The organism is Bacillus sp. C-3-6, assembly GCF_054509685.1.
The window spans coordinates 3,300,984-3,531,669 of record NZ_CM137247.1 but is presented as its reverse complement, the minus strand read 5'-3'; the positions used below and the strand labels follow the sequence as shown (position 1 = coordinate 3,531,669).

The 230,686-nt window shown below is 35.2% G+C and carries 215 protein-coding genes, 2 pseudogenes and 1 riboswitch (2 of these 218 only partly in view); of the genes and pseudogenes, 165 read left to right on the top strand and 52 right to left on the bottom strand.

All coding sequences use genetic code 11. From position 1 onward, the window contains the following. A protein-coding gene (locus ACW0JX_RS18030) for a formate/nitrite transporter family protein (protein ID WP_089171637.1) crosses the window boundary here: on the bottom strand, positions 1-624 show its 5' portion. 192 nt of this gene lie to the left of the window's left edge; 624 of the gene's 816 nt are visible here — the first part of the coding sequence; its start codon is at positions 622-624; its stop codon lies off the left edge, out of view. 192 nt (positions 625-816) lie between these two features. Here ACW0JX_RS18030 and ACW0JX_RS18025 point away from each other — a divergent pair, with 192 nt between their 5' ends. Further along, positions 817-1,710: a metallophosphoesterase gene (locus ACW0JX_RS18025; RefSeq protein ID WP_098127413.1), complete on the top strand. Its 894-nt coding sequence runs from the start codon at positions 817-819 to the stop codon at positions 1,708-1,710. Positions 1,711-1,846: 136 nt separating this feature from the next. Here the strand turns inward: ACW0JX_RS18025 and ACW0JX_RS18020 are convergent, their stop codons facing one another. Beyond that, entirely contained in the window at positions 1,847-2,929 is a 1,083-nt protein-coding gene (locus tag ACW0JX_RS18020) for a chitinase (RefSeq protein ID WP_053563792.1), read from the bottom strand. A gap of 270 nt (positions 2,930-3,199) precedes the next feature. Here ACW0JX_RS18020 and gabP point away from each other — a divergent pair, with 270 nt between their 5' ends. The 8 genes from gabP (at position 3,200) to entD (ending at position 12,193) form a co-directional block, all read left to right on the top strand. Beyond that, positions 3,200-4,594, top strand: coding sequence for a GABA permease (gene gabP / locus ACW0JX_RS18015; protein ID WP_000360113.1), 1,395 nt, complete (start codon positions 3,200-3,202; stop codon positions 4,592-4,594). 134 nt (positions 4,595-4,728) lie between these two features. Then, entirely contained in the window at positions 4,729-5,067 is a 339-nt protein-coding gene (locus ACW0JX_RS18010; protein ID WP_003271231.1) for a hypothetical protein, read from the top strand. Between the two features lie 318 nt (positions 5,068-5,385). Then, positions 5,386-5,928: a DUF420 domain-containing protein gene (locus ACW0JX_RS18005; protein WP_000228315.1), complete on the top strand. Its 543-nt coding sequence runs from the start codon at positions 5,386-5,388 to the stop codon at positions 5,926-5,928. A gap of 117 nt (positions 5,929-6,045) precedes the next feature. Beyond that, complete coding sequence (locus ACW0JX_RS18000; protein WP_089171635.1) at positions 6,046-7,209, top strand: iron-containing alcohol dehydrogenase; 1,164 nt, start codon at positions 6,046-6,048, stop codon at positions 7,207-7,209. Positions 7,210-7,368: 159 nt separating this feature from the next. Then, positions 7,369-8,121, top strand: a complete 753-nt coding sequence (locus ACW0JX_RS17995; protein ID WP_000957288.1) for a DeoR/GlpR family DNA-binding transcription regulator — start codon at positions 7,369-7,371, stop codon at positions 8,119-8,121. Next, positions 8,118-9,029: a 1-phosphofructokinase gene (pfkB, locus tag ACW0JX_RS17990; protein ID WP_089171634.1), complete on the top strand. Its 912-nt coding sequence runs from the start codon at positions 8,118-8,120 to the stop codon at positions 9,027-9,029. The genes ACW0JX_RS17995 and pfkB overlap by 4 nt, the downstream gene beginning before the upstream one ends. 13 nt (positions 9,030-9,042) lie before the next feature. After that, the gene (locus tag ACW0JX_RS17985) at positions 9,043-10,911 is read left to right on the top strand and encodes a PTS fructose transporter subunit IIABC (RefSeq protein ID WP_095690313.1); all 1,869 of its coding nucleotides are present in this window, start codon (positions 9,043-9,045) and stop codon (positions 10,909-10,911) included. A gap of 349 nt (positions 10,912-11,260) precedes the next feature. Continuing rightward, entirely contained in the window at positions 11,261-12,193 is a 933-nt protein-coding gene (gene entD, locus ACW0JX_RS17980; protein WP_098976894.1) for a cell wall-binding protein EntD, read from the top strand. 62 nt (positions 12,194-12,255) lie between these two features. Here the strand turns inward: entD and ACW0JX_RS17975 are convergent, their stop codons facing one another. Continuing rightward, the gene (locus ACW0JX_RS17975; RefSeq protein WP_000814431.1) at positions 12,256-12,501 is read right to left on the bottom strand and encodes a hypothetical protein; all 246 of its coding nucleotides are present in this window, start codon (positions 12,499-12,501) and stop codon (positions 12,256-12,258) included. A 180-nt stretch (positions 12,502-12,681) separates the two neighbouring features. Here ACW0JX_RS17975 and miaA point away from each other — a divergent pair, with 180 nt between their 5' ends. Together miaA and hfq are read left to right on the top strand one after the other, a co-directional pair. Further along, a complete protein-coding gene (gene miaA / locus ACW0JX_RS17970; protein ID WP_000504953.1) occupies positions 12,682-13,635 on the top strand; it encodes a tRNA (adenosine(37)-N6)-dimethylallyltransferase MiaA in 954 nt (317 codons plus the stop codon). Positions 13,636-13,656: 21 nt separating this feature from the next. Further along, positions 13,657-13,881 (top strand): RNA chaperone Hfq, encoded by a 225-nt coding sequence (hfq, locus tag ACW0JX_RS17965; RefSeq protein ID WP_000813896.1) that lies wholly within the window; start codon positions 13,657-13,659, stop codon positions 13,879-13,881. Between the two features lie 74 nt (positions 13,882-13,955). On the opposite strand, the gene ACW0JX_RS17960 is transcribed toward hfq, so the two are convergent. The 3 genes from ACW0JX_RS17960 to ACW0JX_RS17950 all read right to left on the bottom strand — a co-directional run bounded on the left by ACW0JX_RS17960 (position 13,956) and on the right by ACW0JX_RS17950 (position 20,001). Further along, positions 13,956-15,310, bottom strand: a protein-coding gene (locus ACW0JX_RS17960) for an IS3 family transposase (protein ID WP_098257060.1) whose coding sequence is annotated in 2 segments (ribosomal slippage) — positions 13,956-14,857 and positions 14,857-15,310 — 1,356 coding nt in all. Because the reading frame shifts where the segments join, the coding sequence is not laid out codon by codon here. Between the two features lie 102 nt (positions 15,311-15,412). Then, positions 15,413-18,922, bottom strand: a complete 3,510-nt coding sequence (locus ACW0JX_RS17955; RefSeq protein ID WP_459244984.1) for a Gly-Xaa-Xaa repeat protein — start codon at positions 18,920-18,922, stop codon at positions 15,413-15,415. Between the two features lie 113 nt (positions 18,923-19,035). Next, positions 19,036-20,001 carry a tyrosine-type recombinase/integrase gene (locus ACW0JX_RS17950; RefSeq protein ID WP_000450330.1) on the bottom strand — a complete coding sequence of 322 codons (966 nt, stop codon included), beginning with the start codon at positions 19,999-20,001 and terminating at the stop codon, positions 19,036-19,038. A gap of 264 nt (positions 20,002-20,265) precedes the next feature. Between ACW0JX_RS17950 and spoVK the strand changes: the two genes are divergently transcribed. Next, positions 20,266-21,222 (top strand): stage V sporulation protein K, encoded by a 957-nt coding sequence (gene spoVK / locus ACW0JX_RS17945; RefSeq protein ID WP_000438177.1) that lies wholly within the window; start codon positions 20,266-20,268, stop codon positions 21,220-21,222. 31 nt (positions 21,223-21,253) lie between these two features. On the opposite strand, the gene ACW0JX_RS17940 is transcribed toward spoVK, so the two are convergent. Together ACW0JX_RS17940 and ACW0JX_RS17935 are read right to left on the bottom strand one after the other, a co-directional pair. Continuing rightward, positions 21,254-21,391: a hypothetical protein gene (locus ACW0JX_RS17940; protein ID WP_000181505.1), complete on the bottom strand. Its 138-nt coding sequence runs from the start codon at positions 21,389-21,391 to the stop codon at positions 21,254-21,256. Between the two features lie 99 nt (positions 21,392-21,490). Beyond that, positions 21,491-22,114, bottom strand: a complete 624-nt coding sequence (locus ACW0JX_RS17935) for a trimeric intracellular cation channel family protein (protein ID WP_000312267.1) — start codon at positions 22,112-22,114, stop codon at positions 21,491-21,493. Between the two features lie 92 nt (positions 22,115-22,206). Here ACW0JX_RS17935 and hflX point away from each other — a divergent pair, with 92 nt between their 5' ends. From hflX to ACW0JX_RS17900, 7 genes are all read left to right on the top strand, one after another. After that, positions 22,207-23,481: a GTPase HflX gene (gene hflX / locus ACW0JX_RS17930; protein ID WP_141240992.1), complete on the top strand. Its 1,275-nt coding sequence runs from the start codon at positions 22,207-22,209 to the stop codon at positions 23,479-23,481. Further along, positions 23,474-24,745 carry a methionine gamma-lyase family protein gene (locus ACW0JX_RS17925; protein ID WP_000460282.1) on the top strand — a complete coding sequence of 424 codons (1,272 nt, stop codon included), beginning with the start codon at positions 23,474-23,476 and terminating at the stop codon, positions 24,743-24,745. The genes hflX and ACW0JX_RS17925 overlap by 8 nt, the downstream gene beginning before the upstream one ends. Before the next feature lie 174 nt (positions 24,746-24,919). Next, positions 24,920-25,309, top strand: coding sequence for a transcriptional repressor GlnR (gene glnR / locus ACW0JX_RS17920; RefSeq protein WP_000656783.1), 390 nt, complete (start codon positions 24,920-24,922; stop codon positions 25,307-25,309). Between the two features lie 48 nt (positions 25,310-25,357). Then, positions 25,358-26,692, top strand: coding sequence for a type I glutamate--ammonia ligase (glnA, locus tag ACW0JX_RS17915; RefSeq protein ID WP_000092763.1), 1,335 nt, complete (start codon positions 25,358-25,360; stop codon positions 26,690-26,692). 617 nt (positions 26,693-27,309) lie between these two features. Beyond that, the gene (locus tag ACW0JX_RS17910) at positions 27,310-27,633 is read left to right on the top strand and encodes a PadR family transcriptional regulator (RefSeq protein WP_001102628.1); all 324 of its coding nucleotides are present in this window, start codon (positions 27,310-27,312) and stop codon (positions 27,631-27,633) included. Beyond that, positions 27,626-28,168: a DUF1700 domain-containing protein gene (locus tag ACW0JX_RS17905; RefSeq protein ID WP_000031383.1), complete on the top strand. Its 543-nt coding sequence runs from the start codon at positions 27,626-27,628 to the stop codon at positions 28,166-28,168. The genes ACW0JX_RS17910 and ACW0JX_RS17905 overlap by 8 nt, the downstream gene beginning before the upstream one ends. Then, positions 28,169-28,972, top strand: a complete 804-nt coding sequence (locus ACW0JX_RS17900; RefSeq protein WP_001986547.1) for a DUF4097 family beta strand repeat-containing protein — start codon at positions 28,169-28,171, stop codon at positions 28,970-28,972. Between the two features lie 93 nt (positions 28,973-29,065). Here the strand turns inward: ACW0JX_RS17900 and lexA are convergent, their stop codons facing one another. Then, positions 29,066-29,686, bottom strand: coding sequence for a transcriptional repressor LexA (gene lexA / locus ACW0JX_RS17895; RefSeq protein ID WP_000413738.1), 621 nt, complete (start codon positions 29,684-29,686; stop codon positions 29,066-29,068). Between the two features lie 141 nt (positions 29,687-29,827). Between lexA and ACW0JX_RS17890 the strand changes: the two genes are divergently transcribed. Both ACW0JX_RS17890 and ACW0JX_RS17885 read left to right on the top strand, forming a co-directional pair. Next, a complete protein-coding gene (locus ACW0JX_RS17890) occupies positions 29,828-30,484 on the top strand; it encodes a YneB family resolvase-like protein (RefSeq protein ID WP_459244983.1) in 657 nt (218 codons plus the stop codon). Positions 30,485-30,529: 45 nt separating this feature from the next. After that, the gene (locus ACW0JX_RS17885; RefSeq protein ID WP_000607015.1) at positions 30,530-30,769 is read left to right on the top strand and encodes a DUF896 domain-containing protein; all 240 of its coding nucleotides are present in this window, start codon (positions 30,530-30,532) and stop codon (positions 30,767-30,769) included. 41 nt (positions 30,770-30,810) lie between these two features. On the opposite strand, the gene ACW0JX_RS17880 is transcribed toward ACW0JX_RS17885, so the two are convergent. Then, complete coding sequence (locus tag ACW0JX_RS17880; protein WP_459244982.1) at positions 30,811-32,394, bottom strand: bifunctional metallophosphatase/5'-nucleotidase; 1,584 nt, start codon at positions 32,392-32,394, stop codon at positions 30,811-30,813. 184 nt (positions 32,395-32,578) lie between these two features. Between ACW0JX_RS17880 and ACW0JX_RS17875 the strand changes: the two genes are divergently transcribed. The 14 genes from ACW0JX_RS17875 (at position 32,579) to ACW0JX_RS17810 (ending at position 47,011) form a co-directional block, all read left to right on the top strand. Continuing rightward, a complete protein-coding gene (locus ACW0JX_RS17875) occupies positions 32,579-33,517 on the top strand; it encodes a phosphate/phosphite/phosphonate ABC transporter substrate-binding protein (protein ID WP_000915063.1) in 939 nt (312 codons plus the stop codon). A 95-nt stretch (positions 33,518-33,612) separates the two neighbouring features. Beyond that, positions 33,613-34,386 (top strand): phosphonate ABC transporter ATP-binding protein, encoded by a 774-nt coding sequence (phnC, locus tag ACW0JX_RS17870; RefSeq protein WP_053563801.1) that lies wholly within the window; start codon positions 33,613-33,615, stop codon positions 34,384-34,386. Continuing rightward, positions 34,383-35,177, top strand: a complete 795-nt coding sequence (gene phnE / locus ACW0JX_RS17865; protein WP_053563802.1) for a phosphonate ABC transporter, permease protein PhnE — start codon at positions 34,383-34,385, stop codon at positions 35,175-35,177. Before phnC ends, phnE (ACW0JX_RS17865) begins: the two co-directional genes overlap by 4 nt. Beyond that, positions 35,177-35,980, top strand: coding sequence for a phosphonate ABC transporter, permease protein PhnE (gene phnE / locus ACW0JX_RS17860; RefSeq protein WP_016080619.1), 804 nt, complete (start codon positions 35,177-35,179; stop codon positions 35,978-35,980). Before phnE (ACW0JX_RS17865) ends, phnE (ACW0JX_RS17860) begins: the two co-directional genes overlap by 1 nt. A 298-nt stretch (positions 35,981-36,278) precedes the next feature. After that, entirely contained in the window at positions 36,279-38,279 is a 2,001-nt protein-coding gene (gene tkt, locus ACW0JX_RS17855; RefSeq protein ID WP_459244981.1) for a transketolase, read from the top strand. 156 nt (positions 38,280-38,435) lie between these two features. Further along, positions 38,436-38,876, top strand: a complete 441-nt coding sequence (sirA, locus tag ACW0JX_RS17850) for a sporulation inhibitor of replication protein SirA (RefSeq protein WP_459244980.1) — start codon at positions 38,436-38,438, stop codon at positions 38,874-38,876. 78 nt (positions 38,877-38,954) lie between these two features. After that, entirely contained in the window at positions 38,955-39,176 is a 222-nt protein-coding gene (locus ACW0JX_RS17845) for a YneF family protein (RefSeq protein WP_001123317.1), read from the top strand. A gap of 122 nt (positions 39,177-39,298) precedes the next feature. Beyond that, positions 39,299-41,050, top strand: coding sequence for an ABC transporter ATP-binding protein (locus ACW0JX_RS17840; protein WP_050844429.1), 1,752 nt, complete (start codon positions 39,299-39,301; stop codon positions 41,048-41,050). Next, the gene (locus tag ACW0JX_RS17835) at positions 41,050-42,813 is read left to right on the top strand and encodes an ABC transporter ATP-binding protein (RefSeq protein ID WP_016080622.1); all 1,764 of its coding nucleotides are present in this window, start codon (positions 41,050-41,052) and stop codon (positions 42,811-42,813) included. Before ACW0JX_RS17840 ends, ACW0JX_RS17835 begins: the two co-directional genes overlap by 1 nt. A 132-nt stretch (positions 42,814-42,945) precedes the next feature. Then, positions 42,946-43,992, top strand: coding sequence for a GH25 family lysozyme (locus ACW0JX_RS17830; RefSeq protein WP_029443064.1), 1,047 nt, complete (start codon positions 42,946-42,948; stop codon positions 43,990-43,992). 292 nt (positions 43,993-44,284) lie between these two features. Beyond that, the gene (locus tag ACW0JX_RS17825) at positions 44,285-45,304 is read left to right on the top strand and encodes an NERD domain-containing protein (protein ID WP_029443063.1); all 1,020 of its coding nucleotides are present in this window, start codon (positions 44,285-44,287) and stop codon (positions 45,302-45,304) included. A 23-nt stretch (positions 45,305-45,327) separates the two neighbouring features. Then, entirely contained in the window at positions 45,328-45,771 is a 444-nt protein-coding gene (locus ACW0JX_RS17820; RefSeq protein ID WP_459244979.1) for a hypothetical protein, read from the top strand. Between the two features lie 239 nt (positions 45,772-46,010). Continuing rightward, complete coding sequence (locus ACW0JX_RS17815; protein WP_000644411.1) at positions 46,011-46,157, top strand: BC1881 family protein; 147 nt, start codon at positions 46,011-46,013, stop codon at positions 46,155-46,157. Positions 46,158-46,255: 98 nt separating this feature from the next. After that, positions 46,256-47,011, top strand: a complete 756-nt coding sequence (locus tag ACW0JX_RS17810; protein ID WP_000974667.1) for a sulfite exporter TauE/SafE family protein — start codon at positions 46,256-46,258, stop codon at positions 47,009-47,011. 367 nt (positions 47,012-47,378) lie between these two features. On the opposite strand, the gene ACW0JX_RS17805 is transcribed toward ACW0JX_RS17810, so the two are convergent. Next, entirely contained in the window at positions 47,379-47,579 is a 201-nt protein-coding gene (locus tag ACW0JX_RS17805; protein WP_000625226.1) for a DUF3903 domain-containing protein, read from the bottom strand. Positions 47,580-47,721: 142 nt separating this feature from the next. On the opposite strand from ACW0JX_RS17805, the gene ACW0JX_RS17800 reads away from it, so the two are divergent. Further along, positions 47,722-48,135 (top strand): NUDIX hydrolase, encoded by a 414-nt coding sequence (locus tag ACW0JX_RS17800; RefSeq protein WP_053563807.1) that lies wholly within the window; start codon positions 47,722-47,724, stop codon positions 48,133-48,135. A 12-nt stretch (positions 48,136-48,147) separates the two neighbouring features. On the opposite strand, the gene ACW0JX_RS17795 is transcribed toward ACW0JX_RS17800, so the two are convergent. Continuing rightward, positions 48,148-48,825 (bottom strand): LrgB family protein, encoded by a 678-nt coding sequence (locus ACW0JX_RS17795; RefSeq protein ID WP_000578965.1) that lies wholly within the window; start codon positions 48,823-48,825, stop codon positions 48,148-48,150. Then, positions 48,822-49,187, bottom strand: coding sequence for a CidA/LrgA family holin-like protein (locus ACW0JX_RS17790; protein ID WP_000872365.1), 366 nt, complete (start codon positions 49,185-49,187; stop codon positions 48,822-48,824). Before ACW0JX_RS17790 ends, ACW0JX_RS17795 begins: the two co-directional genes overlap by 4 nt. A 153-nt stretch (positions 49,188-49,340) precedes the next feature. Between ACW0JX_RS17790 and alsR the strand changes: the two genes are divergently transcribed. Beyond that, complete coding sequence (gene alsR, locus ACW0JX_RS17785; protein ID WP_000423235.1) at positions 49,341-50,243, top strand: acetoin biosynthesis transcriptional regulator AlsR; 903 nt, start codon at positions 49,341-49,343, stop codon at positions 50,241-50,243. 90 nt (positions 50,244-50,333) lie between these two features. On the opposite strand, the gene ACW0JX_RS17780 is transcribed toward alsR, so the two are convergent. Then, the gene (locus ACW0JX_RS17780; protein WP_089171618.1) at positions 50,334-50,933 is read right to left on the bottom strand and encodes a histidine kinase; all 600 of its coding nucleotides are present in this window, start codon (positions 50,931-50,933) and stop codon (positions 50,334-50,336) included. A 169-nt stretch (positions 50,934-51,102) separates the two neighbouring features. Here ACW0JX_RS17780 and ACW0JX_RS17775 point away from each other — a divergent pair, with 169 nt between their 5' ends. From ACW0JX_RS17775 to ACW0JX_RS17765, 3 genes are all read left to right on the top strand, one after another. Then, on the top strand, positions 51,103-51,678 hold the full coding sequence (locus ACW0JX_RS17775; protein ID WP_065229209.1) for an ABC transporter permease: 576 nt from the start codon (positions 51,103-51,105) through the stop codon (positions 51,676-51,678). Positions 51,679-51,768: 90 nt separating this feature from the next. Further along, positions 51,769-52,680 (top strand): ABC transporter ATP-binding protein, encoded by a 912-nt coding sequence (locus ACW0JX_RS17770; RefSeq protein WP_141240996.1) that lies wholly within the window; start codon positions 51,769-51,771, stop codon positions 52,678-52,680. Continuing rightward, positions 52,673-53,617, top strand: coding sequence for an ABC transporter permease (locus tag ACW0JX_RS17765; protein WP_459244978.1), 945 nt, complete (start codon positions 52,673-52,675; stop codon positions 53,615-53,617). The genes ACW0JX_RS17770 and ACW0JX_RS17765 overlap by 8 nt, the downstream gene beginning before the upstream one ends. Before the next feature lie 47 nt (positions 53,618-53,664). Here ACW0JX_RS17765 and ACW0JX_RS17760 read toward each other — a convergent pair whose 3' ends face one another. Together ACW0JX_RS17760 and ACW0JX_RS17755 are read right to left on the bottom strand one after the other, a co-directional pair. Continuing rightward, complete coding sequence (locus ACW0JX_RS17760; RefSeq protein ID WP_459244977.1) at positions 53,665-54,810, bottom strand: M20 peptidase aminoacylase family protein; 1,146 nt, start codon at positions 54,808-54,810, stop codon at positions 53,665-53,667. Positions 54,811-54,942: 132 nt separating this feature from the next. Continuing rightward, entirely contained in the window at positions 54,943-55,851 is a 909-nt protein-coding gene (locus ACW0JX_RS17755; RefSeq protein ID WP_000947044.1) for an EamA family transporter, read from the bottom strand. A gap of 322 nt (positions 55,852-56,173) precedes the next feature. On the opposite strand from ACW0JX_RS17755, the gene ACW0JX_RS17750 reads away from it, so the two are divergent. The 3 genes from ACW0JX_RS17750 (at position 56,174) to ACW0JX_RS17740 (ending at position 57,644) form a co-directional block, all read left to right on the top strand. Continuing rightward, positions 56,174-56,323 (top strand): hypothetical protein, encoded by a 150-nt coding sequence (locus tag ACW0JX_RS17750; RefSeq protein ID WP_002152557.1) that lies wholly within the window; start codon positions 56,174-56,176, stop codon positions 56,321-56,323. Positions 56,324-56,339: 16 nt separating this feature from the next. After that, positions 56,340-57,047, top strand: coding sequence for a cytochrome c-type biogenesis protein CcdA (gene ccdA / locus ACW0JX_RS17745; protein WP_001152676.1), 708 nt, complete (start codon positions 56,340-56,342; stop codon positions 57,045-57,047). 90 nt (positions 57,048-57,137) lie between these two features. Beyond that, positions 57,138-57,644 (top strand): CcdC family protein, encoded by a 507-nt coding sequence (locus ACW0JX_RS17740; RefSeq protein ID WP_001028640.1) that lies wholly within the window; start codon positions 57,138-57,140, stop codon positions 57,642-57,644. 70 nt (positions 57,645-57,714) lie between these two features. On the opposite strand, the gene ACW0JX_RS17735 is transcribed toward ACW0JX_RS17740, so the two are convergent. Continuing rightward, positions 57,715-58,146: a DUF2621 domain-containing protein gene (locus tag ACW0JX_RS17735; RefSeq protein ID WP_459244976.1), complete on the bottom strand. Its 432-nt coding sequence runs from the start codon at positions 58,144-58,146 to the stop codon at positions 57,715-57,717. A 103-nt stretch (positions 58,147-58,249) separates the two neighbouring features. Beyond that, entirely contained in the window at positions 58,250-58,546 is a 297-nt protein-coding gene (locus ACW0JX_RS17730; protein WP_000262400.1) for a hypothetical protein, read from the bottom strand. Between the two features lie 245 nt (positions 58,547-58,791). On the opposite strand from ACW0JX_RS17730, the gene ACW0JX_RS17725 reads away from it, so the two are divergent. Together ACW0JX_RS17725 and ACW0JX_RS17720 are read left to right on the top strand one after the other, a co-directional pair. Continuing rightward, positions 58,792-59,379 carry an AAA family ATPase gene (locus ACW0JX_RS17725; RefSeq protein WP_072941421.1) on the top strand — a complete coding sequence of 196 codons (588 nt, stop codon included), beginning with the start codon at positions 58,792-58,794 and terminating at the stop codon, positions 59,377-59,379. After that, entirely contained in the window at positions 59,376-59,948 is a 573-nt protein-coding gene (locus ACW0JX_RS17720) for a DJ-1/PfpI family protein (RefSeq protein WP_071714697.1), read from the top strand. The genes ACW0JX_RS17725 and ACW0JX_RS17720 overlap by 4 nt, the downstream gene beginning before the upstream one ends. Before the next feature lie 13 nt (positions 59,949-59,961). Here ACW0JX_RS17720 and ACW0JX_RS17715 read toward each other — a convergent pair whose 3' ends face one another. Continuing rightward, the gene (locus ACW0JX_RS17715) at positions 59,962-60,909 is read right to left on the bottom strand and encodes a class I SAM-dependent methyltransferase (protein ID WP_141240997.1); all 948 of its coding nucleotides are present in this window, start codon (positions 60,907-60,909) and stop codon (positions 59,962-59,964) included. Positions 60,910-61,104: 195 nt separating this feature from the next. Between ACW0JX_RS17715 and hutP the strand changes: the two genes are divergently transcribed. The 12 genes from hutP to ACW0JX_RS17655 all read left to right on the top strand — a co-directional run bounded on the left by hutP (position 61,105) and on the right by ACW0JX_RS17655 (position 75,426). Next, entirely contained in the window at positions 61,105-61,545 is a 441-nt protein-coding gene (gene hutP, locus ACW0JX_RS17710) for a hut operon transcriptional regulator HutP (protein ID WP_000926516.1), read from the top strand. Positions 61,546-61,648: 103 nt separating this feature from the next. Beyond that, a complete protein-coding gene (gene hutH, locus ACW0JX_RS17705) occupies positions 61,649-63,166 on the top strand; it encodes a histidine ammonia-lyase (RefSeq protein WP_095690367.1) in 1,518 nt (505 codons plus the stop codon). Positions 63,167-63,189: 23 nt separating this feature from the next. Next, positions 63,190-64,848, top strand: coding sequence for a urocanate hydratase (gene hutU, locus ACW0JX_RS17700; protein ID WP_071731651.1), 1,659 nt, complete (start codon positions 63,190-63,192; stop codon positions 64,846-64,848). A 12-nt stretch (positions 64,849-64,860) separates the two neighbouring features. After that, positions 64,861-66,132 carry an imidazolonepropionase gene (hutI, locus tag ACW0JX_RS17695; protein ID WP_053563815.1) on the top strand — a complete coding sequence of 424 codons (1,272 nt, stop codon included), beginning with the start codon at positions 64,861-64,863 and terminating at the stop codon, positions 66,130-66,132. After that, the gene (hutG, locus tag ACW0JX_RS17690; RefSeq protein ID WP_016512447.1) at positions 66,111-67,082 is read left to right on the top strand and encodes a formimidoylglutamase; all 972 of its coding nucleotides are present in this window, start codon (positions 66,111-66,113) and stop codon (positions 67,080-67,082) included. The genes hutI and hutG overlap by 22 nt, the downstream gene beginning before the upstream one ends. Positions 67,083-67,343: 261 nt before the next feature. Further along, complete coding sequence (locus tag ACW0JX_RS17685; protein ID WP_014482101.1) at positions 67,344-67,805, top strand: CarD family transcriptional regulator; 462 nt, start codon at positions 67,344-67,346, stop codon at positions 67,803-67,805. 563 nt (positions 67,806-68,368) lie between these two features. Then, positions 68,369-69,496, top strand: coding sequence for an alkene reductase (locus ACW0JX_RS17680; protein ID WP_095690368.1), 1,128 nt, complete (start codon positions 68,369-68,371; stop codon positions 69,494-69,496). A gap of 67 nt (positions 69,497-69,563) precedes the next feature. Further along, complete coding sequence (locus tag ACW0JX_RS17675; protein ID WP_098127257.1) at positions 69,564-71,138, top strand: FMN-binding glutamate synthase family protein; 1,575 nt, start codon at positions 69,564-69,566, stop codon at positions 71,136-71,138. A 111-nt stretch (positions 71,139-71,249) separates the two neighbouring features. Then, positions 71,250-71,738 (top strand): cytochrome c biogenesis protein CcdC, encoded by a 489-nt coding sequence (locus ACW0JX_RS17670; protein ID WP_043936438.1) that lies wholly within the window; start codon positions 71,250-71,252, stop codon positions 71,736-71,738. Between the two features lie 297 nt (positions 71,739-72,035). Then, entirely contained in the window at positions 72,036-73,514 is a 1,479-nt protein-coding gene (gene putP / locus ACW0JX_RS17665) for a sodium/proline symporter PutP (protein WP_141240998.1), read from the top strand. 340 nt (positions 73,515-73,854) lie between these two features. Beyond that, complete coding sequence (locus ACW0JX_RS17660; protein ID WP_098127255.1) at positions 73,855-74,793, top strand: ring-cleaving dioxygenase; 939 nt, start codon at positions 73,855-73,857, stop codon at positions 74,791-74,793. 24 nt (positions 74,794-74,817) lie between these two features. Then, positions 74,818-75,426 carry an alpha/beta hydrolase gene (locus ACW0JX_RS17655; protein ID WP_000975455.1) on the top strand — a complete coding sequence of 203 codons (609 nt, stop codon included), beginning with the start codon at positions 74,818-74,820 and terminating at the stop codon, positions 75,424-75,426. Positions 75,427-75,470: 44 nt separating this feature from the next. Here the strand turns inward: ACW0JX_RS17655 and ACW0JX_RS17650 are convergent, their stop codons facing one another. Beyond that, positions 75,471-77,003 (bottom strand): BA3702 family sensor histidine kinase, encoded by a 1,533-nt coding sequence (locus ACW0JX_RS17650; protein ID WP_459244975.1) that lies wholly within the window; start codon positions 77,001-77,003, stop codon positions 75,471-75,473. Between the two features lie 237 nt (positions 77,004-77,240). Between ACW0JX_RS17650 and ACW0JX_RS17645 the strand changes: the two genes are divergently transcribed. Next, on the top strand, positions 77,241-77,612 hold the full coding sequence (locus ACW0JX_RS17645) for a VOC family protein (protein WP_000800772.1): 372 nt from the start codon (positions 77,241-77,243) through the stop codon (positions 77,610-77,612). Between the two features lie 19 nt (positions 77,613-77,631). Here ACW0JX_RS17645 and ACW0JX_RS17640 read toward each other — a convergent pair whose 3' ends face one another. Beyond that, positions 77,632-78,441: a YitT family protein gene (locus ACW0JX_RS17640; protein WP_000251348.1), complete on the bottom strand. Its 810-nt coding sequence runs from the start codon at positions 78,439-78,441 to the stop codon at positions 77,632-77,634. Between the two features lie 126 nt (positions 78,442-78,567). Here ACW0JX_RS17640 and ACW0JX_RS17635 point away from each other — a divergent pair, with 126 nt between their 5' ends. The 12 genes from ACW0JX_RS17635 (at position 78,568) to ACW0JX_RS17580 (ending at position 86,848) form a co-directional block, all read left to right on the top strand. After that, positions 78,568-79,389 carry a protein phosphatase 2C domain-containing protein gene (locus ACW0JX_RS17635; RefSeq protein ID WP_459244974.1) on the top strand — a complete coding sequence of 274 codons (822 nt, stop codon included), beginning with the start codon at positions 78,568-78,570 and terminating at the stop codon, positions 79,387-79,389. A gap of 15 nt (positions 79,390-79,404) precedes the next feature. Continuing rightward, entirely contained in the window at positions 79,405-79,857 is a 453-nt protein-coding gene (locus tag ACW0JX_RS17630; RefSeq protein WP_000404192.1) for a peptidoglycan recognition protein family protein, read from the top strand. 19 nt (positions 79,858-79,876) lie between these two features. Next, positions 79,877-80,125, top strand: coding sequence for a DUF2164 domain-containing protein (locus ACW0JX_RS17625; protein WP_000981075.1), 249 nt, complete (start codon positions 79,877-79,879; stop codon positions 80,123-80,125). A gap of 137 nt (positions 80,126-80,262) precedes the next feature. Beyond that, positions 80,263-80,565: an urease subunit gamma gene (locus ACW0JX_RS17620; protein WP_001241327.1), complete on the top strand. Its 303-nt coding sequence runs from the start codon at positions 80,263-80,265 to the stop codon at positions 80,563-80,565. Between the two features lie 14 nt (positions 80,566-80,579). Beyond that, positions 80,580-80,909 carry an urease subunit beta gene (locus tag ACW0JX_RS17615; RefSeq protein WP_000612160.1) on the top strand — a complete coding sequence of 110 codons (330 nt, stop codon included), beginning with the start codon at positions 80,580-80,582 and terminating at the stop codon, positions 80,907-80,909. Between the two features lies 1 nt (position 80,910). Next, a complete protein-coding gene (gene ureC, locus ACW0JX_RS17610; protein ID WP_459244973.1) occupies positions 80,911-82,623 on the top strand; it encodes an urease subunit alpha in 1,713 nt (570 codons plus the stop codon). Between the two features lie 18 nt (positions 82,624-82,641). Further along, positions 82,642-83,097, top strand: a complete 456-nt coding sequence (locus ACW0JX_RS17605; protein WP_000582805.1) for an urease accessory protein UreE — start codon at positions 82,642-82,644, stop codon at positions 83,095-83,097. After that, positions 83,075-83,773 carry an urease accessory protein UreF gene (locus ACW0JX_RS17600; RefSeq protein WP_459245789.1) on the top strand — a complete coding sequence of 233 codons (699 nt, stop codon included), beginning with the start codon at positions 83,075-83,077 and terminating at the stop codon, positions 83,771-83,773. The genes ACW0JX_RS17605 and ACW0JX_RS17600 overlap by 23 nt, the downstream gene beginning before the upstream one ends. A 15-nt stretch (positions 83,774-83,788) precedes the next feature. Next, positions 83,789-84,406: an urease accessory protein UreG gene (gene ureG / locus ACW0JX_RS17595; protein WP_016080654.1), complete on the top strand. Its 618-nt coding sequence runs from the start codon at positions 83,789-83,791 to the stop codon at positions 84,404-84,406. Next, complete coding sequence (locus ACW0JX_RS17590) at positions 84,403-85,224, top strand: urease accessory protein UreD (protein WP_048655779.1); 822 nt, start codon at positions 84,403-84,405, stop codon at positions 85,222-85,224. The genes ureG and ACW0JX_RS17590 overlap by 4 nt, the downstream gene beginning before the upstream one ends. An 18-nt stretch (positions 85,225-85,242) precedes the next feature. After that, positions 85,243-85,875, top strand: coding sequence for an AmiS/UreI family transporter (locus ACW0JX_RS17585; RefSeq protein WP_048655778.1), 633 nt, complete (start codon positions 85,243-85,245; stop codon positions 85,873-85,875). Then, entirely contained in the window at positions 85,862-86,848 is a 987-nt protein-coding gene (locus ACW0JX_RS17580) for a HoxN/HupN/NixA family nickel/cobalt transporter (protein ID WP_071731640.1), read from the top strand. The genes ACW0JX_RS17585 and ACW0JX_RS17580 overlap by 14 nt, the downstream gene beginning before the upstream one ends. Positions 86,849-86,933: 85 nt before the next feature. Here ACW0JX_RS17580 and ACW0JX_RS17575 read toward each other — a convergent pair whose 3' ends face one another. After that, positions 86,934-87,137 carry a CsbD family protein gene (locus tag ACW0JX_RS17575; RefSeq protein ID WP_095690377.1) on the bottom strand — a complete coding sequence of 68 codons (204 nt, stop codon included), beginning with the start codon at positions 87,135-87,137 and terminating at the stop codon, positions 86,934-86,936. A 171-nt stretch (positions 87,138-87,308) separates the two neighbouring features. Continuing rightward, positions 87,309-88,115, bottom strand: coding sequence for a GNAT family N-acetyltransferase (locus tag ACW0JX_RS17570; RefSeq protein ID WP_095690378.1), 807 nt, complete (start codon positions 88,113-88,115; stop codon positions 87,309-87,311). Between the two features lie 152 nt (positions 88,116-88,267). Here ACW0JX_RS17570 and ACW0JX_RS17565 point away from each other — a divergent pair, with 152 nt between their 5' ends. The 6 genes from ACW0JX_RS17565 to ACW0JX_RS17540 all read left to right on the top strand — a co-directional run bounded on the left by ACW0JX_RS17565 (position 88,268) and on the right by ACW0JX_RS17540 (position 94,798). Further along, the gene (locus ACW0JX_RS17565) at positions 88,268-88,471 is read left to right on the top strand and encodes a hypothetical protein (protein ID WP_095690379.1); all 204 of its coding nucleotides are present in this window, start codon (positions 88,268-88,270) and stop codon (positions 88,469-88,471) included. 443 nt (positions 88,472-88,914) lie between these two features. After that, positions 88,915-89,703 carry a helix-turn-helix domain-containing protein gene (locus tag ACW0JX_RS17560; RefSeq protein ID WP_339326427.1) on the top strand — a complete coding sequence of 263 codons (789 nt, stop codon included), beginning with the start codon at positions 88,915-88,917 and terminating at the stop codon, positions 89,701-89,703. A 168-nt stretch (positions 89,704-89,871) separates the two neighbouring features. Continuing rightward, positions 89,872-91,485: a long-chain fatty acid--CoA ligase gene (locus tag ACW0JX_RS17555; RefSeq protein ID WP_063548343.1), complete on the top strand. Its 1,614-nt coding sequence runs from the start codon at positions 89,872-89,874 to the stop codon at positions 91,483-91,485. 123 nt (positions 91,486-91,608) lie between these two features. Next, the gene (locus tag ACW0JX_RS17550) at positions 91,609-92,184 is read left to right on the top strand and encodes a biotin transporter BioY (RefSeq protein WP_095690381.1); all 576 of its coding nucleotides are present in this window, start codon (positions 91,609-91,611) and stop codon (positions 92,182-92,184) included. A gap of 66 nt (positions 92,185-92,250) precedes the next feature. Beyond that, positions 92,251-93,714 (top strand): acyl-CoA synthetase, encoded by a 1,464-nt coding sequence (locus ACW0JX_RS17545; RefSeq protein WP_095690382.1) that lies wholly within the window; start codon positions 92,251-92,253, stop codon positions 93,712-93,714. Then, positions 93,707-94,798 (top strand): acetyl-CoA C-acyltransferase, encoded by a 1,092-nt coding sequence (locus ACW0JX_RS17540; protein ID WP_001078003.1) that lies wholly within the window; start codon positions 93,707-93,709, stop codon positions 94,796-94,798. The genes ACW0JX_RS17545 and ACW0JX_RS17540 overlap by 8 nt, the downstream gene beginning before the upstream one ends. 8 nt (positions 94,799-94,806) lie before the next feature. Here ACW0JX_RS17540 and ACW0JX_RS17535 read toward each other — a convergent pair whose 3' ends face one another. Then, positions 94,807-95,388 carry a DUF6434 domain-containing protein gene (locus ACW0JX_RS17535; protein ID WP_069356082.1) on the bottom strand — a complete coding sequence of 194 codons (582 nt, stop codon included), beginning with the start codon at positions 95,386-95,388 and terminating at the stop codon, positions 94,807-94,809. A 104-nt stretch (positions 95,389-95,492) separates the two neighbouring features. On the opposite strand from ACW0JX_RS17535, the gene ACW0JX_RS17530 reads away from it, so the two are divergent. Then, positions 95,493-95,936, top strand: coding sequence for an NUDIX hydrolase (locus tag ACW0JX_RS17530; protein WP_000432568.1), 444 nt, complete (start codon positions 95,493-95,495; stop codon positions 95,934-95,936). A gap of 43 nt (positions 95,937-95,979) precedes the next feature. Here ACW0JX_RS17530 and ACW0JX_RS17525 read toward each other — a convergent pair whose 3' ends face one another. After that, positions 95,980-97,182: a serine-tRNA(Ala) deacylase AlaX gene (locus ACW0JX_RS17525; protein WP_029443036.1), complete on the bottom strand. Its 1,203-nt coding sequence runs from the start codon at positions 97,180-97,182 to the stop codon at positions 95,980-95,982. Positions 97,183-97,319: 137 nt separating this feature from the next. Between ACW0JX_RS17525 and ACW0JX_RS17520 the strand changes: the two genes are divergently transcribed. Both ACW0JX_RS17520 and ACW0JX_RS17515 read left to right on the top strand, forming a co-directional pair. Further along, positions 97,320-97,727, top strand: a complete 408-nt coding sequence (locus ACW0JX_RS17520) for a hypothetical protein (RefSeq protein WP_000965149.1) — start codon at positions 97,320-97,322, stop codon at positions 97,725-97,727. A gap of 67 nt (positions 97,728-97,794) precedes the next feature. Then, the gene (locus tag ACW0JX_RS17515; protein ID WP_048655769.1) at positions 97,795-99,033 is read left to right on the top strand and encodes an MDR family MFS transporter; all 1,239 of its coding nucleotides are present in this window, start codon (positions 97,795-97,797) and stop codon (positions 99,031-99,033) included. Positions 99,034-99,081: 48 nt separating this feature from the next. Here ACW0JX_RS17515 and ACW0JX_RS17510 read toward each other — a convergent pair whose 3' ends face one another. Further along, a complete protein-coding gene (locus ACW0JX_RS17510; RefSeq protein ID WP_000516758.1) occupies positions 99,082-99,462 on the bottom strand; it encodes an Hsp20/alpha crystallin family protein in 381 nt (126 codons plus the stop codon). A gap of 123 nt (positions 99,463-99,585) precedes the next feature. Next, complete coding sequence (locus tag ACW0JX_RS17505; RefSeq protein WP_000360249.1) at positions 99,586-99,708, bottom strand: small acid-soluble spore protein P; 123 nt, start codon at positions 99,706-99,708, stop codon at positions 99,586-99,588. Positions 99,709-99,829: 121 nt separating this feature from the next. Here ACW0JX_RS17505 and ACW0JX_RS17500 point away from each other — a divergent pair, with 121 nt between their 5' ends. Both ACW0JX_RS17500 and pdaB read left to right on the top strand, forming a co-directional pair. Beyond that, complete coding sequence (locus tag ACW0JX_RS17500; RefSeq protein ID WP_001146295.1) at positions 99,830-100,093, top strand: hypothetical protein; 264 nt, start codon at positions 99,830-99,832, stop codon at positions 100,091-100,093. A 46-nt stretch (positions 100,094-100,139) separates the two neighbouring features. Then, on the top strand, positions 100,140-100,865 hold the full coding sequence (gene pdaB, locus ACW0JX_RS17495) for a polysaccharide deacetylase family sporulation protein PdaB (protein ID WP_141241000.1): 726 nt from the start codon (positions 100,140-100,142) through the stop codon (positions 100,863-100,865). 41 nt (positions 100,866-100,906) lie between these two features. Here the strand turns inward: pdaB and sspO are convergent, their stop codons facing one another. Then, entirely contained in the window at positions 100,907-101,056 is a 150-nt protein-coding gene (gene sspO, locus ACW0JX_RS17490; RefSeq protein WP_000518057.1) for an acid-soluble spore protein SspO, read from the bottom strand. A gap of 291 nt (positions 101,057-101,347) precedes the next feature. Between sspO and acnA the strand changes: the two genes are divergently transcribed. Both acnA and ACW0JX_RS17480 read left to right on the top strand, forming a co-directional pair. Further along, positions 101,348-104,071 (top strand): aconitate hydratase AcnA, encoded by a 2,724-nt coding sequence (acnA, locus tag ACW0JX_RS17485; RefSeq protein ID WP_000238555.1) that lies wholly within the window; start codon positions 101,348-101,350, stop codon positions 104,069-104,071. A gap of 117 nt (positions 104,072-104,188) precedes the next feature. Further along, positions 104,189-105,823: an ABC transporter ATP-binding protein gene (locus ACW0JX_RS17480; RefSeq protein WP_095690385.1), complete on the top strand. Its 1,635-nt coding sequence runs from the start codon at positions 104,189-104,191 to the stop codon at positions 105,821-105,823. A gap of 38 nt (positions 105,824-105,861) precedes the next feature. On the opposite strand, the gene ACW0JX_RS17475 is transcribed toward ACW0JX_RS17480, so the two are convergent. Next, positions 105,862-106,119, bottom strand: a complete 258-nt coding sequence (locus ACW0JX_RS17475; protein WP_095690386.1) for a hypothetical protein — start codon at positions 106,117-106,119, stop codon at positions 105,862-105,864. 252 nt (positions 106,120-106,371) lie between these two features. On the opposite strand from ACW0JX_RS17475, the gene ACW0JX_RS17470 reads away from it, so the two are divergent. Then, positions 106,372-106,947 carry a TlpA family protein disulfide reductase gene (locus ACW0JX_RS17470; protein WP_000269086.1) on the top strand — a complete coding sequence of 192 codons (576 nt, stop codon included), beginning with the start codon at positions 106,372-106,374 and terminating at the stop codon, positions 106,945-106,947. A gap of 115 nt (positions 106,948-107,062) precedes the next feature. After that, positions 107,063-108,010, top strand: a complete 948-nt coding sequence (locus ACW0JX_RS17465; RefSeq protein WP_048655766.1) for a 3'-5' exonuclease — start codon at positions 107,063-107,065, stop codon at positions 108,008-108,010. Positions 108,011-108,259: 249 nt separating this feature from the next. Here ACW0JX_RS17465 and ACW0JX_RS17460 read toward each other — a convergent pair whose 3' ends face one another. After that, complete coding sequence (locus ACW0JX_RS17460; protein WP_000795982.1) at positions 108,260-108,757, bottom strand: DAPG hydrolase family protein; 498 nt, start codon at positions 108,755-108,757, stop codon at positions 108,260-108,262. Between the two features lie 560 nt (positions 108,758-109,317). Between ACW0JX_RS17460 and ACW0JX_RS17455 the strand changes: the two genes are divergently transcribed. Together ACW0JX_RS17455 and sspN are read left to right on the top strand one after the other, a co-directional pair. After that, positions 109,318-109,461, top strand: a complete 144-nt coding sequence (locus ACW0JX_RS17455; RefSeq protein WP_001254699.1) for an FbpB family small basic protein — start codon at positions 109,318-109,320, stop codon at positions 109,459-109,461. A 43-nt stretch (positions 109,462-109,504) separates the two neighbouring features. Then, on the top strand, positions 109,505-109,639 hold the full coding sequence (gene sspN / locus ACW0JX_RS17450; RefSeq protein WP_000527987.1) for an acid-soluble spore protein SspN: 135 nt from the start codon (positions 109,505-109,507) through the stop codon (positions 109,637-109,639). 86 nt (positions 109,640-109,725) lie between these two features. Here the strand turns inward: sspN and ACW0JX_RS17445 are convergent, their stop codons facing one another. After that, positions 109,726-111,018: a glycosyl hydrolase family 18 protein gene (locus ACW0JX_RS17445; protein ID WP_000614855.1), complete on the bottom strand. Its 1,293-nt coding sequence runs from the start codon at positions 111,016-111,018 to the stop codon at positions 109,726-109,728. Between the two features lie 111 nt (positions 111,019-111,129). Here ACW0JX_RS17445 and ACW0JX_RS17440 point away from each other — a divergent pair, with 111 nt between their 5' ends. After that, entirely contained in the window at positions 111,130-111,549 is a 420-nt protein-coding gene (locus tag ACW0JX_RS17440; protein WP_000495812.1) for an acyl-CoA thioesterase, read from the top strand. Between the two features lie 26 nt (positions 111,550-111,575). On the opposite strand, the gene ACW0JX_RS17435 is transcribed toward ACW0JX_RS17440, so the two are convergent. Together ACW0JX_RS17435 and plsY are read right to left on the bottom strand one after the other, a co-directional pair. Continuing rightward, positions 111,576-111,866, bottom strand: coding sequence for a HesB/YadR/YfhF family protein (locus ACW0JX_RS17435; RefSeq protein ID WP_001054453.1), 291 nt, complete (start codon positions 111,864-111,866; stop codon positions 111,576-111,578). Between the two features lie 107 nt (positions 111,867-111,973). Continuing rightward, positions 111,974-112,570, bottom strand: coding sequence for a glycerol-3-phosphate 1-O-acyltransferase PlsY (gene plsY / locus ACW0JX_RS17430; RefSeq protein ID WP_000258974.1), 597 nt, complete (start codon positions 112,568-112,570; stop codon positions 111,974-111,976). A gap of 225 nt (positions 112,571-112,795) precedes the next feature. Here plsY and ACW0JX_RS17425 point away from each other — a divergent pair, with 225 nt between their 5' ends. The 8 genes from ACW0JX_RS17425 (at position 112,796) to ACW0JX_RS17390 (ending at position 123,802) form a co-directional block, all read left to right on the top strand. Continuing rightward, on the top strand, positions 112,796-114,652 hold the full coding sequence (locus ACW0JX_RS17425; protein WP_098127241.1) for an anaerobic ribonucleoside triphosphate reductase: 1,857 nt from the start codon (positions 112,796-112,798) through the stop codon (positions 114,650-114,652). Beyond that, the gene (gene nrdG, locus ACW0JX_RS17420; RefSeq protein WP_098127240.1) at positions 114,649-115,101 is read left to right on the top strand and encodes an anaerobic ribonucleoside-triphosphate reductase activating protein; all 453 of its coding nucleotides are present in this window, start codon (positions 114,649-114,651) and stop codon (positions 115,099-115,101) included. The genes ACW0JX_RS17425 and nrdG overlap by 4 nt, the downstream gene beginning before the upstream one ends. An 18-nt stretch (positions 115,102-115,119) precedes the next feature. Continuing rightward, positions 115,120-115,797, top strand: coding sequence for a response regulator transcription factor (locus ACW0JX_RS17415; protein ID WP_001044679.1), 678 nt, complete (start codon positions 115,120-115,122; stop codon positions 115,795-115,797). Between the two features lie 203 nt (positions 115,798-116,000). After that, positions 116,001-117,242 (top strand): S1C family serine protease, encoded by a 1,242-nt coding sequence (locus ACW0JX_RS17410; RefSeq protein ID WP_000542643.1) that lies wholly within the window; start codon positions 116,001-116,003, stop codon positions 117,240-117,242. A gap of 79 nt (positions 117,243-117,321) precedes the next feature. Beyond that, positions 117,322-117,735, top strand: coding sequence for a CoA-binding protein (locus tag ACW0JX_RS17405; RefSeq protein ID WP_000151397.1), 414 nt, complete (start codon positions 117,322-117,324; stop codon positions 117,733-117,735). Positions 117,736-118,110: 375 nt separating this feature from the next. Further along, positions 118,111-120,075 carry a DNA topoisomerase IV subunit B gene (gene parE, locus ACW0JX_RS17400; RefSeq protein ID WP_001062197.1) on the top strand — a complete coding sequence of 655 codons (1,965 nt, stop codon included), beginning with the start codon at positions 118,111-118,113 and terminating at the stop codon, positions 120,073-120,075. A gap of 1 nt (position 120,076) precedes the next feature. Beyond that, on the top strand, positions 120,077-122,500 hold the full coding sequence (gene parC, locus ACW0JX_RS17395) for a DNA topoisomerase IV subunit A (RefSeq protein WP_001147467.1): 2,424 nt from the start codon (positions 120,077-120,079) through the stop codon (positions 122,498-122,500). 270 nt (positions 122,501-122,770) lie between these two features. Continuing rightward, on the top strand, positions 122,771-123,802 hold the full coding sequence (locus ACW0JX_RS17390; protein ID WP_095690391.1) for an oxidoreductase: 1,032 nt from the start codon (positions 122,771-122,773) through the stop codon (positions 123,800-123,802). A 55-nt stretch (positions 123,803-123,857) separates the two neighbouring features. On the opposite strand, the gene ACW0JX_RS17385 is transcribed toward ACW0JX_RS17390, so the two are convergent. Continuing rightward, positions 123,858-124,301, bottom strand: coding sequence for a VOC family protein (locus ACW0JX_RS17385; protein ID WP_000171338.1), 444 nt, complete (start codon positions 124,299-124,301; stop codon positions 123,858-123,860). A gap of 59 nt (positions 124,302-124,360) precedes the next feature. On the opposite strand from ACW0JX_RS17385, the gene ACW0JX_RS17380 reads away from it, so the two are divergent. Next, positions 124,361-125,329 (top strand): helix-turn-helix transcriptional regulator, encoded by a 969-nt coding sequence (locus tag ACW0JX_RS17380; RefSeq protein WP_459244972.1) that lies wholly within the window; start codon positions 124,361-124,363, stop codon positions 125,327-125,329. Positions 125,330-125,421: 92 nt separating this feature from the next. Here the strand turns inward: ACW0JX_RS17380 and ACW0JX_RS17375 are convergent, their stop codons facing one another. Beyond that, entirely contained in the window at positions 125,422-126,024 is a 603-nt protein-coding gene (locus ACW0JX_RS17375) for a TetR/AcrR family transcriptional regulator (RefSeq protein WP_003291871.1), read from the bottom strand. A gap of 155 nt (positions 126,025-126,179) precedes the next feature. Between ACW0JX_RS17375 and ACW0JX_RS17370 the strand changes: the two genes are divergently transcribed. The 7 genes from ACW0JX_RS17370 to ACW0JX_RS17340 all read left to right on the top strand — a co-directional run bounded on the left by ACW0JX_RS17370 (position 126,180) and on the right by ACW0JX_RS17340 (position 134,777). Continuing rightward, complete coding sequence (locus tag ACW0JX_RS17370) at positions 126,180-127,073, top strand: ABC transporter ATP-binding protein (RefSeq protein ID WP_446025808.1); 894 nt, start codon at positions 126,180-126,182, stop codon at positions 127,071-127,073. Beyond that, positions 127,066-127,872, top strand: a complete 807-nt coding sequence (locus tag ACW0JX_RS17365; RefSeq protein ID WP_090977396.1) for an ABC transporter permease subunit — start codon at positions 127,066-127,068, stop codon at positions 127,870-127,872. Before ACW0JX_RS17370 ends, ACW0JX_RS17365 begins: the two co-directional genes overlap by 8 nt. Before the next feature lie 202 nt (positions 127,873-128,074). After that, complete coding sequence (locus ACW0JX_RS17360; protein WP_459244971.1) at positions 128,075-128,608, top strand: sigma-70 family RNA polymerase sigma factor; 534 nt, start codon at positions 128,075-128,077, stop codon at positions 128,606-128,608. 12 nt (positions 128,609-128,620) lie between these two features. Next, positions 128,621-129,619, top strand: coding sequence for an anti-sigma factor (locus ACW0JX_RS17355; protein ID WP_459244970.1), 999 nt, complete (start codon positions 128,621-128,623; stop codon positions 129,617-129,619). A 17-nt stretch (positions 129,620-129,636) separates the two neighbouring features. Further along, positions 129,637-130,674, top strand: coding sequence for an LCP family protein (locus ACW0JX_RS17350; RefSeq protein ID WP_000427599.1), 1,038 nt, complete (start codon positions 129,637-129,639; stop codon positions 130,672-130,674). Positions 130,675-131,022: 348 nt separating this feature from the next. Further along, entirely contained in the window at positions 131,023-132,735 is a 1,713-nt protein-coding gene (locus ACW0JX_RS17345) for a peptide ABC transporter substrate-binding protein (protein WP_446025806.1), read from the top strand. Positions 132,736-133,073: 338 nt separating this feature from the next. Further along, entirely contained in the window at positions 133,074-134,777 is a 1,704-nt protein-coding gene (locus ACW0JX_RS17340; RefSeq protein ID WP_016080688.1) for a peptide ABC transporter substrate-binding protein, read from the top strand. 45 nt (positions 134,778-134,822) lie between these two features. Here ACW0JX_RS17340 and ACW0JX_RS17335 read toward each other — a convergent pair. Then, a protein-coding gene (locus ACW0JX_RS17335; protein WP_459244969.1) for an IS3 family transposase occupies positions 134,823-136,177 on the bottom strand; the annotation gives its coding sequence in 2 pieces (ribosomal slippage) (positions 134,823-135,724 and positions 135,724-136,177; 1,356 coding nt in all). Positions 136,178-136,515: 338 nt separating this feature from the next. Between ACW0JX_RS17335 and ACW0JX_RS17330 the strand changes: the two genes are divergently transcribed. Then, positions 136,516-138,222, top strand: coding sequence for a peptide ABC transporter substrate-binding protein (locus tag ACW0JX_RS17330; RefSeq protein WP_053563837.1), 1,707 nt, complete (start codon positions 136,516-136,518; stop codon positions 138,220-138,222). Positions 138,223-138,337: 115 nt separating this feature from the next. Further along, positions 138,338-139,057, top strand: a complete 720-nt coding sequence (locus tag ACW0JX_RS17325; protein WP_050844406.1) for a class I SAM-dependent methyltransferase — start codon at positions 138,338-138,340, stop codon at positions 139,055-139,057. Between the two features lie 40 nt (positions 139,058-139,097). Here the strand turns inward: ACW0JX_RS17325 and ACW0JX_RS17320 are convergent, their stop codons facing one another. Further along, the gene (locus tag ACW0JX_RS17320) at positions 139,098-139,493 is read right to left on the bottom strand and encodes a hypothetical protein (RefSeq protein WP_053563839.1); all 396 of its coding nucleotides are present in this window, start codon (positions 139,491-139,493) and stop codon (positions 139,098-139,100) included. A gap of 134 nt (positions 139,494-139,627) precedes the next feature. On the opposite strand from ACW0JX_RS17320, the gene ACW0JX_RS17315 reads away from it, so the two are divergent. The 6 genes from ACW0JX_RS17315 to ACW0JX_RS17290 all read left to right on the top strand — a co-directional run bounded on the left by ACW0JX_RS17315 (position 139,628) and on the right by ACW0JX_RS17290 (position 148,247). Next, positions 139,628-139,963 (top strand): hypothetical protein, encoded by a 336-nt coding sequence (locus ACW0JX_RS17315; protein WP_000842905.1) that lies wholly within the window; start codon positions 139,628-139,630, stop codon positions 139,961-139,963. A 71-nt stretch (positions 139,964-140,034) separates the two neighbouring features. Beyond that, the gene (locus ACW0JX_RS17310) at positions 140,035-140,373 is read left to right on the top strand and encodes a VOC family protein (protein WP_071731384.1); all 339 of its coding nucleotides are present in this window, start codon (positions 140,035-140,037) and stop codon (positions 140,371-140,373) included. 256 nt (positions 140,374-140,629) lie between these two features. Further along, positions 140,630-142,726: a vWA domain-containing protein gene (locus ACW0JX_RS17305; RefSeq protein WP_071731383.1), complete on the top strand. Its 2,097-nt coding sequence runs from the start codon at positions 140,630-140,632 to the stop codon at positions 142,724-142,726. Positions 142,727-142,805: 79 nt separating this feature from the next. Continuing rightward, entirely contained in the window at positions 142,806-146,168 is a 3,363-nt protein-coding gene (locus tag ACW0JX_RS17300; RefSeq protein WP_098391452.1) for a tubulin-like doman-containing protein, read from the top strand. A gap of 57 nt (positions 146,169-146,225) precedes the next feature. Then, complete coding sequence (locus ACW0JX_RS17295; RefSeq protein ID WP_001116193.1) at positions 146,226-146,366, top strand: hypothetical protein; 141 nt, start codon at positions 146,226-146,228, stop codon at positions 146,364-146,366. Positions 146,367-146,864: 498 nt separating this feature from the next. Further along, positions 146,865-148,247, top strand: a complete 1,383-nt coding sequence (locus tag ACW0JX_RS17290) for an APC family permease (protein ID WP_000051664.1) — start codon at positions 146,865-146,867, stop codon at positions 148,245-148,247. Between the two features lie 74 nt (positions 148,248-148,321). On the opposite strand, the gene ACW0JX_RS17285 is transcribed toward ACW0JX_RS17290, so the two are convergent. From ACW0JX_RS17285 to ACW0JX_RS17275, 3 genes are read right to left on the bottom strand one after another with little or no spacing between them, the layout of a single operon-like run. Beyond that, positions 148,322-149,458 carry a Ger(x)C family spore germination protein gene (locus ACW0JX_RS17285; RefSeq protein WP_161114003.1) on the bottom strand — a complete coding sequence of 379 codons (1,137 nt, stop codon included), beginning with the start codon at positions 149,456-149,458 and terminating at the stop codon, positions 148,322-148,324. After that, a complete protein-coding gene (locus tag ACW0JX_RS17280; RefSeq protein WP_095690397.1) occupies positions 149,459-150,556 on the bottom strand; it encodes an endospore germination permease in 1,098 nt (365 codons plus the stop codon). Then, positions 150,556-152,091: a spore germination protein gene (locus ACW0JX_RS17275; protein WP_090977412.1), complete on the bottom strand. Its 1,536-nt coding sequence runs from the start codon at positions 152,089-152,091 to the stop codon at positions 150,556-150,558. The genes ACW0JX_RS17280 and ACW0JX_RS17275 overlap by 1 nt, the downstream gene beginning before the upstream one ends. A 299-nt stretch (positions 152,092-152,390) precedes the next feature. Between ACW0JX_RS17275 and fdhF the strand changes: the two genes are divergently transcribed. The 17 genes from fdhF to ACW0JX_RS17190 all read left to right on the top strand — a co-directional run bounded on the left by fdhF (position 152,391) and on the right by ACW0JX_RS17190 (position 167,882). Then, on the top strand, positions 152,391-155,330 hold the full coding sequence (fdhF, locus tag ACW0JX_RS17270) for a formate dehydrogenase subunit alpha (protein WP_459244968.1): 2,940 nt from the start codon (positions 152,391-152,393) through the stop codon (positions 155,328-155,330). 12 nt (positions 155,331-155,342) lie between these two features. Further along, positions 155,343-155,825, top strand: coding sequence for a helical membrane plugin domain-containing protein (locus tag ACW0JX_RS17265; RefSeq protein ID WP_089171573.1), 483 nt, complete (start codon positions 155,343-155,345; stop codon positions 155,823-155,825). A 115-nt stretch (positions 155,826-155,940) separates the two neighbouring features. Further along, on the top strand, positions 155,941-156,285 hold the full coding sequence (locus tag ACW0JX_RS17260; protein WP_000039582.1) for a Na-translocating system protein MpsC family protein: 345 nt from the start codon (positions 155,941-155,943) through the stop codon (positions 156,283-156,285). A gap of 16 nt (positions 156,286-156,301) precedes the next feature. Further along, the gene (gene fdhD, locus ACW0JX_RS17255) at positions 156,302-157,099 is read left to right on the top strand and encodes a formate dehydrogenase accessory sulfurtransferase FdhD (protein ID WP_000802689.1); all 798 of its coding nucleotides are present in this window, start codon (positions 156,302-156,304) and stop codon (positions 157,097-157,099) included. A gap of 16 nt (positions 157,100-157,115) precedes the next feature. Next, positions 157,116-158,132, top strand: coding sequence for a GTP 3',8-cyclase MoaA (gene moaA / locus ACW0JX_RS17250; protein ID WP_095690399.1), 1,017 nt, complete (start codon positions 157,116-157,118; stop codon positions 158,130-158,132). A 191-nt stretch (positions 158,133-158,323) separates the two neighbouring features. After that, positions 158,324-159,103 (top strand): formate/nitrite transporter family protein, encoded by a 780-nt coding sequence (locus tag ACW0JX_RS17245; protein ID WP_000863998.1) that lies wholly within the window; start codon positions 158,324-158,326, stop codon positions 159,101-159,103. Between the two features lie 24 nt (positions 159,104-159,127). Next, on the top strand, positions 159,128-160,144 hold the full coding sequence (locus tag ACW0JX_RS17240; RefSeq protein ID WP_095690400.1) for a molybdopterin-synthase adenylyltransferase MoeB: 1,017 nt from the start codon (positions 159,128-159,130) through the stop codon (positions 160,142-160,144). Positions 160,145-160,161: 17 nt separating this feature from the next. Further along, positions 160,162-161,469: a molybdopterin molybdotransferase MoeA gene (locus ACW0JX_RS17235; RefSeq protein ID WP_048568314.1), complete on the top strand. Its 1,308-nt coding sequence runs from the start codon at positions 160,162-160,164 to the stop codon at positions 161,467-161,469. Further along, positions 161,450-161,914 carry a molybdopterin synthase catalytic subunit MoaE gene (gene moaE, locus ACW0JX_RS17230; protein ID WP_000438664.1) on the top strand — a complete coding sequence of 155 codons (465 nt, stop codon included), beginning with the start codon at positions 161,450-161,452 and terminating at the stop codon, positions 161,912-161,914. The genes ACW0JX_RS17235 and moaE overlap by 20 nt, the downstream gene beginning before the upstream one ends. Positions 161,915-161,918: 4 nt before the next feature. Next, positions 161,919-162,155 carry a molybdopterin converting factor subunit 1 gene (gene moaD / locus ACW0JX_RS17225; RefSeq protein WP_000583943.1) on the top strand — a complete coding sequence of 79 codons (237 nt, stop codon included), beginning with the start codon at positions 161,919-161,921 and terminating at the stop codon, positions 162,153-162,155. Positions 162,156-162,227: 72 nt separating this feature from the next. Further along, on the top strand, positions 162,228-163,277 hold the full coding sequence (locus tag ACW0JX_RS17220; RefSeq protein WP_459244967.1) for a P-loop NTPase: 1,050 nt from the start codon (positions 162,228-162,230) through the stop codon (positions 163,275-163,277). A gap of 15 nt (positions 163,278-163,292) precedes the next feature. Next, on the top strand, positions 163,293-163,517 hold the full coding sequence (locus tag ACW0JX_RS17215) for a hypothetical protein (protein WP_000752378.1): 225 nt from the start codon (positions 163,293-163,295) through the stop codon (positions 163,515-163,517). Between the two features lie 42 nt (positions 163,518-163,559). Then, entirely contained in the window at positions 163,560-163,958 is a 399-nt protein-coding gene (locus tag ACW0JX_RS17210; RefSeq protein ID WP_095690401.1) for a hypothetical protein, read from the top strand. Positions 163,959-164,141: 183 nt separating this feature from the next. Further along, positions 164,142-164,390: a DUF1294 domain-containing protein gene (locus ACW0JX_RS17205; RefSeq protein ID WP_000871346.1), complete on the top strand. Its 249-nt coding sequence runs from the start codon at positions 164,142-164,144 to the stop codon at positions 164,388-164,390. A 92-nt stretch (positions 164,391-164,482) separates the two neighbouring features. Further along, positions 164,483-165,424 carry an EamA family transporter RarD gene (gene rarD, locus ACW0JX_RS17200; RefSeq protein ID WP_459244966.1) on the top strand — a complete coding sequence of 314 codons (942 nt, stop codon included), beginning with the start codon at positions 164,483-164,485 and terminating at the stop codon, positions 165,422-165,424. Between the two features lie 79 nt (positions 165,425-165,503). Then, the gene (locus ACW0JX_RS17195) at positions 165,504-165,929 is read left to right on the top strand and encodes a divergent PAP2 family protein (RefSeq protein ID WP_000447817.1); all 426 of its coding nucleotides are present in this window, start codon (positions 165,504-165,506) and stop codon (positions 165,927-165,929) included. A 99-nt stretch (positions 165,930-166,028) separates the two neighbouring features. Further along, a complete protein-coding gene (locus ACW0JX_RS17190; RefSeq protein ID WP_459244965.1) occupies positions 166,029-167,882 on the top strand; it encodes a terpene cyclase/mutase family protein in 1,854 nt (617 codons plus the stop codon). Between the two features lie 73 nt (positions 167,883-167,955). On the opposite strand, the gene ACW0JX_RS17185 is transcribed toward ACW0JX_RS17190, so the two are convergent. Then, a complete protein-coding gene (locus tag ACW0JX_RS17185) occupies positions 167,956-168,105 on the bottom strand; it encodes a YfhD family protein (RefSeq protein WP_141241001.1) in 150 nt (49 codons plus the stop codon). 133 nt (positions 168,106-168,238) lie between these two features. Here ACW0JX_RS17185 and fabG point away from each other — a divergent pair, with 133 nt between their 5' ends. Next, positions 168,239-168,979, top strand: a complete 741-nt coding sequence (fabG, locus tag ACW0JX_RS17180; RefSeq protein ID WP_089171566.1) for a 3-oxoacyl-ACP reductase FabG — start codon at positions 168,239-168,241, stop codon at positions 168,977-168,979. A gap of 50 nt (positions 168,980-169,029) precedes the next feature. Here the strand turns inward: fabG and dhaS are convergent, their stop codons facing one another. Further along, positions 169,030-170,514, bottom strand: a complete 1,485-nt coding sequence (dhaS, locus tag ACW0JX_RS17175; protein WP_000080279.1) for an aldehyde dehydrogenase DhaS — start codon at positions 170,512-170,514, stop codon at positions 169,030-169,032. Between the two features lie 273 nt (positions 170,515-170,787). On the opposite strand from dhaS, the gene ACW0JX_RS17170 reads away from it, so the two are divergent. The 6 genes from ACW0JX_RS17170 to ACW0JX_RS17145 all read left to right on the top strand — a co-directional run bounded on the left by ACW0JX_RS17170 (position 170,788) and on the right by ACW0JX_RS17145 (position 177,295). Continuing rightward, positions 170,788-171,066, top strand: coding sequence for a YhdT family protein (locus tag ACW0JX_RS17170; RefSeq protein WP_000656237.1), 279 nt, complete (start codon positions 170,788-170,790; stop codon positions 171,064-171,066). Positions 171,067-171,069: 3 nt separating this feature from the next. Continuing rightward, a complete protein-coding gene (gene panF, locus ACW0JX_RS17165; RefSeq protein ID WP_001104824.1) occupies positions 171,070-172,503 on the top strand; it encodes a sodium/pantothenate symporter in 1,434 nt (477 codons plus the stop codon). Between the two features lie 122 nt (positions 172,504-172,625). Further along, the gene (locus ACW0JX_RS17160) at positions 172,626-173,558 is read left to right on the top strand and encodes a nucleoside hydrolase (RefSeq protein WP_000756465.1); all 933 of its coding nucleotides are present in this window, start codon (positions 172,626-172,628) and stop codon (positions 173,556-173,558) included. A gap of 117 nt (positions 173,559-173,675) precedes the next feature. Further along, positions 173,676-174,785: a serine hydrolase gene (locus tag ACW0JX_RS17155; protein ID WP_000751368.1), complete on the top strand. Its 1,110-nt coding sequence runs from the start codon at positions 173,676-173,678 to the stop codon at positions 174,783-174,785. Positions 174,786-174,886: 101 nt separating this feature from the next. Then, positions 174,887-176,395, top strand: a complete 1,509-nt coding sequence (gene argH / locus ACW0JX_RS17150) for an argininosuccinate lyase (protein WP_048655747.1) — start codon at positions 174,887-174,889, stop codon at positions 176,393-176,395. 66 nt (positions 176,396-176,461) lie between these two features. Next, entirely contained in the window at positions 176,462-177,295 is an 834-nt protein-coding gene (locus tag ACW0JX_RS17145; RefSeq protein ID WP_048655746.1) for a GNAT family N-acetyltransferase, read from the top strand. A gap of 35 nt (positions 177,296-177,330) precedes the next feature. Here the strand turns inward: ACW0JX_RS17145 and ACW0JX_RS17140 are convergent, their stop codons facing one another. Then, positions 177,331-178,080 (bottom strand): (S)-benzoin forming benzil reductase, encoded by a 750-nt coding sequence (locus ACW0JX_RS17140; protein WP_048655745.1) that lies wholly within the window; start codon positions 178,078-178,080, stop codon positions 177,331-177,333. Between the two features lie 117 nt (positions 178,081-178,197). On the opposite strand from ACW0JX_RS17140, the gene ACW0JX_RS17135 reads away from it, so the two are divergent. Beyond that, a complete protein-coding gene (locus tag ACW0JX_RS17135) occupies positions 178,198-185,670 on the top strand; it encodes a DUF7507 domain-containing protein (RefSeq protein WP_459244964.1) in 7,473 nt (2,490 codons plus the stop codon). A gap of 49 nt (positions 185,671-185,719) precedes the next feature. Here the strand turns inward: ACW0JX_RS17135 and ACW0JX_RS17130 are convergent, their stop codons facing one another. After that, on the bottom strand, positions 185,720-186,277 hold the full coding sequence (locus ACW0JX_RS17130; protein WP_000966308.1) for a CatB-related O-acetyltransferase: 558 nt from the start codon (positions 186,275-186,277) through the stop codon (positions 185,720-185,722). A 110-nt stretch (positions 186,278-186,387) separates the two neighbouring features. Here ACW0JX_RS17130 and ACW0JX_RS17125 point away from each other — a divergent pair, with 110 nt between their 5' ends. The 3 genes from ACW0JX_RS17125 (at position 186,388) to ACW0JX_RS17115 (ending at position 187,828) form a co-directional block, all read left to right on the top strand. Continuing rightward, a complete protein-coding gene (locus tag ACW0JX_RS17125; RefSeq protein WP_459244963.1) occupies positions 186,388-186,729 on the top strand; it encodes an ASCH domain-containing protein in 342 nt (113 codons plus the stop codon). Beyond that, positions 186,726-187,121: an NUDIX hydrolase gene (locus ACW0JX_RS17120; protein ID WP_459244962.1), complete on the top strand. Its 396-nt coding sequence runs from the start codon at positions 186,726-186,728 to the stop codon at positions 187,119-187,121. Before ACW0JX_RS17125 ends, ACW0JX_RS17120 begins: the two co-directional genes overlap by 4 nt. A gap of 86 nt (positions 187,122-187,207) precedes the next feature. After that, on the top strand, positions 187,208-187,828 hold the full coding sequence (locus ACW0JX_RS17115) for an acetate uptake transporter (protein ID WP_000070938.1): 621 nt from the start codon (positions 187,208-187,210) through the stop codon (positions 187,826-187,828). A gap of 39 nt (positions 187,829-187,867) precedes the next feature. Here ACW0JX_RS17115 and ACW0JX_RS17110 read toward each other — a convergent pair whose 3' ends face one another. After that, complete coding sequence (locus tag ACW0JX_RS17110) at positions 187,868-188,965, bottom strand: phosphodiester glycosidase family protein (RefSeq protein ID WP_050844397.1); 1,098 nt, start codon at positions 188,963-188,965, stop codon at positions 187,868-187,870. A 279-nt stretch (positions 188,966-189,244) separates the two neighbouring features. On the opposite strand from ACW0JX_RS17110, the gene ACW0JX_RS17105 reads away from it, so the two are divergent. The 6 genes from ACW0JX_RS17105 to ACW0JX_RS17080 all read left to right on the top strand — a co-directional run bounded on the left by ACW0JX_RS17105 (position 189,245) and on the right by ACW0JX_RS17080 (position 192,786). Further along, on the top strand, positions 189,245-189,688 hold the full coding sequence (locus ACW0JX_RS17105; protein WP_001062759.1) for a flavodoxin: 444 nt from the start codon (positions 189,245-189,247) through the stop codon (positions 189,686-189,688). Between the two features lie 16 nt (positions 189,689-189,704). Then, entirely contained in the window at positions 189,705-190,604 is a 900-nt protein-coding gene (locus ACW0JX_RS17100; protein ID WP_000449497.1) for a WD40/YVTN/BNR-like repeat-containing protein, read from the top strand. A 214-nt stretch (positions 190,605-190,818) separates the two neighbouring features. Then, complete coding sequence (gene cspB / locus ACW0JX_RS17095; protein WP_001179150.1) at positions 190,819-191,019, top strand: cold shock-like protein CspB; 201 nt, start codon at positions 190,819-190,821, stop codon at positions 191,017-191,019. Between the two features lie 188 nt (positions 191,020-191,207). Next, on the top strand, positions 191,208-192,053 hold the full coding sequence (locus ACW0JX_RS17090; RefSeq protein WP_053563856.1) for an exonuclease: 846 nt from the start codon (positions 191,208-191,210) through the stop codon (positions 192,051-192,053). Positions 192,054-192,245: 192 nt separating this feature from the next. Beyond that, positions 192,246-192,407, top strand: a complete 162-nt coding sequence (locus ACW0JX_RS17085; protein WP_459244961.1) for a hypothetical protein — start codon at positions 192,246-192,248, stop codon at positions 192,405-192,407. Between the two features lie 31 nt (positions 192,408-192,438). After that, on the top strand, positions 192,439-192,786 hold the full coding sequence (locus tag ACW0JX_RS17080; protein ID WP_459244960.1) for a hypothetical protein: 348 nt from the start codon (positions 192,439-192,441) through the stop codon (positions 192,784-192,786). Between the two features lie 254 nt (positions 192,787-193,040). Here ACW0JX_RS17080 and ACW0JX_RS17075 read toward each other — a convergent pair whose 3' ends face one another. Together ACW0JX_RS17075 and ACW0JX_RS17070 are read right to left on the bottom strand one after the other, a co-directional pair. After that, positions 193,041-194,132 carry a DUF3900 domain-containing protein gene (locus ACW0JX_RS17075; protein WP_088023553.1) on the bottom strand — a complete coding sequence of 364 codons (1,092 nt, stop codon included), beginning with the start codon at positions 194,130-194,132 and terminating at the stop codon, positions 193,041-193,043. Between the two features lie 115 nt (positions 194,133-194,247). Continuing rightward, on the bottom strand, positions 194,248-194,577 hold the full coding sequence (locus ACW0JX_RS17070) for a hypothetical protein (protein WP_000283711.1): 330 nt from the start codon (positions 194,575-194,577) through the stop codon (positions 194,248-194,250). 429 nt (positions 194,578-195,006) lie between these two features. Between ACW0JX_RS17070 and ACW0JX_RS17065 the strand changes: the two genes are divergently transcribed. From ACW0JX_RS17065 to ACW0JX_RS17045, 5 genes are all read left to right on the top strand, one after another. Further along, entirely contained in the window at positions 195,007-195,918 is a 912-nt protein-coding gene (locus tag ACW0JX_RS17065) for a VanW family protein (RefSeq protein WP_000488980.1), read from the top strand. Positions 195,919-196,146: 228 nt separating this feature from the next. Beyond that, positions 196,147-196,255: riboswitch (SAM riboswitch) on the top strand. A 69-nt stretch (positions 196,256-196,324) separates the two neighbouring features. Beyond that, positions 196,325-196,993 (top strand): amino acid ABC transporter permease, encoded by a 669-nt coding sequence (locus ACW0JX_RS17060; protein ID WP_000667177.1) that lies wholly within the window; start codon positions 196,325-196,327, stop codon positions 196,991-196,993. A gap of 19 nt (positions 196,994-197,012) precedes the next feature. Beyond that, complete coding sequence (locus tag ACW0JX_RS17055; protein WP_446025797.1) at positions 197,013-197,774, top strand: amino acid ABC transporter ATP-binding protein; 762 nt, start codon at positions 197,013-197,015, stop codon at positions 197,772-197,774. 11 nt (positions 197,775-197,785) lie between these two features. Next, positions 197,786-198,577 (top strand): amino acid ABC transporter substrate-binding protein, encoded by a 792-nt coding sequence (locus ACW0JX_RS17050; RefSeq protein ID WP_029442990.1) that lies wholly within the window; start codon positions 197,786-197,788, stop codon positions 198,575-198,577. Positions 198,578-198,652: 75 nt separating this feature from the next. Beyond that, the gene (locus tag ACW0JX_RS17045; protein ID WP_144465618.1) at positions 198,653-199,561 is read left to right on the top strand and encodes a VOC family protein; all 909 of its coding nucleotides are present in this window, start codon (positions 198,653-198,655) and stop codon (positions 199,559-199,561) included. Between the two features lie 47 nt (positions 199,562-199,608). Here ACW0JX_RS17045 and ACW0JX_RS17040 read toward each other — a convergent pair. Next, positions 199,609-200,127: pseudogene (locus ACW0JX_RS17040) on the bottom strand (GNAT family N-acetyltransferase). Positions 200,128-200,418: 291 nt separating this feature from the next. Here ACW0JX_RS17040 and ACW0JX_RS17035 point away from each other — a divergent pair. Both ACW0JX_RS17035 and colA read left to right on the top strand, forming a co-directional pair. Further along, the gene (locus tag ACW0JX_RS17035) at positions 200,419-201,096 is read left to right on the top strand and encodes an MgtC/SapB family protein (RefSeq protein WP_000109719.1); all 678 of its coding nucleotides are present in this window, start codon (positions 200,419-200,421) and stop codon (positions 201,094-201,096) included. Positions 201,097-201,297: 201 nt separating this feature from the next. Next, positions 201,298-204,213, top strand: coding sequence for a collagenase ColA (gene colA, locus ACW0JX_RS17030; RefSeq protein ID WP_459244959.1), 2,916 nt, complete (start codon positions 201,298-201,300; stop codon positions 204,211-204,213). Between the two features lie 378 nt (positions 204,214-204,591). Here the strand turns inward: colA and ACW0JX_RS17025 are convergent, their stop codons facing one another. Next, positions 204,592-205,845, bottom strand: a complete 1,254-nt coding sequence (locus ACW0JX_RS17025) for a sensor histidine kinase (protein WP_144465616.1) — start codon at positions 205,843-205,845, stop codon at positions 204,592-204,594. A gap of 615 nt (positions 205,846-206,460) precedes the next feature. On the opposite strand from ACW0JX_RS17025, the gene ACW0JX_RS17020 reads away from it, so the two are divergent. Then, positions 206,461-206,901 carry a hypothetical protein gene (locus ACW0JX_RS17020; protein ID WP_000773517.1) on the top strand — a complete coding sequence of 147 codons (441 nt, stop codon included), beginning with the start codon at positions 206,461-206,463 and terminating at the stop codon, positions 206,899-206,901. A gap of 371 nt (positions 206,902-207,272) precedes the next feature. Here the strand turns inward: ACW0JX_RS17020 and ACW0JX_RS17015 are convergent, their stop codons facing one another. Beyond that, positions 207,273-207,626 (bottom strand): hypothetical protein, encoded by a 354-nt coding sequence (locus ACW0JX_RS17015; protein ID WP_144465615.1) that lies wholly within the window; start codon positions 207,624-207,626, stop codon positions 207,273-207,275. A gap of 583 nt (positions 207,627-208,209) precedes the next feature. On the opposite strand from ACW0JX_RS17015, the gene ACW0JX_RS17010 reads away from it, so the two are divergent. After that, positions 208,210-211,491 (top strand): VaFE repeat-containing surface-anchored protein, encoded by a 3,282-nt coding sequence (locus tag ACW0JX_RS17010; protein ID WP_459244958.1) that lies wholly within the window; start codon positions 208,210-208,212, stop codon positions 211,489-211,491. Positions 211,492-211,569: 78 nt separating this feature from the next. Here the strand turns inward: ACW0JX_RS17010 and ACW0JX_RS17005 are convergent, their stop codons facing one another. After that, complete coding sequence (locus ACW0JX_RS17005; RefSeq protein ID WP_000900689.1) at positions 211,570-211,824, bottom strand: SunI/YnzG family protein; 255 nt, start codon at positions 211,822-211,824, stop codon at positions 211,570-211,572. A 258-nt stretch (positions 211,825-212,082) separates the two neighbouring features. Between ACW0JX_RS17005 and ACW0JX_RS17000 the strand changes: the two genes are divergently transcribed. The 4 genes from ACW0JX_RS17000 (at position 212,083) to hlyIIR (ending at position 217,412) form a co-directional block, all read left to right on the top strand. Further along, positions 212,083-212,826: a M15 family metallopeptidase gene (locus ACW0JX_RS17000; RefSeq protein WP_089171552.1), complete on the top strand. Its 744-nt coding sequence runs from the start codon at positions 212,083-212,085 to the stop codon at positions 212,824-212,826. Positions 212,827-213,560: 734 nt separating this feature from the next. Continuing rightward, on the top strand, positions 213,561-214,793 hold the full coding sequence (locus ACW0JX_RS16995; RefSeq protein WP_095690413.1) for an N-acetylmuramoyl-L-alanine amidase: 1,233 nt from the start codon (positions 213,561-213,563) through the stop codon (positions 214,791-214,793). Positions 214,794-215,097: 304 nt separating this feature from the next. Continuing rightward, positions 215,098-216,336, top strand: coding sequence for a hemolysin II HlyII (hlyII, locus tag ACW0JX_RS16990; RefSeq protein ID WP_043937930.1), 1,239 nt, complete (start codon positions 215,098-215,100; stop codon positions 216,334-216,336). 470 nt (positions 216,337-216,806) lie between these two features. Beyond that, on the top strand, positions 216,807-217,412 hold the full coding sequence (hlyIIR, locus tag ACW0JX_RS16985; RefSeq protein WP_000520481.1) for a hemolysin II regulator HlyIIR: 606 nt from the start codon (positions 216,807-216,809) through the stop codon (positions 217,410-217,412). A gap of 152 nt (positions 217,413-217,564) precedes the next feature. On the opposite strand, the pseudogene ACW0JX_RS16980 reads toward hlyIIR, so the two are convergent. Then, positions 217,565-219,041, bottom strand: a pseudogene (locus tag ACW0JX_RS16980) (Lsa family ABC-F type ribosomal protection protein). A gap of 947 nt (positions 219,042-219,988) precedes the next feature. Between ACW0JX_RS16980 and ACW0JX_RS16975 the strand changes: the two are divergent. From ACW0JX_RS16975 to ACW0JX_RS16950, 6 genes are all read left to right on the top strand, one after another. Then, positions 219,989-222,718 carry a sensor domain-containing protein gene (locus ACW0JX_RS16975; protein ID WP_139310390.1) on the top strand — a complete coding sequence of 910 codons (2,730 nt, stop codon included), beginning with the start codon at positions 219,989-219,991 and terminating at the stop codon, positions 222,716-222,718. A gap of 153 nt (positions 222,719-222,871) precedes the next feature. Further along, positions 222,872-223,090 carry an aspartate phosphatase gene (locus ACW0JX_RS16970; protein ID WP_141241002.1) on the top strand — a complete coding sequence of 73 codons (219 nt, stop codon included), beginning with the start codon at positions 222,872-222,874 and terminating at the stop codon, positions 223,088-223,090. A 524-nt stretch (positions 223,091-223,614) separates the two neighbouring features. Further along, the gene (locus ACW0JX_RS16965; RefSeq protein WP_089172143.1) at positions 223,615-224,883 is read left to right on the top strand and encodes a glycoside hydrolase family 5 protein; all 1,269 of its coding nucleotides are present in this window, start codon (positions 223,615-223,617) and stop codon (positions 224,881-224,883) included. 460 nt (positions 224,884-225,343) lie between these two features. Then, a complete protein-coding gene (locus ACW0JX_RS16960) occupies positions 225,344-227,584 on the top strand; it encodes a M60 family metallopeptidase (protein ID WP_095690415.1) in 2,241 nt (746 codons plus the stop codon). Between the two features lie 141 nt (positions 227,585-227,725). Beyond that, the gene (locus ACW0JX_RS16955) at positions 227,726-230,092 is read left to right on the top strand and encodes a putative mucin/carbohydrate-binding domain-containing protein (protein WP_095690416.1); all 2,367 of its coding nucleotides are present in this window, start codon (positions 227,726-227,728) and stop codon (positions 230,090-230,092) included. Between the two features lie 322 nt (positions 230,093-230,414). After that, positions 230,415-230,686 carry the beginning of a fascin domain-containing protein gene (locus ACW0JX_RS16950; protein WP_095690417.1) on the top strand. 277 nt of this gene lie beyond the right edge of the window, so only the first 272 of its 549 coding nucleotides appear in the window; the start codon lies at positions 230,415-230,417; the stop codon falls past the right edge of the window.

Below are 230,686 nucleotides of genomic sequence, written 5' to 3'. Positions count from 1 at the left end.
AAACATATTGGCTACAACGTGTTGAAATCCAATCGCAACAAAAGTCATAACCGGGAACCAAATACCGATAATCTTTCCGATAAATTCTTTACTTCCCATACTGAGCCAAACAGCTAAACAAACGAGCCAATTACATCCGATTGCAGAAATAAATGCTTGCAATGGTGTATCTTGTAGTTTCGCTTGAGCGATAGAAATAGTTTTCGCTAAAAAAGCTCCTTCAGTTAAGCCAACGATATGACCGAAAAAGTAGGCTACAAATACAGCCCCTATGAAATTGCTACATGTAACAATAACTAAATTTCGTATGAAATAAAATAAAGTAATTTTCTTTTGGAGCCAGGCCATAGAAACTGTCATCATGTTACCGGTTACTAGTTCACCGCCTGCAAGAATAACGAGAATAAGACCAATAGGGAATACAGCAGCGCCTAGAAAACTAGTAAATGATCCCCAATATTTTGGCATTGTTCCAATAACATGAATATCGAGTAAATACCCTAATGCGATAAAAGCACCGCCAAAAAAACCGAGAATTAGCATAGGGAGTAATGATAAATGAGCTTTTTTCCTTCCGGAATTCGCAGCAAGTTCCGTAATTTCTTCTGGTGTAAATACAGACATGAATAATCCCTCCGTAATAAAATGATGGAATGAATAGAAAAAATTCAAAAATCTACGTATTATAAAAACATGTTATGACTTCTGTATAAAATTGTCAAAGTGAATAGGGAGGGAATTACATATTAAGAACATTGTTCATGTTGTCACATTAATGTAACAATAAGGATTTAAAGTGTTTCTAGAGGTGAAAACATGAATACGAATCATGTAAAAAAAGAACGAAAAAAATCAATCATAAAGATATTTATTATTAGTTTTATAAGTATATTAATGATACCAGTAAGTTTGTATTATTATGCGACAGAAATAGAACGAAAACTAGTAACAGTTACGTGGAATGAAATAGAAGCTTCTACAATTCCTAAAGAGTTTAATAATAAAAAAGTATTACAGTTTTCGGATGTACATTTAGGGCCAGAGTTTACATTGAAGCAACTTGAACACTTGGTGGAGAAGATGAATGAATTACATCCAGATATAGTAGTTTTTACTGGAGATTTAATAGATAAATTTGGGTCTTATAGTGGGGAAAGAGAAGAAGCAAAGGCTATTTTGCAGAAAATTTACGCGCCCTTAGGGAAATATGCTGTGTTTGGGAATCATGATAGGGGCGGGGGAGGTAGTTTATTTTACAAAAAATATATGGAGGAAGCTGGTTTTTCTGTATTAGTAAATGAAGTGCAGAAAATTAAAGTGGAAAACGGCAAATATATTACAATATCAGGTTTGGATGATTTTCTATTAGGGAAGCCACAAATAGATTCAACTTTAAAAAACTTGAAACAAAATGATTTCAACATGTTATTAGTACATGAGCCGGATGTTGTAACCAAAATAAATCGTTACCCAGTTGATTTTCAACTATCAGGACATAGTCACGGAGGGCAAGTACAAATTCCTTTTGTAGGTCCATTAATTACTACCAAACTAGCTGAGAGCTATGTTGAAGGTATGTATGAAGTAGAGGGGAAGAGTAAGCAGTTATATTTATATGTAAATCGTGGCATTGGGACTACTAGGATGCCTGTTAGATTTTGGAGTGTACCTGAACTTTCAGTTTTTGTGTTGAAGCAAAATAGTAACTAGAATATTTAACAATATGATTCCAAGGAACGTGCGATGTAGGTCGATGGAAAACAGTTTCTTAAAACTTTAGATGTGACAAAGTAATTTTCATAAATAAAAAACAACAATAGGACCTATAACCTATTGTTGTTTTTTATTATTTTTGCAAGGGAAGAGTATCAAAATATGTTCTGTAATTGTTAGAGAATTCAAAGTTGTTTTTTGCATCCCAATTAATAGACCAAGACATTAGGCCGCGGAATGCAGGATAGCCACTCTGGTTAGAAAGTTTATACTTTCCTCCGAACGGAACTCCTTTAATGATATAATTTAAAGCTTTTTTCATTTCAGTTGGCGAAATGTATCCACCACTTGGAGCGGCCGCTGGTGCTGCTGGAAGCCCAATCATAACTTGATCTGAGCGAAGAGCTGGGAAAATGTTATTTGGATTACCACCTACAGGAAAACCATGTAAGAGCATATCTGCCATAGCGACTTCGTAGTCTGCAGTACCTTGATTGTAGTTATTACCGTCCATTCCAACCCCGCTGCCAGCGTTGTAGTGTTGAACGTGAATGTATGTTAGTTTATCTTTCACTCCGTAAATAATTGGTAAATATGCACCCCAGATACTTCCGTATGCGCTATAACCGCCTTGAACATAAGCTGTTTCAGGAGCCATGCTTAATAGAAAATCTGGACCATAATGATCTGAGATTGTTCGAATAGCTGATATAAGATTTACGATTTGGGGAGTAGTTGGGTTTTTGAAATTAATGTCATTTCCGTTTAAGTAAATACCTGATTCAAGGTCAATATCTATTCCATCAAAACCGTATTTATCGATTAGAGATTGTATGGAATTAATAAAACGTTGCTTAGCGGCATTGTCAGGAAGTAAAACGACTCCATTTTGTCCTCCTATTGAAAGAACTACTTTCTTTCCTTTACTTTTTAAATAAGAAATATCTGATTTGAAGTCTGCATCTGTACCATACACAGGAGAAAATTCAACAGTGGAACGATCACCACCAGTTTCACCAAAAGATACATTGATTACATCCCATTTTGGTGAAACGTCTTTTAATTTAATAATGCCAGTACCGTTATCAAAGTTATGCCAGTATCCAACGAGTAATTTTGAACCTAAATTGTTTGCTGCTTGTGTTTGGAAAGGGGATAGCGGTAGTAGTAAGAACAGTACTAAAATACAACAAAAAAATTTGAACTTGTTTAACATATCAACACTCCTATACAAAAAGTTGTCTAGATGTATAATCTTGTTTATTTAATAATATCTGAAAATTCTTTCTTTTGTAAGAGGACTATAATTTTCTCAACAATTGTGTATGGGAAAGTATTAAACCTAATGTAATAATCTTTGAAGGAGATTGAATTGTAATTGTTAAATTCAGAATATTTTGATATATTTTAAAGTATAGGACAAAATCTTTCGCACAGTACTCTTACATAAATTTCAAAATTTAGTTTGGAAGGGGATGTACAAGAGTTGGATAAAAATCTAAAGAAAGATCTCAAAATACGCCACATTACAATGATCTCAATTGGCGGCGTAATAGGGGCTGGTTTGTTTGTTGGAAGTGGTGCCGTTGTACATTCGGCAGGACCTGGTTCTATCGTTTCATATGCATTAGCAGGACTTCTAGTCATTTTCGTCATGAGAATGCTAGGAGAAATGGCAGCTGTAAATCCGACAAGTGGTTCATTTGCAACGTATGCAAGAGAAGCAATTGGTCCATGGGCGGGTTATACAATAGGCTGGTTATACTGGTTTTTCTGGGTAATTGTTATTGCAATAGAAGCCACAGCAGGTGCTGGTATTATCCAATATTGGATTCCACAAATACCGCTTTGGTTATTAAGTTTAATATTAACAATTTTATTAACGCTGACGAACGTTTTTTCGGTGAAATCATTTGGAGAGTTTGAATATTGGTTTTCTTTTATTAAAGTAATAAGTATTGTTTTGTTCCTTTGCTTAGGTCTTGCTGTTATTTTAGGATTTGTTCCAGGAACAGAAGCACCCGGCACTTCGAATTTAATTGGACAAGGTGGATTTATGCCAAACGGTATAAGTTCGGTATTGCTTGGAATTACTGTTGTTATATTTTCATTTATGGGATCAGAGATTGTAGCAGTAGCGGCTGGTGAATCTGCAGAACCTGTAAAAGCAGTAAAAACAGCAACAAACAGTGTGATTTGGCGTATTCTTGTATTTTTTATTGGGTCTATAGCGGTAGTTGTTACACTACTGCCATGGAATTCAGCAAACATATTAAAAAGTCCATTTGTAGCTGTACTTGAACATATAGGAATACCAGCGGCAGCACAAATTATGAATTTTATCGTTTTAACAGCTGTACTTTCTTGCTTAAATTCAGGATTATATACAAATTCAAGAATGCTTTTTTCAATGGCAGAAAGAGGAGATGCGCCAAAGTCATTTTTAAAATTGAACAGTAGTGGTGTTCCTGTTCGAGCCGTTTTATTTGGAACTTTCTTCGCTTATATTGGAGTTGTGTTTAGTTATATTTCTCCAGATAAAGTCTTTTTGTTTTTAGTGAATGCATCTGGCGGGATTGCGTTACTAGTTTATCTCGTTATTGCAGTTTCTCATTTAAAGATGCGTAAAAAAATGGGGAAAGTAGAACAACAAAATTTGAAAGTGAAAATGTGGCTTTTTCCGTATGTTACGTATGTTACAATTGCTGCTATTATAGCAGTTTTAGTTGCGATGTTCGCAATTGATACTTTACGTTCACAAGCACTTTTAACAATGTTTGTTACAGTTCTTATCATACTTTCTTATTTTATTTTTAATAGAAATAAAAATAGCACAGTTTTGAATCCTAAAAGTAAGAATGAGGAATCTGTTCGATTCTAATTTTCTTATTTTCGAAGAGAGTTACACCCAGTCATTGCTATAAAAGAATCATATATAATCATAGAAACAAGTAATTACTATTGTCATAGTGGATATAAACTTTTTTCTTGACTTTTTATACGAAGGCGAGCAAAATGGTAAAAAAGGAAGGGGGGATGATGATGGAAGAGTACGTATTAGAGCTGTATAACCTGTTATATACGACAGAATGGCAAGATATTGTTTCGTTTCTAGGAATAGTATTTTGCATGAAAATTGTAATTGTATATATGGAAGAGCAAGGTATGTTCTATTCCTTCTCATCTCCGTTCGATGTGCAGCGCGAGCCGTTGCTAAACTATGCCAATGTGAATTACGAACAATTTCCTTTTGTAGTTTTCTTTATGATTCGATTTATAACAGCAATTGTAAAGAAGAAGGAAAGTGATGATGAAGAGTGCCACGCAACTTGTAAGGTAGCTAACGTTTTTTAAGCTAAATACAAGGAGGAGATTTATATGTGGTTTCGATTTCTTATGATTGGTTTCTTTTCATTAACAGCAATTTCATTAATGGGATATCAAGTGTCTGAAATTTTTCAAGCATATAGCGATACATTTTTTAACAAAAATTAATCGCGTTGCTATTTGAATAATAAAGCGATAAAATCCTTCTTAAGAAGTTTTATTAAGAAGGATTTTTTTCTTTGTTTTGTCTTGCTGTGTCAAACTATTGTCACATTTACACTGTGAATAATATGTTAAAATAGTGAGGTTATGTATACATACTTGAAGGAAGAGGGAGTGACCATTTTGGTGGATCAATCAACAAATCAGAAAAGCTATGCTCCTATTGTGATAACGCTTTCTGTAATTGTAAATGCGATTATTTTATTTTTGTTCTTTGGACCTGTTGGCTATGAAGGAGAAGTACATTTTGATGTAACGATTTTACCAATGTTAAACGCGATTTTTAATAGCTTTACGTTCGTATTTTTATTAGCAGCGTTATTCTCTATTATTAAAAAGAATGTGAAAATGCATCGTGGTTTCATCCTTGCGGCATTTACGACAACTTTACTATTTTGTGTGTCGTATTTATCGTATCATTACTTAGCACCGGCAACACATTTTGGCGGAGAAGGATTCATTAAATATGTGTATTTCATCATTTTAATTACACATATTATCCTAGCAGCAATTATCGTACCACTTGCATTGTTTGCGCTTGTATTTGGTTTTACAAATCAATTAACACGTCACCGTAAAATTGTACGTTGGACGATGCCGATTTGGTTATATGTAAGTTTATCTGGTGTTATTGTTTACTTAATGATCTCACCTTATTATCAATAAAAAAATCTCAGCCTGTAGGCTGGGATTTTTTTATTAAGCAAATCTTTTTGTGAAATGAAAAAAATATGGTATACAAAAGTATAGTTGCTTTTCATATAGAAGGGATGGTAAAGAAATATGCAAAATTTTGTATTTCGTAATCCAACGAAACTTATTTTCGGTAAAGATCAATTAGAACAGTTAAAAACTGAAATTCCACAGTTTGGTAAGAAGGTTCTTCTCGTATATGGAGGAGGCAGTATTAAAAGAAACGGTATTTATGATAATGTGATTTCTATTTTAAAGGATATTAATGCAGAAGTATTTGAATTGACGGGTGTTGAACCGAATCCTCGTGTATCAACTGTAAAGAAAGGGATTCAAATTTGTAAAGATAATGGAGTCGAATTTATTTTAGCAGTTGGTGGAGGAAGTGTAATCGACTGTACGAAAGCGATTGCTGCTGGTAGCAAATATGATGGAGATGTATGGGATATTGTAACGAAAAAAGCATTTGCTAGTGAGGCATTACCATTTGGTACTGTACTTACTCTTGCTGCGACAGGTTCTGAAATGAATGCAGGCTCGGTAATTACAAATTGGGAAACGAATGAAAAGTATGGATGGGGAAGCCCAGTTACATTCCCGCAGTTTTCAATTTTAGATCCAGTTCATACTGCATCTGTGCCGAGAGATCAAACGATTTATGGTATGGTAGATATTATGTCACATGTATTAGAACAATATTTCCATCATGGAACGAATACAGAACTACAAGATCGTTATTGTGAATCTGTTTTAAAAACAGTAATTGAGACAGCTCCCAAGCTTTTAAGTGATTTAGAAAATTATGAGCATAGAGAAACTATTTTATATTGTGGTACTATGGCGTTAAACGGCATTTTAGCGATGGGAGTAAGAGGTGACTGGGCAACTCATAATATTGAGCATGCAGTTTCTGCGGTTCATGATATACCGCATGGAGGCGGCTTAGCAATTCTATTCCCTAACTGGATGAAACATGTTGTAGAGGAAAATGTAAGTCGTTTTAAACAGTTCGCTATTCGTGTATTTGAAATAGAAACAGATGGAAAAACAGATAAAGAAGTGGCGTTAGAAGGAATTGAGGCACTGCGTCAATTTTGGACTTCAATTGAAGCGCCAGCAACATTAGCTGATTACGGTATTGGAGAAAATGAAATTGATATAATGGCTAATAAAGCGATGGCGTATGGTGAATTTGGTAACTTTAAAAAATTAAATAAAGATGATGTTCTAAGTATATATAAAGCTTCTTTATAAGTGAATTTAGAAAAGAAACCTATTTGATTGTTTGATCGAATAGGTTTCTTTTTTTGCTTTATATAATCGTTTATGAATGTTTGTGATTATTTTTGATTGTTTATGGTTGATTTTTGTGACCGTTTTCATTATACTGTAATCAAAGAAGAGGTGAATAAAATGTTAACTCCTGAACGTCATCAAATGATATTGCAACTTGTAAAAGAACAGAAAGTTGTAAAATTACAGCAATTAGTTGAAAGAACAGAAAGCTCTGAGTCGACAATTCGCCGTGATTTAGCACAATTGGAAAAGCAAAGGTTATTAAAAAGAGTTCATGGTGGTGCCGCTGTTTTAACAGGAAAAGGGCAAGAACCAACGATGGTTGAAAAATCATCCAAAAACATTCAAATAAAACAACAAATTGCTAATTATGCGGCTAGCGTTGTTGAACAAGGTGATTGTATTTATTTAGATGCAGGGAGTACAACATTTGAAATGATTCCATTTTTAATCAATAAAGATGTTACTGTCGTTACGAATGGACTTATGCATATTGAAGCTTTAGTTGAAAATAATATTCGTGCGTATTTACTAGGCGGAATGATGAAGAGTAGGACGAAAGCTTTAATCGGTGCTATGGCACAGGAAAGTATGCAGAAGTATCGCTTTGATAAATGTTTTTTAGGTGCAAATGGTGTACATGAACAGCTTGGCTTTACAACGCCAGATCCAGAAGAAGCGCTCCTAAAACAAATGGCATTAACATTAGCAAACGAAGGATATTTCTTAATTGATGAAAGTAAGTTTTCAGAAGTTGCGTTTGCGAAAATTGCAAATGTTGAAGATGCAAATATTATTACAAACCATTTAGAAATTGATTTAGAAAAATATAAAAAACAAACGAATGTAATTGAGGCTGATAAACAATGATCTATACAGTTACTTTAAACCCATCTATTGATTATGTAGTGCAAGTTCCTTCTTTTGATTTAGGAACAATAAATCGAGCGGAGAAAGATATGAAGTTTCCTGGAGGAAAAGGAATTAATGTTTCTCGTGTTCTTCAACGTTTAGGTGTTAAAAATATAGCACTTGGATTTACTGGTGGATTTACTGGTCAATTTATTAAAGAGGTATTACAGACGGAAGGTGTAACAACAAACTTCGTCCAAGTAGATGAAGATACTCGCATTAATGTGAAAATAAAAGGGAAAGAAGAAACAGAATTAAATGGCCAAGGTCCTATTGTAACAAAAGAGCAGTTCGAACAGTTAATGAAAAAAATTGAGAGTATGCAACCTGGAGATTGTGTTGTACTCGCTGGGAGTGTACCGATCTCTATTCCAAGTACTTTTTACGAATCAATTGCTGCGTTTGGAGCTGAAAAAGGTATTCGTGTAGTAGTAGATGCAAGTGGAAGTGCACTGCAACATGTAATTAAAAATAAGCCATTTTTAATTAAGCCAAACCATCATGAACTTGGTGAGTTGTTTGGAGTGGAGCTTTCAACAGTAGAGGACGTTTTACCTTATGGAAGAAAATTAATTGAACAAGGTGTAAAACACGTTATCGTATCGATGGCTGGAGAGGGAGCTTTATTATTTACGGCAGAAGGTATATATGAAGCGACTGTTCCAAAAGGTATTGTAATTAATTCAGTTGGGGCCGGAGATTCTCTTGTTGCAGGGTTTGTAGGCAAATATGAACAGACAAAAGATATTGAAAAGGCATTTCAATACGGCGTTGCAACAGGGAGTGCAACAGCATTTTCAGCTGATTTATGTAAGAAGGAAAAAGTAGAAGAATTATTGTCGCAAGTAATTGTAGCTAAGCGATAGGGGGAAGCAACATATGAAAATTACAGAACTATTAAAAAGGGATACAGTCATTATGGATTTGACAGCTTCAAATAAAGAAGCTGTCATAGATGAATTAGTTGAGAAATTAAACGGGGCAAATCGTTTAAATAGTAAAACGGAATTTAAAGAAGCTATTTTAAAGCGGGAGTCCCAAAGTACGACTGGAATAGGGGAAGGTATTGCAATACCTCATGCGAAGACAAAGGCTGTTAAACAACCATCGATTTGTTTTGGTAGAAGTGTAAGCGGTATCAATTATGAGTCGCTTGATGGACAACCGGCACACTTATTCTTTATGATTGCTGCAAGTGAAGGAGCGAATAATACTCATTTAGAAACGTTGTCTCGTTTATCGACATTATTAATGGATGAAGGATTTCGCAAGCAACTATTAGAAGCGAAGGATGAAAGTGAGCTTCTTCAACTATTTGATGAAAAAGAGAATGAAAAAGAGAATGAAAAAGAAGAAGAGATTGAAGTTGCAAAACCAGAAGGAAATGAACCATACGTACTTGCTGTTACAGCTTGCCCAACTGGAATCGCTCACACATATATGGCGGCGGATAGCTTAAAAGCAAAAGCGGCAGAGTTAGGGATAGCGATTAAAGTTGAAACAAACGGATCAACAGGTATTAAAAACGGTTTGACGAAAGAGGATATTGAACGTGCAACAGCTATTATTGTTGCGGCAGATAAACAAGTAGAAATGAATCGTTTTGCTGGTAAACATGTCATTCAAGTGCCAGTTGCTGATGGGATTAGAAAAACGGAAAATCTGCTTAAACGAGCTGTCAAACAAGATGCACCAATCTTTAAAGGTGTAAAAGAGGATGGAAAAACAGAAAGTATTGAGAGAGAAAAAGGATTAGGAATTTATAAGCATTTAATGAGCGGTGTAAGTAATATGCTTCCATTCGTTGTTGGTGGCGGGATTTTAATAGCGCTAGCATTTTCGTTTGGTGGTATAAAGGCGGAAGGTCCTTTAGCTGAATTGTTCATGTCAATTGGTGGAGGAAAAACAGGTGCATTTTTATTCCTTGTACCAATTTTAGCTGGATTTATTGCAAGCTCTATTGCTGATCGTCCTGGTTTTATGCCTGGTGTTGTAGGTGGATTTTTAGCGGCGAATGCGAATGCTGGATTTTTAGGTGGATTAATTGCTGGTTTCTTAGCTGGATACGTTGTTTTAGGGTTGAAAAGATTATTTTCAGGACTACCAGTACAATTAGAAGGAATTAAACCTGTTTTGTTATATCCAGTCTTTGGATTATTGATTACAGGAGTTGTAATGCAAAAAGTAGTAATTCCGCCTGTAGTAGCATTAAATGAAATGTTGACAGGGTGGTTAAATGGTTTAAATGGTACGAATGCTATATTACTAGGTCTTATTTTAGGTGGTATGATGGCGATTGATATGGGTGGTCCAATTAATAAAGCGGCATTTACGTTTGGTATTGCTGCAATAGAAGCACAAAATTTTGGAGTGCACTCAGCAGTTATGGCTGGTGGTATGGTACCGCCACTTGCGATTGCATTCGCAACTACATTCTTTAAATCAAAGTTTACAGAAGCGGAACGTAAATCTGGTTTAACAAATTATATTATGGGAGCATCGTTCATTACAGAAGGTGCGATTCCGTTTGCAGCTGCAGATCCGGTTCGAGTAATCGTAAGTTGTGTTGTTGGTTCAAGTATTGCAGGTGCGTTATCTATGTTATTCCAAATTACATTACCGGCACCGCATGGTGGATTATTTGTAATAGCGTTAGTAAATAAACCGTTACTATATATTTTCTCTATATTAATTGGAACAATTGTCTCGGCTATTATGCTAGGTGTTTGGAAAAAGAAAGTTCAATAACAAATAAAAAGAGAGTAGCTTTTAGTAGCTGCTCTCTTTTTATTACAAAAAAATAAGTTAACAATGGAATATTGATGTTTTTTGGTAAAAGATGTAACGAATTGTGAATTTTTTGTAACAAAAAAGTAACACTGTAATTTTTTCTGGAAAAAAGTTCTTGTGCTCGTATATGAAAAATATATGAAAACCACTGGAGATTGTATGAGAAATACATTTTATTAATATGGAAATTTATGTTACAACTCGTTAATTGTATATTACGAATGCTTTGTAATTGTGTGATTTCTAAAAATTCTAAAAATCTGTTGCTATAATGAAAATACGAAAACAAAGCAAATGGAGGCTATTCATGAAAAAATTATTAAGTATAGCAACAGCAGCAGTTTTTGGTCTTGGGATTTTTGCGGGTTCTGCTAAAGCGGAAACAATTGTAACAACAGACGTATTAAATGTTAGAGAAAACCCAAATGTAGAGTCAAAGCTTGTAGGTAAAGTGTTAAGTGGGAATACACTAGATGTTATAAATACAGAGAATGGATGGACAAAAATTAAGTTAAACGGTAAGGAAGCGTTTGTAAGTGCTGATTTTACAAAGAGCACATATTATGTAACGGCGGGCGTATTAAATGTTCGTGCTGGAGCGAATACTGATTCTGAAATTTTAGGTAAACTTAATAAAAATGATGTGATTGAAACGACGAATCAAGTTCAAAATGAATGGTTACAATTCGACTACAATGGAAAAGTCGGATATGTTCACGTGCCATTTTTAACAGGAACGGCACCTGTAATTGAAAAGAAAGAGGTTGTAGCTCAAGAAGAAGCGCCGGTTAAAAATAATACAGCAGTTAAGAATAAAGAGTCTGTTAAGAGTAACGATTCTATTAAGAATGTAGAATCAAGTAAACCTGTGGTAAAAGAAAAGCCGGCTGCAAAACCAGTTGCGAAATCTACTGAAACAATTGCGCCTACTGGTGGTCGTGAAATTACAGTAGAAGCGACGGCATATACAGCAGATCCGAGTGAGAATGGTTCGTATGGTGGTCGTGTATTAACTGCAATGGGGCATGATTTAACAGCAAATCCAAATATGAAAGTAATTGCTGTTGATCCGAAAGTAATTCCGCTTGGATCAAAAGTATGGGTAGAAGGATATGGAGAAGCGATTGCTGGAGACACTGGTGGTGCGATTAAAGGAAATCGTATTGATGTATTAGTCGGTTCAGATGGTAGTGCTAATAGCTGGGGGCGCAAATCTGTAAAAGTGAAAGTTATACAATAGGTTATCGATATTAATATAAAAAGCGGTTGCTTGAAATTATGTAAGCAGCCGCTTTTTATGGATTATTGAAAGGGATAAATAGTTTTACCTGTAATAATTTTATATGCACTGCAAAATTGTGTTTGTATATATTCTGTATTTTTATTTTCTGGATGTGATGTTGTTTCATGGAGAGTAGAATGAAAAGCCCGTAGTAAACAATTTAGGGCGAAGTATAATTCCTCTTGTGAACAATTTTGTTCTTTTGTAGAAGTAGCTAAAATGAGGTCTTTTGTCAAAGATGAAAAATTGATGGTGGATTGTTTCATAGTTAACTCATCCTCTCGAAACTATTTTTATCATGTATATGCAGAATTGGACAAACTATGTTCTTTTTTATATGTAATTTCATGTACCGAAATGAAAGAACTTGCAATCATGCCGTTAAAATTGGTAAGATTGGGTATAATCAATAGATGGAGTATATTACATAAAGAGAGTTGAATGCTATGGGAGAAGTGCAACGTGAAAAAGTTGCTGTCATCATTGGACCAACAGCTGTTGGAAAGACGAAGTTAAGTATCGATCTTGCCAAAGCGTTGAACGGTGAAATTATTAGTGGTGATTCCATGCAAATCTATCGAACGATGGATATTGGAACTGCAAAGGTAACACAAGCAGAGATGGACGGAATTCCACATTATATGGTCGATATAAAAAATCCGGAAGATTCATTTTCTGTCGCGGAATTTCAAGAACGTGTTCGCAAACATATTCGAGAAATTACAGAACGTGGTAAATTACCAATTATAGTTGGTGGGACCGGTCTTTATATACAATCTGTTTTATTCGATTATCAGTTTACAGATGATGCTGGTGATGTGATATACCGAGAGCAAATGGAAAAGTTAGCTTTAGAACGCGGTGTGGAATATGTACATAAAAAATTGCAAGAAGTAGATCCGGAAAGTGCGGAGCGTATTCATGCAAATAATGTACGACGTGTTATTCGGGCGTTAGAAATTTTCCACACGACGGGTGAAAAAATGAGTGACCAAATTGAGAAACAAGAAAAAGAGTTACTCTATGATGTTTCATTAATTGGCTTGACAATGGATCGAGAAATGCTATACGATCGCATTAACTTACGAGTGGATTTGATGATGGAACAAGGCCTATTAGAGGAAGTAGAAGGTCTGTATAATAGAGGGATACGAGATTGTCAATCTATTCAAGCGATTGGATATAAAGAAATCTATGATTATTTTGAGAATCGAGCCCCTTTAGAAGATGCGGTATCACAATTAAAGACGAATTCGCGTCGTTATGCAAAGCGTCAATTAACGTGGTTCCGTAATAAAATGGATGTCACGTGGTTTGATGTTACAGACGGTGAAAAAACGTCAGAAATTTTACGATACATAGAAGGAAAGTTACAAGTAAAGTCGAATAATAGTAAGTAGAGAAAAAGAGGAGGATTCGACATGAAGCAATCAATCAATATTCAAGATCAGTTTTTAAATCAACTCCGTAAAGAAAATACGTTTGTTACGCTGTACTTATTAAATGGTTTCCAGCTTCGTGGACTAATTAAAGGATTTGATAATTTTACAGTCCTGCTGGAAACAGAAGGTAAGCAACAGCTTATTTATAAACATGCAATTTCTACATTTGTACCACAAAAAAATGTTTCAATTGAATTAGAATAGTAATGAATTATTGTACATAACAAAAAAAGAGCGAGTTTTGAAGTGACCCCTAAAAGTTAGACACGGTTATTTCATTAGGCAGCTTGATAAAAGTGAGTCCGGTATTGTACTGGGCTCATTTTTAATTTTGCCTTAATCCGTTTCGTATTATAATAATCTATATATTTTTCTAATTCTATTTTAAAGTGCTCTACATTTTCAAATTCTTTTATGTAGAGGAACTCCGACTTCATAATCCCAAAGAAATTTTCTATTACTGCGTTGTCGTAACAGTTGCCTTTTCGAGACATACTCTGGACGATAGCTCTTGATTCAAGTGTCCGGACGTACTGTCTCATTTGATAATGCCATCCTTGATCCGAATGCATCAGTAGCTGGTGGGTTTCAGGTAAACGTTCCAATGCTTTCTCTAACATGCCTGAAACAAGCGAATACGTCGGTCTAGAACCAATTGTATAGGTAATAATTTCACCATTATACAAATCTAATACAGGTGATACATACAGTTTTTCTCCAAACAATTTAAACTCTGTGATGTCTGTTACCCACTTTTGATTCGGTGCATCTGTATGAAAATTACGCTCTAAAATATTAGGTGCAATTCTACCGACTTTTCCTTTATAGGATTTATATTTCTTCATACGCACAACACACTTTAACCCAAGCTCTTTCATAATGCGCTGAACCTTCTTGTGGTTCACTTTCTGGCCACGATTCGTTAATTCATCACGAATGCGACGGTAACCATAACGACCTTCATTTTCCTCATAAATCGCTTTAATCTCAGCTTTCAAATCGGCATCTACATCTGGACGATTCATTTTCTTTACTAAATCATAATACGTGCTTCGAGGAATAGTAGCTAGCTCCACGAGTGCCTTGACCGAATATTTATGCCTTAATTCATAGACTACTTGCGCTTTGTCTTGTTTTGTAATTTTTCCTTGTTTTGAACTAAGGCATTTAACTTTTTTAAGTACTCATTTTCCATCTCAAGCTGTTTAATGCGTGCTTCAAGTGCTTCGACTGACCCTTCAGCTAAAGGTTGTTTTAATTGTTTATTTGAATCTTTTTTCATGGATGGACGCCCCTTTTTCTTAGATTGAAGGGCATCAATTCCTTGTGTTTCGAGCTGTTTTTTCCAAACAGAAATCGTTGAAGGGGCAGGAATATTAAAGATAGCTGCCGTCTCAAATAAGGACATACCGTTTTCAATCATAAAGTTTAGTACGTCTAGTTTAAATTGTTGTGTGTAATTTGTACATCGTTTTAGAAAAGCTTCCAGACCATTCTGTTTATATTGGTTTACCCAATTCAAAATGATTGTGTCACTTATACCGAGCGATCTACCCATTTCTCGATAACTTTCATTTCCGTTCAAATAACGTAGAACGATTTGTATTTTTTCATCAGCTGTAAATTTAGCCATAGAAAAACTGCACCTCCAATTGTTAGACTGTGTCTAACAATTGGGGTGCAGTTCAGTTTCCTCGCTCTTTTTTTATTTGTCATAAACAATATATGATGAAATTTAAGCGATTCTAAATACAGTAAGGCGGATGTTAGTATTTCCTGTCGCAGGGATCGTAATCTCATTAAGAGTAGATTGAACAGAAATTCTTGCACCAGCTGCTAATGTTTCGATTGTAGTAAATGAAAGTGAGTCGCCTATTAAATTTGAAGAGAAATTATCAGTTGCGACTGCTCCATTAATTGAAATTCCTACTCCGAGTGGAGCGCATCCTGGCGCAGTTGTAGAAATGGATACGCTAATTACATAAATACCACCGTTAATAACAGTAACTGTATCTGTGCCGTTGAAGATAATATTGTTTACGTTAATTGCAGTACTAAAAATAAAGTTATTAAATTGCAGTACTGTTTGCTGAATATTGTTTGTTACAACAATTGTTGCTATAGGGAAGCTAGGTCCAGTTGGCCCAGTAGGTCCGGTAGGTCCACCAGAAGGTCCAGTAGGTCCAGTAACTCCTATACCAGTAGCGCCGGTAGCACCAGTAGCACCTGTGTTACCTTGAACACCTTGAGGTCCAGTAGCGCCCGTGTTACCTTGAACACCCTGAGGTCCAGTAGCGCCGGTAGCACCTGTGTTACCTTGAACACCCTGAGGTCCAGTAGCACCAGTAGCACCTGTGTTACCTTGAACGCCTTGAGGTCCAGTAGCGCCGGTAGCACCAGTAGCACCTGTGTTACCTTGAACACCTTGAGGTCCAGTAGCACCGGTAGCACCTGTGTTACCTTGAGCACCCTGAGGTCCAGTAGCACCGGTAGCACCTGTGTTACCTTGAACACCTTGAGGTCCAGTAGCACCGGTAGCACCTGTGTTACCTTGAGCACCCTGAGGTCCAGTAGCACCGGTAGCACCGGTAGCACCTGTGTTACCTTGAACACCTTGAGGTCCAGTAGCACCCGTGTTACCTTGAACACCTTGAAGTCCAGTAGCACCGGTAGCACCTGTGTTACCTTGAACACCTTGAGGTCCAGTGGCACCGGTAGCACCTGTGTTACCTTGAACACCTTGAGGTCCAGTGGCACCTGTGTTACCTTGAACACCTTGAGGTCCAGTGGCACCCGTGTTACCTTGAGCACCTTGAGGTCCAGTAGCGCCGGTAGCACCAGTAGCACCCGTGTTACCTTGAACACCTTGAGGTCCAGTGGCACCGGTAGCACCTGTGTTACCTTGAACACCTTGAGGTCCAGTGGCACCCGTGTTACCTTGAGCACCTTGAGGTCCAGTGGCACCCGTGTTACCTTGAGCACCTTGAGGTCCAGTAGCGCCGGTAGAACCTGTGTTACCTTGAACGCCTTGAGGTCCAGTAGCACCGGTAGCACCTGTGTTACCTTGAACACCTTGAGGTCCAGTAGCACCTGTGTTACCTTGAGCACCTTGAGGTCCAGTGGCACCCGTGTTACCTCGAGGTCCAGTAGCGCCAGTAGCACCTGTGTTACCTTGAACGCCTTGAGGTCCAGTGGCACCAGTAGCACCTGTGTTACCTTGAGCACCTTGAGGTCCAGTGGCACCAGTAGCACCTGTGTTACCTTGAACACCTTGAGGTCCAGTGGCACCAGTAGCACCTGTGTTACCTTGAACGCCTTGAGGTCCAGTAGCACCTGTGTTACCTTGAGCACCTTGAGGTCCAGTGGCACCAGTAGCACCTGTGTTACCTTGAACGCCTTGAGGTCCAGTAGCGCCGGTAGCACCTGTGTTACCTTGAACACCTTGAGGTCCAGTAGCGCCGGTAGCACCAGCAGGTCCTTGAGCACCTTGAGGTCCAGTAGCGCCGGTAGCACCTGTGTTACCTTGAACGCCTTGAGGTCCAGTAGCACCCGTGTTACCTTGAGGTCCAGTGGCACCAGTAGCACCTGTGTTACCTTGAACGCCTTGAGGTCCAGTGGCACCAGTAGCACCTGTGTTACCTTGAGCACCTTGAGGTCCAGTGGCACCAGTAGCACCTGTGTTACCTTGAACACCTTGAGGTCCAGTGGCACCAGTAGCACCTGTGTTACCTTGAACGCCTTGAGGTCCAGTGGCACCAGTAGCACCTGTGTTACCTTGAGCACCTTGAGGTCCAGTGGCACCAGTAGCACCTGTGTTACCTTGAACACCTTGAGGTCCAGTAGCACCAGTAGCACCTGTGTTACCTTGAACACCCTGAGGTCCAGTAGCGCCGGTAGCACCTGTGTTACCTTGAGGTCCAGTAGGTCCAGGAGGCCCGCCAGAAGGTCCGGTAGGTCCGGTAACTCCTATACCAGTAGCGCCAGTGGCACCGGTAGCACCTGTGTTACCTTGGACACCTTGAGGTCCAGTAGTACCAGTAGCGCCGGTAGCACCTGTGTTACCTTGAGGTCCAGTAGCGCCGGTAGCGCCCGTGTTACCTCGAGGTCCAGTGGCACCGGTAGCGCCAGTAGCGCCCGTGTTACCTTGAGGTCCAGTAGCGCCGGTAGCGCCCGTGTTACCTCGAGGTCCAGTGGCACCGGTAGCGCCAGTAGCGCCCGTGTTACCTTGAGGTCCGGTAGCGCCAGTAGCGCCCGTGTTACCTCGAGGTCCAGTGGCACCGGTAACGCCAGTAGCACCCGTGTTACCTTGAGGTCCAGTGGCACCGGTAGTGCCCGTGTTACCTCGAGGTCCAGTGGCACCGGTAGCGCCAGTAGCGCCCGTGTTACCTTGAGGTCCAGTAGCGCCGGTAGCGCCCGTGTTACCTCGAGGTCCAGTGGCACCGGTAGCGCCAGTAGCGCCCGTGTTACCTTGAGGTCCGGTAGCGCCAGTAGCGCCCGTGTTACCTCGAGGTCCAGTGGCACCGGTAGCGCCAGTAGCGCCCGTGTTACCTCGAGGTCCAGTGGCACCGGTAGCGCCAGTAGCGCCCGTGTTACCTCGAGGTCCAGTGGCACCGGTAACGCCAGTAGCACCCGTGTTACCTTGAGGTCCAGTGGCACCAGTAGTGCCCGTGTTACCTCGAGGTCCAGTGGCACCGGTAGCGCCAGTAGCGCCCGTGTTACCTCGAGGTCCGGTAGCACCAGTAGCGCCTGCTGGTCCAGTAGGTCCGGTAGGTCCTTGAATGAACGAAGCAGAATTAACTAGAGCAGTTTGTAATGCTGCTATTAATTTAAGAAGCTCTTGAAGTGTGCAAGGGTCAATTCGGAATAATTTTGTAATGTATAGTAAATAGTTAATGAGATTTTGAAGCTCAATAAATACAGCGCTTGCTACAAAGGTTGGATTTCTTAATATAGTTATTAAGTTTTTAATAATAGCTAACCCTTGTGCTTTCAGGGAGGAAGTAGCGTCTAGTGAACAAATAAATTTACTTAGTAGGTTCAATGTATCGATTAGATCTTCAATATTTTGGGGAGATGGATTTGCAAAAAGTGTTGGGATTATTTTTGTTAAATCAATAATAATCGCGCGAAATGTTCTAAGTTGAGCTTTAGTAATTGGGATTGATGGAGTATTTGGGATTCGTCCAGCGCTACTTGGAAAGCATGGTTTGGAGAATTTGTTTTGATTGTCGTTATAACGAGACATTAAATCTCTCCTTTCTCACGAAAATGTGAACGAAACTCATCATAGTAGATGCAGAAATTAGTTAAATGGTCATAGTAAAATCGTTTGTTTAAAGAAAAAATAGAAAAAACGCCTTACAATAAGGCGTTTTTTCTATTTTCTGCGTATTGATAATATCGCTTTAATGAAATTTTTGATTTGAATCCAGCGAGTTTTATAATTTCTGATTCAGGAGTTTCTTTTTTTATTAAGTTTAAAATATAGGTGTTACGAAAATGTTGTCCTGAAATTCCTTTACGTAAATTGGCTCTAGCCACTTCGAGGCGAATCATTTTTTGTATAGCAATTTCCGTTAATGCCTTTGGTGCATCATTTTCATATACCCACCTGTATGTTCCGCGGTTAAAATCAAATGCGACAAACAATGAATCATCACTATGATACTTAGGACGAACTGGTTCTGGGATACTTTTGTAATAATTATATAGTTGTTTTTTGTCTTCTTTTGCTAATGTAATTGTTCTTTCTACACCTGCGGTTGCTGGGATTGACAATGTGTTAGTTTCAAAGTGAACGTGATGCATTGTTAATGCTGTAAGTTCCTGTAAGGATAAACCGTAGTCGATCAATAGATTTAAAATAGCAATATTGCGATCCATTAATAAAGGGCGCACAGGAAGTTGTTTTTCTGAAAGTCCTTCTAATGAAGTGACTATATACTTTAATCTTTTTTCTTCATCAGGTGAAATGAAATCTTCGTTACGAAGTGTACGGTCTGGTTGAATAGATATTTCCATATTCTTCAATGGATTGGGAATGTTTAGAAAGTGATGCATTCTATTTAATACAGTAAATACACGATGCATCGTTTTTTCTGAGTAATGTCGATTCGTTTTTAAATCGGAAAAGTAATCTTCGTAGTCTTTTGTACAAAGTGTAGCCCATATATTACTGGAAGGGAGCTTTTTGTTTTTTTCTAACCAATGTCCGAAGTCTTCAACGTCATAAACATAACGTTTAATAGTTGAGGGTTTTCGGCCTTTATTCAATAAAAAAATAGAAAAGGCTTGTATTGTATCATGGAATTCCGTTGTCTCCATAGTCCCACCACCTTAATTATTTCTTATATTATAGCAAACTTTTCTGAAAATAGGCATTTACAAGGGGGACAGGAATAATAATATTTGGTGAGTGGATAAAGTGAAACTATAATCAGTGGGGATTTTGTTCATCCTCTGCGATTATTAGTTGAACCAATCGGGCATTTACGGGCGGTTATCTCCCGCTTAAATACCAAACGTTTGCTGAATGTCGAGGTGGGAGTCTTACTGCTCGCAAATAGCGGGATAAAATGAGGTGATTGTATGGAACAATCGATGCGAAAGAAAAACAACAATCAAATTAATATTGTGTTAAACCATCGAAAGAAAATTTCTTTGCCAGCCGCAGAAAATAAAACGGTAATTTCAAATGAAACTACAATTAAACATGAAATGCTGCAGAGAATTGAAGAAGAGATGGGGAAGCTTGTTGGGATGGATGATATAAAAAAGATAATAAAAGAAATATATGCTTGGATTTATGTGAATAAAAAAAGACAAGAGAAGGGATTGAAGTCTGAGAAGCAAGTGCTTCATATGCTGTTTAAAGGGAATCCGGGTACAGGGAAGACGACTGTTGCTAGAATGATAGGAAAATTGCTGTTTGAGATGAATATTCTATCGAAAGGCCACTTGGTTGAAGCTGAACGTGCTGATCTTGTAGGAGAGTACATCGGCCATACAGCTCAAAAAACAAGAGACTTAATAAAAAAAGCAATGGGAGGTATTTTGTTTATTGATGAGGCGTATTCTTTAGCTCGAGGAGGAGAGAAGGACTTTGGAAAAGAAGCAATTGATACGCTTGTAAAACATATGGAAGATAAACAACATGGTTTTGTATTGATTTTAGCTGGATATTCAAGAGAGATGAATCACTTTCTTTCATTAAATCCAGGGCTGCAATCTCGTTTTCCATTTATTATTGAATTTGCGGATTACTCGGTAAATCAGCTATTGGAAATTGGAAAGAGAATGTATGAAGATCGTGAATATCAGTTATCAAAAGAAGCTGAATGGAAATTTAGGGATCATTTACATGCGGTGAAGTATTCGTCGCAAATTACATCGTTTAGTAATGGGCGGTATGTACGGAATATTGTTGAAAAATCAATTCGTACACAGGCGATGCGGTTGTTGCAAGAAGATACGTATGATAAAAATGATTTAATTGGAATATCGAGTATGGATTTGATGCTCGAAGAGGAGACGCACAGTACATAAACTGTGCGTCTATTTTTGTGTATAAGTTCGTTTACTCTTTTTTTGCTTTTTCTTGGTGCGCTTTATGGAAGCGTTCCATTTTAGCGCTCTTTTCGTGTGCTGAATTAGGGTCGTGTCCAAATTGGTTTACTGAACTTTTTTGAGCTCCTTTATTAACGTGGTTTGTCATTTGTATTCACCTCACTTTAAAAATTAGTATAAACATTATATAAAGAAAAAATCGTTAGAAAAGAAAAACCTCTTTACGATATGTAAAGAGGTTAGATTGCTATTTATGCATTGAACGTTCTTTCGTTTCGATACGTCTGTGCGGTAAATGCCATTTGTAATGAATAGAAACCATGCGGAAGCAAACAATTAAAATGAATAAAATGTAAAGGGCCCAATCGCTAACAATAATTTGAGCGCCAATTAAGAAACCTGCTAAAATTGTCCAAAAGGCATATACTTCAGCTCGAAGAACGAGAGGTTTTCTGCGGGCTAAAAGGTCGCGAATGATACCGCCGCCGATACCAGTTAAAACAGCTGCCACGATTGTGGCGCTAATTGGTAAATTTAATTTTTGAGCATATAATGCTCCTTGTACAGCAAATGCTGATAAGCCGATAGCGTCAGTGATATTTTCCCACTTTTTCCAATGTCTAATTAACTTATTTGGAAAAAGAAAAATAATAGTCATTGATAAAAGTGCGATTTGGAATAACATGTCTTGTTGCCAAAACGCGACAATCGGATAACCGATTAATAAATTACGAAGGGCACCTCCCCCAAATGCGGTTGCCATTCCTAAAATATACACCCCGAAAATATCATAATCCTCTTCCATTGCAACAATGGCTCCGCTTAGTGCGAAAGCGATTGTGCCTATGATGCTAAAAATCTCCCATGCCATGAATTTTCTCCCCCGCTAACTAGATGAAATGTGCTTCCTCTGCTATTATATTAGAAGGTTTAAATTTCGAAAAGGATGAGTGAACATATTTGATGGAAGAAAAAGAAAAAGTCATATTAGTAGGCTGTCAATTGCCGCAAGATGATGATGAAAAATTTATGCATTCCATGAAAGAGCTTGCATCACTAGCTAAGACTGCGAGAGCGGAAGTGTTAGTTTCAACAACGCAAAAACGACCAAAGTTTCATCCGGCAACTTACATAGGTAAAGGGAAATTAGAAGAGCTTACAATGCTAACTGAAGAATTAGAGCCGGATGTTATTATATTTAATAATGAATTAACGCCGAGTCAAATTCGGAATTTATCCTCAGTATTAGATGCGAGAGTAATTGATCGAACGCAACTAATACTAGATATTTTTGCGCAACGTGCGAAGTCGAGGGAAGGTAAGCTTCAAGTAGAATTAGCTCAGTTGCAATATACAATGCCACGTCTTATGGGGCAAGGGTTGTCCTTATCACGTCTTGGTGGTGGTATTGGAACGAGAGGACCGGGTGAGACGAAACTTGAGACGGATCGTCGTCATATTCGATCGCGTATTGATGAAATAAAGAAACAACTTGCAGTTGTTGTGGAACACCGAAAAAGATATCGTGAGAGAAGAAAAGACAATAAAGTATTTCAAATTTCATTAATAGGCTATACAAATGCAGGGAAATCGACACTGTTTAATAGATTAACGGAAGCTAATACGTTTGAAGAAAACCTTCTGTTTGCAACACTAGACCCAACGACGAGGAAGATGCTCTTACCTTCTGGTTATACAGTATTACTAACTGATACTGTTGGTTTTATACAAGATTTACCCACTTCATTAATTGCTGCTTTTCGTTCAACACTGGAAGAAGCGGGGGAAGCAGATGTTATTTTACATGTAGTTGATTCTGCGGATCCTAACTACATAGGGCATGAAAAAACAGTAAAACGATTATTATCAGAACTTGAAATTAATCATATTCCTATTATTACGTTATATAATAAAAAAGATGAATTACATCAAAACTTTATTCCGTTTCCGAAAAGTGATTTCTTAATGACTAGTGCTTTTGAAGAAAGTGATTTATTGCGTATAAAAGAAGCGATAGAAATGAAAATGAAGAAAGAAATGGATCGTTATCGAGTAGAAATCCCTCCGAGTGAAGGTAAGTTATTAACGCTTTTAAAGACGGAAACGCTATTAGCAAAGATGGAGTTTCTGGAAGATAAATTTGTATATGATTGTGCAGGGTATATTTTTACGCATTCATCGCTTAATGTGCAATTAAAGAGATTTTTAGTGGAAGAAGGAGAAAATAAAAATGTTTGATCGTTTGAAAAATGGAGAAAAAATTGCTCCAATCGTAAAAGAAGTAGAGAATCAGATTACAGAAGTACATAAACGTGCGGATGAAGTAATTGAAAGTAATCAGTTTCGTGTATTAGAAAGTTTTCGTAAACATAAAATTAGTGACTCGCATTTTATCCCGACGACAGGTTATGGTTATGATGATATTGGCCGTGATACGTTAGAAAAAGTGTATGCTGATGTATTTGGGGCGGAAGCTGGACTTGTTCGTCCGCAAATTATTTCAGGTACTCACGCTATTTCTACAGCGTTATTCGGTATTTTACGTCCAGGAGATGAGTTATTGTACATTACTGGGAAACCGTATGATACGTTAGAGGAAATCGTTGGTGTGCGTGGGAAAGGTGTAGGTTCATTTAAAGAATATAATATTGGTTACAATGCAGTTCCGCTAACTGAAGGTGGGCTTGTTGATTTTGAAGCTGTTGCAGCAGCGATTCATAGTAATACGAAAATGATCGGTATTCAGCGCTCGAAAGGTTATGCTACTCGTCCATCGTTTACTATTTCTCAAATTAAAGAGATGATCGCGTTTGTTAAAGAAATTAAACCTGATGTTGTTGTGTTTGTAGATAATTGTTATGGGGAGTTTATTGAAGAGCAAGAGCCGTGTCATGTTGGTGCAGATTTAATGGCGGGTTCGCTTATTAAAAACCCAGGCGGGGGAATTGTAAAAACTGGTGGTTACATTGTCGGTAAAGAACAGTATGTTGAAGCGTGTGCATATCGTTTAACATCTCCGGGAATTGGTGCGGAAGCTGGAGCGTCTTTATACAGTCTGCAAGAAATGTATCAAGGGTTCTTCTTAGCGCCACATGTTGCAGGACAAGCGCTGAAAGGTGCAATTTTTACAGCTGCGTTTTTAGAAAAGTTAGGAATGAACACGTCACCAGCGTGGAATGCACCAAGAACAGACTTAATTCAATCTGTTCAATTTGATGATAAAGACCGTATGGTTGCCTTCTGTCAAGCGATTCAATATGCATCTCCAATTAATTCGCATTTTACTCCGTATGCAAACTATATGCCAGGTTATGAAGATGATGTAATTATGGCGGCGGGAACATTTATTCAAGGTGCAAGTATTGAATTGTCTGCTGATGGTCCGATTAGACCACCGTATGTTGCATATGTGCAAGGTGGATTAACGTATTCGCATGTTAAAATTGCGATTTGTTCTGCGATTGATGAATTGATTGAAAAGAATTTATTAACAATTTCTTAAAGGGGAGCTGTCGATATCGGCAGCTTTTTTCGTATAAAAGTAACGATTTATGCGATTAGAAAAAAGAATGAAAAAATTTATAAAAAAATCATGTAAGAAAAGCTAACATCTATTGACACTAAACATAACATGTTATAAAATGAGAAGCAGTTAAGGCGAAGGAGGAACTGAAAAATGAAAGAAGATAGACGTTCTGCCCCGCTGTTTCCAATTGGTATTGTTATGGATTTAACACAATTGTCTGCACGTCAAATTCGCTACTATGAAGAGCATAATCTTGTTTCTCCAACCCGTACAAAGGGGAATCGTAGATTATTTTCATTTAACGATGTAGATAAGTTGTTAGAGATTAAAGATTTGTTAGATCAAGGCTTGAATATGGCTGGTATTAAGCAAGTGTTACTAATGAAAGAAAATCAAACAGAAGCAGTGAAAGTAAAAGAAGAAACGAAAGAAATTTCAAAAACTGAGCTTCGCAAAATACTTCGAGATGAACTACAACATACAGGTAGATTCAATCGAACTTCATTGCGACAAGGTGACATTTCAAGATTTTTTCACTAAAGATAACTGATTCTGAAGGCGATTAGAGGGACTAAGGAGGAATTTATAATGTCTAGATACACAAAAGAAGATATTTTCCGTTTGGCGAAAGAAGAGAATGTAAAGTATATCCGTTTACAATTTACGGACCTTTTAGGGGTAATTAAAAACGTAGAGATTCCAGTGAGACAATTAACGAAAGCTCTTGATAACAAAATGATGTTTGATGGATCTTCGATTGAAGGTTTCGTACGTATTGAAGAATCTGATATGTATTTATATCCTGATTTAGACACTTGGGTAATTTTCCCTTGGACAGCTGAAAAAGGTAAAGTAGCTCGACTAATCTGTGATATTTACAATGCAGATGGCACTCCATTTGATGGAGACCCACGTAACAACTTAAAACGTGTGTTAAAAGAAATGGAAGCTTTAGGATTTTCAGACTTCAATCTTGGACCAGAGCCAGAATTCTTCCTATTTAAGGTTGATGAAAAAGGAAATCCAACATTAGAATTAAACGATAACGGTGGATACTTCGACCTTGCGCCGATGGATCTAGGGGAAAACTGTCGTCGTGATATCGTTCTTGAACTTGAAGAAATGGGATTTGAAATTGAAGCATCTCACCATGAGGTTGCTCCAGGGCAGCATGAAATTGACTTTAAATATGCAAATGCAATTCGCTCATGTGATGACATTCAAACATTCAAACTTGTTGTAAAAACAATTGCTCGTAAACATGGTTTACACGCAACATTTATGCCGAAACCACTATACGGTGTGAACGGTTCAGGTATGCACTGTAACTTATCATTATTTAAAAATGGTGAGAACGTATTCTTTGATGCAAACGGTGACTTACAACTAAGTGATGATGCTCGTCACTTCATCGCAGGTATTTTAAAACATGCACCAGCATTTACAGCGATAGCAAATCCAACTGTAAACTCATATAAACGTCTAGTACCTGGATATGAAGCGCCTTGTTACGTAGCATGGTCTGCACAAAACCGTAGCCCGTTAGTACGTATCCCTGCATCTCGTGGTATTAGTACACGCGTAGAAGTACGTAGTGTTGACCCAGCTGCAAACCCATATTTAGTAATGGCTACATTATTAGCTGCAGGTCTTGATGGAATTAAAAACAAATTAACTCCACCAGCTGCAGTAGACCGTAACATCTATGTAATGACAAAAGAAGAGCGCGAAGAAGCAGGTATCGTTGACTTACCAGCAACATTAGCGCAAGCGTTAGTTACATTACAATCTAATGAAGTAGTATGCGGTGCACTAGGAGAACACTTACTTGAGCACTTCATCGAAGCGAAAGAGATTGAGTGGGATATCTTTAGAACACAAGTTCACCAATGGGAACGCGATCAATATATGTCTCTATACTAAGAGGCTTGAACCCTTGATACAACTCGTATCAAGGGTTTTTTAATTCCCTATTATTACAATTTTATATGGTTGCAAAATGAAAAACAGCCACATAAAAGCCAATAATTAATAACAAGTAGTGATATCATAGAAAAATATTATCAGATAAATGTAAGTTTTATATAATTTGTGAAATGAAAAAGCCTTGATACTACGGTATCAGGGCTTTTTTAGTGAAGTTATTGGATATGTTAACTACTAGATAATGGATTGTTTTTGGTTATTTTGAATCATGTTACTAAGAAAATCTTTTCAAAAGAATTGATCTTATCTTTTTTAATCACTTGTGCTATAACTTAATAATTCTTTACTGCCTTGTACAACGCGAGCGATGATTTTTATGTCCTCATCTGCAAGGCTATAAGTTTGTGGCTTGTGAATCAGATTATTACTCAATGATATTAACGTAATGATCTCAGTTATAACACAGTCTTATTCAGAATTTCGTTAGTTCATTTTCTAAATTTAGGGAATAAATATAGTTTAGTACCTTGCAATAAATAATACTAAGTGGTATATTATGGATAAAACAGGTACCGTGTATTGAACAGTACTAAGATAGGAAAGGAGGATAACACTTGAACGTTCAGTTTAAAAAAGGTGTGCTTGAACTTTGTGTATTAGCACTTGTAAAACGTAAAGATAGTTACGGTTATGAACTTGTTCAGCAAATTTCTAATAAATTTTTAATATCGGAAGGGTCAGTATATCCTTTGTTACGTCGTTTGACGAAAGAAGGGTATTTTCAAACGTATTTAAAGGAATCTACGGAAGGGCCACCTCGTAAATATTATCAATTAACAGAGCAAGGGGAGACGCAATTTCATTTGTTAGTAACAGAATGGCGTGATTTTGCGAAAGGGGTACAAGAAATTATTGAAGGGGTGGAATGGGATGAGTAAAGAAGGGTTTCTTAAAGAATTATCAAGTTATCTTAGAAAGTTACCAGAGGAAGAGAGGCAAGATATTTTATTGGATTATGAAGAGCACTTTCAGTTTGGACTAGAAGAGGGGAAAACTGAATCAGAAATAATTCAGGGCCTTGGTTCTCCGAAAGTAATCGCAAAAGAGTTACTTGCGATGTATCGCTTCGATGAAATGAAAAAAAATCCATCGACTTCAAATGTGACAAGAGCTGTTATGGCAGCGATTGGACTTAGTTTGTTTAATTTTATTATTGTGTTAGGCCCGTTAGTCGCAATTATTGCTTTTATATTTTCTTTTTGGATTGGTGGTATTGCTAGTGTAGTAACACCATTTTTCGTGATTGGAAAAGTATTTATGGGTACTTTTATATGGTTGGATCTTTTCGTTAGTATAACGTTTGTTGGAGTAGGTTTATTGTTATGTATTATCGCTTTTTATAGTACAAAGTGGTTTAAGAGATTGTGTGTACGATATGTAATATGGAACTTCAAAATGATAAAAGGAGAGTAAATGATGAAAAAACTATTTTTAATCGCTATCGCTTGTATCATTATTGGAGTAATAGGAATTTCCCAAACATATGAAAAAGCAGTACAAACTGCTGAAAAAGGCGATAAAGAAGATGTAATTAAAAACGAAACATTAAAAAATATAGAAGTTAAGTTAGATGCCGGAGATATTGTTATCCAAAAATCTCCTGATTCTTCTTTTTATGTAAAGCAATCAGGAGATGTACGTAAACAAGAGATTCGTATTGCAGAAGATGGTGACACATTAAAAATTATTGGGGAAAGAGAAAAAGGTGCTTCATTTGATTTTTCTTTTTATGATTTTAGGTTTCAAACGTCTAAATTGACTCTCCTTGTGCCCGAACGCTCTTATCAAGATGTAAAAGTAAATTCATCTGCTGGACAAATCGAAATGAGTGATGTGAAAAGTGATAGCGTAAGTGTTAGAACACTTGCTGGAGAAGTAGAGTTGAAACAAGTAACGGCTAAGAATGTGGAGGGATCGACAAAAGCTGGTGAGGTGAACTTTAAGAAGGTATTAGGGAAAGTGACCGCAAAAACAACAAGTGGGGAAATAAATATTCAAGATCATGATTCCAAGTATAATCTAGAAGCAAGTTCAACTGCGGGAGATATAGATATTACTTTATCGGAAAAACCACAAGATGCGGTAATTACTGGGCAAAGTGCTGCCGGAGATGTAACAATTTTTAATGAAGAAAATAATAACGTAACAATTGGAAATGGTAGTAAAAAGATTAGCGGTAAAACGGCTGCGGGAGATGTGACGATTGAAACTCGTTAATAAGAAATAGAATGTATGGAAATCTATCAAAATACAAAAAAAAGAAGATAATTACCGTATATTAATAAGGTAATTATCTTCTTTTTATTACTTTTAATGTAAATCACGATATACGCCAATTACTTTCCCGATAACTGACACTTGTTTTAAAATGATAGGTTCTAATGAAGAGTTTTCTGGTTGTAGACGGAAATGGTCTTTTTCTTTATAGAAACGTTTAACAGTTGCTTCGTTATCTTCTGTTAAAGCGACTACAATTTCACCATTATATGCAGACTGTTGTTGGCGAACAACAACTAAATCTCCATCGAAAATACCAGCTTCAATCATACTATCTCCAGAAATACGTAACATGAACACTTGGTCTGCTCCAGCAACAATACTAGCTGGAAGTGGGAAATGTTCCTCTACGCTTTCAACCGCTGTAATTGGTAAACCGGCAGTAACTTTTCCGACAATTGGAACTTGAATAACAGATTGTGTTTCCGTATCCATTCGGTCTTCACCTAAAATTTCAATGGCACGTGGTTTTGTTGGATCGCGTCGAATGTATCCTTTTTCTTCTAATCGTGATAAATGTCCGTGCACTGTAGAACTAGAAGCGAGGCCGACTGCTTGACCAATTTCACGTACGGAAGGTGGATATCCTTTTTCTTGTACTTTTAGCTTAATAAAGTCGAGAATGTCTTGCTGGCGTTTCGTTAACTTTTCCATGTTTTCTAACACCTCGTTTTCTTTCATTTTTCTTATTAATAAGTATAACATGTGAAAAAACATTCTACAAACATAAGTTCGAACAAATGGCGGATTTATGTTACACTATAGGGAAATAATAGTGAGAAAGAGGGGTTCAAAATGAATGCAATTATTTATGCACGTGTGAGTACAACGAAAGAAGCGCAAGAAACATCATTATTACGTCAAAAAGATGAATTATTGCATTTAGCTGAGCGCTATCAAATGAATGTTACTAAGGTGATTGAAGAGCAGGCTAGTGGATATACAATTGAACGTGACGGTATATTAGAGGTGTTGGATACAATTCGAGACGAACAAATTGATGTGTTACTTATACAAGATGAAACGCGCCTTGGTAGAGGAAATGCGAAGATCGCATTAATGCATTGTTTACATAAAGAAGGTATAAAAGTATATACGCATACACATAATGGTAAATTACAATTGTCGGATTCTGATTCGATGGTATTAGATATTATTGGTATTGTTGAAGAATATCAAAGAAAGATTCATAATTTGAAAATTAAACGAGGTATGCAACGTGCAGTAGAAAAAGGTTATCGTCCAGAAAATAATTTGAAAAATCGTCATTTAAGTGTAGGAAGAGAGAAAAAAGAAGTGCCAATTGAGGAAATTGTACGTTTGCGAAAAAGTGAACTCACGTTTGAAGAAATTGCAGCAACATTACGTGGATTTGGTCATAATGTTTCAAAGGCGACTGTACATCGTAGATATGTAGAGTATACGAAGCAATTGCTTGATAAAGAAGAGTAACTATTGTATGATAATAATCAGTTTTGATTAGAAGGGGGATTCGAGATGATTAATCACGAACTCGTTGAACGCATTAACTTCTTAGCGAAAAAAGCAAAAGCTGAAGGTTTAACTGAAGAAGAGCAACGTGAGCGTCAATCGCTACGTGAACAATATTTAAAAGGATTTCGTCAAAATATGTTAAACGAACTTAAAGGAATTAAAGTTGTTAACGAAGAAGGTACAGATGTTACACCGACGAAATTAAAAGCTTTAAAAAAGCAAGATAATGCAAAATTAAATTAAAAGATGGGCGAAGCCCATCTTTTTTTATTTGTAAAAAATCGTTATTTAATAACTTTCCAGTTGTTATTAACTGTTGCTTCTATCGTTTTATGTTCCAATATATAATTAGCGATAAGTTCAGACATATCTGTGGGTATATCTTTTACTACCGGTTTGTTTTGAAACATAAAGAAATTTCCCCCGCCACTTGCACGATAATTATTCATTACAACTTCATATTCTTCATTCATATTAAGAGGAGCACTGTTATGCTGTAAAGATTCTACTCTTTCACCAATTGGTTTTGAAATGTTTAATACATATGAAATCCCTTCCCACATATCATAATTATAATGTTGTGGTTTTGGTTCTATGTAGGTAGGACTTACGATGATGGATCCATCTGTTTTTAATGTGAAATAAGAAGCAGAGAGTTCAAGAGCGGCTTTTATATCAGCTCCAGTTATTCTAATTACTTTTAATGTGTTTGGATAAATATAATTAGAAACGATGTCACGCATTGTTACATGTTCCGGGAAACCTGGAGATGTATTATGGAACAAACTTGTACAAGAAATTGATACCTTAGCTATATCCATCTGTATTTTATTTATGAATTCGATAAAAGGATGATCGTGCAAACGAGTTTGCATAGCATCTGAAATTTGCATGTCCCCCTGAATGATTCCAATAGGTTGATCAAGCCACTTTTGTGTTTTCTCTTCGTAATCGGCTACCAATGAAAGTACATCTTGGTCCGCTTCAATTCCTTGTACAGATAATAATTCAGAAGAGCTCTCTTTTTTCACCCATTTATGTTTCGTTTTTTCGAATGTTACTTTTACTTTTCCGACTGAGTGTCCATTGCATCCGGGCTGTAAAATTGTTACACCGTTAGCTATTGTGTGAGAAATTTCTCTGTGTTGATGACCTGTTAGTAAAAGATCTATGCCTTCAATTTCATGGCACATTGCATATCCTTGGTTTTCACCTGTTAACACTTCAGTCGGTTCCCCAGTTTGTAAATCTCTTTCGAATCCACCGTGATAGGCTACGACTAATAAATCTGGTTTCTCATGTTCGTGAATATAAGAAACCCATTTTTTTGTAGTCTTTAATGCATCTTCAAATAGTAAATCTTTAATGTGATGGGCCTGTTCCCAATTTGGGATGTAATGTGTTGTTACCCCTAAAATAGCAATTTTTATATTGGATTCAATCTGTTTGATTATATAAGGTTTTCCGAAATAGGGTTTTTTTATGTTTTTATCTAAAATATTTGCTGATAGGTACGGGAAGTTCGCAGTAGTCACAGCATCATTTAATATATTCATCCCGTAATTAAATTCATGATTGCCGATAATTGCAGCGTCATACTGTAAGTAATTCGCTAATAAGGACATTGGATTTTTTTTGTTTTTTTCGTATGTAACGTAATGATAAGTAAATGGCGTTCCTTGAATAAAGTCGCCATTATCAATTAAAAGAACGTTTGTATTTTGGGAACGTTCTTTTTTTATAAGAGTAGAAATTTTAGCTAAACCAAGTTCTGCTGGGGAGTTATCTTGGTAGTGAATAGGATAAACAGTGCCATGTATATCGCTTGTTAATAAGATGTTTAAAGTTACAGTTTGATTTTGTTCCAATATGACTCACCTTTTCTATTGTTATCTTCCAATTAATCATATCAAATATGTGAAGTGAATTTTGATGTGAATGTATAGAATGTGTAAAGATTCTGTAAATAACCAATTGTGTATCAAAATATGTGATATATTTCTTCATGTTTACGGAAGGTTATTTTATAACAAGAAAAATGGAGGCATTAATATGTTGAAAAAAGTTTTTGCAATGAGCACAACAGTTGTACTAGCGGCCGGATTATTAAGCGGCTGCGGGACGAAAGAGTCCAGTGCAAGTAAAAATGAAGATACGAAAAAAGGTTATGTACCAAAGACCTTAAATGTTCAATTTGTTCCTTCTCAAAATGCGGATACGTTAGAGGCAAAGGCAAAACCATTGGAAAAGCTATTAAGCGATAAATTAAATATTCCGGTAAAAGTTAGTATTTCAACTAACTACAATACAATTGTAGAAGCGATGGCATCTAAACAAGTAGATGTAGGATTTTTACCGCCAACAGCGTACGTATTAGCACATGAAAAGAAGGCTGCAAATGTAATTTTGCAAGCACAACGTTTTGGAGTAGAGGATGAAACAGGAGCTCCTACAAAAGATTTAGTAGATTATTATAAATCTGAGTTTGTTGTTAAAAAAGACTCTAATATAAATAGTGTAAAAGATTTAAAAGGTAAAAAAATTGGTTATCAAGATGTAACATCATCAGCAGGATATGTATGGCCTGCAGCTGTTCTATTAAAAGAGGGAATTGATCCGCTAAAGGATGTGAAACCTGTTACATTAAAAGGGCATGATCAGTCACTTATTGCTCTTTTAAATGGTGATGTAGATGCAGCTGTTGTATTCCAAGATGCTCGTAATATTGTAAAAAAGGATTATCCGAATATATTTGATCAAACGAAAATAGTGAAATTTACTGAGAAAATTCCGAACGATACAATTTCTGTACGCTCGGATTTAGATGCAGAGTGGAGCAAGAAATTACAAGATGCTTTCATTGAAATTGGAAAAAATGAGGAAGGCCGTAAAATCATTAAAGAAGTATATTCTCATGAAGGATATATTAAATCTGATGATAGTAAATTTGATATTGTTCGTGAATATGGAAAGACAGTGAAGACGCAATAATACATAGTGAAATGGCGGCTAGCTGGAAGGTGTGAGATTTCAGTTAGTTTGCCGTTTTTTAGTTATTGATAATACATTGAAAGTAGGTAAGATGTGTGATAGAGTTTCGAAATGTTTCCAAAATGTATCCGAATGGCACAAAGGGATTGAATAATATAAATTTAAAGATTCAAAAAGGTGAGTTTATTGTAATGGTCGGATTATCCGGAGCTGGAAAATCTACACTTCTCAGATCTGTAAATCGTCTTCATGAGATTACCGAAGGAGAAATCTTTATTGAAGGTGAGTCTATTACTTCTGCGAAAGGAAAAGGATTAAGGCGTATGCGCCGGGATATCGGTATGATCTTCCAAAGTTTTAACCTTGTAAAGCGATCAACAGTATTGAAAAATGTATTAGCTGGTCGTGTTGGATATCATTCCACATTACGTACAACGTTAGGTTTGTTTCCGAAAGAAGATGTGGAGCTCGCATTTCAAGCATTAAAAAGAGTGAATATTTTAGAAAAAGCATATGCACGTGCTGATGAATTATCAGGAGGACAACAGCAACGTGTATCGATAGCTAGAGCATTGGCACAAGAAGCAAAAATCATATTGGCAGATGAGCCTGTTGCATCGTTAGATCCACTTACGACAAAGCAAGTGCTAGATGATTTGAAAAAAATTAATGAAGATTTCGGAATCACGACAATTGTAAATTTACATTCTATTGATTTGGCTAGACAATATGCGACACGCATTATCGGATTACATGCAGGAGAAATTGTTTTTGACGGTTTAGTAGAAGAAGCGACGGATGAAAAATTTGCTGAAATTTATGGGGACGTTGCTCAGAAAAGCGAATTATTAGAGGTGGCAGTAAAATGAAAGACGTGACGATATATTCAAATGAAATACCGAAGCCACCGAGTAATTTGAAACATATGTTAACGTTTATTTTAGTTATTTTAATGCTGTGGAGTAGTAGTGTACAAGTAGATGCATCATTTTCAAAACTGGTAGACGGTTTTCCAAATATGGTAGATCTATTGAAAGAAATGGTGCCACCTGATTGGAGTTATTTTCAAGTTATTACAACAGCGATGTTAGATACAATACGTATGGCGATTATCGGGACGACCTTAGGAGCGATTTTAGCTATTCCACTTGCATTGTTTGCAGCAAGTAATGTGTTTACTAACACATTTTTATACAGTCTAGCTCGAATGATTTTAAATTTTATACGAACAATACCAGATTTATTATTGGCGGCTATTTTCGTAGCGATTTTTGGAATTGGGCCACTTCCAGGTATTTTGGCTCTTACTTTTTTTTCAATTGGACTTGTAGCGAAATTGTTGTATGAATCAATTGAATCAATTGACCCTGGCCCACTAGAAGCGATGACAGCTGTAGGGGCTACTAAGGTACAATGGATTGTTTATGGAGTCATTCCACAAGTAAAAGCACACTTTGTTTCCTATGTACTATATACATTTGAGGTGAATGTACGTGCAGCGGCTGTCCTAGGTTTAGTAGGAGCAGGTGGTATTGGACTATATTATGATCGTACACTTGGATTTTTACAATATCAACAAACTGCTTCTATAATTATCTATACCCTTATTGTTGTTTTGTTAATTGACTACATTAGTACGTTGTTGCGGGAGAAACTATAATGAATAGAACGACGATGATTGTTCCAAAACCGAAGAAACCGAGTATATATCGCTGGATTATTTTAATAGCACTTACAGTTGTATATGTATGGGCCTTTTCAGGAGTGCCATTAGAAGGGATAAAGGACACAGCAGGTGAAATCACGAAAGCAATTATGACAGGGATATTGAATCCAGACTGGTCGTATGTATCTTTGCCAGATGGTGAAGATTTATTACATGGATTAATTGATACGTTGGCAATTGCGATATTAGGTACATTTATTTCTGCATTTTTATCTGTTCCGTTTGCCTTTTGGGCGGCAACGAATATGAGTAGTGGAAAATTAACTTCAGGATCTGGGAAATTTTTACTTAGTTTTGTTCGTACGTTTCCTGAATTAGTTATGGCTCTTTTATTTATAAAAGCTGTTGGTCCAGGCTCTTTTGCAGGAGTATTAGCCTTAGGATTACATTCTATTGGAATGTTAGGGAAACTATATTCAGAAGGAATTGAAAACATAGATAAAGGACCGACGGAAGCGTTACTAGCAACAGGAGCAAATCGTTTTCAAATACTTTGGTATGCAGTGTTACCACAAGTGTTACCGGATTTTCTATCGTATACGTTATACAGATTTGAAATTAATGTACGATCCGCTGCGATTTTAGGGGTTATTGGAGCAGGAGGGATTGGTACACCGTTAATTTTTGCGCTGAGTTCACGGAATTGGTCTCGTGTTGGGATTATTTTATTAGGTATCATTTTAATGGTAATTATAATTGATTTAATTTCAAGTTCGATTCGGAAACGGATTGTTTAACTTATTTGAAAAGCATCGAAGTTAGATGCTTTTTTATGTTTTTAAAAACATATTGAAAAAAGTAAGTATAGAAAAGAAGTTTGTATAAATATACAGATAATTCTCTTTCTTTTTAAAATAAAAATAATGAAAAAGTATGTCATATTGAATGCCCATACATTCCCGGAAACATTGATTTTTTTATGAAAAACCAAAAAAATATCAACATATTTGTCGATACATGTTGTATAATCTTGCGTGGGAAGCTATCATATAAATGTATAAAACGTTTACTAATATAAGCGAAGGGAAGAATAGCATGTCACATTCAATCGAACAACTTTCTATCAACACGATTCGCACATTATCCATCGATGCGATTGAAAAAGCAAACTCTGGTCACCCAGGAATGCCAATGGGTGCAGCACCAATGGCTTATACATTATGGACTCAATTTATGAAACACAATCCAAATAACCCAACGTGGTTTAACCGTGATCGTTTCGTATTATCTGCAGGTCATGGTTCAATGTTATTATACAGCCTACTTCACCTATCTGGTTATGATGTAACAATGGATGACTTAAAGAACTTCCGTCAATGGGGAAGCAAAACTCCAGGACATCCTGAGTACGGTCATACAGCTGGTGTAGATGCAACGACTGGTCCACTTGGACAAGGTATTGCAACTGCTGTAGGTATGGCAATGGCTGAAAGACATTTAGCTGCTAAATATAACCGTGATGCGTATAATGTAGTAGATCATTATACATACGCTATTTGTGGTGATGGAGATTTAATGGAAGGCGTTTCTGCTGAAGCATCTTCATTAGCTGCTCATTTACAATTAGGTCGCCTTGTTGTGCTTTATGATTCAAACGATATTTCATTAGATGGCGATTTAAATCGTTCATTCTCTGAAAGTGTAGAAGATCGTTACAAAGCATACGGATGGCAAGTAATCCGTGTTGAGGATGGAAACGATATTGAAGCAATCGTGAAAGCAATTGAAGAAGCGAAAGCTGACGAAAAACGCCCAACGCTAATTGAAGTAAGAACGACAATTGGTTTCGGTTCTCCAAACAAATCAGGGAAATCAGCTTCACATGGTTCTCCACTTGGCGTAGAAGAAACAAAATTAACGAAAGAAGCATATGCTTGGACTGCTGAGCAAGATTTCCACGTAGCAGAAGAGGTATACGACAACTTCCGTAAAACAGTACAAGATGTTGGTGAAACTACGCAAGCTGAGTGGAACACTATGCTAGGTGAATATGCACAAGCATACCCAGAATTAGCAAACGAATTCCAAGCAGCAATGAACGGTCAACTTCCAGAAGGTTGGGAGCAAAACTTACCAACTTATGAATTAGGATCAAAAGCAGCAACTCGTAATTCTTCTGGTGCTGTAATTAATGCAATTGCAGAGTCTGTACCATCATTCTTCGGTGGATCTGCTGACCTTGCTGGTTCTAACAAAACATACATGAATAACGAAAAAGACTTTACAAGAGACGATTACAGCGGTAAAAACATTTGGTACGGTGTACGTGAGTTCGCAATGGGTGCAGCAATGAACGGTATTGCATTACATGGCGGTTTAAAAACTTACGGTGGTACGTTCTTCGTATTCTCTGATTACTTACGTCCAGCAATTCGCCTTGCAGCATTAATGCAATTGCCAGTAACGTATGTATTCACACATGACAGTATCGCTGTTGGTGAAGATGGTCCAACACATGAACCAATCGAGCAATTAGCAGCGCTTCGTGCAATGCCAAACGTTTCTGTTATCCGTCCAGCTGATGGTAACGAATCTGTTGCAGCTTGGAGACTAGCTTTAGAATCTACAAACAAACCAACTGCTTTAGTATTAACTCGTCAAGACCTTCCAACATTAGAAGGTGCAAAAGATGATACGTATGAAAAAGTAGCAAAAGGTGCATATGTAGTTTCTGCAAGCAAGAAAGAAACGGCTGATGTAATCTTACTTGCAACTGGATCTGAAGTAAGCCTAGCTGTTGAAGCTCAAAAAGCATTAGCAGTAGACGGCGTTGACGCATCTGTTGTCAGCATGCCATCTATGGATCGCTTTGAAGCTCAAACTGCAGAGTACAAAGAATCTGTATTACCAAAAGCAGTAACAAAACGTTTCGCAATCGAAATGGGTGCTACATTCGGATGGCACCGTTACGTAGGTCTTGAAGGAGATGTGTTAGGTATCGATACATTCGGTGCTTCTGCTCCTGGTGAGAAGATTATGGAAGAGTATGGATTTACTGTAGAGAACGTTGTTCGTAAAGTAAAAGAAATGCTTTAATGATTTCAGAAAAATCTCTCCGGCATGGAGAGGTTTTTCTATGTAAATGAGTTTTTTCGACAGAAAAAGTTTTTTATCTCTCCGCAGTCAGACAATCATTGCAAATTTTCTTATATATAATGAAGAGAAAAGGTTGTCCAGATTGGGAGTGGAAAAATGAAAACGTATGAATTGTATTTAATTCAAGAGGATATTGCGAAAGCTTATTTTGGTCGTGAATATTTGTTTTTTGATTTATTTGCTCGATTTTCAGAATCTGGGTCCCTTTCGGAGAAAAAAGTGTTATATAAGCAAATGATGTATATAACGATGCCATTGCAAGTAATGAAAATTCATCATAAATTAGAACAAGCTTTGCGCGTTCTTGGTAAATATGATAGAACACATTATACACATACACTTTATACGGGAGCGGAGTACGGCGAAATAATGGTGAAACCGCACTATATTCGTATGAATACCTCTGGAAATGTCTCTATGGAAACGACTTTCTTTGAGGTGTTAAGAAAGTGTGAATTAACATTTTTAGCTATGGATTATGAAAATACAAAGTATGGATGGCTGAATCCTCTAAAACAAGTACGAACATATGTGTAAAAAATGTCGAATTGTATCTTGTCTTATTGAAAAGGTTTTAGTACACTGTAAGGTAGACAACATGAAGGAGGAAAATATATGCCAATTTGGTTAGGTATTCTAGTGGGCGTAGTAGCACTAGTAGCAGGCGTGGCGTTAGGATTTTTCATTGCCCGCAAATACATGATGAATTACTTACAAAAAAATCCACCAATTAACGAACAAATGTTAAAAATGATGATGATGCAAATGGGACAAAAACCTTCCCAAAAGAAAATCAATCAAATGATGAGCGCTATGAACAAGCAACAAATGAAATAAGCGCTAAAAGACACTCGCCAAGAGTGTCTTTCTTTTTGTTAGTTATAGTTTTTAAAACTTTTAAAAATTCTGTATTTTTGATAAACTGAAAACATCGCTCATTTTAAGGGAGGAGGAAAAAAATGAAAGTGTTTATGAATTTAGCGTGGTTTTTTAAACAAGAAAAACGAGCGTACATAACCGGAATTATTTTATTATTTGGCGTTGCACTTTTAGAACTTGTAGCACCAAAAGTAATTGGAATCGTTGTAGATGAAATTAATGATGGAACATTGACGACCGATAAGTTACTAAATTGGGTTGTACTATTAGTAATTGTAGGTATTACGATGTACATATTACGCTACATATGGCGTATTATGATTTTCGGGTCTTCGTTAAAATTAGCTCGCCAATTACGAAAAAATTTATATGAACATTTTACAAAGATGAGTCCATCTTTCTATCAGTCAAATCGAACAGGTGATTTAATGGCACATGCGACCAATGATATTCAAGCGATTCAGCAAACTGCTGGAGCGGGTGTTTTAACGCTTGTTGACTCATTAGCTGTTGGGGGATGTGTACTCGTAGCGATGGGTTTTACAATTAGTTGGAAGTTAACATTGTTAAGTTTAATTCCGATGCCGATTGTAGCCATTTCGACAAATTATTATGGAACGTTATTACATAAAAGGTTTCATAAAGCACAGCAATCGTTTTCGGAAATTAACGATAAAGTGCAAGAGAGTATGAGTGGAATGAAAGTGATTCGATCGCTTGGACAAGAGAAAGAAGATTTGCAGGCGTTTCGAAAAAAATCAGAAGATGTTGTGCATAAAAATGTGTTAGTCGCACGTATTGATTCGTTATTTGATCCGACAATCGCTCTTATCGTTGGATTTTCTTTTTTAATTGCAGTATGTTACGGATCGGTATTAGTTGTAAGAGGTGAACTAACAGTAGGTGATCTCGTTACATTTACGACATATTTAGGTACCCTCGTTTGGCCAATGTTAGCGTTTGGATGGTTGTTCAATATTATGGAGCGTGGGCGTGCTTCATATGACCGTGTAGAAAAAATTCTTTCACAAAAATCAGATGTAGTAAATAGAGAAAATGCTGTACATACAATAGCGAGCGGTAATGTTTCGTTTGCTGTTGATTCATTTTCGTATAAGAAAAATGAACTGTTACATTTAACCGATATTCACTTTGATTTGAAGAAGGGCGAAACGCTAGGAGTTGTAGGACGTACAGGTGCAGGGAAAACGACTTTATTAAAATGTTTAATCCGTGAGTATGATCATTTTAATGGTGAATTAAAAGTTGGGGAGCGAGATATTCGAGATTTAACACTTCATGGTGTCCGTTCTGCTATTTCATACGTGCCGCAAGATCATTTTTTATTTTCAGCAAGTATTGGTGAGAATATTGCCTTTGGAAAGGCGGATGCTACATATAATGAAATTACCCAAGCTGCAGAGATTGCTTGTATTCATAATGACATCCTCCAATTTTCAGAAGGATATGAAACAGTAGTAGGGGAAAGAGGCGTTTCGTTATCTGGTGGTCAAAAACAGCGAATCTCTATTGCTCGTGCTTTATTAACAAATGCTGAAATTTTAATTTTGGATGATTGTTTATCAGCGGTAGATGCAAAAACAGAAGAGACGATTTTAAGTGCCTTAAAGAGGGAAAGAGCAGGGAAAACGACGATTATTACTGCACACCGATTAAGTGCAATTCAGCATGCCAATCTTATTCTTGTTGTTGATGAAGGTAGAATTGTACAAAGAGGTACACATGAGGAATTAATGAAGGAAAACGGCTGGTATAAGGAAATGTATGAAAGCCAGCAATTAGAAGCTTTAGTCGAGAAAGGAGGCGTATGATGGTAGAGAAGAAGCGAAGTGATTTAAGTAGATTGCTTTCTTATATGAAGCCATATAAAGGGTTGCTATCTTTAGCATTTATCTTTTTAGTTGGTGCGACAGTAACGGAAATGATGGGGCCTTTTTTAATTAAACAATTCCTTGATGAACACCTAGTACCGCGGGATTTTGAACAATCAGCACTCGTTACTTTATTTGTAATTTACATAGTTGCTCATTTATTAAAAGTATTATTTACGTATTTAAATCTATTGTACTTTCAGAACATTGCTTTTAAGATTGTTCAAGATATGCGAGTTGAAGTATATGAACATGTTCAAAAGCTGTCATTAAGTTTCTTTGATCGTACGCCAATTGGTACGCTCGTATCTCGTATAACGAATGATACGGAAGCGATTAAAGATTTTTATGTCAGTGTATTATCAACATTTGTGAAAAATGTAGTCTTTTTAGTAGGTATTTTAATAGCGATGTTTTTATTAGATGTAAAATTAGCGCTATTTTCTCTCGTATTAATTCCGATAATGTTTGCGATTATGGTATTATATCGCCGGAAAAGTGCAGCTTTTTATTTAGAAGTACGTAATCAACTAAGCGTGTTAAATGCAAAATTGAACGAGTCCATACAAGGAATGAATATTGTTCAAGTGTTCAGACAAGAAAAACGTATGAGAAAAGAGTTTGAAGAAGTGAATAATAAACATTATAGTGCAGGACGACGTACTTTGAAGTTAGATGCATTACTTTTACGACCAGCTACGGATTTAGTACATATTGTAGCTATTGCGTTAGTACTAGGTTTATTTGGGATTGATGCCTTAAAGAGCCCTGTTGAAGTAGGAGTTTTATATGCTTTTGTTAACTATATACATCGTTTCTTCCAACCTGTAAATGAGATGATGATGAAATTGTCCTTTTTCCAACAGGCACTTGTTTCGTCATCACGTGTATTTCATTTAATGGACGAGAAAGATTTAGCACCGGTTCAAAAAGGCAATGAGAATCCTCAAGTTGTGGATGGAGATATTGAATTTAAAAATGTTACTTTTTCGTATGATGGAAAGCGTGACGTTTTAAAAAATGTATCATTTCACGTGAAACAAGGGCAAACGGTTGCTTTTGTTGGGCATACTGGTAGCGGAAAAAGTACGATTATGAATTTGTTAATGCGATTTTATAATATTAAGTCAGGAAATATTGTAATAGACGGTGTAGATTTAGAAAAATTTGAAGAACGAGAAATTAGAAAGAAAATAGGACTCGTATTGCAAGATGCATTTTTATTTGCTGGAAATGTAAAGCAAAATATTCGTATGTATAATGAAGAAATTACGGATGAAGAAGTAAAAGAAGCTGCTCGATTTGTGCAAGCGAATACGTTTATTGAAAAGTTACCAGAGCAGTATGAAACAGAAGTAGTAGAAAGAGGTGCAGCATTTTCAAGCGGTCAACGACAATTAATTGCTTTTGCTAGAACGATAGCAACCAATCCGAAAGTATTAGTATTAGATGAAGCAACAGCTAATATCGATACAGAAACAGAAGAGGCTATTCAAACAGCGTTGCAACAAATGCGAAAAGGTAGAACGACGATAGCCATTGCGCATAGGTTATCTACAATTCAAGATGCAGATCAAATTTTTGTGATGCATGATGGAGAGATAGTAGAAAGAGGAACACATCAAGAATTACTAAGTGAGCAAGGTTTGTATTATAATATGTACTTGTTACAAAATAAAGGGAGTTTGCAAAAGGCCTTGTAAATACAAGGTCTTTTTTATTTTGTATACAAAATATATTTACTCTTTGTTTCTATAGCATAAATGTCGTGTCCTCTTATGAAACTTGTACATATTGTATGTATACGAAGTAAAAAAATTGATAGGAGATTTTATATGCAAAACAGATCGAGTTCAAATGTTACGTTTATTGATGTGTCTCATTGGGAAGGGAATATTGATTGGAATGCAGTGAAGGCATCTGGAATTCCAGCAGCGTATGCAAAAGCGACAGAAGGTGTAAATTACATTGATCCTACTTTTACTAAAAATGTACAAGCAGCCCGAAGTGCGAATATATTAATTGGTGCATACCATTTTGCACGCCCAGAACAAAATGATGCAATTTCAGAGGCAAAATATTTTGTGAGTATATTACAAAGTAACCAGACAGACTTAATGCCAGTTCTGGATTTAGAATCACCAACAGATCCGAGTAATAGTAATTTAACTGGTAGCGCTATATCGAATTGGGCAAGAAGCTTCATAAATTATGTGAAACAGGCTACTGGAAAAGATGTAATGTTATATACAGGAGTTTGGTATATTAATGAGTTCGGAATTAGCGGATTAAGTGATATTCCACTTTGGATTGCTAAATACTCGAGTACACCGCCTGCTGATGCTGGTGGATGGACAGCGTGGACAGCATGGCAGTACACAGATTCTGGACAAATTTCAGGTGTAGGAAATTGTGATGTATCAGCTGCAGTTTCACTAGAAGCTTTACAAGGGAATGGAGCAAGTGGTGGAGGGAATGTTTCTCCGCCTAATAATGCAACTCCAGTGTATGGGGTTGCTATAATTAATGGAGATAATGTGAATTTGAGAAGTGGACCATCTTTGCAGTCTAGTGTAATTCGCCAATTGAATCGTGGCGAAACATATGAAGTTTGGGGAGAACAAGATGGATGGCTTTGTTTAGGGACAAATCAGTGGGTATATAATGATCCGAGTTATATTCAGTATAAACATTATGTGGCGACTATTACTGGTGATAATGTAAATTTGCGTGACGCTCCATCATTAAAAGGAAATGTTATAAGACAGTTACATCATGGTGAATCGTATCGAGTATGGAGTAAGCAAGATGGATGGCTTTGCTTAGGGACAAATCAATGGATATACTACGATCCAAGTTATATTCAGTATGGTGTACAATAGAGTAAAAATAAAAGGTGCCCCGTCAGAGGTGCCTTTTATCCCGCATTAACTGGCGGTAAGACCCCCACCTCAAAATTCAGCGGAAGCAAAGAAGTTAGGTGGGGGATCAATTGCCAGTAAACGCCCGATTGGTTCAACTAATAATCAGTGGGGAATGAACAAAACCCCCACTGATTAAAGTTTCACTTTATTAAAAATGTACAACTTTTACAAAGTCTATATCGAAACCATAGTATACTATAGTAGATATATTTATAAAAAATAATAGAAAATGAAATAAAGGGGTAAAAATATGAATTATGTGCTAATAGGTGCGGTTTTAATATTATTAGCTGTAGTATTTGTGCTGTTTTATAAAAATAAACAGTTAGAATCAGAGAGTCAGCAAGTAGAATTTGAAAAGAAACAAGCAATTGAAACGTATGAAAATGAAATTGCAGCTACGGTGATAGAGCATAAAGAACAACAAAATAATTTAAAAAATATGGAACAGAAAAAATACAATGATTTACAAGTAAGTGCAAATAGAGAAATTGAAAATATGCGTATGATGAAAAATCAATTAGCTATACAACATAGTAAAGAACGTAGTGAAATACAAAATAAACATAATAACGAAATACATATGTTTCAAAAATTAATTGCAAATTTACGAGAATATACTAAAAACGGCGCTGAAATGAATACGTACGAAACATTACATTATATGAAGCGAGGATTCATAGAGCAAGGCATCATATTAGATGCTGAAATTGAAATCATGCCGAATGTTTTTATTAAAAATAATAGTGAAATAAACGATAATCGAATCCATCATCTCATCTTGTGCAAAACTGGTATTTATCTACTTGAGACGAAAGAATGGGAAGAGAAATTAATTCATGGTTTAACGAAAGAAAATGCTGGTATATATTCATTTATGATTGATGAAATGGGTAAGTATCAACAAGAAGTTGAAAAAGAAGAGACATTTGAATATATAGTAGGTAAAGATTCGTCAACTATACAAGTGAAAAATGAAGGGAACCCAGTATATAAGGCGAAGAAACTATCTCAAATTTTATACAATTGTTTGAAAGAAATGCAGGCTAATAGTATAAAAGAAAAGGTAAAACCAGTTGTATATTTTTATAATGAAAATGGAAAAGAAATAATAGATCTTTCAAGTGAGGAGACACCTAGATTAAAAGATCGGGAGCAAATTGTAACGTTCTTCAGAAATGAAATCTTAGCAGGGAAAATAGTATATACAGTGCAAGAATTAGAACAGATTCGAGAAATGATTAGCAGGATGAATTATATAGTGAGTTAAAAGGGGAGATCTTTCTGAGCGCTATGTTACGTGGCATTTTGTATGTCTATTTTTGTTTGTATATAGTAATGTACATTGTATTTATATTCGTCATCGATATGATCCATATGCCCTTAAGTGTAAGGAGCATTTTTGTAGTATTCATACCATTAATAGTATGCACTGTACAACTAAGTGTAAATGAATATACATCAAAGTTTAATCAAAATAGATGGTTAAATCATGCAGATAAGCGTGTACATATGGTAGATGATCTATTACAAAAATATAAATTAATAGGGAAATCAAATGAAGAAATTATCCAATTTTTAGGATCTCCAACGGAAACGAGAAGTGGAGAAGAAGGAGTTACCACTTTGTATTATCTTGGGACTGAACGTGGCTTTATTCCAATAGATAGCGAACAGCTTGTTTTACAATTTGATAGAGATGGTAAAGTCATGGAATATACGGTGCATAAAGATTAAAGAAACGTAGAGGGAAGCTATATGTTATAGCTTCTTTTTTATTTTTCAATATGTCACGGAAGGGAGAGAAGGTTTTTGAGTGGAATAAGGAATGAAAGCGGAGGTGATGCATATATATAGATGCATTGGGTGATTATTAGTCCGATTGGTGAGGGGTAATAATTAATAAGTACGGACAAAAACCCCACTCATTAAAGTTTCACTTTATCGTATTGTATAAATGAAAAGGAGGTAAGACGGTGAAAGCAATCCCGACTGATGTCCTGAGTAAAGAATTGATGGAAAGAGAAGGAGTTATCTCTATTACAGTAAAGGAATTTGAAAAGATAGAAGTAGCTGGAGTGGTGGTCGCTGGTCCAGCAGTTATTTTGATTAATCAAGATTAAGTACATATCATTGAAATAAAAAGCATCCATCTAGGATGCTTTTTATTTGTATGTAAGCATAAATATGATGGATAATTGTGTTACTGGAGGGAAAGTCTGTGGCAATAATTATAACAATGTTAGTAATGGGTATTTTATTAGGATTTGTTGGAGCGGGAGGAGCTGGGTTTATTATCGCGATACTCACTTTAGTATTCCAAATTCCTATTCATGTTGCTCTTGCAACATCTTTAACTGCAATGGCATTTACGACATTATCAGGTGTTGTAAGTCATTACCGTGAAGGCAATGTTGCACTTATTATAGGCGGGATTGTTGGGGGATTTGGCGCAATTGGCTCTTATATTGGTTCTAAATTTGGTTCACTTATACCAGCACATCTTCTTCATTGGTTTACAGCTGGGATGTTATTTTTATCGGCAATTTTTATGTTTATTAAATTAATTATGTTCCAAAACAAAGAAAAGTCGTCTTTATATAAACATAAAGAGTTTTCCGTGAACTACTTGTTGAAATGTGTATGCCTTGGATTAGTTACTGGAATGATGGCTGGTTCATTTGGGATTGGTTCTGCACCGTTTATTCAACTTGGATTAATGGTTCTATTGGGACTTACGATTCAGCAATCTGTAGGGACAACAATGCTTGTTATATTACCGATTGCAATTGGAGGCGGGATAGGATATAGTTCGGAAGGATATTTAGATTATATATTGTTATTGCAAGTATTGATTGGGACCATGTTAGGGGCATACATTGGCGCGAAGTTTACAAATTATGCACCGCGAACGCTTTTGAGGTTTTCGATGATTATGACACCGGTTTTAGCTGGGTGTATGCTATTGATGGAATAAAGTGAAATTATAATCAGTAGGGGGTTACTGCTTACAAATAGCGGGATAAAATTAATATAGCAAACTATTAATATATTTTACGAATGAATTATATAGGTAATTCATATTTCCCATATAAAAGGATTTGTTTTAATATTATGAGTGTAAAGTTCGAGTATTCGAAGTACTACTTGAATTATATCCCTATCCCTTTTCTAAAAATGCGAACAAGTTTTGCCCTATTCTATTCAATAGTTAATTGCATAGAAATATATTGTTCGATGACCATTATGGAACGTACATAATGGGAAAATCCCGATCCTTAAAGAGGATGCCCCTAATCTTCATGTGAAAATATGATCGGATATGAAAGCTGCCCAATTTATGGTCAGCTTTCTTTTTGTTCGAAAATTATTTCTTCTTTAATTTCTGTTTGCAATAATACAGTTTTTCCGAAGCGACGTTTGCATTCCGCGCGCACTTTTTCAAGGGCTAGTAGCTGAGTAGTGGCGGGAACTGTGACAATAGCTTGGCGAGGTTTTCGATTTTCTTCACAAAAGACACATTCCACAACATAATTAGAAATCATATTTTCATCCTTCCATTTTTAACTTCTAAGAAGGGATTGTCTATGAAGTTGATGTAACTTTTCGTCATTGTTTTATTATTTTCCTCTTTTTTTCAAGGGGAAAATAATAAAGAAGGCGAATTTTAGTAGGGGAGGGATGTTTATGGAGAGATGGATAGGTAGTGCAGCGGTATGTGTAAATGAAAAAAATGAAGTTTTAATGGTACTGCAGGGAAAAGAGGGAGAAGAAAAAAGGTGGTCTGTCCCAAGTGGAGGACTTGAAAAGGGAGAGACACTAGAAGAATGTTGTATCAGGGAAGTTTGGGAAGAAACAGGTTACAATGTGGAAGTTGTAAATAAAATATATGAAAAAGAGGGTATTACATACGGTGTTCCAGTGTATGTCCATTATTATTTTGTTAAACAAATAGGCGGTAATATGAAAATACAAGATCCTGATGAGTTAATACATGAAATTGCTTGGAAAGGGATACATGAAGTTGAACAATTGTGTTTAGCTTTTCCAGAGGATTATGAATTGCTGTACCAATATATAAATAAAGAAGCAAGTATGTAAATACTTGCTTCTTTAATGTATCCAAGACAAGAAAAGCGGAACGATAACTAAACTAGCGCCTGCTGTTAAAAGCATGGATAAACTTGCAATTGTTCCTTCCACAGGACCGATTTCGAATGCTTTTGATGTACCGGTTCCATTTGCGCTCGTTCCTAACATAATACCTTTTGCGATTGCTGTTTTAATACGGCAAATACGTATGAGAGAAGGACCGAGCAATGCTCCTGTTAAGGCAGTTAAAACGACAAATACAGCAGTTAATTGTGACATACCACCAATCATTTCTGAAATAGCCATTGCGATTGGTGTTGTTACGATATGTGGCGCTAAACTATGTTCTAGTGATGAATCAATTTGAAAATAATTTGCTAGTAGTGCTGAAGTAATGACTGATAAAAACGAACCGACAATGACATTAAGTAAGATAGCCATTCCATGTTTCTTTAATAAATCAAAGTATTTATAGATTGGCCATGCAAAAGCAACTGTTGCGGGTTTTAATAATTCAGTTAACCAGTGACCACCAGATTCATATGTTTCATAAGGTGTATCTAATCCGAGCAATAAAGCAATTAAAATAATGGGACAGACGAGAAGAGGAGAAAGTAGACTCCAATTCCATCGTTGATACATTTTTTTTGATAGCCAATATGTGAATAGTGTTAATAGTAAACAAAGAAATCCGATCATTGCGTTGATCCTTTCCGCTTTAGTAGCAATTCTGTTAAAAGTCCTGTAACTAAGGTAACGCAAAGAGTGCTAATCATAATAATTAAAATGAGATCGATTCCATATTGTGTTAGTGTATCTCTGTAACGTATGACAGCGACTGCAGAAGGGATGAAAAATAAAATAAGTTCTTTTAATAAAAAATCTGCTCCGTCCTGTATCCATTCTTTTTTAACTAGGTTAAATTTTAATGAAATTAATAATAAAAAAATACCGATTATACTTCCTGGAACTGGGAGGTGTGCCTGTTTTGCAATCCATTCACCTGTCCAAGCGAAACAAAATAGTAATAAAATTTGTCCGCTTAACTTCCACCATTTCATACAGTAACCACCTCTTTCTTTTTTTACATAAAAATTGTAAAAAAGAATTAACAATTTCTACTATACGTTCATTCAAAATATTTGTCTAATATATAAATTATATGTTATTAATATATTAGACATATTAATCGAAAGTGAAAAGGGTGTCCAAAAATGGAATTACGGCATTTGCAATATTTTGTTGTTGTGGCAGAAGAGTTACACTTTGGACGGGCGGCTGCTCGTTTACAAATGACACAACCACCACTTAGTCAACAAATACAGCAATTAGAAAAAGAAATGGGAGTTACATTATTTTCAAGAACGAAAAGAAAGGTTGAACTAACAGAAGCAGGAGAAATGTTTTTAAAAGAAGTAAAAAAGGCGTTTGAACAAATTGAAAAAGCAGTAGAAGTTGCACAAAGTGCGCAAAGGGGAGAAGTAGGATCACTTTCAATTGGTTTTGTAGGTGCGGCGATATATGATATTTTACCATCAATTGTTAGGGAATATAGAAAAAAATTTCCGAGAGTGTCTGTTGCATTACATGAATTGTCAACACCAGATCAAGTTCATGCACTTCATGATAACCGTATCGATATTGGCTTTTTACGTCCACCAATTCCAACACAATTATTAGAATTAGAGCCAATTCAAAGGTTATCATGCACCTTATGTTTACCAAAGGCACATCCACTTGCAGAGAAAGATGAAATACATATAGAAGATTTACGAGATGAGCCGTTTGTATTTATTACGAGACCAGTATGGCCAGCTTTGTATGATACAATTTTATCTCTTTGCAGAGAAGTTGGATTTAGTCCGCGTATTGTACAAGAAGCAACAGAGTATCAAACAGTTATGGGGCTTGTAGCAGCAGGGATTGGAATTACAGTAATACCCGTGTCGGCAAATAAGTTATATAAAACAGAAGTTGTATATAAAGAGTTATATGATTCTAATTTTGTTGCAGAAATGTCAGTGGCTTACAAAAAAATGAATAGTAATCCAGAGCTGCTAGAGTTTTTAAAAATTGCAAGAGAGAAGAAAAGAATAGAAGTAGAAGATGAGCAATAGTAGTAACAGAATATGGATTTAATTCAAATCCATAAAAGTACACCTTATTAAACAATAAAGCGGAAATGCAACTTAAGTTGCATTTCCGCTTTATTGTTCTTTTTTTAGCTCGATACTAAATAGATAAACGTGTTCATTTTCTTTTAAGAGTAGATCAATACCTGTTTCTTCATCAATGGTAGGAATGCTTACAGTTTTTTTACTGCTTTGGATTACAGCAGCTAAGGTTGTTTTTTGATTGTATTTTAAATTTTTTATAGATTGGATTGTAGTAGTTGCAGAGCTATTTACGCTTGGTGGCGCTTCTTCAGGAACAAGTGTTGAACCACCTTCAATATTCAGATACCACTGCCTTTTTTCTTGTATATCTTTATCGAATTGGAAATGTGGCGGTAAAAAAGAAAGCTTTACTTTCTTTTTTGAAAAATGTGAGGTAGCTATATTAGCAATTTCTTTTGTTTTTTTACCATTGTTATAATAATCAATTGTAGCATTTATTTCATCTTTATCATTTTTAAGAGTAACGTTATAAAATATGCTATTTCCTTCTTGAAAAGGAGTCATTTGTAAAATAGAAGCTTGCTCTTTTGTTAATTTGTATGGCTCAACAATGGCAACTTCATTGTTTTTTATTTGGCTACAACTTGTGAGTAATAATAAACACAAGATTGATAGTAATTTTATACGCATGCAATCTCCTCCTTTTTACAATTATATTCTAAATGTGATTTTTTATCATTTCGTTTTCTAGGACTAAAGACTTAGAAGAAATTCCGATTGTAGTGCGATGTTTAAAATGTCATATTTTTATACACTAGTAGTATAGAATGCGTATGTAATAAGGTAGGGGAAGAATTTTATGTCTTTATGTCGGTTAGCGAGAAAAAATATTAGAACATTTGCTACCAAAAGGATGAAGCAATTTATGTGGATTGCTATGAGTACTATGATTTTGTTTTTTATGATATCGTTACAATTTAATGAAGGAGCTATTTTGAAAGTAGGGGATGCATTTGTATTTCAAATGTATTTTTACACACTGTTTATTGTACTAATTTTCATATGTATTTTTACTACATATAAAATGATGTACTCCCTTTTGCTAGTGAGGAGAGAGGAGTTTACATCTTATGTAGCAGAAAATATAAAAAGAAAAGAAGTACTATGTTTATTATGTCAGGAGCAATTATTCATTTATGGAGCAGCGTTTGTTTTTGGATTAGTTAATGGGATGTTATTTTTAAAATTATTTACGGTTATCTTTATGAAAATCGCAGGGATACAAGGAGTAAATAGTGCGCCAATTACAATATATGCAGTTGTAATTATTAGTGTAATTATGATGACTGTCGTTTTAATATCGATGATGCAATGTTATCGATTTGTTCGAAGTTTAAAAGATGAAAATTCGTTGCGGTTTAAAGAAAGGGCATGAGAAATCATGCTTTTTTCTATTTTACACGTAAAAATAATCATGTTACAGTGAAAAGACCTGACAAAGAATGGGAAGGAAAGGTTGTATAGAATGACAAATGAACAATCAATTGTAAAAGTCGATCGGTTAACGAAGCGAATCGGCTCAAAGACACTTGTACAAAATATTAGTTTTGAAGTGAAAAAAGGCGAGGTTGTCGGTTTACTCGGACCAAACGGTGCTGGAAAAACGACTTTAATGAGAATGATGGTTGGTATGATCCGTATGACAGAAGGTGAAGTATGGATTGATGGTCAATCTGTGAAACAGCAATTTGAAAAAACCGCTGCGAAAATTGGGGCGGTAATTGAGACACCCGAATTTTATCCTTTTTTGAGCGGGTATGAAAATTTAACATATTTCGGACGAATGAATGGTAATGTGACCGAAGAGCGTATCGATGAAGTAGTGAAATTGTTAGGAATGGGACAAGTAATTAATCGTAAAGTAAAGGCATATTCACTCGGCATGAGACAACGTTTAGGAATCGCTCAGGCGCTTATTCACGATCCGGATGTGTTGGTACTAGATGAACCGACGAATGGATTAGACCCTAGTGGAATACATGAAATGAGAATGTACATAAAAAAAATTGCACACGAACAAGGGAAAGCTGTACTTGTATCGAGTCACTTACTTTCAGAAGTTGAATTAATGTGTGACAGAGTTATCATTATTCAGCACGGGGAATATGTGGCTACGCAAAATATTCAGCATAGTCAAAGTGAAGAGATGGAGACGATCCGTATACGTGTAGATGATGCGAATAAAGCAGCGGAAATGTTAGGGCATGATGTTATAGTAAAGGATAATGAATTAATTATTAACGTAAAAGATGAAGAAATCCCAAATGTTATTCGTACATTGCTTGAGAAAAATATTCAAGTGTATCGTGTATATGAAGAAAGAAAAACGTTAGAAGAGCAATTTTTAGAATTAACAGGGGGAAAAGATATTGTTTAATTTAGTATATAACGAACTGTATAAAATATTTAAGCGGAAGCGAACGATTATTCCATTTGCGGTTATTGCAGTATTAATAATCGGATTAGGGTGGGTTACGGTAAAGTATTTTGAACCGGAAACAAAAGGATGGAAAGTAGATTATACAGAACGTACTGTAGAAATTGAGAAAAAGCTTGGCATGAAAAAAGAAGCTATTTTAGCAGAAAAATCAGGGGATGATCTTGTAAAAGAATACCAGCTTAAGATGAAGCATTTAGATACAGATACAGCACCGGCAAGCAGTTCTCCACTTTCTTTCATGAGAGATACAGGTTTTATCGTATTTCCAATTTTGCTCCCATTTATCCTCGTGTATGCAAGTACAATTTTTGCGAATGAATATAGCTGGGGAACATATAAATTTTTAACGATACGACCAGCGAGTCGCTTTAAAATTTTAACAGCAAAATTTTTAGCAATCGTTATATTTGCAGCTTTATTATTTATATTTAATATGTTCTTCTCTGCTTTATATGGACTTGTTATTTATAAATTCCAACAGCCTGCATGGAGTGAGTTTATTTTCCAAGATGGAAATATAATAAAACAAAACATTTTTGTAGAAGCAAGTAAATATTATGTTTTATCGTGGTTACCAACGGTTGTGTACGCATCATTTGCATTTATGATTTCTGTGTTAACGAGATCTAGTGGAGGTGCAATTGGTATTTCACTATTCCTTGCTTTATCAGGCAATATTGCGTTATTAGCAGCCACTAGATATAACTGGGCGAAATATTTATTGCCAGCAAACACAGATTTATATAGTATTTCAAAGAATGGAAGTTTTATTGATGGAGTAACATTCCCGTTTGCATCATGTATGTTGCTACTTTATTTGTTCGTATTTTTATGTATTTCATATACTGTGTTTTTAAAACGTGATTTAACTTAATAAGAAAAGCCGTTCAGGGTGCTGAGATGCACTTTGAACGGCTTTTTTTATGAGAATTGTTTAAGTGCACTTTCGGCTAGTAAAGCAAAGTATTCTGCACTTATAGGCAGTGCCTCTTCATTAATTGTAAAAGCAGGATGATGCCATTCATGTGTACCGCTCGTTCCCATAAAGACGAATGAACCTGGTATTTCCTGTTGGTAAAATGAGAAATCTTCTCCAGCCATTGACGGACTAGGCGAGATGATATTAAGATTCATCTTTGTGGCAACTTGAGTAGATAAGTCTGTAAGAGCTTTATCGTTGTGAACAGCAGGAGGACCTGAATAAAAACGGAATTTCGTTTTTACACCTAATGCATCAGATACACCTTTAATAATACGCTCCATGAGTGCTGGAATCTTTTCACGTGTTTCAGCTTGGAACGTGCGAATCGTTCCTTCTAACGTAGCTTTTTCAGGAATCACGTTCCACGTATTTCCTGCATGAATATTTGTAACACTAACAACCGCATTATGAGATGAACTTATATTTCGGCTTACAATTGTTTGCAGTGCCATCACAATTTGAGAGGATGCGACAATAGGATCTACGCCAGCATCTGGTACAGCCGCGTGTGTACCAACTCCGTGAATTTCAATTTCAAATCGATCAACTCCAGCCATCAGTGGACCATCTTTAATGCCAATTGTACCTACTGGTAAATCAGGTTTATTATGCATGCCGAAAATCGCTTGCACATTACGTAAATGTCCAGCATCAATAACTTTGCAAGCGCCATTACTACTTTCTTCAGCTGGTTGGAATATGAAGCGAACCGTTCCATTTAGGGAAGATTCTCTTTCTTTTAATAAGAAAGCAGTACCTAAAATAGCAGCTGTATGAAAATCGTGTCCACAAGCATGCATTTTCCCTCGTACTTTAGATGCATAGGACAAATGTGTTTCTTCTTGAATAGGAAGGGCATCAATATCAGCACGAACTGCTACAATTGGTCCGTTTTTATTACCAGACACTTCAGCGATAATTCCTGTTTCTAAATTGGAATCAATGATAGTAATATTTTTTTCTTCTAACCAATTTTTTATTGCTTTTGTTGTTTCGAACTCTTCATATGATAGTTCTGGATACTCATGTAAATGTCGACGGATGGAAATAAGTTTTTCTTTTAGTTGATTTGAAATAGATACCATGTAGTATGCCTTCTTTCTTCAGCAAAATAGTTATCATAAGTATACAACAATAAAAGAGAGGATTCTCAAATGAAAATCCTCTCTCGTTTATCCCATAAAAGCCCGATTGGTTCAACTAATTAAAGTTTCACTTTATGCTGCGACTTTTTTATGCGTAGGATGTTTACGATAACGTCCACGCATTGCGTATGCAATTTGCGGGATTGCAATCCCAATTAATATAAGTGATACACCGAACCATTGTGAAGATAGTACAGCCTCTTTTAAAACGAATACGGACATAATTGTTGTAACTGGTAGTTCCGCTGCACCAAGAATAGTCGCTAAGCCAGAACCGATTTTTGGAATCCCGATTGTAAAGGCAATAGATGGAATGACGATACTAAATGTTCCTAATCCTAAACCGTATTTCCAAAGACCTTGAGAAATGGCACCATTAAAAATAAATGTTGGTGGGAATACAATCATGACTAAAGTTAAAGCACCAGTCATTAAGAGAACACCGCGCGGTAATGAAGGTACTTCAACAGCAACTTTTCCGCTCACGAAAATGTATGTTGCGAATGTAACAGCAGATAATAAACCTAAAATGATTCCAGTCGTATCGAAAGCACCTGCTGATTGTTCTAGTAAACCACTTGATAAAAATGTCCCTACAAGTAAGAAAATAACAGAAATAACTTTTTCTCTTGAAGGTAATGTTTTTGTTGCGACTGCTTCAATGATAATTCCGACCCAAACGAATTGGAATAAAAGAATAATTGCAATAGAAGCTGGTACAGTTTTTAATGAGGCATAATAAAAAATTCCGGTAAAACTTGCAGATGTTCCTGCAACGAATAAAAGTAATGCTTGCTTTAAAGGAACGCGATGTCTAGAAAATAGAAGTGTAATAGCAAGCAAAATAATCCAACCGAACAAATATTGGCTGCCAATTACCTCTCCAAGTGAAAATCCTTCTGCATATGCAAGCTTAACAAAAATAGCTAAAATTCCATAACTACACGCTCCTAATAAAACTAAAAGAGAATAACGAAGCATGAAAAATTCCTCCCATCTATATGAAGTTGTTCCGTATCGAAAATATATAACTAGAGGGAAGTATACAAAATTAGAAATAAAGGGTCAAATGAAAGAAAAGTATGACATTTTATAGAATAATAATAAAAGTATGATATTTATGCATAATCTTGAAATTATTAATAGTAGAAGTATTATAAAATCAACTTTGCATTGTATAGAGACAGCATTTGAAAAAAATATTTTTTAAACAAATATGTAAATAGGCGTACTAGTAGCGTGCTAATTATTTGAGAAACTATGTTACCTTTGTTATGTTAATAACAATTAAAGGAGTTTCATAATGCATTTGAGTTTTTTCTATATAATAGAAGGAAATGAAAACGTTTTATTAGAAACTGTGAGGAAATATGTTTTTTCTTATTGCCACGTTGTAAAAGTGATTTCACGAATTGTTCATAGTATTTTTATGTGTTTTTGTTACAATATTTAGGGAGAGGAGTGGAATGATGCAAGATATTAGTATTTTTTTAGCGTTTGGCGCCGGGTTCTTATCATTTATTTCCCCATGTTGCTTACCGCTTTATCCGGCATTTTTATCGTACATAACAGGTATGTCGGTTTCTGAATTGAAAGAAGAAAATGCAATGCTTCGCAAAAGAAGTATGATACATACAGCGTTTTTCTTACTTGGATTTTCAATTATATTTATTGCAATTGGATTTGGTACAAGTTTTATTGGAGGAATCTTTACTGACTATAAAGATTTAATCAGACAGTTAGGTGGTATCTTTATCATCGTGTTCGGTTTAATTATTGTCGGGGTGTTTAAGCCGAAATTTTTAATGCAAGACCGTAAATTTACATTTAAAAATCGTCCAAGTGGCTATTTTGGATCAGTACTAATTGGATTAGCCTTTGCAGCAGGGTGGACGCCATGTACCGGACCAATTCTAGTGTCCGTAATTGGATTAGCAGCAACAAACCCAGAATCAGCAATGATTTACATGATTGCTTACATACTTGGATTTGCTATCCCGTTTTTCGTACTGTCATTTTTTATTACGAAAATGTCTTGGATTAAAAGAAATAGTATGGCCTTCATGAAAGTCGGAGGATACATTATGATTGTTATGGGTGTCTTCCTATACTTTAACTGGATGACGAAAATTATCGTATATTTCTCAAGTTTATTTGGTGGTTTTACCGGTTTTTAGTATTATTCTGCGAAAATGTTGGAAATACTAACGGAAAAGCATATAATGAAAGTATATTTTGCATATAGCCACAAAAAAGGATGAGAAAATATGAACATAGTTGTTTTATCCAGTATCGTTGCTGTTTGTATGGCTGTCGGTGCGATGTTTATTCGTTTAAAAGCAGCTAAGAAACCTGCAACATTGAAAAAAATTATACTTCCGCCATTTTTTATGAGTACGGGCGCATTGATGTATGTTTTTCCTGAATTTCGATTAACTCCAGCAGAAATGTTAGAAGCGATTGGTGTCGGTTTGATTTTCTCTATTTTTCTTATTAAAACATCTAAATTTGAAATTAGAGGACAAGAGATTTATTTGAAGCGTTCAAAAGCCTTTGTTTTTATATTAATTGGATTACTTGTCGTGCGGATTGTATTTAAAACATACTTAAGCCAATCTCTTGATTTAGGGCAACTTAGTGGCATGTTCTTCTTACTTGCGTTTGCGATGATTGTGTCATGGAGAATTGCAATGTATCGTTCCTTTACGAAATTACAGAAGGAAATGGAAAAAGAAGATGGTTTTTATAATGAAAAAGATATGAAGCTAACTTAAAAACTGTATATGTACTAAATAAAAAGACAGCGTTAAAGGCGCTGTCTTTTTTATCGAAAATAATATGGAGTTACTTTGCGAGTAAAGATTGATAGTTAGAATAATCAATCTTTTTTTCTTGTAGTTTTTTAATTAAAAATTTGTGATCACGCTTTGGTGTGGCAATGATATATCCTTTAATAATTAAGTCTTGTGTAATTCGAGAGGCATTTTCTTGTAATGCAAGTTCCCCGATTTTTCCAGCGATCTTTGATTTTGCAACATCGCGAAATAGTTCTGGAACAGGACTTACAAGCTCTTCTAACAATTGTTTTTGTTCGTCAGCCCATAAATGTCTCGTTTTATTTATGTAGTGTTCTTCCCAATCCAAAATGGACATGCCGTCTTCTTTTGGTAATCGTTTTAAAAATTTTCTGAACATAAAGTATCCACCGGTAGACATAAGCCCTAATAAAATAACCGTCCATAATACAATGAACCAACTGAACCATCCTTCGAGCAAGCATATCCCCCCTTAATGATAGCGGTTTTCTTTTATTCATATTATATACAGTGAGATTCATAGAAAGCAAGAACGCTTGGTCATTTTGACCAAGCGTTATAGTTTAAACGAAGTATAGTTGTTCAACACATAAATTATTATTATCGTCTTCAACATACTCAATAATAAGTGTGCCAACTTTACGATCTTTATCTTCAGTTGTGAAAATAGAGTAAGAAGTAAAACGTGTTTTTGATAGGCCGCTTATATGTGTAGGTAAAGAAATGTAGTCGTTATCGCGGAAGAATTCCATCAGTTCAATATCCTCAAATTCTTTTCGGTCAACTTGTTTGTTTGTATAGCGGCGTTGAAGTTGTTTTAAAGACTCATTCCAAGAAATTGCTTTTGTGTCGTATACCATTGTTCTATCTCCTTACTGTATGTAATCATTAAGAACATACGTTCTAATCTAGTATACTCTTTTTATTCGAAAAGGGAAAGCAAAAAATAATGTAAGCTTGGATTTCCAAGCTTACATTATTGATGCGTCCGTCATAATCTCTATTTTTTATTATAAGTTAGATAGGAATAAGAAACAAGATGATATATATAATGTTGAGGGTTTTAAAAATTCTGTATATTATAGGTGTACTAAAGTGTAAGGGAATGAGAGGTATGGTATACGTAATTTCACTGCAAGGGCCGATGGCTAGCGGAAAAACAACATTGGCTAAAAGGTTAGAGAGATGTGGGCTTTCGGTTATATATGAAAATCCTTATCCAATTGTAGAAAAGCGAAAGCAATTAAATTTGGATATGAATTCAAAAGAAGGGTTTATCATAAATCAAAAAATGTTTATCGAAGCAAAAATTAAGGAGTTTCAAAATGTGAAAGGTTCAGTCGTAATTTTTGATCGCGGACCAGAAGACATTGAGTTTTTTACACTCTTTTATCCAACGATTATAGGGGAAGAGTGGGATATAGAAGCTGAATTGAAAGGTGAATTATATAAATTAAGAGAATGTCGTTCAGATGCCATTTTTTATTTAGATGTGACGAAAAAGAATGTATATGATAGAAAAAATAACGATAGGACAAGAAAACGAAGTACATTTGAGGAGCAATTTAAATTAGTAGAAACGGAAAAAGATTGGTATAAACAATTTCCTGTAACTTATTTGGATACGAATAGATTAACAGTGGACGATCTAGAGGTATATTTTATGTACTGGTTAAAGGAGAGAGGGCTATGAAAAAAATACTTTTATTTGTATACCCAACATTTGCAGAGTTTGAAATAACAGTAGCAACGGCATTGCTGAAAACGAAGTATGAAATCATAACAGCGGGCTTAACAAAAGAATTGATTATAAGTGAAACTGGGTTGCAAGTGCAGCCACATATAGAAGTAAGTAAAGTACGTGTAGATGAGTATGAGGGGATACTTATTCCAGGTGGAGAAGAAGTACAGTTGGAAGATGCAAAATCTCTTTTTTCAATCATTCGTCAATTTCATGAACAAGAAAAATTAGTGGCGGCAATTTGCGCTGGACCGTATGCGCTAGCAAAAGCGGGCTTATTTAAGGGAATTTCTTATACTGCGACTATAGATTATCAAAAGTTCGATTGTTTTCCAATAGAAAATTTCGTGTATAAAGAAGTTGTGCAACACTCAAATATCATTACAGCACAAGGGCATGCATTTGTACCATTCGGAATAGCAATTGCCTCTTATTTTGGAGTGGCAGACGAACATAATACCAATTTTTATGGTGGTAAAGGCAATGTAGTAATGGAAAAACTTTTACGAGAAAACGTGTAAAAGCTAGCAAATGCTAGCTTTTTTCTTTTTGACATCGATAAATTGCTAACGTTTTCGGATCGCGCCATATACTGTTATGAAGTGATAATTCATTTTCTACTTCTTCTTTTAGCCATTCCTTCATTTCCGCGTGAAGATATGTATTATCAGGTATATTTAGCGATGGAAACATGCTAGAAATATAGTTTACTATTGGAGTAGCATGATGAAAAACGAGCGCATTATGAATAACTGTTTCTTCAACAGTTGGAAAAACGGATTGTAATATCTCTTTACCGTTTTCTAAACAAAATGGAGTGACTGATGATGTTGTTTTCGGTAAATCAAATGCGTCTAACATGCGGTTACACATTTCAACTATACGAGGTAGTGTAACGCTAGAATTTGTTGTAGCTAAAAGTGAGCCGCCGGGACGAATTACTTTATGGAATCCTTGAATTGTTTTTTCAACATCTTTCATGTGATATAACATATGTCTTGCGATTATTAGGTCATAATAATTTGTTTTGAAAGGGAGTTTACTAGCATCCCCTCGTTTCCATTCTATTAAGTTATTCGTCTTAGCAGCTTCAGCAAGCATAGCTTCGGATTGATCCAACCCGGTTAATAGGCCTTTATGACCATTTGTTTGTAAAAGGGAAAGGAATTTTCCGCTAGCGCACCCAACCTCTAATATGCTTTCTTCCCCTTGAAGTTGTAAATGTTCAATAACGATTTCATCTAAATTCACTTGTTTTTCTTCGTAATGTTTATGCGTATCGATACGTGTTTGTAAATTGTTACTGACGCTATATTGCCTTTTTACATCATTCATTTTTTCATATTCCACTTTCGTACAAAATTGTTGGATCGCATGTGTTAATACATCCGTTTTCTTTAAACCTTCGTAATGGAGTGCAGCTTCAAACCTTGCAAGTAATTTTTCTTCAATTCGAAAATGAATATCTTTTCGCTTCGTCATTGAAATCTCGCCCCTTTGCATCTGTTAGTGAGACTATAGCATGCTTGGAAAAATTGTGTAAATAATTTGTGTACACAAATGGAGGGGATGAAAAAAATGTTTGAATGTGAGTTTAAACTATTGACGATTTAACCGTTTTCATATATTCTTAAATTAAGTAATATTCAAATAATTCAAAAGAAATGAGAGAGTCACATGCTTCTTCAAGGAACACATCGAATTGGTCGTATGGCCATGCTGTTGGCACTTGCGGATGAAAATGAAAGTCCTGTATTATCCATTCCAAAAGGTTGGAAGTATTGTACGGGGAAAGTGGGTTCGATGAATTCGCAAAAGGTTGTCGCAGCAATGGAAACAGCGGCTAAGAGCAACCAGGTTATTGAAACAGACGTTTACAGAGAAACACATGCACTTTATCATGCAATTATGGAAGCTTTGTACGGAGTGACGAGAGGTCAAATTCAGTTAGCAGACGTTCTTCGTACAGTAGGACTTCGGTTTGCGATTGTGCGCGGTACACCATACGACGGAAAAAAAGAAGGCGAATGGGTTGCTGTTGCGCTTTATGGAACGATTGGTGCACCTGTAAAAGGATCTGAGCATGAGGCGATTGGTTTAGGAATTAATCACATATGATTTGCCCATAGTCTATTAGTTAGAAGGGGGCCTTACTTTTTTAGGACAGAAGTCTGTCTTAAAAAGATAAGGTCCCCTTTTGCTTTTTTAAGGAGGAAAAATGATGATTACGTTAACAGGACATACATTGACAGTTGAAGAAATGAAGAGGTTATTACTTGAAGGAGAAGGTGTAACAGCTTGTCCAACTAGTATGCAAAAGGTAGCAGAATGCCGCGAAGTAGTTGAGAAAATCGTAGAAGACGGAAAAGTCGTTTACGGTATTACAACTGGATTTGGAAAATTTAGTGATGTGCTTATCCAAAAAGATGATGTGAAGGCACTTCAGCATAATTTAATTCAGTCACATGCATGTGGGATAGGCGATCCATTCCCAGAAGAAGTATCACGCGGTATGTTAATTTTACGAGCGAACACGATGCTTAAAGGAGTATCTGGTGTTAGACCGCTCGTTGTAAATATGCTTCTTGAGTTTGTAAACCGTAAGATTCACCCAGTCGTTCCGCAACAAGGTTCACTTGGTGCGAGTGGAGATTTGGCACCTTTATCTCATCTTGCGCTCGTATTATTAGGCGAAGGTGAAGTGTTCTATAAGGGGAAACGCGTTCATGCAATGGTTGCTCTTACAGAAGAAGGGCTTGAGCCAATTGAACTTGAAGCGAAAGAAGGTCTTGCATTAATTAATGGTACGCAGGCGATGACAGCGCAAGGAGTTCTTTCTTATATAGAAGCAGAAGCAACGGCGTATCAAGCTGAACTAATTGCTTCGATGACAATTGAAGGGTTACAAGGCATTATTGATGCATTTGATGAAAATGTTCATAAAGCACGTGGTTATAAAGAGCAAGTGGATGTAGCAAGCAGAATTCGTGACATTCTTCATGATAGTAAGTTAACAACAAAACAAGGAGAACTACGTGTACAGGATGCCTATTCACTTCGTTGTATCCCGCAAGTACACGGTGCTTCTTGGCAAGTTTTGAATTATGTGAAAGAAAAATTAGAAATTGAAATGAATGCCGCAACAGATAATCCGCTAATCTTTGATGGCGGGGAAAAAGTAATTTCAGGTGGTAACTTCCACGGTCAACCGATTGCGTTTGCGATGGACTTCTTAAAAGTAGGAATGGCGGAACTTGCAAATATTTCGGAGCGCCGTATTGAGCGCTTAGTAAACCCGCAATTAAATGATTTACCACCATTTTTAAGTCCAGAACCAGGACTACAGTCTGGTGCGATGATTATGCAGTATGCAGCAGCATCACTTGTTTCTGAAAATAAAACATTAGCACATCCAGCGAGTGTAGATTCAATCCCGTCGTCAGCTAACCAAGAAGATCACGTAAGTATGGGAACAATTGCTTCACGCCATGCACATCAAATTATTCAAAATGCAAGACGTGTTCTTTCAATTGAGATGATTTGTGCGATGCAAGCGGCAGAATATCGCGGGATTGAAAACATGAGTACAGTGACGAAGAGCTTCTACCATCAAGGGCGTCAGCAAGTACCATCTATTACAAATGATCGCATCTTCTCAACGGATATTGAAAATATTGCACATTGGTTAAAAACGAATTATTCGATAGAAGAAAGATTGGATGTAAACGCAGCACTATAAAACGAGAAAAGGGAGAGATTGAAATGGAAAAAGTAAAACAAACAATTCGTGCGCCAAGAGGTACTGAGTTACAAACGAAAGGGTGGGTTCAAGAGGCTGCACTTCGAATGTTAATGAACAATTTAGATCCTGAAGTTGCTGAAAAACCAGAAGAATTAGTTGTATATGGTGGAATTGGCCGTGCAGCTCGTAACTGGGAAAGCTATCAGGCGATTGTAGATTCATTAAAAACGTTGGAAAGTGATGAAACGTTACTTGTTCAATCAGGAAAACCAGTTGCAATTTTCAAATCACATGAAGATGCGCCTCGCGTACTGTTAGCGAACTCAAACTTAGTACCAAAATGGGCGAACTGGGATCACTTCCGTGAACTAGAGAAAAAAGGTCTTATGATGTACGGACAAATGACAGCAGGTAGCTGGATTTACATTGGAACTCAAGGAATTTTACAAGGAACATATGAAACATTTGGCGAAGCAGCTCGTCAACATTTCGATGGTTCATTAAAAGGTACATTAACACTTACTGCTGGTTTAGGTGGTATGGGTGGTGCACAACCTCTTGCTGTAACGATGAATGGCGGTGTTGTCATTGCGATTGATGTAGATAAGCGTAGTATCGATCGTCGTATTGAAAAGAGATATTGTGATAAGTATACAGAATCATTAGAAGAAGCATTGGCTATTGCAAACGAGTATAAAGAGAAGAAAGAGCCTATTTCAATTGGATTATTAGGTAATGCAGCAGAAATTTTACCTGAGTTAGTAAATCGTAATATTATCCCTGACTTAGTTACGGATCAAACTTCAGCTCATGATCCATTAAACGGTTATATTCCAGTAGGTTATACGTTAGAAGAAGCAGCGAAACTTCGTGAAGAAGATCCAGAACGTTACGTACAATTATCAAAAGAAAGTATGACAAAACATGTAGAAGCAATGCTTGCAATGCAAGAAAAAGGCGCAATTACATTTGATTATGGAAATAACATTCGCCAAGTTGCTTTCGATGAAGGTTTGAAAAATGCTTTCGATTTCCCAGGATTCGTTCCAGCATTTATCCGTCCATTATTCTGTGAAGGAAAAGGACCGTTCCGCTGGGTAGCACTTTCTGGTGATCCAGAAGATATTTATAAAACAGACGAAGTAATTTTACGCGAGTTCGCTGATAATGAGCATTTATGTAACTGGATTCGTATGGCTCGTCAGCAAGTTGAATTCCAAGGTCTTCCATCACGTATTTGTTGGTTAGGTTACGGTGAGCGCGCGAAATTTGGTCGCATTATTAATGAAATGGTGGCAAATGGTGAATTATCAGCACCAATCGTAATTGGTCGTGACCATTTAGATTGCGGATCAGTAGCATCTCCAAACCGTGAAACAGAAGCGATGAAAGATGGTAGTGATGCAGTAGCAGACTGGCCAATTTTAAATGCATTAATTAACAGTGTAAACGGTGCAAGCTGGGTATCTGTTCACCACGGTGGCGGCGTTGGTATGGGTTATTCACTTCACGCTGGAATGGTTATCGTTGCAGATGGAACAGAAGCAGCAGCAAAACGTATTGAGCGCGTATTAACTTCTGACCCTGGTATGGGTGTTGTTCGTCACGTGGATGCTGGATATGACTTAGCTGTGGAAACTGCGAAAGAAAAAGGCGTTAACATTCCAATGATGAAATAAGGAGGAGAAAACATGCTGGACACTTTACTAATAAATATTGGTCAATTACTAACAATGGATCAAGAAGATGGCTTGTTAAGACGGGAAGCGATGAACACGCTTCCTGTTATCGAAAACGGTGCGGTTGGAATTGAAAACGATGTAATTACTTTCGTTGGAACAGCGGAAGAAGCGAAAGGATTACAAGCGAAAGAAGTTATTGATTGCGGCGGGAAAATGGTTTCTCCTGGTCTTGTTGACCCGCATACTCATCTTGTATTTGGTGGATCTCGTGAAAATGAAATCGCACTAAAATTACAAGGAGTTCCGTACTTAGAAATTTTAGAACAAGGCGGAGGCATTCTTTCGACTGTAAATGCAACGAAACAAGCATCGAAAGAAGAACTTGTTCAAAAAGCGAAATTCCATTTAGACCGTATGTTATCTTTCGGAGTTACAACTGTAGAAGCGAAGAGTGGTTACGGATTAGATGATGAGACGGAATGGAAACAATTAGAGGCAACTGCACAATTACAAAAAGAGCATCCGATCGATTTAGTTTCCACATTTTTAGGTGCTCATGCAGTTCCGAAAGAATATAAAGGTAGATCGAAAGAATTTTTACAATGGATGTTAGAACTACTACCAGAAATGAAAGAGAAGCAATTAGCGGAATTCGTTGATATTTTCTGTGAAACAGGTGTGTTCTCTGTCGAAGAGTCAAAAGAGTTTTTATTAAAAGCGAAAGAGCTTGGCTTTGATGTGAAAATTCATGCAGATGAAATCGACCCTCTTGGTGGTGCGGAAGCAGCGGCAGAAATCGGTGCAGCATCAGCAGACCATTTAGTTGGCGCTTCTGATAAAGGAATTGAAATGCTTGCAAACTCTAATACAGTAGCCACTTTATTACCAGGAACAACTTTCTATTTAAATAAAGAAAGTTTTGCTCGCGGTCGTAAAATGATTGATGAAGGTGTTGCAGTTGCGTTAGCTACAGACTTTAACCCAGGTAGCTGTCCAACTGAAAATATTCAGCTTATTATGAGCATTGCGATGCTAAAACTGAAAATGACACCAGAAGAAGTTTGGAATGCTGTAACGGTTAACTCATCATATGCCATTAACCGTGGTGATGTAGCTGGGAAAATTAGAGTTGGTCGTAAGGCAGATTTAGTTTTATGGGATGCTTACAATTATGCTTACGTACCGTATCATTACGGCGTAAGTCATGTGAATACAGTATGGAAGAATGGTAATATTGCATATACAAGAGGTGAACAATCGTGGAGCACGGCCACTATTTAAAGAAAAATGCAAAGTTTATTGATCGTGAAGTGACAAAATGGAGTGAGATGATTAAAGATTGGGAGGAAGGCGTAGAAATATTCGGTGCTGCTTTAATTGGAGCACCCCTTTCTAAACCATCTATTAGTCATTCAGGAGCAAGTTTTGCTCCAAAAACAATTCGTGCGATGTTAGATGCATACAGCACATATGCAATTACAGAAGAACACGATATGAAAGAAAGTGTCTTATATGATTGCGGCGATATTACGATGCATGTGACGGATATAAAAGAAAGTCATAACCGAATTGCGAAAACAGTTGGTCATGTAACGAAAGTAAATCCGAACATGATACCAATCGTTCTTGGTGGTGACCACTCGATTAGTTTTCCGAGTATAACAGGCTTTGCAAACAGTAAAGGAAAGGTCGGGATTATTCAATTTGATGCTCATCATGATTTACGTAATTTAGATGATGGAGGCCCGTCAAATGGTACACCATTCCGTAGTTTACTAGAAAATGATGTCATTACAGGGAAACAACTTGTTCAAATTGGAATTCGTAATTTTTCTAACGCACGTACGTACCATGAATATGCAATAGAGCATGGCGTAACAGTGTATACAATGAAAGACGTACGAGAGCGAGAAATAAAAGATATTATCACGGAAAGTATTGAAGTGTTAAGAAAACAAGGTGTGACTTCTATTTATATTTCTCTTGATATGGATGTACTAGACCAAGCGTTTGCACCAGGTTGTCCAGCAATTGGGCCAGGTGGAATGGATAGTACGACTTTACTAGATGCGATTGAATTCCTTGGTAAAGAACCGCTCGTTCAAGGGATGGATATAGTAGAGATTGATCCAACTCTTGATTTCAGGGATATGACGAGTAGAGTAGCAGCGCAAGTGATTATGAGTTTTCTTTTAGCGAGGGAAATAGTTAGTAAGCAGGTTAGTATATAGACGGAAAAGTAGATCTTTATCTATGCCTTATCAAAAACACATTACTACTCAAATGTAGTAATGTGTTTTTATGTTAAAAGAGAATGAATGTGGGTGCAACCGTTAATAAAATTGCGGGTTTTTATAGTGTGTTATGTAAATTTAATTTCTTGCTTTTGAAGTATTGACGTGTAAAATAATTTTATGATAAAATAAAAATTTTGCTAAAAAACTAAAAGTGTGTTAAGCTTGAGAAGGTTACCATATATGGAGGTGGATTATTTGTTTCAAATTGGCGATAACATTGTTTATCCAATGCAGGGAGCAGGTATAATTAAAGCCATAGAAGAGAAGGAAGTCTCAGGAGAAAAACAACAGTATTATGTTATAAAAATGTCGGCTAGTAATATGGAACTAATGATTCCAGCAGGGAGAATATTGAATTCGAATATACGACCAGTGACGGATATAACCGCATTAGCACACATAATGGATATTTTTCAACATGGGGAATCAGATAGATTACTTACGTGGAAACAAAGGTATAAATTGAACACTGATAAAATAAAGACGGGTAAAATGCAAGAAGGTGCTGAAGTCGTGCGCGATTTAATGCGTATACAGAAAGAAAAAGCACTTAATGCAAGCGAAAAGAAGATGTTAGATAACGCATATGAATTTTTGATTAGTGAACTGGGATTAATTGAAGGTATCACAGAAAATCAGATAAAAAGCTTTTGTTAAGGTTCATTACAAATAATGTATTATATCCCAAAAAAGATCTTGAATTTTTTGGGAACATAATTATAGAAAATTTATCATTTCAAAGACATTCAACTCTTTCAAACCACTTTTAGAGCATTACCTCTATTGTTATTACTACAATCAAATCCATTTTTATTTTTTAATTTCATTTATGAATGTTCGAAGTTTAATTGAATACTTCGATAAAATAGTTACTTGATTTTTGCAATCCTGATTCACACTGGCACGGACGAGGAGCCGTAAGGATGAAAGAGAGGTAGGGCTTTCATTGTTTTAGGTATATAAGTTATTATTTTTAGAAGAATACTGAACCATATTCACTTCTATTGATAAGGTATTTTTTATATTAAAGAGATAAACGAATTGACAGCCATATATGGTCAACAAAAAAGGTTTCCTTCTAAGGAAACCTTTTTAATATTATTTATAGTATTTTATTTTTTTGATATTCGAATTTTTTATTGTAAAGTCGTAAAAATTGACGTTACTATCTAAAAGTAAGTATGATGCGATTATAGTAAGATTTTTTAGGGGGAAGAAAAATGACAAGTTCAAGTAATAAAGCAGCGAATATTTATGAAGGAACAAATGTAAACGCTGGTGGATCTTTTGAAAACGTTGAAGAAACAAAGTTGTTTGATCCAATTCAAATTGGAGCTTGGTCTCTTCGTAATCGTATAGCGATGGCACCGATGACAAGATGCTTTGCAGATAATGAAACTGGAGTAGTTGGTGCTGATGTAGTGGAGTACTACAGAAAACGTGCTGCGGATGGAATTGGACTAATTATTACAGAAGGAATTGTCATTAGTCCGAGAGCAAAAGGAAACCCAGGAGTACCAGGTATTTATACACAAGAACAAATCGATTCTTGGAAACCTGTTACAGAGGCAGTACATAAAGAAGGCGGGACGATTATTGCTCAAATATGGCATGTTGGGCGTATGAGTCATCATGAAATAATTGGTGGTCAAATGCCACAAGCACCGTCGGCTATCGCTGCAGAGGGAAATGTTCCACGCTTTCGTAAACCGTTTGATACGCCAGAAGCAATGACGTTAGAAGAAATACAAAAAGTGATCGGTCAATACGCACAAGCTGCGAAAAATGCGATCGAAGCTGGATTTGATGGAGTAGAAATTCACGGTGCACACGGATATTTAATCGATCAATTTACGTATGAGTTTGCGAATAAGCGAACAGATAAATATGGCGGTAATTTACAACAAAGGTTAACGTTTATGAAAGAAGTAACGGCGGCTGTAATAGAAGCTGTTGGAGCTAATAAAACACTTCTTCGCTTCTCTGCTTTCAAAGGCGATAATCCTACTTATATGTGGGAAAACCCTGAGCTTGCAATTGAAACGTTCGTAAATATGTTCAAAGAAGTTGGATTAACGATGATCCATCCTTCAACGATGAATTATACGCAAGAGATTGCTGACGGAAAGAATTTTCATCAACTAGTAAGAAAATATTGGGATGGTACGATTGTTGGGGTTGGTAATTTAAATCCGAAAGAGGCCGAAGAAGCGTTGCAAGAAGGAACAATTGATGTAGTGGCATTCGGCAGACCGTTAATTGCTAATCCAGACTTTGTTCATCGAATTAAACATGCTGAAAGTTTAGTTGAATATGACGCGAAAGAGCATCTTGCTACGTTAGTATGAATAAAGATAAAAGGAGAGCACACCAAGTGTTCTCCTTTTATTATGGGATTTCATAGGGGGAAGCGGGATGAGTGAAACGCTACTCGTTATTATTAGTATATTACTATTTTTAATGTTGCTTTTAATCATCTTTTTTATCATTACATTTTTTATAAAAAAACGAACACATCATTCTATTTTAAAGTTACATCCGTACTTAGGAAGAATGCGCTACTTACTGGAAAAGATAGGGCCTGAATTTCGACAATATTGGTTTGATCATGATACGGATGGAAAGCCTTTCTCACGTTATGATTTTCAAAGTGTTATGTTTTTAGCGAAATATCGCTCTGAAATACTGGGTTTTGGATCAAAACGAGATTTTGAAGCTTCTGGCTATTATATTGCTAATACATTATTTCCGATATTAACTGAGGAATTAAGTGTGAATCTTTCGCAAGAGCGGGAAGGTAAAAAGTACGTGATTCATAAAGAAGGATTATTTTCAAGAAGAGAAAAATTGACAGCGGATACAACGAATCTTTGGCTGTACGAAGAAGATGATGCAATTATAGTCGGTGAAAACCGTAAATATCCGTGGAAACTACATGGCATGTTTGGAGCATCTGCGACTTCTTACGGCGCGATTGGAGAAAATTATATTTTAGCGAGTGGTTTTGGAGCGAAAATGGCAGGCGGATCGTGGATTAATACTGGTGAAGGTGGCGTTATTCCAGAACATTTACATACAGGAGCGAATATCGTTGCGCAAATTGGTCCAGGGTTATTTGGATACCGTGATGAGGACGGTAATTTTTCAATGGGAAAATTCATGGAGAAAGCGAAAGAAAGTAATATTAGAGCATTCGAATTGAAATTTGGGCAAGGTGCTAAAATACGTGGTGGTCATCTAGAGGGACAAAAAGTAAATGAGAAAATTGCTTTTGTTCGCAACGTCCGAAAGGGAGAGACGATTAATTCACCGAATCGATTTTCATTTTTAAAGAATGCAGTGGATACACTTTGTTTTATTCAACAGTTGCAAGAAAGCGGCGGTAAACCAGTTGGAATGAAAATTGTAATTGGTCAGCAGGAGCCTTTGGAAGATTTAATAAAAACAATGAAAGAACTAAATATTTACCCAGATTTTATTACAATAGACGGTTCAGAAGGCGGATCAGGGGCAACGTATAAATCGATGGCAGATTGTATGGGACTGCCGCTTATTCCAGCATTACTTACATTTATCGATACAGCAAATTATTATGGTGTCCGTAACAAGTTTAAAGTATTTGCATCGGGTAAATTAATCACACCAGATAAAGTGGCGATTGCTTTAGCAATTGGAGCGGATGCTGTAAGTTCAGCCCGCGGATTTATGATGGCAAGCGGCTGTATTATGGCCCTTCAATGTAATTCTGGCCAATGTCCATCTGGTGTAGCCACGACGAATCCGCATTATCAAAAAGCGTTAGATCCGTATGAGAAGAAGTGGCGAGTCATGAATTATATTATTAGTATGAGATATAGTTTATTTTCATTAGCAGCGGCAGCGGGAGTGAAGAGCCCGCGCCATTTAACTAGAGAGCATATTGTGTTTAAAGACGAGGTGGGGAGAGTAGTTCCTCTTTCGGAATTGTTTCCTATAGTAAATCAAACCTAAAAGTATATTTGATATGTAAGATTTTTTAAAGGAATAATCATATTTTTGGAAAAATTAGGAGTATAATAGGGAAGTATTTTTAAAAATGACTATTTTTAGGGAGAGATTCACTTGCAGCAAGGTTCTTACAGTATTACAATTTTTTTACTCGTCATAGGGCTCGTTATATTTAGACGCATGCGCTCTATGAATCGACCAATTAATAATAAAGGAAGACGACTACTATTGCCATTATTTTTCTTATTACCAGGTTTTTCTTTATATGCTGCACCGATACAACTTGCTGATTGGCAAATTGGTATAGCTGCTGGGATCGGACTGTTATTGTCAATTCCACTTATTATTTTAAGTGGGTATGAAGTCAGAGAAGATGGTCAAATTTATGCAAAAAAAAGTATCGCTTTTATTGCTACATTTTTAGTTATCGTTCTTTTACGTGCTTATTTTAGAAGACATTTACAAGGTTTAGATCCAAAGTCAATCGGCATTCTTTTCTATACTCTTGCGGTTTGTTATATAGTACCTTGGCGTATTGGATGCTATATGAAATTCCGTAAAGTATATGTAGAGAAAGCGAAAATTGAGACGTCAATAAGCTAAAAGTCATACATTTGTATGGCTTTTTCTTTTAAAATTTATCGGGTAAACGAATAAAAATAAGGTGTGAAAAAACACTGTTTAATTTTCTGAATATTATTACTTTAATTTCTTAAAAAATCATTGTAATCCACTGGGATAAAGGCGTTTATAAAGGTTTTCACATGTAATGAAAAGTGCTCGTTCACTTGAAAGAACAAAAAATGTTTGTTAAGGTAGGGAACCATAAGCGAAAACAAGAAAATAGAAAAAGTCATTTTTCGAAATTTTGAATGGCTTATGGAATAAGGGAGAGATTTGGTGAAGATTGAAATTATGGTTTCGCTTGCTATTTATATGGCAGGTATGTTGTATATCGGATATTGGTCTTATAAGAAGACATCTGATTTATCAGATTATATGTTAGGCGGAAGAGGACTCGGTCCAGCAGTTACAGCTTTATCAGCTGGTGCTTCTGACATGAGTGGTTGGATGCTAATGGGATTACCTGGTGCGATGTATGCAACAGGATTATCAAGTGTATGGATTGCGATAGGTTTATTAATAGGTGCTTATGCAAACTATTTAATCATTGCCCCACGTTTACGAACGTATACAGAAGTGGCAAATGATTCAATTACGATTCCAGACTTTTTAGAGAATCGGTTTAAAGATCGTACGAAAATACTTCGTTTTGTCTCCGCTATCGTCATTTTAGTATTTTTCACATTTTATGCGTCGGCTGGTTTAGTTTCAGGTGGACGTTTGTTTGAAAATTCTTTCAACCTGGATTATAAAATTGGTTTATTTGTAACAGTGGGTGTCGTTGTTGCGTATACACTATTCGGTGGCTTTCTAGCCGTAAGCTGGACGGACTTTGTACAAGGTTGTATTATGTTTATTGCGCTTGTACTAGTGCCAATTGTTGCTTTTACGGATGTCGGTGGTGTAACAGAAACATTTAATACGATTAAACAAGTCGATGCATCGCATTTAGATATGTTTAAAGGGACCACAATACTTGGCATTATTTCATTTTTAGCATGGGGACTTGGGTATTTTGGTCAACCGCATATTATTGTCCGTTTTATGGCAATCACCTCTATTAAAGATTTAAAGACTTCTCGTAGAATCGGTATCGGTTGGATGACAATTTCAATTATAGGTGCAATGCTTACTGGTCTAATTGGTATCGCTTATTATGCTAAAAATAATGCGACATTGCAAGACCCAGAAATGGTCTTTGTAACATTCTCAAATATTTTATTCCATCCGTACATTACAGGATTTTTATTATCAGCTATTTTGGCTTCGATTATGAGTAGTATTTCCTCACAATTACTTGTTATTTCAAGTGCAGTAACGGAAGACTTCTATAAAACATTTTTCCGTCGTAATGCAAGTGACAAAGAACTTGTATTTATCGGTAGATTGTCAGTATTAGTAGTAGCTATGATCGCAGTTGTTTTAGCGTATCATCCAAGTGATACAATTTTAACACTTGTAGGTTATGCTTGGGCTGGATTTGGTTCAGCATTCGGACCAGCCATTTTATTAAGTTTATATTGGAAAAGGACGAATAAATGGGGCGTTCTTGCAGGTATGATTGTTGGTGCAGTAGTTGTTATAGCATGGGTACAAATTCCAAGTTTAAAAGCAATTATGTATGAAATGGTACCTGGATTCTTCTGTAGTTTATTAACTGTTATCGTTGTAAGTTTATTAACGAAAGAACCCGTTAAGGCAGTTCATCGTGAATTTAATGAGATGGAAGCAATATTGGAAAAAGAAACGAAATGATTAGCGAAGAGAGTAAACGAAACTGGAGTTTACTCTCTTTTTATTTAAAATGAAAATAAGGAACTTATTGACAACTAAAAGTAAGTAACTTATAATAAATTTGAGTTCAAGTTAATTTTTACTTTGAATAAAGCTTTCAAATGGAGTAAATATTTTTTAAAAATTATCTCGAATTTGAGATGAATTGACAAGCTGGAAGTTAATGTGTAATTTTATAATCGATATCTCGAATTCGAGATAAAATTATAATGACGGATTTTACTTTGTAGCATGGACAAAATGAATAATGAATTTAAATGTAAAAGAATTTTTATAATGAAATAAAAAAGGAGTGGAAGAAATGGAAAAGAAAACAATGGGAATCCATCACATTACAGCGATTGTAGGGCATCCACAAGAAAATGTAGACTTTTATGCTGGTGTATTAGGGTTACGTTTAGTGAAACAAACAGTGAATTTTGATGATCCAGGTACGTACCATCTTTATTTTGGAAATGAAGGAGGAAAACCTGGAACAATTATTACGTTTTTCCCATGGGCAGGTGCTCGTCAAGGTATTATTGGGGATGGTCAAGTAGGAATTACGTCTTACGTTGTACCAAAAGGTGCAATGGAGTTTTGGGAAAATAGATTAGAAAAATTCGATGTTTCGTATACGAAAATGACTCGTTTTGGAGAGCAGTATTTAGAATTTGATGATCCGCATGGTTTGCATATAGAATTAGTTGAAAGAGAAGCAGGCGAATTAAATAATTGGAGTTTTGGAGAAGTTACACCAGAAGTAGCAATTAAAGGGTTTGGAGGTGCTGTTCTTTTATCTGCACAGCCTCAACAAACAGCTGAATTGTTAGAGCATATTATGGGCCTTGAGAAAATTGGAGAAGAGGGTGAATTTGTTCGATTCCGTTCTTCTGCTGATATTGGAAATATTATTGATTTGAAATTATCAACAATCGGTCGTGGCCAAATGGGCGTTGGTACAGTTCATCATATAGCTTGGAGAGCGATTGACGATGCTGATCAGCTAGACTGGAAAGAGCATGTGTCGCGTTTTGGATATCACGTAACTCCTGTACAAGATCGAAATTATTTTAACGCGATTTATTTTAGAGAACATGGTGAAATCTTATTTGAAATTGCAACAGATCCTCCTGGTTTCGCTCATGATGAATCGTTAGAGACGATGGGTGAGGAATTAAAGTTACCGGAACAATATGAACAACATAGAAAACAGATTGAACAAACGCTTTTACCATTTGAAGTGAGAAATTTAGATTAAAGTGATTGAAGGGGGAACAGGATTATGATGAAACATGTTTTTCAAAAAGGAAAAGATACGTCAAAACCAGTGTTGTTATTACTTCATGGCACAGGTGGTAATGAATTAGATTTACTACCACTTGCAGAAATAATTGATCCGGAAGCGTCGGTATTAAGCGTTAGGGGAAATGTGTTAGAGAATGGGATGCCGCGTTTCTTCCGCCGATTAGCAGAGGGCATTTTTGATGAAGAGGATTTAATTTTCCGTACGAAGGAATTAAATGAATTTTTAGATGAAGCGGCTAAAGAATATAAATTCGATAGAAATAACATTGTAGCTATCGGTTATTCGAATGGAGCAAATATCGCAGCAAGCTTATTATTCCATTACGAGAATGCATTAAAAGGTGCTGTGCTTCATCACCCAATGGTACCTAGAAGAGGAATGCAATTAGCAAATTTAGCAGGAAAATCTGTGTTTATTGCTGCTGGGACAAATGACCCAATTTGTTCATCAGCAGAGTCAGAGGAATTGAAGGTACTATTAGAAAATGCAAACGCGAATGTAACGATGCATTGGGAAAATCGAGGGCATCAATTAACAATGGGTGAAGTAGAAAAAGCAAAAGAGTGGTATGACAAAGCATTTTAAAAAAAGAAGCATCTGTTAACAATTAGCAGATGCTTCTTTTTTATTTAAGACTGGATTGCAAGATGAGAAGAAGAAAGTGGTAGCTCAATATCAACAATCGTACCTTTATTTAATTCGCTTGAAATGTGTAATCTACCATGATGTTCTTCAATTATTTTGTAACACATCATTAATCCTAGTCCTGTGCCTTTTTCTTTTAAACTATAAAAAGGTTCGCCTAGACGGGAGATACGATCTTCAGGAATGCCGCAACCTTCATCGATAATTCGTATTAAGATGAAATTATCCTCTAATGGTTTTGTTTGGATGAAAATATTTCCGCCATTTGGCATTGCTTCTATTGCATTTTTTAATATGTTTATAAACACTTGTTTTAATTGGTTACCGTCACATTGAATATCATATACGTAATCAAAATGATCCATGATGATATGAACGCTATGCATAATTGCAGTCGGTAAAATAAATGTAACTACCTCTTCAATTAAAGTTTGTATGTTACAAGTTTGGATAGATAATACTTGTGGCTTAGACATCGCCATAAATTGACTCGTGATGGATTCCATTTGTGAAATCTCACTTAACATAACATCGATATACCATTTCTGCTCTTCACTTATTTCAGGGAGGAGCAACGTTAGAAAACCTTTTAGAGAAGTGAGTGGATTTCGAATTTCATGGGCAATTCCAGCTGTCAGTTGTCCGACTACTGCGAGCTTCTCTGATTTTCGTAGTAACTTTTCAGTTTCTTTTAGCTCAGTAACATCTCTCCCCATCACGATAAGACCTTTGCGAGAACCATCAGGATGATAAAGCGGAACTTTTGATATACTTAAGATTAGATCGAAATCATCTCTATGTATAATAAATTCCTCGCCATGAAGAATTTGTCTTTGTTGCCATGCTAGTTCATCGATTTCTTCACAATGTAAAAAAGCTTCTCGGTATGCTTCATTATATTGAATGAGTTCGCTATCTTTTTTCCCGTGGTAAGGTACATGATGGAAATTGAAGCAAGAAAGTGCGTAATCATTTGCCTCAAGCCAGCGCCCTTCATGATCTTTAAATATAACAAACGCAGGCATAGAGTTTACTAATGTACGTAATCTCTTCTCACTTTCTTTTAGCATATTCTCAATTCTTTCTGATTTTTCAAGCGGCTTCATAATAGCGTATACGCCAGTAAGACGATTTTGAACAAAAATAGGAACTAGTTTTGTCACAACATCTAATAAGAATCCATTTTTATGATAAATAGATAAGATATACTCTTGTTGATTATCCGCTTCAGTATTCTTTATATTTTGTAATACTTGCTCAGAAATATGGGCTTCTAAAATAGAGTTAATATTTTTCTGTTCTAATTCTAAAGAAGTGTAACCTAATATTCTTTCGGCAGAAGGATTTATATGTAGAATAACTCCTTCTAAATTTAATGAAATAATACTATCAGGATTGTGTTCGAACAGAGATGCGTACATTTCTGTTAATGAACGATCTTGTATATGGTTTCGCAAACGTCTAGAAATGTTCGGATGACGTTTTTTTTGAGTTGGTGAATATTTTTTACGACTCATAATAGTTCCTCCGTACAAATAGCATCTAAAAAGATTTGTCTATTCATAACTATAATATAGATGTAATGTGTATTTCTATAAAAAATGGAAGTTATAGAATAAATTTTGTTTTTTTTTATTTTTTGCAAGGTGAATGCAGGATGGTAATAAGGGGAGCTTATATTGTTTTATAAACCTTTTGTAAGTTACAGACGGCTGTTTTCCGTATAACATTAGGGTAGAGGAGGGGGAGAGAAAATGAAAAATTATATTCAAGGGATTGATCACGTGCAAGTAGCTGCACCTGTAGGGTGTGAAGAAGAGGCGCGTGATTTTTATGGGAATACGATTGGTATGGAAGAAATTCCAAAGCCAGAAGAGTTGAAAAAACGAGGTGGATGTTGGTTTAAATGCGGAAATCAAGAAATCCATATTGGTGTCGAGCGGAACTTTACACCAGCTAAAAAGGCTCATCCAGCTTTTTATGTGAATGAAATTAATGAATTTAAGCAAACACTTATAGAGCAAGGTGTTAAAGTGATTGATGATTATGCACGGCCAGATGTAATTCGATTTTACGTGTCAGATCCATTTGGAAACCGAATTGAATTTATGCAAAATAAAGACTAGGTGGATTCCCACCTAGTCTTTAACTTCTTCTGAAAAGTCCTAACACTTCTACAGTTTCTGTAATATTAACGAATGCATTCGGGTCGATTTCAGAAATTGTTAGTTTCATACTTGCTAATTCTTCACGAGAAACGACCGTCATAAGTACACGCTTTTTCTCGCTTGAATAAGCACCTTCGCCATCAAGTAACGTTATTCCACGTACAACAGTTGAAAGAAGTTGTTTTTTCATTTTTTCTGCTTCATTTGTTACAATCATAAGTGTAACTTTACGATGTTTTGTATGAACAGCATCAATTACTTTACCAGTTACATAAATTGAAAGTAAGCTTGTAAGTGCAACATCCCAGGTGAAGAAGAATCCTGCGATTATTACAACGACTGTATTTAGAACAATAAGGAATCCGCCAAGTTTAATGTCTCGCTTGCGGGATAAAAGCATACCGATAATATCAAATCCACCAGTGGATCCATTACAGTTAAAAACAAGACCAATACCAGCTCCGGCGATGACACCTCCGAAGATAGAAGATAACAATGGATCTGTTGCTACGACTTTTACTGGAACGTAATATAATGCAACAGATAATACAACTACAGAGACAACTGTGTTAAAAATTACTTTTTTTCCAAGACCTATGTACCCTAAAATAAGGATAGGTAAGTTTAATACAAAGTTAATAATGCCTGTGTTTACAGGGGTTACAATCCCTAAAATAATAGCAATTCCGCCAATTCCACTACTTAAAATTTTGTGGGGGATAAGGAAAAGATTAAAGGCAACCGCAATAATAATAGAACCGATAATAACACCAAGGAATCTGACCATTTCTTTCCCGTCCTTCACTGAAAAATTCATATTATTTCAAGATTATATATGATATTGAAAGTTTTGGGTAAAAACAGTTTATTTAGGTAAATTAGATTAATCAAAAGAATTTGAGTATTTTATCATTTGAAAGGGGATACAGTTGTGAAGATAAAAACATATCAACAGAAAAGCCCGTTGAAGCAAGAATGTGAGGATTCTTATTTTTGTAATAAAGAAAAAAAGATTTATGGTGTATGTGACGGTGCAACACCACTTGTCCCGTTTCGTGATGAAAAGGGACATAATGGAGCATACATCGCTTCGCATTTATTTGCAAGTTATTTTACTGCATTACGAGAGAATCATAGTTTACAATTTGCAGTTGCCAAAGCAAATGAAGCATTGCAAAGCAAAATGTTAGAATATGAAGTAGACACGAGAAAAAAAGAGCATTTGTGGTGCACATGTATCGCGGCAGTCCAAATAGTTGGTGAGAAAATTGAATATGCGCAGCTTGGGGACTGTATGATTGTCGCAACTTTTCAAAATGGAACGATGCAAGTATTAACGAAAGACACAGTTGAAGGAATTAGTAAACGAGCAAAAAGGAAGAGGGAAGAAGATCGTAAGAAAGGTTTATCTGTGCCGGAAGAACCTGTTTTTCAAGATGTTGGAGAACAATTAAAGTACAATCGTTATCTTGCAAATATGCCAAATGGTTACTCAGTTGCAAATGGAATGAAAGAAGCGATACATTATTTACAACATGGTGAATTACATACAGATGAAGTGAGTGGGATTTTTATTTGTTCAGACGGGTTATTTCACCCAGATTGGTCATTAGAACAAACTGTTGCATATATAAGAAAGAATGGTATAAACGAATATATAGCAATCATTGAAAAGCTGGAAGGGGAAAAGAGAATAAAACCAGATGATAAAACGATTATTATGATTGATTTTTAAGAGGAGGCAGTTCAAATGGAAATTAAATATGTCAATCTAACATTTCAAGATGAATTAGTTCCTTTAGAAAAAGTAAATCAACTGATTATCCACCATACAGCTGAAGATGGATGGGACGTGTATAAAACACATGAATTTCATCAAACTGTAAGAGGGTGGAGCGGGATTGGTTACAACTATTTTATCGAAAAGGACGGAACTGTAGTGGAAGGGCGAGGTTTACATATTGGAGCGCACGCGAAAGACCATAACCGTCATACAATTGGAATATGTATGACGGGAAATTTCGATAAATACGATCCAACTCCTGCACAAGTGAATGCATTATATTCTTTATGCAAAATGTTTATGAAGCAATTTGCTATAAAGAAAGAAAATATACTAGGTCATAGAGAGTTAGAAGGAGTTACAAAAAGCTGTCCTGGTAATCGTTTTTCTATGGTAGAGTTAAGGAAGATATTATCTTAAATATAGAGGAGTAACAACGATGATGAATATAAAAATACCAAATGATAAAAAAGAAGAGCTTGTAGCGCAAATTCAGCAATTTTTCGTTGAAGAAGATTTAGATGAAATTGGACGTTTCCAAGCAGAGCGTTTAATAGAAGAAATGGTTAAATTAGTTGGACCATTTGCATACAATCAAGCAATTGGAGATGCAAGAAAGCTTGTAAGTGAGAAATTAACGAATATCGAAGAAGATTTATACGTGTTAGAGAAGAATGAAGGAAAATAAAAAAAGAGCCCATCGGCTCTTTTTTTATTTGATTGATAGCAAAAAAACATAGGGAAAACACGGAAAAGACATTGAAAATACACCTTTTATTTTTAGAATATTCTTAGTTTTAAAATACTTCAGAAAGGAAGATTGTAATGAGATTAACGCCAAGAGAAATTGATAAACTGCTAGTAGTTGTTGCGGCTGATTTAGCTTATCGACGAAAGGAGAGGGGGCTTAAGTTAAACTATCCAGAAAGTATCGCTATTATTACGTATGAAATTTTGGAAGGAGCAAGAGATGGTAAAAATGTAGCGGAATTAATGGAACTTGGAAAAAACATTTTAAGTGCTGAAGATGTTATGGATGGTATTGCAGACATGATATCAGATATTCAAGTTGAGGCAACTTTTCCTGATGGAACAAAATTAGTAACTATTCATCAGCCAATTCATTAAAGGAAGTGAATGTTATGATTCCAGGGCAATATATCCTTGCGAAAGAAGACATAGTATGTAATGGAAATAAAAAAGCAATGAAAGTCAAAGTGATAAATCAGGGAGATAGACCCATTCAAATTGGATCTCATTACCACTTTTATGAAGTGAATGAGGCGTTAAAATTCAATCGCAGTGTAGCAATTGGACAACATTTAAATATTCCAGCAGGTACAGCGGTAAGATTTGAGCCTGGAGATGAAAAAACGATTGAACTAGTTCCATATTCAGGGGAACAAGAAGTATATGGATTTAAAAATAAAGTGGATGGCGATATTCAATCTTACACAAAAAGAGGGAGATAGCATGAGTTTTAAGATGTCACGTAAACAATATGCTGATTTATATGGTCCAACTACAGGAGATTCTATTCGTTTAGCGGATACACAATTATTCGCACATGTTGATCGAAATGCCACTATATATGGTGATGAAGCTGTCTTTGGTGGAGGAAAATCAATTAGGGATGGTATGGGACAAAATTCACAACTTACAAGAGAACAGGGGGTTGTGGATGTTGTTATTACGAATGCAATTATTATTGATTATACGGGAGTATATAAAGCGGATATTGGTATAAAAGATGGGAAGATTTCAGCAATTGGTAAGAGTGGTAATCCTTCAGTTATGGATAATATTGATATCATCATTGGAACATCAACGGAAGTAATTTCTGGTGAGCGGAAAATCGTTACAGCTGGAGGTATTGATACACATGTGCATTTCATATCCCCACAACAAATTGATACGGCATTGGCTTCAGGTATAACAACTTTAATTGGTGGGGGAACAGGACCGGCAGAAGGGACTAAGGCAACTACAATAACACCTGGATCTTGGAATTTAAGAAAAATGCTAGAAGCAGCAGAAGCTTTTCCTATAAATCTTGGATTTTTAGGGAAAGGAAATAGTTCAAGTTTACCTGCCCTGGAAGAACAAATATTTGCAGGGGCTATCGGATTGAAAATCCATGAAGATTGGGGAGCAACTTCATCAGCAATTAATCACTCGTTACAGATTGCTGATAAATATGATATTCAAGTCGCTATTCATACGGATACGTTAAACGAATGTGGTTTTGTGGAAGAAACGATAAAAGCTATTGATAATCGTGTTATTCATACGTACCACACTGAAGGAGCTGGAGGTGGGCATGCACCAGATATTATAAAGATTGCTGCGCTGAATAATATTTTACCATCATCAACGAACCCGACCTTGCCATATACAGTGAATACGCTGGATGAACATTTAGATATGCTCATGGTATGTCATCATTTAAAAGCGAATATTCCAGAAGATGTAATGTTTGCAGATTCAAGGATTCGAAAAGAAACAATCGCGGCAGAGGATATTTTGCAAGATCTAGGGGTTTTCAGCATGATTAGCTCTGACTCACAGGCGATGGGAAGGGTTGGCGAGGTTATTATTCGCAATTGGCAAACCGCCGATAAAATGAAAAAGCAGATTGGTAGTTTAGAGGGAGATAAAGAATATAACGATAATAATAGAATTCAACGTTATATAGCTAAGTATACAATTAATCCAGCTATTACACATGGGATTTCAGAATACGTGGGCTCTATTGAAATAGGAAAGTATGCAGACCTTGTAATATGGGATCCACAATTTTTCGGTGTTAAGCCAGATATGGTTTTGAAAAACGGAATGGTAGTGATGGCATTAATGGGAGACGAGAATGCTTCAATTCCTACCCCACAACCATATTACGAAAAAAAGATGTTTGGTGCATATGGAAAAGCAGTACAGTCAAGTTCGATTACATTTGTATCGAAAGTAGCTTATGAGAATAATATTAAAGAAAAATTAGGTTTAAATAAAGTTGTATTACCTGTTAAAAATACGAGAGAGATTTCGAAGCAAGATATGAAGCTAAATAATGCAACACCAGAAATTGAAGTAGATCCGCAGACATATGAAGTTAAAGTTGATGGACAAGTAATCACGTGTGAAGCAGTAGATGTACTACCTATGGCTCAAAGATATTTTTTATTTTGATATAACGGGGGAGATAAAATGATTATTGAAAAAATTAATAACAACGTATGCAATATGAATGATTTCTCAAACACAAAAAAGCATCTTGATAAGATATTAATTTCTAGTGAGCTTTTACTGAAGAGAGTTCAGAAATTATATTCAGAATCTGGTTTTGAAATTGGGGTGTCTTTAGATAGTGGAGAAACATTAAAGAACGGTGATATTTTATATGAAGATGAAAATCGAATTGTGTATATTGAAGTATTACCAGAAGAGGTAATTGTAATTACTCCAAAATCAATAAAAGAAATGGGGATTATTGCTCATAACTTAGGGAATAGACATTTACCAGCACAATTCGATGAAGGGTGCATGATTTTGGCGAACGACTACTTAGTAGAAGATTTACTTAAAAAGGAAGGTGTTCCTTATCAAAAAGAAAATAGAGTATTACCAAAACCGTTCAAGCATGCTTCGCACAAACATATTTAACCTACTTAACCTACTCCAAATTAGTGATTCGAGCTTCCCAACAGGAAGTTTTAGTCACTCTTTTGGATTAGAAACATTTATTCAAGAGGGACAAGTTACAAATAAAGCCGAATTTTTCAAATGGGTTAATCGATATATAAAAGTCCAATTAACATACACGGATGGCTTAATTTGCAAATATACTTACGAAGCAATTAAGACTAATGAGAGAGAACAAATTACATTTTTAGATGATTTAATAACAGCACAAACACTGCCTTTTGAATGTAGAAAAGCAAATAGAATGATTAGTAAAAGTACTTCTAAATTATTGTGTGAATTGTTCTCATTTGTAAATTTAAATATATATAAAGAAAATATTATGGGTAATAAATTACAAGGTCATCCGAGTATCGTATACGGAATATTAGGGGCGGAATTGAAAATGACAATAGAAGAAACGCTCTTAGTTTTCTTATACTCAAGTGTTGGAAGTATAATTCAAAACGGTGTGAGAGCCATTCCTCTTGGACAAACAGATGGTCAAAAACTATTACAAGAATGCCATGAATTAATCTGTGAATCTATTGATAGAATTCAAATACTTTCATTAGAGGATTTTGGATTGAATGATCCTGAATTCGAAATAAATCAAATGCAACATGAAGATGTAAATGTAAGGGTCTTCATGTCATAGGGAGGAAAAAATAAAATGATAAAGCCTATTAGAATTGGTATCGGTGGCCCAGTAGGTGCTGGGAAAACAATGTTAGTTGAAAAGTTAACAAAACATCTAAATACAGATTATGAAATTGCAGCAATTACAAACGATATTTATACGAAAGAAGATGCAAAAATTTTATTGAAAACAGGTGTTTTACCAGAAGATAGAATTATTGGTGTAGAGACAGGAGGGTGCCCGCATACAGCAATTCGAGAGGACGCCTCTATGAATTTTGAAGCAATTGAAGAACTTATGATGAGACATAATAATTTAGATATTATTTTTATTGAAAGTGGGGGTGATAATTTAGCTGCCACATTTAGTCCGGAGCTAGTGGATTTTTCAATTTATATTATTGATGTGGCACAGGGAGAAAAGATTCCGCGTAAAGGTGGACAAGGAATGATCAAATCTGATGTATTTGTGATTAATAAAACGGATTTGGCACCTTATGTAGGGGCTGATCTTGGAGTTATGGAGCAGGATACGAAAAATTACCGACATAATAAACCATACTTTTTTACAAATTTGAAGGATGAGGAAGGTTTACAAGAATTAATAAATTGGATGCGACAAAACATTATGTTAGAAGGATTGAAAAAATGAAATCCCCTACAGGTGTCTTAAATATTGATGTGATGGAAAAGAGACATAAAACCGTACCTATTAAGGTTTATCATAAAGATGCCTTAAAAGTAACGCAGCCAATATATTTGGACGAGTATGGTAGAGCATATTACTATATTATGAATTCTGGTGGAGGCTATTTAAAAGGAGATTTCTATTCTATAAATATAAATGTTGGTAAAGATGCGAAAACATATATAACAAGCCAATCGGCAACGAAAGTGTACAAGACTCCAAATAGTTATGCTTTGCAAGAATTGAATTTTTATATTGGTGAGAATGCTGTTATGGAATATCTACCAGACCCGTTAATTATGTACAAGGATGCAGCATATAAGCAAAAAACAAATATATATATGCAAAATAATTCTACATTGATTTTATGCGATTCAGTTACGCCTGGTTGGTCGCCAAATATGGAGAAGTTCACATACCAATATTTTGATTCGTTAACAAAAATATATATGGAAAATAAACTTGTAGTATACGATCATCTATTGTTAAACCCTTTCAAAGAGTCGTTAGATCAAATGGGAATATTAAATCAATATTCCCATTATGGTACTTTCATAGTTATTAATGAGAACATTACAAATGATTTAATTGCAGCATTGAAAACATCACTATCTAACACTAACAATATGAAAATTGGAATATCTTCTACACCATGTAAAGGCTTTGTCATACGCATACTTAGCCATAATACAGAGGATATCGAGTCTATATTTTTTCAGTGTCATCGTTTTGTTAGAGAGAATTGTCTACATGAAGAACTAACATCCTATCGAAAATATTAAGTAAGGGAAGGGGATACTATGACTAATGTGGGATTATTGTTTGTCGGTGCAGTTCTATTTATGAATTCACTAGCAGCTTTTAAACTCATTGATAGCAAAAGTGTAGGATACTTTAATTTATTTGTAGGGGCATTACAAACTTTGACACCATTATATTTATTATTTACAGGAAGTCAATCCGATGAGTGGACTATCCTATCTAATGGAACTATTTTTTTATTTGGTTTTACTTATTTATATGTTGGTCTTACGAATATATTAAAACTTGATTCTTCAGGTGTAGGTTACTATTCTCTTTGGGTTGCTATCATTGCAACGGTTATGGGAATAGTGAATCAATTACATGAGAGTGGAAGTCTGCAAAGTACAATAATTTGGTTCTTTTGGGCATTCCTTTGGTTTTTATTTTTCCTACAAGATGGATTGAAAAAGAAGATTCATATTTATGTAGGTATTGTTTGCTTCGTTGAATCCTGGATTACTGCAACAGTACCAGCTCTGTTAACACTTACAAATCATACAGACGTGTTAAATAATTTTGTAATTATTTTAGTGACTATTATAACGATTGTAGTTTTTATTATGGCACTTTTCTTTTTCAAAAGTATTCAATTTAAAGTAGAAAGGGCTAGTAACTATGTGGAAAAGTGAACTGAAAAAGGCAACTAACTTTTTTGTTATTATTATATTTCTTCATGTGCTTGGAATTCTCTTATTATTACCAGCACTGTATAAAGGTAATAGCATAATCGGAATGGCTATTATTGCATATTCTTTAGGATTGCGTCATGCGTTTGATAGTGATCATATTGTCGCAATTGATAATACTGTTCGGAAATTAATTGAAAAAGGTAAAAACTCACAGGGGGTGGGATTTTACTTCTCATTAGGACACTCTACGGTAGTATTTGTGATGATTGTATTAATTGCTTTAATTGGAAAAACTGCAAAACATGGAATGGAGAGCTTCTCAACTATAGGCGGTATTATTGGTACAATCGTTTCTAGTACATTCCTTATCATTATCGGTCTTACCAATCTGTTGTACCTTATTAAAGTGTTACGAAGTCAAGAGGACAAACAGCCAGAAAACCTGGGATTTATATACCGTTTCACGCAGCGCTTATTTACGTTTATTGATAGTCAGAAGCAATTGTATATGATCGGTTTTTTATTTGGGCTTGGTTTTGATACAGCGAGTGAAATTGGATTAATTGCTCTTTCTACAGTAACTGCAACAAGTCAATCTATTCCACTTGTCAGTATATTTGCTTTTCCCATTTTGTTTGCTGCAGGAATGTCATTGATGGATACATTAGATAGTACATTCATGAATACGAATTATAAGTGGGCAATGGAAAATAGTCGAATAAGAAATTCATATAATGTATTAATTACCTCAATATCTGTTATAACGGCTTTTTTAATAGGGGGGTATCAACTATTATCTTTGCTTATTGAAAGCTATAATTTACAGGGACCGTTTTGGAATCTCATACAGGTAGTTAATTTTGATTATCTGGGTATATGTCTTGTTTTATTCTTTATTATTTCTCTTATTATTTTTGCTGTATGGAATAGAAATGTCTTTAAAGAACCACTTACAAAGAGTATAGAGAAATAAAAAAATATCGTATGTTATTTGGTTCATTATATATAAAGTAAAATAAAAAACACGTTAGATGAAAATGCATCTAACGTGTTTTTTGTTATTTATGTTCCTTATATTCATGTACTTTTTCTTTCACATTACCGACTGTATCTTTAGCAGTGCCTTTCACCTTATCCCATTTTCCTTCAGCTTGTAACTTCTTATTGTCAGTTACTTTCCCGACAACTTCTTTTACTTCGCCCTTTACCTTATCGATGGCACCTTCTACTTTTTCTTTTAAACCGTGTTCGTGCTTAGTCATACATTTCTCCTCCTTGTAGTTTGATTAGAATTTTCTTTTCATATTGCAAGTTGAATGATGTATCTAGTAATAGCGTAACAAATTTAGTTTGAATATTCAAATTATTAAAGGGATAGAAAAGGAATTGTCATAAAATGTTTAAAAATGTAACGGAAGGAGAAAGAAAGTAAATTATATGTCTTTTGCAGTCCATATTGATTTCGTATAAGCAATTTTCATATGGGCACGTTCCATATTATTTTGACTGCCACTACCGAACCTTGCTTGTCCAACTATTAAAGTACAATTGGATTCAATAGCTGTCTTAATTCGTTTTTGGATTAATGCAGTGTGACAGCCTTTACGCTGAAATTCCGGTAAAGTAGCAGAAGCAGCTAATGATGCGACACCTTTATTTATATATAGGACACCAATACCAGCAGGGCTATTTTGAATTTCTGCTATGAAAAAATGCCATCCTGGTTCATTGTAAAGAATTTCGTTATTTTGGCGAACACCATCTTTTGTAAAGGATGGCATATTAAATCCACGTACATATATGTCTGCAAAAATATCAAATTCATTTTCTTTCAGTTTTCGTACTGTAATATTAGAAGGAAGAAGTGATGAACTCTCTCTCGGTATACTATACAAAGCAGTATGGAAGCTAGATTGGTAAAAACCTTTTTGAGATAAGTATTGAAATAGTTCAGTTGTGCCTTGCGCTGGTGTAATTTCAAAACGGCAAGGAATTTGTAGTGATTCATAATAAGAAATGATTGCATCAATCGCATCTGCATTTGTAATACCTTTTATCGTATTAAAAGCAGGACCGGCAATTATTTTTGATGAAAAGGCAGTGGCACTACCGAACTTTTTCATTTGCACTTGCATTGGATTTCCACTCATTGCTTGTAGTCCCTCTAATCTAGAAGAGAGCATATCAATTTCTGCATTTTCAATTTCTGTTGCTATATCGAGTGTCATAACAGTAGTCATAAAATTCCTCCGTTAATAAATATATTTCATAGTATATATACGATTTTTGTTTTGAGATTCCTGTTGTAATGTAGGAGAATAAGAAGTTTTTTGGAAGGGAAATGGAATTGAACTGTCGAAGGGAGTAGAAACAGATTAAAGGTGGTGCTCTCATGAAACAAAAAGCCGTGCAGACATGCTCTAATTGTGGTTCTCAAAAGATAGGAGAAGGTGAGTTTGTCGGATATGCACAAATACGGAAAAAGGAAACGATGTTCACATCTTCACCGGTGGATGCTTATATTTGTACAGACTGCGGAAATATCCTTTCATTAAAAGTACGACATTATGAAAAGTTTAAGCAGAAGCCGTTATGATTATTGAGTAGTGGTTTTATTAGGGTAGTTAATAAGAGTAATATTTTACATATATATGAGTATGCCTCAGATAAAGAGATGAAAACATATACTGTACATAGTTCGTTATATGACACATAAAAATATATAGAAGAAATTGTGAGGTAGTAGGAGGAAGAAAAAACAGCTCCTCTTGGAATATTTCATATTTAAAACTCCTTTAAATGAATAAAGGAGTTTTTTGATTTTTTATAACAATAATTACCTTTAATTGTTATAATTGGTTATTAGGAGAGGGTGGTTTATTAACGCCATAATCATAGAAGAATAATAGCTAAATCGTATACAAAACCACTATATAACACAATCGCAACCGTAAGTTGACAAAGTGCAACCGCAGGAAGATAGAAGTAAGAGCAATGTTTACATACAATTTAGTTAAGAAAACGAAGGGGGACACACATATGGGATTTGGTGAGAAGCTTTTTAAATTAAGAAAAGAAAAGGGTCTTTCTCAAGAAGCATTAGCCGAGAAATTAAACACAACAAGGCAAGCGGTTAGTAAATGGGAAAACGGTCAAGGTTTTCCTGAAACTGAAAAGTTAATAATGATTGGAAATGTATTTGAAGTATCACTTGACTATTTATTAAAAGAAACTGCTGAGCAAAGTAACGAAAAGGAAAATGGTTATTATGTAAGTAAGGAAATGGCAGAAGGGTATATAGTGTATGGACAAAAAATTTCTAAATATATTGCATTAGGATTTAGCTTGCTTATTTTATCTACAATACCGTACTTATTATTTAAAGAAAATGCAACAATGTCTACGTTTCTTGTCATTATCATTGTAGTGCTTGGGATCGGAGCAATGATGGCACCTGTAACGATAGAAGAGAGTCGATACAATGTATTGAAAAAGGAAGAACTACTATTTGATCAAAACTTTCTAAAAGAATTGACCAAAAGATATGCGATTATTAAGAAGAAGTATGCCGCAGTGGTGATTGTTGGATTTTGTTTTATTGCCGCAGGAGCGATACCGTTTTTATTTGAGAAAAAACGAATTACTTCAGGAGAGCTCGTACAGTATTATCCTTATTGTGTTGTACTTATTGCTATCGGAGTTTATCTTTTTGTTCGTGTGTTAGGGGTGTTAGAGACGTATCGGATTTTAGTAGAAAATAAGGAATACAGTAATCGTTTTATTTTTAAATTGAAAAAGAAAGTAAGGAAAAAGGTAGATAGTTTATAAAAAATAAAAAACATGTTTCGAATCAATGTATTCAAAACATGTTTTTTATCGTTCTGAATTATTTCCAAAGAAATAATTCAGAAAATACAGAAAAATATCGTAATCATTTGTAGAAGTCTGTTATAATAAACGGAAAATGAAAACGTTTTAAAGGGGGACATAACCAATATGATGATGAATGTACCGCTAACAATTAGTTCTATGATGGAAAGAGCAGAGAAACTGTTTTCGAAGAAAGAAATTGTTTCACGGACGCATGATACAGTTACAACGTTAACGTATAAGCAGTTAGGGGAAAGGACGAGAAGACTTTCCAGTGCGTTGAAAAAGCTTGGAATTAAAGAAGGTGAACGTGTAGGAACATTAGCGTGGAACCATCATCGGCATGTGGAAGCGTATTTTGCTATTCCAGGTATTGCTTCTGTTTTGCACACAATTAACATTCGTTTATCTCCTCAACATATTTCATACATTATTCAGCACGCAGAAGACCGAATTCTACTTATAGATGAAGATCTCATACCGCTTGTTGAAAATATTCAATCACAATTATCAACTGTACAAGCTTACATTATTATGACTGATAAAGATGAACTCCCAAATACTACGCTGAAGCCTGTATATCATTATGAAAAGCTATTAGAAGAAGGCGATCCAACTTTCCAATTTGTAAAAGATATTGATGAAAATACACCTGCTGGTATGTGTTATACGTCAGCGACTACAGGAAATCCGAAAGGTGTTGTATATACGCATCGTAGTACTGTACTGCATTGCATGGCACTCGGTTTAGCGGATACAGCTGCTTTATCGGAAAGTGACGCGGCGATGGCAATTGTACCGATGTTCCATGTGAATGCTTGGGGGCTTCCTTTCGCTGCTACTTGGTTTGGATCAAAACAAGTTCTTCCAGGACCGATGTTTACGCCGAAAATTTTATTAGAAATGATCCAATCTGAAAAAGTGACGTTAGCTGCTGGTGTGCCGACAATTTGGCTCGGTGTATTACAAGAGTTAGAAAATAATAGTTACGATTTATCTAGTATGACGAGAATACTATGCGGAGGTGCAGCGGCGCCGAAAAGTGTTATTAAAGCATTTGAACAGAAACATAATGTTCCGTTCATACATGCATATGGTATGACTGAAACGAGTCCACTCGTAACACTTGCACGTTTAAAAAGTTATGAAACGGAATTATCGTATGAAGAGCAACTAGAAATTCGCTCCAAACAAGGATATCTTGTACCTGGTGTCGAGATGAAAGTAGTCGGTACAAATGGTGAAGTGAAGTGGGACGGTACTGAGATGGGAGAATTATGTTTACGAGCACCTTGGATCGCTGAAAGCTATTATAACGATGATCGTACTGTCGAAGGTTTTCGCGATGGATGGTTATATACTGGTGATGTTGTCACAGTGGATGAGGAAGGTTGCGTGAAAATTGTTGACCGTACGAAGGATGTTATTAAAAGCGGGGGAGAATGGATTTCTTCGGTCGATCTTGAAAATGCTTTAATGGCACATGATGCTATATTTGAAGCGGCTGTCGTTGCAGTTCCTCACCCTCAGTGGCAAGAGCGACCAATTGCCTGCGTTGTTCAAAAGAAAAATAGTACGGTTACAAAAGAAGAAATATATGAGTTTTTAAAACCACAGTTTGCGAAGTGGTGGTTGCCAGACGATATTGTCTTTATGGAAGAAATACCGAAAACATCTGTTGGGAAGTTTTTAAAACAGGCGCTTCGGAAAGAACTGGAGCATTTGCATAGAGAGAAATAAGTGAACTTCTATTTGTAAACTCTAATACATTAACGGTTGACAAAAGAGGGGTGGAAAGATAATATAATTTTTGTGATATGTTACCTAAAAACAATTTTAAGTTTACAAATAGGGGAAGCAAATATGAATACAAAAAATTTAATTTTCGTCGCTTTATTTAGTTCTATTATGGGAGTGTTAGGGTTAATACCTCCGATTGCTCTTTCTATTACACCAGTTCCAATTACATTGCAATCACTCGGTGTTATGCTTGCGGGTGGGTTGTTAGGATCACGTTTAGGTGCGTTAAGTCAGCTTATTTTCTTACTTATTGTAGGAGTTGGAGCACCATTACTTGCTGGTGGACGCGGTGGCCTTGGTGTATTTGTTGGACCAAGTGCAGGATATTTACTTGGTTACATCATTGGGGCGTTTGTTATTGGTTATTTAATTGAGCGTTTACGTGAAGTTTCTATTATAAAAGTATTATGTATTAATATAATTGGTGGTATTTTCGTAGTTTATGTATTTGGTATTACTGTACAAGCGTTCTTAATGGATGTTTCTGTATGGGAGACAATGAAAGTGAGTGCTGTGTTTTTACCAGGGGATTGTATAAAAGCAATTATTGCGGCAGTTCTCGTAACAAAATTACATCGTTCATTGAAACATATTATTACGCCCGCTTTAAAGAATGGAAAATATACAAATGCGGGATGATAAAGGGAAGAAACACGTTAATTGCGTGTTTCTTTTTATTATTTTTGTAAAGAAAGGACGTCTCATATGGGGATTACAAAAGAATATAAAAAGCATGCCTCTTTACAACCAAATAAAATAGCGATAAAGGAAAATGATAGAGTTTTAACATATAAAGAGTGGTTTGAATCAGTTTGTAAAGTAGCAAGCTGGTTAAATGAAAAAAAATCGAAGAATAAAACGATAGCAATCCTATTAGAAAATCGTATAGAGTTTTTACAACTATTTTCTGGTGCCGCTATGGCCGGGTGGGTTTGTGTTCCGTTAGATATAAAGTGGAAACAAGATGAGCTCAGAGAAAGAATTGAAATTAGTAATCCGGATATGATTGTGACAGAACGATATAAGGTGAATGATCTATTGGATGAAGAAGGAAGAGTAATTGAAATTGATGAGTTGAAAAGAATGATAGAGAAATATCTTCCTACATATTCCACTGTAGAAAGTGTACAACATGCTCCTTTTTATATGGGATTTACATCAGGATCAACAGGAACAGCAAAAGCATTTTTACGTGCACAACAATCGTGGGTTCATAGTTTTGATTGTAATGTACATGACTTTCATATGAAAAGGGAGGATTCGATTTTAATAGCTGGGACGCTCGTTCATTCTCTTTTCTTATACGGGGCAATAAGTGCATTATATGTAGGACAAACAGTGCACATTATGAGAAAGTTCTTTCCAAATCAAGTATTAGATAAGTTAGAAACTGAAAATATATCAGTTATGTATACAGTTCCGACAATGCTTGAATCTTTATATAAAGAAAGTAGATTAATAGAAAATAAAGTGAAAATTATTTCGTCAGGAGCGAAATGGGAAGCTGAAGCGAAAGAAAAAATAAAGAATATATTTCCTTATGCGAAAAGATATGAATTTTATGGTGCATCAGAGTTAAGTTTTGTAACAGCACTAGTCGATGCAGAAAGCGAAAGAAGGCCAAATTCAGTAGGAAAACCGTGTCATAATGTGCAAGTTCGAATATGTAATGAAGCAGGCGAAGAAGTACAAAAAGGTGAAATAGGAACTGTTTATGTGAAAAGTGATCAGTTTTTTATGGGATACATAATAGATGGGGTTTTAACACGGGAGTTGAATGCAGAAGGTTGGATGACAGTGCGAGATGTAGGCTATGAAGATGAAGAAGGCTTTATATATATTGTTGGTAGAGAGAAGAATATGATTTTATTTGGAGGAATCAATATTTATCCAGAAGAAATAGAAAGTGTATTACATGAACACCCAGCTGTTGATGAAATAGTTGTAATTGGTGTGAAAGATAGTTACTGGGGTGAAAAGCCCGTCGCGATCGTAAAAGGAAGTGCTACGAAACAACAATTAAAGAGTTTTTGCTTACAGAGATTATCCTCTTTTAAAATACCGAAAGAATGGCATTTTGTAGATGGAATACCTTATACAAATAGTGGGAAAATCGCTCGTATGGAAGCAAAAAGTATGATTGAAAACCGGGAGAAAATATATGAATAGAGCAGTCATTGTAGAGGCGAAAAGAACACCTATTGGTAAGAAGAATGGGATGTTAAAAGAGTATGAAGTTCAGCAATTAACAACGCCGCTTCTTACGTTTTTAAGTAAAGGGATTGAGAGGGAAATAGATGATGTCATATTAGGTAATGTTGTTGGGCCAGGAGGGAATGTTGCGAGACTATCTGCTTTAGAGGCGGGACTTGGCTATCATATTCCTGGTGTAACGATTGATCGGCAATGTGGTGCTGGTTTAGAAGCAATTCGAACTGCGTGTCATCTCATTCAAGGCGGGGCAGGTAAGTGTTATATCGCCGGGGGAGTAGAGAGTACAAGTACGTCACCTTTTCAAAAAAGAGCACGATTTTCACCTGAAACAATTGGTGATCCTGACATGGGAGTAGCGGCTGAATATGTTGCGGAGCGTTATAATATAACGAGAGAAATGCAAGACGAGTATGCTTGTCTTAGTTATAAGCGGACACTGCAAGCGTTAGAAAAAGGATATATACATGATGAAATATTTTCTTTTAATGGATTATTAGATGAATCTATAAAGCCAGAAATGAATTATGAACGAATCATTAAAAGAACAAAGCCCGCATTTTTACAAAATGGAACAGTGACGGCAGGTAATTCATGTGGTGTAAATGATGGGGCATGTGCTGTTCTTGTAATGGAAGAGGGACAAGCCCGTAAGTTAGGTTATAAACCTGTCCTTCGTTTCGTTCGTAGTGCTGTAGTGGGAGTAGATCCCAAGCTTCCAGGGACTGGTCCGATATTTGCGGTGAACAAATTATTAAACGAAATGAATGTAAAAGTAGAGGACATCGATTATTTTGAAATAAATGAAGCATTCGCCTCAAAAGTTGTTGCTTGCGCAAAAGAGTTACAAATTCCATACGAAAAAGTAAATGTAAATGGTGGAGCAATTGCGCTCGGTCATCCGTACGGTGCATCTGGGGCTATGCTTGTAACACGTTTGTTTTATCAGGCACAAAGAGAGTCTATGAAATATGGAATTGCTACATTAGGAATTGGAGGCGGGATAGGGATTGCGCTATTATTTGAGAAAGTAGAAGACTAGCGAGGTAACTAGTTTTCTACTTTTTGAGGAACATAAATATTGCTACCAGGCTTCGCTTTCATTTCGTTCCAAGCAGCAATCGCATCAGCTTTTGCTTTCCCTTTATTATTTGGATCTTCGAAAAAGTCGCGAGTAAAGCGATTGTATTCAAACTGCGAGCTGATAGTTGTTTTATAAGTAGGATCTTTTTTTCGTTCGTTCTCTTCATACCAAAACGTTATCGCGTCTTCATATGTTTTTCCAACATTCTCTTTGAAAAATTTTTGAAGAGCTACTGTAAAGCGGAAGTTTGTTCCGATTTTTTCTTTGAAAAAAGCACGAACATCTTCGCTACAGCGGTGATTGTTAGTAATAATCGTTTGAAGAGAAAGGTCTTTATAGGATAGGGAAGCTTTACTCACCTTTTGAACAGAGCTGTTTTTTAATATTTTACCAGTAGTTAAATAATGTGAGATACGCTCGGTTATTTCGATCTTAGAGCCACTAGCTGGCAAATCATGTTCACGACAAAATGTTTGGAGTTCTGCTTTTAACCAATAATAGTTTTGGAAATCTTCAAGTGATATAGACTTTGTTAAAGTTGGACGCATGAATGTAACAACTACTTTCTTCCATAATTTTCTTCAATTATAAAACGTATGTTCTTTTTATGGAAGGGTTAATTTGTAAATATAATGGGAAGAGGAGATTGCATATGGAAAATGTAATGCAAGTTCGTGTTACAGGAATTTTAATTGAAGATGAAAAGGTATTGCTAGTAAAGCAAAAAGTGGCTAATCGAAATTGGTCTTTACCTGGAGGAAGAGCAGAGAATGGCGAAACGCTAGAGGAAGCAATGATTCGAGAAATGAGAGAAGAGACAGGGTTAGAAGTTAACATTCAGAAGCTACTCTATGTTTGTGATAAACCAGATGCTCGCCCGTCTTTATTACATATAACGTTTTTGCTTAAAAGGATTGAAGGTGAAATTATGCTACCTTCTAACGAGTTTGATCATAATCCAATTCATGATGTGCAAATGGTGCCGATTAAAGATTTAAGTCATTATGGTTTTTCGGAAACTTTTATCAATCTTATAAGTGAAGGTTTTGTAAATGCAGGGAGTTATCAAGGTTTGAAACAAAATATAGGTCTGTAAATATAGGGGAAGGATAGCCGTTCGCTATCCTTCATAACATGTTTTAAACTGCTGACTGTAAAGAAGAAACAAGCTGATTTAAAAATTCATCTCCGCTCATAATTGCTTTCCCGCCACCGCGAGCACTCTTCTTATTTCCGCCACCTTTTCCTTCGATTGTAGGAAGAGCGTCTTTTAAAAGAGCATTCATATCGAGTGATACTGATTTTCCGCAAGCGAGAATACATTGTAGTTTGTCATCATTTTCGATGACGAAATACGTAATTGCATGCTCTTGTTGTTCTGTAATAATAGCGGAAAGCTTTGCGATTTCTTGCATAGAACGATTTGTAAATACTTTAGAAATAAGTATGTCAGCATGAATTTTTATAGGCTGTAGAAGTAGTTCATTTGCCTCTGCAAATAATAATTTTTCATTCATTGTTTGTATTGCTTTTTCGTTTTCTTTTTGAGAAGTAAGCAGTTGCGCCACTTTTGCTGGAATATCAGTTTCGCTACTGTTTAATTGTTTAGAAACATCTTTCATAATTTGTTGCTGTTGTCCCATTAATTTAAGTGTACGCCAACCAGCGATAAACGTTAAGCGTATACCACCTTTATTGCGCTCCCATCCTAGTACTTGAATAGGACCAACTTCACCAGTTCGTTTCGGATGCGTTCCACCACAGCCGTTGTAGTCAAAGTTTTCGATAATAACAACCCGTATATTTTCTGTCATAGTCGGTTCTTTACGAAGGGGCAACGTTTTCGCTTCTTCTAAGTCCATCCACTGGATGCTGATTGGATGGTTTTCAAAAACAATTTTGTTTGCAATTTGTATTGCTTTTTCAACCGTTTCTGCATGAAGATTTTCTGTTTCTAAATCAATTGTTACTGTTTCTTTACCAAGATGGAATCCAATTGTAGGCATGTTAAAATGGTCCCAAAAAGCAGCAGATAAAATGTGCTGAGCTGCATGTTGTTGCATATGATCAAAACGGCGCTCCCAATTGATTTTACCTTCTACGTCTTCTGTATGTAATTGTTCTGCAATGTAGTGACGAATTTCTCCGTTTATCTCTTCTACATTGATTACATTGATATCATTTAATGTACCAGTATCATATGGTTGTCCGCCACCTGTCGGATAAAATGCTGTTTCATTCAAAACAACGTATAAGTTACCGTCTTTATCATAATCTTGCTTTATAATTTTAGTAGTAAAGTCTTGCTTATAAGCGTCAGTGTAATATAATTTGTGCTCCAATTTTCTTTCTCCTCTCGCATTAACTAGTTTCATTGTAATGCAATTAAAATTAGTTTCCTAATATTTCAGAAGAAAGAAACTATTTTTAGAATTTTCTTGCTATAATAAGGGAAAGAAAATGCGGGGGTGGAATAAATATGTTATATGAAAACGGCGTAGATAAACTGCTTAGTTTAAGTAGAAATATTTCCGAATTATATCGAGAATTAAACGAAATGACCCGGATTTTAACGGATTGTAATCGAGAAAGTGTGAAGTTTGATCGATTATATGTAAAAGAGTTACTTTGGAAGAAAGAAGATGTAATAGAGAAATATGACCAGCTACTTGTACAACTTTGTATTAACGAATGCTTTGATCTAAAAAGTGTCATTACAGGGGAATATAAATATACATATGAAGAAGTAGAAAACATAGTTTTACAATTTAATGAAAAGTATAATGTCGCAATCTTAATTAAAGATGTGTGTAAAGAATTACAGTTCACATATGGAATTGATATGGACATAACGAGAACAACTCGGGTATCAACAGCTCAAGTATAGAAAAAGGAAAAGAAAGCAGATCCTTTGCTTTCTTTTTTTTGTGAAAATAGAGAGAGTAGGTTTAACGATGAAGGGGAAGTTACAGCATATTCATCCGCTTGGAATGAGTATTATTTTAGGGACATTGTTTGCTAGGTTTGCAACTTCAATGAGTATCCCTTTTTTAGCGATTTATTTAACGACTGTTAAAGGTGTATCAGCTGGAATGACTGGTGCTATTATCGGAACGAGTGCACTTGTTGGTGTTTTTGCTAGTTTTATCGGAGGGAATTTATCAGATCGATTTGGCCGGAAAACGATTATGCTCTGGTCCATGATCGTTTGGATTTTTGTGTTTATAGGTTTTTCACTTGCGGATCATGTTTTAAGTTTCTTTTTATTAAACGCTTTAAATGGATTATGTAGGTCGTTTTTTGAGCCAACATCAAGAGCATTATTATCAGATTTAACAAAGCCTGAGTATCGGTTACTCGTCTATAATTTACGATACGGTGCAATAAATGTTGGAGTTGCAATTGGACCAATTGTTGGATTACAGATTGGAAGTGCAAAATCAACAATTCCTTTTTTAGTAGCAGCTGGGGTATATATTCTATATACAGCTATATTAGCGTTCCAATTTAAGAAGTATCCAATGGAAAAAAAGAAATTGAGTACAGAAAAACCTGTTACAATGCTAAATGCAATACGTATATTGCGAAAAGATATAGTATTTTTAGTTGCTTTAGTCGGTATTATTTTGAGTAATTGCGGTTTTTCACATTTAACGACGACAGTATCTCAATATTTTGCAAATGCACATATATTTGAGGATGGGGTGAAGCTATTCTCATATATGCTCGCTTTAAATGCAATTGTTGTAGTGATGATCCAATACCCTGTTATTCAAATGTGCAAAAAGTATACACCGTTAACATCAATTATGGTTGGGACTTTATTTGTGAGCGGGGGATTATTTGGCTTTGGAATAGTAGAATCTATGCTAGGTGCTGCCGTTTGTACAATTATTTTTACAATTGGAGAAGTCTTAATGTTTTCGATGACGGATGTATTTATTGATGATATTGCTGTTGCGCATCTAAAAGGAACATACTTCGGTGCGATGGGCTTTTCGGGAATTGGAGCAGTAATAGGTCCGTGGTTCGGAGGAGTACTTCTCGATTACTACGGGTACCAAAATGGGTTTGCGGTATTTTCAGCACTAGCTATATTTTCAACTGTGGCATTTCCTGTGCTTTTAGTTACAAAAGGTTTATCGAAAAAAAGATATGATAGAAATTCTAATATAGAAATGCATGCGAAATAACATAAGCCCCAGTAACCAACTGGGGCTTAGTTTGAATTATATTAACTCTTAATTTGAAAAAAGAACTTTTTTTTCATGCTTATCAGCAACTTCATTTTTGGAAATATGAATGGCTAAAAATCCGTTTTCTAAGCAGGCTAGCATCTTTTTATAAATGATAGTAGTAGGTAAAGGGATTGTTCGTTGTAAGGAAATGTTTTTATGAAGTATGCATATAGCTAGGCCTGTCTCTAACTTTTTAATGAGTACATTTTGTTCCGTGACATTTTGTACATCTGTTTCTAAAATATATTCTTCTTCGGTTTCGCAAAGATCGATGTGAATTTGATTTGGAAAGCTAAAGTTACTATAAGAATCGGAACAAAATTGATCCATCCATTCTTCGAAACCATCAACATGAAAAAGACAATTCTTCTTTTTCTTGCCCATGTAAGACACCCTCCGTAAAATATCAATTCATATCATGTTATGCATGAATGAAACAGAGGTGAAGAATAAATGATGAAATACAAACATTTTATGTTGAATGTGCACGGTATGTGAATGTTTTTATTACATATCATGATGTGAATGTTTTTTTTGGCGTGAATGGTTACGGTTTTTTACTTTATGAGATCCGCTTAATGGTTCAGGTTGTCCTTGTTTTTCTTTTGATTCACGGTTGTTTTTATCCATTGTATATGACACCTCCTCTTTCTTTTTAGAATGAGAGAAGTTGGCGATTTTATACGAGAATGTTTTTAGAAAAAAAGGTAAAGATAAAGGGGACTAACAATTATAGAAAGGGGATTATATAATGCCATATCATAAAGATAAGCAACAAGCCTTTCAAGCGGCACAGCAAGGAGTTACACAAGCAGAAAATGCATTTAATAATATTGTGAAAAATGACCCTAACTACGGTCATGATTTAAAAGAGTTACGCCAAGAGGTTCAGGAAGCATATGAACAAATTCAAAATGCACTAGAGGTAGCTTCAGAAACACAACGTCCACAACTTGAGCAATATGAAAATAATCTCCAAAATATAATGCGAAATGTAGATCAATTAGAAAAGTAAATGAGGTTGTTGTCTATTCGACAACCTTGCTGCTTTAGTAAACGTTATGCTAAAACAGAAAATTTTTCTATTAGTTTTTTCTTTGCTATGTGCAGTACATATATTTCAAGTGGAAAAAGTGGAAGCGAAAATGTTGCTCAGAAAAGAGTTAGAACCAACTGGTTATGTAACATGGGAAGTACCTAATAATGAAAAAATTATTGCAATTACATTTGATGATGGGCCAGATCCAACGTATACACCACAAGTTTTAGATTTATTACGTCAATATAAGGCGGAAGCGACATTTTTTATGATTGGATTTCGAGTTCAGCGTAATCCATACTTAGTAAAGCAAGTTTTAAAAGATGGGCATGAAATTGGAAATCATACGATGAATCATTTGTATGCAAATAACTCATCAGATGAAAAATTGAAAAATGACATTCTGGATGGAAAGAAATTTTTTGAAAAATGGGTGAAAGAACCTTTGCTATTCCGTCCTCCTGGCGGATATATTAACGATGCTGTATTTAAAACAGCGAAAGAAGCCGGTTATCAAACCGTTCTATGGTCGTGGCATCAAGACCCGCGTGATTGGGCAAATCCAGGGGTTGAATCCATTGTAAATCATGTAGTGAAAAATGCTAAAAGTGGCGATATTGTATTGTTACATGATGGAGGGAATGATCGTAGTCAAACGGTAGCAGCGCTAGCAAAAATTTTACCTGAGCTGAAAAAACAGGGCTATCGATTTGTAACGGTTTCGGAATTACTACGTTATAAACATTAGAAGAAATCCCAAAAGGAAAATAGACCTTTTGGGATTTTTCTTTACTGGTTCTTTTTACGTTTCTTATTATTTTGTCGCTCTGCTGGAGTTAAAGGCTCGTTTGCAAATTCTTCATTGTAACCAGTTCCTTGTCCTTGTGCAGATGCAGCATTCATTCCTGAAATAGTATGATTTGCTTTTCTTTTACCCATTTTATTTCACCTCTATAACATTTTTTGTATGTTGAATGATGAGCAGTTCATAGTATGTATGAACTGTAAGTAAACCGCTGATAGAGCACTTTACTTTATGATAATAGTATTCATAAGGAGCATGAAAGCTATTCAAATTTAGAAACATAAAGAAAACTTATGATAATCTATAAGTTTCTTATTATTTACTTATTTAGAAAGTTGTAATAAGATATTATCGTAAGGTATTGAAAAGTTTGTCTACATTTTATATTCAGACAACTCAGTCACGTTTAACAGGGGGGAAACATAATGGTCAAACATAATCCATTTCAATCACGTGCAACTTTTGAAGTAGATGGAAAAACGTATCATTATTATGATTTGAAAGCGCTTGAAAATGCAGGGGTTGGCAACGTATCTCAATTACCATATTCCGTGAAAGTTTTACTTGAATCAGTACTTCGTCAAGTAGACGGACGTGTAATCACAGAAGAGCATGTTACAAATTTAGCGAAATGGGGAACGAAAGATGTGCAAGATATCGATGTTCCATTTAAACCATCTCGTGTAATTTTACAAGATTTCACTGGTGTTCCAGCTGTTGTTGATTTGGCTTCGCTTCGTAAAGCAATGGCAGACATGGGTGGGGATCCTGACAAAATTAATCCTGAAATTACTGTAGACCTTGTAATTGACCACTCTGTACAGGTTGATAGAGCGGGTACGGCAGACGCGCTTGCATTCAACATGGACTTAGAGTTTAAACGTAATGAAGAACGTTATAAATTTTTAAGCTGGGCACAAAAATCATTTGATAACTACCGTGCAGTTCCACCAGCTACAGGCATTGTACACCAAGTAAACCTTGAATATTTAGCACCAGTTGTTCATGCTGTGAAAAATGCTGAAGGTGACTTAGTTGCATACCCAGATTCATTAGTTGGAACAGACTCACATACAACAATGATTAACGGTATCGGCGTTCTTGGATGGGGCGTTGGTGGTATTGAAGCAGAAGCAGGAATGCTTGGACAGCCTTCATACTTCCCAGTACCTGAAGTAATCGGTGTGAAATTAACTGGCACACTTCCAAGTGGTACTACAGCAACAGACGTTGCATTAAAAGTAACACAAGTATTACGTCAAAAAGGTGTAGTTGGTAAATTTGTTGAGTTCTTCGGTAATGGACTAAAGAGCATGCCTTTAGCTGACCGTGCAACAATTTCAAATATGGCACCAGAATACGGCGCAACTTGTGGATTCTTCCCAATCGATGATATTTCATTAGAATACTTACGTTTAACAGGTAGAGATGAAGAGCAAATTCGTATTGTTGAAGAATACTGTAAAGCGAACGGTTTATTCTATACAGCAGACAGTAAAGATCCAATCTACACTGATCTGGTTGAAATTGATTTAAATACAATTGAATCTAACCTTTCTGGACCGAAACGCCCACAAGATTTAATTCCACTTTCAGATATGAAAGATGCGTTCCACAAAGCTGTTGTAGCACCAGTTGGAACACAAGGACTTGGATTTAATGAGCAAGAGTTCGATAAAGAAGTGAAGGTTACATTAGAAGATAAAGAAGTAACGATGAAAACAGGTGCAATTGCAATCGCTGCAATTACAAGCTGTACAAATACATCAAACCCATATGTATTAATTGGGGCAGGTCTAGTTGCGAAGAAAGCAATTGAAAAAGGACTTGTAGTACCTGAGTACGTAAAAACATCATTAGCACCAGGATCTAAAGTTGTTACAGAGTACTTAGATAAGTCTGGTTTAACAACATATTTAGATCAATTAGGTTTCCAAACAGTTGGTTACGGCTGTACGACTTGTATCGGTAACTCTGGTCCATTAGCGCCAGAATTAGAAGAAGCAATCGCAGCAAACGACTTATTAGTAACATCTGTTTTATCTGGTAACCGTAACTTTGAAGGTCGTATTCATCCACTTGTAAAAGCAAACTACTTAGCATCACCACCACTTGTTGTGGCATATGCACTTGCAGGTACTGTTGATATTGACCTGAAAAATGATGAAATCGGTAAAGATGCAAATGGCAATGCTGTTTACTTCAACGATATTTGGCCATCAGCTAAAGAAATTGAAGATGTAGTTCAAAGCGTTGTTACATCTGAACTATTCAAGAAAGAATATGCACAAGTATTTAATAGCAATGAGCGTTGGAATGAAATCCAAACTTCAAACGAAGCTTTATATACTTGGGATAATGATTCAACATACATTCAAAACCCACCATTCTTTGAAGGGTTATCTAAAGAGCCAGGTGAAGTTGAAACGTTATCAGGTTTACGCATAGTTGGTAAATTTGGTGATTCTGTAACGACAGACCACATTTCACCAGCAGGTTCAATTGGTAAGCACACACCAGCTGGACGCTACTTATTAGAAAACGGCGTACAACCAGTTGACTTTAACTCTTACGGTTCTCGTCGTGGTAACCATGAAGTTATGATGCGTGGTACATTTGCAAACATCCGTATTAAAAACCAAATCGCACCAGGAACAGAGGGCGGATATACAACATATTGGCCAACTGGTGAAGTAACATCAATCTATGATGCTGCTATGAAATATAAAGAAGATGGAACAGGTCTTCTAGTTGTTGCTGGTAAAGATTACGGTATGGGAAGTTCACGTGACTGGGCTGCGAAAGGTACTAACTTATTAGGTATTAAAGCAGTAATCGCAGAAAGCTTCGAACGTATTCACCGCAGTAACTTAGTGTTAATGGGTGTATTACCACTTCAATTTAAAGATGGCGAAAGTGCTGAAACATTAGGCCTTGTTGGTAACGAGTCATTTGAAATTCAAATCGACAAATCAGTTAGACCACGCGATCTTGTAAAAGTAGTTGCAACTGATTTAGATGGCAACGAAAAACAATTTGAAGTAGTAGCTCGTTTCGATAGTGAAGTAGAAATTGACTACTACCGTCACGGTGGTATTCTGCAAATGGTTCTTCGTGAGAAAATCGAAGAGTCAAAAGTGTCGAACTAAATAATTGAAATGAAAAATAAGGAAGCTAACAATAGTTAGCTTCCTTATTTTATGGAAAGGGATGAAACCATATGGTTTCATCCCTTTCTTTTTACTACGAAAAGTGGAGGGAACGTCATGAAAGAATATAAAAGAATATTGTTGCCGTTACGAAAAGAGAAAATATTAGTAATGGCATCTGTATGTAGTGGGATAATTGCTGCCATTTTAAATTTATCACGCCCAATTTTCATGGGATTAATTGTAGACAATCTTATTCAAAGGGAGCTAAAAGGTGCGTATTTATATATAGCTTTGTTTGCGGGTATTCGCTTTTTAATGTGGACGAACAATCTTTTATTTGATTATATAAGCTCAAAAGCCAGTCAACGTATATTACAAACGAAACGTATAGAATTATTGCGTCACTATTTCTCATTATCGTTTGAAGAGAGTGAGAAGATTAAGCAAGGGGAGTTAGAAACTTTGGTCGTATCTGATATTCCGAACTGGGTCAGATTATATGGCTCTATATTAATAGAGTATATACACGCTATTGCCCAATTTATTGGAGCTTTCATAGCACTACAACATATAGATTTGCAGTTTATATTGTGGGTAACTCCGTTTTTATTTTTAAGTGCAATTGTTCCAATACTGATGGGAGGAAAGGTAAGGGATATTGCAAGCATTGCTCAAAAAAATCAATCGAGTGTTGTAGAGATGGTGTCACAGTTTGTAAAGGGTATACAAGATTTACGTAGTTTACAAAAAGAAAAATGGGCCATTCGCTTATTTAAAGGAGTAACGGCACAATCTTATAAATCGGAAGTAAAGAAGACGATGATGCAACATTGCATTGGAGTAGTTGAAACAGTGATTGAAACAGGAGCATATATCGTTGTTCTCATTGTAGGTGCACAAAAAATAATGAAAGGGGAAATGGAAGTTGGTTCACTTGTTGCAGTGTTAGCTACAATTGAAATGCTCTTTTTCCCAGTCCGTTACGTGGGCGATTTATTAATGACGACACAAGTTGCAGTCGCTTCGGCAAATAGAGTTTTTTCCTTTTTAGATAAAAGAGTGGCAGATAGTAATGTAGAAAGAGCGATGGGGATGATAATAACAAATGTTTCATTTCAGGAGAGTGAAGAAGAGAAATGTAGAATTAATAATATTGATTTGCAAATTAATCCTGGTGAATTCGTTATCATTGTCGGAGAAAGTGGTGCAGGAAAAACAACGCTTTTAAAATTAATGACAGGTTTGTATAAACCATCTAACGGTAGTGTTGTTTATTATGGTCAAAAGGCTCGAATGACTACAGTGTGGCAAGAACCACGTTTTTTCCGAACGACGGTAACAGAGAATATGTATTTCGGGGAAGAGGGTTTAGAAAATCAGTTAGAAAAAAATAGTGAACTTATAAATGCAACGCCGATTATTAGAGGGTTACCTGAAGGGAGTCAAACTGTGCTACATAAAAGCGGTGAAGAGTTTTCAGGAGGCGAAAGAAAACGTCTTGCATTATTACGAGCAATTGGTTCAAATCCGAATCTTATTATTTTAGATGAACCGACTGCGGGGTTAGATCCGAGTAATCAAGAAACTGTTTGGAATATGATTGAAGGACTAGGAAGAGATGTAACGAGAATTGTGGCAACACATGATGTAGAGAAAGTGATACTAGCGGATCGTGTTGTCATAATGAGAGAAGGAAGTATTGTTGCATGTGGAAGTCCTGAAAAATTAATAAATAGTCATTCATTTTGAAAGAGATGTGAATAAAGATAAGAGCAGTGACCTTATCTTTATTCAACATCATTTATTTGATATTGGATAGATTCTGAATGATTTAGATCTACGTTAAAAGTAGCAGTCATAAGGAAAGTGGCAATTCCAAGAATTAAGAAAAGGGCGAATGAGACTAGAGAAATGTAGAGACAAATACGTCCTACTTTCTTTTTTTCAAGATCGTTACTAAAGAGTGAAATGATCCATGTAATAATACCGATTGGATATAAAAGAAAACTAAGAATATATAATGTTATTTTTTCGAATGAATTCATAAAAAATCCCCCTTTTGTTGAAGTTTATATAAGTACGAAAGTAAAAAGGTGAATGGGCCCATAAGAAGATAAACAACATTTCATCTGTTTTTCTAATTATATGATAAAAAGGAAAAAATCACACATTGAATAAGAATATTCTAATTATTTCGACTCTGAATATTTCCAAGCTTGTCCGTATAAGCTAAAATAAGGTATATAGCATTTTGATGAATGTGTTAAAAGAAGATAAATACGTTAGGGTGATATAAAATGTGGCGGAAGCTTACGATTATTGTAGTGTTACTTTGTTTAGCGGGATATGCAGCTTATGAACAGTTTGGTAATAAAGAGCAGGCGGTACAAGGAAAGCAAGAAAAAAGTGAAGCTGCGATGAAAGAGATTATCGCAAGGAATGGTATTGAGATAGGGAAGAGTGCACCAGACTTTGAGTTAACTAAGTTAGATGGGACAAATGTAAAGTTATCGGATTTAAAAGGAAAGAAAGTAATTTTAAACTTTTGGGCTACGTGGTGTGGACCATGTCAGCAAGAAATGCCTGATATGGAGGCTTTCTATAAAGAACATAAAGAAAACGTAGAAATTTTAGCAATCAACTATACGCCTTCAGAAAAAGGTGGGGGGGAAGAAAAGGTAAGTAATTTTGCTAAAGAAAAAGGAATTACTTTTCCTGTTTTATTGGACAAGAACATTGATGTAACGACAGCGTATAAAGTAATTACGATCCCAACTTCGTACTTTATAGATACAAAAGGTGTCATTCAAGATAAGTTTATTGGGCCGATGACGCAAAAAGAGATGGAAAAAAGGATTGCGAAATTAAAGTAATGGTGAAAAGGTAGAGATGGAAAGTAGCCATTTCTGCCTTTTCTTTTTCAAGTAGTGAAAGCTTCATGATATGATAAAAGAAATATAATTGTTAAGAGATAAAGGAGTGTATGGAGTGGGGAATATATCCTTACCGTTAGATTATGTTGTAATTGATTTTGAAACAACAGGATTTAACCCTTATAATGATAAAATTATTCAAGTTGCAGCAGTGAAATATCGTAATCATGAACTAGTAGATCAATTTGTTTCCTATGTGAATCCAGAACGTCCAATTCCGGACCGAATAACGAGTTTAACGGGTATTACTAATTATCGTGTTTCAGATGCGCCGACGATTGAAGAAGTGTTACCTTTATTTTTAGCATTTTTACATACAAATGTTATTGTCGCCCATAACGCTTCTTTTGATATGCGCTTTTTGAAAAGTAATGTAAATATGCTTGGGCTGCCCGAACCTACAAATAAAGTAATTGATACTGTATTTTTAGCAAAGAAATACATGAAGCATGCGCCTAATCATAAACTTGAAACGTTAAAAAGAATGCTTGGAATTCGTTTAAGCTCCCATAATGCATTTGACGATTGTATTACATGTGCTGCTGTTTATCAAAAGTGTGCAGCTATTGAAGAAGAAGGACAGAGAAAAGTAAATAAGGTCTTACTCGATGAAACCGTAGTATACGAAGCGGTGAAAGAAATGCTTGAACGTAATAAACGTAATGTAAAATGGCTACGTTGTATGCATGTAGGAAGTTATTTAGATATAAAAGCTTTTTATCCAGTTATGAGATTAAAGGTAAAAGGGCGAAAGAAATATGTATTAACAGAGATATTAGAAGATGATGTGAAAGAAATATGTACAAGCTTAACATGTGAACCAGCGTTAAATAGTGAAGCTGGTAATACGAGAATTATGCTGAATAGCTTAGAGGATGTTATGAAATTAGAAAGTTATATTTTAGAACAGTATGATTTTGTATTACAGGCGCTTCATGATTATAAAGAAAATGAAATGAATGCAGATGAAAAGTTGAAAGAGTATTTAAACGTTATGGTATAAAAACTCCGTGTGCTATTTTGAAGTGAACCCGAATTGTGGTACAGGAAAAAACATCTTCTGAATTCGCATACTAAGTATGTAAATTTGACGGAGATGTTTTTCATTTTAAGAGCAGAGTACATTACTGAGCATAAGTAATGTGGTTGGTTTGATATTGAAAGCCCCCATCATTTTAGTCATATCTAAAATGATGGGGGCTAATTTGTTTTCTAGTTAGTCACTTATTCAAAGAAAATTTGTTTAGTTACCTTACAAATTTTCTTTGAATAGTTCTGGTAAAAAATTACTGAACTCACTCATTTCTTCTACATTGTGTTTATATAAACCACTTAGATTAATAAATGGTGGTAACCCTTTCGGGAAAATGAATGTAGAAGTCATTACTGTACCGTTCTCGAATTTTTCATATTGATGTATTACTTGTGAAATTACATCGTCATGATCATCTAAACATGAACCCATTAAAACATGACTGTAATGTGTATTTATAGGACAATCTTTAGGGTCTTCCCATCTAATTCTTAGCGGGAATTCTAGTCCATCCCCAGCAGATTCAATTGAAGCTGATATGGCTCCTACATGCCCATGCACTTTAGGATCAACTAACCATTTAAAATCAACATGTTCTTCTGGGTGCCATAGTTTATATCGTTCAGAGTTATCGATATTATCCCACCACCAGTCAATCATTTCTGGTGTTACGTTATTCAATTCATGTTCAACTACTATTGATACTTGGTTTTTCATTTTTGTACCTCCTATTTTTTAACCAACATAGTGTTGGTTATTTATATTTGTTATTATAGTTTGTATATTTCATGTGTTCAATAAACAGAAATAGTCGATCTGTTGTATTTTGAACACTTTATAAAAATATGTCTAAAAAAATTAGAAGGGAAAAATTAGAAAAAGCATACATTAATTTACGTATAGCTCGTACTGAAGAAGCAATACGTAATGCACGAACTAAATTAATATATGAAAAAGGATGGATTGCATACGGTAAGGATATTACAACTAAAGCCAATAGTAATCGAGGGATATTTGCTCGGAAGTCAAAATATTTTTCGAATTAAGATATGGATGAAATGGTAACGGATTGTTGAAATATGTAAAAAGTACTAAGTGAATTGCAGCGGATGCTTTAGGTGTTTTGATATGTGTCTAGATTTCGTAAGTGTTGCAATATATTGTACACGGAGTTTTTTTAGGAGTACTAAAACATAAAATTTTCTTACAAATCTGATTAAAGAGTTTTTCGTTTGCTCATACTATGTAATAAGAAAGCGAAGGAGAGGGTGAACAACATGAGAAGAAGTCGCCGTAAATCGTTTGAAGAACTTGTAAATGAAAATAAACAACAATTATTAAGCGATCGTGATGCAATTGATCGCATTGAAGAGCGCATCGAAAAACGTTATGAAATGAAACTTTTTAAGCAAGCTGAATAATTCTTAACACTAGTACGATACTAGTGTTAAGGAGGCGATAGTAATGGGTAATCCGAAAAAAAATTCAAAAGACTTTGCACCAAATCATATTGGAACACAATCGAAAAAAGCTGGTGGAAATAAAGGGAAACAAATGCAAGATCAAACAGGTAAACAACCGATTGTTGATAACGGTTAAAAAGGAGAATGTTATCATTCTTCTTTTTTGTGAGGAAATGAAAGATGAGTTTTTAGCAGTAATATGAAAAAAAGGGCTGACTTTTGTCAGCCCTTTTTCGTAATCGTAAAATTTTCAACGAGTAAACGCCAATTTTGCGGGAATGGTAAACCGATTTTCCAGTAACTAATACCACCTATACCTTGTTCTTTCATTAAATTGAATTTACTTTGAACAGACCGTGAATCTTCAAACCAAACTTCGTGTTGTACACCGTTTTCATCAAAATAATTAAAATGAGGAGCTTGGGCTGTGAAATCATAACGAATAGGAACATTATATTTACGAGCTAGTGCAACAGCTGCGACGGAGCTAATTGCTTTTGCAGGTGGATTTCCTTGTTTAAATGGAAGCTTCCAATCAAACCCGTATAAATTTTGCCCCATCATAATTTTTTGTGGAGGCATTTGAGATTTTGCATATTGAAGTACTTCTTTCACTGGACCGATAGGAGAAATCGCCATCGGTGGCCCGCCCTGCCATCCCCAGTCATAGGTCATAATGACGACGAAATCAACAATTTGCCCTTGCGCTTTATAATCATGAGCTTCGAAAAATTTGCCCTTTTGATTGGAACTTGTTTTCGGTACGAGAGTTGTGCTCAATGTGTACCCACTAGGTAAGCGTGTTTTTACATTTCGTAAAAAGCGATTATACGCCTCGCGGTCTTCAGGTGCTACACTTTCGAAATCGAAATGAATGTCTCGCATGCCATATTTTTCAGCTGTTTGCAAAATGTTAGTAATAAATTTATTTTGAATCGTTGCGTCGCGTAAAATAACCGATGTTAGATCGGCACTGAAATTACCATTTTCAATATTTGTAATAACGAGCATAGGGATTGTTTTACCTTGCGTTGCAATATTAGCGATTTTAGCTGTTTCAGTAGGTTCTTTTAATGTGCCATCTCTTTTTGCCTCAAAACTAAAATAAGCTAAGTATGTTAAAAATGGATTAATGGCACGTGTAGCATTAACTAAACTCTCTTTAATAGGTATAGTTGAAGGTTGTAAATAAGCGATGGATTCTACAGCTCGTTTTGTGCCTTTTGGTACGTATAATTGTTGTCCGACATGGAGAATAGATTTTAAAGATAAATTATTAACTTTAGCTAAACTAGCGAGGGGGACATTATATGTTTGAGAAATTCGATATAGGCTGTCACCGGGCTGTACATAATAATTATTCCCTTTCGTATTAACGATAAGTGCCTGACCAACAACGAGTGTTTCAGCTGGATTTAATCCATTGTCTTTTACTATTTCGTCAGGTGTTGATCCATATTTTGATGCCAAGCTATATACGCTATCACCACTACGAACAGTTACAATTTGAATCATATGCTGGCTCCTTTCGGGAAAAGATTCACTATTTTTATTTTATTTTTGATGTCACTGTATTATGATTAAATGTATGCAAGGTAGCAGAAGTGAAAGAAGGCGAATATACATATGTTTGTAGCAGAACATGAAGTTGAAATCCGTTATGCGGAAACAGATCAAATGGGTGTTGTTTACCATTCAAACTACTTAGTGTGGCTTGAGTTAGGTCGCACGAAACTTATACAAGATTTAGGTTTTTCATATGTTGAAATGGAGAAAGAAGGAATTATTTCTCCTGTGTTAGATTTACAAATTTCATACCGTAAAGCGATGCGTTACGGAGAAAAAGCAATCGTAAAAACATGGGTAGATACTGTGAGCCCACTTCGCGTTGTATATGGATATGAAATATATAATGGTGATGGTGAACTTTGTATTACTGCAAGTACGACGAATATTTGTGCGAAAAAAGAAGGGTTCCGCCCTGTATCATTTAAAAAGTTATATCCTGAGTGGTATGCGAAATATGAGGAAATTAAGAAAAAATAAAAAAGCGTGGCAGAAGCCACGTTTTTTTATTTTTCATAATTAAATTGTGGGAAGTCGTCACCTTCGTTAAGTGTAACAGATAAATTATGTCCATCGAAGAACCATTCATCATCGCCTTCAATAAAGAAGTTAATACCTTCTTCTTGAATTTGAACAGCAGGATGTGCAGGATCATCTTTACGAATACCTAAAGAAAGTCCTTTTTGCACAGTACTGCAACCACCGTATTGTACGAAAAAGCGTAGTGTTTCATTTGATTGTAAGTTTAATTCATTTTTATACCATTGTGCTGCTTCTTTTGTTACGGAAAGATTCATGTATAGTTCCTCCAAATTATGTTGCTTTTCTTTAGTATAAAAAATAACGCAAAAAGACGCTATTAATATGCTTCACGTTTTCTTTTTGCGTTATGTGGGTTACGATCTTATTTTTGCTTTTTTGAAAAGTTTGCTTTTGGTTCAGTTTTATTTATAATTCGTCCGATATTTGCACGGTGTTTATAAATAACCATACCTGCTAATAAACACATCGCAATAATGAAGATTTTATCCCCGCTAACAATGGATGCAATAACAGCAACAACTGCTGTTACCATAGAAGAAAGTGATACGTATCTTGTTGTAAATAAAAGGGTGAAAAATACAACAGCCAATATTGCAAAAACAACTGGTGAATAGCATAATAGCACCCCAGCAGAAGTTGCAACTGCTTTACCACCACGGAATTTCGCGAAGATCGGGTAGACATGTCCAAGAACAGCCGCTAACCCGAACCATAGTGGGTGAATATCTAATCCGAAAATCATTGGTAGACTTGTTGCTAATGTCCCTTTTAAAATGTCAGCAATTGTAACGGTAAAACCTGCTTTTTTCCCTAATGTACGGAATGTGTTTGTTCCGCCTAGATTACCGCTCCCGTGCTCACGAATATCGATTCCGTAGCCAATTTTTCCAACAACTAGTGCAAATGGAATCGAGCCAAGCAAGTAGGCAACGATAAATAAAAGATATGTAGTAACCATAAGTTCAGTCTCCTTTATTCAAATGTGTTGATAAAGGGTAAAAAGAGTTTTTCCCGTATATTGTACCATACATTTGTAAAGAGCACATTTCTTTTTTGTAAATGAAAAATTCATTATTTCGTGAAAAAAATTTCACAGTAATGTTACATTTCTCACAGAAACAGCAAGACTATATGTAGTAACATTTTAATCAAAAGACAACAACATATTGGTGGAGGGTTATAAATGTTACAAAATAATACACGTGGAGAAGAATTAATGAAAGTGTTCGAGACGATAGTCCACGGCAATGAACAAGATTTAATGCAAGAAAATGCAAATGTAGACGGCCGCTCTCCAATGGGTGTAATGGGAACGTTCGCATCTGAGAGTGCAAAATATTATGCTGTTGAGAGTTTATTGTCAGATCAAGTGAAAAAAGCGATAAATGAAAATATATTATATCCACATGATTTAGATTTTTATGCGACAGGAACGACGACTTGTTCGCAAATTCCGTTAGCGCAAATGCTTGCTAACGGTTTTCATACTGGACATGGACATATGAGACAACCACAAGACATTAAAAGTGCATTGGCTCTTTCGTCTATTATTTTTCAAGCGAATCAAAATATGCAGCATGGCGGTCAATCGTTTGCACTCTTTGATATTGATTTAGCACCTTATGTACGAAAAACAATTGAGAGACATAAAAAACGATTACAATCATATCCGCTTACGAAAGAACAAATAGAAGAATTTGCATGGAAAGAAACGGAAAATGATACGTATCAAGCGTGTGAGGCTTTCGTTCATAATTCGAATAGTATGCATAGTAGGGGCGGAGGACAAGTACCGTTTATTTCTATTAATTACGGAACAGATACATCAAAAGAAGGAAGAATGTTAATTAAACAACTATTAAAAGCAACACAAGCTGGACTTGGTAAAGGAGAGACACCAATTTTTCCAATTCAAATTTTCAAGATGAAAAAAGGTGTGAATTTTGAAGAAAGTGATCCGAATTACGATTTATTTGAATTAGCATTAGAGACAACTGCAGAGCGATTATTCCCTAACTTTTCATTTTTAGATGCTCCGTTTAATGCAGTGCATTATGATGGAAGACCAGAAAGTGAAGTATGTTACATGGGATGTCGTACCCGTGTTATGTCTAATATACATGGAGAAGAAACAGCGATTGGTAGAGGGAATTTATCATTTACGTCTATCAATTTAGTGAAATTAGCGTTAATTAGTGGTTCAAAAGAAGCATTTTTTGAAGCGCTAAACTACTATTTAGATTTAGGAATTAAGCAGCTATTAGAAAGATTTGCGTATCAATGTACGAAGCGAGCAAGAGATTTTCAGTTTTTATATTCACAAGGTGTATGGCGTGGTGGAGAAACATTGCATCCTGAAGACTCCGTAGCCTCGATTTTAAAACAAGGGACGTTAAGTATTGGTTTTATCGGTCTTGCGGAATGTTTAGTAGCTTTAACAGGAAAGCATCATGGGGAAGATGAAGAATCATGGAAACTTGGGTATGAAATTATTTCCTTTATGAGAGATAGAATGGATAAAGCGACAGAAGAACATCAACTGAATTTCTCAGTAATTGCAACTCCAGCAGAAGGATTATCAGGGAAGTTTGTGAAAAAAGATAGAGAAGAATTTGGCGTGATTAGCGGTATAACGAACCATAATTACTATACGAATTCATTCCATATTCCAGTTTATTATAACATTCAAGCGATAAATAAAATCCGTTTAGAAGGTCCGTTCCATGCTCTATGTAACGGGGGACACATTACGTATATTGAACTAGACGGAGCAGCAATGCATAACAAAAAGGCATTAAAACAAATTGTACAAGCCATGGCAGAACATGGCGTTGGATACGGTTCAATTAATCATCCTGTTGACCGTTGTAAGTGCTGTAGTTATCACGGGGTTATTGGGAATGAATGTCCAAGTTGCGGGAATGAAGATGAGGCTAATATAGAAAGAATTCGCCGTATAACAGGCTATCTTGTAGGAGATATGTCAAAGTGGAATAGTGCGAAACGTAGTGAAGAGATAGATCGGGTGAAACATAAATGAAAGTGATGAATATTATTCATGATAGTGTAGTAGATGGAGAAGGATTGCGGACAGTCGTGTTTTTTGCGGGCTGTCCGCATCGTTGCGTTGGTTGCCACAATCCGAAATCGTGGAATATTTGCAACGGAATGGAAATGACAGTAGAAGAAATTGTGAAAGAGATTGCAAGTAATCCATTAACTGATGTAACATTTTCAGGTGGAGATCCATTTTTTCAAGCTGCTGAAGTGAAAAAGGTAGCAAAAATCGTGAAAGATTTGAAAAAAAACCTATGGATGTATACAGGTTATACGTTAGAAGAGATACAGAGTTCTCAAAATAATGATATGATAGAGTTGTTACATTATGGGGATGTTTTAGTCGATGGAAGGTTTGAAATTGAGGAAAAAGATTTAACACTTCCATTTCGCGGAAGCTCCAATCAACGTATTATTCGATTGAAAGAGTAAAAAGGCGGGATAGATTATATGAACAAAACAGTATTGCTTGTTGAAGATGAAAGAAGATTACGTGAAATTGTTAGTGATTATTTTCGTAATGAAGGCTTTGAAGTAATCGAAGCAGAAGATGGGAAAAAAGCGTTAGAGTTATTTGCAGAGCATGAAATTGATTTAATTATGTTAGATATTATGTTACCGGAAATAGATGGATGGTCTGTTTGTAGAAGAATTAGAAAAGAATCAGCAGTACCAATTATTATGTTGACAGCACGTTCGGATGAGGATGATACATTGCTAGGTTTCGAATTAGGTGCAGACGAGTATGTAACGAAACCATTTAGCCCGAAAGTATTAGTAGCTCGTGCAAAGACGTTATTGAAACGTGCGGATGGTGCGGTAGGAGTAGCGGAAGAAAATGCTATGTCTTTAGCTGGAATAGAAGTGAATCGTCTATCTAGAACTGTTTTAGTAGATGGAGAAGAAATTATATTGACACATAAAGAATTTGAACTTCTTGTGTATTTAATGGAGAACAAAGGAATTGTGTTATCACGTCAACATTTATTAGACCAGTTATGGGGATATGACTATTACGGTGATGACCGAACGGTTGATACCCATATTAAAAAACTTCGAAATAAGCTAGGAGATAAAGCGAAGCATATCGGTACTGTTATTCGAGTTGGTTATAAATTTGAAGAATAATCTAGAACGATTTGTGTAATTTAGCCTAGGGAAATGGCAATTTTATACTCTCTTTTGAAGGTAGAATGTACAAAAAATACTTTTCTTGTCTACAATGTTAGATAGGAGTATTTTTTTAATTGGATTTCACGATGAGTTCACAAGAAGGACACAAAACGTGACTATACTGAAAATACGAATTCACCAGAGAGGGGAAATAAAACATGGGATATTACGACGGACCAAATTTAAATGAAGAGCATAGTGAAACGAGAGAAGTGAGAAAATCAGGTAGTAAAAAAGGCTATTTCTTCACAGGTTTAGTGGGAGCTGTAGTCGGAGCGGTTTCGATTAGTTTTGCAGCACCATATATGCCATGGGCTCAAAATAATGGAGCACCAGTATCATCATTTAGTTCGGATTCAAAAGTAGAAGGTACTGTAGTTCCTGTTGTAAATAAAGCGAAAAATGAAACTGATTTACCTGGTATGATTGAAGGAGCGAAAGACGTTGTTGTAGGTGTTATTAATATGCAGCAAAGTGTTGATCCATTTGCAATGCAACCGACAGGTCAAGAACAACAAGCTGGTTCAGGATCAGGTGTTATTTATAAAAAAGCAGGAAATAAAGCATATATTGTAACAAACAACCACGTAGTAGATGGTGCAAATAAACTTGCTGTAAAACTAAGTGATGGTAAAAAGGTAGATGCAAAGTTAGTAGGGAAAGATCCTTGGTTAGATTTAGCTGTTGTTGAAATTGACGGCTCTAATGTGAATAAAGTTGCAACTTTAGGTGACTCAAGTAAAATCCGTGCGGGTGAAAAAGCAATTGCAATCGGTAACCCACTAGGATTTGATGGAAGTGTAACGGAAGGCATTATTAGTAGTAAAGAACGTGAAATTCCAGTTGATATTGATGGCGATAAACGACCAGATTGGCAAGCACAAGTTATTCAAACAGATGCAGCGATTAACCCAGGTAATAGTGGTGGTGCATTATTTAACCAAAATGGTGAAATAATTGGGATTAATTCAAGTAAAATTGCACAGCAAGAAGTTGAAGGAATTGGATTTGCTATACCAATTAATATCGCAAAGCCAGTTATTGAATCACTTGAAAAAGACGGAGTAGTAAAACGTCCAGCTCTTGGAGTAGGTGTCGTTTCGTTAGAAGATGTGCAAGCTTATGCAGTCAATCAATTGAAAGTACCGAAAGAAGTAACAAACGGTGTTGTATTAGGTAAAATTTACCCAATATCACCGGCAGAAAAAGCTGGTTTAGAGCAATATGATATTGTAGTAGCATTAGATGATCAAAAAGTAGAAAACTCACTTCAATTCCGTAAATATTTATATGAAAAGAAAAAAGTAGGCGAGAAAGTAGAAGTTACATTCTACCGTAACGGTCAAAAAATGACGAAATCGGCTACTTTAGCAGATAATTCAGCTACAAAGAATCAATAATCGAAATAAAAGAAAGTCTCTTTCATATTGAAAGAGACTTTCTTTATCGGCTATACTAAAGGAATAGGAGGGATTAATTATGACAATTGAAAACCCAACTCGTACGGAAATTGGTGAAGTGTTAAAGAGAAGCAAAACAATTGCGGTTGTTGGATTATCAGATAAGCCAGAACGTACATCGTATATGGTTTCAAAAGCAATGCAAGATGCTGGATACCGTATTATTCCAGTTAATCCAACAGTAGATGAGGTGCTTGGAGAAAAGGCAGTTTCTTCACTAAAGGATATTAAGGAACACGTTGACATAGTAAATGTATTTCGTCGCTCAGAGTTTTTAATGGATGTTGCAAAAGAATTTGTAGAGATTGATGCAGATGTTTTTTGGGCACAATTAGGAGTACAAGATGAAGATACATATAAACTTTTAAAAGAAAAAGACTATACTGTAATAATGGATCGTTGTATTAAAGTAGAACATGCGATGACAAAATAGTATAGATTTAAAAGTAGAAAGATTGATTCAGCCCTCATTATAGATAAGTAGGGCCGATGAACGAGGTGTTCATCATGAGATTTTTTAAAGGCTGTTTTTGGGGATTGTTATTTGTAATCCCATTTTGGATCTTGATCATTTGGATCATAATAAAGGTTTGGAATGTGTAATCTTGGAATACATATCCATTTCTCGTTGACAAACGATTATTTTTCTGAAATAGTAGCCTAGAGGAATCCTTGTGAGAAAACAAGGATTTTTCTATTGAAGATGGTATATAAAAGAGATAAGATAACTTGCCAAAACTATAGTCGAGGCGTTATTCTATAATAGAAACATATGTTCTGATTTTGGATTAGGAAAGGGGCAAGGAGTTTGGCGAAGCATCAGTTCCAATATAATGAAGATGCGATTCAAGTGTTAGAAGGACTTGAAGCCGTTCGAAAACGCCCGGGTATGTATATCGGGAGTACGGATAGCCGTGGATTGCATCATTTAGTATATGAAATAGTAGATAACTCCGTTGACGAAGCGTTAGCGGGATTTGGCGACGAAATTTCAGTCGTAATACATAAAGATAATAGTATTAGCGTTATAGATAAAGGGCGAGGAATGCCTACGGGAATGCATAAACTTGGGAAACCTACACCTGAAGTTATTTTAACTGTACTTCATGCAGGTGGTAAGTTTGGTCAAGGTGGCTATAAAACGAGTGGTGGTTTACACGGTGTTGGGGCATCAGTTGTAAACGCTTTGTCAGAATGGTTAGTAGTAACAATTAAACGTGATGGTAACATTTATGAACAACGCTTTGAAAATGGTGGTGTTCCTGCAACGACGTTAGAGAAAATCGGGAAAACAAAAGAGTCTGGTACGACAATGCACTTCAAACCAGATACAACGATTTTCAGCACGACAAATTACAATTATGAAACATTATGTGAGAGATTACGTGAATCTGCATTCTTATTAAAAGGAATGAAAATCTCGATAAAAGACGAACGTAATGATTTAGAAGATATATTTCATTATGAAACAGGAATCGAAGCTTTCGTTTCATATTTAAACGAAGAAAAAGATTCAATTCACCCGGTTGTATATTTCACTGGTGAACAAAACGGAATTGAAGCAGAACTAGCATTCCAGTTTAATGATGGTTACTCAGAAAATATTCTTTCGTTTGTAAATAACGTACGTACAAAAGATGGTGGAACACACGAAGCTGGATTTAAAACAGCAATGACGCGTGTGTTCAATGAGTATGCTCGTAAAGTTTCATTATTAAAAGAAAAAGATAAAAATTTAGAAGGTACAGATATTCGTGAAGGTGTAGCGGCTATCGTTTCTGTACGTGTACCAGAAGAAGTACTTCAGTTTGAAGGACAAACGAAAGGGAAACTTGGTACAAGTGAAGCTCGTTCTTCTATTGATGCCATTGTATCAGAGCATTTAGCTTACTTTTTAGAGGAAAACCCGGATGTAGCTACACTTCTTGTGAGAAAGGCAGTTAAAGCAGCGCAAGCACGTGAGGCTGCTCGTAAAGCGAGAGAAGAAGCACGTAGTGGTAAGAAGAAGAAAAAATCAGAAGGTACGTTAAGCGGGAAGTTAACACCTGCACAATCACGTAATCCTCAGAAAAACGAATTGTATTTAGTAGAGGGTGACTCTGCTGGTGGTTCAGCGAAACAAGGACGAGACCGTCGTTTCCAGGCCGTATTACCATTACGTGGTAAAGTAATTAATACAGAGAAAGCAAAGCTTGCTGATATCTTTAAAAATGAAGAGATTAATACAATCATTTATGCGATTGGCGGCGGTGTAGGAAATGAATTTGATGTTGAAGATATTAACTACGATAAAGTTGTAATTATGACCGATGCCGATACGGATGGAGCTCATATTCAAGTATTGTTATTAACGTTCTTCTACAGATATATGAAGCCACTTATCGAAGCGGGTAAAGTGTTTATCGCACTCCCTCCTTTATACAAAGTAAGTAAAGGAAAAGGTAAGAGTGAAGTAATTGAATACGCTTGGTCAGATGAGGAATTAGACGGTGTAACGAAAAAAGTTGGAAAAGGCTATATGTTACAACGTTATAAAGGGCTTGGTGAAATGAATGCGGATCAATTATGGGAAACAACAATGAATCCTGAAACGCGTACATTAATTCGCGTGAAAATTGATGATGCAGCAAGAGCAGAGCGCCGCGTTACAACATTAATGGGCGATAAAGTAGAACCGCGCCGTAAATGGATTGAACGTAATGTACAGTTTGGTATGCAAGAAGAAGGAAATATTTTAGAAAATGAAATGATTATGGAGACGGAGGTGGAATAACATGCAAGCAGAGAAGTTTCATGACCTCCCGCTTGAAGACGTGTTAGGTGATCGCTTTGCACGTTATAGTAAATATATTATTCAAGATCGTGCACTTCCAGATGCACGTGATGGCTTAAAGCCAGTACAAAGACGTATTTTATATTCTATGTATGTAGAAGGTAATGTACATGATAAAGCGTTTCGTAAATCAGCTAAAACAGTAGGTAATGTTATCGGTAATTATCATCCACATGGAGATTCCTCTGTATATGAAGCAATGGTACGCTTAAGCCAAACTTGGAAAGTACGTAATGTTTTAGTTGAAATGCATGGTAATAACGGTAGTGTTGATGGGGACCCAGCGGCAGCAATGCGTTATACGGAAGCTCGTTTATCACCAATCGCATCTGAATTATTACGTGATCTTGATAAAGAAACAGTTGAATTCGTGTCAAACTTTGATGATACGAGTGAAGAACCAGTTGTATTACCAGCAGCGTTCCCGAATTTATTAGTGAACGGATCTACAGGGATTTCCGCTGGTTATGCAACAGAAATTCCTCCGCATCATCTTGGAGAAGTTATTGATGCTACAATGATGCGTATTGATAAGCCAAATAGTACTGTTGATGATTTATTAACAGTTATGAAAGGACCAGATTTCCCAACAGGCGGTATTATTCAAGGGATTGATGGTATTAAAAAGGCGTATGAAACAGGTAAAGGTAAAATTATTATTCGTGGAAAAGCAGAAGTTGAAACAGTGCGCGGTGGGAAACAACAAATTGTAATCACTGAAATTCCTTACGAAGTGAATAAGGCAAACCTTGTAAAGAAAATGGATGAATTACGTCTAGATAAAAAGTTAGATGGTATTGCTGAAGTGCGTGATGAGACAGATCGTACTGGTTTACGAATTGTTGTTGAATTAAAGAAAGAAGCAAACGCCGAAGGTATTTTAAATTATTTATATAAAAATACAGATTTACAAATTCCATATAACTTTAATATGGTAGCGATTAATAATCGTCGTCCAACACTTATGACATTACCAAAAATTTTGGATGCTTATATTGGACATCAAAAAGAGGTTATTACGAGACGTTCGCAATATGAATTAAGAAAAGCAGAAAATCGTCAACATATTGTAGAAGGTTTAAAGAAAGCATTATCGATTTTAGATCAAGTAATCGAGACAATTCGAGCTTCAAAAGATAAACGTAATGCGAAAGATAATTTAAGTGCAAAATTTGGCTTTACAGAAGCACAGGCGGAAGCAATTGTTTCCTTGCAATTATATCGCTTAACGAATACAGACATTACGGCGTTACAAGAAGAAGCAGATGAGCTTAATAAGAAAATTCTAGAGCTACAGTCAATTTTACAAAGTGAAAAAAGATTACTTCAAGTCATTAAAACTGATTTGAAGAGAGTTAAGAAAACATATAGTGATGATCGCCGTGCTATTATTGAAGAACAAATTGAAGAAATTAAAATAGACGTAGAAGTGATGATTCCACAAGAAGATGTCATCGTTACTGTAACGAAAGAAGGATATGTGAAACGTACTGGATGGCGCTCACATAATGCATCAAACGGCAAAGACTTCGGTATGAAAGAGGGTGACATCTTACTTGAACGATTCGATACGAATACGACTGAAACAGTTCTTTTATTCACAAGTAAAGGGAACTATATATATCTTCCAGTATACGAAATGCCAGATATTCGTTGGAAAGATTTAGGTCAGCACGTTGCAAATATCGTTTCACTCGACCGAGATGAAACGATCATTTGGGCAACGGTTGTACCGAACTTTGAGGAAGAAAAACGATTTATCGTATTTGTAACACGAAATGGTATGATAAAGAAAACAGAATTAAATCAATATAAAGTTCAGCGTTATTCAAGGGCATTCGTTGCTGTAAACTTGAAAAAAGATGATGAAGTTGTCGATATATTTGCGACAGATGGAACGAGTGATATCGTTCTTGCTACACATGGTGCATATGCACTTATTTTCCATGAAGATGAAGTAAGTCCAGTCGGTGTAAGAGCTGCTGGTGTGAAAGCAATTAATTTAAAAGAAGATGACTATGTCGCTTCTGGTAAACCGTTAAATGGTGATAAAGATCAACTTATTCTCGTAACGCAGCGTGGTGCTGTAAAACGTCTAAAAGCATCAGAAATTGAAAAATCAACGAGGGCGAAGCGAGGTCTTGTTATTTTCAAAGAGTTAAAACGTAATCCGTACCGCATTGTCGGTATTGAAATTGTTCGGGACGATGAATTAGTTTACATGAAGACAGAGAAAAACATTGTAGAAGAGATTGATCCGAAAGCGTATCGAAATAAAGACCGATATAGTAATGGTAGCCTAGTGCTAGATGTAAATGATACTGGTGAAGTAGTAGAAACGTGGACGAAGAAAAGACCAGAATAAAGAGGGCATCTTGCTATGAATAGTAGCAAGATGCTTTTTTCTAGGCAATTTATTATGTAAATAATAATAATCTTGTTATAATAACCGAATGAAATCGTTCTCATAAAGTGAAACTTTAATCAATGGGGATTTTCTTCATCCTCACTGATTATTAGTTGAACTAATCGGGCTTTAACAAGCAGTTGATTCCTCACCTAATTCCTTAGCTTTCACTGAATTTTGGGTTAGGAATCTTACCGCCCGTTAAAGCGGCACAAATGGAGGGGCAACATGAAAAAAATAGGTGTAGGGATTGTAGGTTTTGGTTTTTCTAGTACGACATTTCATATCCCACTATTACAAACAATAGAAGAATATGATATTCGAGCTGTATTATCCTCAAAAGAAGAGGTAGTAAAAGAAACATTACCAAACGCTAATGTTGTTAGTACAATTGATGAATTGGTGAAGCGAGCTGATGTTGACTTAGTTGTTATTACATCACCTAATACAACTCATTTTCCATATGTAAAAGAAGCAATTTTAAACGGTAAGCATGTTGTTGTAGAAAAACCATTTGTTGTTTCAATTGAAGAAGGGGAAGAGCTTATTACATTAGCAGAGCAGCATAATGTAATGTTAAGCGTATATCATAATCGTCGTTTTGATAATGATTTCTTAACAATTAAGAAATTGTTAGGAGAAAACAGAGTAGGGAATGTATACGCATATGAATCAAATTTTGATCGTTTCCGTCCACATGTACGTGATCGATGGAGAGAAAAAAATCTACCAGGTTCCGGTATATTATACGATTTAGGATCGCATTTAATTGACCAAGCGTTATCAATATTCGGGAAACCAGATGCGATAAGTGCAGATGTAATAAAACAACGACCAGGTGCAGAGGTGGATGATTATTTCCACATAGTACTGCATTACGGAGTTAAACGTGTCATTTTACGTAGCAGCAGTTATGTGAAAAAAGCTGGACCGCATTTTATAGTGCATGGAGAGAAAGGTTCTATCGTGAAGTACGGTATGGATTCGCAGGAAGAGCAATTAAAAAATGGAATGAAGCCAGGCGATAACGGTTATGGGGTAGACGATGAAGAGAATTTTGCTACGTTAGAAACAGAAGAAAGCCTAGAGCGTATTCCAACAGAAGTCGGTTGTTATGACAATTATTATAAAGGTGTACGAGATAGTATATTAAATGGTGAGAAACTACCTGTAACAGCAAAAGAAGGTTTAGATGTTATTAAACTAATTCAATTAGCGATTGAAAGTAGTGAAAAGGGTAGAGTCATTTCTATAAAATAAAAAGACACGAATTTCGTGTCTTTTTTATTAGGAATATGTGAATATGATTAATTAATTAGTTTAGTCGTTTATCATACATTAATTGGATTTGTATGCCATAAGGATCTTCAATAATACCATATGCTTCACTAAATATATTTTTTTCTAGCTGAGAGATTATTTTCACATGCTTATCGGAAATTAAATTATTATAAAACCTTTGTATTTCTTCTAAATTAGCGCTTTGAATGCAAAGTGACATGTTATTTCCAACGTTATAACGTTCATTAGTATTCATTGTATCTTCTGCTATCATTAGCTTTGTATTCCCAATTTGTAAAACAGAGTGAGCAATATGATCTTTATTTTCACTTGTAATTTTAAAAGAACTATCTCTTTTCGCCAGTTCTTCATACGTAACAATCATTAACTTTTTGGCTTCTAAATTACGTATATAAAAATTAATCGCCTCCTTTGCTTGCCCATTCATTGAAAGAAAAATAGCTATTTCTAATGTCATAAATATATAACTCCTTTATTAGTTGATAATTATAATATAGATTAAAAGGGTTTCAATACATGAAACCTTTTTGGGAGGGAAATATGAAAAAAACGGAACGAATAAATGATATGCTTATTTTCTTAAAGAATAAAAGATATTTTAATTTAAAAGATTTAATGACTAGATATGATATTTCTAAAAGTACCGCGTTGCGAGATATTCAATCATTGGAAGAAATAGGTGTACCCATATATTCTGAACTGGGTAGAAATGGAAGTTATAAAATTATAGAAAATAATGTGTTATCACCAATTTATTTTAGTGTGGATGAAATGTATGCGTTATACTTTTCAATTCTTACGCTAAATGGATACAAGACAAAACCATTTAATGTAGAAAGTATTGCGCTTGAAAATAAATTTAAACATGTCTTACCTGATAATGTGAGTAAAAATATTTCAATCATGGAACGAACGCTTTCCTTTGAAGTAACAAATCATAGTAATTTTAGTCCGTTCTTAAAAGAAATTTTACAGGGGATTTTTGCTGAGCGAGTTTATCATTTAACATATTTAAAAAAAGGTGAGGAGAAAGCATTGGTTGCCCAATTTATTCGAATAGAATCTAAATTTGGCCAGTGGTATGCTAAAATCTTTAATTTTGAGACAAATCATGTTCAAATAATTAGATGTGATAAAATTCTTTCTATTGTGGAAACAAGCAATGTTCATCCAAAAAATCTTGAAGAATTATTAAGTTATCTTACTACTTTTCACAGGAAGCCTGATGCAATTGATTTTAGCGTCATTGTTAATCAAAAAGGAAAGGATATTTTTGATAAAGAGAATTATCCTTCCATGAGGATGCAAAAGGAAAATGAAAATTACATTATAACAGGCTATTTTAACAAGCAAGAATTTGATTTTATTTCAAATTACTTTCTGAATTTCGGTGAAACGATTATCTCAATTCAGCCTGTTATGCTAAAAGAGTTAATCTATAATAAGGTGTTATCTATAAAGCAGCATTTAACTTTTTTAAGATAAAGTTAGTTTTAGTCATTTTTTGATATGAAAAAGCCCTTGCGATTTAAATATCCAAAGGGCTTTTTGGTGATTCTATTTGTTCTTTAGAAAAATTATTTTTCTGGGACGGAGAGTCCATAAAAGAACATCGTAACGATATCTTGTATATGTTTTTCGCGATCTCCTTCAAGAAGTTGTGCCCCAAAATCATCACCTAATTTAGTAAACATTTGAATGTAAAGTAACATCATTTCTTTAGTAAGGTGTGGATTAATTTCGTTTTTGCGCTGAGCTTGTTCTAATATTTCTAAATACCAGGGCAGGATTTTTTCATTTTGATAACTATAAATAAACTTACGGAGTTCTTCGTCCCTTTGCATCATTTGTAGTAACATATCAGGTTGAAATAACCCGCCAGTATTCATTTTTCTTACAATCATTTTTTGCATCATATCATGAAAAGGTAATTTTTCTTCTGCAAGCTCTTTATAATATTGAAATTCAGATATGATAAATTCTTGTATAAGCTCCCTAAATAACGCATCTTTACTTCCGAAATGATTATAAATTGTAACTTGAGAAACGTTTGCTTCTTTTGCGATATGTTCTATTTTCACTTCATTAAATCCACGTTCTGAAAATAATACGAATGCTGCTTCTTTAATGGCACGCTTTTTCTTTTCTTTTACTCTTTCAAAGCCGTTCAATGCAATCACCTCACTTAAAATATACAAGAAAAAATAATGGAAAACAATAATTTTGAAATATGGACTAATAAATATTTCAAAAAGTTGTTGCGAATATGGAAGATGAGGAGTACAATGATTTTGAAATATCACATATTCAATATTTCAAAAAATGAGGTGGAATTATGATTTCAGTTCAAGATGTCACAAAACAGTTTTCGAATGGAAAAGGTTTGTTTCATATTACATTTGATGTAAAAGAGGGAGAAGTATTTGGTTATTTAGGACCGAATGGTGCCGGAAAATCAACGACGATTCGTAATTTAATGGGATTTATAAAACCGACAGCTGGTAAAGCGACAATTTTTGGATTAGATTGTTGGAATGAAGCAGCGCAAATTCAAAGGGAAGTTGGTTATCTACCGGGTGAAATTTCTTTTATTGAAGGAATGAACGGATTAGAGTTTTTAAAATTAATGCAGGGAATGCGTGGATTAAAGGATACGAAAAGACGAGATGAACTGATAGAGCGTCTGCAATTTGATGTGAAAACACCGATTCGCAAAATGTCTAAAGGAATGAAGCAAAAAGTAGGGATAGTCGCTGCATTTATGCACGATCCAGAGGTGTTAATTTTAGATGAACCAACATCTGGACTTGATCCACTTATGCAACAAGTGTTTATAGATTTAATATTAGAGGAAAAGCAAAGAGGAAAAACAATCCTAATGTCATCACATATTTTTACTGAAATTGAGAGAACTTGTGACAGAGTAGCTATTATTAAAGATGGTCGACTCGTAACGGTTGAAAATATTCACGATTTACAAAGTATGAGAAGACAGGTGATAGATGTAACAGTATCATCACAAGAAGAGATTGAGTCCCTTATAAAGTGTAATTTGCAATTTGAAGCGGTAAAAGGTAGAGAGGCATCTATCATTGTACAAGGAAACTATCAAGCTGTTTTACAAACACTTTCAAACTATAATGTAACGGCACTTCAAACGAGAGCGATGGATTTAGAACATTTATTTATGCATTATTACGATAAGAAAGAAGGGGTAACGCATGAATAAGCAATTGTTTTTAGCTAGTTTGAAAGAAACACAAAAAAGTATTTTGAGTTATGCGTGTGGTGCGGCTTTATATTTGTGGTTATTAATTTGGATATTCCCGTCAATGGTATCAGCGAAAGGGCTAAATGAATTAATAGCTGCCATGCCTGATAGTGTGAAAAAAATCGTTGGTATGGAAAGTCCGATTCAAAACGTAATGGATTTTCTAGCGGGCGAATACTATAGTCTATTGTTTATTATCATTTTAACAATTTTTTGCGTAACAGTTGCGACACATTTAATTGCTCGTCATGTAGATAAAGGAGCAATGGCATACTTGCTAGCAACACCTGTATCTAGAGTGCAAATTGCTATTACACAAGCTGCTGTTCTCATATTGGGACTTCTGATTATTGTATCTGTTACGTATGTAGCTGGGTTAGTAGGTGCAGAATGGTTTTTACAAGATAATAACTTAAATAAAGAATTATTTTTGAAGATAAATGTAGTCGGAGGGCTCATATTTTTAGTCGTTAGTGCGTATTCATTTTTCTTTTCTTGTATATGTAATGACGAAAGAAAAGCACTAAGTTATTCAGCGAGTTTAACTATCTTATTTTTCGTATTGGATATGGTAGGGAAGTTAAGTGATAAGTTAGAGTGGATGAGAAATATATCATTATTTACGCTATTTCGTCCGAAAGAAATTGCTGAAGGAACGTATAATATATGGCCTGTAAGTATAGGGTTAACTGCCGGAGCACTTTGTATTTTCATAGTAGCAATTGTAGTGTTTAAGAAGAGGGATTTACCGTTATAAAGTAGAAAGTCCACTAGAAAGTGGGCTTTTTTTATTTGTAAATTAAAACTAGTATGTTTATCGCATAACACTTATAAAGGATATTTATCTTTTTAATTAAGGAAATATTCAAAAAAATGAACCTTTTTCTAGGTTCATACGTCTAATACATGTAAAGTTAAATTGGAAGTGATGAAGTGAGGATGAAACAGGAGGAGCAATTGTGAAAGTAATCCCTTTACATAAAATGATTATAAAAGAAGAAACGGATGTTTCTTTAGCGAAAAAAGGTAATCATGAAGCCTTTATAGCGCTTATGCATACAGAAAAAGTGAAGATGTATCGAATAGCAAAGGCGATGTTACGTGATGAGACAAATATAGAGGATGCGATACAGACAACAATTTTAAAGGCCTATGAAAATATAAAAAAATTAAAAAAAGAAGAATTTTTTCAAACTTGGTTAATTCGAATACTAATAAATGAGTGCAACAATATTATTAGAGCGTATAAAAATGTAATTGTGACAGAAGAGAATGATTACAATATGAGTGCGTGTGATCAGTATGAAGATATAGATTTGTGTAATGCGATTCAATCGTTACATGAAGAATTAAGAGCTGTTACGGTGCTTTATTATTATGAAGATATGAATCAAGAGAGTATAGCAAAGCTGTTAGAAATACCGAAAGGAACAGTGAAATCAAGATTATCACGTGCGAGGGAACAACTACAAAAACGATTAAAGATGGAATAGGGGGTGTAAAGGATGGATAATGAAAAATTATTTGATGAGAAATTAAAAAAGAGAATAAAAGATGAAAATGTTATAGTACCTCCAGAGTTAAATGAAAAGATTAACGGCACGCTACATAATCTTAAGGTAAAAAAGAAGAGTTACAAAATTCATATGATGATAATTAGTGCAGCGGTTTGTATACTTTCAGTGGTATCTATGTCTGAGTTTTCTATACAAAGTTTTGCGCAAAATGGTGGAGTATTTGAATATGTAAAGAAAAAAGCGTTTTCTGATTATGAAAATGAAGAAGAAATAAAATCGAATGTACATTATCCAGATAAAGAAAAGATTCATCAAAAAATGCTAGATTCTATTGATTATTTTAAAAATATTTCAGGACAATTTGAGGAATATTCTAGCTCATCAAGAATTGCTACAACATATAAGTATGCAATTGATACGGAGAAACAAAGAGGTATCTCTTCGAAAGAAGATAAACTAGCCAAAAAACGAACAATTATATATAACGAGGGGAAGAAAAAAGAGTTTAATGATGAGAAGTATACCTATAAAGAGACAAAATGGAACCCGAAAGAAAGAAACAATGAACTATTAAAATTAAATCCTACGGAAAGGTTAGTGAGAAAATCAGATGAGAAAAAGAGATATGATGATGAATATGTAGGGCTAGCTAAATATAGTATTCAATCAGAATTCGCAGATTTATTAATTCGATATAAAGATTGGAATTATAAAGAAACGAAATATCTTAGATTAGATTGTTACAAAATTGAAGGAGTCATCAACATAGAGATGCCTGTTAGCACCTCTGAAGATTTAAGAGGGAAATTCGAAATGGTTGTGGAGAAAAATACAGGGATTATGTTGAAATTTCTTAGTTTTCAAGAAGGCTTGATTCAATATTCAGTTACGACTGAATGGATACAAATAGATAAGGGATTGAAAGAAAGTATGTTTCAAAAGGATAGCGCTAAATATGAAAGAATGAAAAACATATTGGATGAATAGAAACAGGAGGAGAGTAAATGGAGAATCATTCATCTTTAAGAGAAGAGAAAAATAAGCAAAAATATAAAAAGAAAACGATAATAAGTTTACTACTGGCGGTATTACTATTTGGTGGAATTGGCTATGGAGCCTATGTATATATGAAAACTTCTAGTCTCGTACAAAAATCTAATTTGAATTTAGCACGAGGTGAAAAATCCAATTTACGTGAGAAATCTGTAAAGCCAATTGCAAATCATGTTTCACTTTTAATTATGGGAATTGATGAAAATCAAGAACGACAAAAGGAATATAATGGTGCATTTCATACAGATGCATTATTGTTAGCGACTTTTAATAAAGACGATAAAACAGTGAAATTAACGAGCATACCGCGTGATACATATACATATGTTCCAGTTGAAAAGAAAAAAGATAAAATAACCCATGCATATGGAAGTGGTTTTGTTAAAAATGGTACAGATGGAGGACCGCAAGCTTCTGTGGAAGCGGTAGAAAAATTGTTACAGGTGCCCGTTGATTATTTTGTGAAATTTAATTTTGGTTCCTTTACTAAAATTGTTGATGGGTTAGATGGTATTGAAGTGGATGTCCCGGTTGAATTTACGGAGCAAAATAGTAAAGATGAACCTGATGCGATTCATTTGAAAAAAGGATTACAAAAATTAAATGGCGAAGAAGCACTTGCACTAGCAAGAACGCGCCATATTGATAGTGATGCAATGAGAGGACAGCGCCAACAACTTGTTATTGAAGCGATTTTAAGTAAATTAAAAAGTGTAGGATCGATTACGAAGCTAGAAAAAATAGTTGAGGCGGTTGATAGTGATTTTAAAACAAATTTAGTAATGGATGATATTTTATCTTTTTATAAATACGGTTTAAACGGTTCAGTTGAAAAAATACAATTAGCTGGTGATGATTTATACTTACCTAATGGCCCAAACGGGCAACGTGTATATTATTATAACCCTAATAAAAAAGATCTACAGAGTTTGAGTAATACTCTTAGAACACATCTAGGGTTAAGTGAAAAGCAAATTGAGGAGAATTAAAGCAGACGAAATGTCTGCTTTTTTATTTTGGTAGAAAAGAGGTTTGTTACGATATACATTATTTATTAACAATAATTTACAAGTTTTTTTATAGTGAAGGGATATGAAGACTATTAAATCAATACATAGAATTCCATGAGGTATAGTGTTTCGAAAGGTTAAGGAATTTTTATGAATATTACTGTAAAAAAATAATTTTTTAAAAATTTTCAATAATAACACTTTACAAAACTCAAAAAATTAGTAGAATAATAGTTAATAAGAATCTTCTGATAAATATATAAAGAAAAACGGAATTATCAGAAAATTCTTAAATGAGAGCGTTAAGAATTAGGGAGGGTACAGAAAGTGAAAAAGAAAAAAATCAAAAAATTAACAGCAGTTGTAGCACCAGTTTTAGCAATGAGTATGGCATTGACAGCATGTTCTACATCAGGCGGAGATAAGAAGACAAACACAAATTCTAGCTCTGGCGGAGATAGCAAATCAGAAGAAAAATTAGCAGCGAAACAAGTACTAAATCGTACAGAAACAAATGAGATTCCAACGATGGATACTTCAAAAAATACAGATGTATTAGGTTCTCAAATTTTAGGGAACACAATGGAAGGTTTATATCGATTAGATAAAGATAACAAACCAATCCCAGCTGCGGCAGAATCAAGCACAAAGAGTGAGGATGGTAAAAAATATACATTCAAATTACGTAAAGATGCAAAATGGTCAAATGGTGATCCTGTAACAGCGAAAGATTTCGTATACGCATGGCAACGCCTATTAGATCCAAAAACAGCTGCTGAGTATGCATTTATTGCATTTCCAATTAAAAATGCGGAAGCGGTGAATAAAGGTGAAAAACCTGTAGCAGAGCTAGGAGTAAAAGCGGTAGATGACTATACGCTTGAAGTTGAGTTAGAACAAGCAGTACCATACTTCTTAAACTTAGTAGCGTTCCCATCGTACTATCCATTAAATGAGAAGTTCGTGAAGGAAAAAGGAGATAAATATGGTTTAGAGTCTGATACAACAGTATATAACGGACCGTTCGTTCTTACTGATTGGAAGCATGAGCAAGGTTGGAAATTAAAGAAAAACGACCAATATTGGGATAAAAAGACTGTAAAACTAGATGAAATTAACTATAGTGTAGTAAAAGAAGTAGCTACAAGAGTAAATTTATATGATACAAATGCAATTGATTTTGCACTTCTATCAGGTGAATTCGTTGATAAGTATAGAAATAATAAAGAAGAGTTTGGCACATATTCACAAGTAAGCACATACTTCTTACGTCTGAACCAAAAACGTGGCGGACAAGATACACCGTTAAAGAGCCAAAAATTACGTGAAGCAATTGCGCTTTCTATTGATAAGAAAAATCTATCAAATGTAATTTTAAATGATGGATCTAAACCTGCGGACTTCTTAGTACCAAAAGGATTAGCAACCGGACCGGATGGTAAAGATTTCCAAGAAACATTTAAAAATGGTATTAAGCCAGATGCGAAAAAAGCAGCAGCTGCATGGAATGAAGCGAAAAAAGAACTTGGAAAAGACCAAGTTACAATTGAGCTATTAAACTATGATACTGGTAATGCGAAAAAAGTTGGAGAATATGTAAAAGACCAGATCGAGAAAAACTTAAAAGGTGTAACAGTTAATATTAAACTTCAGCCATTCAAACAAAAGTTAAAATTAGAAACAGAGCAAGATTATGATTTATCATTTGCTGGTTGGGGACCTGACTACGCTGACCCAATGACATTCTTAGATATGTTCCAGTCTAATCATTCTCATAACCAAATGAGCTTCGCTGATTCTAAGTATGATGATATGATTAAAAAAGCTGGTGGAGAATTAATGGGTGACGCGAAGAAACGTTGGGAAGAGCTAGGAAAAGCTGAAAAATTACTTCTTGAGAAAGATGTAGCACTTGTACCTTTATACCAACGTGGTGATGCATATGTTCAAAAACCAAATGCAAAAGGCATCGTTCACCATAACATTAGCCCAGAGTATAGCTTCAAGTGGGCATATATGACTGAAAAAGATGGAAAATAATTTTTAAATAGTGGTTTTATCTTTAAGTGGATATATGAAGTTCCTTATCTTATTCTTGCATTGAGAATCTCACTGTCCACAATAGAAGGATAAAATAATAGAGCATTCCAAAGGTAGATTCTTTACTTTTGGAATGCTTTTTATTATGAGATTAAATGTAAAAAAACAATGGATATAAGGTTTCTATTATGAAAAAATAATTTTTAGAATATTTTAAAAATAACTTTACAAAACTAGAAAAAATAGTAGAATATTAATTAATAAGAATTTTCTGATAACTAGTTATTAGGAAATTACTCAAATTTAGTTTCGTACATATAATTGGGGAGGGTACAAAAATGAAGAAAAAGATGAAAAAGTTCACGGCGGTTGTAGCGCCGGTATTAGCAATGAGTATGGCGTTAACAGCATGTTCTGGATCAGGTGGGGAGAAGAAAACGACTACGACGTCTAGTGGTGGGGAAGATAAAAAGTCTGATATTAAATATGCAGCGAAGCAAGTGTTAAATCGTACAGAGAATCAAGAAATTCCGACAATGGATACTTCTAAGTCTACTGATACGTTAGGGGCACAAATTTTAGGAAACACGATGGAAGGATTATATCGTCTTGATAAAGATAATAAGCCAATCCCGGCTGCGGCAGAATCTAGTACGAAAAGCGAGGATGGCAAAAAATATACATTTAAACTGCGTAAAGACGCAAAATGGTCGAATGGTGATCCAGTAACAGCGAAAGATTTTGTATTTGCATGGCAGCGCTTACTTGATAAAAATACAGCGGCAGAATATGCGTTTATTGCCTACTATATTAAAAATGCAGAGGCGATTAATAAAGGTGAAAAACCTGTAACAGAATTAGGAGCAAAAGCGGTAGACGATTATACACTAGAAGTAGAACTAGAGAAACCAGTACCGTACTTCTTAAACTTATTAGCATTCCCGTCATACTATCCGCTAAATGAAAAATTCGTAAAAGAAAAAGGAGATAAATACGGTTTAGAAGCTGACACGACAGTGTATAACGGTCCATTTGTTATGGCTTCATGGAAACATGAACAAGGATGGCAGCTAAAGAAAAATGATAAATATTGGGATAACAAGACTGTGAAATTAGAAGAAATTAATTATAGTGTAGTAAAAGAAGTTGCGACGAAAGTAAACTTATATGATACAGGATCAATTGACTTTACATTACTATCAGGAGAATTTGTAGATAAATATAAATCGAACAAAGATGAGTACGGTGAGTATTCAGAAGCAAGTACATTCTTCTTACGTTTAAATCAAAAGCGTAACGGACAAGATACACCGTTAAAGAGCAAAAAGCTTCGTGAAGCAATTGCGTTATCAGTTGATAAAAAAGGATTGGCAAATGTAATTTTAAATAATGGATCAAAAGCAACGGATCAATTGGTGCCAAAAGGACTTGCGACAGGACCAGACGGTAAAGATTACCAAGATACATTTAAAAATGGTTTGAAATATGATCCGAAAAAAGGTGCAGCAGCTTGGGAAGCAGCGAAAAAAGAACTTGGAAAAGATCAAGTGACAATTGAATTACTAAGTTATGATGATGGAACTGCGAAAAAGATTGCTGATTATGTTAAAGATCAAATTGAGAAAAACTTAAAAGGTGTAACGATTAATACAAAGATTCAGCCGTTTAAACAAAAATTAAAATTAGAGACTGCACAAGATTATGAAATCTCTTATGCAGGTTGGAGTCCAGACTACGCGGATCCAATGACGTTTATCGATATGTTCGAGTCGAAGAGCCCGTATAACCAAATGAGTTACTCAAATGCAAAATATGATGATATGGTAGAAAAAGCAGGTAATGAATTAATGGGTGATGCGAAGAAGCGTTGGGAAACGTTAGGAAAAGCTGAAAAACTATTCCTTGAAGAAGATGCTGGGCTAGTTCCTTTATATCAAACAGGAAGAGCGTATGTAATGAAACCGAATGTTAAAGGAATTGTGAAACACAATATTAGTCCAGAATATAGCTTTAAGTGGGCTTATGTAACGGAAGGAAAATAATAAAAAAAGTGAAGTGACCCCTAAAAGTTAGACACGGTTATTTCATTAGGCAGCTTGATAAAAATGAGTCCGGTATTGTACCGGGCTCATTTTTAATTTTGCCTTAATCCGTTTCGTATTATAATAATCTATATATTTTTCTAATTCTATTTTAAAGTGCTCTACATTTTCAAATTCTTTTATGTAGAGGAACTCCGACTTCATAATCCCAAAGAAATTTTCTATTACTGCGTTGTCGTAACAGTTGCCTTTTCGAGACATACTCTGGACGATAGCTCTTGATTCAAGTGTACGAACGTACTGTCTCATTTGATAATGCCATCCTTGATCCGAATGCATCAGTAGCTGGTGGGTTTCAGGTAAACGTTCCAATGCTTTCTCTAACATGTCTGAAACAAGCGAATACGTCGGTCTAGAACCAATTGTATAGGTAATAATTTCACCATTATACAAATCTAATACAGGTGATACATACAGTTTTTCTCCAAACAATTTAAACTCTGTGATGTCTGTTACCCACTTTTGATTCGGTGCATCTGTATGAAAATTACGCTCTAAAATATTAGGTGCAATTCTACCGACTTTTCCTTTATAGGATTTATATTTCTTCATACGCACAACACACTTTAACCCAAGCTCTTTCATAATGCGCTGAACCTTCTTGTGGTTCACTTTCTGGCCACGATTCGTTAATTCATCACGAATGCGACGGTAACCATAACGACCTTCATTTTCCTCATAAATCGCTTTAATCTCAACTTTCAAATCGGCATCTACATCTGGACGATTCATTTTCTTTACTAAATCATAATACGTGCTTCGAGGAATAGTAGCTAGCTCCACGAGTGCCTTCACCGAATATTTATGCCTTAATTCATAGACTACTTGCGCTTTGTCTTGTTTTGTGATTTTTCCTTGTTTTGAACTAAGGCATTTAACTTTTTTAAGTACTCATTTTCCATCTCAAGCTGTTTAATGCGTGCTTCAAGTGCTTCGACTGACCCTTCAGCTAAAGGTTGTTTTAATTGTTTATTTGAATCTTTTTTCATGGATGGACGCCCCTTTTTCTTAGATTGAAGGGCATCAATTCCTTGTGTTTCGAGCTGTTTTTTCCAAACAGAAATCGTTGAAGGGGCAGGAATATTAAAGATAGCTGCCGTCTCAAATAAGGACATACCGTTTTCAATCATAAAGTTTAGTACGTCTAGTTTAAATTGTTGTGTGTAATTTGTACATCGTTTTAGAAAAGCTTCCAGACCATTCTGTTTATATTGGTTTACCCAATTCAAAATGATTGTGTCATTTATACCGAGCGATCTACCTATTTCTCGATAACTTTCATTTCCGTTCAAATAACGTAGAACGATTTGTATTTTTTCATCAGATGTAAATTTAGCCATAGAAAAACTGCACCTCCAATTGTTAGACTGTGTCTAACAATTGGGGTGCAGTTCATTATTTATTTTTAAAACGCTCTTTTACTATTTAATTAAATTTAAATAAGTAGAGACGAATAAGAAAAGTGGTACTTACATATAGTAGATGTGGGAGAATTCGTATAGTAGTAATAGATAGGTATTATAAAAATAATAAATTAATTATTTAGAATATTCATAAAAAACTTTACAAATCAAGAAAAATTAGTAGAATAATAATTAGTAAGAATTTTCTAATAATATATTTTAAAAGAAAGTCTCTCAAAGTTAATTTCGTACATATAATTGGGGAGGGTACAAGAATGAAGAAAAAGATGAAAAAGTTCACGGCGGTTGTAGCACCAGTTTTAGCAATGAGTGTGGCGTTAACAGCATGTTCTGGATCTTCTGGTGGGGAGAAGAAAACGACTACGACGTCTAATAGTGGCGGGGAAGAGAAAAAATCCGATATTAAATATGCAGCACAGCAAGTAATGAATCGTACAGAAACGAATGAAATTCCGACTATGGATACTTCTAAAAATACAGATACGTTAGGTTCTCAAATTTTAGGAAACACGATGGAAGGGTTATATCGTCTAGATAAAGATAACAAGCCAATTCCAGCGGCGGCAGAATCTAGTACGAAAAGCGAGGATGGCAAAAAATATACATTCAAATTACGAAAAGATGCAAAATGGTCAAACGGTGATCCTGTAACAGCGAAAGATTTCGTATTTGCATGGCAACGTCTAGTAGATCCAAAAACAGCTGCTGAGTATGCGTTTATTGCTTACTATCTTAAAAATGCAGAGGCAATAAATCAAGGGAAAGCAGAAGTTTCTACATTAGGTGTAAAAGCGGTAGATGATTATACGCTGGAAGTTGAACTAGAGAGACCAGTACCATATTTCTTAAATTTAATGGCATTCGCGTCATACTATCCATTAAATGAAAAGTTCGTAAAAGAAAAAGGAGATAAATACGGTTTAGAGTCTGATACGACAGTTTATAATGGACCGTTTGTACTTACTGATTGGAAGCATGAACAAGGTTGGAAATTAAAGAAAAATGATCAGTATTGGGATAAAAAGACTGTAAAACTAGAAGAAATCAACTATAGTGTAGTAAAAGAACCAGCTACAAGAGTAAATTTATATGATACAGGTGCGATTGATTTTACACTTTTATCAGGTGAATTTGTTGATAAGTATAGAAATAATAAAGAAGAGTTTGGTGCATATTCAGAAACAAGTACGTTTTACTTGCGTCTAAATCAAAAACGTGGTGGGCAAGATACACCGTTAAAGAGTAAAAAATTACGTGAAGCAATTGCATTATCAATCGATAAGAAAGCTTTAACGAATGTCATTTTAAATGATGGTTCAAAACCAGTGGATTATTTAGTACCAAAAGGTTTAGCAGCTGGACCAGATGGTAAAGATTTCGCAGAAACGTTTAAAAATGGTTTAAAACAAGACTCTAAAAAGGCAGCAGCAGCCTGGGAAGCTGCGAAAAAAGAACTTGGAAAAGATCAAGTGACAATAGAGCTATTAAATTATGATACTGGTAATGCGAAAAAGGTTGGGGAGTATGTAAAAGATCAAATTGAAAAGAATTTAAAGGGTGTAACAGTAAATATTAAACTGCAACCATTTAAGCAAAAACTAAAATTAGAATCAGACCAAGATTATGATTTCTCATATGGCGGCTGGAATCCAGATTATGCGGATCCAATGACATATCTTGATATGTTTGAAACGAAAAATTCACAGAATCAGATGAGCTATTCAAATTCAAAATATGATGACATTATTAATAAAAGTAAGACGGAATGGATGGCTGATGCAAAAAAACGTTGGACAGAGCTAGGGAAAGCAGAAAAACTGTTACTTGAAGAAGATGTAGCGCTCGTACCTTTATATCAAAGTGGTAGATCGTATGTTATGAAACCAAATGTAAAGGGAATTGTAAAACATAATATTAGTCCGGAATATAGTTTCAAATGGGCGTATGTAGAAGAGAAATAGTAAAAGAAAAAAGCGTTTTCAAGTTGTAACATTGCACTTGAAAATGCTTTTTTTTCTGTGCACTATTTTTTTGAGGATGAATATATGTATTATAGAAAACTTGAAGGAGAGTCCTATGAAGCGAAACACATACATCGATTTCCTAGCTTATTACGGAATAGGAAGTGCTCATCCTGGTGGTTTTACGTTAACAAAACAATTGTTAGCACAACTGCCTTTTAAATATGGAGCGAATGTCCTTGAAATAGGTTGCGGTACGGGAAAAACAGCGGCATATATGACAAGGGAATTTGGTTATAAAGTAACAACTGTTGAAAAGAATGAAATTATGATTCAAAAGGCAAAAGATAGATGGTTGTTTGAAGGGTTAGATATACAATTAATTGAAGGAAGTGTAGAGCAATTACCTTGTTTGAATAACTCATTTGAGTTCGTACTTGGAGAATCAATCATCGCTTTTACAGAGAAAGAAAGGGTTATCTCGGAGTGTTACCGTGTATTACAGCAGGACGGTAAGCTTGTTGTCATTGAAATGATTATTGATAGGCACATTGATAAGAGTGAGGAAGAAAAAATCGCCCAATTATATGGCATGAAAGAACTATTAACTGAGAATGAGTGGGTACAATTATTTCAGAAAGCAAATTTTAAAAGAATCACAATTGCTGGCGGTGGCACGATTGCAGAAACAATCTCTGGCTATGTAGAAGAGCCAGAATGGAATGTATCCTCACATATTCCGAATGAGTTATATGAGGCGTGGGTACAGCATGAAAATGTACGGCTTATGTACCAACACATTTTAGGGCATCGTATTTTTATATGTGAAAAATAAAGAGAAAGAGTTGGCTAAAGGTAGTCAACTCTTTACTATGTTAAATGAAAAATAATGCAGCTAATGTAATTCCGAAGATGAAACCAAATCCGAGTTCAACACCCCAGCCACAACCGCCGCCACCCCAGCCGCCGCCACCACAACTACCGCAACCACGGCCACCACATCCGCAACTGCTGAATCCACCACCGCATCCAAATCCGCAACTATCACATCTGCTAAGGCCGCCGCAAAGGTCACAACCACCGTTTGCATAAGCATCATAGTATCCGAATCCTGAATCAAAAGATGAGCGCTGTTGCACCGGTTCGATCCATACAGAGTTTTGTGTCAAATCAATTATTTTACCTAAATGTATACGGCCATCACGGTCTTCAATCCGAACAACTTTTCCGAAATAACGTCGGCATGTATCATAACATTTTTGTCTATGCATGTTCTTTCCTCCTTCCGCATTACAGTAATACGATATGTAAGGGGGACAAGTGCGGCTTGTACGAATGTCCTATCTATCATAATTGTTATAGGAAAGGGGAAATATAAGAAGAGGATATATAAGGAGGAAAAGGCATGAAATCTACAGATCAGTTTCAGACATACGAAGTACCGTGGGAAGAATTTATTGAAGCGTTGCGAGAGGAAATGAAGAAGCAAGTAGGGGCAGATATTATTGATACAGTAGTTTGCAATTTAGAAGATGGTTTTGAAGTGTATACATATGTGCAGGGGGATTTAGATTTTGAATATAAGGAAGGGCTTGAGAGAAAATATGGAAGTGATGCGAAGATACCTAATGTGTTAACGATAATGTTATTAGCTAGTATTTATAATACAAGTGAAGCGAATATACGCTTGCATGCGGATAATAAAGAGAATCCGATTGTTGAAGTGTATGTAAAGCAATGAAACACGCTGTGAAAAGCGTGTTTTTTATTTGTATGATAAAATGTTAGAAAATTGAGAAATGAGGTGGGGGATTGGGAATTAAACATCTTAATTTAACAGTTACAGATGTAACAGCATCTAGAGCGTTTTTAGAGAGGTATTTTGGTTTAATTTGTAGTGGAACAAGGGGGAATGCCTTTGCAGTTATGCGTGATAATGATGGATTTATACTAACTTTAATGAAAGGAAAAGAAGTTCAGTATCCAAAAACATTTCATGTAGGATTTCCACAAGAAAGTGAAGAACAAGTAGATAAGATAAATCAAAGATTGAAGGAAGATGGATTTTTGGTGGAGCCTCCCAAGCATGTCCATGCGTATACGTTTTACGTTGAAGCACCTGGTGGATTTACAATAGAAGTGATGTGTTAAGTTAAAAATCAAACTTTTTGTTATGTGTTTTTAAAATAAAAAGTAGGAAAAGTCTGTTTTAAGCGTGGAGCTTAAACAGGCTTTTTTACTTATATAATTGGATAGAGAATGCTAGAAGGAATATTACCAAGTGTATAATCTGTTTACATAATAAAGTTATGGTGGGTTAGTTGTCCTAAAATACAAGTCATATATCTTGTTTCCTCTCATAAATTTAAACATAGGAATTTGTCTACAAAGGTGGCGAAGCCTCATCATGAAAATCCGAATTTGTGCCACGTTCATGTTGTTTCTATTTATATGTTTACCTTTATCAGCTTTTGCAAAAGGAGAGGAGGCAAAGGAAAGGGTCGTTTCACTTGTATATGACGATTCGGGCAGCATGAGAAATAACGATCGCTGGAAATATGCCAATTATGCTTTGCAAAGTTTAGTTGCGCTATTAGATGAAAAAGATAAATTTTCTTACGTTCCAATGAGTAAGCCGAATGATCCATTAAACATTTCGTTAACGAAGGATAAAAGGCAAACAGAAATTGAGGGGATTGGAGCGTGGAAAACGTATTTAAATACTCCATTTAGCGCGGTAGAAACGGCGATGCAATCTATAAAAAAGGAAGCAGATATAGATGGAAAACGTGAATTTTGGCTTATTGTATTAACTGACGGGGCATTTAATGATTTAGAGAAAGATAAGGTTGGCGGAAAAGAACAAATTTTGCAGAAATTAGCCCAGTTTAAGAAAGAAATGGATGCAAAAAAGATATCGTTACACCCAGTCTTAATTACGATGGAAGAAGATTTAGGACAACAAGAAAAAGAACAATTAAACACGTTCAAAGAAATATGGAAGAAAGAGATAAATGGTGTTACTATGCCGTCAAGCGGAGAAGATGGCATTGTAAAAAGTGTAAATCAAGTGGCAGCATTAGTTGCAAATCGTGATCCATTCTCCTCTGTTGAATCGATTGTAAAAACGAAAGTAGTGGGGAAAAGAGTAGAGATTACAACACCGTTTCCATTAAAGCGTATGACGCTTGTACGACAATCGCCTTCTCTGCCCGATTATCAGGTCACACAAATTTCTAAACCATTACAATTACAATCTTCTTTTTCCATACATGCACCAGGAGAAGCAAAATTGTTCGGAAATATAGTTCATATAAGTACGGAAAATCAGGAAGTTATTAAACCAGGAACTTATACGATAGAAGTGGACCAGGACATTGAGAAAGAAGGACTACAAGTACTAGTTGAACCAGCGCTTAATTATACGGTTTCTACTTATGACAAAGATGATAGTAGTCAAAAAAATGTAGAGGAAATGTACGAAGGTGTTACTGCTGTTATTGAAGCAAAGCCTACGGAGTTGCCAGTTCAGTCTTCTTACTTTCAGGCAGAAGTAGAAATAGACGGAAAACAATATCCGATGAAGTGGGACGATAAGAGGCATGTGTTTTATTACGAAACTAAGCTTGGTAAAGGGTTAGTACGCGGGAAAGTTCATATGAATATAAAGGGGTTTTATAGACAGACGAAAGAATTTAAAATTGAAACAGCTGAGAAACCAAAATTATCACTTCAAACTGTTACAAAAGATTATGAAGAAAAAGTGACAAATTTAGAGAATAGTAAACCATTTGTTTTGCAGCCACAGTTAGATGGTAAGCCGATGACAGAAGAAGCTGTAAAAAAACTATTAAAATCTACTGGTATCACATCTAAACAATCAATCAATTATGAAATAAAGCAACATGGAAATCAGATCTATGTTTATCCTCGTCCCTATTACTCCGACACATTTAATTTTACAGATACCGGCACCGTAGAAGCTACCATCGTAATGCAGGATTCAAAATTACAAGAAGTAAAGAAAAACATAACATTCCATATTCAAGATGCTCCGTTTTATGAAAAATATGCGCTTATTTTTAAGTTTGTCATTCCTATCACTTTATTACTACTAGTAGTAGGAATCATTGTTTTAGGATGGATTGTTCGGCCAAGATTTCACCGGAAAGCACTACTGTATTATGAATGGGATCAAGAGGTAGCGAAAGATTGGCTATATCAATCTGAACCAGAATTACTTCGAAATAAATGGTGGAACCATTATTTTGGTATCCCATTTAGAGCAGAAAGAAAAACAGTGCAATCCGTTACGTTTATAGCGAAGAAAGGTTCGAAATCTGTCTTTGTAGCGAAAGAATCACAAGTAGTTGGAATGATTATTGATGGGATGTTTATAACAGAGGATGAAGTAGGAATGGAACATAAGACACTATATCCAAATGAACTTTTACTAATTGATAGAGGATATGGTAAGGAGATTTACAAGTACGAATGTGAATAGTAGATAGGGAAAAGAAGGGGATGGAGTATTGATTCTCTTTCCCTTTTTTCAAACAAGCAAGAATAGGAAGGTGGTTCACATGACATTACAAGTTCCAACAATATTAATTGGTTTAGGTGGAATCGGTAGTACTGTGACGCATCAAATATATGAAAAATTGCCTGAAGAGCGCCGGAAAAAGGTAGCAATGCACGTATTTGATACAGATGTGAATACATTAAGTAAATTTGATCATATTCGAAAGTTTAAGACACAAACAAGTTCTAGTAAAACGCCTAGGGAGTATATTGCGGGAGATCCAACGATCCCAGAGTGGTTTCCGATGGATCCGACTATACTTGATAAGCCATTAACAGAAGGAGCAGGACAGTTACGCGTCATTTCACGTTTAGCGTTACGTGCTGCGATGAAAGAAGATAAATTAACGTCCTTTTGGCAAGAAATTGAGAAAATTTTTCCGGTTACAAGTGATCAAACGGAATATGGTGTGCGTGTCATTATAGTAACATCACTAGCAGGCGGAACAGGTTCGGGGATGTTTCTGCAAATTGCATTATATTTACGTGAAATGCTTCGGAAGAAATTGCAGCATCATAACATTTTAATACGCGGTGCGTTTTTAATGCCGGATGTTTTAGTAAAGACGAGAACAGTTAGTGCGAAAGAGTTTGAAACGGTGCAAGCGAACGGCTATGCATCGTTAAAAGAATTACATGCTATTACACTCGGTTCTACTGGAGAATTATCAAAACGCGGCGGTGTAACAATTGAATTAGAGTATCGCCCTGATCAAGTAGATGAAGACGGAAGAACAAATCATACAATTAAACAACATCATTTACCGTACAATTATTGTTTCTTATACGATTATGAAAACCTACATGGACACCATTTACACAATTTATCAGATTATATGGAACAGATGGCAAATACAATTTATTTACAGTTATTTAGCCCGATGTCCACAAGTCATTTTGCACAAGAAGACAATCAAATTCAGCAATTAGCAGAATCAAGCGGAAAAGGACGATATTGCGGGGCAGGAACGGCAAAACTCATTTATCCGTATGAGCATGTGTTAAAATATTGTGCTTTAAAATGGGCTGTGCAAGGTTTAGATGAATCGTGGCTTCATTTAGATCAACTGTTTCAAGAGAAGAAGCAAAGATATGACCAAGATGTAAAACGTGGGATGCAGCGCGAAAAGCCGGAGAGAGGTAAAAGTTATTTAGAGGACTTGGAACATCTTGCTACCCGTCCAGAGCAAGCTCATATTTTCTATAGACAAATGTACAATGAAACACGTGAAGGAGCAGAGGGTGGTAAGCTCGGAGTTGCGAAATCAAAACTGTTTTTAGAAGCTGTAGAAAGTTATGTACAACGCACGGTGCAAAAAGATGAGGAATTAAATCGTCTGCAACATGAGTGTAAAATTTCAGCTGCGAAACTGAAAATGATGGAACAAATGAAAGGTGAAGTAGCAAGAGTGGATCACGCGGTTCGCTTATATGCATATGCGATTCCGAGCCGTGTACATGAACATGTAACGACACTTTTATATGACATGATTGAATCAGACCGCTTTTCACCAAGTGGTTCTGAAGGGCAGTCCTATCAATTAAATACATGGTTTTTAAAGAAAACAGATCCAGTTCACCCAGTAGCAGCACGTTTTATGTTATATGAAATTCGAAAACAGTTAGTAGAAAAAATGAATCGATTACATGAAAATAATGAACAAAAGCGTAATGTAATTCAAAACTACGATAAAAAATTTAATGTAGGTAATATCGATGGCACGGTAACGGCTGTACGCCGAGTAGAAATTGCTCAACAACAAGGCTGGTTCGGAAAAATGATTAATAATCAGCAACGTTTATTCAAAAGAGAATTTGAAGACATCGTAACGCAATATGTACACAAATTAAATGAATATCGAAAAGAAATGCTATTAGAACTTGTATATCAATCGCTATATCAGGCAGTTAATAAAATGATTCAATATTGGGAAAGATTTTTTGATAATTTACATGAAACACGTGAAAATTTATTGTTTGAAATCCAAAAGCGCAGTAAGGAATTTGAAGGGAAAACAAACCCGACGAATGTTTATGTATTAGCAGAGGAACAGCTGCAAGAAAAGATATGGCAAGATATGCAGCAACATTTAAATTTAGGGGTACTACCGAAAGATATATCAGCGGAAATTTATATGAGTTTGTATGGGGAATATTGTCGTGATGCGAAAACAGAAGAGATTCAGTCGAAAAAGGTAGAGGATTTCTATCGCGAACATATACTGAGCTATTGTTATGACGAACTGCAAGTACGCTATCGTGATAAATTAGAATTGAATATTATTGAAGCGTTGCGAAAAGAAGCAGATTATAAGAAACGTGATCGCGATGAATACGTGCGTGAAAAAATTGAAGACCTGTTCCATTTAGCAAGTCCATTCATTCCGAAAGTTGCTCATCATAGGGAATTACAATATTGGGGTATACATCCTTCTTTAAAGAAAGAGCTACAAGAGGAATTGATTCAAGAAATGTTTAAAGAAAAAGATACAGTACACGAAGCCTTTTCGCCATTTGAAGTGATCTGTTATCGAGCACATTATGGCTTATCGCTGCAAGATTTTCCTAAATTATCATCAGGACATATTTCAAACGGATTTATGAATGATAAAGGGGACTATTTCCAATCGTATTATCGCCGTGTAAACAAATTAAATAGTAAAAAATCTAGTTTAACGCCGCATTTAGATAAGTATTGGCACTTACCAGCCTTTATGCCAGATTTGAATGCGACTCAAACAAAATTAGATTATGATAAATGTAATCGTGCCTTACTATACGCATATATGTATCGCTGGATTAGTTTAGTTGCTGTTGATGGACAGTTTGTGTATCAATATAACGGTGTAGGACGTAGCTTTTTAATTCAGTCGATGGGGAAAAATATTTCAAGCGAAAGTTATAAATTACACAGAGCATTGCTTCATAATCCGTTTATTTATGAAAACATCTTGTCACGATTTGAAGAAGAGCAAGAAAAGGCGATGATACAAGGTGGACATTTATATACACATCCGTTCGTATTAGGAGCCCAAGATGTAAGATGGCTTAGAAAAGAACATGTCCACAATCTTTTAGACATGATTTTAATGTATGACCGTGAAGCGAAGTATGATCCGACGTTAGAAGAAACATCAGATGAATTATTAAGACTATTCCTTGATGAAATCGAGTTGTATTTCCAGAACTATTACGGTACAGGTGCTGATATGGTTGCAAAGAAAGAGAAAGAAATGTTTATTAAACAATTGTGGGATCGCTCGCATGCGAAAGGATATGTAGATCCAAATAGCGCTCCGTATAAAAAATGGCAAAATTTATTAAGTGTTCAAGATGAAGAAGAAACGCCAAAAACGAATGTATAGTGAATGAAAAGGGAATCCTTAAAAGTGGCAATACAACTTTAGAAAAGAGGGATTCTGATGCCGTTTTTAGGAAGTGTATATCAAATATTTGGGTTATATCCGGAACTTTATTATGGGATGATTTCAGCAGAGTTGCAAGAGGAAGCTCAGAAGGAGCATCTTGAAAATAGTAGTGCAGAAGCTGAAGTGGAAGAATAAAAAAAGTGCAGATGAAAATCTGCACTTTTTTTGTTAGTATTAAAATGGTGAAATAACCTCAAATGAATTATTATTTTTAAATAATAATTCATTTTCATTACATACAATTTTCATTACATTGTATGTAATGAAAATTGTATGAAAATCAATGTAATAAAATGCATATGAATATTAAGGTGGAAAACAACAATGTTTTTAAGAAAATAATTATGTATAAAAATAACACTTTATACATAATCAACCGATTATTTTTGAGTGATTTATTATTGACAATATAATTAATTGTATGATAAATTCAATCAGCATTCTTAATGGTTTTTTGGTATGATTAATATTTTGAAAATTCAATACGGTATAAAGAGATTGAATTTTCTGTTTTTTGAGACGGGTTACTAAGTCTATAGGGGAAGTGAACTATGTATATTTTTATTTTTAAAATAGAACAGTAATAAAGAATGTAACAAGTAAGAGATAAACTTGAAAAAGAGGTTTCAAAGAATGAGTCTTTTCATAAAGAAAGCAATGGATGAAGAAAAGAAAAAAGTATTGAATCAAACTTTAGGAGCGATTGATTTAACTCTTTTAGGTATTGGAGCAATTATTGGTACAGGTATTTTCGTATTAACTGGTATTGTAGCAGCGAAACATGCTGGTCCGGCGATTGTATTATCTTTTGTATTAGCGGCAATTATATGTGCATGTGTAGCTTTCTGTTATGCTGAATTTGCATCTACAGTTCCAGTTTCGGGAAGTGTATATTCATATACATATATGACACTAGGTGAGATTTTTGCATTTATAGTTGGCTGGTGTGTTATGCTGGAGTATTTATTAGCGACTTCTGCGGTTGCAGCAGGCTGGTCAGCATATTTTCAGTCACTGCTACTAGGTTTTAATATTCACATTCCTACGGTTTTTGCTTCGGCACCAGGAATGGGGAAGGGTGGAATCATTGATTTACCAGCAGTTCTTATTATTTTAGTTGTTACATTTTTATTAAGCCGTGGTGCAAAAGAAAGTGCACGAATTAATAATATAATGGTTATTATTAAACTGGCTGTTATTGTAGGATTTATTGTTGTAGGGACACAATATGTAAGACCAGAGAATTGGCAACCATTTCTACCGTTTGGTTTTCACGGTGTGGTAGGGGGCGCTGCTACTGTATTTTTTGCTTTTTTAGGATTTGATGCAGTTGCAACAGCCGCAGAGGAAGTGAAGCGTCCACAACGTAACGTGCCAATTGGGCTACTTGTTTCCTTGTTCATTTGTACCGTTCTATATGTAGGTGTTTCATTCGTGCTAACTGGAATGGTTCCGTTTACGGAATTAAATGTTGCTGATCCGGTTGCATATGCGTTGCGCACTGTAGGAGAAGATAGAATTGCTGGGTTGTTATCGGTGGGAGCGATAGCAGGGCTAACAACAGTTCTGTTAGTAGCTATGTTTGCATTTGTTCGTGTATCTTATTCGATGAGTCGAGATGGACTGTTACCAAAAAGACTTTCAAGTGTCCATAAACGTTTACAAACTCCATTTTTTAATACGTGGGTTACAGGTATACTAGCAGCTTTATTAGCGGGATTAGTGGATTTGAATTTATTAGCTAATTTAGTGAATATGGGAACGATAACAGCATTTGTGTTTGTATCTATAGCTGTCATTGTATTAAGAAAGACACATCCTGATATGAAGAGGCCATTCCGTGCCCCTCTAGTACCTTTTTTACCTATCGTTTCAATAGTAAGTTGTATATATTTGGCTTTGAACCTTTCTAAGCTTACTTTAATTAGTTTTGTGGCATGGATTATAATAGGCGTTTTCATATATTTTGTATATGCTAAAAAACATAGTAATGTTAGAAATGGAAATAGAGTATAGTCCATTGAAATAATACTTGTAATGGAAATGAAAACATGCTACTTATTCATATAAGAACAAGTAGCGTGTTTTTTCTATTTAATAATCCCATTTTCTAAAATTTTAATAGTTGGTGCCACTTTCACATTAGCTTTTGAAAAGGCACTTGGCCAATCATCTTCAACTTGTTTCCATTCTTCATATTGAAACGCTCTCGCATAATCACCAAATCCGAATGGATCAAGTTGCTGTTTTTGAATTTTGTGGATTAAATCGTTTAAATCATTGTTTAGTTGTTTTGTAATAAGAGAAGTTAATTTTTTTCTATCATTATCTATATCCATGTTGAATGTAAGTTCAGATACGGCAATTTTTAAATCCATTTTAATATTAAATTTGAAGCGGTTATCGCTATAGTCTGTACCGATATCATGATTCATACTAAGAACATTTATTGTTATAAAATCGTCGCCTTTTGTATCTTTTAGATGGCTATTACTTTCAACTAAATTAGAGGGGATTTTCATTGTAAGTGAAACGGGTATATTAGCTTTCTTTTGCACCATAAGAAGAAGGGCACTTTCGTAGCGATTTAAAGACATCTTATAAGTTCCACGAGAGGTTAATAGTGCCGAACCGGTAACAATAACATCTTTCTTCCCTTTTTTTATTTCTGAAATAGCAGGAGTTACGCCTTTATTAAAAGTTTGTCTATGAAATTCATGGAATGTCGTAAACACGGTCCGATTGTATAGTTTGTTCGTATTAATTAAATCTGTTAAATATTCAGGAAGAGCAGGCTTATCTTTGAAATTATTATATATAACAGAAGAAATGGGTCCATCTACTGCAACCATGCGCATATTCCCTGTATTTTTAGGGTCGCGATACCAAACATCCAGATAAGGCATAGCTCCTTCTTGTTTTAAAAAATTCGTGCTGAACAATATAAGCTGTAACTTTTCTGTGGATACTAAACCGCTGCTTGAACTGTTAAACGTATCTTTTGCTTCTCGGGGTGTATGTACTTTCGCTTCATGAATTTCGTACTTTTTCTCTACATCTTCATTGAAAATAGGATTTACGTGATACACAATTAATTTTCCTTTTGCTTTTGCGTCAAAACCGTAAATTAATGAGATGGATTGTTTTTCTAAATCAAGCCGATCTTCACAACCTGCTAAAAAAATTATGAGAAAACAAAATATAATAAAATGAATAAAGCGTCTCATTTAAACTTTTCTCCTTTTCCAATGCTGATAAAGTGTCATGTATAAGAGAAATATAACTGGGAATAGAAAAACGATAAAATAACTAGCAGTTCCCCAAAATTCCCGCAACGCACTTATCTGATAAGAAGAAGGGATATAAAAGAATAAGATGAAAATACACCCGAATAATAAAAAATAAATAGGTAATGAACTGCCTTTTTTGTTAAGTAATTGATTAATGCCATCTGAAGCAGTAAAAATATAAGGAATACAGGAATCAAAAATAATAAAGAGATAAAATGACAAAAAGATAATTTCAAATCGCTCAAGAAATGAGAAGTGAAACGGTGTAACAAGAGAAAGAGTCGGCCATAAAAACTTTGTTATACCATCTGGACTAAAATAAATAAAAGAAACGAACGTGATTTGAAGATAAATAAATAACGTAATCAAATTTGCAATAACAATTCCTTTTTTTGCAGATGCTTTGTTAGTTAAATAAGGATAAAGGACAAACGCAAACTCGAATCCGAGAAACGCAATGATAGTTGATTTTACGGTGTTTATAATTGGTAGCCACCCTTCCTTGATAAGAGGAAGAAGATATATAAAATGCCCATCTTTAAGAGGAATAAATAATAATAATGGCATCCAAAGTGTAAAGATGACAGTGAAAACAGCAAAACGACTAATAATAAGTGCTCCTTTACATGCAAGCATAAGCATTGGAATAGATAGCAAAATCATAATTAAAGACATAGGAGATCTAGGTAAAATCCAAATATGAATAACGTATAAGAGGGAAAAAATTAAGGAAACAGCTGCGAGTACAGCATATAAAATCCAAAAAATCATTACTACTCTTCCTAGCCATTTTCCAAGATAGCGTATCAGCACATCAAGTAAAGTATATCCTGGATGTTTTTCCATGATTTTTACAATACATAGACTGACTAAAGTAGTAATGACACATCCGATAATAATAGACATCCAGCCATCTGTATTCGCTCCTTGTGCAACTTCACGCGGAAGTGTAAGTACGCCGAATCCGACTTGAACACCACTAATAGTTAAAATGTATTGAAATAAAGTGATCTCCCTCTTTGCACGTTTTGTCACTAATTCTCCTCCTTTTCTTCAACATCTCTTTGCCGGTTATCTTGTTTTAATTGTAGAGATAGTGGCCGTTTCTTCATAATTTTCCATGGGAAACGTATAAGGGTATCTTTTAAATCCGAAGCATATGACGGAGAAAAAGGACTACCATATGGTACACCAAGTGATTCCATAGAAAGAATATGGATGATAATGATTGCCATTCCAACCATAATTCCAATGACGCCAAATAAAGAGGCGGCTATCATCATTGGGAATCGAAGAAGCCGAATTCCTGCTGACATTTCTAAGTTAGGAATAATGAAGGAGGCAACCGCAGTAATTGATACGACGATAACCATAACGTTACTCACAATCCCAGCTTGAACCGCAGCTTGTCCAATTACAATTCCTCCTACGACGCCGATTGTTTGTCCAACAGGCCCAGGAAGCCGAATCGCTGCTTCTCGGAGCATTTCGAGAACTAATTCCATTAATAAAGCTTCTAATATGGGAGGAAAAGGAATTTTGGCTCGAGATTCTCCAATAGTTAACAACAATTTGAGCGGAATCACTTCATAATGGAAGGAAATCATAGCAATATAAAGAGCAGGAGCAAATATTGCAATAAATAGCCCAGTGAAACGAAGGAGTCGTATAAAAGATGGAATCATAGGTCTGAAGCTGTAATCATCTATCGTCTGAAAGAAGGATGAAAAGGTCATAGGTCCTATTAATACGCCTGGTGAGCGATCTACAACAACAGCAATTCGCCCATTCAAAATATGATGTGCTGTTGTGTCAGGACGTTCAGTGATAGACAATTGTGGGAAGAGAGTATAGGAATTATCTTCAACAAATCCTTCTAATTCACCGGTAGTAAGAATAGCATCTACTTTGATTGATTCAATGCGGCATGCCATATCTTGTACAACATCTTCGTTTGCAACATCTGCAAGATAAAGTAAAAAAACTTTAGAGGTTGCTCGTTCGCCAACAGTGAATTCCTTCACTTTTAATTCGCGATTTGGAATATAGCGACGAATAAGTGCGATACTATCACTTGCCACTTCATTAAATCCTTCGTGTGAGCTTTTTATGGAAGTCTCTGTTGTAGGTTCTTCAATACTCCTTTTTGGCGCCGCTTGCGTATCTAGTTCTAAAGCTGATAATTGCCCGTTTATAAATAAAATACTTTTGCCATGTAAGAGAGATTGCTCAATGTCTATCCACTTCTGAACTTTTTTAATATTCCCTATAGAAACAGAAGATTCCCAAAAATCATCTTCATTCCATTCTTTAAATAAGAGAGGACGAAGAATATCTACATTAATAACAGTTTTATCTACAAGCCCTTCCATATATATAAGAGCAGCTTCTTTTCCGTTTTTTAACGGGAAAGTGCGTGTAATTAATTCTGGAATACCACTAAATAATTTGGATAAGTGTTTAAGATTAAGCGGCATGGAGGAAGAAATTTCTTTATTTAATACAGTTTCAGATTGCTCATGTGTAGAGAAAGATTTTTCGCCCCTTATCCATTTTCGAAAAGATCCCATATATTCACCTTATTCCTCGTTGAACTGTATATGGGTTATTATGGATAGTTACATACAGACATATGCGCAGTTTAAAATTTATATTGTATATTTGTACATTTAACGCTATAATTATAGTGTTAAAGATGGAATCGTGATATGACCTGTTATGAATCTATCGTTTTATTTATGAATAAATGGATTGGTATTTTAGCAAGATGTGCTAATAAACTACTCCACCATGATGATAGCGTGCCCAAAATGTGGTGCGTATATTTTCGTGGTGGAGTTTTTTTTATTCTCAAAAAGGGGGAAAGACCATGAATGACAACATGGTTCATATTACAATTGACGGAAAAAAGTATACAGCGGAGCCTGGTTCAACGATATTGGGTGTTATTAATGAGAACGGGATTGAACATCCGCAAATTTGTTACGTGCCGGAAGTAGATCCTATTCAAACATGTGACACTTGTATTGTAGAAGTTGACGGAAAGTTAATGCGTTCTTGTTCGACGATAGCAACGGAAGGTATGAACGTTGAGCGTGCTTCTGTTCGCGCAAAAGAAGCACAAACAGAGGCGATGGATCGGTTACTAGAAAATCATTTATTATACTGTACAGTATGTGACAACAACAATGGGAACTGTAAACTGCATAATACAGCAGAATTAATGGAAATTGAACATCAAAAATATCCTTATGAACCGAAAGTAGATGTAAGTGAAGTTGATATGACGCATCCGTTTTATCGCTATGACCCTAATCAATGTATTGCATGCGGTCAATGTGTTGAGGTGTGTCAAAACTTACAAGTAAATGAAACGTTATCGATAGACTGGGAAGCGGAACGCCCACGAGTTATTTGGGATGAAGGAGTAAATATTAATGATTCTTCATGCGTTAGCTGTGGTCAATGTGTAACGATTTGCCCTTGTAACGCTTTAATGGAGAAAACGATGCTCGGTGAAGCTGGATTTATGACGGGATTAAAACCAGATATTCTTGAACCGATGGTAGATTTAATTAAAGAAGTTGAGCCTGGATATAGCGGTATTTTTGCGGTATCAGAAGTGGAAGCGGCCATGCGTGATACTCGTACGAAGAAAACGAAAACAGTATGTACATTTTGTGGTGTAGGTTGTTCGTTTGAAGTGTGGACGAAGGGGCGTAAAATCCTTAAAGTACAGCCATCTTCAGATGCACCAGTTAACGCAATTTCCACTTGTGTAAAAGGGAAATTTGGTTGGGATTTCGTAAATTCTAAAGAACGAATTACAAAACCTTTAATTCGTAAAAATGGAACGTTTGTTGAATCTACATGGGAAGAAGCACTGAATGTAGTTGCAAATAAATTAGGTACTATTAAAGAAGAGTACGGTAAAGGTTCTATCGGATTTATTTCTTCCTCTAAAATTACAAATGAAGATAATTATGTAATTCAAAAATTAGCTCGACAAGTATTTGGAACGAATAATATTGATAACTGCTCACGTTATTGCCAATCACCAGCAACGGATGGTTTGTTCCGTACAATTGGTATGGGCGGTGATGCAGGAACGATTAAAGATATTGCGCAATCTGGTCTTGCTATTATTGTAGGATGTAATCCGACAGAAGGTCATCCTGTTTTAGCTACACGTATTAAACGTGCACATAAATTACACGGACAAAAGTTAATTGTAGCTGATCTTCGTAAAACAGAAATGGCAGAGCGATCAGATGTCTTTATTAGTCCAAAACAAGGAACAGATCAAGTTTGGTTAATGGCTGTTACAAAATATATGATTGATCGAGGTTGGCATGATCAGGAATTTATTAATGAGAATGTAAACTTCTTTGAAGATTTCAAAGAAAGTCTAGAAGAATATACACTTGCATATGCAGAAGAAGTAACAGGTATTTCAAAAGAAACACTTATTCAAATGGCTGAAATGATTCGTGATGCAGATGGTACATGTATCCTTTGGGGTATGGGGGTAACGCAAAATACAGGTGGTTCTGATACTTCCGCTGCAATTTCAAACTTACTTCTTGCAACAGGGAACTATCGTCGTCCAGGAGCAGGTGCATACCCACTTCGAGGTCACAATAACGTACAAGGTGCTTGTGATATGGGTACTTTACCAGGATGGCTTCCAGGATATCAGCACGTTACTAACGAAATGGAACGTGCGAAATTTGAAACTGCTTACGGAGTGAAAATTGATAGTGAACCAGGTCTTAATAATATTGAAATGCTTCACGCAATTGACGAAGGAAAAATGAAAGCAATGTATCTTGTCGGAGAAGATATGGCTCTTGTAGATTCTAATGCAAATCATGTACATGAAGTGTTGTCGAGCCTTGATTTCTTCGTTGTGCAAGATGTTTTCCTTTCTAAAACTGCTCAATATGCAGATGTTGTATTACCAGCAGCGCCATCTCTTGAGAAAGAAGGTACTTTCACAAATACAGAGCGCCGTGTCCAAAGATTATATCAAGTTCTTCCTACGCTAGGAGATGCGAAACCAGACTGGTGGATCGTCCAGGAGGTTGCGAATAAACTAGGGGCAAACTGGAATTATAGCCACCCAAGTGAAATCTTTGCTGAAATGGCAAGTTTATCACCATTATTCTCGCAAGCGAACTATGAAGTGCTTGAAGGATGGAACAGTTTCCATTGGGGAAGTTTTGATGGAACAAATACACCACTTCTGTTCCAAGATGGATTTAACTTCCCAGATAAAAAAGCTCGTTTTGCAATTGCTGACTGGGTACGTCCAGCTGAATTTCCAGCTGAGTTCGACCTTCACATTAACAACGGTCGTATGCTTGAACATTTCCATGAAGGGAATATGACAAATAAATCAACAGGTATTCAAACGAAAGTACCTGGTGTTTTCGTTGAAATCTCTCCAGACCTTGCAAAAGAACGTGGCGTAAAAACAGGTTCGTTAGTTCGTCTTGTCTCTCCTTTTGGAGCATTAAAATTACGTGCACTCGTTACAGATCGTGTAAAAGCGAATGAGTTATATTTACCGATGAACTCTACAGATAACGAAACGGCAATTAATTTCTTAACAGGTCCTGCTGTGGATGTACGTACGAATACACCTGCGTATAAACAAACGAAAGTGCGTATGGAAGTGTTAGAAGTTGATGGCGAAAATCCGATGCCAAAAGCGAACCCACGCAATAAAAAACGTCACCCTCAAGCTGGAATTGAGGTACATCGTAAGTGGGCACGTCCAGGGTATGTGCATTTAACGGATAAGTAGGAGGAGAAAACTATGGCTGCACCTATAAAAATGATTCAAAAACAAGAATTAACTGAGGAAGAAATAAAACAGCAAAAATTAGATGATTTAAAGGAGCTTTTAACAAATAATGAAGAAGCTCTAAATCAGATGTTTAATATAGTAGGGGAATTAAATGACATTGGAATGCTAGAAGCTGCAAATTCTATGCTGAAAGCGAAAGAACCAATTGCAAAGATTGTTCTAGGTCAAGTAACTCGTGAGCCTGTTACAAATTTAATTAATAATATGATGGGCGCTGCAGGTGCGTTAACTGAACTTGACCCAGAACTTACGAAAAAGCTTATGGGTAGTTTATTAGTCGGGCTAGAAGAAGGTAATGAACATCTAGAAAGTAATAAAAAAGTAGGGGTATTCGATCTTATGAAAGTATTGAAAGACCCAGATATTAACCGTGCTATCGGGTTTGGGCTTCATTTCTTAAAAGGTATGGGGAAAGGGTTAAAAGACGAATAAACTTCATGAAGTGAACCTTTCCGCCTAAATATTTGTACGAAATAGTTTGGGCGGAAGGCTCATTTTGGTAAAATATATAATAAAGTAAAATGAGGCTTTTGGGAGGTATGATTGTATGTCAAAAAAAGTACATGAATTTAATGATATGATCCGAAAACTTCGAAAAGAACTTTTCGGAAAAGGACCAGAACGAATTCATACTGTTTTTGCAGAAAATATGGCTATAGCGACTCTTTATGGAAACTTAACACCTACTGAAAAATTTATTTCAAGTACGATGGACGGTGCGGAAATGGTTCATATGGCTAGAACGAAAATGATTCAAGAGGTGTATGCTGCGAATTCCCGTGAACATTTGGAGGAACTTGTTGGAGCAAAATTAGTGAATTTGTTTTCAGATATGAAAGTAGAAGAAGATATTGCAGTTTCTGTATTTGTTTTTGATAAAAATATAACGTGAGAGAAGGATACTGATCGTGAAACCGATACAGGTAGAAAGAGAAATCTTTCGTTATGAACAAGGAGCATTTAAACATATAGAGGACAGCATTGTAACAGAGTTTCCTGTCACCATTAAAATGAACGGACAGGAGTTTGTTACAATGGTTAGTACTCCAGAATATATAGAAGATATGGTAATAGGCTTCTTAGCGTCTGAAGGAATCATTCGGAAGTATGAAGATATTGATAGTGTATGGGTGCAGGAGAAAGAAGGATTTGTGCATGTAACAACGACAAAAGTAAATCCGTATTATGAACAAATGCAAAATAAACGCTATATTACGTCTTGTTGTGGTATGAGTAGGCAAGGGTTTGTTTTTGCAAATGATGCACTAAGTGCAAAAAAAATGAAGGGTGTCCATGTACAGGTTGCTGCAGAGGATTGTTTTCGGTTAATGAAAGAAATGCAGCAATCTGCGGATACGTTTCATCATACTGGTGGGGTTCATAATGCAGCTTTATGTGATGTGAATGGTATTATTTTAAGTCGAATGGATATTGGTAGGCATAATGCATTAGACAAAATTTACGGTTATTGTTTAAGAAACGATATTTCTATAAAAGATAAAATCATTGTTTTTAGTGGTCGTATTTCTTCGGAAATATTATTGAAAGTTGCAAAAATCGGTTGTGAAATTATACTATCAAAATCAGCTCCAACTGAGTTAGCTTTGCAACTAGCGGAAGATTTAGGTATTACGACAATAGGATTTATTCGTAATCACTCCTTAAATGTATATACCCATCCAGAACGTGTTTTAAATATAAAATAAAAGTGAGGCAATGAAGATGAAATCAGCTACATTAGACAAGTTGCAACGTCCGTTAAAGGATTTACGTATTTCAGTTACTGATCGCTGTAATTTTCGCTGTCGATATTGTATGCCAGAAGAAATATTTGGTCCTGATTACTCGTTTTTGTCTAATGATAAAATTTTATCTTTTGATGAAATTGAAAGGATAACACGTATTTTCGTTTCTTTAGGTGTGAGAAAATTACGGATTACGGGCGGAGAACCGTTACTTCGAAGAGGGCTTCCAAAGCTTATTGAGCGCCTTAATAAAATTGATGGTGTAGAAGATATCGGTTTAACAACCAATGGATCGTTACTTAAAAAGTTTGCTCCTGATTTATATAAGGCGGGACTATCACGTGTAACAGTTAGCTTAGATTCCTTAGAAGAAGAGCGGTTTTTCTATTTAAATGGTAATAGGAGCAAAGTGCAAAGGGTTCTGGAAGGAATACAGGCTGCAGCTGAAGTTGGAATGAAAATTAAAATAAACATGGTCGTTCAAAAGGGAAAAAACGAACAGGACATTTTGCAGATGGCGCAATATTTTAAGGAAAATAAGCATATTCTTCGTTTTATTGAGTATATGGATGTTGGAAATTATAATGGTTGGGATTTAAAAGAGGTCGTCTCTAAACAAGAAATAGCAGATACGATTCATCAAGTTATGCCGTTAGAACGGATAGAAGCAAATTATTCTGGTGAAGTGGCTACTAGGTATCGTTATATAGGAAGCGATGAGGAAATAGGTATTATTTCATCAGTAACAGATTCTTTTTGCTCATCATGTACGAGAGCTCGTATTTCTGCAGAAGGAAAATTATATACTTGCTTATTTGCTTCTAAAGGAAATGATTTAAGGGAATTGCTTCGTTCTGAACATACAGATGAGGACATTACAGATGTAGTACGCGATATATGGAATAATAGGGAAGATCGTTATTCAGATGAACGCTTAAATCATACAAATAAGAAAACAATACCTAAAATTGAAATGTCACATATCGGTGGTTAATATATAAAGCTAGCTTCATAGTGAAAAATGGAAAATTTACAAGAGTTGTGGATTTTCTATTTTATAGTAAAAGTGATGATTGATATCTCTGTAAAAGATGTGCAGAGAAATTAAGCAGCATTCAAAAACCTTTATTTTGAGGAGGTTTTTTGAAGCTGCTTTTTTATTTGGAGAAAATGGAGGAATGGGTAATGGCATTTCATAAGCCGGAACAAATTGCTGAGCTTGTCATTGAGGCCGGTGTTCAAAAAGTAAGACAGACATTGCCAGCGATGCTTATTCTCGGTTTTTTAGGAGGAGCGTTTATTGCGATAGGTTTTTTACTTAACATTCGAGTTTTAGGGAATTTACCTGAGCGCTGGGGAAGTCTAGTGAATGTTTTAGGAGGAGCAGTATTTCCTGTTGGACTCATGCTCGTAGTATTAGCAGGAGGAGAATTAATTACGGGAAATATGATGTCACTGTCTATGGCGCTTTATGCAAAGAAAATTACATTGATAAGCGTACTGAATAACTGGGTTTGGATTACTCTCATGAATTTTATTGGGGCAATTTTCGTTGCGTATTGCTTTGGGCATCTTGGCGGATTAACAGAGGGAGAGTATTTAAATAAAACGGTAGCGATAGCGGAAGGGAAGTTACATGAATCATTTGGGAGAACTTTAATTTTAGCAATTGGTTGTAATTGGCTCGTTTGTCTTGCTCTTTGGCTCGCTTACGGGACGAGTGATTTTGTCGGAAAAATCATCGGAATTTGGATTCCAATTATGGCATTTGTAGTGATTGGATTTCAGCAAGTAGTAGCAAATATGTTTGTCATTTCCGCTGTTATTTTTGCTGGTCATCTAACGTGGATGGATCTGGCTAAAAATTTTGTTCCTGTTTTTATCGGAAATGTAATTGGAGGAGCTGGGTTTGTTGGTTTTGCTTACTTTGCTTGTTATCAGAAACAACATTCTAATATGAAATAGAGTTCTTGAGAGGAAGGGTATGTAATGGCTGATCGGTATTCACGACAACAGTTGTTCAAACCAATTGGGAGTAAAGGACAAGAAAAAATTCGAAATAAACATGTGTTAATTGTAGGGGCAGGCGCATTAGGAAGTGCAAGTGCCGAAAGTTTCGTACGTGCAGGTGTTGGCAAGTTGACGATTATTGATCGTGACTACGTTGAATGGAGTAATTTACAAAGGCAACAATTGTACTCTGAACAAAATGCGAGAGAGAAAATGCCGAAAGCAATTGCTGCAAAAAATCGGTTAGAACAAATTAATTCGGAAGTACAAATACATGCTTTCGTAATGGATGCAACTTCAGAAAATATGGAAGGTCTATTAAAAAATGTAGATGTAATCATTGATGCAACAGATAATTTTGATATTCGATTTGTAATAAATGATTTATCACAAAAACATAATATTCCGTGGGTATATGGTTCTTGCGTTGGATCGTATGGTATGAGTTATACAATTATTCCACAAGAGACACCGTGTTTACATTGTATGCTTAAAAATATTCCTGTTACAGGTGTGACATGTGATACCGCTGGAATTATTAGCCCTACTGTTCAAATCGTCGCAGCATATCAAGTGGCAGAAGCACTCAAAATTTTAGTGGAAGATTTCTCAGCAATTAGAAAAACATTTTTCATGTTTGATATATGGAGTAATCAAAATCATTTTATAAAATTAGGGAAAATAAAAACAGACACTTGTCTCTCATGCGGTTCAAATCGAACTTATCCTTATTTATCATACGAAAATCAAACGAAAGCAGCTGTTTTATGCGGAAGAAATACAGTTCAAATTAGAACAGTAGACAATAGGAAATACAATTTTGATGATATAGAAAAAGTATTACAAAAACTGGGGAAAGTAGATCGGAATCCGTATTTACTATCTTGCCAATTCGATGATTACCGCGTGGTTGTTTTTCGAGATGGTCGTGTTTTTATTCATGGTACAAATGATATTTCGAAAGCGAAACAACTATATTATCGCGTATTCGGTTAATAGAGAGGGTGTCAATAATGGAAAGAAGAGTGCCAATTACGGTTGAAGAAGCTGTTCGTAAAGTGATGGGATTTGCTGATAAAGGCTTAAAGGAGCTATTACCAATTGAATTAGCTTATGGACGCATATTAGCAGAGGATTTAGTAGCTGACCATGATGTGCCGTCATTTAATCGTTCGCCGTATGACGGATTTGCTATTCGAGCAGAAGATACTAATTTAGCAAGTTATGAAACGCCAATTGTATTTGAAGTAATGGGTGAAATTGGCGCAGGATCGCTATTCCATGAGAAAGTAGGTCCGTTTCAAGCAGTTCGAATTATGACGGGAGCACAAATTCCGAATGGGTGTGATGCGGTTGTTATGTTAGAGCTGACTCGTCAATATGAGAAGAATGGCAACAATTATATGGAAGTGAAGCGATCATTCAAAACGGGCGACAATATTTCTTTTCAAGGTGAAGATGCTCGTAAAGGAACAGTTCTTGCAAAGAAGGGATCGTACATTAATCCAGGTATTTCAGCTCTTCTTGCTACATTCGGTTATAGTGAAGTACCAGTTGCGAGAAAGCCTGTAATTGGACTGTTAGCGACTGGGAGTGAATTACTGGATGTCAATGATTCATTACAGCCAGGGAAAATCCGAAACAGTAATACGTACATGATATTGTCTCAAATTCGAAGAGCGGGCGGAAGAGTAAAATATTTTGGGAAGTTTAGTGATGATTTTAATACGTGTTTTACAGCTGTGAAAGAAGCGCTTGGCCAAGTAGATATGTTAATTACAACGGGCGGTGTATCAGTAGGAGATTATGATTATTTACCAGCTATTTACGAAAAGTTAGGTGCATCTGTTCTTTTTAATAAAGTTGCAATGCGACCAGGAAGTGTTACGACTGTAGCACAATTAAATGGCAAGTTATTATTTGGTTTATCAGGAAATCCATCAGCTTGTTACGTAGGGTTTGAATTATTCGTAAGACCGTGTATTCGGACGTATATGTTTAGTGAAAAAGTACATTTAAAAAGAGAAAAAGCGTTATTAGGAGAAGATTTTCTAAAACCGAATCCATTTACAAGATTTGTACGAGCAAAATTGCAATATGATGAGGGGAAATTAATCGCTTATCCATCAGGGTTTGATAAATCTAGCTCAGTTTCTTCATTGGCAGAATCCAACGCGTTTATCGTATTGCCGGGCGGGACAAGAGGATATAAAAAAGATATGTTTGTCGATGTTCTTTTATTAGAAGATAACGAAGGTAGTGAATGGCCTTGGACATTTCATAAAGTGAGAGGTGGTTTTAATGGAACAAGTGCTATTTGAGATTGTAGATAATCCGATTTTAGTTGAAGAAGTAACGAATAAAGTCGCAAGAAGAGAAGCAGGTGCGATTACAACATTTATTGGTACGGTGAGAGAATTAACAAAAGGAAAACGAACGCTACATTTAGAGTATGAAGCATATAAACCGATGGCAGTAAAACAACTTATGAGAATTGGAGAGGAAATTTGTGAAAGATGGCCGGATACAAAAGTAGCAATTACGCACCGTGTAGGGCGGCTAGAAATAATGGATATTGCGGTAGTCATTGCAGTTTCATCACCGCATCGTAAAGTAGCTTATGAAGCGAATGAGTACGCGATTGAACGTATAAAACGAATTGTTCCAATTTGGAAAAAAGAATTTTGGGAAGATGGAACGATGTGGATTGGAGATCAACTTGAAAATACACCATATCCAGAAGGAAAACCAAAGAAGGAAGAATGAGAAAATGATTATAATTTTATTGTTTGCAAATTTGCGTGAGGAAGTTGGATCGGATCGATTAGTGATTTCAGAAAAGCAAGAAATGACAGTGCAACAATTAAAAGAATGGCTTAAAGCCAGCTATTGTTTACAATCGTTGGATAAAGTGATGGTCGCTGTTAACGAAGAGTTTGTAATGAATGAAGAGATGATAAAAGCTGGAGATATAGTCGCATTAATCCCGCCTGTTAGCGGTGGATGATAAGCTTTTTCACCAGATGAAGCGCTAAGAAAATGTTGTATATAAATTAGAATAAGAGAAGGGATGAGTTCTATGCTTACTCAAGAACAAATAATGAATGCATTAAAACATGTAGAGGATCCAGAGTTACACAAAAGTGTTGTAGAATTAAATATGGTTAGAAATATACAAATGAACGGAACAGAGGTTAAACTTGAAGTAGTACTAACAATCCAAGGTTGTCCGTTAAAAGCAAAAATTCAACAAGATATTGAAGAATCACTTCACGCAATTGGTGCCTCTAAAGTGGAGGTAACATTTGGTTCTATGACACAAGAAGAACGTACAGCTTTAACAGAGAAATTAAAGAAAAATACTAGAACAGAAACTGGTATGCCGAGCATGCTTCGCCCGGATTCACGAGTACGTTTTATTACTGTAACGAGCGGAAAAGGCGGAGTTGGAAAATCAACGGTGACAATTAATCTTGCAACTGCACTAGCTCGTATGGGCAAGAAAGTGGGGATATTAGATGCGGATATATATGGTTTTAGTATTCCAGCTATGATGGAAACGAATACGAAACCAACGATGATTGATCAAACGGCAATTCCAGTCATTAGTCACGGTGTTAAAATCATGTCGATGGGATTTTTTACAGAAGGAAATAACCCAGTTATGTGGCGCGGACCGATGCTAAATAAATGGATTCAAAATTTCCTTGCGAATACGCACTGGGGAGAATTAGATTATTTATTACTTGATTTACCACCAGGTACAGGAGATGTTGCGATTGATGTGGCAGCGATGATTCCGCAAGCGAAAGAAATAATTGTTACAACTCCGCACAATGTAGCTTCATTCGTTGCTTCAAGAGTCGGTGTAATGGCAAAACATACGAAGCATGAGATTTTAGGTATTGTGGAAAATATGGCTTATTATGAAGAGCAAGATGGATCGAAAAATTATCTCTTCGGAAAAGGCGGCGGCGAAATGCTTGCAGAACAATTGCAAGCAGAAGTAATTGCCAAGATACCTTTTGCAAAACGTGAAGAAAATAGCGGTTCATCTGTATATGATGAAGATTCTCTTGTTGGAGAAGTGTTTACATCGTTAGCTGAGGATATTATTTATAGAGGATAGAGGGGGAAGTTTAGTATGGCGTGTAACATTGATCATTCTATTGAAGATGTGATGAATAAGCTCGAAAGTCAAAAGAATTCTTTACCTGAAGGGATCTTTAAAGAGTTAAAGAGTTTTTTACAAGGTAATCATTCGCAGAAATTATTAAATGATATTTTTCACCTTCTAAAAAAGTATGATTTAGTCAGTGAGGAAGAACGAGAGACGAGAAACGCACAATTATTGCACATTTTGAATTAAGTACTCTTTGGCTTTAGAATTTTTTCAGAAGGGGTGAATGTGATGGATATGAAAAAGATGATTGAAACGATAGAAGTAACTAGAGTGACTGAAGAGGAATTATCGATTTCGAATTTACATCCAAAGCTTGTGAAGTTGTATAGTCAAAAAGATAGTACAGAGTATACGAAGCTATTAAAATATATTTTATCATTATCCGTGCAGTTGAAGCTGAATCTCGTATTGAAATATTTTGGTGTGCGTCCGATTGTTGCTGCAGACGAGCGTATGCAATTTCAAGAGATATTTAAATGCTTAGCTAAGAAAGATGAGAATGGGGAATGGTTTCTAAATTTGGTTTCTTTATATGTAGGGCTAATTGTAGTTCTTCATTTTGAGGAGAAAGTGATTGAGAGCAGTTTTTTTGATGATATGGTAGTGGATGAATGTAATGAAATATAGGATTCTGCTCATAACATTTTTCTATATTAAATGCTTTAACTGCGATTTTAGTTGGTTATGTAAATATGAAGGTAACTAATTAAGAAAAAGGAATGAAACTAGTTGGATAAAAAGAGTTCTTCAGTTGTTTCCGTCGTTTTTTCGTGTTACCATTAAGCGAATTTTTCATAAGGAGAGAAAGCGATGAAATGGATTTATTTTCTTATTATTAACATTATAGCTTTTAGCCTTATGGGGCTTGATAAACGAAAAGCGAAGAAGAAACAGTGGAGAACGCCAGAAAGTACGTTGTTTTTATCAGCGGCAGCTGGGGGAGCAGTTGGAGCTTGGATTGGCATGTATATGTTTCATCATAAAACTCATAAAAAAAAATTTGTTTTCGGCATACCGTTACTTGTTGTAATAACGGTATGTTTATTATTCGTTGTATGAGAAATGTCGAAAGAAATGCAGATTGATTATTGGTAAAGTGAGCATGTGAGACCGTATAATGGAGAAAAAATGAGAAGAGGAGAAAAAGGAAGATGGGGAGTCAATCAGCAGAGCAAAAAAAAGGGATACTATATGCGGCTGGTGCTTACACGATGTGGGGAATCCTACCGATTTATTGGAAATGGGTTGAGGAAGTTCCAGCAGATGAAATATTAGCACACCGCATCGTTTGGGCGTTTGTTTTTATGTTACTCGTATTAGGTGTTACGAAGAGGTTTCGCCAGTTTATTGGGGAATTTGTAAATCTTTTTAAACGACCTAAATTATTAATGTCATTAACAATAGCTTCAGTCTTGATTAGTGGAAACTGGTTTGTTTACATATGGGCCGTTAATCATAATCATGTTATTGAAGCGAGTCTTGGCTATTATATTAATCCGCTTATTAGTATTTTACTTGGTACAGTCGTTTTAAAGGAAAAGTTAAACTTCTGGCAATATGTTGCAGTTGGTTTAGCTGGAGTGGGGGTTATCATTTTAACAGTACGTTTCGGGGCTATCCCGTGGGTTTCTTTATCACTTGCCCTTTCATTTGGATTATACGGATTAACGAAAAAATTGTTAAACTATGATGCGACAATTGGACTTACGATGGAAACGATGTTAGTAACGCCGTTTGCGATTATTTATCTAGTAATGACAGGAGTACATGGTTTCGGCTCATTTGGCTCTATCTCAATGTTATCGACATTACTATTAATAGGAGCGGGTATTGTTACAGCTCTACCACTTTTTTATTTTGCAAAAGGAGCCCAACTTATTCCGCTTTATATGGTAGGTTTTTTACAATATATTGCACCAACAATTAGCTTAATTTTAGGTGTATTCGTATTTGGTGAACATTTCACATTTACTCATATGATTGCATTTTTCTGTATATGGGTTGCTTTATTTGTATTCTCGGTAGCGAAGACAAAGTTCTTAGTGCAGAAACAACCGAAATTTATAAAAAATAAATCAGCAAAAGTATCATAATGCGTAGTATTTTCTACGCATTTTTCTTTATACTGATACTATATAGGATTTCCATCATAGCTAGTAGGGAGCTGAGAACGTGGAAACAATTTTACATAATGATCCGCTTATGGCCGCTGTAATTTCATGGTTTTTAGCACAATTAACGAAAGTAGTCTTTAAATTAATCAAAACGGGTGAATTTGATTTTGCAAAGTTTTTCGCTTCAGGTGGGATGCCGAGTTCTCATGCTTCAACTGTTACAGCACTTGCTACAGGAGTTGGGGTAGTAGAAGGTGTGGAAAGCTCGATGTTTGCGGTTGCTACTATTTTTGCCATTATTGTTATGTATGATGCTTCAGGAGTAAGGCTTGCAGTAAGTAAACAAGCAAAAATATTGAATGAGTTTTTTCACGGTAGACAAACAGAATATAAGAAGTTAAATGAACTTGTTGGGCATACACCGTATGAAGTAGTAGTTGGTGCTTTATTAGGGATTATTGTCGGAGTAGGATATTGTTTATGAGCGGAACATTTTATATGTTCTGCTTTTCTTTGTTTTTATACATATTCAGCTACCTTTTTGAATATCGTTATACGGATTTCGAAAGGGTGGGTGAGTAACTTGTTATTATATGAAAAAGTGCATGAAGAAATAGAGAGAAGAACAACTGCACTTCAAACAATGCAACGGCAAGATGGTACGTGGCAGTTTTGTTTTGAAGGAGCGCCATTAACAGATTGCCATATGATTTTTTTATTAAAATTATTAGGTAGAGATAAAGAGATAGAACCGTTTGTAAAAAGATTAGCATCACTTCAAACAAATGAAGGAACATGGAAATTGTATGAAGATGAAATGGGTGGTAATTTATCTGCTACAATTCAATCTTATGCTGCCTTACTTGCATCGGAAAAATATACAAAAGAAGATGCGAATATGAAGCGAGCGGAAAATTTTATTAAGGAACGCGGAGGCGTGGCGCGTGCTCATTTTATGACGAAGTTTTTATTAGCAATTCATGGAGAATATGAATATCCTTCACTCTTCCATTTACCAACACCAATCATGTTTCTACAGAATGATTCCCCTCTCAGTATATTTGAATTGAGTAGCTCAGCACGTATCCATTTAATTCCGATGATGCTGTGCTTAAATAAAAGGTTTCGAGTAGGGAAAAAGTTATTGCCAAATTTAAATCACATTGCAGGCGGGGGCGGAGAATGGTTTCGAGAGGATCGGTCTCCAGTTTTTCAAACGTTAGCAAGTGACGTGAAGAAAATTATAACGTATCCACTTTCTTTGCATCATAAAGGATATGAGGAAGTAGAACGTTTTATGAAAGAGCGTATTGATGAAAATGGAACATTATATAGTTACGCAACTGCTTCGTTTTATATGATTTATGCTTTACTTGCATTAGGACATTCTATTCAATCACCAATTATTGAGAAGGCTATAATGGGAATTACATCTTATATATGGAAGATGGAAAGAGGGAACCATTTGCAAAACTCTCCGTCAACTATATGGGATACAGCTTTACTCAGTTATGCTTTGCAAGAAGCTCAAGTTCCGAAAGCAAGTAAAGTGATTCAAAATGCATCAGCGTATTTACTAAGAAAACAGCAAACAAAGAAAGTAGATTGGAGTGTACATGCACCGGATCTCTTCCCAGGTGGTTGGGGCTTTTCGGATGTGAATACGACGATTCCAGATATTGATGATACAACTGCTGCGTTAAGAGCATTGGCGCGAAGTAGAGGGAACGAAAATGTAGACAATGCTTGGAAGCGAGCGGTTAATTGGGTTAAAGGATTGCAAAATAATGATGGTGGTTGGGGGGCTTTTGAAAAAGGGGTAACGAGCCGTATATTAGCAAAGTTACCAATCGAAAATGCAAGTGATATGATTACAGATCCTTCTACACCAGATATTACAGGAAGAGTGTTAGAATTTTTCGGGACGTATACGCAAAATGAATTGCCCGAGAAACAAAAACAAAGTGCGATAAATTGGTTAATGAATGTACAAGAGGAAAATGGATCGTGGTATGGGAAATGGGGAATTTGTTATATATATGGTACGTGGGCAGTGTTGACGGGTTTACGGTCACTCGGAATACCATCTAGCGATCCATCATTGAAACGAGCAGCTTTATGGCTTGAACATATACAGCATGAAGATGGTGGCTGGGGAGAGTCTTGCCAAAGTAGTGTGGAAAAAAGATTTGTTACTTTGCCATTTAGTACACCATCCCAAACAGCATGGGCGTTAGATGCCCTCATTTCTTACTATGATAAAGAAACGCCAGTCATTCGCAAAGGTATTTCATATTTGCTCTCCAACCCTTATGTAAATGAAAAATATCCTACTGGAACAGGTTTACCAGGTGGGTTTTATATTCGTTATCATAGTTATGCTCATATATATCCGTTGCTTACTTTGGCTCATTATGCAAAAAAATATAGAAAATAAACCGAGAGATGTCTCTCGGTTTATTTTGTTGGGTAGTAGGTCCCTTTTGAAAAGAATAAGGTTGTGATGTACCTTATTTTTCGGTTGATGGGCGTTTTTGACGTGCATCAGCGGCATTTGCACGTGCGTTTGCTTCTAAGTCATTGTGGTCAGCGAGTTCGCGAGAGAACTCAACATCAATGCCATCAGTTGCTTTGCTTTGTTTGAAATTCTTTTTGTTCATTCGACACAATCTCCTTGCACTTTATGCGACGTTGCAAAGTTAGTTTGACACAAATAGACTTTTTTATACAAAGAGGAATTGGAAAGCAAAAAGCCGAAATATACAGTATAAGTAATAGAAATGGGGGATAGGAATGGAGTTTTTAAATGGGAAAACAGCTGTTGTAACAGGAGCTGCACAGGGAATTGGAAAAGAGATTGCAAGGGTTTATGCAAAACTAGGGGCGAAAGTATTAATTAGCGATGTAAATGAAGAGAATCTACAAAAAACGACACGTGAGTTATCAGATGAAGGATATGAAGTGTGCTCATATCGATGTGATGTGAGTAATCAAAATGAAGCAAAGTCATTAATTGAATATGCGGTTCAAAAATTTGGTACATTACATATTTTGGTGAATAATGCTGGAATTACAAGAGACGCAATGTTACATAAAATGGAGAAGTCTGCTTGGGAACAAGTATTACAAGTGAACTTAACTGGAGTTTTTTATTGTATGCAACCAGCGCTTCTTTACATGAGACAACAAGGGTATGGACGCATTATTAATATATCTTCAATTAGTAGAGAAGGAAACATAGGTCAAGCAAATTATGCGGCTACAAAGGCAGGAGTTGTCGGTTTAACGAAAACAGCAGCAAAAGAAGTTGGAAGCTTCGGTATTACTTGTAATGCGATTTGTCCGGGTTTTATGGATACAGATATGACAAATACGATACCAGATAAAGTGAAAGAAAAGATGGTTGGTGCTATTCCAGTTGGTAGAATTGGAACGCCAGAAGATATTGCGAATGCAGCAGCTTTTTTAGCATCAGAATACGCATCTTATATTACAGGTGAAGTATTAAATGTGAGCGGAGGACTGCAAGTTTAAAGGAATACATAATGAAAAGAACCTGACCAGGTAGGTCAGGTTCTTTCTCATTAATTTAAGTTAAGCCAAACGCTCTTTACTTCTGTATAGTTATTTAATGCGTAAGATCCCATTTCACGGCCAAGACCAGATTGTTTAAATCCTCCAAATGGAGATGCTGCATCAAAGACGTTATAACAGTTTACCCATACTGTACCTGCACGTACTTTACTTGCAACATAGTGTGCTGTTTTAACATTTTCTGTCCACACACCAGCCGCTAAGCCGAATTGTGATTTATTTGCACGTTCAATTACTTCATCAATATCGTTAAACGGTATTGCAGAAATAACTGGACCGAAAATTTCTTCTTTTGCGATCGTCATTTCATCATTTACGTCAGCGAATACTGTAGGAGAAACGAAGTAGCCTTGATCGAATGGATTACTTCCTCCGCATAGTACTTCAGCTCCTTCTTCAATCCCTTTTTCAATGTAGCCCATTACACGTTTTTGTTGTTCTTCAGAAACGAGAGGACCAATTGTTGTTTCAGGGTTAAGACCGACACCTTGATTTAGTTTTTTAGAATAGAGGACGAGATCAGCCATGACATTATCATACATTTTCTTCGGAACAAATAAGCGTGACCCAGCAGAGCATACTTGTCCTTGGTTAAACATAACACCAGAAAGTGCACCAGGAATCGCGCGAGATAAATCAGCATCTGGCAAGATGATATTTGGTGATTTACCGCCTAATTCAAGTGTAACGCGTTTTAATGATTCGGATGCTTGTCGCATAATTTGTTTACCGACAGGAGTAGAACCGGTAAATGCAATTTTATCAACGAGTGGATGATTAACGAGAGCTTGTCCAGCTGATTCACCGAATCCAGGTACGATATTAATAACACCTTTCGGGAATCCAGCTTCTTCAATTAATTCAGCTAAGTATAGAGCAGATAGTGGAGTTTGTTCTGCAGGTTTTAAAACGATTGTACATCCTGTAGCAAGCGCTGCTCCCATTTTCCACATTGCCATAAGAAGCGGGAAGTTCCAAGGGATAATTTGACCAACGACACCAACAGCTTCATGGCGTGTATAGTTAAAGTAATCACCGGAAACAGGAATTGTTTGACCAACGATTTTCGTAGCCCATCCAGCGTAATAGCGCATATGCTCAATTGCAAGTGGTATGTCTGCTGCCATTGTTTCACGGATTGGTTTTCCGTTATCTAATGTTTCGAGCTGTGCAAGCTCTTCTTTATGTTCTTCCATTAGATCAGCTAACTTGTACATGAGACGGCTTCGCTCAGCAGTGCTCATACGAGACCAAGGACCTTCGTCAAAAGCCATACGAGCTGCGACTACTGCTTTATGAATATCTTCGCGACCAGCTTCAGAAACGACGGCAAGTGTTTCACCAGTTGCTGGGTTAGGTGTTTTAAATGTTTTACCGGAAGCGCTTTCAATGAAAGATCCATTCACATATAACTTTTTTGTACCTTGAAGAAACTTTTCTACCTTTTCATGAAGATTTACAGCTAGTTGACTCATTGTATAACCCCCTTGAAAATATAATGTAAACGCAGTACGAGACGGCGCTTATTCCGAAATCAAGGATGTGGAAACTAGATGGAAAGCCTCTAATTAAAATCATAATTAATAAATACTGAAAATTCAAATTTCATTTATGTTACAATTGTAAAAAATATGTAATGTAAGAGAAGCTTCTATATGATTATAAAAAATCCTGCTTGTTTTTGCTTTCTAGTAGGAAAAACTAGAAGAACAATGGTACAATAATACATCGTGAGAGGAGGGGGAAAAATGAAAGATTATCATGATGATCCACGCTTTCGAATAGCCCATAGAGAAGCGTTAATTGGTCTTGGACTTGCTATTATTAATTTTATAATATGGTACGGATTTGCTTATGGGCTTGGTAGTAAAGATCCGAGTGAATATACATATGTATTAGGTTTTCCCGCATGGTTTTTTTATAGCTGTATCGTTGGATTTATCGTTATGGTTATTTTACTTAGTTTAGTTGTTCGTTTTGTATTTCAAGATATTTCACTCGATGAGGAAGAAAAAAGTGAGGAATAATAGATGAATTGGTATGTAATCATTCCAATGATAATTTCGTTTATCGTTGTATTTTTAATTGGTGTATATGCTTCAAGACGCGTGCAAGCAACAGCACATAATAAATTTTTACAAGAATATTTTCTTGGTGGGCGTGAGTTAGGCGGTTTATTATTAGCGATGACAATGATTGCTACGTACGGTAGTGCAAGTAGCTTTATTGGTGGTCCCGGTATTGCTTACAATATGGGGCTTGGATGGGTACTATTATCTGCGATTCAAGTTGTAACAGGATATATCGTTTTAACGGTTATCGGTAAAAAGTTTGCAATTATTGCTAGGAAGATGGAAGCAATTACTCTTATCGATTATTTAAAAGGGAGATACAATAATAAAGCAGTTGTTATACTCTCTGCATTATGTATTATTATCTTTTTATTTTCAGCGACAGTAGCCCAGTGGGTCGGCGGTGGACGATTAATCGAGTCACTAACGGGTCTATCGTATACAACAGCACTATTTTTATTTACTTTTTCTGTACTTGTGTACGTATTAATTGGTGGATTTCGTGCAGTCGCGCTATCAGATACATTATTAGGAATCATTATGTTAGTTGGAACGACAATCATTTTAATTGCTACTGTCATTGCTGGTGGTGGAATTGAAAAGATTATGCAGGAACTTGTTCAAATTAATCCAAATTTAATTACACCATTCGGAGCAGATGGCAGTTTAACGAAATCATATGTTACATCATTTTGGATTTTAATTGGAATTGGCGTTGTAGGTTTACCGCAAATTAGTGTGCGTGCCATGTCTTATAAAAATTCAAAAGCTATGCACCAAGCTTTAATAATTGGAACAGTTGTCGTTGGTACAATTATGATTGGTATGCATTTAACAGGTGTATTTGCAAGAGTAGTACTTCCAGGTATAACGGTACCAGATAAAGTAATGCCGCTACTCGCGATGGAAGTGTTGCCACCTTGGTTAGCTGGAGTTTTCTTAGCTGCACCAATGGCGGCGATTATGTCTACAGTAAACTCTTTATTATTACTTGTAAGCTCGTCAATTATTAAAGATATATACGTAAATTACATAAATAAAGATGCAGCAGACAGTACGATAAAAAAAGGAAGTTTGTGGATTACTGGTATTGTAGGGCTACTCGTTTATGCAGCGGCGATTAAACCACCAGATTTTTTAATATGGCTAAATTTATTTTCTTTCGGTGGATTAGAAGCAGCATTCATTTGGCCAATCGTATTAGGGTTATATTGGAGAAAAGGAAATGCTACAGGAGCGCTTGCTTCCATTTTCGTTGGAGTAGGTTCATATATGTGTATTCATCTTTTCTATCCAAATCCGTTCGGTATACATACAGTTGTCTTCCCAATTTGTTTTGCGTTTATCGCTTATGTTATTGGAAGTATGAGTGCTGTAAAAAAAACAGTATAGGTTAGCTGAAGAACGTAGTCCTTATAAGACTGCGTTTTTTCGTATGAATTTGTTCTTTTTTATTCTGTATATCCACGTTTATTCATAAATTAATAACAACTGAGGGGATGGAGTTGAGGTCGATGAAAAAAGTGTTATTTTTAGGAGACCCAGGCATTGATGACTCTTTAGCAATTATGTATGGATTGTTGCATCCTGATATTGATATTGTTGGGGTAGTAACGGGATATGGAAATGTGACACAAGAAAAGGCGACAAGTAATGCCGCATATTTATTGCAAATGGCAGGACGGGAAGATATACCTGTTATTAATGGTGCGAAAATTCCTTTATCCGGAGATGTTACAACGTATTATCCAGAAATTCATGGGGCAGACGGTTTAGGGCCAATTAAACCTCCAAAAACTTTTTCGCCAAATATAAAGCCTTTTTGTGCATTTTTTGATCTTCTTGAAAAATATAAAGGGGAATTAATAATAGTCGATGCTGGTAGATCAACAACACTAGCGACGGCATTTATTTTAGAAAAGCCGATGATGAAGTATGTGAAAGAATATTATATAATGGGCGGTGCTTTCTTAATGCCTGGCAATGTAACACCAGTCGCAGAGGCGAATTTTCATGGTGATCCGATTGCGTCGCAATTAGTTATGCAAAATGCTAAAAATGTGACATTAGTACCACTTAACGTTACATCTGAAGCAATTATTACGCCGGAAATGGTAAAATATATTACGAAACACTCTAAAACGAGTTTTAATAAGTTAATCGAGCCGATATTTACGTATTATTATAAAGCTTATAGAAAGTTAAATCCGAAAATAAAAGGAAGCCCAGTACATGACGTCGTTACAATGATGGTTGCGGCAAATCCATCCCTTTTAGACTATGTATATCGTCGTGTCGATGTAGATACAGCTGGAATTGCAAAAGGAGAGAGTATTGCTGATTTTCGGCCTCAACCTGATGCAAAAGCATTAAAAAATTGGGTGCGAATTGGTTGGTCGTTACATTATAAAAAGTTTCTTGAGGATTTTGTGAAATTTATGACGTAGACATAATAGGAGCATACAAGTTAAAATAATGGAGATGGTTATTTAAATGACCATCTCCATTATTCTGTTTTTTAATGATAAATAGAGAAGAGTTACACAATAGGAGAGGAATTTTACTTGAAAAAAACTATAGTATGCGCAGTAATTGTGGGTATTTTTGTTTTGCTAATATCGGGTAACTTTTTAGTGAAAAAAGTGTGGAGTTCAAATAATGATGATGCACAGTATATTGCATCTTTTATTGAAGAACATAAAGATGAAAAAAATAGTGCGCTTCTAGTAAAGAGAAATGATAAAGTTGTTTATTCTGTAAACCCAAATGTTGTATTGCCAGTTGCTAGTACGATGAAATTAATTGTGGCGCTTGAATATACGAAACAAGTTACTGAAGGGAAAATTGATTCGTCTAGTTTCGTGTCGATTAACGATGTGAATCGCTATTATGTGCCGAATACAGATGGTGGTGCACAAGATAGATGGCAAAAGTATTTGGAGAAGACGGGCAAGATAACTGAAGGAGCGGTTTCTTTAGAAGAAGTGGCAAAAGGAATGGTTAAGTTTAGTTCGAATGCAAATGCTGAATACTTAATGGAATTGTTAGGATTAGATAACATCAATCGAAATTTACAAAGTTTATCACTTCCTGCACATCAACCACTATTTCCAATCGTTTCATCTTTGTATATCCCGGGATATTTGCATAAAGAATTACATGTTCCAAAATATAAAATAGAGAAAAAGTTAAAAGAAATGTCTCAAGAGCAATATCGTGAATATTCGATGATTATTCATGAACGCTTAAAGAAGAAGGGACCATTATTACAGAAGGAAATTCCGCTTTATTTAGAGGAACGTTACGACAAAATATGGTCAGATAGATTACCAGCAGCTTCTGCAAATGATTATATGGTATTACTTCAAAAGGCAAACCATAAAGGTGGCTTGACAGAAGCTGAAGAAAAAGTGTGGGCAAATATCGTTGAAACAGACATGAGTGCTAAGAAATACCGTAAAACATTTAGACATGCTGGACAAAAGAATGGTTACACACCATGGACGGTTACAAAAGCGGTTTACGCTATGGATAAACGTGGAAACTGTACAGAAATTGTGTTTTTGGCGAATAATTTAAATGAAGACGATAGTGCAGAAATACGGAAACATTTAGCAAACTTACATTTCCAAGTGTTGCAAAGTGATAAGTATGATGCGACTTTTATTAAATAAACTCGGTGCAGAGAGCACCGAGTTTATTTTTATGTACAGGCACTTTTTTTCTATCAATGGGTATGATGGGTAGTAATACTTAGGTGAGAGGGGAAAAGGTGATGAAACAGAGTAAGGAAGAGTTTATAAAGAGTGAAGGCGCTGATTTCCCTGGAAAAACATATGTGGATTGTGTATTACAACATGTATTTGATTTTCAACGAAATTACTTATTGAAAGATATGTTTCAAGTGCATAAAGCACATATTACGATGCTGACTGAAGAAAGTTTAATGAAAATAGAAGAAGCTAAAGTTATATTAAACGCACTTAGAAAAGTAGAGCGAATACCAAAAGATAAATTGGTATATACAGAGCAGCATGAAGACCTCTTTTTTTTAATCGAACATTTAATTTCTCAAGAAGCGAAATGCGATTTTGTAAGTAATATGCATATTGGTAGAAGTAGAAATGATATGGGTGTAACGATGTATCGCATGAGTTTAAGGCGGTATATATTACGATTAATGGAACATTATTTGCTATTGCAAGAAAGTGTACTGCAACTTGCTGATGATCATAAGGAAACGATCATGCCAGCTTATACACATACACAACCGGCACAGCCAACAACATTTGGTCATTATACTTTAGCAATTTATGATACGATGCAAAGAGATTTAGAACGAATGAAAAAAACGTACCAGCTTTTAAATCAGTCTCCAATGGGGGCAGCTGCACTCTCTACAACAAGTTTCCCGATTAAACGAGAACGAGTTGCTCATCTACTTGGATTTACAACTGTAATTGAGAACTCATATGATGCTGTTGCCGGAGCGGATTATTTATTAGAAGTTAGCTCGCTACTTATGGTAATGATGACGAATACGAGTAGATGGATTCATGACTTTTTGTTGTTAGCAACGAAAGAATATGACGGTATTACTGTTGCAAAGCCATATGTACAAATCAGTAGTATAATGCCGCAAAAACGAAATCCGGTTTCAATTGAACACGCTCGTGCAATTACGAGTAGTGCTTTAGGAGAATCATTTACAGTATTTCAAATGATTCATAATACACCATTTGGTGATATTGTCGATACGGAAGATGACTTGCAGCCATATTTATATAAAGGAATTGAAAAGGCAATTCGTGTTTTTTGTATGATGAATGCAGTGATCCGAACGATGAAAGTAGAAGAAGAAACGTTAAAAAGTCGTTCCTATAAACATGCAATAACGATAACGGATTTCGCCGATGTTTTAACAAAAAACTATGAAATTCCATTTCGGCATGCTCATCATACAGCAAGTGCTATTGCAAATATGTCATTGGAGCAGAAAAAAGAACTACATGAATTACACTTCAAAGATGTAAATATGTATTTGCAAGAACATTTTAAAATAAATTTATTAGAAAAAGAGTGGAAAGAAATTATATCGCCAGAAGCTTTTATTCAAAAAAGAAATGTATACGGTGGACCGAGTAAAAAAGAAATGAAGCGTATGATTAAAAATCGAAAAGAGTCCTTTCGAAAAGAAGAAGATGTATTTGAAAAGGAAAAACAGAGAATTTTACAAGCTGAAAATGCCTTGAATACATTAGCTTTGAATATTATTGAATCGTAAAAGAGGGATTTAATGAATTAATCGCCAATACTTAATTAAAATATAAATAGAGAGAAGAGATTGTCGATGATTCAATTACATGTATATGAAGAGATTTTTCATTTTAAAGAAGATGTTACACCATTTCTAGAAAAGAATGAGCAGGAAAACAATCTCATATTAGGTGTATTACAAATGGTTCAAGAACCGATATTTATGGGGATAGCGAAACAAGGAGAAGACATTGCGGTTGTATTTCTGCAAACAGAAGAGAAGAAACAAATCATTGTTGCAACTTCTAAAATTTCGGGAGTAGCTATTGAGGAACTTGCAAAAGAGTTAACGAAAGTATATCCGGATATTCCTGGATTGATCGGTAATAAGAAAATTGTACAGAAATTAGCGGAAGAGATTGCGGTATTAGAAAATAAGAAAATGAATGTTGCAATGGAGCAAGGTGTGTATGAGCTGAACAGAGTAAAGAAGAAGTGTAATGCGAACGGACTTTTCCGGGCGGTAAATAATGATGAATTACCATTAATAGAACAGTGGATATATCAATTTTGTGAAGACGTAAAGCTTCCTACTACGAAAGAAGAAGCAAAACAAACTGCGCATACATTAATAACTACAAATCGACTGTTTGGTTTGGAAGTAGATAGGAAACTTGTTTCTGTAGCTGCAAAAACGAGACCAACGAAAAATAATATAACAGTTAATTTCGTATACACGCCGAAAGAAGCAAGGAAAAAGGGATACGCATCTAATTGTGTAGCGGCACTTAGTCAACGTATGTTAGATGAAGGGTACAAGACGACTACGTTATATACTGATTTAGCGAATCCGATATCGAATAAAATTTATCAAGAAATTGGTTATGAGCAAATTGCGGAGTCTGTGCTTATATTTTTAGAGAAGTAAAACAAAAAGGTGTGCAATTTTAGCACACCTTTTTGTTATTCATCAATTCTAATAATCTCGCCTTGAGGGAAGTCCTCAGTTTCTAGTAAGTTACGAATAGATTTCGCAACATATTCAGGTGATAATAGTTTTCCTTCTTCTTTTAATGCAATGAAGCGGTCCAAATTTATGAAATCTTCTTTATTTGTTTCACGAATTTGTGATTGCATATTAGTATCAACAACACCAGGTGCAAAAGCGACGATTTTTACTGGATATTCTTTTTCTACTTCTTCAGTTGCTACGCACTGTGTAAACATATTTACACCAGCTTTTGTTGTACAATAAGCGCCCCAGCCAAAGTAAGGATTTTTTCCTGCACCAGATGAAATGTTAATAACGCGTTTATCTACTTTCCAGTCTTTCGTATGTTTCATAAATGTAGATGTAAGAATCATAGGTGCAAGTAAATTAATGTGAACGTTCGTAATGAATTGTTCGCTTTCAGCTTTTTCAATTGGCTTCATAGGTGCAACTGTACCCGCATTATTAATTAAATGAATAGAGGATACATTGTCTTTTTTAATAGATGAAATGATCTCTTTAAAGTTAGTTTCTAAGTTATGTACATCTTGAAGATCTAGGGAATGAAAAATGCAATTGCTATTATATTGTTCTGCAAGTTTAGTAAGCTCTTTATTTTCTCTTCTAGAAATAGAGATGACAGTTGTATTTTCTTCTAACAATTGCGTAGCGATTGCCTCACCTAAGCCTTGTGAAGTTCCTGTTATGATAACGTAGCGCATAGTGTAATAAACCCCTCTCCATATATGTGGAATTTTGTTGGACAACGTACATTATATAGTTTGTCTACATTTTATAGTATAGAGCACTTTTTACTATAAATGAAATGAGATGATTGTGTGCCTTTTATGAATCGCTTTACTACAACAGTAACTGGTGCCGTCACGTTCACTGGGAACACGTTAGGACTAAGTCCGACATCACCTGCACCAGGTAATAATTTTGGTACGATTGATGTATTCACAACGGTGAATACATCACTTCAAGTACCTGGATTCCCAGCAGGAACGACGAATGATTGGCCATTAAATTCTTCGAGTGCAATTTTAAACCTTCCAGCAGGGAGTAGCGTCTTATACGCAGAACTTGTGTGGGCTGGCACGTACCGGACTGATACTGAGGATGTTACTGCGTTTTTAAATGATGATATCACCTTTACAACACCAGTGGGAACATTTTCTGTTGCACCTGACCCAGCAACTGCGCAGCAAGGTTCAGTAGGGAAGCAGTTTTATTATAGTCGCTCTGCTAATGTAACGAACCTTGTTAGTGCGGCTGGGGCCGGCACATATACAACAGGTGCTGTGCCAGCTGCAAGAACATCAGCTGATTCAACAATTAGTCGTTCAGTTGGCTGGACGCTTGAGGTAGTTTATCAAAATGCGAGTTTACCACTAAGGAATTTATCAGTGTATGCAGGACAAGAAATTATTGAGGCTTCATCCCCGCCAGTTGATGCTATTATTTCAGGTTTTGCAACGCCGTCTACGGGAATTGTTACAGGAAGAGTACTTGTAACTGCCCAAGAAGGTGATTCTAACATTGTTGGAGATCAACTTCGATTTGGACCGAATGCAAATGCTACAGTTGCATTATTCGGACCGAGAAACCCTGCGAATAATTTCTTTCAGTCACAAATTTGTAATGACAATGGAAATTTAGATACGAGCGGCACATTTGGAAATCTGAATCAGCCGTTAGGAATTGCTTTAGCGATCCGAAGACAAGGTTGGGATATTACGAATGTAGATGCATCCTCATCTTTAGTAAACAATCAGACGTCAGCAACTGTTCGCTTCGTTACAAATGGAGATGGATACGCTGCAGCTGGTTTTGGTGTTCAAATTGATGCAACAGGTCCAATTATTAATCCTGTTAAATCGGTTAATAGAACAGTCGCAGGGGTAGGGGATACTCTCACTTATACGATTACGGTCCCAAATACAGGAACAGGGAGTGCAGAAAACGTTGTATTACGAGATAGTATTCCGAACGGAACGACGTTTATAGCAGGTAGTGTAACAGTAGGTGGAGTAACACAGCCGAGTGCAAACCCTGCTAATGGAATTAATTTAGGCACAATTCCAAATAACACGCAAAGAGTTGTTACATTTCAAGTACGAATAACATCGTTTCCGAACCCAAATCCTATTCCAAATCGTGCAATGGTATCTTATCAATTCCGTCCTTTTGTAGGAAGTCCACTCGTTACAAGTACATCTACTTCAAATACAGTACAAACGATAGTGAATCAAGCAACTATAAGTATGCAAAAATCTGTAGATTTACAGACGGCAACGCTTAATGATGTATTAACGTACACGGTTAATGTTACAAATAATGGAAACGTTACTGCGAACAATGTTATTTTTGTTGATAGTATCCCTGCTGGAACAACATTTGTCGCAAATAGCGTTACGGTAAACGGGGTAGCACGTCCAGGGGCGAATCCAGCAAGTAGTATTAATCTTGGAAGTATTAATGCATCGCAAACGACTGTAGTGCGCTTTCAAGTTCGAGTGACATCGAACCCTCTTGTCAATCCAATTCCAAACCGTGCGAGTGTAACATTTAACTTTACTCCAGTGCCTGGTCAACAACCAGTTTCAGGGCAAGCGACAAGTAATACTGTAGTTACGACAATTAATATAGCTGATATAACAACGAGAAAAACAGTGGATAAAGCTTTTGCAACGGTTAACGACGTTCTTACGTACACGGTAACAATTCAAAATACAGGAAATGTACTTGCAACGAACGTTATTTTTCAAGATCCAATCCCAATTGGAACGACATTTATCGCAAATAGTGTGACTGTGGATGGGGTTTCACAACCTGGGGTAAATCCAGCGACTGGGTTTACAGTAGCTAATATATCTCCTGGCGGAAGTAGGACTGTTACATTTCAAGTACGAGTAACATCTACACCATCGGGAGGTACGATTGCGAATCGCGGAAATGTATCTGCTAATTTCGTCGTTATTCCGAATCAGCCACCGATAACAATTAATAGACAAACGAATACAGTTGTGACACAAGTTAATACAGGCGGTTTAAATGTAATAAAAGAAGTAAATACAACGCAAGCGGCGGTAGGGGATACTTTAACATACACAATTGCCGTCCAAAATACAGGAAACGTTCCGTTAACAAATGTATTTTTCCAAGACTCTATTTCTTCTGCTGTTTCATTTGTTGCAAATTCTGTAACAATTAATGGAGTATCCCAAAGTGGATTGAATCCGAATGCAGGGTTTTCTCTTCCGAATATTCCTGCAGCTCAAACAGTTGTAGTCACATTTGACGTAGTAATTGTACAGGATCCAGAAAATGAAGACATTTTAAATCAAGCAAATGTAACAGCAAGCTTTCAAGTGAATCCAAGTGAACCACCAGTAACAATCAATGTTCCGAGTAACGTTGTGAATACGACAGTACAATCAGGGAACTTTGAAGTTGTGAAAGCAGTGAATACGAATGTTGCAACCGTAGGGGATGTTTTAGTATATACAATCGAAATCATAAATGCAGGTAGTGTACCAGCTACAAATGTATTTTTCCAAGATTCAATTCCACAAGGGACATTATTTATTGAAAATAGTGTATTGGTTAATGGTGTTTTACAAGAGGGGGCAGATCCAGGACTAGGATTCCCATTAAATGATTTACCTACTGGCGCGAGTGTAATTATTTCATTTGAGGTATTAATTGATGAAATTCCGCCAGGGAATAATGTTGTAAATAACGCGAATGTAACTGGAGATTTTCTTGTAAATCCAACAGAGCCACCAATTACTGTGACGGTTCCAAGTAATACTGTTATGACAGTTGTGAATTCCTCAGGGTTAAATGTAATGAAGAGTGTAAGCGCTACTGAAGCAGGTGTAGGAGATACACTAACATATACAGTTGCTATACAAAATAGTGGAACGGTAGTAGCGACAAATGTATCATTCCTTGATCCGATTCCAGTTGGAACCACTTTTGTAGCGAATAGTGTAACGATAAACGGGACACCTCAACCAGGTTTAAACCCGACAACTGGATTTCCACTTGCTAATATTCCAGTAGGAGGTATGGTGACGGTCACTTTTCAAGTGACAATCACGAGTGTACCACCAAATAGGGCGCTTCCGAATAATGCAAATGTCACTGCTGATTTTCAAGTAAGCCCGTTGCAGCCACCAATTACAATTGTAACAATTAGTAATATCGTTGTGACACGAGTGAATGTAGGATCAATTAATGTAATAAAAAGTGTAAATACACCACAAGCAGGTGTAGGAGATACGTTAACGTATACGATTCTTATTCAAAATACAGGAACTGTCCCCGCAACGAATATTATTTTTCAAGATCCAATCCCATCTGGAGCTACATTTGTAGGGAATAGTGTAACGATTAATGGAGTCGTTCAGCAAGGTGCGAATCCTATAGTAGGTTTTCCTGTTACAAATATTCCAGTTGGGCAAACTGCTACAATTACGTTCCAAGTGACGGTGACAAGCGTTCCCACTGGTGGAAATATAAGAAATCAATCGAATGTTACTGCAAGTTTCCTTATAAATCCGGCAGGACCTCCTGTAACGACTGTTACAAATAGTAATTTTGTAGTGACGCAAGTAAACACAGCACAGTTAAATATACAAAAATCTTCATCTGTACAACAAGCAGCACTTGGAGAAACTTACACGTATTCTGTTGTCATTCGAAATAACGGTACAGTAACAGCAACGAATGTCTCATTCCTTGATCCAATTGCTTTAGAAACAACATTTGTAGTAAATAGTGTAACGATAAATGGAACGCCACAACCTGGATTTGACCCAAATGTTGGTTTCCAGCTTCCTAATATTGCAGCTGGAACATCATTGACAGTAACGTTCCAAGTTACGGTAGTTGCACCGTCTACACGTGGAGCAGTATTAAATACAGCATCTGCTACAGCCACTTTCATATTAAATCCTTTACAACCACCTGTAACAACAACGAATTCAAGTAATACAACTGTAGTTACAATACCGTTACCTCCTCCTGGTGAAGTAACAGCAACAAAAACAGTTGATGTTGCAACTGGGGCTGTTGGAGATGTATTAACGTATACCGTGCTCATTTCAAACGTAGGAATTATCCCTGTTACAGATGTATTCTTCCAAGATGTCATACCAGAAGGAACGACGTTTGTTGACAATAGTGTAACGATAGGTGGAGTGCAGCAACTTGGTTTAAATCCAGAAATAGGCTTTACAGTTAGTCCGTTATTAAATGCTGGTGCAAGTATTTCTGTAACGTTCCAAGTGACTATTACGGAAATTCCTGATAATGAAGTCATATTAAATGATGCTGACGTTACATTTACTTCACAACCGAATCCGCAGGAGCCACCGATTACGGAAACGATATTAACGAATTTAGTCGTTACGACAATTAATATAGCTTCAATTTTTCCAGTGAAAATAGTAGATAAAGAGGCAGCGACGGTTGGGGAAATATTAACGTATGATGTATTGATTTTTAATTTCGGAACAGTGCCAGCGACGAATGTTCAATTTATCGATACTACTTCCGCGGGTGTAGCATTTGTACCAGGAAGTGTGAGCATAAACGGGGTACCAGCACCAGGATTAGATCCTTTCATTGGTTTTACAGTTCCAGATATACCTGTCGATGATTTTGTACTTGTCACATATCAGGAAGTGGTTACAAGCATACCAGAAGGTGGAACGATTGTTAATTTTGTAGACGTTACAGCTACATTTGCTGTAAGTGAAACAGAACCGCCTATTACGGAAACAACGACAAGTAATACGACATTAACAGAAATCAATGAGCCTGGTTTGAATGTTTTAAAATCAGTGAGTCAGCCGGTTGTTGCAGTAGGCGATACAATCACATATACAACAGTAGTTCAAAATACAGGAACAGTGCCAGCAACGAATGTTCAATATAGTGATGTATTACCTTCCTCTATAGCATTCGTGCCGAACAGTGTAACGATAGATGGTGTGTTACAACCTGGATTCAATCCGAATAACGGATTCCCGCTTCCAGATATAAATCCAGGTGAAAGTGTAGAAGTCATCTTCCAAGTAACCGTTGTTAGTGCGCCATCAAACGGAACAATTGCCAATACGGCAAATGTAACTGGAAGTTTTGTATTAGTACCAGGAGAACCACCAGTTATAGTAACAGAGCCGAGCAATACAACACTTACAACTGTAAATAGAGGGCAATTTAATGTTATTAAACAAGTAAATAGGGTTGCTACTCTCGTTGGAGATATATTAACGTATACGGTTCAAATAACAAATACAGGAACAGTAACAGCTAATGCTGTTCAGTTTGTTGATACCATTTCAACAGGTGCGTCATTTGTACCAAATAGTGTAACGATAAATGGAGCCCCGCAACCAAACTTAAATCCGATTACTGGATTTGGAGTTGGAGATATCCCAGTTGGTGAAACAGTTATAGTGACGTTTCAAGCGACAGTTACAAACATCCCGTCATCAGGAACAATTACGAACGTTGCAAATATAACAGGAAGCTTTACTTTAGTGCCAGGAGAACCACCAGTTGTAGTAACAGAGCCGAGTAATACGACGATAACTAGAGTGAATAGAGGACGATTCAGCGTTATAAAATCTGTAAATAAAGAAGCGACACGATTAGGAGATACGTTAACGTATAGTGTGCAAGTTACAAATACGGGAACGGTAACAGCAACGAATGTTCAGTTTATCGATGTTCCATCACCTAGTTTAGAATTCGTTCCTGGAAGTGTACAAATAAATGGGATTCCGCAAGTAGGTTTAGATCCATTTGTAGGCTTTGCATTGCCTGATCTTGCAGTAGGGGATAGTGTATTAATTACATTTGAAGTAAATGTAATCGCAGTTCCGCCTTCTAGTAGCATTATGAATACAGCAAGAGTAACGGGTGATTTCGAATTGATTCCAGGAGAACCTTCGTCTACAATTACAAATTCAAGTAATACGACGGTTACGCCGGTAAATAGAGGCAGCTTAGATATGCTAAAAGAAGTAGACCATTCAGTTGTTGGTGTAGGAGAAACGGTAACGTATACTGTTCGTATATTAAATACTGGTACTGCTGATGCAATGAATGTTCAATTTATCGATGTGCTATCTCAGGAAGCTGATTTCGTTCCAAATAGTGTAACGATAAATGGGGTTCCGCAACCGGGGTTAAATCCGCAGATTGGATTTACGATACCTGATATACCAGTTGGTGAGACGGCACTTGTAACATATGAAGCTACGATTACAAGTTTTCCGGATGGTGGTACAGTAGTGAACGTTGCTGGGGCGTTAGCAGAATATATTTTAGTACCAGGGGAGCCGCCAGTTACAGTGATGGATACAAGCAATACAGTTATAGTGACGGTAAATACTGCAATCTTATTTGTTGCAAAAGGAGCAAACTTTGAAGTAGCAATGATAGGGGATGTTGTCACTTACGGAATCGCTGTTATAAATGATAGTACAGTTCCTGTGACCAATATTGTGTTAACAGATATCATTGATCCGAATACGCTATTTATAAATGGTACGGTAACGGTAAATGATGTACCTCTTCCATTTGCTAATCCGAATACTGGTATTCCGTTAGGTGATTTTCAGCCAAATGATGCAGCAATTATTAATTTCCAAGTTGTAATAACAGGAGGGCAAGTAAATAATTTAGTTACAAATACCGCTACAGCGAATGGGCTCGCAACTGTAAATCCGAATGAGCCGCCAGTAGTAGTTGAAAGTGATAGTAATACAGTTGTTATCCCGTTTATTCCTCAAAATGTCTCAACGACAGTCGTAAAAACGGCAGATTTACAGGTAGCAACAATTGGAGACGTCATTACGTTTACGACAGTCATCACAAATACGGGTGATACTGTAATGCAAAATATTCGTTTTCAAGATATGTTAGATAGTAGTGTTCGATTTGTTCCTGGAAGTGTAACGGTTGATAATACGCCAGTGCCGAATGTAAGCCCGGCAGTAGGGTTTCTTATCGGAAGTTTAAATCCTGGTGAAGCAAGGACAGTTTCGTTCCAAGTAGCAGTACAGAGCGCGCCAAATGGTTCAGGAAATTATATAAATCAAGCGAGTATTCGTTTTGAACATCAAGTAGGCACAGTATTGCCACCTGTTACACAAATAGTAGAAAGTAACATAGTTGTCATTCCATTTGTTCCAACGATTGAACAAATTTGCGAAACAAACTTTAATTGCTTAGATAAGATTCCATTTCAATGTTCTCCGTGTAATCATTTGCATGGACATAAAAAATAAAAACAGAAAGAGCATCCTGAAAAATAATTGGATGCTCTTTCTGTTTTAATCATATAGATTCATTTTCGGGCGAGGTGAAAAATTCGTCGATTTTGTCAGAGAGTAGTAATGGAATGGCTCCTTTTATAACAGAAATGTCCCAGTCCCACCATGCGAGATTCTCTAGTTTGTCAATCGTTTCTTGTGGGAAACGATATCGAACAAATTTTGCAGGATTACCAGCTACAATTGCATACGGGGGTACGTCTTTTGTAACAACGCTCCTGGCGCCGATAATGGCCCCGTTACCAATTGTAACACCAGATAAAATACAGGATTGATAACCAATCCATACATCATTGCCGACTACGATATCACCTTTTGAAGAAGGGTGACCAGTAATATGTGCTCCTTCATCAAAAAGTGCATTAAATGGATAAGTCGTTATCCAGTCTGCGCGATGTTCACCGCCAAGTATGAAAACGACTTCTTCTGCTAATGAACAAAACTTACCTATTTTTAATTTTGTTTCATCGTTCCAAGAAAAAATGGTTGGCCCTACTTTACTATAAGTATAATCACCAATATCATATTTATTATATTCAGGTTTTTGATTTAAATATAACATGCTTCTTCAGCCTCCTTTCTCAATTAAGCGATACGTATGGAATATTATATGCAAGATGTAGTAATGTGAACTGTATTAATAGGTGAAATGAACAAAAGGGAGTGGGATGTATGCAATACGAAATGGGTTTATATAATAAACCGTTTCAGTCAATTCAATCAGGGAAAAAAGTATATGAAGTACGCCTATACGATAAAAAACGTCAACTAATAAACAAAGACGATGAAATCGTATTTACGAATCTTACGACAACAGAAATGATGACGGTAAAAGTAACGGAAATAAAGCGATACGAGAGCTTTAAATCTATGTATGAACAAATTGATAAAAAATTATTGGATTGTGAAAATGATAGTTTAGAGGAAATGTTAGAAAGTACATACAAAATATATACGAAAGAACAAGAAAAAGAGTGGGGAACAGTTGCGATTCGTATTGAGGTAATAAAATGATAAGAAATCGCGGGGCGGCCATCATTGTACAGGAAGGAAAAATCGCTCTTATAAAACGTATTCGAGAAGAGGAAACATATTATGTTTTTCCTGGCGGAGGGACTGAGGAAGGTGAAACGCCTGAAGAAGCAACGAAAAGAGAGGTATACGAAGAATTAGGGGTATATATACAAGTGGAGCACCTTATTGCAAAGTTAAAATATAAAGGAAATGAATATTATTATGGCGCCTATATTACAGGCGGAGTGTTCGGAAGCGGAACAGGTGAGGAATTTCAGCGGGAAGGTAGAGGAAGTTATATTCCGTTATGGCTACCGATAAACGAGTTGGAAAAAGTGAATATAAAACCTTATGAAGTGGTCGGAAATATATTTAATTATTATAAAATATAACGTCTGACAACATACAAAAAAAACCATTGACATAGGCTTCTGATTTAAGTATTGTATTCGAGTATGTTTATAATCAGGAGGTTTATATGAGCAATCAAACTACTACACATCATGTGAAAATGACAACAGCGGATCCATCTGGAATTGGTCTATTTGGATTAGCGATGGTAACACTTGTAGCATCATCTCAAAAGTTAGGCTTAACAGATGGCGTTTCACTTGTATTACCATGGGCAATCTTTTTAGGAGGATTTGCACAAATCTTTGCTTGCATTCACGATGCAAAGCATAACAATACATTCGGTACGACAGCATTTGGTGCGTACGGCCTATTTTGGTTAGGTGTTGGAATGACTTGGTTAATTCAACTTGGAGTATTTGGCGAAAAATTAGCACAAGCTGCAGATTCAAAACAGCTTGGTGTAGCCTTTATCGGATATTTGATTTTCACAATCTTTATGACGATTGGTGCAATGGAAACACATAAAGTATTATTTATGATCTTCGTCCTTATTGATTTCTTATTTATTGGTCTTTCATTAAGTACTTTAGGTGTTATGCCGCACGCAATGCATAATTTAGCAGCATATTCTGAACTTCTTATTTCATTATTATCTTTCTATGGTTCAGCAGCAGCAGTGTTAAACACACACTTCGGAAAAGTTGTTTTACCAGTAGGGAAGCCTTTTGGTATTTTTAAAAAGTAAAAAAAAGCACAGATGATTGTATGGTCATCTGTGCTTTTTTTATTTATTGATAGCTATAGCGGTCGTACTTGTTAATTCAGAAATTTTTTGAGAGCTCGCAGAATTACCGTCTATTGTTACATGAACTTGTTGCTTAGGGTTCGCTTTAACTACCCATGCGTTTGGTAAATAGCGTGATTTATGAGATAAGGTGGAAGGGATATTTAAAATATCTCCCATTGCATATAATGTTGCTGATGATCCACCGTCCATTGCCATCGCATTGACAGCACCTTTTTCATAAAGAATATCTTGACAATCTCTCAAGGAAGCACCAATGCTGTGAGGTTGTCTACCATCAATGACGAAAAACATAATCGAGCCATCTTTTTTCTGGGCCATAATACTTCGAGGGCCATATCCCCAACCACCATCATTTGTAATCATTTTTTCTCCATTTACAATTAGCTGAGGCATAAATCCAGCAGCGGAAACAACATTTTTATTTAACAATTGGCTAGCAGAAAACTCCCCAGAAACCATTTGTCCATATTTTGTAATACCACTAGTGAGGGTAGGGGTATTAATATCCTTCGGAGTGTTTATAACTTTACCGTTTTCAATAACAATACCGATTCCAGTTTTACCACCACCATGCCCGGTTTCATCCCAAAATCCACTGGCATTGACAGCGGCAACTGCATGGTTTCGCTTTGCCATTACGTATATTTTTTCTCCGACGTCTTTACCCTCTGAACCTTGCTGGGTAACAAGTTTTACGTTGAATGGATTACTAATTGTCATTAATTTCCCTTCAAAAAAATGGTCATTATATTTTTTCTTTATTGTTTCAATAGAAACATTTAGTGGTAAATCTTTTCGTCTTTCTAACTCTTTTTTTGAAAGTTTAGAAGTTAAAAATTCACTATTTTTCCATTTTGGATTTGTGATGGATTGAGAAATATCATTTAATTCTTTATCAGACAATAACGTGAATTTTGCATATTGAGGATGCTGAGAAGTCAAAATACTCTCGGCGGCGATAACACGTAAATTATGACCGTATGCAGTACCGAATAAAATAATAGCAGCTCCTATTAGTAAGAATATTGTTAAAAGGGAGGTTGCTTTTAAAAATCTAATAAAATACTTTCTCATCATAAGGACTCCTCTTTCTGTAAAGTGAACAGTTGATTAATGATTGAGCATGATACAAACACATTTTTTATTTGAAATAAGTAATGTGAAATGATGATAATACAATAATGTTTGAAGATAGATTTGGCAATAGTTGAATATGAATGTAGATGTTTAAAATGAAATATAAATAGTCAGATGTGAAATGTAAATAAAAGTAGAAAAAAATCAATTGAAATTGATTCTCATTATTAATATAATGAGAATGAGAATCATTTATTGTTAGAGGGGGATGCCAAAGTGGCAAAAATTTTAATAGCTTATGCAAGTATGTCAGGAAATACAGAGAGTATTGCTGATTTAATTAAAGTTAGTTTAGATGCTTTTGATCATGAAGTAGTATTGCAAGAGATGGAAGGCATGGATGCTGAAGAATTATTAGCTTATGATGGAATCATTTTAGGATCTTATACGTGGGGCGATGGTGAATTACCATTTGAAGCGGAAGATTTTCATGAGGACTTAGAAAATATAGATTTAGCTGGGAAAAAGGTAGCGGTATTCGGATCAGGTGATACGGCGTATGAACTGTTTTGTGAAGCGGTAACGATATTTGAAGAACGCCTTGTAGAACGAGGTGCAGAGCTTGTACAAGAAGGGCTGAAAATTGAATTAGCTCCAGAAGATCAAGAGGATGTTGAAAAATGCAGTAATTTTGCAATTGCATTTGCTGAGAAGTTCTAAGAATGGGAGTGTCAACGTGGAGACGATGTTAAGTGCAACTGCTATTACAAAGTTAAGAGATGGAAAACTGTTGTTAGCTACTACATATAATGGCTTATTTGTTGAACAAGACGGAGAATGGAAACGAATTTTAAATGGTTTTCAAAAACGAATTAGGGATTTACATAGCGAAGATAATGTAGTTTATGGTGTAGGTGACGAAGGGATTTTTATTCGTAGTATGAATGGTGGAGAGAACTGGACAATTCAGCGTTTTCCAACAAAAGCAACAAGTTGGAATGTATGTAGCAATGTACAAGGAACTGTTGTTGCTCATGGAGAAAAAACGCTGTATCTTTCTAATAATTTCGGTTCGACATGGGAGACTATTCATCCGTTTCTTGAGTATGGCAGTGCGGCGCCGTCTATTCGATCATTATTTTTATATAAACATTACTTATTTATTGGTACGAAAATACATGCTAAGTATGGTGGTGTTTGGCTCTTTGATTTGAAGACACGTAAATTAAAGAGGATTAAAATTACGATGAATCAAATGATCTCTGCGTTGACTTTACACAATTCTTATTTAGTAGCGGCAAGTGGATCGTGCAAGGGAGTTAGCGGGAATATTTCTTATTGTAAAATAGATGACAGTATTGCGAGTGAAAAAATATATTGGCATACATGTCAAAGTGAGCAGAAAGCAAGTAGTTATTTAGACTTAAGTGTAGACCAACATGTCTTATATACAACTTCAACGCAAAATAAGGCGGGTATTAGTAGTGTGTGCCGTGTACTTCTTGACGAAGGTATTGTTACAGTATGTGATTCAGTTAAAGGGCACGGATGGCGCATTGTTAATCAAAAAGATGGTTATGTAGTAGCTGGATCAGGTGAATTAAAAGCAATGCAGTGGGAACAAAAAATAATTTAAGAAAAAACTTTACTTTTATTATATTGATATGATATAGTATATTTAAACCATTTTACTTTTAATAATATAGAGATTTAAATGAGCTGTAACTTCCGAGGAGGATAGCAATGTTAAATCTCCTCAGGGGTTGCAGTTTTTTAATATCTGGCTTATTATTGTAAGGTGGTTGAAAATGAATATGTACATATAGGTACATTGTAGGAGGATTTTTTTCATGCAAAACGGTAAAGTAAAATGGTTTAACTCAGAAAAAGGTTTCGGTTTCATCGAAGTTGAAGGCGGAGAAGACGTATTCGTTCATTTCTCAGCTATCCAAGGCGAAGGCTTCAAAACTTTAGAAGAAGGCCAAGAAGTTACTTTCGAAGTAGAACAAGGTAACCGTGGACCTCAAGCTACTAACGTAAACAAGAAGTAATTTTTGAAAAAAGAAGGGCTCGCCCTTCTTTTTTTTTGCATTTTTATAGATGTCCTCCTACTTACATATCATAACAAGACTGAATTTTCATTTATTTATTCGTAGTATTTTTGTATAAAGTACATGAATAAATAAATACTGAAAATAAAGTGTTTGTGTGAAAAGGAATTTAGAAAGAGGTAAATAAATTGAAAAACGCTACACATTTCATTGTGTTTGACATTGAGAGGAATTTCAGACCGTATAAATCAGAAGATCCGTCAGAAATAGTTGATATCGGAGCTGTAAAAATAGAAATAGGTACAATGAAGATAATTGAAGAATTTTCGGAGTTAGTAAAACCAAGTGCACGATTAACTCGTCATACAACAAAATTAACCGGTATTACGAAGAAAGATTTAATGGATGTAGAAAAATTCCCTCAAATTATAGAGAAATTTATTCAGTTTATCGGAGAAGATTCTATATTTGTTTCATGGGGAAAAGAAGATTATCGCTTTCTATCTCATGATTGTACATTACATGGTGTTGAATGCCCCATTATAGAAAAAGAAAGTAGAATTGATTTGCAAAAATTTGTTTTCCAAGCATATGAGGAATTGTTTGAACATACGCCAAGTTTACAATTTGCGGTAGAACAGCTCGCTTTAACGTGGGAAGGGAAACAGCACCGTGCTTTAGCAGATGCCGAAAATACAGCAAATATACTTCTTAAAGTGTATAGCGAGAGAGATATTAATAAGCGATACAAAAGACATGGTGAACTTGAACTTGTAAAGAACGGGAAACTAACGGAAAAAGCGAAAAAAAAGATGCGAAAATGGGTGTTTAAAGAACTAAAGAAAAATACAGAACGCCCTTTTGAATGGAGTACATTTGAAAGTAGTGACACGTGGGAAAGTATAACGGAAAGATATTATATAAGTGAAAATACAGTAGAACTCCTGAAAAAACATTTTCGTACAGCAGTGAGAAAAGCGGAACGGCAGATTAGGTATTTGGCTGAGATGGAGGAGAATGTAGAGGTTAAATGACATTCTCCTTTATTTCTAGCTACATAAATTTAACATCATTATACTGATGGATGAATAAAGGATTCATATTAAATAGGAATTGATTTGTTGTGATTGGGCCATTATAATTGCTTTGAAAATTAAGGGGTGGTAAGAATTTTTAAATACATTCATAAAATTAGAGCCCATAGAAATGAAAGAGGATAGAGTTAAATGGAAACAATCTTTAACATTGTAACAGTTGTAGTTTTGGGGATAATATTTACCACGCTATCAGCAGTAATTATACTTCCTTTCATAGCAAAGAAGAAGAATTGGAAAAAGCTTAATATATCTTTAAAGCGTGGTGTATTAAAGATTAAAATCGAAGAGTAAAATATGAGTTTTATACAAGGGAGGTGTGATAGTGATAGACTTGGATATTAAAGACGTCACCGTACAGATGGAATTAAACGGTGTCTTTTGGAATGAGGATGGGGTTGCTGAAATGACGGTGACTACAAAAGCTGAGCATTCTCTTCTTCTTCGTTTAGTAGTTGACTTAAAAAGTAAAACTATTAGGGTGACAAGTGCCGACATAGTAAATGGATTCTGCCCTCTGTGCAAACAGAAAAAGGACAAATGTAGTGAACTTAATGACCTACAAAACAAAATAGAAATTTTAGAAGAAGCCTACGATTGGGTGAGAGAGCATCCGGAATATCGTTTTCAATTATCTTTTTACGAGTATAATAAATTTGAGGTAGTGAAGTGAAGTTTTCATTTTACCAACATACATAGTGACTACTCTAATGGAAATACGCTTGTACAACAAGGAAGGAATTTACTTGATTCTGCGACAATTGATATCTTGGATCAATAATAATTTTTAAAAATAAGCATATTTTTGTTATAAATCAGGAAAAACGATTCTATTAAGAATCGTTTTTTAATATAAACATCAACTAAGCTCAAAATAAAAGAGCGCTTGTTAAAAGCGCTCAGTAAAAAATAATTATATGGAAGTATTTATTCAATACCGCTCGGATCATACGAATACTGTTGCTTATTCTCAATCCGCTCAATCACATCTTGCAGCTCATCTGGCTTCAGAAACTCAATTGGAGAGAAGCCCTTCTCAAATGTAAGTGTATCAGCCTCAATCATTAATACGTATCGATCATTTACCTTCGCAATATGTATTTGATCCCCGAAATCAGCAAGCAAAGCCTTCACAGAGATATGATCTGCTTTTAGTTTTAATTCCACTTCAGGAGCGTGCTCGACGATTTGAGCGGTAGCTTCCATTACTTCTTCGGTTGAAAATTGTTCCATAATTTCGCGTTTCGGACTGGCAGCCCATACTTCCATCGCTTGGTCGAATTGTTCGCGTTCTTCCGTACCTTCTTCAAATACATCTTCAATTTGGTCGTATACCATGTCCATTACTTGTGTTTTCATAATTTCAGGCATAGAGCGTTCATATTCGACGAATTTTAAGAAGTCTTCAAAGTAGCGGGCATGTGATGCTTGGTGTATTTTTAGTTCGCCTACTTCAACCATACCTTCTTCAGGCATGTATGGGTATTGGATAGATTTCATATTCTTTGTTGTGATGGCCATTTCAACGTTACGAATCAGTGTGGATTCATCAGAAATAGAAGCAACCTTTGGTTCGAAGTCGCATTTCATTACGAATACGAATGGGTCATCAAAGTATTTGCGTAGTTTTGCCTGAGCAATTAAAAATACACCACCGCGTACAGCGCTTGTGTCAAGATATGTATAAACGAGAGGTTCGCTCATATCTTTAAAGTTGTCCTTTGTTTCTGCAAAGCGAATACGATTAAAAAGGTTGTAATGAGGGTTTGAATCAAGTTCGTGCCCTTCCTCTACAATAAAGCGACCAATTTTTGTTGGGGCTTGTTCTGTTTTTGCATGACGTTCTACTTTTCGCTTCGATATTTTTAATAACTCACCATTCAAAAATTCTTTTAAGGAGCTATCTTCATATTCTTCAGCGTCTAAAGTTTGAAAATGTTTGTAGCGTTTATCAACTGCTTCACCTTTTCCTTCTACTTGTACAACATAAAAGGAAAGATAATTTATTTCAAAATCCATATTTATCACCTTGTTTCATTTCATTAACTCTTATCAGTATAGAGATGGAAAAAACTTTCGTCAATTTATATAAGGAAGGGGGAGCCCCTTCCTTATATAATTTTTATTTTCTCGATTAAAATCCGTCTTCTAATGCTGCGAATGGAATGTTTAGTCTGTTTTCTACTGTACGTAAACGTTGGTTTAAGCGGTTTAGTCTACGTGTATGGCGCTCAACTGTATTTTCTAGTTGACGTACTCTTTGTTCAAGCTCATTTACGCGTCTTTCTAATTGACGATTTCCAGTGCCAGGAAAAGAGATTGGAAGTTGGAATTGTCTATTTTGGTCATATGGATTCGTTTGCTCTGCTTGATCTATATAAGATTGATATTGTGCTTGTAAGTCATACTGTGGTTGTTGGTACGCATATTGATTATATGGATCATATGGATTGTAGGGATACATAATAACATCCTCCATTTCTTTAAAATAGGTTGAATTCACCATAATGTATGTGCAAAAGCGGAGCGGTGGCACGGCAAATACCTATTTATGTTGACGAGATTTTTCTTTATCCCGCATTAACGGGCAGTAAGACCCCACTGATTAAAGTTTCACTTTATAAAAAATAGCTTGAGGGTTTTTGATTTGTATTTCTTTTGCCTGATGGTATATACTGGATAAAAGAGAGAGTTTACATAAAAGTTACAATTCTATCAAACTCAAACTTTTATGTAAATATGTATAGACATTTATAAAAGAAAAGAGTAATTTATATAGAGTGAAAAATAACTTGTAACATTTTATAAACATATTGTAAAATGATTGTAACAAAACATACATAAAAATGAAATAAATACATAATAGTGATGTTGGGGAAAGGGAGAGAGTATATTGTTCCGTAAAGTAAAGGGTATATTAGTTGGGGTGTTATGTGTAGCTGTAGTGAGTGGCTGTGGTGCAAAAGTAAGTGATGTTGCATTGGTAAGTGATATTGGTGGGCACACTGTAGAGGCTAAAGCAGAAGTGCAAGATACTATTAGTTTAGTTGATGGTCGAACTGGTACTGAAGTGAAAAAATTAGATTTATCTGGTTTAGGCTATTTTGAAGATGAAGCGAAATTTAAAAAGTCTGTAACAAAGGTTGTTGGTGAGGTTGGAAAAAGCGTCGACAAAAAAATGGTTCCTTCACGTATAGCACCTGATGGAAGTTGGCAAGAAGGAAAACCTTCTTATGAATTAATGGAAAAAGAATTAGTAGATAAATTGTTAAATGTTGGTATGTGGGATGCTACGTATCAGTTGCCGATCGTGGAGAAAAAACCAGTCGCAACATTAAGTGATGCGCAAGGAAATGGTACGGTAATTGGTAGATATGAAACGAACTTAGGTGGTTCAACAGGTGGCCGTATTGAGAATATTCGTTTGTCAGCAGCGAGCATAAATGGAGTTGTGTTAGCAAAAGGAGACCGTTTCTCTTTTAATTCATTAATCGGTGATACAACACCAGATAAAGGATATCAATTAGGGAAAGAAATAGTTGATGGTAAATTAGTAGATGGATATGGCGGTGGTGTTTGTCAAACATCTTCAACTTTATACAATGCAGCAGATCAAGCTGGCCTGAAAATGGTGGAGAGAACTACACATTCTAAAACGGTAGGTTATGTTCCACAAGGAAGAGATGCTACAATTGCATATCCATATTTAGATTTAGTATTTGAAAATACGAATGATGCACCTGTGAAGCTTTATATGGGCATTCAGGGTGGAAAGCTAGTTGCTGAAGTACATAAAATGAGATAAGTATAATACCTTTATAAAAAAGCCATTATTTCTAAGTTTGATAGAATTAATGGCTTTTTTGTGCAATCAATATTACACCTCAAGATATAATGAACAGGAGGAAATTTAATAGGAGTAAGACAGTCTAAAAAAGCATTAAATTTAATTCATAGTTTTCTTATTGACATTATTAGTAATGGGGTGTATTCTTCATAATAACAACTAAATAAATGGAAAAATTTATTGGTTTTCTTATCAAGAGAGATGGAGGGACTGGCCCGATGAAATCTCAGCAACAGGCTGTATCAAAGTACTGTGCTAACTCCAGCGAACGCAATAGGCGTTTGAAAGATGAGGAGAAATGGATTCACATTTAACTCTTCTTATATGCGTAAGAAGAGTTTTTTGTTTAGAGAGGGGGGATAGAGTGAAGTTTGATGTAACGTATTTTTTAGAAAGTTTTCCGCAATTATTTAAATATGTATACATAACTTTAGGGATTACTGTAGTTTCAATGATTATTTCCTTCGTTATAGGGATCGGCTTGGCGATCATAACGAAAAATAAAACGAAATATTTATATTCAATTGCAAGAGTGTATATCTCTTTCTTTAGAGGAACCCCGTTATTAGTTCAATTGTTTGTTTTATATTTCGGATTACCACAAATCTTTCCGACATTTACAGTGCTTACAGCTATGCAAGCAACTTTAATTGGCCTAAGTTTAAATAATGCTGCTTATTTATCAGAGATTATTCGAGGTTCATTAAATGCTGTGGAATCAGGGCAAATGGATGCCTGTTTATCAGTTGGAATGACAAAGGCGCAAGCGATGCGACAAATTATTTTTCCGCAAGCTATTCGTGTCGCAGTACCGTCACTTGGAAATAATTTTGTTGGATTGTTAAAAGAATCTTCGTTATCTTTTGCACTTGGGGTGGCTGAAATTTTAGCACAAGCGAAAATGCTAGCGGCACAATCATATCGTTATATGGAAAGTTATTTAGCGGTAGCGATAGTATATTGGATTATTACAATCGTAATTAGCTGGGGACAGAAAAAGTTAGAAAAGAAACTTGATGCACCATATTTGTAACAGAAATGAGGTGATATATATGATTGAGATAAGAGATTTGTATAAGTCTTACAAACATAATGAAGTACTAAAAGGGATTTCACTTACTGTAAATAAGGGAGAAGTAGTAGTCATTATTGGACCTTCTGGTTCGGGTAAATCGACATTATTAAGGTGTTTAAACTTATTAGAACAACCGAATGATGGCAGTATTAGAATTGAAGATTTAGAGATTCATGCGAAGAGACTTTATAAAAAAGAAATAATACAATTGCGTCAAAAAACGGCAATGGTTTTTCAAAATTATAATTTATTTAAAAATAAAACAGCATTGCAAAATATTACAACGGCATTAACGGTTGTACAGAAAAAAAGTGAAGAAGAGGGAAAGGGAATATCGAGAAAAATATTAAAACAAGTAGGCTTAGCTGATAAAGAAGATTTTTATCCAACAATGTTATCAGGAGGGCAACAGCAAAGGATAGGGATTGCTAGGGCAATGGCTTTAAATCCCGCAGTATTATTGTTTGATGAACCGACTTCCGCACTTGATCCAGAATTGGTGAATGAGGTATTGCAAGTTATTAAAGACTTGGCAAGACAGCACATAACGATGGTTGTTGTTACACATGAAATGAATTTTGCAAAAGAGGTGGCGGATCGCGTTATATTTATGGCTGATGGCATTATTGTAGAGCAGGGAACACCAGAAGAAATTTTCCGAAACCCACAAAATGAACGTACGAAAAAGTTTTTACGACAATTGAATGCTTCAGAAGAAGGCAATCATTTCGTTATTTAGGAGGAAGAATTGTGAGGAAATCATCATTATTACTAACATTAGCATTAACAGTATCAGTTGGAGTTTTATCAGCTTGTGGTTCAAATACAGCAAGCGAAACAACAAATGAAAAAGTAGTAAAAGTTGGGACATCTGCAGGTCGTAGTCCATTTATTTTTAAAGAGGGTGAGAAAGTAAAAGGCTTTGATGCTGAAATTATTGAAGCGGCTGCTAAAAAGGCTGGGTATAAAGTAGAATGGAATGTTTCTGATTTTGAGGGATTATTTGGCTTATTAGATTCAGGACGAATTGATACAATTGCAAATGAACTATCAGTTTCTCCGGAAAGAAAAAAGAAATATGATTTTTCAATTCCGTACGTGTATTCTGGTTCTGTATTCGCGGTGAAGAAAGATAATCATACCATTAAATCGCTAGAAGATTTAAAAGGTAAGACTGTAGGTGTCGGGCTTGGTACAGCTGGAGAGCAAGAATTAAAAGCATTAAATAAAAATAATGCTTTTACAATTAAAACGTTCTCAGAGGATCCGACAGCGGAATTGAATGAAGTAGGACTTGGACGCGTCGATGCCTATTATAATGATAAAGTTCAAGTAGAAACAACTATAACAAAGGCGAAATTGGACAACGTCAAAATAGGATTTGGTCCACTTGAATGGGGAGAGATTGCATTTCCATTTGCAAAAAAGAGTGAAAAGTTAGAAGATATAAATAAAGCGTTGAAAGAATTAGAGCAAGATGGCACATTAAGTGATATATCAAAAAAATGGCTAAAAGTTGATGCTACGAAAAAACAAAATTAAGGTGTATTCGTTGAATGGAGTTATCGCCTATCAACTGATATAAAAAATTAAAGGAAACTAGAGAGGAAGTTATTCATGGTACAAATTCATCCGAAAACACGTATTGGTCATGTTGAATTTAAAGTGAAAGATTTAGAGCGTCAAATTGCTTTTTATGAAAATGTTGTAGGCTTAGAGGTAATTAAGCAAGAGGGAAATAAAGCATATTTATCTGGAAAAGGTGGAAAGAACGCGTTACTTGTTCTTGAAAAATTAGAGGACGGGGTACTGCAAGAACCGCGTACGACTGGTATATATCATGTAGCCTTTTTAGTTCCGACTCGTGAAGCTTTTGCTTCTGCGCTATTTGGGGTTCTTCGTAATAAGAATGTAATTGACAGCCCGGCTGAGCAAGAAGGGCGTTATACATATTCAAATGAAATTTTACCAATTTCAAGGTTTAATAGTGCAAGTGATCATACATATAGCGAAGCTTTTTATTTGCAAGATTTAGAGGGGAATGGTATTGAAATTTATGCAGACCGTCCGCGCGATCAATGGGGAGAAGGGCCAGGAGGAAGTGCACCACTTGATTTAAAAGAATTGGCAACACTCGTTGATTATGAGTTTGCTGGTTTGCCTGCTAATACTGTCGTTGGGCACGTACATTTACGAATAGCTGATGTAGAGAAATCACATGAATTTTATGTGGAAACAGTAGGTTTTGAAGTACAACAGCGTGAAGAGGATTGCTTATTTATTTCAGCAGGGGGATATCATCACCATATTGGTGCAAATACGTGGAACGGAGTAAAAAATCCACACCCACCAGTACATGCAACTGGACTAAAGGTATATGCGATTGTACTACCGCATAAAGAAGCGTTAGATGAAGTGAAAGAAAGATTAATAGAAAAACAACATGAAATAAATGAAACTACAAATGGGTTTGCGGTGGTAGATCCAAGTGGTATTACAGTGCAGTTTGAAATAGAAACAGTGTAAAAGAAGCGAGAAAGTGTATAATCACTTTCTCGCTTCTTTATGATCATTCATAGCTCAATCCAATATCTTCTTACTATAATCCCATCTTCCTCAGTGAAATCATCATCACGAAGCCCGCCGTTATGTAAAATCGTTTTTTCAGAAGCGGTATTCACTGCGTCGCAAACGACAAGTACTTTCGTGATGTTTAATTCCTTCGTTTTTTCTAATGATAATGCTAGTAATTTCGTAGCATAACCTTTTCTTCTTTCAGAAGGGCGAATGCCATAACCAATATGACCGCCAGCGTTAAATAGATGTTCAGTTAAACGATGACGTATATTAACAGCTCCGACAATTCTATTATTATCTGTAACGAGCCAATATGTAGAATCTGGTACCCAAGTTTCAGGGATATTTATTCCGTTATGCGCATCGAGAAGTTCTTGAACCATAGCTGGGAAGTTGGCAGGATTTTTTGAGATAACCCACGGGATCATTGTTTCATCGCTATCTTTCCATTCGTTATAGAAATCTAAGTATTCTTCTTGTTAATCAGTAGTAGGTGTAAGTAACGAGACGTTCATTGTTAGTAAGCTCCTTTAGTTATGTAGTTTTTATAAAAAATTATGACACAAAATGAAAGCGTTTTCTAAAAATTTCTCAACCTAATTTCATGTAATTCACCTTTGTTTTTTTAGAAAATTAGTGGAGGTTTAAAATTAGAAGTTATTTATTTTATGTTAATATTTAAAATATTAACATAAAACGGTCGGAGTATTAAGTTTATTTTAGTGGTATTCTTTCGTATCGATAAATGGATGTTTGTGATAATTTTTGTTTTATCTATCTATAATGAATGAAAGGAGGAAGTGCCCGTGAGTGTAGATTTTGATTTTATTATACGAATCGGTGTTGCTGGCTTGTTAGGAGCAATGATTGGTATTGAAAGAGAAATTCGATCGAAAGAAGCTGGATTAAAGACTCATTTCCTCGTAGCGGTAGGAAGTGCGTTAATAATGGTTGTTTCGAAATATGCCTTTTCAGATATTGTGTTTGAAGAGCATATGTCTCTAGACCCAAGTCGTATTGCAGCACAAGTCGTTAGTGGAGTTGGCTTTTTAGGTGCAGGCACAATTATTATTCAAAAACAGGCGGTGAAAGGATTAACGACCGCGGCTGGTTTATGGGCTACTGCCGGCATAGGATTAGCGATTGGAGCGGGAATGTATGTAGTAGGCATTGGAGCGACGATTCTCGTTTTAATTGGTTTAGAAATTGTAAGTCGTATTTTTAAGGTGCAATTTTTATTTCCACAAAATATAACAGTGCAAATGTTTGTAAATAAACATGAAGCGATACAACAAATATTAGAAACACTACAAGTGAAAGGCATCCCAATACTCTCATATGAGGTGGAAGCTTCACAGCAAGGTACAGAAACTGTTTATAAGGTAGGGATGCAACTGAAAAATATATCGTCAGAAGAAAAGAATGAGTTTATTCAGCATATGCAAACATTACCGGAAGTTACGTTTATAAAGTTAAAATCATAGTGTTGAAAACGAGGATAGATGTAGCAGGAATTTTGCTATTATCTATCTTTTTTGATCTAAAATGCACGGAAAGTCAAGCGTTAATTTTACATGAAATGAATATATGTGTGAACGTTACCTTATTTTTTCTCAATACAGGACAAAAAGTAAAAATAGTAAAATAATGGAGCGGGACACTAAAAATGTAAGGTAGGGGAGAGTATGAAAGGCTATTCAAAGAAAATGTTAGTAGGGGTAAGTTTTGCTAGTTTAATGTTAGGGAGTTTTCAAGGGGGCAGTTTGGCAGAAGATACTAAGGGAGAGCAAGTTTCTTATCGAAATGTGCTCAAAATGGAGCCAGTAGGTGTACAACTACCAGTACAAGAATTAGCTCATTCATCGAAAGTGCTCGAAAGCAAGTCTTTTGAGAAAAGGCTACAATTTGCCGATTTATCACAAAGACCGCCTGAGGTAAAAAAGGAAAGTAAGCAATTAGCTGTAGCGAAAACTTATACAATTGCTGAATTAAATCAATTAAGCAATCAGCAGTTAGTAGATTTACTTGTAACAATTGATTGGGAGCAGATTACGGGGCTATTTCAGTTTAATACAGACAGTCTAGCATTCTATCAAAATGATAGTAGAATGCAGGCGATTATTGATAAATTGAAGCAGCAAGGACAAGCCTATACGAAGGATGATTCAAAAGGGATTGAGACATTAGTAGAGGTATTACGTTCAGGATTTTATTTAGGATTTTATAATTCGGAACTTAGTAAATTAAATGAACGAAGTTATCATGATAAATGCTTACCTGCATTAAAAGCGATGGCTAACAATTCAAATTTCAAGCTGGGTACATTAGAGCAAAATAGAGTGGTATCATCATACGGAAAGTTAATAGGAAACGCTTCGAGTGATGTGGAAACGATAACATCAGCTGCAAAAATTTTTAAACAATATAATGATAATTTTTCTACATTAGTAGATAATCTTTCAGCTGGAAATGCTATTTACGATATTATGCAAGGTGTTGACTACGACATTCAATCGTATTTGTACGATACGAGGAAAGCACCGAAAGATACAGTATGGTATCAGAAAATAGATAGTTATATTAATGAATTAAGTCGTTTTGCATTAATAGGAACGATTACAGCAAAAAACGGTTGGCTTATTAATAATGGCATTTATTATACAGGTAGACTCGGTACGTTCCATAGTACAGGAACGAAAGGGTTACAAGTTGTAACAGATGCGATGAAAATTTATCCGTATTTAGGGGAGCAATATTTCGTAGCTGCTGAGCAAATCGCAACGAATTATGGCGGAAAAGATGCAAATGGTAAAGTGGTGAATTTAGATCAAATAAGAGAAGATGGAAAGAAAAAATATTTGCCAAAAACGTATACGTTTGATGATGGGGCAATTGTTTTAAAAGCTGGAGATAAAGTGACAGAAGAAAAAGTAAAACGTTTATATTGGGCGGCAAAAGAAGTCAAGGCACAATTCCATCGTACGGTTGAAAGTGATCAACCTTTAGAAAAAGGAAATCCTGATGATGTACTAACGATGGTTATTTATAATAGCCCAGCAGAATATCAATTTAATCGTCAATTGTACGGTTATGAAACGAATAACGGTGGTCTTTATATAGAAGGAACAGGTACGTTCTTTACTTATGAGCGTACGCCAGAAGAAAGTATTTATAGTTTAGAAGAATTATTCAGACACGAGTTCACGCATTATTTACAAGGTAGATATGAAGTACCAGGGTTATGGGGACAAGGGAAAATATATGAAAATGAAAGATTATCTTGGTTTGAAGAAGGGAATGCTGAATTTTTTGCAGGGGCAACGAGAACGGATAATGTTGTACCGAGAAAGAGTATTATAGGAGGATTATCTTCAAACCCAGCGGAGCGTTATACGGCAGAGCGAACGTTAAATGCAAAGTATGGAACGTGGGATTTCTATAATTATTCCTTTGCTTTACAATCTTATATGTACAATAAGAGATATGATATGTTCGATAAAATACATGATCTTATTAGGAAAAATGATGTAACAGCATATGATGCATATCGCTCTACATTAAGTAAAGATGTGAATTTAAATAAAGAATATCAAGACTATATGCAAATGCTAGTTGATAATCGTGAGAAATATAATGTGCCATTAGTATCAGACGATTATTTAGCGAATCATGCATCAAAGCCAGTTTCAGATATTGCGGCAGAAATCACAGCGGAAGCAAAATTGAAAAATGTATCAGTAAAGAAAAATAAATCACAGTTCTTTAATACATTCACACTACAAGGAACATATACAGGAACCGCAGCAAAAGGAGAATATGAAGATTGGAAAACAATTACACAAAACGTTAATGATACGTTAAAACGTTTAAGTGCAAAGGAATGGACAGGCTATAAAACAGTAACAGCATACTTCGTAAATTATCGCGTGAATGCATCAGGACAATTTGAATATGATGTTGTGTTCCACGGTATTAATACAGAAGAAGGTGCAGAGAATAAAGCACCAGTTGCAGTTATAAACGGTCCGTATAGTGGAAATGTAAATGAAGCAATTTCATTTAAAAGCGACGGATCAAAAGATGAAGACGGGAAAATTACTTCGTATAAATGGGAGTTTGGTGATGGAGCAGTAAGTAATGAGCAAAATCCAACTCACGTATATACAAAAGAAGGAACGTATACAACGAAATTAACGGTAACAGACGATAAAGGAGCAACTAATACTGCTATAGCGACTGTAACTGTTCAAAAGAAAGAAGATAACAGTGTAGAAAAAGAACCGAATAACTCATTCCAAACAGCAAACAAACTGCAGTTAAATCAAGTCTTACGTGCTAGTTTAGGAGATGGCGATACAAGTGATTTCTTTGAAATTAATGTGGAGACTGCTAAAAACCTTCAAATTAACGTAACGAATGAAAATAATATCGGAATGAACTGGGTACTTTATTCTGAAGCAGATTTAAATAATTATGTTACGTATGCTCAGCAACAAGGGAATAAACTAGTAGGTAGTTACTACACGTATCCAGGGAAGTATTATTTACATGTGTATCAGTATAGTGGTGGAACAGGGAATTATACGGTGGAAGTAAAGTAGTAAAAAGGGAGTTGTCTTTTTCAATGAATGGCATAAGGTCTGTACTTTAATGGAAAAACAATTGTAGGAAATGTCTATAATGATAATAACAAATTAAGTGCCGAGAGATGTTATATTTACATTAAACAAATCTAATCAGTAAATGAGATAAAGTCGATGAACTATTCTTTCATCACGATGTAAGAATAGTTATAAATATTAAGTGCGTTTAATGTAATTAAACTAAAGGATTAGAGTGTATCTGTAACAATAGATAAGCTCTGATCCTTATTGTTTTTAATTAACGCACATAAATTTAAGATAATTAATAAGTAAGTTAGCTAGCAGGATTCTTAAAATGTGCTTATGTAATTAACTAAACAGAAAATTTTTATCACATTAGCAAGGGATACTAATAGAAAAGCGTGTCCCTTTACCCAATTCACTCTCTATCTCTATATCTCCGTTTAATTCTCTAATAATACTATAAGCAATCATAGTACCAAGCCCAGTTCCTTTTTCTGTTGTTGAATAGAATGGCAAAGCAATTCGTTTTATTTGTTGAGATGACATCCCAATTCCTGAATCAATAATATCAATTATGATATTTCCTTTTACTTTTTGTATATTTATTTGTAATAATCCACCATTTTTCATAGCCTCAATTCCGTTTTGGATGATGTTGTTTAGACAGAGTTTGAATTTTTCGGGGTCCCCATTTATATAAAAGGAATCTGTACTATTTTGTTTGATTTCAACTTTGTATGATAGAGCGAGTGGTGAAATAGTATCTTTCACCTGATTTAAAATGTGATTAATATCTATTTTCTCTTTTAGGGTGTTCTGTGGTTTGGTTAAAGATAAATAGTTATTAATAGTAGATTGTATTTGCTGCATTTCAATTAACATGATTTCTAAGTATTGATCCTGAGATAGCTTAGAGGCATGTTTTTCATTTAATAATTGAGTGAATCCATGTACCGTGGTTAGTGGATTGTGGATTTCGTGTGCAATTGACGCTGCTAGTTCGCTAGCTATATAAAATTTTTCAGCCCGTTGTAGCTTTTCTTTCATTTTATATTTCTCGATCATTCCCTCTATTAAATAAACTGATAATAATACTGTGAAAATATTAATGATTATGTAATTTAATAAAAATTCTATGAGAGTAGAGTCTATTTTCCCTCCTGTATGTATTTGAGTTATAATACCGCAAATAGAAAGTGAAGTTGTACATACTAAAATAAGGAGTAAGCTTAATAATACTTTTTTTTCTTTAACATACATAGGTAATAAGTAACGAAAGAGCATTGTTATACCAAAAATAATAGTGAAGATAATAAATGATGGAAGAACGCCATTTCCGCCTAAGTAAAACCGATAAGAAAGATATAAAATTCCTATAAAAACAATGTTTTTTGTATTTCCATATAGAAAAACTAATATTATAGGAATAAAACGTAAATCATAAATAAATCCCACATGTAAATGAAAAGGAAAAGTCATACAAAAAATAATAGCAATGGAGGAAAGGATAGAAAATAACATATTATTACATGTTATTTTTTCTTTAAACTCTAGCCAGAATACGTGATAGCTAAGGATACAAATTATTATAATAAAGGTATTTAATAAAAGAGTAGAAATTCCCATAGTTTTGCATCTCCAATAGTTTGTAAGTAGAATTATGTATGAGTTGGACAAAGATGTTTAGTATTAGTAGACTTTTTATCAAAAAAGGAAGGGTACTTGAAAAGTGCTGTTATATTACTCGTATTAAAATTGATAAGGAAAATAGAAAAAATCTATTTAAATTTATGTACATATGAAATTATAAACTAACTTTTGTATAGGTAAAATTTGGATTAAGTTACTGATAAAATAAGGTTTTTAAGTATGAATATTCTGTGAAAATGATATGCGTGGTGACTCCTGTTTGTAGCCTTCGTTATATTAACATGGAATATATCAAATTACAAAGTGAAATTTTAGAAAAATTTTATTAGTACATTTTATCTGAAATAGAAATGCTATTTATTTGAGTATTTTGGTACTTACTCGTATAAAACTTTGTTAGAAAAAGACTTCAAAATTTAAATGTTTTTTATGAAGCGTAATATTGTAACTTTATCTATGTGGGTTTCTCAATAACTATTAAGGTGAAGAGTTAAGATATATAGGTTTATAGATATGAATTATTACATAAAAACGCACTTGGAAAAGGATGTATGATGGTAATAGAATACAAACATCAAGGGGGAACTTAAAATGAAGTTAAATAAACTAGTGCTTAGTTGTGGAGTAGTTTCAGCATTAACACTTGGTGTGTTAGGGAATAATACTTATGCTGAAGAAGTACACAAAACGAATGATCCAATTCATGTAGTTGAACATGTTTCTGCAGACTTATTATTAACCCAAACAATGGATTATAGTGGCGAGGCTGAAACTTCTTTCGTATATGATGGGAGTACTGACTTAAGCTTCTCTATGAAAAATAATGGTCAAAATACAATGGGATATAGTGTAAAAGGTCCAAATACAGAGCTAATTGTTGGTGGTTATATAAAACCTGGAGAACAACAAATTAATGTTACAAATGTACGGAATGCTTTATCTCCATTACCGAATGGAACATATAAAATTTACGTTTCAAATGATGATGGTTCTAAGGGGCAATTCCAAGTTTCAGTAAGATCTATGAATTAAATTTAAAACGCTTTGCTTTTAAGTTAATTTAATCTTTACTTATTGGAAAGAAGCTAAATTGAATTGAGAATTACCGATAAAAATGAAAACGAGCACCTTATCTAATTGGGAGAGGGTGTTCGTTTTTTGCTATTAAACAGAAAATAATTATAAATATATTTTGATATTCCCATTGCTAACCTACTAGATTGTGTCAACGAGAGAATGTCTACTATAAAATATATTAAAATAAAGGTGATGTAACATTCCGCTAAATTATATGGGGAAATAGAAAAACCACCCTTATATGAGTGGTTTTAGTAATTATTTTTAGGTTATACATTTAAAATTAGGCTAAGTTATAGAAATAATAAACATTTAATCCGTTGTTATTATTTTGGTTCTGGATAATGATTGTAGTATGAGATTCTAATAAATTCTTGGTAGACATTTGTTAATTTGGCATCTCTAAGAGCATCGTTGAATTTTTGCATACGTACACTACCTTGAGCGTAGCCTCCACCAGGAGTATAAGGGTTTCTAGCTTCAAAGTCATCCAAAAATACTTTTAATTTTTTATAGTCTTGAGATTGATAGAAAGCCACGGCCTCTTCAGGAGTAACGTCAAAGTAAGAGGATGATGTTGAGTTATAAGAAGCTGCTTGAGCAGTAGGTACCTCTAGCATAGTTTCAGCTCCACCGAACATAGTAAGCGCCATAGAAGATACAATAATTTTTTTAAACATAATAAAACCTCCATGTAGAATATTGGATTAACAGTAACCCTGTAATCATTATAGTTACATTGAAAATGATTATCAAATGCAATATTGCATAATGTATCCCGCTATTTGTGGGCAGTAAGAATCACGCCCACAAATTCAATGAAAGCAAAGAAGTTAGATGGGGATCGAGCTGAATAAAGTTTTACTTTATTCTTTAAATGAGAAGTCACCCTTATATCTCAATGAAGGAGCGTAATAGAGAATTAATAGATTAAAAGAGGTGTATAAGTTACTCAGGTTAACAAGAAAATGTAGAGGATATTTTTAATAGGGGGAAAGCTTAATAACTGGAGTAAAGGAATTGCTATTTATATATTTAACATACATATTTGTTTTTTAAATTGTAGGCGCATTTTAGAATTTGTATATAGTAAATTCGTTAAAAAACTTGATAAATAATAAAATGTGTAAATTTTTTGACTATTTCATTAAAATTATTTAATATTTGTAATTTATTGTTTTATAATGATAATCGGGTCGGTCGTGAATGTTTTAGATATTGCGATATATACTCGGATTAATTTATTCTAGGGAGGTTACAAAATTGGGTAAGAGAGTCATTATAAGAGTTTTTACATTATTATCAGTACTGGCATTATTCCTTAATGTATTTTTACCTAGGGCTAGTGCAGAGGTTATGACGCATGAGAAATATTCAATGGACTGGAGTTATAGTAATAGTCTAGGTAAGTACATTCGCACTGAAATGATTAAAAATTCAAGTGGTCAAATTGCTTATTGCTTAACCCTTGGATTAAAATCACCAAATGGTGAAGATCTTCCTGAAATGGGGAAAACAGATAATGTAGTATATAGAGTCTTATTAAATGGTTTCCCGCAAAAAAGTGCTGAACAGCTGGGAGTAGCTAATAAGAATGAAGCGCATTATGCAACGCAACTTGCGGTTTGGAATGCATTAGGTCAACTCGATGTAAATGAATTAAAACATGAGAATAAAAATGTTGAAAAAGCAGCTAAGGCTATTATTAGTAATGCTAATAATAGTGAAGAGACTCAAGATGTTTTTATGAATGTGATTCCTGCTGAAAAGCAAAAAGCAGAATTAAAGGGTGAATTCTTCGAAACAAATCTATATTCAGTACAAACAAATGCTAAGAGTGGTTCTTATAAGGTAGTAGCGAAAAATGCACCTAATGGAGTTAGAATTGTAAGTGAAAATGGAGAAGTGAAAGATCAGCTTTCAGTTGGAGAAAAATTTCGTATCCAAATTCCTAAGAATACAAAAACGGGTGAATTTAATTTAAGTGTTGCTGCTAATTTAACTAAAGTTCAAGCAATTGCTTACCGTGGTACGGATACTGTTCAGAATGCTACAGTACTATTAGAAAGAAATGAAGAAAAGCTTAGTAGTGATCTTGCAGTAAATTGGGAAGCAGCTGGTTCTTTAAAAATTAAAAAGGTTGGAGAAAATGGAGAAGTTTTAGCTGGCGCAGTATTTGAGGTCTTTAATGCAAATAATGAATCAGTTGGAAAAATCACGACTGGTGCTGATGGTATGGCAGAATTAAACAACTTACCAATTGGTACTTACACATTAAAAGAAATTAAAGCACCAACAGGCTACGTTTCAGATGATAAACCACAAACTATTGAAGTTAAGACAGGAGAAACAGGAGCTGTCCAAATAGTAAATAACAAAGTAAAAGGTAACATCGAAATTAAAAAGCTCAGTGATTCAGGAAAGGTTTTACCAAATGTTGAATTCACAGTCTTTACTGAAGATGGAAAAGAAGTGCAAAAAGTAGTAACAAAAGAAAATGGAATTGCAAACGTTGAAGGTCTTACGTATGGTAAGTATTATTTCTTAGAGACAAAAACACCTAATGGATATATTGGAAATAAAACAAAGTATCCTTTTGAAATTAAAGAGCACAATAAAACACTTACTTTTACAGTGGAAAATACCGAAGTGAAAGGTAGTGTAAAATTACTAAAAGTAGATAATGAAGATATTAGCAAAAAATTAGAAGGTGCAGTATTTGAATTGAAAGATGAGAGTGGAAAAGTAGTTGGGGAATATAAGACAGATAAAAATGGCGAGATTAACGTCAAAAATTTAGCGTATGGTAAATATTCATTTGTAGAAAAGGCTTCTCCACATGGTTACGTTCTTGTTAAAGAACCAATTATGTTCGAAATAAAGGAACATGGGAAGATTATTGAGTTATTGGCAGTTAATCATCTTATCAAAGGTGATCTAGAAATTACAAAGGTAGATGTAGCTGATGGAAATAACAAGCTTCCAAATGCAGAATTTACGATTTATAACGAAGCAGGAAAAGAAGTAGTAAAAGGAAAAACAGACGATAAAGGAATCGCTAAATTTGAAAAATTACCATTTGGAAAATACACATATAAAGAAACTGTTGCACCAAAAGGTTATGTATTAAATGAAGAAACGTTCTCTTTTGAAATTAAAGAGAATGGTCAAATCATTAAACACATTGTCAAAGATGAAAAGATTCCTTCAATAAAAACAACAGCTACTGATAAAACAGATGGTACAAAAGAAATGCACACGTCTAAGTCTGTAACAATCCAAGATAAAGTGGAATACAAAGACCTACAAGTAGGTAAAGAATACACTTTAAAAGGTAAATTAATGAATAAAGAGACTAATAAACCATTAGTTGTAAATGGTAAAGAAGTAACAGCTGAAACGAAGTTTACACCAAAAGAAGCAAATGGCTCTATTACATTAGACTTCACATTTGATGCAACTGGTTTAGAAGAAAAAGAGGTAGTAGTATTCGAAGAGTTATTGAAAGAAGGAAAAATTGTTACAACACATGCTGATATCAATGATAAAGGTCAAACAGTTAAGTTCGTTAAGCCATCAGTAAAAACGACAGCAACAAACAAAGCTGATGGTGGAAAAGAGATTCATTCAAAGGATTCTATCACTATTCAAGACAAAGTGGAGTATACTAACTTAGTTGTAGGTAAAGAGTACACTGTAAAAGGTAAACTAATGAACAAAGCTATTAACAAACCATTATTAATTGATGGAAAAGAAGTAACAGCTGAAACGAAGTTTACTGCAAAAGAAAAGAACGGTCTTGTAACACTAGACTTTACTTTTGTTGGTGCTGAACAGCAAGGAAGAGAAGTAGTCGTGTTTGAAGACTTATTACATGAAAGTCAAGTAATTGCAACACATGCTGACATTAACGATGTAGGTCAAACAGTTCGATTTGTAGAACCTTCTATTAAAACGACAGCTATAAACAAAGCTGATGGTTCTAAAGAGTTAGACGCTTCTAAATCTGTAACAATCCAAGATAAAGTGGAATACAAAGACTTAGTCGTGGGTAAAGAGTATGTTGTAAAAGGTAAACTGATGGATAAAGCAACAAACAAGCCATTATTAGTTGATGGTAAAGAAGTAACAGTAGAATCTAAGTTTATTGCTAAAGAGAAGAATGGTTCTATCACACTAGATTTCACATTTAATGCTTCTGCATTACAAGATAAAGAAGTAGTAGTGTTTGAAGAACTGTATCAAGATAATATATTAGTAGCTATTCACGCTGAAATTGAAGATAAGGGACAAACAGTGAAATTTAAAGAGGTAAAGCCGGAACAACCTAAACCAGAACAGCCAAATTCAGATAAAAATACTCCAACACCAGAGCAGCCTAACGAGCAAGTAAAAGAACAACCACAACCTAAGCAAGAAATTCAATCTAAAATTGGATGGTTACCGCAAACAGGTACTAATCTTACAAGTTGGATCTCTATGGCTGCAGGCGCATTACTGTTAATTGTTGGTGGAGTGATTTTCTTAAAACGTAAAAATGCATAGAAATTAAAAAATAAGCACATCTGTTTTTATAACAAGATGTGCTTATTTTTATCATTTTAGCCAAGAAGACTCCTATATTTAAGCGTGAATGGCATTTAAAATAGCAAATTTATTTGTAGTAAATAATACATAATTTTGTTTTACTGTTTTAATTAAAATACGGTCTGTTGTCCCATAAGCTGTTCCAATACGTATGACATCTACTTCTTCAACACCAGCATAGGTAGCATCTTCGGTAATCTCAATCACATCACGTAATGGAATTGTAATCTCCGCCAATTGCCATGAAATAATTAACTCTTCATTTGTTTTTTTTACATTAATGCCTAGCATTATACCAAGACCCTTCAATAATAATACGCTACACTTCTAATCTTATTATATAAATTTTTAGATTTTTTATCTATATGTAGGAATAGAATTTATTTATATTTGCGAGCATCTTAATGATGTCAAACAAATAGAAGGATATACAGTCTTTCTATTAAGAAATATGGTAAGAACAAAAGTTCACTTCAAATTAGTATGAATTTGATATGGTTGAGATATTATGAACGAGAAATAGTAAGAGTTGCAGGAAGGAAATGAATAATGAGACTTAAATTAATAGGGATTTTCATTTGTGTAATTATGATGTTAGGTATCTTTATAATTTACACCAATCAATCTATTGGTAAAGAACCAGATAAGACGAACTATGAATCTCGTGAAAACTCCATAAATAAAGAGAAAGATAGTAGAGGAAAAGGGCAATCAAAATACAATGAAAGTTCTTTTGCTAGTATACAGGCTGTAGTTAATAAGGAATATGGATTACCCGAAGACTATAAACCAGAGGATTTAGTTGTACCAAATGTACCATTCTCATTTAGTGGAACGGTAGAAAAGAGCCACCTCCGTAAAGAGGCGGCAGAAGCACTGGAAAAGTTATTTGATTTAGCAAAGCAGGAGGGGATTCAGTTAAATGCTGTTTCGGGATTTCGTTCCTATGACTATCAACAACGACTGTATGCAAACAATGTGAAAAGAAAAGGACAAGAGCATACGGATCGCTTCTCGGCAAAACCAGGACATAGCGAACATCAAACAGGGCTAACAATGGACGTTTCTTCTAAAAGTGCGAACAATGAACTAGAGTTATCCTTTGCTAATACGAAGGAAGGAAAATGGCTGAAAGAAAACGCGCATCGCGCAGGGTTTATCATTCGTTATCCTAAGGGAAAGGAAAGTATTACAGGTTATGCATATGAACCTTGGCATATTCGCTATGTAGGAGATATTGCTGAAAATATATATAAACAAAAGCAGACTTTAGAAGAATACATGAATCTATGAAAATAGAATTGAAGAATTAAACTGGCTATCAATAGACGTGAGATTGTAAAAGGCAGGGGATATAAATTAAGGTGTTTTTTAATTTTTTTGGTGAAGAGGGAAGGTATCCCTCTTCTTTTTTCAGTCCTTGTAAAATTTGAGGATGTCTTAAGGGAGTGAAAAGATGGATTGTGTGAGTGTATTAATAAAGGCTACTTTAGGTGGCTTCTAGAGATGTTTTTTGAGGAAATACTAGTATTCATTGCAGCAATCGCCTATATTATAGGAGCATTCACGTTGGGATATAACAGAGAATTATAGAGTAAAGTAGGATTCAAAAGCATTGTTGAAAATGCGGTTGTTATAAGTTATTTTCCTATTAAAATAATTAGTCTTTGTTCAAAATTTAAGATTGTTATTTTATTATATCTAGTAACTATTTATAATATTTAATAATTACTTGATTTACTATTAAGGTGGTTATCTTACAAAAATGTAAGGTTATTTTAATTGACACTCGTATGTATAAGTAACTGTACTGGTTACACGATGTTGGTGAGTATATTTAATAATCTCTATCTATAAGTGTATGTCCGAGGATTATTTTTAGAGTAATAGTTCGATTTTAAATTCATTATCCGTTATATGTTAATATAAACGGATTAATCTATTCTTTATTCAAGGTCGTATTATTTAAAGATTAATTATAAATGATATATTTACCAAATTGTAATAACTTGATAGAGGTGTTCATTTTGAAATACAAATTAATTGCTACAGGAATTCTTGCTGGAAGTTTATTATCCTACTCATCTAATACATTTGCAAATACTCATAAGTTCCCAGATGTTCCTGCATGGGCGGACAAATCCGTTAATTATTTAGTTGATAAACAGGTATTGAATGGCTATCCAGACGGAACTTTCGGTTCAAATGACTCATTAGACAGAGCTTCAGCTACAAAAATTATGACAAAAGTTTTAGGTATACAAATTGACTCTAATGCAAAACCATCATTTACAGATTCACAAAACCACTGGGCTACTCCGTATATTGCTGCTGCTGAAAAAGCTGGTATTGTTAAAGGTGAGGGTAATGGAATCTTCAATCCATCCGGAAAAGTAACTCGCGCTGCTATGGCTACGATGCTAGTAAATGCATATAAACTACAAAGCACACCAAATCATAACGAGCAGGTTAAATTTGAAGATTTAAAAGGCCATTGGGGAGAAAAATATGCCAATATTTTAATCGGTTTGAAAATTTCTAATGGTACTGAGAACGGTTGGCAACCAAATAGATTTATAACACGTGCTGAAGCTGCTCAACTTACTGCAAAAACAGATATGATGCAACATCGTCCAAAAAACCCATTAGAAAGCAAAATAATCATTATTGATCCTGGACATGGTGGCGAAGATCCTGGGAAATCCACAAAGGGATTACCTGAAAGTAAGATTGTACTAGACACTTCTTTACGTCTACAACAATTACTTGAAAAGCATACACCATTTACAGTTTTATTAACTCGTCAATCTGATAATAGACCAGGACATGATCAAAAAAGTTCTTTACAGGAACGTGTTAAATTTGCTAAGAAAAATCAGGGTGATATCTTTATAAGCGTACATGCAAATGCTTTTAATGGTAATGCAAAAGGGACAGAAACATATTACTATAAATCTTCTAAATCCGAAAAAACAAATCCTCATGTGGAAGAAAGTCGTGTTTTAGCGGAAAAAATTCAAACACGTTTAGTAGAGGCACTTCAAACACGAGATAGAGGAGTTAAACATGGAGACCTTCATGTTATAAGAGAAAATGACATGCCAGCTGTGTTGACGGAACTGGCGTTTATAGATAATGGTATTGATTACAGTAAATTATCTACGGAAAATGGCAGAAAAATTGCAGCAGAAGCCATTTATGAAGGAATTTTAGATTATTATGAATGGAAAGGAAATAATGTATCTGAATATAGGCTGTAATAAGTAATTGAAAATATAGTAATTCTCGAAATGAAGAATTCTATAATTTTTTTGCAGTTTTTTAAACAACAATTTTAAATTTGTATTTAAAATTGTTGTTTAAATCGTTATTTTATGTTTTAATAATATTGATAATAGTTCTCAATAATAGTGAGAGGAAGATTAGTGAAACATGTGTTTTTAGTTAGTGTCATAAAAGTTAATGAATTTCTATATTGTATGGCTATGAATCTATCTCTATTTTTGTGAACTAGAAATAATATATTTATATCTTTTAAATGTTTAAGAAGGAGTGGCTGTCTGTATGAAAAAAGCAAAAGAAATAGCTAAATGCGTTGCGGTAGTGTCCGTTATTATGTCTGGATCATTTGGTTTACAAGCAACATCTGCATTTGCAGATTCTAAAGGAACTGTGGAAAATCTTCAAAATGGTGGGAAGGTCTATAATAGTTTTAAAACTACTTATGACATGAAGCAGAATATCAAAAATTCAATAAAAGTTTCTTTTATTGAGGATCCTTACGCAGATAAAAAGATTGCAATTGTTACCACTGATGGTAGTAATATAGATGCTAAATATACAATTAATAGCGGATACTATAACGCAGGTTTAAAATGGCCATCAGCCTATCATACTGAAGCAGAAATAACAAGTGGTGATAGTGCTCAATTCCATAAAGCTGCCCCAGTTAATACAATGACTTCAGCAAAGGTCACTTCTGAGGTAGGGTATACACTTGGTGGAAGTGTTAAAGTAGGAGTAAATGATAAAGGGCCAAATGCCGATGCAAGTATCACAGGTAGCTTTGCTTGGAAAGAAAGTGTATCTTATGATCAAGTAGATTATAAAACGGTATTAGAGACTCACACAGATAAAAAATTAAATTGGAAAGTAGGATTCCAATCATTTAATTTCCCAGAGTGGGGAATTTATAATCGTGATTCATTCAATACTTTCTATGGTAATCAACTATTTATGAAATCACGTAGTTATAATGAAGGAACGAATAATTTTGTTTCAAAAGATACAGTACCAGCTTTAACAGGATATGGTTTTTCTCCAAACGTAGTAGCGGTTATTACTGCTGATAAAACAGAAACTACATCAGATTTAAAAATAACAAATCGTAGAATTTCAGATCAGTACAATATCGAATGGGTAAGTTCAAAATGGTGGGGAACAAATAATAAAGATACATATAATGAATTCTTTACGAACCACTATAAATTAGACTGGAAAAATCATCAAGTTACTCTTGATAATCAAAAAGCCCTTGAAGAACAAATGAATAGTATCAACAGCGTGAATGATAAACTTAACAAAGGAAAAGGGAAATTATCTCTTTCAATGAATGGAAATCAACTCAAAGCTACGTCTAGCAATGCTGGTTATGGTATCAGTTACGAAGATAAAAATTGGGGTATCTTTGTAAATGGTGAAAAGGTCTATACTTTTAATGAAAAATCAACTGTAGGCAATATATCTAATGATATTAACAAATTAAACATTAAAGGACCTTATATCGAGATTAAACAGATTTAGTCAGAAAATGATGGACGATTGATGGATAATTATCTCATCAAGATACGAGTATACTAGTTTATCCCGCATTAACGGGCAGCCCGATTGGTTCACCTAATAATCAGTGGTGGATGAACAAAACCCCCACTGATTAAAGTTTCACTTTATTTTAAATCTGTATAATGTAACGAAAGGACCAAAGTTTATCTATAAAATAAATAAACTTTGGTCCTTATTATGTTTTTATTCGCGCACGAAATTAAGATGAAATTAGATGTTTTTTGTCTATTCTTTTACTCAATTAGAAAAGAGCGTAAAGTAGTTGAAAGCTATTGATGCTACGCAAGGGGATATTGTTTAAAGTAATCAGAACCTCATCGGTTGTTAAGTTATCACTTTAAATATATAATTAAATTTCATTAAAAAGATACTCTATTCAAAGTCCTTATTGGGTTTTTGAAGTGAAATATATACTATTTGAGGTGTGTGAAATGGGGAAATCTCGAGAGCAGACGATGGAAAATATCTTAAAGGCTGCTAAGAAAAAATTTGGAGAGCGTGGCTACGAAGGTACGAGCATACAAGAAATTGCAAAAGAAGCGAAAGTGAATGTTGCTATGGCTTCTTACTATTTTAATGGGAAAGAAAACCTATATTATGAGGTATTTAAGAAATATGGCCTTGCTAATGAGCTACCCAATTTTCTTGAGAAGAATCAATTTGATCCTATCGATGCCCTTAGAGAATATTTAACGGTTTTTACTATACATATAAAAGAGAACCCTGAAATTGGATCGTTGGCATATGAGGAGATTATTAAGGAAAGTGCACGATTAGAAAAGATTAAACCGTATTTCATAGGTAATTTTGAACAGTTAAAAGAAATATTACAGGAGGGTGAAAAGCAAGAAGTTTTTCATTTCTTCTCCATAAATCATACGATACATTGGATCACTTCTATTGTTTTATTTCCAAAGTTTAAAAAGTTTATTGATTCTTTAGGGCCAAATGAAACGAATGATACAAATCATGAATGGATGCCAGAAGACTTAGTGGACAGAATTGTTACTGCATTAACAGATAAACCTAACGTGTAAATTATTCAGTGTATATGAATTCTATTATTACTATTTAAAGCCTAATTTCTCAATGTATTGTAGAGAAATTAGGCTTTTTTCAACACGTCATTAAAATATTTATAATTCAATGACTCAATTTGCTGATTATATTTTCAAGTATTCGTTTTGAGCTACATAGATATAGTTTTTGTTGCAACTGTTTGTTGAAATGCTTTATCATGCTCAACAATAACCATTGTGGGATTAAATTGTTGAATAAGCTCTTCGATTTGCATACGGGAATAGATATCTATAAAATTTAGTGGTTCATCCCATATATATATGAGCTTTTTCACATAAGCTTTTAGCGATAAGCAGTTTTTTCTTTTGTCCACCAGAATAATGAGATATATCTTTCTCAAATTGAATTCGGTCAAAGTCCATCTTACGTAGGATGGATTTAAATAAGGTCTCATCAATCTTGTGCTGTTCAATAAAGTCTGATAGCGATCCCCTTAAATGAGAAGTATCTTGTTGGACATAGGAAATGATGAGTCCTGTACCTAAAATAACTAAGCCTGTATGCTGTATCGGATGTCCTAAAATTAGTTTTAGGATACTACTTTTTCCGCTCCCATTCGTTCCATCAAGTACAATTCGGTCACCTTGTTCAACTATGAAGCTAATCGGATCATTCACAATTTGATCATCGTACTTAACGGAAACATCAACCAAAGTAATCAATTCATTTGATTTAAATTGTAATTGTTCCAATTTTAAGGACTCAGTTTTCTCCACATTTTTTAGTAATTTTGACTTTTCTTCAATAGCTTTTTGTTGTCTTGATTCAAGGTTTTTTGCTCTTTTCATCATCTTGGCTGCTTTATGACCTACAAACCCCTTATCCAACTTAGAGCCTGAATTCCTCGTTCCATTTTTTGAAGCTTCCACATCATGAGACCAACTTGCTGAACGCTTGGAAGACTGTTTTAATCTCCCTATGTCTTTTTGTAGACGCTCATTTGTAGCCTCTTCGTGCTCTTGCTGTCTATCAAAATTTAACTTCCAAGAAGAATAGTTACCACTCTGAACTTCAATATTTGCTCTATTTATAGATAGGATATGGTCAACGCACCCATCTAAAAAGATTCTGTCATGTGAAATTAAAATAAATCCTTTTTTCTTCCTTAGATAATCAGAGACTATCTTTCGTGCATCAGTATCTAAATGATTTGTTGGTTCATCAATTAATAGGAATTGGCCCTCATTTAAAAACAGTGCAGCAAGCAACACCTTTGTTTGTTCCCCATTTGATAATGTTTTAAATGGTCTGTATATGACCTCAGCATCAACATTTAAATAGGATATCTCACGCAGAAATTCCCAATCTTCTGCTTGGGGACAAATTTCTTCAAGGATTTCATGAGTGAATTTGTTCTTATCTGCAACAGAGTAGGGGAAGTAATTGAATTCTACCGAAGCAAGGATTTTCCCACCATACTCATAATTCCCTAACAATAAATTAAAGAATGTCGTTTTACCTCGTCCGTTTCTACCGATAAATCCTAGCTTCCAATCCGTATCTATTTGGAAGTTTACACTTTCAAAAATATTATCAAAGCTACCTGGGTATGAAAAAGTTAAATCTTGGACTTTTATCATTGACATAATAATTCCTCCTTTATATATCGAAACGTTTCGTATAAAGTCGGAACATCCATCCATTTTTTAATTGCTCTATATAAGTTTGATGGATATTAACGACTTATATAGAGCATTACATGTGTAACAATAGTGTCTGAAGTACTCATTTTTCTCGCTCCTTTATTTGTTAGGTACATTTAACAATTAATAAGTTCCAACTAACATAAACGGGAATAAAAAAATCCCCCAATTGTAATCGGAAGGATTAGTCTTTCGTCTATACTTAATAAGTACTTATTAATCATTTGAATCATGACAAATAAAGTATGAACTGAATTTTAAAAATGGATAGACTAACCCTATATTTTGTAGTTTGAAGTTATAAAATTCAACTTAAAATATAAATTAGTTAATCATTATTCATCCATCATTCCTTTCATAATTCTATTTTTAGAGTAACATTCTTTTTAGAGAGATGCAATATCAGCTTCAGCTTCACCTAATCCTAGATTATTTATAATTCTTTGAGTAAGGAGGAAAGATGAAATTGACATCAATCTAAGTTGTAACTATAATTGTTACAGTTAGTTTCGAAAACTAATTCGAATTTCTATGTTAAAGATAGTATATTTTCATTCCTTTTTAAGTGTGACAGTTAGCAACTAACTATAATTCAATAGAGGATTAGATTTTATCTCATATTTAAAGAGTAGATAAGTTGTACAATCCAAATTTACGATGCACAAATACTTGAAAAACTACATTTTTTAACTGATCCTTTTTGGAATCCTCAGTATTGGAAATTGTAAAAATCTACAAAAAGTTAATAAGACTGTTGTATGTAGAAAAAAATCTTTTAAAAAGGTCATAATATGGATAATAGGTAGCACACATTTTAATTAGTAGGAGTTGTGCCACTATCAAGACATTTCTTAATAAAAGTATAGAAAAAACTCAAGAAGGTGAGTCCATTGCGTAAACATGCATATGTGCAATTTTATGTATTGATATTGGCTTTAATAGCTTATATAAGCTTTTGCTGTATATTTTTATTTGTTCTTCCGAATCATTATTTCGTATCAGATTTTAATATCCGGCTATCATCTTTAGTTGTTGAAACTACTGTATTTATTTCATTACTGTATTCTATATTATCCAGAAAAATTAAGTTAGGAGTATTCTGGATTTGCATAATTATTGCGATAGGGTGTTTCCTGATAGGAAATTTCATATCTGCTTTTCAAGTACTTAATGTAGAATTACCAATACAAAATTTTAGTATCTCTGATGTATTTTTGTTGTTTTTCTTATTTTTCTTTCTCTTTGCGTTTTTTTATAAAATTATGATGGAATGTAACAAATGGGAGAAAGCGTATTTACTTTGTGATTTATGCATTGTTGTTACTGCTATTTTTACATTAGAGTGGTACCTATTTAATAAACCTTCTGCAAATATCTTATTCTTTTCAATTGGAGATGTTTTTCTTTCATTTATTTTTCCGATTATAGATTTATTGCTTCTATTACTTGGAGTTACACTAATCTTTCGACCTGCTATTTTCAATGCAAAAAGTAAATTGTTTATTTTTATCCTAGTATTAACTGGATTGGCTATTACGGACTACTTATATTTTTACTTACAAGATGATTTGTCAGATCGTTCAGTTATATTATTAAGGTGTTTGTATAGAGTTTTCCTATTATTTATCGCTATTGCTGCTACAATTCCAAAGAATACTTCTTCTAAAAGAAATTATTTTATTGTCAATCCAACATTTGGAGAGAAACTTCTTGTCATATTTCCTTATCTTGCAGTTGCAGTCTTAATTGGCTTTACTTTGAAAGAACAAACTTCTTCAGCTACATTGATTACGGGAAATTGTATTGCTTTTGTATTTGTACTGATTCGTCATACAATTGTACGAATGCAAAACAAGGATTTAACCGAGGCCTTAAAAGTGTTTAATAATCAATTAGAACGAACAGTAACTCAAAGAACACGGGATTTAATAAACAAATCTAATGATTTGGTAAAAAATCAAGAGAGATTTAAGTCTTTATATGAGTATCATCCAGATCCTATTTTAACGATTGATTCAAATGGTATCGTATTAAATATAAACCAGGCTGGAAGTATGTTATTAGGAAAAGAAAGTGCTGCATTAATAGGGAAAGAGTGCTTCTCTATTTTTTTAGATGAAGATAAATCTGAATTGGAATCGGCTATAAAGAAAGGGAAACGATGTAGTTCATCTTCGTTACAGTTACGTGTGAAAAATAACAATGAGAAGGATATCCTCTTTTGGTATGTCACTATAGTTCCTATTATGATAGAAGGACAAACCTTTGGGAGTTATGTAATGGTAAAAGACATAACGAGGATGAAACAACAACAGGATGAGATAAATTATCTTGCATTCCATGATACGGTGACGGAGATTGGAAATCGTATATTCTTCCAACAAGAATTAGATAGATCCATTAAGCGTGCACAAAAAACACAGGATAAGTTCGGGCTCCTGTATATTGATTTAAATCGCTTTAAGACCATTAATGATACATTGGGTCATTCGATTGGTGACAGAGTTTTAAAAGAAGTTGCCAAACGTTTTAGGACATGTCTGTCACCGACTATTCCTCTAGCAAGAATAGGTGGAGATGAGTTTGCAATCATTGTCCATAACCAAACGGAGCAACAGCTATTGGATTTGTGTAAAACTCTATTTCGTATAACTGAAGAACCATTTGTAGTAAATCAGCATAGTTTTTACTTATCTCTTAGTATAGGAATAGCAGTGTATCCATTTGGAGGAATAAATACTACTACACTTTTACAACACGCTGATATCGCTATGTATAGCGCAAAGGAAAAAGGTAACAATGCTGTTTGTATGTATGACGAGACATTATCACAAAAAGTAACTCGTCGATTACGATTAGAACAGGATTTACCAAATGCAATTGAAAATAATGAGTTGTTTTTATTGTATCAACCACAAATTGATAGTAAGGCAGGTAAGGTTATTGGTGCAGAGGCTTTAATACGCTGGCAACATCCAGAGCTTGGGCTGATTTCTCCTTTTGAGTTTATACCTATCGCAGAAGAAACGGCGCAGATTATTTCAATTGGGAAGTGGACGTTACAGAAAGCGTGTCGACAACTGAAAGAATGGTATTCTGCGGGCTATTCAAATCTAAAGATGGGGATAAATTTATCAGCTATAGAGTTTGAACAGAAAGATTTTGTTCAAACAATGATATCTACCATAGAAGAGATAGGAGTACCTGCTAATTCAATTGATTTGGAATTAACAGAGCGAATAGCAATGGTAGATGAAAAAGAAACCTTATCGAAGTTAAAAGTATTAAAATCATATGGTGTACATTTATCAATTGACGATTTTGGTACAGGTTATTCTTCACTAGCGTATTTGCCTCTTTATCCAATTGATACTTTGAAAATTCCAAAAGAATTTGTTAATAGGATCGGAACTTTTACTGATGGAGATGAAATTATACAAACCATTATTTCACTTGCTCATACTTTAAACATGAAAGTGATAGCAGAAGGGGTAGAAACGAAAGAACAATTAACAGTGTTGCAACGTAATGCATGTTATCTAATTCAAGGCTATTACTACAGTAAACCTGTAAATGAAGATGAATTTATCGATTTTTTAAGTACAATGCAAAATGAATAAGTGAAAAATCAGTATCTGTATAAAGTAAAGTGAAAAGACGTTCTATCCATATGGATTTGAACGTCTTTCTTATGTTTATTTTCAGTAGTTATGCAGCAAGGTTTCAGCCTTTGAAAGTAAAATAAGTATCTATATTCCTGGTATTTTGGGCTAATGGGATATGAGGTGAAAATTGCTTCTTGTGAAAACGCATTAGGGACAGCTTGTATATTCTTAAAGCAATTTGAAAAAGGATTAGCAGTTTGTATGGAATTAGGAAATGAAGAGTATGTATATCATTTCAATATTTTACGTTCTCTTAATGAAGATGAAGCAATTAAACTCTTAGAAGAAGTGAAAAAAGTATTTCTTACTTCGAAAAGCAAGGTTTAGGGGATTTCGTAGAAGAATATGCAGATCTAAAAAAGGAAGAAATTATACAATAATCACATGCTATCATTTTTAATAGCTAATTAACAAAGGGACTCCAATTATGGAGTCCCTTTGTTAATGGGGTAATGCTCTGGTTTATCTAATTATAACAATATTTGTAAAAAGTGTAAAGGGGTCCTAGTTTGGAGGGAGAATTATTTAATCTTTTTTATTTAATAAAAGGGATAATATTTAGTTATCTGCGCTTCTGAATTATGTTTTCTATCACAATTTGAAGTGAATTTCATTTAATCTTATTTATTTTATAGGAATTATAAGGTATACTAAAAATAGGTGCAAAATGTACCATTTGAAAAAGAGTGAATTGCAAAAAGGAATCCGTAAAGGATTCCTTTTTTGTTTCTTTGAAAATGAAGCAATGTTCTAATTATCTCTTTCATTTTTATGAATGCGCTGCGATCTTATAAACTAAAAAGGAATTTTTGGGGAATTGCCATATTCCTGTAACAAAACAAAGGTATGTTATGTGTGTTAAATATAAAGAGAAAGAAGGAAAAGTTGTGAAAAAATTTTTGCCAATTGTTGCGTTATTAGGCATGATGAGTTTTGGAGTACAGGAAATGAATGTAAGAGCTGATACATACCACAAGGGCGATTCAAAAATTAGTTTTTGGGATTCGAAAAGAAAGGGTACTAATTTCATGAATAGTACGTCATTACCTGAAAACTATAAAAGTGCAAAAGAAGCTAATATTGAATATGTACGTTTAGCACCTGATAAATGGGCAAAAGATAAAGGTTTTCTATTTGAGGATAAACCAGATACTTATGGAAAGGATTTTCTGATAGGTAATGCAGATAACTATCAGGGATTAGTAAAGGAGGATTTAGAAAAATTAAAGGCGGATTTAGATGCCGCACAATCACAAGGAATGAAAGTTGTTCTTACAATGTTATCCTTACCTGGTGATCGATGGCGCCAATTTAATAATAACAAGAATGACGACAGAATATGGGAAGAAGAGAAGTATCAAGAACAAGCAAGTCAATTTTGGAAGGATCTTGCTCTGGAATTAAAAGATCACCCTGCGGTGGTTGGTTATAATATTATAAATGAACCACATCCAGAAACAGCTAAAAATAATAGATATAATGATTTTTGGACGGAAGATTATGAGAAATGGTATTCAAAAGTGAAGGGAACGACAGCCGATTTAAACAGATTGTATCAAAAAGTGATCAATTCCATTCGTGAAGTAGACCAGGAAACGCCGATTATTTTAGATTCAGGTTTATATGCTACTCCATGGGCCTTTAAATATTTAAAACCAGTAAATGATAAAAAAACACTATATGCATTTCATATGTATGAACCATATGAATTAACGAGTCAAGGTGAAAAACAAAACAAGGAGTATCAATATCCAGGATTAGTAAAAGTAGGAGATTTAGAGAAACCTGTAATGTGGAATAAGCAGGGATTAGAGAAATTTTTGAAGCCAATCCAACAATGGTCTAAGAAAAATCATGTATCATCTAATCGAATTATTGCAGAGGAGTTTGGAATTAACCGTACTGTTCCAGGAGCTACCCAATACATGCAAGATCTTATTTCTATCTTCAACCAAAAAGGTTGGCATAAATCATTCTATGCATTCCGTGAAGACACATGGACAGGGATGAATTATGAATTGGGAACCGGAAAAATAAAATGGGATGAAGAGGGTAAACCGATGCCTCAAGATAATTCACTCTGGGAAGTAATAAAAAACGATTTACAAGCACATAAATAGTTTAGAATATTTGTCCTAAGGACTAAAAGTAAGCATCTAATTCAAATGGAATTAGATGCTTTTTTTTCAAAAAAGGTGGAGACTTAAACAAATGTGGTTGCAATTGTATTAACCTTTAAAGTAAAAAAGTTTTATGAATTTTTCGTGAGATTTCAATCCTTATATGCTGAAAATTATTTACTTATTTCTCCAATTGGGTATATTTCTCCAATCGGATGGAAGTTTAGAATACAGAATCAAAACATAATAAGCTGTTATCGATGAGTTTATCGTAAAGTTGTTATTTAATGTGTCATCAAATAACATTTATATACAATAATAAATAAAGAAAAGGAGATATTTATGAAAAAATATAGAGTAATAGACACAACTTAAATAGTATGAATAGTTTAGAGTGTAAAAACATGAAGAAGAAAATAAAAAAATTCTTAAAAGTATTAAGGAAAAATGAGGAGATAATATGGGGAATAATTCAAAACACAAAACTAGAAAAATACTTGCAGCTACTGCTACAGTAACTATGCTTGCGACTGGAATGATGTCTTCATCAGATGTCTTTGCAGAGAAAAAGGAGCAGCAAAAAAAATTATCGACATCACTGCAAAGTGAAAAGTCAGTTAAATCAGAAAATAGAACATTTACAGTCCCAGGAAAAGGGGATGTTGAGGTATTAAAACAACAGGAAAGAAAAAGTATGGCATTTAGTCCGTATGAACCAACTGGTTTATATGCAAAGCCAAATGAACAAATAACGATTAATGTAGAAGGTAATCAAGATATTCAGGTATATATTGGAACGTATTCGTATGATGCTTCTTGGAGAGAAGATTCTAAGATAAAATCATTTACATTAAAACCTGGTATAAACACAATCCAATCTCCAAATGGGGGGATGATTTATTTTTATAATAAACAACAAGGAGATAGCATTCGAACAACAATTACAACAGGTGGAACGACTACGCCTTTCTTTGAACTAGGAAAGCATACGAAACAAGATTTAATAAACATGCTGGACCAGTATCCTAATGCACATGCAGTGGAGTTAAAAGGAGAACGTGTATTAATTACGGCCAGCCCTGCACGTGTTAAGAAATATTTGTTGGGTTCTAATACAGATCCTGTACAACTCTTAAAAAAGATGGATGAAGCTACTCGAATTCAAGACAAAGTAGCTGGATTATCTGAAGAACAAGTAGATAAACATTATGTTCATTACGTAGAAGAAAATCATTCTCCTGATTATTATATGTATGCAACTTCTTATCGAACAGCATATGTAGGAGATGCAATCCAATACGTGTTAGATATTAATAAATTTATAACAGATGGCTGGGGCCCTTGGCATGAGGCAGGACATTTGAGACAACAATCGCCCTGGAAGTTTTATAATATGACAGAAGTACAAAATAATATATACAGCCTTTCTGTAGAAAAAGCATTTAATCAACCATCCAACTTAGAGAAAAGTGGAATTTATCCAAAAGCATTTCAATATCTAGAGCAAGTGAATAAAAATTATGATGAAATTAGCGATGTTTTTGTAAAGCTTGTTATGCTTTGGCAACTACAGTTAGCGTATGGAGAGGATTTCTATCCTAAATTGCATCAATTGTATAGAGACATGCCTTCAAGTGAACTTCCACAAACTGATGAAAATAAAAAACAATTATTTATGATTTCAGCATCAAAAGTAGCCAAACAAAATTTGATTCCTTTCTTTGAGAAGTGGGGATTACGTCCAAATAACGATACCATTCAAAAAGTAGCTGCATTAGGATATCCAATTTTAACAGCAGAGATTTGGAAGGGTACGGATGCTAATCCAATTAAACCAGATATGCCTAATGTAAATAATATATTAGAAGGAAACCAGTTTGCATGGTCGCTGAAAGGGATTGGAGATTTTGAATTCGCAAAAGTAAATTTAAATAAATCAACAGAAGAAATGCAAATTGATCTAAAAGCAGGTGTACCACATAACTACTTTAATAGTACATATGCAAGTATTAAAGTGCAAAACACATCAGGTAAAGTAGTATATAACAAGGAGTTTTATGGGAATAAACAGCAAAATGCTGGAACACAAAAAGTTTCAGTAAAGACCGGCGATTTTATTGAGCTTACACATTTAGAAGGCGGAGAGAGGGCAACATTAATAAATTTAGATAATAATAAACGTGAAAGTCTTGATAAAAAAGTAATGTATGAAGTTACAAAGGATGGCCTGAAAAAAGTAAATCAAATTGTTAATCCGAAACCAGATACAGAAGCTCCCACACAGCCACAAGGATTATATGCAAACAATCTTACTTCTAACAGTGTAGAGCTAAAATGGAATCCTTCTACAGATAATATAGGTGTAAAAGAATATCAGGTATTACGTGATGGACAATTGATTCAAACCGTACAAGGAACGACATTTATTGATCAAAACTTAACAGCTAATAAGGAATATAAATATGCAGTGAAGGCTGTAGATGCAGCTGGAAATACATCAATTCAAAGTGAAATTCTTCCGGTAAAAACCAAAGATCAAAATGTATCTTATGAAAAATGGGATCCAAAGAAGGCATATACAAAGGGCGATAAAGTAGAACATCAAGGGATAGTGTATGAAGCGGTTCAAAATCATCAAGGAAATGGTGACCCGAATTGGATATTTGCGTTATCTTTATGGAAACCACTTACAATCAAATAACATGTAAGAATCAGATGTGAAGATAGAACAACATAAAATTGGGGCAGTATTTTAAAGATTTACTGGATGTTGTTTGAATTTTGATAGATTTCTCTACTAAGTTATTATTCAATAATAAAAATTAGAAAAGGATGTAGATTAGTGATTAGTCAGAAAACGAAGAAAAGATTTAATAAAGTTATTATAATGACCGCAACATGTAGCATGTTTTCTATGTTTGGAACGTCTATTTGGCACACTAAAGCTGCAACACATTCAGCTGCTCCAGCAGTTTATGTGAGTCCCCAAAATATACCTGCCTCAGATATTATTAGTATAGACTGGTCACCAGTTCAGACTCCACCTTATACGTACTGGGCTGTACACAACTGGAATGCAGGTGGTGAAGCTGGAGGATATGCTGGTTTTCAACAACAAAGTGGGTTTGATGAAAATGGAAAACGTACTTTACATTTTGCCTTATGGGATCCAATTTCCTCTAAAGAAGCAATAAAGGCCGAATACTTATCTCCGAATTCGCAAGCTGGCCCCTTTGGAGGAGAAGGAACAGGAATGAAGGTTCAAACAACTTATGGTTGGAAAGACTACAATTGGTACACAATGACAATGCGTTCATGGCAAGAAAATGGTCATACTAAATTTGGACAATGGATGAAAGATGTAACAAAGAATAAATGGCATCAAATTGCAATTATGGACTTTCCGGTTGCTAATGTTGCATTTAATCATGGATTAGGAATGTTTCAAGAAGACTGGGCTGATAGTGGACAGAATGTTCGAGAAGCGCGCCTAAAAAATGGTTATAGCCGAAAATTAGTTGATAAACAATGGAGTTCTTGGAATAATCAAAGTATTTCTGGAACGCATGATAATACGTATCAATATGATGGAGGATCTACTTCAGAATATGTATGGGTCAAAGCAGGAGGTAATACGCAGTCTACTATTGGGGCAGGAAAAATATTCACGCTAAATCAACCTACTCAACCTGAAATAGGAAAACTAGATTTTGATATCCAATCTATATATTATGAAAATGAAAAATTAAATGTATCTTGGAAACTAAAAGAAAATAGTACACCGCAATTTAAGGGGAAAATTGAAATTTATAACAATGAAAATATGACGGGCCAACCTATTAACGTAATTAATGATATTAAATCCTATCAAAATGTAATCAGTCAATCTATATCATTACCAACAAATGCTTATGCAAAGATTGTATTAACGGATATATTTGATCAAACTGTTGAGAAAAAGGTACAAATCAAAAATGAGTCTCCAAACATTTTTGAAGGTAATGAATTTGCATGGTCGCTGAAAGGGATTGGAGATTTTGAATTTGCGAAAGTAAATTTAAATAAATCAACAGAAGAAATGCAAATTGATCTAAAAGCAGGTGTACCACATGACTACTTTGATAGTACATATGCAAGTATTAAAGTGCAAAACACATCAGGTAAAGTGGTCTATAACAAAGAGATTTATGGAAACAAGCAGCAAAATGCTGAATCGCAAAAAGTTCCAGTCAAAGTAGGCGATTATATAGAGTTAACACATCTAGAAGGTGTACATAGAGCTACTCTTACAAATGTAGATAATAGTAAACAAGAGAGCTTTGGAAAAAAAGCCATATACGAAGTTACAAAGGAGGGTCTGAAGAAAGTAGAAAAAATGCCAGAAGCAACAATTTTAGAAGGAAACAAGTTTGCCTGGTCATTAAAAGGATATAGTGATAGAGAAATTGCAAAAGTAGATTATGATAAAACGGTAGAAGAGATGAAGGTAAAACTAGAAGCAGGTGTACCACATTCCTATTTTGCTAGTACGTATGCGAGTATTAAGGTCCAGAATTCTTCTGGTAACGTTCTGTACAATAAGGAAATCGTGGGAAATAAACAACGAAATGCCGAAAGCCAAACTGTGCCAGTCAAGGTAGGGGATTACATTGAATTTACCCATATAGAAGGAGAAGCAACAAAGGAAAAAACGCGAGCAACTTTAATTAACCTTGAAAATAACAAAAATGAAACCATTGGAAAAACAGCAAGATATCAAGTTACAAAAGAAGGCTTGAAGAAAGTAGAAAAAATGCCAGAAACAACGGTTTTAGATGGAAATCATTTTGGGTGGTCTTTAAAAGGATATAGTGATAGAGAAATCGCAAAAGTAGATTATAATAAGACAACAGAGAAAATGCAGGTGAATTTAGAAGCGGGCGTACCACATTCTTACTTTAATAATACGTATGCAAGTATTACAGTAAAGAATTCAACCGGTAGTATTTTGTACAATAAGGGAATAGTGGGAAATAGACAGCAAACTGCTGAAAGCCAAACCGTACCCGTAAAAGTGGGGGATTACATTGAGTTTACCCATATAGAAGGGGAAGCAGTAAAAGAAAAAACACGCGCTATACTTATTAATCTTGAGAATAATAAACAAGAATATATGGGCAAAAAAAGAACCTATCAAGTAACTTCAACGGGATTAAACAAAATAGAGTAACATGAAAAACATTCTAATTATTAGTTAGATGCAAATAGTCGTTCATTATGAACGGCTATTTGGCTTTTATTTAAAGAGAAGTGAAATGAAAATATTCTCTCTTTTGTATATACTCTCGTTGCTATCAACTGCTACATTCTTTTATCAGGAGAAAATAATTTAAAAAATGTGCTTGAGAATTGATACATGTTTAAGTGCTATAGATTTGAGAAAAAAGAAACAGAATAGTAAGGTATTTGTTGATAAATCAACTTTTATATTACAATATTTTACATATTTAGTATGATGTATATGAGTTCTGTATATTAAGGGAGGAATGGGAATGAAAAGGTTCATAACACGTGCAAGTGGTAGTGCAATCTCAAAAAAGTTAGTTTTAATGGTGTTGTCGATGGTTTTAATGATATTGATGATTACCCCATCGAATGATGTATCGGCAGCCAACCTATCAAAAGCAGGTTCACTAAAAGGCGTGAATTTATTTAATGGAAGTTGGACAGTTGCTATCCAGGCAGCAAATTTACAATATGTTTCCGCTGAGCCTTTTGGAAATGTAATAGCAAATCGTAATGCAGTTAATGAATGGGAGAAATT

Coding starts and splice junctions, on each gene's coding strand:
- ACW0JX_RS17510 (WP_000516758.1), bottom strand. CDS start 99,462: ATGGGCAAGAAAAAGAAGAATTGTCTTTTTCATGTTGATGGTTTCGAA.
- ACW0JX_RS17545 (WP_095690382.1), top strand. CDS start 92,251: ATGGGGATTACAAAAGAATATAAAAAGCATGCCTCTTTACAACCAAAT.
- ACW0JX_RS17515 (WP_048655769.1), top strand. CDS start 97,795: ATGAAGGGGAAGTTACAGCATATTCATCCGCTTGGAATGAGTATTATT.
- ACW0JX_RS17470 (WP_000269086.1), top strand. CDS start 106,372: ATGTGGCGGAAGCTTACGATTATTGTAGTGTTACTTTGTTTAGCGGGA.
- ACW0JX_RS17110 (WP_050844397.1), bottom strand. CDS start 188,965: ATGAGAAAGTATTTTATTAGATTTTTAAAAGCAACCTCCCTTTTAACA.
- hutI (WP_053563815.1), top strand. CDS start 64,861: ATGCTGGACACTTTACTAATAAATATTGGTCAATTACTAACAATGGAT.
- ACW0JX_RS17615 (WP_000612160.1), top strand. CDS start 80,580: ATGATTCCAGGGCAATATATCCTTGCGAAAGAAGACATAGTATGTAAT.
- ACW0JX_RS17795 (WP_000578965.1), bottom strand. CDS start 48,825: ATGATCGGATTTCTTTGTTTACTATTAACACTATTCACATATTGGCTA.
- ACW0JX_RS17025 (WP_144465616.1), bottom strand. CDS start 205,845: ATGGGAATTTCTACTCTTTTATTAAATACCTTTATTATAATAATTTGT.
- ccdA (WP_001152676.1), top strand. CDS start 56,340: ATGCAAGATATTAGTATTTTTTTAGCGTTTGGCGCCGGGTTCTTATCA.
- ACW0JX_RS17070 (WP_000283711.1), bottom strand. CDS start 194,577: ATGTATCCCTACAATCCATATGATCCATATAATCAATATGCGTACCAA.
- ACW0JX_RS17415 (WP_001044679.1), top strand. CDS start 115,120: ATGAACAAAACAGTATTGCTTGTTGAAGATGAAAGAAGATTACGTGAA.
- ACW0JX_RS17800 (WP_053563807.1), top strand. CDS start 47,722: ATGGAGAGATGGATAGGTAGTGCAGCGGTATGTGTAAATGAAAAAAAT.
- ACW0JX_RS17925 (WP_000460282.1), top strand. CDS start 23,474: ATGTTTGATCGTTTGAAAAATGGAGAAAAAATTGCTCCAATCGTAAAA.
- moaA (WP_095690399.1), top strand. CDS start 157,116: ATGAAATCAGCTACATTAGACAAGTTGCAACGTCCGTTAAAGGATTTA.
- ACW0JX_RS17900 (WP_001986547.1), top strand. CDS start 28,169: ATGATGAAAAAACTATTTTTAATCGCTATCGCTTGTATCATTATTGGA.
- ACW0JX_RS17020 (WP_000773517.1), top strand. CDS start 206,461: ATGAAGTTAAATAAACTAGTGCTTAGTTGTGGAGTAGTTTCAGCATTA.
- ACW0JX_RS17655 (WP_000975455.1), top strand. CDS start 74,818: ATGATGAAACATGTTTTTCAAAAAGGAAAAGATACGTCAAAACCAGTG.
- ACW0JX_RS17145 (WP_048655746.1), top strand. CDS start 176,462: ATGATTCAATTACATGTATATGAAGAGATTTTTCATTTTAAAGAAGAT.
- ACW0JX_RS17455 (WP_001254699.1), top strand. CDS start 109,318: ATGAGAAGAAGTCGCCGTAAATCGTTTGAAGAACTTGTAAATGAAAAT.
- ACW0JX_RS17780 (WP_089171618.1), bottom strand. CDS start 50,933: ATGCGTATAAAATTACTATCAATCTTGTGTTTATTATTACTCACAAGT.
- ACW0JX_RS17890 (WP_459244983.1), top strand. CDS start 29,828: ATGAATGCAATTATTTATGCACGTGTGAGTACAACGAAAGAAGCGCAA.
- ACW0JX_RS17630 (WP_000404192.1), top strand. CDS start 79,405: ATGGAAATTAAATATGTCAATCTAACATTTCAAGATGAATTAGTTCCT.
- ACW0JX_RS17790 (WP_000872365.1), bottom strand. CDS start 49,187: ATGAAATGGTGGAAGTTAAGCGGACAAATTTTATTACTATTTTGTTTC.
- rarD (WP_459244966.1), top strand. CDS start 164,483: ATGGGGAGTCAATCAGCAGAGCAAAAAAAAGGGATACTATATGCGGCT.
- ACW0JX_RS17830 (WP_029443064.1), top strand. CDS start 42,946: ATGCAAAACAGATCGAGTTCAAATGTTACGTTTATTGATGTGTCTCAT.
- colA (WP_459244959.1), top strand. CDS start 201,298: ATGAAAGGCTATTCAAAGAAAATGTTAGTAGGGGTAAGTTTTGCTAGT.
- alsR (WP_000423235.1), top strand. CDS start 49,341: ATGGAATTACGGCATTTGCAATATTTTGTTGTTGTGGCAGAAGAGTTA.
- panF (WP_001104824.1), top strand. CDS start 171,070: ATGAATTGGTATGTAATCATTCCAATGATAATTTCGTTTATCGTTGTA.
- ACW0JX_RS17220 (WP_459244967.1), top strand. CDS start 162,228: ATGCTTACTCAAGAACAAATAATGAATGCATTAAAACATGTAGAGGAT.
- ACW0JX_RS18010 (WP_003271231.1), top strand. CDS start 4,729: ATGGTAAAAAAGGAAGGGGGGATGATGATGGAAGAGTACGTATTAGAG.
- moaE (WP_000438664.1), top strand. CDS start 161,450: ATGGAACAAGTGCTATTTGAGATTGTAGATAATCCGATTTTAGTTGAA.
- ACW0JX_RS17500 (WP_001146295.1), top strand. CDS start 99,830: ATGCCATATCATAAAGATAAGCAACAAGCCTTTCAAGCGGCACAGCAA.
- glnR (WP_000656783.1), top strand. CDS start 24,920: ATGAAAGAAGATAGACGTTCTGCCCCGCTGTTTCCAATTGGTATTGTT.
- parC (WP_001147467.1), top strand. CDS start 120,077: ATGCAAGCAGAGAAGTTTCATGACCTCCCGCTTGAAGACGTGTTAGGT.
- ACW0JX_RS17460 (WP_000795982.1), bottom strand. CDS start 108,757: ATGAAAAACCAAGTATCAATAGTAGTTGAACATGAATTGAATAACGTA.
- ACW0JX_RS17620 (WP_001241327.1), top strand. CDS start 80,263: ATGAGATTAACGCCAAGAGAAATTGATAAACTGCTAGTAGTTGTTGCG.
- acnA (WP_000238555.1), top strand. CDS start 101,348: ATGGTCAAACATAATCCATTTCAATCACGTGCAACTTTTGAAGTAGAT.
- ACW0JX_RS17340 (WP_016080688.1), top strand. CDS start 133,074: ATGAAGAAAAAGATGAAAAAGTTCACGGCGGTTGTAGCGCCGGTATTA.
- ACW0JX_RS17805 (WP_000625226.1), bottom strand. CDS start 47,579: ATGATTTCTAATTATGTTGTGGAATGTGTCTTTTGTGAAGAAAATCGA.
- ACW0JX_RS16965 (WP_089172143.1), top strand. CDS start 223,615: ATGTGTGTTAAATATAAAGAGAAAGAAGGAAAAGTTGTGAAAAAATTT.
- ACW0JX_RS17370 (WP_446025808.1), top strand. CDS start 126,180: ATGATTTCAGTTCAAGATGTCACAAAACAGTTTTCGAATGGAAAAGGT.
- ACW0JX_RS17835 (WP_016080622.1), top strand. CDS start 41,050: ATGGTAGAGAAGAAGCGAAGTGATTTAAGTAGATTGCTTTCTTATATG.
- ACW0JX_RS17955 (WP_459244984.1), bottom strand. CDS start 18,922: ATGTCTCGTTATAACGACAATCAAAACAAATTCTCCAAACCATGCTTT.
- pdaB (WP_141241000.1), top strand. CDS start 100,140: ATGCTAAAACAGAAAATTTTTCTATTAGTTTTTTCTTTGCTATGTGCA.
- ureG (WP_016080654.1), top strand. CDS start 83,789: ATGATAAAGCCTATTAGAATTGGTATCGGTGGCCCAGTAGGTGCTGGG.
- ACW0JX_RS17390 (WP_095690391.1), top strand. CDS start 122,771: ATGAAAAAAATAGGTGTAGGGATTGTAGGTTTTGGTTTTTCTAGTACG.
- hfq (WP_000813896.1), top strand. CDS start 13,657: ATGAAGCAATCAATCAATATTCAAGATCAGTTTTTAAATCAACTCCGT.
- hutH (WP_095690367.1), top strand. CDS start 61,649: ATGATTACGTTAACAGGACATACATTGACAGTTGAAGAAATGAAGAGG.
- ACW0JX_RS17650 (WP_459244975.1), bottom strand. CDS start 77,003: ATGAGTCGTAAAAAATATTCACCAACTCAAAAAAAACGTCATCCGAAC.
- ACW0JX_RS17905 (WP_000031383.1), top strand. CDS start 27,626: ATGAGTAAAGAAGGGTTTCTTAAAGAATTATCAAGTTATCTTAGAAAG.
- ACW0JX_RS17350 (WP_000427599.1), top strand. CDS start 129,637: ATGGAGAATCATTCATCTTTAAGAGAAGAGAAAAATAAGCAAAAATAT.
- ACW0JX_RS17575 (WP_095690377.1), bottom strand. CDS start 87,137: ATGACTAAGCACGAACACGGTTTAAAAGAAAAAGTAGAAGGTGCCATC.
- ACW0JX_RS17000 (WP_089171552.1), top strand. CDS start 212,083: ATGAGACTTAAATTAATAGGGATTTTCATTTGTGTAATTATGATGTTA.
- ACW0JX_RS17405 (WP_000151397.1), top strand. CDS start 117,322: ATGACAATTGAAAACCCAACTCGTACGGAAATTGGTGAAGTGTTAAAG.
- ACW0JX_RS16970 (WP_141241002.1), top strand. CDS start 222,872: ATGGGATATGAGGTGAAAATTGCTTCTTGTGAAAACGCATTAGGGACA.
- ureC (WP_459244973.1), top strand. CDS start 80,911: ATGAGTTTTAAGATGTCACGTAAACAATATGCTGATTTATATGGTCCA.
- ACW0JX_RS17565 (WP_095690379.1), top strand. CDS start 88,268: ATGAAACAAAAAGCCGTGCAGACATGCTCTAATTGTGGTTCTCAAAAG.
- ACW0JX_RS17875 (WP_000915063.1), top strand. CDS start 32,579: ATGTTGAAAAAAGTTTTTGCAATGAGCACAACAGTTGTACTAGCGGCC.
- ACW0JX_RS17305 (WP_071731383.1), top strand. CDS start 140,630: ATGAAAATCCGAATTTGTGCCACGTTCATGTTGTTTCTATTTATATGT.
- ACW0JX_RS17215 (WP_000752378.1), top strand. CDS start 163,293: ATGGCGTGTAACATTGATCATTCTATTGAAGATGTGATGAATAAGCTC.
- ACW0JX_RS17725 (WP_072941421.1), top strand. CDS start 58,792: ATGAGAGGTATGGTATACGTAATTTCACTGCAAGGGCCGATGGCTAGC.
- ACW0JX_RS17935 (WP_000312267.1), bottom strand. CDS start 22,114: ATGGCATGGGAGATTTTTAGCATCATAGGCACAATCGCTTTCGCACTA.
- ACW0JX_RS17440 (WP_000495812.1), top strand. CDS start 111,130: ATGTTTGTAGCAGAACATGAAGTTGAAATCCGTTATGCGGAAACAGAT.
- glnA (WP_000092763.1), top strand. CDS start 25,358: ATGTCTAGATACACAAAAGAAGATATTTTCCGTTTGGCGAAAGAAGAG.
- phnE (WP_016080619.1), top strand. CDS start 35,177: ATGAATAGAACGACGATGATTGTTCCAAAACCGAAGAAACCGAGTATA.
- ACW0JX_RS17760 (WP_459244977.1), bottom strand. CDS start 54,810: ATGGTATCTATTTCAAATCAACTAAAAGAAAAACTTATTTCCATCCGT.
- ACW0JX_RS17840 (WP_050844429.1), top strand. CDS start 39,299: ATGAAAGTGTTTATGAATTTAGCGTGGTTTTTTAAACAAGAAAAACGA.
- ACW0JX_RS17380 (WP_459244972.1), top strand. CDS start 124,361: ATGAAACCTTTTTGGGAGGGAAATATGAAAAAAACGGAACGAATAAAT.
- ACW0JX_RS17125 (WP_459244963.1), top strand. CDS start 186,388: ATGCAATACGAAATGGGTTTATATAATAAACCGTTTCAGTCAATTCAA.
- ACW0JX_RS17085 (WP_459244961.1), top strand. CDS start 192,246: ATGGAAACAATCTTTAACATTGTAACAGTTGTAGTTTTGGGGATAATA.
- ACW0JX_RS17755 (WP_000947044.1), bottom strand. CDS start 55,851: ATGCTTCGTTATTCTCTTTTAGTTTTATTAGGAGCGTGTAGTTATGGA.
- ACW0JX_RS17285 (WP_161114003.1), bottom strand. CDS start 149,458: ATGAGACGCTTTATTCATTTTATTATATTTTGTTTTCTCATAATTTTT.
- ACW0JX_RS17140 (WP_048655745.1), bottom strand. CDS start 178,080: ATGCGCTACGTTATCATAACAGGAACTTCACAAGGCTTAGGTGAGGCA.
- ACW0JX_RS17320 (WP_053563839.1), bottom strand. CDS start 139,493: ATGCATAGACAAAAATGTTATGATACATGCCGACGTTATTTCGGAAAA.
- ACW0JX_RS18000 (WP_089171635.1), top strand. CDS start 6,046: ATGCAAAATTTTGTATTTCGTAATCCAACGAAACTTATTTTCGGTAAA.
- phnE (WP_053563802.1), top strand. CDS start 34,383: ATGAAAGACGTGACGATATATTCAAATGAAATACCGAAGCCACCGAGT.
- ACW0JX_RS17300 (WP_098391452.1), top strand. CDS start 142,806: ATGACATTACAAGTTCCAACAATATTAATTGGTTTAGGTGGAATCGGT.
- ACW0JX_RS17845 (WP_001123317.1), top strand. CDS start 38,955: ATGCCAATTTGGTTAGGTATTCTAGTGGGCGTAGTAGCACTAGTAGCA.
- ACW0JX_RS17550 (WP_095690381.1), top strand. CDS start 91,609: ATGAATACAAAAAATTTAATTTTCGTCGCTTTATTTAGTTCTATTATG.
- ACW0JX_RS17315 (WP_000842905.1), top strand. CDS start 139,628: ATGAAATCTACAGATCAGTTTCAGACATACGAAGTACCGTGGGAAGAA.
- ACW0JX_RS17770 (WP_141240996.1), top strand. CDS start 51,769: ATGACAAATGAACAATCAATTGTAAAAGTCGATCGGTTAACGAAGCGA.
- ACW0JX_RS17295 (WP_001116193.1), top strand. CDS start 146,226: ATGCCGTTTTTAGGAAGTGTATATCAAATATTTGGGTTATATCCGGAA.
- hlyIIR (WP_000520481.1), top strand. CDS start 216,807: ATGGGGAAATCTCGAGAGCAGACGATGGAAAATATCTTAAAGGCTGCT.
- ACW0JX_RS17170 (WP_000656237.1), top strand. CDS start 170,788: ATGAAAGATTATCATGATGATCCACGCTTTCGAATAGCCCATAGAGAA.
- ACW0JX_RS17045 (WP_144465618.1), top strand. CDS start 198,653: ATGGTACAAATTCATCCGAAAACACGTATTGGTCATGTTGAATTTAAA.
- pfkB (WP_089171634.1), top strand. CDS start 8,118: ATGATCTATACAGTTACTTTAAACCCATCTATTGATTATGTAGTGCAA.
- ACW0JX_RS17520 (WP_000965149.1), top strand. CDS start 97,320: ATGTTATATGAAAACGGCGTAGATAAACTGCTTAGTTTAAGTAGAAAT.
- miaA (WP_000504953.1), top strand. CDS start 12,682: ATGGGAGAAGTGCAACGTGAAAAAGTTGCTGTCATCATTGGACCAACA.
- nrdG (WP_098127240.1), top strand. CDS start 114,649: ATGAAAGTGATGAATATTATTCATGATAGTGTAGTAGATGGAGAAGGA.
- dhaS (WP_000080279.1), bottom strand. CDS start 170,514: ATGAGTCAACTAGCTGTAAATCTTCATGAAAAGGTAGAAAAGTTTCTT.
- ACW0JX_RS17600 (WP_459245789.1), top strand. CDS start 83,075: ATGCTTCGCACAAACATATTTAACCTACTTAACCTACTCCAAATTAGT.
- ACW0JX_RS17265 (WP_089171573.1), top strand. CDS start 155,343: ATGGCTGCACCTATAAAAATGATTCAAAAACAAGAATTAACTGAGGAA.
- ACW0JX_RS17275 (WP_090977412.1), bottom strand. CDS start 152,091: ATGGGATCTTTTCGAAAATGGATAAGGGGCGAAAAATCTTTCTCTACA.
- ACW0JX_RS17260 (WP_000039582.1), top strand. CDS start 155,941: ATGTCAAAAAAAGTACATGAATTTAATGATATGATCCGAAAACTTCGA.
- spoVK (WP_000438177.1), top strand. CDS start 20,266: ATGGAACAATCGATGCGAAAGAAAAACAACAATCAAATTAATATTGTG.
- ACW0JX_RS17115 (WP_000070938.1), top strand. CDS start 187,208: ATGAGCAATCAAACTACTACACATCATGTGAAAATGACAACAGCGGAT.
- ACW0JX_RS17365 (WP_090977396.1), top strand. CDS start 127,066: ATGAATAAGCAATTGTTTTTAGCTAGTTTGAAAGAAACACAAAAAAGT.
- sspO (WP_000518057.1), bottom strand. CDS start 101,056: ATGGGTAAAAGAAAAGCAAATCATACTATTTCAGGAATGAATGCTGCA.
- ACW0JX_RS17055 (WP_446025797.1), top strand. CDS start 197,013: ATGATTGAGATAAGAGATTTGTATAAGTCTTACAAACATAATGAAGTA.
- ACW0JX_RS17240 (WP_095690400.1), top strand. CDS start 159,128: ATGGCTGATCGGTATTCACGACAACAGTTGTTCAAACCAATTGGGAGT.
- lexA (WP_000413738.1), bottom strand. CDS start 29,686: ATGGAAAAGTTAACGAAACGCCAGCAAGACATTCTCGACTTTATTAAG.
- ACW0JX_RS17715 (WP_141240997.1), bottom strand. CDS start 60,909: ATGACGAAGCGAAAAGATATTCATTTTCGAATTGAAGAAAAATTACTT.
- tkt (WP_459244981.1), top strand. CDS start 36,279: ATGTCACATTCAATCGAACAACTTTCTATCAACACGATTCGCACATTA.
- ACW0JX_RS17730 (WP_000262400.1), bottom strand. CDS start 58,546: ATGGTATACGACACAAAAGCAATTTCTTGGAATGAGTCTTTAAAACAA.
- ACW0JX_RS17645 (WP_000800772.1), top strand. CDS start 77,241: ATGAAAAATTATATTCAAGGGATTGATCACGTGCAAGTAGCTGCACCT.
- hlyII (WP_043937930.1), top strand. CDS start 215,098: ATGAAAAAAGCAAAAGAAATAGCTAAATGCGTTGCGGTAGTGTCCGTT.
- sirA (WP_459244980.1), top strand. CDS start 38,436: ATGAAAACGTATGAATTGTATTTAATTCAAGAGGATATTGCGAAAGCT.
- ACW0JX_RS17740 (WP_001028640.1), top strand. CDS start 57,138: ATGAACATAGTTGTTTTATCCAGTATCGTTGCTGTTTGTATGGCTGTC.
- ACW0JX_RS17605 (WP_000582805.1), top strand. CDS start 82,642: ATGATTATTGAAAAAATTAATAACAACGTATGCAATATGAATGATTTC.
- ACW0JX_RS16960 (WP_095690415.1), top strand. CDS start 225,344: ATGGGGAATAATTCAAAACACAAAACTAGAAAAATACTTGCAGCTACT.
- ACW0JX_RS17505 (WP_000360249.1), bottom strand. CDS start 99,708: ATGGATAAAAACAACCGTGAATCAAAAGAAAAACAAGGACAACCTGAA.
- ACW0JX_RS17005 (WP_000900689.1), bottom strand. CDS start 211,824: ATGCTAGGCATTAATGTAAAAAAAACAAATGAAGAGTTAATTATTTCA.
- ACW0JX_RS17355 (WP_459244970.1), top strand. CDS start 128,621: ATGGATAATGAAAAATTATTTGATGAGAAATTAAAAAAGAGAATAAAA.
- ACW0JX_RS17940 (WP_000181505.1), bottom strand. CDS start 21,391: ATGACAAACCACGTTAATAAAGGAGCTCAAAAAAGTTCAGTAAACCAA.
- hutP (WP_000926516.1), top strand. CDS start 61,105: ATGCTTCTTCAAGGAACACATCGAATTGGTCGTATGGCCATGCTGTTG.
- ACW0JX_RS17585 (WP_048655778.1), top strand. CDS start 85,243: ATGACTAATGTGGGATTATTGTTTGTCGGTGCAGTTCTATTTATGAAT.
- ACW0JX_RS17235 (WP_048568314.1), top strand. CDS start 160,162: ATGGAAAGAAGAGTGCCAATTACGGTTGAAGAAGCTGTTCGTAAAGTG.
- ACW0JX_RS17885 (WP_000607015.1), top strand. CDS start 30,530: ATGATTAATCACGAACTCGTTGAACGCATTAACTTCTTAGCGAAAAAA.
- ACW0JX_RS17950 (WP_000450330.1), bottom strand. CDS start 20,001: ATGGAGACAACGGAATTCCATGATACAATACAAGCCTTTTCTATTTTT.
- sspN (WP_000527987.1), top strand. CDS start 109,505: ATGGGTAATCCGAAAAAAAATTCAAAAGACTTTGCACCAAATCATATT.
- ACW0JX_RS17120 (WP_459244962.1), top strand. CDS start 186,726: ATGATAAGAAATCGCGGGGCGGCCATCATTGTACAGGAAGGAAAAATC.
- cspB (WP_001179150.1), top strand. CDS start 190,819: ATGCAAAACGGTAAAGTAAAATGGTTTAACTCAGAAAAAGGTTTCGGT.
- ACW0JX_RS17330 (WP_053563837.1), top strand. CDS start 136,516: ATGAAGAAAAAGATGAAAAAGTTCACGGCGGTTGTAGCACCAGTTTTA.
- ACW0JX_RS17720 (WP_071714697.1), top strand. CDS start 59,376: ATGAAAAAAATACTTTTATTTGTATACCCAACATTTGCAGAGTTTGAA.
- ACW0JX_RS17975 (WP_000814431.1), bottom strand. CDS start 12,501: ATGAAACAATCCACCATCAATTTTTCATCTTTGACAAAAGACCTCATT.
- ACW0JX_RS17555 (WP_063548343.1), top strand. CDS start 89,872: ATGATGATGAATGTACCGCTAACAATTAGTTCTATGATGGAAAGAGCA.
- ACW0JX_RS17590 (WP_048655779.1), top strand. CDS start 84,403: ATGAAATCCCCTACAGGTGTCTTAAATATTGATGTGATGGAAAAGAGA.
- ACW0JX_RS17985 (WP_095690313.1), top strand. CDS start 9,043: ATGAAAATTACAGAACTATTAAAAAGGGATACAGTCATTATGGATTTG.
- ACW0JX_RS17015 (WP_144465615.1), bottom strand. CDS start 207,626: ATGTTTAAAAAAATTATTGTATCTTCTATGGCGCTTACTATGTTCGGT.
- ACW0JX_RS17675 (WP_098127257.1), top strand. CDS start 69,564: ATGAGTGAAACGCTACTCGTTATTATTAGTATATTACTATTTTTAATG.
- hflX (WP_141240992.1), top strand. CDS start 22,207: ATGGAAGAAAAAGAAAAAGTCATATTAGTAGGCTGTCAATTGCCGCAA.
- ACW0JX_RS17475 (WP_095690386.1), bottom strand. CDS start 106,119: ATGAATTCATTCGAAAAAATAACATTATATATTCTTAGTTTTCTTTTA.
- ACW0JX_RS17480 (WP_095690385.1), top strand. CDS start 104,189: ATGAAAGAATATAAAAGAATATTGTTGCCGTTACGAAAAGAGAAAATA.
- ACW0JX_RS17445 (WP_000614855.1), bottom strand. CDS start 111,018: ATGATTCAAATTGTAACTGTTCGTAGTGGTGATAGCGTATATAGCTTG.
- ACW0JX_RS17205 (WP_000871346.1), top strand. CDS start 164,142: ATGAAATGGATTTATTTTCTTATTATTAACATTATAGCTTTTAGCCTT.
- ACW0JX_RS17995 (WP_000957288.1), top strand. CDS start 7,369: ATGTTAACTCCTGAACGTCATCAAATGATATTGCAACTTGTAAAAGAA.
- ACW0JX_RS17820 (WP_459244979.1), top strand. CDS start 45,328: ATGTTACGTGGCATTTTGTATGTCTATTTTTGTTTGTATATAGTAATG.
- ACW0JX_RS17535 (WP_069356082.1), bottom strand. CDS start 95,388: ATGCGTCCAACTTTAACAAAGTCTATATCACTTGAAGATTTCCAAAAC.
- ACW0JX_RS17540 (WP_001078003.1), top strand. CDS start 93,707: ATGAATAGAGCAGTCATTGTAGAGGCGAAAAGAACACCTATTGGTAAG.
- ACW0JX_RS17660 (WP_098127255.1), top strand. CDS start 73,855: ATGGAAAAGAAAACAATGGGAATCCATCACATTACAGCGATTGTAGGG.
- ACW0JX_RS17750 (WP_002152557.1), top strand. CDS start 56,174: ATGCATTTGAGTTTTTTCTATATAATAGAAGGAAATGAAAACGTTTTA.
- ACW0JX_RS17530 (WP_000432568.1), top strand. CDS start 95,493: ATGGAAAATGTAATGCAAGTTCGTGTTACAGGAATTTTAATTGAAGAT.
- ACW0JX_RS18020 (WP_053563792.1), bottom strand. CDS start 2,929: ATGTTAAACAAGTTCAAATTTTTTTGTTGTATTTTAGTACTGTTCTTA.
- ACW0JX_RS17425 (WP_098127241.1), top strand. CDS start 112,796: ATGTTACAAAATAATACACGTGGAGAAGAATTAATGAAAGTGTTCGAG.
- ACW0JX_RS17640 (WP_000251348.1), bottom strand. CDS start 78,441: ATGGTCAGATTCCTTGGTGTTATTATCGGTTCTATTATTATTGCGGTT.
- ACW0JX_RS17160 (WP_000756465.1), top strand. CDS start 172,626: ATGAAAAAAGTGTTATTTTTAGGAGACCCAGGCATTGATGACTCTTTA.
- ACW0JX_RS17075 (WP_088023553.1), bottom strand. CDS start 194,132: ATGGATTTTGAAATAAATTATCTTTCCTTTTATGTTGTACAAGTAGAA.
- ACW0JX_RS17385 (WP_000171338.1), bottom strand. CDS start 124,301: ATGACATTAGAAATAGCTATTTTTCTTTCAATGAATGGGCAAGCAAAG.
- ACW0JX_RS17130 (WP_000966308.1), bottom strand. CDS start 186,277: ATGTTATATTTAAATCAAAAACCTGAATATAATAAATATGATATTGGT.
- ACW0JX_RS17825 (WP_029443063.1), top strand. CDS start 44,285: ATGAATTATGTGCTAATAGGTGCGGTTTTAATATTATTAGCTGTAGTA.
- ACW0JX_RS18025 (WP_098127413.1), top strand. CDS start 817: ATGAATACGAATCATGTAAAAAAAGAACGAAAAAAATCAATCATAAAG.
- ACW0JX_RS17570 (WP_095690378.1), bottom strand. CDS start 88,115: ATGACTACTGTTATGACACTCGATATAGCAACAGAAATTGAAAATGCA.
- ACW0JX_RS17680 (WP_095690368.1), top strand. CDS start 68,369: ATGACAAGTTCAAGTAATAAAGCAGCGAATATTTATGAAGGAACAAAT.
- moaD (WP_000583943.1), top strand. CDS start 161,919: ATGATTATAATTTTATTGTTTGCAAATTTGCGTGAGGAAGTTGGATCG.
- plsY (WP_000258974.1), bottom strand. CDS start 112,570: ATGGTTACTACATATCTTTTATTTATCGTTGCCTACTTGCTTGGCTCG.
- hutU (WP_071731651.1), top strand. CDS start 63,190: ATGGAAAAAGTAAAACAAACAATTCGTGCGCCAAGAGGTACTGAGTTA.
- ACW0JX_RS17410 (WP_000542643.1), top strand. CDS start 116,001: ATGGGATATTACGACGGACCAAATTTAAATGAAGAGCATAGTGAAACG.
- fdhF (WP_459244968.1), top strand. CDS start 152,391: ATGAATGACAACATGGTTCATATTACAATTGACGGAAAAAAGTATACA.
- ACW0JX_RS17245 (WP_000863998.1), top strand. CDS start 158,324: ATGGCATTTCATAAGCCGGAACAAATTGCTGAGCTTGTCATTGAGGCC.
- fabG (WP_089171566.1), top strand. CDS start 168,239: ATGGAGTTTTTAAATGGGAAAACAGCTGTTGTAACAGGAGCTGCACAG.
- ACW0JX_RS17435 (WP_001054453.1), bottom strand. CDS start 111,866: ATGAATCTTTCCGTAACAAAAGAAGCAGCACAATGGTATAAAAATGAA.
- ACW0JX_RS17185 (WP_141241001.1), bottom strand. CDS start 168,105: ATGAACAAAAAGAATTTCAAACAAAGCAAAGCAACTGATGGCATTGAT.
- ACW0JX_RS17560 (WP_339326427.1), top strand. CDS start 88,915: ATGGGATTTGGTGAGAAGCTTTTTAAATTAAGAAAAGAAAAGGGTCTT.
- ACW0JX_RS17210 (WP_095690401.1), top strand. CDS start 163,560: ATGGATATGAAAAAGATGATTGAAACGATAGAAGTAACTAGAGTGACT.
- ACW0JX_RS17580 (WP_071731640.1), top strand. CDS start 85,862: ATGTGGAAAAGTGAACTGAAAAAGGCAACTAACTTTTTTGTTATTATT.
- ACW0JX_RS17325 (WP_050844406.1), top strand. CDS start 138,338: ATGAAGCGAAACACATACATCGATTTCCTAGCTTATTACGGAATAGGA.
- ACW0JX_RS17775 (WP_065229209.1), top strand. CDS start 51,103: ATGTCTTTATGTCGGTTAGCGAGAAAAAATATTAGAACATTTGCTACC.
- entD (WP_098976894.1), top strand. CDS start 11,261: ATGAAAAAATTATTAAGTATAGCAACAGCAGCAGTTTTTGGTCTTGGG.
- argH (WP_048655747.1), top strand. CDS start 174,887: ATGAAACAGAGTAAGGAAGAGTTTATAAAGAGTGAAGGCGCTGATTTC.
- ACW0JX_RS17290 (WP_000051664.1), top strand. CDS start 146,865: ATGAGTCTTTTCATAAAGAAAGCAATGGATGAAGAAAAGAAAAAAGTA.
- ACW0JX_RS17625 (WP_000981075.1), top strand. CDS start 79,877: ATGATGAATATAAAAATACCAAATGATAAAAAAGAAGAGCTTGTAGCG.